The 222,208-nt window shown below is 63.4% G+C and carries 222 protein-coding genes, 4 tRNA genes, 1 pseudogene and 1 riboswitch; of the genes and pseudogenes, 97 read left to right on the top strand and 130 right to left on the bottom strand.

Features of this window, described 5'->3' with window-relative positions; translation table 11 throughout:
- Positions 1-7: 7 nt before the first annotated feature.
- From rpmJ to IPU70_RS11225, 14 genes are all read right to left on the bottom strand, one after another.
- Entirely contained in the window at positions 8-121 is a 114-nt protein-coding gene (gene rpmJ, locus IPU70_RS11290) for a 50S ribosomal protein L36 (RefSeq protein ID WP_003806928.1), read from the bottom strand.
- A gap of 34 nt (positions 122-155) precedes the next feature.
- Positions 156-374: a translation initiation factor IF-1 gene (infA, locus tag IPU70_RS11285; RefSeq protein WP_003806927.1), complete on the bottom strand. Its 219-nt coding sequence runs from the start codon at positions 372-374 to the stop codon at positions 156-158.
- Positions 375-382: 8 nt separating this feature from the next.
- Positions 383-1,708, bottom strand: a complete 1,326-nt coding sequence (gene secY, locus IPU70_RS11280; RefSeq protein ID WP_013397001.1) for a preprotein translocase subunit SecY — start codon at positions 1,706-1,708, stop codon at positions 383-385.
- Between the two features lie 14 nt (positions 1,709-1,722).
- Positions 1,723-2,163 (bottom strand): 50S ribosomal protein L15, encoded by a 441-nt coding sequence (gene rplO / locus IPU70_RS11275; protein ID WP_013397002.1) that lies wholly within the window; start codon positions 2,161-2,163, stop codon positions 1,723-1,725.
- 9 nt (positions 2,164-2,172) lie between these two features.
- Positions 2,173-2,358 (bottom strand): 50S ribosomal protein L30, encoded by a 186-nt coding sequence (rpmD, locus tag IPU70_RS11270; protein WP_006216520.1) that lies wholly within the window; start codon positions 2,356-2,358, stop codon positions 2,173-2,175.
- A gap of 3 nt (positions 2,359-2,361) precedes the next feature.
- On the bottom strand, positions 2,362-2,883 hold the full coding sequence (gene rpsE / locus IPU70_RS11265; RefSeq protein ID WP_013397003.1) for a 30S ribosomal protein S5: 522 nt from the start codon (positions 2,881-2,883) through the stop codon (positions 2,362-2,364).
- Between the two features lie 15 nt (positions 2,884-2,898).
- On the bottom strand, positions 2,899-3,264 hold the full coding sequence (gene rplR, locus IPU70_RS11260) for a 50S ribosomal protein L18 (RefSeq protein WP_013397004.1): 366 nt from the start codon (positions 3,262-3,264) through the stop codon (positions 2,899-2,901).
- A 21-nt stretch (positions 3,265-3,285) separates the two neighbouring features.
- A complete protein-coding gene (gene rplF, locus IPU70_RS11255) occupies positions 3,286-3,819 on the bottom strand; it encodes a 50S ribosomal protein L6 (protein ID WP_013397005.1) in 534 nt (177 codons plus the stop codon).
- A 12-nt stretch (positions 3,820-3,831) separates the two neighbouring features.
- The gene (rpsH, locus tag IPU70_RS11250) at positions 3,832-4,227 is read right to left on the bottom strand and encodes a 30S ribosomal protein S8 (RefSeq protein ID WP_006392029.1); all 396 of its coding nucleotides are present in this window, start codon (positions 4,225-4,227) and stop codon (positions 3,832-3,834) included.
- A 10-nt stretch (positions 4,228-4,237) separates the two neighbouring features.
- Complete coding sequence (gene rpsN / locus IPU70_RS11245) at positions 4,238-4,543, bottom strand: 30S ribosomal protein S14 (protein ID WP_006216527.1); 306 nt, start codon at positions 4,541-4,543, stop codon at positions 4,238-4,240.
- Positions 4,544-4,555: 12 nt separating this feature from the next.
- A complete protein-coding gene (gene rplE, locus IPU70_RS11240) occupies positions 4,556-5,095 on the bottom strand; it encodes a 50S ribosomal protein L5 (protein ID WP_054457265.1) in 540 nt (179 codons plus the stop codon).
- Between the two features lie 12 nt (positions 5,096-5,107).
- Entirely contained in the window at positions 5,108-5,428 is a 321-nt protein-coding gene (rplX, locus tag IPU70_RS11235) for a 50S ribosomal protein L24 (RefSeq protein WP_173144814.1), read from the bottom strand.
- An 11-nt stretch (positions 5,429-5,439) separates the two neighbouring features.
- Positions 5,440-5,808 (bottom strand): 50S ribosomal protein L14, encoded by a 369-nt coding sequence (gene rplN / locus IPU70_RS11230; protein ID WP_006216531.1) that lies wholly within the window; start codon positions 5,806-5,808, stop codon positions 5,440-5,442.
- Between the two features lie 353 nt (positions 5,809-6,161).
- A complete protein-coding gene (locus IPU70_RS11225) occupies positions 6,162-6,914 on the bottom strand; it encodes an aspartyl/asparaginyl beta-hydroxylase domain-containing protein (protein ID WP_041656915.1) in 753 nt (250 codons plus the stop codon).
- Positions 6,915-7,106: 192 nt separating this feature from the next.
- Between IPU70_RS11225 and IPU70_RS11220 the strand changes: the two genes are divergently transcribed.
- A complete protein-coding gene (locus IPU70_RS11220) occupies positions 7,107-8,534 on the top strand; it encodes an NAD-dependent succinate-semialdehyde dehydrogenase (RefSeq protein WP_013397008.1) in 1,428 nt (475 codons plus the stop codon).
- Positions 8,535-8,631: 97 nt separating this feature from the next.
- Here the strand turns inward: IPU70_RS11220 and IPU70_RS11215 are convergent, their stop codons facing one another.
- A complete protein-coding gene (locus tag IPU70_RS11215; RefSeq protein ID WP_207467320.1) occupies positions 8,632-9,591 on the bottom strand; it encodes a helix-turn-helix domain-containing protein in 960 nt (319 codons plus the stop codon).
- Positions 9,592-9,759: 168 nt separating this feature from the next.
- On the opposite strand from IPU70_RS11215, the gene IPU70_RS11210 reads away from it, so the two are divergent.
- From IPU70_RS11210 to IPU70_RS11185, 6 genes are read left to right on the top strand one after another with little or no spacing between them, the layout of a single operon-like run.
- Positions 9,760-10,656: an alpha/beta fold hydrolase gene (locus IPU70_RS11210; RefSeq protein ID WP_207467318.1), complete on the top strand. Its 897-nt coding sequence runs from the start codon at positions 9,760-9,762 to the stop codon at positions 10,654-10,656.
- Positions 10,657-10,668: 12 nt separating this feature from the next.
- Positions 10,669-11,841, top strand: coding sequence for a substrate-binding domain-containing protein (locus tag IPU70_RS11205; RefSeq protein ID WP_013397011.1), 1,173 nt, complete (start codon positions 10,669-10,671; stop codon positions 11,839-11,841).
- A gap of 15 nt (positions 11,842-11,856) precedes the next feature.
- Positions 11,857-12,627 (top strand): ABC transporter ATP-binding protein, encoded by a 771-nt coding sequence (locus IPU70_RS11200; RefSeq protein WP_207467317.1) that lies wholly within the window; start codon positions 11,857-11,859, stop codon positions 12,625-12,627.
- Complete coding sequence (locus tag IPU70_RS11195) at positions 12,624-13,373, top strand: ABC transporter ATP-binding protein (RefSeq protein ID WP_207467315.1); 750 nt, start codon at positions 12,624-12,626, stop codon at positions 13,371-13,373. Before IPU70_RS11200 ends, IPU70_RS11195 begins: the two co-directional genes overlap by 4 nt.
- Entirely contained in the window at positions 13,370-14,380 is a 1,011-nt protein-coding gene (locus IPU70_RS11190) for a branched-chain amino acid ABC transporter permease (protein ID WP_207467313.1), read from the top strand. Before IPU70_RS11195 ends, IPU70_RS11190 begins: the two co-directional genes overlap by 4 nt.
- A gap of 11 nt (positions 14,381-14,391) precedes the next feature.
- Complete coding sequence (locus IPU70_RS11185) at positions 14,392-15,459, top strand: branched-chain amino acid ABC transporter permease (RefSeq protein ID WP_207467311.1); 1,068 nt, start codon at positions 14,392-14,394, stop codon at positions 15,457-15,459.
- A gap of 12 nt (positions 15,460-15,471) precedes the next feature.
- Here the strand turns inward: IPU70_RS11185 and IPU70_RS11180 are convergent, their stop codons facing one another.
- From IPU70_RS11180 to IPU70_RS11100, 17 genes are all read right to left on the bottom strand, one after another.
- Positions 15,472-15,957 (bottom strand): hypothetical protein, encoded by a 486-nt coding sequence (locus IPU70_RS11180; protein ID WP_207467309.1) that lies wholly within the window; start codon positions 15,955-15,957, stop codon positions 15,472-15,474.
- Positions 15,958-16,071: 114 nt separating this feature from the next.
- Positions 16,072-16,353: a 30S ribosomal protein S17 gene (rpsQ, locus tag IPU70_RS11175; RefSeq protein ID WP_006216549.1), complete on the bottom strand. Its 282-nt coding sequence runs from the start codon at positions 16,351-16,353 to the stop codon at positions 16,072-16,074.
- Between the two features lie 2 nt (positions 16,354-16,355).
- Positions 16,356-16,547: a 50S ribosomal protein L29 gene (rpmC, locus tag IPU70_RS11170; protein ID WP_003806912.1), complete on the bottom strand. Its 192-nt coding sequence runs from the start codon at positions 16,545-16,547 to the stop codon at positions 16,356-16,358.
- A gap of 11 nt (positions 16,548-16,558) precedes the next feature.
- Positions 16,559-16,975, bottom strand: a complete 417-nt coding sequence (gene rplP, locus IPU70_RS11165; RefSeq protein WP_006392071.1) for a 50S ribosomal protein L16 — start codon at positions 16,973-16,975, stop codon at positions 16,559-16,561.
- A 2-nt stretch (positions 16,976-16,977) separates the two neighbouring features.
- Positions 16,978-17,772 carry a 30S ribosomal protein S3 gene (gene rpsC, locus IPU70_RS11160; RefSeq protein ID WP_006216553.1) on the bottom strand — a complete coding sequence of 265 codons (795 nt, stop codon included), beginning with the start codon at positions 17,770-17,772 and terminating at the stop codon, positions 16,978-16,980.
- A gap of 9 nt (positions 17,773-17,781) precedes the next feature.
- The gene (gene rplV / locus IPU70_RS11155) at positions 17,782-18,111 is read right to left on the bottom strand and encodes a 50S ribosomal protein L22 (RefSeq protein ID WP_013397017.1); all 330 of its coding nucleotides are present in this window, start codon (positions 18,109-18,111) and stop codon (positions 17,782-17,784) included.
- A 3-nt stretch (positions 18,112-18,114) separates the two neighbouring features.
- Positions 18,115-18,390, bottom strand: coding sequence for a 30S ribosomal protein S19 (rpsS, locus tag IPU70_RS11150; protein ID WP_006216555.1), 276 nt, complete (start codon positions 18,388-18,390; stop codon positions 18,115-18,117).
- A gap of 12 nt (positions 18,391-18,402) precedes the next feature.
- Positions 18,403-19,230 (bottom strand): 50S ribosomal protein L2, encoded by an 828-nt coding sequence (gene rplB / locus IPU70_RS11145; protein ID WP_013397018.1) that lies wholly within the window; start codon positions 19,228-19,230, stop codon positions 18,403-18,405.
- Positions 19,231-19,527, bottom strand: a complete 297-nt coding sequence (rplW, locus tag IPU70_RS11140; RefSeq protein ID WP_006216557.1) for a 50S ribosomal protein L23 — start codon at positions 19,525-19,527, stop codon at positions 19,231-19,233.
- Positions 19,524-20,144 carry a 50S ribosomal protein L4 gene (rplD, locus tag IPU70_RS11135; protein WP_013397019.1) on the bottom strand — a complete coding sequence of 207 codons (621 nt, stop codon included), beginning with the start codon at positions 20,142-20,144 and terminating at the stop codon, positions 19,524-19,526. Before rplD ends, rplW begins: the two co-directional genes overlap by 4 nt.
- 4 nt (positions 20,145-20,148) lie before the next feature.
- On the bottom strand, positions 20,149-20,838 hold the full coding sequence (gene rplC, locus IPU70_RS11130) for a 50S ribosomal protein L3 (RefSeq protein WP_008168945.1): 690 nt from the start codon (positions 20,836-20,838) through the stop codon (positions 20,149-20,151).
- Positions 20,839-21,286: 448 nt separating this feature from the next.
- Positions 21,287-21,598, bottom strand: coding sequence for a 30S ribosomal protein S10 (rpsJ, locus tag IPU70_RS11125; RefSeq protein ID WP_003806903.1), 312 nt, complete (start codon positions 21,596-21,598; stop codon positions 21,287-21,289).
- 75 nt (positions 21,599-21,673) lie between these two features.
- Complete coding sequence (tuf, locus tag IPU70_RS11120) at positions 21,674-22,864, bottom strand: elongation factor Tu (protein WP_013397021.1); 1,191 nt, start codon at positions 22,862-22,864, stop codon at positions 21,674-21,676.
- Between the two features lie 78 nt (positions 22,865-22,942).
- Positions 22,943-25,045, bottom strand: a complete 2,103-nt coding sequence (gene fusA / locus IPU70_RS11115; protein WP_013397022.1) for an elongation factor G — start codon at positions 25,043-25,045, stop codon at positions 22,943-22,945.
- A gap of 18 nt (positions 25,046-25,063) precedes the next feature.
- Positions 25,064-25,534, bottom strand: coding sequence for a 30S ribosomal protein S7 (gene rpsG / locus IPU70_RS11110; protein WP_006216561.1), 471 nt, complete (start codon positions 25,532-25,534; stop codon positions 25,064-25,066).
- 166 nt (positions 25,535-25,700) lie between these two features.
- Positions 25,701-26,078, bottom strand: coding sequence for a 30S ribosomal protein S12 (rpsL, locus tag IPU70_RS11105; protein ID WP_005017264.1), 378 nt, complete (start codon positions 26,076-26,078; stop codon positions 25,701-25,703).
- A 564-nt stretch (positions 26,079-26,642) separates the two neighbouring features.
- Entirely contained in the window at positions 26,643-27,344 is a 702-nt protein-coding gene (locus IPU70_RS11100; RefSeq protein WP_207467307.1) for a response regulator transcription factor, read from the bottom strand.
- A 270-nt stretch (positions 27,345-27,614) separates the two neighbouring features.
- Between IPU70_RS11100 and IPU70_RS11095 the strand changes: the two genes are divergently transcribed.
- Genes IPU70_RS11095 through IPU70_RS11085 form a run of 3 tightly spaced genes read left to right on the top strand, consistent with a single transcriptional unit; the run spans position 27,615 to position 31,811 of the window.
- Positions 27,615-28,331: a response regulator transcription factor gene (locus IPU70_RS11095; protein WP_207467305.1), complete on the top strand. Its 717-nt coding sequence runs from the start codon at positions 27,615-27,617 to the stop codon at positions 28,329-28,331.
- A 35-nt stretch (positions 28,332-28,366) separates the two neighbouring features.
- Entirely contained in the window at positions 28,367-29,476 is a 1,110-nt protein-coding gene (locus tag IPU70_RS11090; RefSeq protein ID WP_207467303.1) for a FecR domain-containing protein, read from the top strand.
- A gap of 10 nt (positions 29,477-29,486) precedes the next feature.
- Entirely contained in the window at positions 29,487-31,811 is a 2,325-nt protein-coding gene (locus IPU70_RS11085; protein ID WP_207467301.1) for a CHASE2 domain-containing protein, read from the top strand.
- Between the two features lie 8 nt (positions 31,812-31,819).
- Here IPU70_RS11085 and IPU70_RS11080 read toward each other — a convergent pair whose 3' ends face one another.
- Positions 31,820-33,082 (bottom strand): serine/threonine protein kinase, encoded by a 1,263-nt coding sequence (locus tag IPU70_RS11080; protein ID WP_207467299.1) that lies wholly within the window; start codon positions 33,080-33,082, stop codon positions 31,820-31,822.
- 156 nt (positions 33,083-33,238) lie between these two features.
- Here IPU70_RS11080 and IPU70_RS11075 point away from each other — a divergent pair, with 156 nt between their 5' ends.
- Positions 33,239-33,634 (top strand): TssQ family T6SS-associated lipoprotein, encoded by a 396-nt coding sequence (locus tag IPU70_RS11075; protein WP_207467297.1) that lies wholly within the window; start codon positions 33,239-33,241, stop codon positions 33,632-33,634.
- Between the two features lie 110 nt (positions 33,635-33,744).
- Here the strand turns inward: IPU70_RS11075 and rpoC are convergent, their stop codons facing one another.
- The 17 genes from rpoC to hisN form a co-directional block, all read right to left on the bottom strand.
- Positions 33,745-37,989 (bottom strand): DNA-directed RNA polymerase subunit beta', encoded by a 4,245-nt coding sequence (gene rpoC / locus IPU70_RS11070; protein WP_207467295.1) that lies wholly within the window; start codon positions 37,987-37,989, stop codon positions 33,745-33,747.
- A complete protein-coding gene (gene rpoB / locus IPU70_RS11065) occupies positions 37,989-42,101 on the bottom strand; it encodes a DNA-directed RNA polymerase subunit beta (RefSeq protein WP_013397030.1) in 4,113 nt (1,370 codons plus the stop codon). The genes rpoC and rpoB overlap by 1 nt, the downstream gene beginning before the upstream one ends.
- Positions 42,102-42,263: 162 nt before the next feature.
- Complete coding sequence (gene rplL / locus IPU70_RS11060; protein ID WP_013397031.1) at positions 42,264-42,644, bottom strand: 50S ribosomal protein L7/L12; 381 nt, start codon at positions 42,642-42,644, stop codon at positions 42,264-42,266.
- A gap of 81 nt (positions 42,645-42,725) precedes the next feature.
- On the bottom strand, positions 42,726-43,250 hold the full coding sequence (rplJ, locus tag IPU70_RS11055; RefSeq protein WP_013397032.1) for a 50S ribosomal protein L10: 525 nt from the start codon (positions 43,248-43,250) through the stop codon (positions 42,726-42,728).
- 249 nt (positions 43,251-43,499) lie between these two features.
- Positions 43,500-44,198 carry a 50S ribosomal protein L1 gene (rplA, locus tag IPU70_RS11050; protein ID WP_013397033.1) on the bottom strand — a complete coding sequence of 233 codons (699 nt, stop codon included), beginning with the start codon at positions 44,196-44,198 and terminating at the stop codon, positions 43,500-43,502.
- A gap of 2 nt (positions 44,199-44,200) precedes the next feature.
- On the bottom strand, positions 44,201-44,632 hold the full coding sequence (rplK, locus tag IPU70_RS11045; protein ID WP_006389587.1) for a 50S ribosomal protein L11: 432 nt from the start codon (positions 44,630-44,632) through the stop codon (positions 44,201-44,203).
- Between the two features lie 66 nt (positions 44,633-44,698).
- The gene (gene nusG / locus IPU70_RS11040) at positions 44,699-45,232 is read right to left on the bottom strand and encodes a transcription termination/antitermination protein NusG (RefSeq protein WP_006389586.1); all 534 of its coding nucleotides are present in this window, start codon (positions 45,230-45,232) and stop codon (positions 44,699-44,701) included.
- A gap of 9 nt (positions 45,233-45,241) precedes the next feature.
- The gene (secE, locus tag IPU70_RS11035) at positions 45,242-45,622 is read right to left on the bottom strand and encodes a preprotein translocase subunit SecE (RefSeq protein WP_013397034.1); all 381 of its coding nucleotides are present in this window, start codon (positions 45,620-45,622) and stop codon (positions 45,242-45,244) included.
- A gap of 64 nt (positions 45,623-45,686) precedes the next feature.
- Positions 45,687-45,762 (bottom strand) — tRNA-Trp (locus IPU70_RS11030).
- Positions 45,763-45,905: 143 nt separating this feature from the next.
- Positions 45,906-47,096 (bottom strand): elongation factor Tu, encoded by a 1,191-nt coding sequence (tuf, locus tag IPU70_RS11025; protein WP_013397021.1) that lies wholly within the window; start codon positions 47,094-47,096, stop codon positions 45,906-45,908.
- Positions 47,097-47,152: 56 nt separating this feature from the next.
- Positions 47,153-47,227, bottom strand: a tRNA-Thr gene (locus IPU70_RS11020).
- 12 nt (positions 47,228-47,239) lie between these two features.
- Positions 47,240-47,313: transfer RNA gene (locus IPU70_RS11015), tRNA-Gly, on the bottom strand.
- Positions 47,314-47,461: 148 nt separating this feature from the next.
- Positions 47,462-47,548, bottom strand: a tRNA-Tyr gene (locus IPU70_RS11010).
- 113 nt (positions 47,549-47,661) lie between these two features.
- Entirely contained in the window at positions 47,662-48,825 is a 1,164-nt protein-coding gene (locus tag IPU70_RS11005) for an iron-containing alcohol dehydrogenase (protein ID WP_207467293.1), read from the bottom strand.
- A gap of 24 nt (positions 48,826-48,849) precedes the next feature.
- Positions 48,850-50,238 (bottom strand): aldehyde dehydrogenase family protein, encoded by a 1,389-nt coding sequence (locus tag IPU70_RS11000; RefSeq protein WP_207467291.1) that lies wholly within the window; start codon positions 50,236-50,238, stop codon positions 48,850-48,852.
- Between the two features lie 31 nt (positions 50,239-50,269).
- Complete coding sequence (locus IPU70_RS10995; protein ID WP_207467289.1) at positions 50,270-51,655, bottom strand: glutamine synthetase family protein; 1,386 nt, start codon at positions 51,653-51,655, stop codon at positions 50,270-50,272.
- A gap of 57 nt (positions 51,656-51,712) precedes the next feature.
- Complete coding sequence (gene hisN / locus IPU70_RS10990) at positions 51,713-52,519, bottom strand: histidinol-phosphatase (protein WP_207467287.1); 807 nt, start codon at positions 52,517-52,519, stop codon at positions 51,713-51,715.
- Between the two features lie 194 nt (positions 52,520-52,713).
- On the opposite strand from hisN, the gene IPU70_RS10985 reads away from it, so the two are divergent.
- Genes IPU70_RS10985 through IPU70_RS10970 form a run of 4 tightly spaced genes read left to right on the top strand, consistent with a single transcriptional unit; the run spans position 52,714 to position 57,271 of the window.
- Positions 52,714-53,721 (top strand): ABC transporter substrate-binding protein, encoded by a 1,008-nt coding sequence (locus IPU70_RS10985; protein ID WP_013397039.1) that lies wholly within the window; start codon positions 52,714-52,716, stop codon positions 53,719-53,721.
- 49 nt (positions 53,722-53,770) lie between these two features.
- Positions 53,771-54,778 carry an ABC transporter ATP-binding protein gene (locus tag IPU70_RS10980; protein ID WP_207467285.1) on the top strand — a complete coding sequence of 336 codons (1,008 nt, stop codon included), beginning with the start codon at positions 53,771-53,773 and terminating at the stop codon, positions 54,776-54,778.
- A 31-nt stretch (positions 54,779-54,809) separates the two neighbouring features.
- Complete coding sequence (locus IPU70_RS10975) at positions 54,810-56,492, top strand: ABC transporter permease subunit (protein WP_207467283.1); 1,683 nt, start codon at positions 54,810-54,812, stop codon at positions 56,490-56,492.
- A 17-nt stretch (positions 56,493-56,509) separates the two neighbouring features.
- Entirely contained in the window at positions 56,510-57,271 is a 762-nt protein-coding gene (locus IPU70_RS10970) for a DeoR/GlpR family DNA-binding transcription regulator (protein WP_013397042.1), read from the top strand.
- Positions 57,272-57,286: 15 nt separating this feature from the next.
- Here the strand turns inward: IPU70_RS10970 and IPU70_RS10965 are convergent, their stop codons facing one another.
- The 4 genes and pseudogenes from IPU70_RS10965 to IPU70_RS10950 all read right to left on the bottom strand — a co-directional run bounded on the left by IPU70_RS10965 (position 57,287) and on the right by IPU70_RS10950 (position 61,822).
- Positions 57,287-58,288, bottom strand: a complete 1,002-nt coding sequence (locus IPU70_RS10965) for a tripartite tricarboxylate transporter substrate binding protein (protein ID WP_207467281.1) — start codon at positions 58,286-58,288, stop codon at positions 57,287-57,289.
- Between the two features lie 164 nt (positions 58,289-58,452).
- Positions 58,453-60,051: a rhodanese-like domain-containing protein gene (locus IPU70_RS10960; RefSeq protein ID WP_207467457.1), complete on the bottom strand. Its 1,599-nt coding sequence runs from the start codon at positions 60,049-60,051 to the stop codon at positions 58,453-58,455.
- A 39-nt stretch (positions 60,052-60,090) separates the two neighbouring features.
- A pseudogene (gene metC / locus IPU70_RS10955) lies at positions 60,091-61,233 on the bottom strand (cystathionine beta-lyase); the annotation flags it as partial.
- A 1-nt stretch (position 61,234) separates the two neighbouring features.
- Positions 61,235-61,822, bottom strand: a complete 588-nt coding sequence (locus tag IPU70_RS10950; RefSeq protein ID WP_207467279.1) for a cysteine dioxygenase family protein — start codon at positions 61,820-61,822, stop codon at positions 61,235-61,237.
- A 116-nt stretch (positions 61,823-61,938) separates the two neighbouring features.
- On the opposite strand from IPU70_RS10950, the gene IPU70_RS10945 reads away from it, so the two are divergent.
- Positions 61,939-62,832, top strand: coding sequence for a LysR substrate-binding domain-containing protein (locus tag IPU70_RS10945; RefSeq protein WP_207467278.1), 894 nt, complete (start codon positions 61,939-61,941; stop codon positions 62,830-62,832).
- On the opposite strand, the gene IPU70_RS10940 is transcribed toward IPU70_RS10945, so the two are convergent.
- From IPU70_RS10940 to mnmG, 6 genes are read right to left on the bottom strand one after another with little or no spacing between them, the layout of a single operon-like run.
- Complete coding sequence (locus IPU70_RS10940) at positions 62,826-63,830, bottom strand: asparaginase (protein ID WP_207467276.1); 1,005 nt, start codon at positions 63,828-63,830, stop codon at positions 62,826-62,828. The genes IPU70_RS10945 and IPU70_RS10940 overlap by 7 nt on opposite strands.
- Positions 63,823-64,746, bottom strand: coding sequence for a ParB/RepB/Spo0J family partition protein (locus tag IPU70_RS10935; RefSeq protein ID WP_207467274.1), 924 nt, complete (start codon positions 64,744-64,746; stop codon positions 63,823-63,825). The genes IPU70_RS10940 and IPU70_RS10935 overlap by 8 nt, the downstream gene beginning before the upstream one ends.
- Positions 64,747-64,789: 43 nt before the next feature.
- Positions 64,790-65,614 (bottom strand): N-acetyltransferase, encoded by an 825-nt coding sequence (locus IPU70_RS10930; RefSeq protein ID WP_207467272.1) that lies wholly within the window; start codon positions 65,612-65,614, stop codon positions 64,790-64,792.
- Between the two features lie 9 nt (positions 65,615-65,623).
- Positions 65,624-66,424 (bottom strand): ParA family protein, encoded by an 801-nt coding sequence (locus IPU70_RS10925; RefSeq protein ID WP_013397050.1) that lies wholly within the window; start codon positions 66,422-66,424, stop codon positions 65,624-65,626.
- Complete coding sequence (gene rsmG, locus IPU70_RS10920; RefSeq protein ID WP_207467270.1) at positions 66,421-67,110, bottom strand: 16S rRNA (guanine(527)-N(7))-methyltransferase RsmG; 690 nt, start codon at positions 67,108-67,110, stop codon at positions 66,421-66,423. Before rsmG ends, IPU70_RS10925 begins: the two co-directional genes overlap by 4 nt.
- Entirely contained in the window at positions 67,107-69,026 is a 1,920-nt protein-coding gene (mnmG, locus tag IPU70_RS10915) for a tRNA uridine-5-carboxymethylaminomethyl(34) synthesis enzyme MnmG (protein WP_207467455.1), read from the bottom strand. Before mnmG ends, rsmG begins: the two co-directional genes overlap by 4 nt.
- Before the next feature lie 1,618 nt (positions 69,027-70,644).
- Between mnmG and IPU70_RS10910 the strand changes: the two genes are divergently transcribed.
- Positions 70,645-70,839 (top strand): hypothetical protein, encoded by a 195-nt coding sequence (locus IPU70_RS10910; RefSeq protein WP_207467268.1) that lies wholly within the window; start codon positions 70,645-70,647, stop codon positions 70,837-70,839.
- A gap of 763 nt (positions 70,840-71,602) precedes the next feature.
- Here the strand turns inward: IPU70_RS10910 and IPU70_RS10905 are convergent.
- Together IPU70_RS10905 and IPU70_RS10900 are read right to left on the bottom strand one after the other, a co-directional pair.
- Positions 71,603-71,809: a cold-shock protein gene (locus IPU70_RS10905; RefSeq protein ID WP_006216596.1), complete on the bottom strand. Its 207-nt coding sequence runs from the start codon at positions 71,807-71,809 to the stop codon at positions 71,603-71,605.
- Between the two features lie 232 nt (positions 71,810-72,041).
- Complete coding sequence (locus IPU70_RS10900) at positions 72,042-73,112, bottom strand: AbrB family transcriptional regulator (protein WP_207467266.1); 1,071 nt, start codon at positions 73,110-73,112, stop codon at positions 72,042-72,044.
- 76 nt (positions 73,113-73,188) lie between these two features.
- Here IPU70_RS10900 and IPU70_RS10895 point away from each other — a divergent pair, with 76 nt between their 5' ends.
- Positions 73,189-74,355 carry a pyridoxal phosphate-dependent aminotransferase gene (locus tag IPU70_RS10895; RefSeq protein ID WP_207467264.1) on the top strand — a complete coding sequence of 389 codons (1,167 nt, stop codon included), beginning with the start codon at positions 73,189-73,191 and terminating at the stop codon, positions 74,353-74,355.
- 223 nt (positions 74,356-74,578) lie between these two features.
- Here IPU70_RS10895 and IPU70_RS10890 read toward each other — a convergent pair whose 3' ends face one another.
- From IPU70_RS10890 to IPU70_RS10870, 5 genes are all read right to left on the bottom strand, one after another.
- Positions 74,579-76,105, bottom strand: a complete 1,527-nt coding sequence (locus IPU70_RS10890) for a tripartite tricarboxylate transporter permease (protein WP_207467263.1) — start codon at positions 76,103-76,105, stop codon at positions 74,579-74,581.
- The gene (locus IPU70_RS10885) at positions 76,102-76,539 is read right to left on the bottom strand and encodes a tripartite tricarboxylate transporter TctB family protein (protein WP_207467260.1); all 438 of its coding nucleotides are present in this window, start codon (positions 76,537-76,539) and stop codon (positions 76,102-76,104) included. The genes IPU70_RS10890 and IPU70_RS10885 overlap by 4 nt, the downstream gene beginning before the upstream one ends.
- Before the next feature lie 112 nt (positions 76,540-76,651).
- Complete coding sequence (locus IPU70_RS10880) at positions 76,652-77,650, bottom strand: tripartite tricarboxylate transporter substrate binding protein (protein ID WP_207467257.1); 999 nt, start codon at positions 77,648-77,650, stop codon at positions 76,652-76,654.
- A gap of 120 nt (positions 77,651-77,770) precedes the next feature.
- A complete protein-coding gene (locus IPU70_RS10875) occupies positions 77,771-79,255 on the bottom strand; it encodes a sensor histidine kinase (protein ID WP_371818906.1) in 1,485 nt (494 codons plus the stop codon).
- Positions 79,245-79,922: a response regulator gene (locus tag IPU70_RS10870; protein WP_063639109.1), complete on the bottom strand. Its 678-nt coding sequence runs from the start codon at positions 79,920-79,922 to the stop codon at positions 79,245-79,247. The genes IPU70_RS10875 and IPU70_RS10870 overlap by 11 nt, the downstream gene beginning before the upstream one ends.
- 489 nt (positions 79,923-80,411) lie before the next feature.
- On the opposite strand from IPU70_RS10870, the gene IPU70_RS10865 reads away from it, so the two are divergent.
- Positions 80,412-81,779 carry a ClcB-like voltage-gated chloride channel protein gene (locus IPU70_RS10865; RefSeq protein ID WP_207467254.1) on the top strand — a complete coding sequence of 456 codons (1,368 nt, stop codon included), beginning with the start codon at positions 80,412-80,414 and terminating at the stop codon, positions 81,777-81,779.
- 56 nt (positions 81,780-81,835) lie between these two features.
- On the opposite strand, the gene IPU70_RS10860 is transcribed toward IPU70_RS10865, so the two are convergent.
- Positions 81,836-82,288 carry a GNAT family N-acetyltransferase gene (locus IPU70_RS10860; RefSeq protein ID WP_207467252.1) on the bottom strand — a complete coding sequence of 151 codons (453 nt, stop codon included), beginning with the start codon at positions 82,286-82,288 and terminating at the stop codon, positions 81,836-81,838.
- Positions 82,289-82,473: 185 nt separating this feature from the next.
- On the opposite strand from IPU70_RS10860, the gene IPU70_RS10855 reads away from it, so the two are divergent.
- On the top strand, positions 82,474-82,809 hold the full coding sequence (locus tag IPU70_RS10855) for a hypothetical protein (RefSeq protein ID WP_207467249.1): 336 nt from the start codon (positions 82,474-82,476) through the stop codon (positions 82,807-82,809).
- Positions 82,810-82,833: 24 nt separating this feature from the next.
- Here IPU70_RS10855 and IPU70_RS10850 read toward each other — a convergent pair whose 3' ends face one another.
- Complete coding sequence (locus IPU70_RS10850; RefSeq protein ID WP_207467247.1) at positions 82,834-83,391, bottom strand: hypothetical protein; 558 nt, start codon at positions 83,389-83,391, stop codon at positions 82,834-82,836.
- Positions 83,392-83,433: 42 nt separating this feature from the next.
- Between IPU70_RS10850 and IPU70_RS10845 the strand changes: the two genes are divergently transcribed.
- Complete coding sequence (locus tag IPU70_RS10845) at positions 83,434-83,790, top strand: hypothetical protein (RefSeq protein ID WP_013397064.1); 357 nt, start codon at positions 83,434-83,436, stop codon at positions 83,788-83,790.
- A gap of 891 nt (positions 83,791-84,681) precedes the next feature.
- Here the strand turns inward: IPU70_RS10845 and IPU70_RS10840 are convergent.
- From IPU70_RS10840 to IPU70_RS32970, 8 genes are all read right to left on the bottom strand, one after another.
- Positions 84,682-87,495 (bottom strand): toprim domain-containing protein, encoded by a 2,814-nt coding sequence (locus tag IPU70_RS10840; RefSeq protein WP_207467245.1) that lies wholly within the window; start codon positions 87,493-87,495, stop codon positions 84,682-84,684.
- Positions 87,492-87,968 carry an AlpA family transcriptional regulator gene (locus IPU70_RS10835; RefSeq protein WP_207467243.1) on the bottom strand — a complete coding sequence of 159 codons (477 nt, stop codon included), beginning with the start codon at positions 87,966-87,968 and terminating at the stop codon, positions 87,492-87,494. Before IPU70_RS10835 ends, IPU70_RS10840 begins: the two co-directional genes overlap by 4 nt.
- 10 nt (positions 87,969-87,978) lie before the next feature.
- The gene (locus IPU70_RS10830; RefSeq protein ID WP_207467241.1) at positions 87,979-88,449 is read right to left on the bottom strand and encodes a DUF1484 family protein; all 471 of its coding nucleotides are present in this window, start codon (positions 88,447-88,449) and stop codon (positions 87,979-87,981) included.
- Positions 88,442-89,293 carry a hypothetical protein gene (locus IPU70_RS32770; RefSeq protein WP_242702421.1) on the bottom strand — a complete coding sequence of 284 codons (852 nt, stop codon included), beginning with the start codon at positions 89,291-89,293 and terminating at the stop codon, positions 88,442-88,444. Before IPU70_RS32770 ends, IPU70_RS10830 begins: the two co-directional genes overlap by 8 nt.
- A gap of 95 nt (positions 89,294-89,388) precedes the next feature.
- Complete coding sequence (locus tag IPU70_RS10815; protein ID WP_207467235.1) at positions 89,389-89,634, bottom strand: ogr/Delta-like zinc finger family protein; 246 nt, start codon at positions 89,632-89,634, stop codon at positions 89,389-89,391.
- A gap of 2 nt (positions 89,635-89,636) precedes the next feature.
- Positions 89,637-89,873: a hypothetical protein gene (locus IPU70_RS10810; protein ID WP_207467232.1), complete on the bottom strand. Its 237-nt coding sequence runs from the start codon at positions 89,871-89,873 to the stop codon at positions 89,637-89,639.
- Positions 89,874-89,908: 35 nt separating this feature from the next.
- A complete protein-coding gene (locus IPU70_RS10805; RefSeq protein WP_207467230.1) occupies positions 89,909-90,646 on the bottom strand; it encodes a hypothetical protein in 738 nt (245 codons plus the stop codon).
- A 19-nt stretch (positions 90,647-90,665) separates the two neighbouring features.
- Positions 90,666-90,917 carry an AlpA family transcriptional regulator gene (locus IPU70_RS32970; RefSeq protein ID WP_207467228.1) on the bottom strand — a complete coding sequence of 84 codons (252 nt, stop codon included), beginning with the start codon at positions 90,915-90,917 and terminating at the stop codon, positions 90,666-90,668.
- A gap of 999 nt (positions 90,918-91,916) precedes the next feature.
- On the opposite strand from IPU70_RS32970, the gene IPU70_RS10795 reads away from it, so the two are divergent.
- Positions 91,917-92,948, top strand: a complete 1,032-nt coding sequence (locus IPU70_RS10795) for a hypothetical protein (protein ID WP_207467226.1) — start codon at positions 91,917-91,919, stop codon at positions 92,946-92,948.
- Positions 92,945-93,640, top strand: a complete 696-nt coding sequence (locus tag IPU70_RS10790) for a hypothetical protein (protein ID WP_207467224.1) — start codon at positions 92,945-92,947, stop codon at positions 93,638-93,640. The genes IPU70_RS10795 and IPU70_RS10790 overlap by 4 nt, the downstream gene beginning before the upstream one ends.
- On the opposite strand, the gene IPU70_RS10785 is transcribed toward IPU70_RS10790, so the two are convergent.
- Complete coding sequence (locus tag IPU70_RS10785; protein ID WP_207467222.1) at positions 93,604-94,857, bottom strand: site-specific integrase; 1,254 nt, start codon at positions 94,855-94,857, stop codon at positions 93,604-93,606. The two genes, IPU70_RS10790 and IPU70_RS10785, sit on opposite strands and share 37 nt — an antisense overlap.
- A 182-nt stretch (positions 94,858-95,039) precedes the next feature.
- The gene (mnmE, locus tag IPU70_RS10780; RefSeq protein ID WP_207467220.1) at positions 95,040-96,392 is read right to left on the bottom strand and encodes a tRNA uridine-5-carboxymethylaminomethyl(34) synthesis GTPase MnmE; all 1,353 of its coding nucleotides are present in this window, start codon (positions 96,390-96,392) and stop codon (positions 95,040-95,042) included.
- A gap of 115 nt (positions 96,393-96,507) precedes the next feature.
- Between mnmE and IPU70_RS10775 the strand changes: the two genes are divergently transcribed.
- From IPU70_RS10775 to IPU70_RS10710, 14 genes are all read left to right on the top strand, one after another.
- Positions 96,508-98,094 carry an ABC transporter substrate-binding protein gene (locus IPU70_RS10775; protein ID WP_207467218.1) on the top strand — a complete coding sequence of 529 codons (1,587 nt, stop codon included), beginning with the start codon at positions 96,508-96,510 and terminating at the stop codon, positions 98,092-98,094.
- Positions 98,095-98,101: 7 nt separating this feature from the next.
- Complete coding sequence (locus IPU70_RS10770) at positions 98,102-99,076, top strand: ABC transporter permease (protein ID WP_013397067.1); 975 nt, start codon at positions 98,102-98,104, stop codon at positions 99,074-99,076.
- The gene (locus IPU70_RS10765) at positions 99,073-99,993 is read left to right on the top strand and encodes an ABC transporter permease (RefSeq protein ID WP_013397068.1); all 921 of its coding nucleotides are present in this window, start codon (positions 99,073-99,075) and stop codon (positions 99,991-99,993) included. Before IPU70_RS10770 ends, IPU70_RS10765 begins: the two co-directional genes overlap by 4 nt.
- Before the next feature lie 11 nt (positions 99,994-100,004).
- Complete coding sequence (locus IPU70_RS10760) at positions 100,005-101,012, top strand: ABC transporter ATP-binding protein (RefSeq protein ID WP_207467216.1); 1,008 nt, start codon at positions 100,005-100,007, stop codon at positions 101,010-101,012.
- Entirely contained in the window at positions 101,009-102,025 is a 1,017-nt protein-coding gene (locus tag IPU70_RS10755; protein WP_207467215.1) for an ABC transporter ATP-binding protein, read from the top strand. The genes IPU70_RS10760 and IPU70_RS10755 overlap by 4 nt, the downstream gene beginning before the upstream one ends.
- A 42-nt stretch (positions 102,026-102,067) precedes the next feature.
- On the top strand, positions 102,068-103,267 hold the full coding sequence (locus IPU70_RS10750) for a M20 aminoacylase family protein (protein ID WP_013397071.1): 1,200 nt from the start codon (positions 102,068-102,070) through the stop codon (positions 103,265-103,267).
- Positions 103,268-103,625: 358 nt separating this feature from the next.
- Positions 103,626-104,021: a RidA family protein gene (locus IPU70_RS10745; RefSeq protein WP_207467213.1), complete on the top strand. Its 396-nt coding sequence runs from the start codon at positions 103,626-103,628 to the stop codon at positions 104,019-104,021.
- Positions 104,022-104,025: 4 nt separating this feature from the next.
- On the top strand, positions 104,026-104,877 hold the full coding sequence (locus IPU70_RS10740; RefSeq protein ID WP_207467211.1) for a fumarylacetoacetate hydrolase family protein: 852 nt from the start codon (positions 104,026-104,028) through the stop codon (positions 104,875-104,877).
- A gap of 45 nt (positions 104,878-104,922) precedes the next feature.
- On the top strand, positions 104,923-105,879 hold the full coding sequence (locus IPU70_RS10735; RefSeq protein ID WP_207467209.1) for a tripartite tricarboxylate transporter substrate binding protein: 957 nt from the start codon (positions 104,923-104,925) through the stop codon (positions 105,877-105,879).
- An 83-nt stretch (positions 105,880-105,962) separates the two neighbouring features.
- Positions 105,963-106,637 (top strand): GntR family transcriptional regulator, encoded by a 675-nt coding sequence (locus tag IPU70_RS10730; protein ID WP_207467207.1) that lies wholly within the window; start codon positions 105,963-105,965, stop codon positions 106,635-106,637.
- 146 nt (positions 106,638-106,783) lie between these two features.
- Positions 106,784-107,689, top strand: coding sequence for a TauD/TfdA family dioxygenase (locus tag IPU70_RS10725; protein WP_207467205.1), 906 nt, complete (start codon positions 106,784-106,786; stop codon positions 107,687-107,689).
- 50 nt (positions 107,690-107,739) lie between these two features.
- Complete coding sequence (locus IPU70_RS10720; RefSeq protein WP_207467203.1) at positions 107,740-108,783, top strand: ABC transporter substrate-binding protein; 1,044 nt, start codon at positions 107,740-107,742, stop codon at positions 108,781-108,783.
- A gap of 1 nt (position 108,784) precedes the next feature.
- The gene (locus tag IPU70_RS10715; RefSeq protein ID WP_207467201.1) at positions 108,785-109,618 is read left to right on the top strand and encodes an ABC transporter ATP-binding protein; all 834 of its coding nucleotides are present in this window, start codon (positions 108,785-108,787) and stop codon (positions 109,616-109,618) included.
- A gap of 11 nt (positions 109,619-109,629) precedes the next feature.
- A complete protein-coding gene (locus IPU70_RS10710; RefSeq protein WP_207467199.1) occupies positions 109,630-110,508 on the top strand; it encodes an ABC transporter permease in 879 nt (292 codons plus the stop codon).
- A 79-nt stretch (positions 110,509-110,587) separates the two neighbouring features.
- On the opposite strand, the gene IPU70_RS10705 is transcribed toward IPU70_RS10710, so the two are convergent.
- The 5 genes from IPU70_RS10705 to rpmH all read right to left on the bottom strand — a co-directional run bounded on the left by IPU70_RS10705 (position 110,588) and on the right by rpmH (position 114,844).
- Positions 110,588-112,036, bottom strand: a complete 1,449-nt coding sequence (locus tag IPU70_RS10705) for a catalase (RefSeq protein WP_207467197.1) — start codon at positions 112,034-112,036, stop codon at positions 110,588-110,590.
- Between the two features lie 258 nt (positions 112,037-112,294).
- Positions 112,295-113,971 carry a membrane protein insertase YidC gene (yidC, locus tag IPU70_RS10700; protein ID WP_207467195.1) on the bottom strand — a complete coding sequence of 559 codons (1,677 nt, stop codon included), beginning with the start codon at positions 113,969-113,971 and terminating at the stop codon, positions 112,295-112,297.
- 48 nt (positions 113,972-114,019) lie between these two features.
- Positions 114,020-114,292, bottom strand: coding sequence for a membrane protein insertion efficiency factor YidD (yidD, locus tag IPU70_RS10695; protein WP_207467192.1), 273 nt, complete (start codon positions 114,290-114,292; stop codon positions 114,020-114,022).
- Positions 114,289-114,660: a ribonuclease P protein component gene (locus IPU70_RS10690; RefSeq protein ID WP_013397083.1), complete on the bottom strand. Its 372-nt coding sequence runs from the start codon at positions 114,658-114,660 to the stop codon at positions 114,289-114,291. The genes yidD and IPU70_RS10690 overlap by 4 nt, the downstream gene beginning before the upstream one ends.
- Before the next feature lie 49 nt (positions 114,661-114,709).
- Complete coding sequence (gene rpmH, locus IPU70_RS10685) at positions 114,710-114,844, bottom strand: 50S ribosomal protein L34 (RefSeq protein WP_003816025.1); 135 nt, start codon at positions 114,842-114,844, stop codon at positions 114,710-114,712.
- 395 nt (positions 114,845-115,239) lie between these two features.
- Here rpmH and dnaA point away from each other — a divergent pair, with 395 nt between their 5' ends.
- The 3 genes from dnaA (at position 115,240) to gyrB (ending at position 120,358) form a co-directional block, all read left to right on the top strand.
- Positions 115,240-116,703, top strand: a complete 1,464-nt coding sequence (gene dnaA, locus IPU70_RS10680) for a chromosomal replication initiator protein DnaA (RefSeq protein WP_207467190.1) — start codon at positions 115,240-115,242, stop codon at positions 116,701-116,703.
- Between the two features lie 2 nt (positions 116,704-116,705).
- Positions 116,706-117,815, top strand: a complete 1,110-nt coding sequence (gene dnaN / locus IPU70_RS10675; RefSeq protein ID WP_165360198.1) for a DNA polymerase III subunit beta — start codon at positions 116,706-116,708, stop codon at positions 117,813-117,815.
- Between the two features lie 95 nt (positions 117,816-117,910).
- Positions 117,911-120,358 (top strand): DNA topoisomerase (ATP-hydrolyzing) subunit B, encoded by a 2,448-nt coding sequence (gene gyrB, locus IPU70_RS10670; RefSeq protein ID WP_207467188.1) that lies wholly within the window; start codon positions 117,911-117,913, stop codon positions 120,356-120,358.
- A gap of 198 nt (positions 120,359-120,556) precedes the next feature.
- Here the strand turns inward: gyrB and IPU70_RS10665 are convergent, their stop codons facing one another.
- Entirely contained in the window at positions 120,557-121,252 is a 696-nt protein-coding gene (locus tag IPU70_RS10665; RefSeq protein ID WP_013390768.1) for a GntR family transcriptional regulator, read from the bottom strand.
- 101 nt (positions 121,253-121,353) lie between these two features.
- Here IPU70_RS10665 and IPU70_RS10660 point away from each other — a divergent pair, with 101 nt between their 5' ends.
- Genes IPU70_RS10660 through IPU70_RS10625 form a run of 8 tightly spaced genes read left to right on the top strand, consistent with a single transcriptional unit; the run spans position 121,354 to position 127,921 of the window.
- Positions 121,354-122,091: an HAD family hydrolase gene (locus IPU70_RS10660; RefSeq protein ID WP_207467186.1), complete on the top strand. Its 738-nt coding sequence runs from the start codon at positions 121,354-121,356 to the stop codon at positions 122,089-122,091.
- A gap of 16 nt (positions 122,092-122,107) precedes the next feature.
- Positions 122,108-122,995: an amino acid ABC transporter substrate-binding protein gene (locus IPU70_RS10655; RefSeq protein WP_207467184.1), complete on the top strand. Its 888-nt coding sequence runs from the start codon at positions 122,108-122,110 to the stop codon at positions 122,993-122,995.
- A 22-nt stretch (positions 122,996-123,017) separates the two neighbouring features.
- Positions 123,018-123,734, top strand: a complete 717-nt coding sequence (locus IPU70_RS10650; RefSeq protein WP_207467453.1) for an amino acid ABC transporter permease — start codon at positions 123,018-123,020, stop codon at positions 123,732-123,734.
- Positions 123,731-124,393 carry an amino acid ABC transporter permease gene (locus tag IPU70_RS10645; protein WP_013390772.1) on the top strand — a complete coding sequence of 221 codons (663 nt, stop codon included), beginning with the start codon at positions 123,731-123,733 and terminating at the stop codon, positions 124,391-124,393. The genes IPU70_RS10650 and IPU70_RS10645 overlap by 4 nt, the downstream gene beginning before the upstream one ends.
- Before the next feature lie 26 nt (positions 124,394-124,419).
- Positions 124,420-125,148 (top strand): amino acid ABC transporter ATP-binding protein, encoded by a 729-nt coding sequence (locus tag IPU70_RS10640; RefSeq protein WP_207467182.1) that lies wholly within the window; start codon positions 124,420-124,422, stop codon positions 125,146-125,148.
- A 23-nt stretch (positions 125,149-125,171) separates the two neighbouring features.
- Positions 125,172-126,296 (top strand): threonine/serine dehydratase, encoded by a 1,125-nt coding sequence (locus IPU70_RS10635; protein ID WP_371818903.1) that lies wholly within the window; start codon positions 125,172-125,174, stop codon positions 126,294-126,296.
- Positions 126,293-127,519 carry a pyridoxal phosphate-dependent aminotransferase gene (locus IPU70_RS10630; protein ID WP_207467180.1) on the top strand — a complete coding sequence of 409 codons (1,227 nt, stop codon included), beginning with the start codon at positions 126,293-126,295 and terminating at the stop codon, positions 127,517-127,519. Before IPU70_RS10635 ends, IPU70_RS10630 begins: the two co-directional genes overlap by 4 nt.
- An 18-nt stretch (positions 127,520-127,537) precedes the next feature.
- Positions 127,538-127,921 carry a RidA family protein gene (locus tag IPU70_RS10625; RefSeq protein WP_207467178.1) on the top strand — a complete coding sequence of 128 codons (384 nt, stop codon included), beginning with the start codon at positions 127,538-127,540 and terminating at the stop codon, positions 127,919-127,921.
- Between the two features lie 72 nt (positions 127,922-127,993).
- Here the strand turns inward: IPU70_RS10625 and IPU70_RS10620 are convergent, their stop codons facing one another.
- Complete coding sequence (locus IPU70_RS10620) at positions 127,994-128,917, bottom strand: LysR family transcriptional regulator (protein ID WP_207467176.1); 924 nt, start codon at positions 128,915-128,917, stop codon at positions 127,994-127,996.
- Between the two features lie 319 nt (positions 128,918-129,236).
- On the opposite strand from IPU70_RS10620, the gene IPU70_RS10615 reads away from it, so the two are divergent.
- The 6 genes from IPU70_RS10615 (at position 129,237) to IPU70_RS10590 (ending at position 135,205) form a co-directional block, all read left to right on the top strand.
- A complete protein-coding gene (locus tag IPU70_RS10615) occupies positions 129,237-129,923 on the top strand; it encodes a hydrolase (protein WP_207467174.1) in 687 nt (228 codons plus the stop codon).
- Positions 129,924-130,039: 116 nt separating this feature from the next.
- Positions 130,040-131,632, top strand: coding sequence for an MFS transporter (locus IPU70_RS10610; RefSeq protein ID WP_207467172.1), 1,593 nt, complete (start codon positions 130,040-130,042; stop codon positions 131,630-131,632).
- Positions 131,633-131,713: 81 nt separating this feature from the next.
- Entirely contained in the window at positions 131,714-132,418 is a 705-nt protein-coding gene (locus tag IPU70_RS10605) for a pirin family protein (RefSeq protein WP_207467170.1), read from the top strand.
- A 41-nt stretch (positions 132,419-132,459) separates the two neighbouring features.
- Entirely contained in the window at positions 132,460-132,723 is a 264-nt protein-coding gene (locus tag IPU70_RS10600) for a XapX domain-containing protein (RefSeq protein WP_207467168.1), read from the top strand.
- 128 nt (positions 132,724-132,851) lie between these two features.
- The gene (locus IPU70_RS10595) at positions 132,852-134,738 is read left to right on the top strand and encodes an amidohydrolase (protein WP_207467449.1); all 1,887 of its coding nucleotides are present in this window, start codon (positions 132,852-132,854) and stop codon (positions 134,736-134,738) included.
- An 11-nt stretch (positions 134,739-134,749) separates the two neighbouring features.
- A complete protein-coding gene (locus IPU70_RS10590) occupies positions 134,750-135,205 on the top strand; it encodes a DoxX family protein (protein WP_207467166.1) in 456 nt (151 codons plus the stop codon).
- A gap of 83 nt (positions 135,206-135,288) precedes the next feature.
- Here the strand turns inward: IPU70_RS10590 and IPU70_RS10585 are convergent, their stop codons facing one another.
- Positions 135,289-136,503, bottom strand: coding sequence for a hypothetical protein (locus IPU70_RS10585; protein ID WP_207467164.1), 1,215 nt, complete (start codon positions 136,501-136,503; stop codon positions 135,289-135,291).
- Positions 136,504-136,852: 349 nt separating this feature from the next.
- Between IPU70_RS10585 and IPU70_RS10580 the strand changes: the two genes are divergently transcribed.
- From IPU70_RS10580 to IPU70_RS10565, 4 genes are read left to right on the top strand one after another with little or no spacing between them, the layout of a single operon-like run.
- Complete coding sequence (locus IPU70_RS10580; RefSeq protein WP_207467162.1) at positions 136,853-137,704, top strand: ABC transporter substrate-binding protein; 852 nt, start codon at positions 136,853-136,855, stop codon at positions 137,702-137,704.
- Positions 137,705-137,725: 21 nt separating this feature from the next.
- Positions 137,726-139,234, top strand: coding sequence for an amino acid ABC transporter permease/ATP-binding protein (locus IPU70_RS10575; protein ID WP_207467160.1), 1,509 nt, complete (start codon positions 137,726-137,728; stop codon positions 139,232-139,234).
- Positions 139,218-140,567, top strand: a complete 1,350-nt coding sequence (locus IPU70_RS10570) for an amidase (RefSeq protein WP_207467158.1) — start codon at positions 139,218-139,220, stop codon at positions 140,565-140,567. Before IPU70_RS10575 ends, IPU70_RS10570 begins: the two co-directional genes overlap by 17 nt.
- Before the next feature lie 29 nt (positions 140,568-140,596).
- Positions 140,597-140,998 carry an ectoine synthase gene (locus tag IPU70_RS10565; protein ID WP_207467156.1) on the top strand — a complete coding sequence of 134 codons (402 nt, stop codon included), beginning with the start codon at positions 140,597-140,599 and terminating at the stop codon, positions 140,996-140,998.
- 19 nt (positions 140,999-141,017) lie between these two features.
- Here IPU70_RS10565 and IPU70_RS10560 read toward each other — a convergent pair whose 3' ends face one another.
- The 3 genes from IPU70_RS10560 to IPU70_RS10550 form a co-directional block, all read right to left on the bottom strand.
- A complete protein-coding gene (locus IPU70_RS10560; RefSeq protein WP_207467154.1) occupies positions 141,018-141,692 on the bottom strand; it encodes a GntR family transcriptional regulator in 675 nt (224 codons plus the stop codon).
- 53 nt (positions 141,693-141,745) lie between these two features.
- On the bottom strand, positions 141,746-142,591 hold the full coding sequence (locus IPU70_RS10555; protein ID WP_207467152.1) for a DUF1989 domain-containing protein: 846 nt from the start codon (positions 142,589-142,591) through the stop codon (positions 141,746-141,748).
- A 96-nt stretch (positions 142,592-142,687) separates the two neighbouring features.
- Complete coding sequence (locus IPU70_RS10550) at positions 142,688-143,611, bottom strand: LysR family transcriptional regulator (protein ID WP_207467150.1); 924 nt, start codon at positions 143,609-143,611, stop codon at positions 142,688-142,690.
- Between the two features lie 164 nt (positions 143,612-143,775).
- On the opposite strand from IPU70_RS10550, the gene IPU70_RS10545 reads away from it, so the two are divergent.
- Positions 143,776-144,258 (top strand): VOC family protein, encoded by a 483-nt coding sequence (locus IPU70_RS10545; RefSeq protein ID WP_207467148.1) that lies wholly within the window; start codon positions 143,776-143,778, stop codon positions 144,256-144,258.
- A gap of 18 nt (positions 144,259-144,276) precedes the next feature.
- Positions 144,277-144,951 carry a flavin reductase family protein gene (locus IPU70_RS10540; RefSeq protein WP_207467145.1) on the top strand — a complete coding sequence of 225 codons (675 nt, stop codon included), beginning with the start codon at positions 144,277-144,279 and terminating at the stop codon, positions 144,949-144,951.
- A gap of 18 nt (positions 144,952-144,969) precedes the next feature.
- On the opposite strand, the gene IPU70_RS10535 is transcribed toward IPU70_RS10540, so the two are convergent.
- Positions 144,970-145,902, bottom strand: a complete 933-nt coding sequence (locus IPU70_RS10535; RefSeq protein ID WP_207467143.1) for a LysR substrate-binding domain-containing protein — start codon at positions 145,900-145,902, stop codon at positions 144,970-144,972.
- Positions 145,903-146,073: 171 nt separating this feature from the next.
- Here IPU70_RS10535 and IPU70_RS10530 point away from each other — a divergent pair, with 171 nt between their 5' ends.
- The 6 genes from IPU70_RS10530 to IPU70_RS10505 all read left to right on the top strand — a co-directional run bounded on the left by IPU70_RS10530 (position 146,074) and on the right by IPU70_RS10505 (position 151,325).
- Positions 146,074-146,985, top strand: a complete 912-nt coding sequence (locus tag IPU70_RS10530) for an amino acid ABC transporter substrate-binding protein (RefSeq protein ID WP_207467141.1) — start codon at positions 146,074-146,076, stop codon at positions 146,983-146,985.
- A gap of 93 nt (positions 146,986-147,078) precedes the next feature.
- On the top strand, positions 147,079-147,825 hold the full coding sequence (locus tag IPU70_RS10525) for an amino acid ABC transporter permease (protein WP_207467139.1): 747 nt from the start codon (positions 147,079-147,081) through the stop codon (positions 147,823-147,825).
- Between the two features lie 9 nt (positions 147,826-147,834).
- Positions 147,835-148,524: an amino acid ABC transporter permease gene (locus tag IPU70_RS10520; RefSeq protein WP_013390797.1), complete on the top strand. Its 690-nt coding sequence runs from the start codon at positions 147,835-147,837 to the stop codon at positions 148,522-148,524.
- Positions 148,525-148,581: 57 nt separating this feature from the next.
- Complete coding sequence (locus IPU70_RS10515; RefSeq protein WP_207467447.1) at positions 148,582-149,316, top strand: amino acid ABC transporter ATP-binding protein; 735 nt, start codon at positions 148,582-148,584, stop codon at positions 149,314-149,316.
- 5 nt (positions 149,317-149,321) lie between these two features.
- Positions 149,322-150,377: a low specificity L-threonine aldolase gene (locus IPU70_RS10510; RefSeq protein ID WP_207467137.1), complete on the top strand. Its 1,056-nt coding sequence runs from the start codon at positions 149,322-149,324 to the stop codon at positions 150,375-150,377.
- A gap of 42 nt (positions 150,378-150,419) precedes the next feature.
- Positions 150,420-151,325, top strand: coding sequence for an EamA family transporter (locus IPU70_RS10505; protein WP_207467135.1), 906 nt, complete (start codon positions 150,420-150,422; stop codon positions 151,323-151,325).
- Positions 151,326-151,403: 78 nt separating this feature from the next.
- Here the strand turns inward: IPU70_RS10505 and IPU70_RS10500 are convergent, their stop codons facing one another.
- Positions 151,404-151,700: an acylphosphatase gene (locus IPU70_RS10500; RefSeq protein ID WP_013390801.1), complete on the bottom strand. Its 297-nt coding sequence runs from the start codon at positions 151,698-151,700 to the stop codon at positions 151,404-151,406.
- A 159-nt stretch (positions 151,701-151,859) separates the two neighbouring features.
- Here IPU70_RS10500 and IPU70_RS10495 point away from each other — a divergent pair, with 159 nt between their 5' ends.
- The 4 genes from IPU70_RS10495 to IPU70_RS10480 all read left to right on the top strand — a co-directional run bounded on the left by IPU70_RS10495 (position 151,860) and on the right by IPU70_RS10480 (position 156,216).
- Entirely contained in the window at positions 151,860-152,756 is an 897-nt protein-coding gene (locus IPU70_RS10495; protein ID WP_207467133.1) for a phytanoyl-CoA dioxygenase family protein, read from the top strand.
- Positions 152,757-152,961: 205 nt separating this feature from the next.
- Positions 152,962-154,125, top strand: a complete 1,164-nt coding sequence (locus tag IPU70_RS10490; protein ID WP_207467131.1) for an alpha-hydroxy acid oxidase — start codon at positions 152,962-152,964, stop codon at positions 154,123-154,125.
- Between the two features lie 104 nt (positions 154,126-154,229).
- A complete protein-coding gene (locus IPU70_RS10485; RefSeq protein WP_207467129.1) occupies positions 154,230-155,303 on the top strand; it encodes an extracellular solute-binding protein in 1,074 nt (357 codons plus the stop codon).
- A 79-nt stretch (positions 155,304-155,382) separates the two neighbouring features.
- The gene (locus tag IPU70_RS10480; RefSeq protein ID WP_207467128.1) at positions 155,383-156,216 is read left to right on the top strand and encodes a GyrI-like domain-containing protein; all 834 of its coding nucleotides are present in this window, start codon (positions 155,383-155,385) and stop codon (positions 156,214-156,216) included.
- 30 nt (positions 156,217-156,246) lie between these two features.
- Here IPU70_RS10480 and IPU70_RS10475 read toward each other — a convergent pair whose 3' ends face one another.
- From IPU70_RS10475 to IPU70_RS10455, 5 genes are read right to left on the bottom strand one after another with little or no spacing between them, the layout of a single operon-like run.
- Entirely contained in the window at positions 156,247-157,527 is a 1,281-nt protein-coding gene (locus IPU70_RS10475; protein ID WP_207467125.1) for an amidohydrolase family protein, read from the bottom strand.
- A 49-nt stretch (positions 157,528-157,576) separates the two neighbouring features.
- Positions 157,577-158,527: an ABC transporter permease gene (locus IPU70_RS10470; RefSeq protein WP_013390807.1), complete on the bottom strand. Its 951-nt coding sequence runs from the start codon at positions 158,525-158,527 to the stop codon at positions 157,577-157,579.
- Between the two features lie 10 nt (positions 158,528-158,537).
- Positions 158,538-159,611 carry an ABC transporter permease gene (locus IPU70_RS10465; RefSeq protein WP_054455738.1) on the bottom strand — a complete coding sequence of 358 codons (1,074 nt, stop codon included), beginning with the start codon at positions 159,609-159,611 and terminating at the stop codon, positions 158,538-158,540.
- A gap of 49 nt (positions 159,612-159,660) precedes the next feature.
- On the bottom strand, positions 159,661-161,190 hold the full coding sequence (locus IPU70_RS10460) for an ABC transporter ATP-binding protein (RefSeq protein ID WP_207467123.1): 1,530 nt from the start codon (positions 161,188-161,190) through the stop codon (positions 159,661-159,663).
- Positions 161,187-162,218, bottom strand: coding sequence for a BMP family protein (locus IPU70_RS10455; protein WP_207467121.1), 1,032 nt, complete (start codon positions 162,216-162,218; stop codon positions 161,187-161,189). Before IPU70_RS10455 ends, IPU70_RS10460 begins: the two co-directional genes overlap by 4 nt.
- Positions 162,219-162,950: 732 nt before the next feature.
- On the opposite strand from IPU70_RS10455, the gene IPU70_RS10450 reads away from it, so the two are divergent.
- The 7 genes from IPU70_RS10450 (at position 162,951) to IPU70_RS10420 (ending at position 168,201) form a co-directional block, all read left to right on the top strand.
- The gene (locus IPU70_RS10450) at positions 162,951-163,592 is read left to right on the top strand and encodes a hypothetical protein (RefSeq protein WP_207467119.1); all 642 of its coding nucleotides are present in this window, start codon (positions 162,951-162,953) and stop codon (positions 163,590-163,592) included.
- Between the two features lie 134 nt (positions 163,593-163,726).
- On the top strand, positions 163,727-164,656 hold the full coding sequence (locus IPU70_RS10445) for a DedA family protein/thiosulfate sulfurtransferase GlpE (RefSeq protein WP_207467117.1): 930 nt from the start codon (positions 163,727-163,729) through the stop codon (positions 164,654-164,656).
- A gap of 50 nt (positions 164,657-164,706) precedes the next feature.
- A complete protein-coding gene (gene panE, locus IPU70_RS10440) occupies positions 164,707-165,636 on the top strand; it encodes a 2-dehydropantoate 2-reductase (protein WP_207467115.1) in 930 nt (309 codons plus the stop codon).
- Between the two features lie 265 nt (positions 165,637-165,901).
- Positions 165,902-166,513 (top strand): NAD(P)-dependent oxidoreductase, encoded by a 612-nt coding sequence (locus IPU70_RS10435; protein WP_013390814.1) that lies wholly within the window; start codon positions 165,902-165,904, stop codon positions 166,511-166,513.
- 134 nt (positions 166,514-166,647) lie between these two features.
- A complete protein-coding gene (locus tag IPU70_RS10430; protein ID WP_207467113.1) occupies positions 166,648-167,106 on the top strand; it encodes a nuclear transport factor 2 family protein in 459 nt (152 codons plus the stop codon).
- 10 nt (positions 167,107-167,116) lie between these two features.
- Entirely contained in the window at positions 167,117-167,686 is a 570-nt protein-coding gene (locus tag IPU70_RS10425; RefSeq protein WP_207467111.1) for a flavin reductase family protein, read from the top strand.
- 5 nt (positions 167,687-167,691) lie between these two features.
- Positions 167,692-168,201, top strand: coding sequence for a nucleoside 2-deoxyribosyltransferase (locus IPU70_RS10420; protein ID WP_207467109.1), 510 nt, complete (start codon positions 167,692-167,694; stop codon positions 168,199-168,201).
- Positions 168,202-168,266: 65 nt separating this feature from the next.
- Here IPU70_RS10420 and IPU70_RS10415 read toward each other — a convergent pair whose 3' ends face one another.
- On the bottom strand, positions 168,267-168,932 hold the full coding sequence (locus IPU70_RS10415) for a TetR/AcrR family transcriptional regulator (protein WP_207467107.1): 666 nt from the start codon (positions 168,930-168,932) through the stop codon (positions 168,267-168,269).
- Positions 168,933-169,081: 149 nt separating this feature from the next.
- Between IPU70_RS10415 and IPU70_RS10410 the strand changes: the two genes are divergently transcribed.
- The gene (locus tag IPU70_RS10410; protein WP_207467105.1) at positions 169,082-170,281 is read left to right on the top strand and encodes an arabinose transporter; all 1,200 of its coding nucleotides are present in this window, start codon (positions 169,082-169,084) and stop codon (positions 170,279-170,281) included.
- A gap of 40 nt (positions 170,282-170,321) precedes the next feature.
- Here the strand turns inward: IPU70_RS10410 and ribB are convergent, their stop codons facing one another.
- Positions 170,322-171,041 carry a 3,4-dihydroxy-2-butanone-4-phosphate synthase gene (gene ribB / locus IPU70_RS10405; RefSeq protein ID WP_088143601.1) on the bottom strand — a complete coding sequence of 240 codons (720 nt, stop codon included), beginning with the start codon at positions 171,039-171,041 and terminating at the stop codon, positions 170,322-170,324.
- A gap of 111 nt (positions 171,042-171,152) precedes the next feature.
- Positions 171,153-171,307, bottom strand: a riboswitch (FMN riboswitch).
- Between the two features lie 112 nt (positions 171,308-171,419).
- A complete protein-coding gene (locus tag IPU70_RS10400) occupies positions 171,420-171,947 on the bottom strand; it encodes an SET domain-containing protein (protein WP_088143602.1) in 528 nt (175 codons plus the stop codon).
- A 105-nt stretch (positions 171,948-172,052) separates the two neighbouring features.
- On the opposite strand from IPU70_RS10400, the gene IPU70_RS10395 reads away from it, so the two are divergent.
- Positions 172,053-172,973 (top strand): bestrophin family protein, encoded by a 921-nt coding sequence (locus IPU70_RS10395; RefSeq protein WP_207467103.1) that lies wholly within the window; start codon positions 172,053-172,055, stop codon positions 172,971-172,973.
- A 7-nt stretch (positions 172,974-172,980) separates the two neighbouring features.
- Here the strand turns inward: IPU70_RS10395 and IPU70_RS10390 are convergent, their stop codons facing one another.
- The gene (locus tag IPU70_RS10390) at positions 172,981-173,451 is read right to left on the bottom strand and encodes an Lrp/AsnC family transcriptional regulator (RefSeq protein ID WP_013390823.1); all 471 of its coding nucleotides are present in this window, start codon (positions 173,449-173,451) and stop codon (positions 172,981-172,983) included.
- 93 nt (positions 173,452-173,544) lie between these two features.
- Between IPU70_RS10390 and ilvB the strand changes: the two genes are divergently transcribed.
- Positions 173,545-175,365, top strand: coding sequence for a biosynthetic-type acetolactate synthase large subunit (gene ilvB / locus IPU70_RS10385; RefSeq protein ID WP_207467101.1), 1,821 nt, complete (start codon positions 173,545-173,547; stop codon positions 175,363-175,365).
- Positions 175,366-175,402: 37 nt separating this feature from the next.
- Here the strand turns inward: ilvB and IPU70_RS10380 are convergent, their stop codons facing one another.
- The 5 genes from IPU70_RS10380 to IPU70_RS10360 all read right to left on the bottom strand — a co-directional run bounded on the left by IPU70_RS10380 (position 175,403) and on the right by IPU70_RS10360 (position 181,693).
- Positions 175,403-176,182: an SDR family oxidoreductase gene (locus tag IPU70_RS10380; protein WP_207467099.1), complete on the bottom strand. Its 780-nt coding sequence runs from the start codon at positions 176,180-176,182 to the stop codon at positions 175,403-175,405.
- A gap of 48 nt (positions 176,183-176,230) precedes the next feature.
- The gene (locus IPU70_RS10375; protein WP_207467097.1) at positions 176,231-177,085 is read right to left on the bottom strand and encodes an ABC transporter permease; all 855 of its coding nucleotides are present in this window, start codon (positions 177,083-177,085) and stop codon (positions 176,231-176,233) included.
- A 13-nt stretch (positions 177,086-177,098) separates the two neighbouring features.
- On the bottom strand, positions 177,099-177,869 hold the full coding sequence (locus tag IPU70_RS10370; RefSeq protein WP_207467095.1) for an ABC transporter ATP-binding protein: 771 nt from the start codon (positions 177,867-177,869) through the stop codon (positions 177,099-177,101).
- On the bottom strand, positions 177,869-178,927 hold the full coding sequence (locus IPU70_RS10365) for an ABC transporter substrate-binding protein (RefSeq protein ID WP_207467092.1): 1,059 nt from the start codon (positions 178,925-178,927) through the stop codon (positions 177,869-177,871). The genes IPU70_RS10370 and IPU70_RS10365 overlap by 1 nt, the downstream gene beginning before the upstream one ends.
- Positions 178,928-179,068: 141 nt before the next feature.
- Positions 179,069-181,693 (bottom strand): DNA topoisomerase III, encoded by a 2,625-nt coding sequence (locus tag IPU70_RS10360; RefSeq protein WP_207467090.1) that lies wholly within the window; start codon positions 181,691-181,693, stop codon positions 179,069-179,071.
- A 62-nt stretch (positions 181,694-181,755) separates the two neighbouring features.
- Between IPU70_RS10360 and IPU70_RS10355 the strand changes: the two genes are divergently transcribed.
- Positions 181,756-184,386, top strand: coding sequence for a GDYXXLXY domain-containing protein (locus IPU70_RS10355; RefSeq protein WP_207467088.1), 2,631 nt, complete (start codon positions 181,756-181,758; stop codon positions 184,384-184,386).
- On the opposite strand, the gene gluQRS is transcribed toward IPU70_RS10355, so the two are convergent.
- From gluQRS to IPU70_RS10335, 4 genes are all read right to left on the bottom strand, one after another.
- Complete coding sequence (gene gluQRS / locus IPU70_RS10350; protein WP_207467086.1) at positions 184,373-185,269, bottom strand: tRNA glutamyl-Q(34) synthetase GluQRS; 897 nt, start codon at positions 185,267-185,269, stop codon at positions 184,373-184,375. The two genes, IPU70_RS10355 and gluQRS, sit on opposite strands and share 14 nt — an antisense overlap.
- Before the next feature lie 66 nt (positions 185,270-185,335).
- The gene (locus IPU70_RS10345) at positions 185,336-185,794 is read right to left on the bottom strand and encodes a DUF494 family protein (protein ID WP_042795808.1); all 459 of its coding nucleotides are present in this window, start codon (positions 185,792-185,794) and stop codon (positions 185,336-185,338) included.
- A 240-nt stretch (positions 185,795-186,034) separates the two neighbouring features.
- Complete coding sequence (locus IPU70_RS10340) at positions 186,035-188,059, bottom strand: TRAP transporter permease (RefSeq protein WP_207467084.1); 2,025 nt, start codon at positions 188,057-188,059, stop codon at positions 186,035-186,037.
- 110 nt (positions 188,060-188,169) lie between these two features.
- Positions 188,170-189,129, bottom strand: a complete 960-nt coding sequence (locus tag IPU70_RS10335; protein WP_207467082.1) for a TAXI family TRAP transporter solute-binding subunit — start codon at positions 189,127-189,129, stop codon at positions 188,170-188,172.
- 252 nt (positions 189,130-189,381) lie between these two features.
- Between IPU70_RS10335 and IPU70_RS10330 the strand changes: the two genes are divergently transcribed.
- Positions 189,382-190,521, top strand: a complete 1,140-nt coding sequence (locus IPU70_RS10330; protein ID WP_207467080.1) for a DSD1 family PLP-dependent enzyme — start codon at positions 189,382-189,384, stop codon at positions 190,519-190,521.
- Positions 190,522-190,592: 71 nt separating this feature from the next.
- Here IPU70_RS10330 and IPU70_RS10325 read toward each other — a convergent pair whose 3' ends face one another.
- The 3 genes from IPU70_RS10325 to IPU70_RS10315 all read right to left on the bottom strand — a co-directional run bounded on the left by IPU70_RS10325 (position 190,593) and on the right by IPU70_RS10315 (position 192,645).
- Positions 190,593-190,721 carry an entericidin A/B family lipoprotein gene (locus IPU70_RS10325; protein ID WP_013390837.1) on the bottom strand — a complete coding sequence of 43 codons (129 nt, stop codon included), beginning with the start codon at positions 190,719-190,721 and terminating at the stop codon, positions 190,593-190,595.
- Positions 190,722-190,777: 56 nt separating this feature from the next.
- On the bottom strand, positions 190,778-190,963 hold the full coding sequence (locus tag IPU70_RS10320; RefSeq protein ID WP_207467078.1) for a CsbD family protein: 186 nt from the start codon (positions 190,961-190,963) through the stop codon (positions 190,778-190,780).
- A gap of 140 nt (positions 190,964-191,103) precedes the next feature.
- On the bottom strand, positions 191,104-192,645 hold the full coding sequence (locus tag IPU70_RS10315) for a helix-turn-helix transcriptional regulator (RefSeq protein WP_207467076.1): 1,542 nt from the start codon (positions 192,643-192,645) through the stop codon (positions 191,104-191,106).
- A 181-nt stretch (positions 192,646-192,826) separates the two neighbouring features.
- Between IPU70_RS10315 and IPU70_RS10310 the strand changes: the two genes are divergently transcribed.
- The gene (locus tag IPU70_RS10310) at positions 192,827-193,078 is read left to right on the top strand and encodes a hypothetical protein (protein WP_207467074.1); all 252 of its coding nucleotides are present in this window, start codon (positions 192,827-192,829) and stop codon (positions 193,076-193,078) included.
- A gap of 93 nt (positions 193,079-193,171) precedes the next feature.
- Here the strand turns inward: IPU70_RS10310 and IPU70_RS10305 are convergent, their stop codons facing one another.
- Complete coding sequence (locus tag IPU70_RS10305) at positions 193,172-194,137, bottom strand: tripartite tricarboxylate transporter substrate binding protein (protein WP_207467072.1); 966 nt, start codon at positions 194,135-194,137, stop codon at positions 193,172-193,174.
- Between the two features lie 211 nt (positions 194,138-194,348).
- On the opposite strand from IPU70_RS10305, the gene IPU70_RS10300 reads away from it, so the two are divergent.
- The gene (locus IPU70_RS10300; protein ID WP_207467070.1) at positions 194,349-195,542 is read left to right on the top strand and encodes an acetylornithine transaminase; all 1,194 of its coding nucleotides are present in this window, start codon (positions 194,349-194,351) and stop codon (positions 195,540-195,542) included.
- A 160-nt stretch (positions 195,543-195,702) separates the two neighbouring features.
- Positions 195,703-196,032: a YegP family protein gene (locus tag IPU70_RS10295; RefSeq protein ID WP_088143618.1), complete on the top strand. Its 330-nt coding sequence runs from the start codon at positions 195,703-195,705 to the stop codon at positions 196,030-196,032.
- An 88-nt stretch (positions 196,033-196,120) separates the two neighbouring features.
- Here IPU70_RS10295 and IPU70_RS10290 read toward each other — a convergent pair whose 3' ends face one another.
- The 5 genes from IPU70_RS10290 to IPU70_RS10270 form a co-directional block, all read right to left on the bottom strand.
- Positions 196,121-197,488, bottom strand: coding sequence for a Fic family protein (locus IPU70_RS10290; RefSeq protein WP_207467068.1), 1,368 nt, complete (start codon positions 197,486-197,488; stop codon positions 196,121-196,123).
- 417 nt (positions 197,489-197,905) lie between these two features.
- Complete coding sequence (locus tag IPU70_RS10285) at positions 197,906-198,988, bottom strand: hypothetical protein (protein ID WP_207467066.1); 1,083 nt, start codon at positions 198,986-198,988, stop codon at positions 197,906-197,908.
- Complete coding sequence (locus tag IPU70_RS10280) at positions 198,989-200,575, bottom strand: restriction system-associated AAA family ATPase (protein WP_207467064.1); 1,587 nt, start codon at positions 200,573-200,575, stop codon at positions 198,989-198,991. It lies immediately after the preceding gene.
- On the bottom strand, positions 200,572-202,047 hold the full coding sequence (locus IPU70_RS10275) for a hypothetical protein (RefSeq protein ID WP_207467062.1): 1,476 nt from the start codon (positions 202,045-202,047) through the stop codon (positions 200,572-200,574). Before IPU70_RS10275 ends, IPU70_RS10280 begins: the two co-directional genes overlap by 4 nt.
- Complete coding sequence (locus IPU70_RS10270; RefSeq protein ID WP_207467060.1) at positions 202,044-203,483, bottom strand: class I SAM-dependent DNA methyltransferase; 1,440 nt, start codon at positions 203,481-203,483, stop codon at positions 202,044-202,046. Before IPU70_RS10270 ends, IPU70_RS10275 begins: the two co-directional genes overlap by 4 nt.
- A gap of 547 nt (positions 203,484-204,030) precedes the next feature.
- Between IPU70_RS10270 and IPU70_RS10265 the strand changes: the two genes are divergently transcribed.
- The gene (locus IPU70_RS10265; protein WP_207467058.1) at positions 204,031-204,363 is read left to right on the top strand and encodes a hypothetical protein; all 333 of its coding nucleotides are present in this window, start codon (positions 204,031-204,033) and stop codon (positions 204,361-204,363) included.
- 41 nt (positions 204,364-204,404) lie between these two features.
- On the opposite strand, the gene IPU70_RS10260 is transcribed toward IPU70_RS10265, so the two are convergent.
- Genes IPU70_RS10260 through IPU70_RS10250 form a run of 3 tightly spaced genes read right to left on the bottom strand, consistent with a single transcriptional unit; the run spans position 204,405 to position 205,835 of the window.
- On the bottom strand, positions 204,405-204,962 hold the full coding sequence (locus tag IPU70_RS10260; protein ID WP_207467056.1) for a sugar O-acetyltransferase: 558 nt from the start codon (positions 204,960-204,962) through the stop codon (positions 204,405-204,407).
- Between the two features lie 57 nt (positions 204,963-205,019).
- Positions 205,020-205,445, bottom strand: a complete 426-nt coding sequence (locus IPU70_RS10255; RefSeq protein WP_207467054.1) for a hypothetical protein — start codon at positions 205,443-205,445, stop codon at positions 205,020-205,022.
- Between the two features lie 15 nt (positions 205,446-205,460).
- The gene (locus IPU70_RS10250) at positions 205,461-205,835 is read right to left on the bottom strand and encodes a glutaredoxin (RefSeq protein ID WP_207467052.1); all 375 of its coding nucleotides are present in this window, start codon (positions 205,833-205,835) and stop codon (positions 205,461-205,463) included.
- A 399-nt stretch (positions 205,836-206,234) separates the two neighbouring features.
- Between IPU70_RS10250 and IPU70_RS10245 the strand changes: the two genes are divergently transcribed.
- Positions 206,235-206,441, top strand: a complete 207-nt coding sequence (locus IPU70_RS10245; RefSeq protein WP_207467051.1) for a hypothetical protein — start codon at positions 206,235-206,237, stop codon at positions 206,439-206,441.
- A 60-nt stretch (positions 206,442-206,501) separates the two neighbouring features.
- Here the strand turns inward: IPU70_RS10245 and IPU70_RS10240 are convergent, their stop codons facing one another.
- Positions 206,502-207,458, bottom strand: a complete 957-nt coding sequence (locus IPU70_RS10240) for a GlxA family transcriptional regulator (RefSeq protein WP_207467050.1) — start codon at positions 207,456-207,458, stop codon at positions 206,502-206,504.
- Positions 207,459-207,606: 148 nt separating this feature from the next.
- Between IPU70_RS10240 and IPU70_RS10235 the strand changes: the two genes are divergently transcribed.
- The 5 genes from IPU70_RS10235 to IPU70_RS10215 all read left to right on the top strand — a co-directional run bounded on the left by IPU70_RS10235 (position 207,607) and on the right by IPU70_RS10215 (position 210,243).
- The gene (locus IPU70_RS10235) at positions 207,607-207,924 is read left to right on the top strand and encodes a DUF3817 domain-containing protein (RefSeq protein ID WP_207467049.1); all 318 of its coding nucleotides are present in this window, start codon (positions 207,607-207,609) and stop codon (positions 207,922-207,924) included.
- Between the two features lie 3 nt (positions 207,925-207,927).
- A complete protein-coding gene (locus IPU70_RS10230; protein ID WP_088143627.1) occupies positions 207,928-208,356 on the top strand; it encodes a CopD family protein in 429 nt (142 codons plus the stop codon).
- A gap of 240 nt (positions 208,357-208,596) precedes the next feature.
- A complete protein-coding gene (locus IPU70_RS10225) occupies positions 208,597-209,259 on the top strand; it encodes a hypothetical protein (protein ID WP_207467048.1) in 663 nt (220 codons plus the stop codon).
- Positions 209,260-209,280: 21 nt separating this feature from the next.
- On the top strand, positions 209,281-209,763 hold the full coding sequence (locus IPU70_RS10220) for a hypothetical protein (protein WP_242702420.1): 483 nt from the start codon (positions 209,281-209,283) through the stop codon (positions 209,761-209,763).
- Between the two features lie 81 nt (positions 209,764-209,844).
- Entirely contained in the window at positions 209,845-210,243 is a 399-nt protein-coding gene (locus IPU70_RS10215) for a YkvA family protein (protein ID WP_207467045.1), read from the top strand.
- A gap of 30 nt (positions 210,244-210,273) precedes the next feature.
- Here IPU70_RS10215 and IPU70_RS10210 read toward each other — a convergent pair whose 3' ends face one another.
- A complete protein-coding gene (locus IPU70_RS10210) occupies positions 210,274-210,954 on the bottom strand; it encodes a hypothetical protein (RefSeq protein ID WP_242702419.1) in 681 nt (226 codons plus the stop codon).
- A gap of 229 nt (positions 210,955-211,183) precedes the next feature.
- On the opposite strand from IPU70_RS10210, the gene IPU70_RS10205 reads away from it, so the two are divergent.
- A complete protein-coding gene (locus IPU70_RS10205) occupies positions 211,184-211,657 on the top strand; it encodes a DUF2846 domain-containing protein (RefSeq protein WP_242702418.1) in 474 nt (157 codons plus the stop codon).
- Between the two features lie 32 nt (positions 211,658-211,689).
- Complete coding sequence (locus IPU70_RS33080) at positions 211,690-212,010, top strand: hypothetical protein (protein ID WP_371818900.1); 321 nt, start codon at positions 211,690-211,692, stop codon at positions 212,008-212,010.
- Positions 212,011-212,033: 23 nt separating this feature from the next.
- Here the strand turns inward: IPU70_RS33080 and IPU70_RS10195 are convergent, their stop codons facing one another.
- The 3 genes from IPU70_RS10195 to IPU70_RS10185 form a co-directional block, all read right to left on the bottom strand.
- Positions 212,034-212,474: a hypothetical protein gene (locus tag IPU70_RS10195; RefSeq protein ID WP_207467024.1), complete on the bottom strand. Its 441-nt coding sequence runs from the start codon at positions 212,472-212,474 to the stop codon at positions 212,034-212,036.
- A 104-nt stretch (positions 212,475-212,578) separates the two neighbouring features.
- Positions 212,579-213,154 carry an isochorismatase family cysteine hydrolase gene (locus tag IPU70_RS10190; protein WP_207467022.1) on the bottom strand — a complete coding sequence of 192 codons (576 nt, stop codon included), beginning with the start codon at positions 213,152-213,154 and terminating at the stop codon, positions 212,579-212,581.
- Positions 213,155-213,345: 191 nt separating this feature from the next.
- Positions 213,346-214,470 carry an agmatine deiminase family protein gene (locus IPU70_RS10185; RefSeq protein WP_207467020.1) on the bottom strand — a complete coding sequence of 375 codons (1,125 nt, stop codon included), beginning with the start codon at positions 214,468-214,470 and terminating at the stop codon, positions 213,346-213,348.
- A gap of 148 nt (positions 214,471-214,618) precedes the next feature.
- Between IPU70_RS10185 and IPU70_RS10180 the strand changes: the two genes are divergently transcribed.
- Positions 214,619-215,497, top strand: coding sequence for a LysR substrate-binding domain-containing protein (locus tag IPU70_RS10180; protein ID WP_207467017.1), 879 nt, complete (start codon positions 214,619-214,621; stop codon positions 215,495-215,497).
- Positions 215,498-215,591: 94 nt separating this feature from the next.
- Positions 215,592-216,344, top strand: a complete 753-nt coding sequence (locus IPU70_RS10175; protein WP_207467015.1) for an SDR family NAD(P)-dependent oxidoreductase — start codon at positions 215,592-215,594, stop codon at positions 216,342-216,344.
- A 74-nt stretch (positions 216,345-216,418) separates the two neighbouring features.
- Here the strand turns inward: IPU70_RS10175 and IPU70_RS10170 are convergent, their stop codons facing one another.
- Positions 216,419-217,324, bottom strand: coding sequence for a hypothetical protein (locus IPU70_RS10170; protein ID WP_207467013.1), 906 nt, complete (start codon positions 217,322-217,324; stop codon positions 216,419-216,421).
- 241 nt (positions 217,325-217,565) lie between these two features.
- Here IPU70_RS10170 and IPU70_RS10165 point away from each other — a divergent pair, with 241 nt between their 5' ends.
- Entirely contained in the window at positions 217,566-218,957 is a 1,392-nt protein-coding gene (locus IPU70_RS10165; RefSeq protein WP_207467010.1) for an MFS transporter, read from the top strand.
- Between the two features lie 29 nt (positions 218,958-218,986).
- Here IPU70_RS10165 and IPU70_RS10160 read toward each other — a convergent pair whose 3' ends face one another.
- Positions 218,987-221,413: a TonB-dependent siderophore receptor gene (locus IPU70_RS10160; RefSeq protein WP_207467008.1), complete on the bottom strand. Its 2,427-nt coding sequence runs from the start codon at positions 221,411-221,413 to the stop codon at positions 218,987-218,989.
- A gap of 100 nt (positions 221,414-221,513) precedes the next feature.
- Entirely contained in the window at positions 221,514-222,191 is a 678-nt protein-coding gene (locus IPU70_RS10155; RefSeq protein ID WP_207467006.1) for a FecR domain-containing protein, read from the bottom strand.
- Positions 222,192-222,208: the final 17 nt, after the last annotated feature.

Genomic DNA, 222,208 nt, shown 5'->3' with positions numbered 1-222,208 from the left:
ACCCGAGTTAGCCTTGACGCTGCTTATGACGCGGGTCGGTGCAGATAACGCGCACCACGCCGTGACGTTTGATAACTTTGCAGTTGCGGCAGATCCGCTTAACCGATGCCATTACTTTCATGGTTGACTCCTAATTTTCCGTAATCCGGTTCCGCTCATTTGGAGCGGAAAACTATCCTGGCTCGCGTCAGATCATAGGGCGTGAGCTCCACTGTGACCTTGTCACCCGGCAGGATCCGGATGTAATGCATACGCATCTTGCCGGAAATATGGCCCAACACCACGTGGCCGTTTTCGAGCTTGACGCGAAATGTCGCGTTCGGGAGGTTCTCAAGAACCTCGCCTTGCATCTGAATGACGTCGTCCTTGGACATTCTTTTGCTTACCGCATCGGCAAACCCGCGCCCTTGAAGTTAGCCTTCTTGAGCAACGAGTCGTACTGGTGAGACATCATGTAGGCCTGAACCTGTGCCATGAAATCCATCGTCACCACCACAATAATCAACAGGGACGTACCACCGAAGTAGAAAGGAACGTTCCAGCGCATCACCAAGAATTCCGGCAACAGGCACACCAACGTGATGTAGATGGCACCTGCGAGCGTCAGACGCATCAGGATCTTGTCGATGTAGCGCGCTGTTTGTTCGCCCGGACGGATGCCCGGAACAAACGCACCACTCTTCTTCAGGTTGTCCGCCGTTTCGCGGCTGTTGAACACCAGAGCCGTGTAGAAAAAGCAGAAGAAAATAATCGCGACCGAGTACAGCGTGATGTAGAGCGGTTGACGAGGCGACAGGGCCGCAGCCAGGTCGCTAAGCCAGCGCATGTTCTCACTGCTGGAGAACCAGCTCGTGATCGTGGCCGGGAACAGAATGATCGACGACGCGAAGATCGGCGGAATCACCCCTGCCATGTTCAGCTTCAGCGGCAAGTGCGAGCTTTGACCACCGTAGACCTTGTTGCCGACCTGACGCTTGGCGTAGTTCACCGTGATCTTGCGCTGTCCGCGTTCCACGAACACCACAAAAGCGGTAACCAGCACCACCAGAGCCACGATGAACAGTGCGGAAAGCACGGACATCGAGTTGGTGCGGACCAGGTCCAACAGTGCAGCCAGCGCCGCGGGCAGGCCCGCAACGATACCTGCGAAGATCAGGATGGAAATCCCGTTGCCCAGACCACGTTCCGTGATTTGCTCACCCAGCCACATGACGAACATGGTGCCGGTGACCAAGGTCACGACGGTCGTGAAGCGGAACAGCATGCCCGGATCGATCACCAGTCCCTGCTGGGACTCCAACGCTACCGAAATGCCCACAGCCTGCACCAGCGCCAGCACGACCGTGCCGTAGCGGGTGTATTGGGTAATCTTCCGACGGCCGGCTTCGCCCTCTTTCTTGAGCGATTCCAGCGACGGCACCACCACAGACATCAGCTGCATGATGATGGATGCCGAAATGTACGGCATGATCCCCAGGGCAAAAATCGAGAAGCGCGAGAGCGCCCCGCCCGAGAACATGTTGAACAGGCCCAGGATCCCGCCCTGGTTCTGACGGAACAAGTCCGCCAGCGCATCCGGGTTGATGCCCGGTACGGGGATGTGTGTACCCAAACGGTAAACCACCAGGGCGAGCACCAGGAACACGAGGCGGCGCTTCAAATCGCCGTACCGTGCTCCGGTTTTGCCCAATGCCTGCGCGTTAGCCACTCGTCACCTCGTGATCAAGCAAGCGAGCCGCCCGCGCCTTCGATGGCGGCGCGAGCGCCGGCCGTCGCGGTAATGCCCTTGAGCACGACCTTGCGCGAGAGTTCACCCGACTTGATGACCTTGGCGTAACGAACCGCCTGACCAATCACGCCAGCGGCCTTCAGCACTTGCACGTCGACTTCGTCGATGGGCAGGGCTTGCAGGTCCGACAGACGGACTTCGGCGTACAGGTGCTGGCCGAGCGGGGTGAAACCACGCTTGGGCAGACGACGCTGCAGCGGCATTTGACCGCCTTCGAAGCCAACCTTATGGAAACCGCCCGAGCGCGACTTCTGACCCTTGTGACCACGGCCGGCGGTCTTACCCAGACCCGAACCGATGCCACGGCCGACGCGGCGCTTGGCGTGCTTGCTGCCCTCAGCGGGCTTCAGCGAATTAAGTTGCATATCCGACATGGTGATTCCTTAGGCTTCCGAGACGGAAACGAGATAATCCACCTTACGGATCATCCCACGCACCTCGGGCGTATCGACCAACACGCGGCTGCTGTTGATGCGACCCAAGCCCAAACCGCGAACCGTATCACGGTGCGATTGCTTGGTACCGATCACCGAGCGCACGAGGGTCACTTTGATCTGCTTCTGAGCCATGATTTACCCCAGGATTTCTTCGACCGACTTGCCGCGCTTGGCAGCAACATCAGCCGGGGTCATGGAGGCGCGCAGGCCGTTCAACGTGGCGCGAACCATGTTGTAGGGATTGCTCGAGCCCAGGCTCTTGGCAACCACGTTACGCACACCCATCACATCAAAAATAGCGCGCATCGGGCCGCCGGCGATAACGCCGGTACCTTCAGCAGCGGGCGAGATCAGCACGGTAGCGGCGCCATGCTTGCCAACCACGGTGTGGTGCAGCGTGCCGTTCTTCAGAGCGACCTTGAACATGCCGCGGCGGGCTTGTTCCATAGCCTTCTGAACGGACACCGGCACTTCACGCGCCTTGCCCTTACCCATGCCGATGCGGCCATCGCCATCGCCAACCACGGTCAGCGCGGCAAAGCTCATGGTGCGACCACCCTTGACCACTTTGCTCACGCGGTTGACCGCGATCATCTTTTCGCGGAGGCCGTCATCGTTCTCTTTTTCCGCGGCGTTCTTGCCTTGTACTTTAGCCATTTGACAGATCCTCGCTTAGAACTTCAGGCCGGCTTCACGCGCGGCATCGGCCAGCGCTTTCACGCGGCCATGGTAACGAAAGCCCGAGCGATCGAAAGCGACCAGTTCGATACCGGCAGCCTTGGCCTTTTCGGCCACGCGCTTGCCAACCAGCGACGCAGCGGCTTTGTTGCCGCCCTGACCGGTTTGGCCGGCCAGTTGCGCGCGCACTTCGGCTTCGACCGTCGAGGCGCTGACCAGAACGCGATCGCCTTCCGGCGAAATGATGTTGGCGTAGATGTGCTGGTTCGAGCGGAAAATCGAGAGGCGATGAACGCGCAGCTCGTTGATCTTCCGGCGGGTCGGAACCGCACGACGCAAACGGGAAACTTTTTTGTCCATGATTCGTCCTTGCGTGCGCCGTTATTTCTTCTTGGTTTCTTTGATGACGACGCGTTCGTCCGAGTAACGCACGCCCTTGCCCTTGTAGGGTTCGGGTTCGCGGTACGCGCGGATTTCAGCGGCCATCTGACCGACGACTTGCTTGTTGGCGCCCTTGATGACGATTTCCGTCTGGGTCGGGCACTCGGCCTTGATGCCGGCCGGCAACTGGTGCAAAACGTCGTGCGAGAAACCGAGCTGCAGCTTAACGGCATCGCCTTGGATCGAGGCGCGGTAACCCACGCCAACCAGGGTCAGCTTGCGCTCGAAGCCCTTGCTCACGCCGGTGACCATATTGGCCACCAGAGCGCGCACGGTACCCGACATGGCGTTGGCGTGACGGCTTTCGTTGGCGGCGACAAACGTGAGTTTGCCGTTGTCCAACGCAACCGTGACGTCGCCGGTCAGGGCTTGGGTCAAGCTGCCCAGCGGGCCCTTGACGGTGATCTGATCCTGCTTGATGTCAGCTTCAACACCCTTGGGCAGTTCGACCGGATACTTAGCGATACGTGACATTCGAATTTCTCCTTAGGCCACGTAGCACAGCACTTCGCCGCCGACGCCGTTGGCGCGAGCCTTACGGTCGGTCATGACGCCGCGCGAGGTCGAAACGATAGCCACGCCCAGGCCGTTCATGACCTGAGGAATGCTGGTACGGCCCTTGTAGATACGCAGACCGGGGCGCGACACGCGTTCAATGCGCTCGATAACCGGACGGCCAGCGTAGTACTTCAGGGTGATCTCGAGCTCAGGCTTGGCCTGGGTGCCCTTGATTTCAAAGCTGTCGATGTAGCCTTCGTCCTTCAGCACAGCGGCAATGGCCGCCTTCAGCTTCGAGGAGGGCATGTTCACCGTAACTTTGTCCACTTGCTGCGCATTGCGAATGCGGGTCAGCATATCGGCGATGGGATCGCTCATGCTCATATTGTTTCTCCTACCAGCTGGCCTTGGTGATGCCGGGGATTTCACCCTTCATCGCCATTTCACGCAGTTTGTGGCGCGTCAGGCCGAACTTGCGGAACACACCGCGCGGACGACCGGTGACCACGCAACGGTTACGTTGACGCGTCGGGTTGGCATTGCGCGGCAGCTGTTGCAGCTTGAGCCGAGCTTGGTAACGTTCTTCGTCGGTCTTCGACTGGTCGTCGATGATCGCCTTCAACTCAGCGCGCTTGGCAGCGAACTTGTCAGCCAGCTTGGCGCGCTTGATGTCGCGATTGATGAGGGAAAGTTTAGCCACGTCATCAGCCCCTTAGTTACGGAACGGGAAGCTGAAGGCCGTCAACAGCGCCTTGGCTTCTTCGTCGGTCTTCGCGGTGGTGGTGATGCTGATGTTCAGCCCACGCAGCGCGTCGATCTTGTCGTACTCGATTTCGGGGAAAATGATCTGCTCTTTCACCCCGATGTTGTAGTTGCCACGGCCGTCGAACGCACGACCCGAGATACCGCGGAAGTCGCGCACGCGAGGCAGCGCAACCGCCACCAGGCGATCCAGGAATTCGTACATGCGTTGACCGCGCAGCGTGACCATGCAACCGATCGGGTAGTTTTCGCGGATCTTGAACCCGGCGATAGCCTTCTTGGTCTTCGTCACGACGGGCTTCTGGCCGGCGATCTTGGTCAGGTCGCCAACAGCGTGCTCGATGACTTTCTTGTCCGACACCGCTTCCGACACACCCATGTTCAGGGTGATCTTGGTGATGCGCGGCACTTCCATCGTGCTCTTGTAGCCAAACTTGGCTTGCAGGTCGGCAGCGACCTTGCTCTTGTAGAGATCTTGCAAACGAGACATGTCTATCGCCCCTTACGCCTTGGCGCCGACAACGGCACCATTGGAACGGAACACGCGAACCTTGCGGCCTTCGACTTCTTGCACGCCCACGCGATCGCCACGGCCGGTGGCCGGGTTGAACAGCGCGACGTTCGAGACGTGAATCGGCATGGTCTTTTCGACAATCCCGCCCGGGTTGTTAGCCATCGGGTTGGCTTTCACGTGCTTCTTGACGACGTTGACGCCTTCGACCAAAACGTGGTCGGCATCGACGCGCGCCAGCACGGTACCGCGACGCTTCTTGTCGCGGCCGGTCAGGACGATGACTTCGTCGCCTTTACGAATGTTGTTCATCGTAGGGCTCCTTACAGCACTTCCGGGGCCAACGACACGATCTTCATGAACTTCTCGGTACGCAGTTCACGCGTAACGGGTCCGAAGATGCGGGTGCCGATGGGCTCCAGCTTGGCGTTGAGCAATACGGCGGCATTGCCACCGAAACGAATCAGCGAACCGTCTTTACGGCGCACGCCCTTGGCGGTACGAACCACCACGGCATTGTAAATTTCGCCTTTCTTGACGCGTCCGCGCGGAGCCGCATCTTTGACGCTCACCTTGATGATGTCGCCGATACCGGCATAACGGCGCTTGGAGCCACCGAGCACCTTAATGCACATGACATGACGCGCACCAGTGTTATCGGCCACATCCAGCGTGGTCTGCATTTGGATCATGATTTTTCCTGTTCCAACTTAACTGGAAATACGGTTTTCCCAACAAGGGAACACTGCAATTCCTGCCAGTTTTGGTCCCGTCAGGTCTGCCGCCCTGCTTTTGTGTTGGCATGTCTCGAGCTTTCGCCCTACTCACGCAACTGGTTGGCAACGCAACGACCCTGGGTTGAAATCCTGCGGGTATTCCCCCAACACGTCGGGCTAACCTGCATAGGTGCGGGCCAACTCGATCGACAATCTGGGAAAGCTGATAATTCTAACGTGGTTAGTTTTTGAGCGCAAGCACTTTGTGTGGATAACGCACAAAAGCCACGCTCCCCTTGGGAAAGGGGTGGACCGAGGCTATCCGCCCCCTATTTCTGGCGGTAGTAGCCCTTCTCCCAGGCGTCATGATTGGCCTTGCCGCGACGGATCTCGTCCGTGAACGGCGCGGCCATGAGCACCAGGCGGTTCAGCCATTTTACCGGAGCGCGGCAGGGGCGCTCGAAGTCCACGAAGAGCACGGCGCGCAGGCCGGCAGTGTCGTTGTGCACCTGATGTGGATACAGGTCGTCGAACACCACCGCCCGGCCTTCACGCCAGCTGTAGCGCTCACCCCCGACCTCAATCCAGCATTGCTCGGCCGGTTCCGGCACCACCAGCCCCAGATGCAGGCGCAGGACGCCGTTGTACGGGCCCGTGTGCAGGGGAATGCGCTTGCCAGCCTCCAGGATGGAGAAGAATGCCGTGCGGATACCGGGAATCCCCTGCAGCGCCCGGGCCGTGGCGGGACACCGGGCCAGGTTGCGTTCGGAGCGCAGGCCGTAACCCATGAAGACGAAGGTCTTCCATTGGTCGTCCGAGGTTATCTGCCCCACGTCGGGCGAGATTTCGTGAAACGCGGGCAGGTGCTGGCGCTCGGAGAGCAGGCCCGCCAGTTCAGTGCGGATGGCAGGCGCCTGGGCCTCGAGCGCGGCTACCCAGGGAAACTGGCCGTTGTCGAAAATGGGACGGTCGCCGACCAACGAGGCCTGGGCGATGCGATTGCGCAACCAATCTATGAAGCGGAAAAAGACGCGCGAGTAGAAACTGGGCTTGCTGGGCGGACGCGCATCGACGGGTTGCACAATGAGTAGCCGGATAGACAGCCAAAGATGCACCATTTTGTCCATGCCGGCGCGGGCACGCAAGACTTGCGCCGGCAGATTGGCTCCAATGCGCCGCCGGCCATTGGCCCTCCCCGCGACGGACAAGCTGGTTTAGACTGGCATGGGCGACAGTGATCGCTATCCACTCCTATTTCGCAAGGGAAGACAGGCATGTATGAACAGTTGGCGCTGTATATCGACGGCGAATTCGTCGCCGGAGAGGGCAGGCGCACCCAGGACGTCATCAACCCGGCCACGCTGGAAGTTCTCGGCCAGTTGCCCCACGCCACCGAAGCGGATCTGGATCGCGCGCTAGCCGCCGCCCAGCGCGCGTTCGAGTCGTGGAAGAAATCCTCTCCCATGGACCGTTCGGCCATCCTGCGCAAGGTCGCGACGCTGTCGCGCGAGCGCGCCAAGGAAATCGGCCGCAACATGACCCTGGACCAGGGCAAGCCGCTGGCCGAGGCCGTGGGCGAAGTCACCTCTTGCGCCGAGCACGCCGACTGGCACGCCGAGGAATGCCGCCGCATCTACGGCCGCGTGGTCCCGCCGCGCAATCCCGACGTGCGCCAGTTCGTGGTGCGCGAACCCATCGGCGTCTGCGCCGCGTTCACGCCCTGGAACTTCCCGTACAACCAGGCCATCCGCAAGATCGCCGCCGCGCTCGGCGCCGGCTGCACGGTGGTGCTGAAGGGTCCTGAAGACTCGCCCAGCGCCGTCATGGCGATCGCCCGCATGTTCCACGATGCCGGCCTGCCCAAGGGCTGCCTGAATATCGTCTGGGGCGAGCCCGCCAAGATTTCGGACTACCTGATCCGTTCGCCCATCGTGCGCAAGGTGTCGTTCACCGGTTCCGTGCCGGTGGGCAAGCAGCTGGCCGCGCTGGCCGGCGCCCACATGAAGCGCGTCACCATGGAACTGGGCGGTCACTCGCCCGTGCTGGTGTTCGACGACGCCGACATCGACCGCGCCGCCACCATGCTGGCCAAGTTCAAGGTCCGCAACGCTGGCCAGGTGTGCGTGTCGCCCACCCGCTTCTACGTCCAGAACGGTGCCTACGAACAGTTCCTTGCGCGCTTCTCCGAAGTGCTGAAGAACATCAAGGTCGGCGACGGCCTGGAAGAAGGCACCGACATGGGCCCGCTGGCGCACGAGCGCCGCGTCCCCGCCATGAGCGCCTTCATCGACGACGCCAAGAAGCATGGCGGCAAGGTCGTGGTCGGCGGCGGCCCGCTGGACCGCAAGGGCTTCTTCTTCGCCCCCACGGTCGTAACCGATCTGCCCGACAACTCCATGCTGATGACCGAAGAGCCCTTCGGCCCGGTCGCGCCGGTGGTCCGCTTCACGGATACCGATGAAGTGCTGCGCCGCGCCAACAGCCTGCCCTTCGGCCTGTCGTCCTACGTATTCACGAACTCGCTGCAGACGGCAACCAAGGTCTCCAACGGCCTGGAAGCCGGCATGGTCAACATCAACCATTTCGGCAGCGCGCTGGCCGAGACGCCCTTCGGCGGCATCAAGGACAGCGGCATCGGCAGCGAAGGCGGCCTGGAAACGTTCGACGGCTACCTGGTCACGAAGTTCATCACGCACATCTGACCCCGGCAGCAACACAAAGCCCCGCAGAAACCCTGCGGGGCTTTTTCTTGTCTCGCGCCTGAATGCCAGGCGGCAGCGGCCCCGGGCAGGGCGCCGGTCAGGAACTCGCCCGCAAATCGCGCGGCGTCATGCCGAAGCGGCGCTTGAACAGCCGGCTGAAATGCGAAGGGTGCGAGAAGCCCACCTGGTAGGCCAGTTCAGCGATGCTGCGGTGGCTATGCTGCGGATTCAGCAGCAGTTCGCGGCACTTGTCGAGCCGCTGATCGAAAATGAAGGATTCCACCGACAGGCCGCCCGCACGCAGGATGCGATGCAGGTAAGCCACGGACAAGCCGCAACCCTGCGCCACCTGCTGCGGCGACAGCGCCGGATCCGCCAGATGCTGGCGGATGTAGGCCAGCACGCGCTGCCGGTGCGCCAGCGTGACGCTGCTGTCCGACTCCGACGCGTGCCCCTGGCCTGACTGCACCAGGAACAGCACGATCAGGTCGATCAGGCGCTCGCCGAGCTCCGCGGCTTCAAGGTCCGACCAGCCGTCCACGCCCTTGAACAGGTGGTCCATGTAGCTGGCCAGCAAGGCGCCGCGTGGCGAACCGTCATCGACGCGCAGCTTGTAGAAGGCGCCGATGCGGGAATCGCGTTGCAGCAATGCGCTGCGCGGAAACGACACGCTCAGGCTGCGGTAGCCCGACGCTCCCTGCGCCGTGGCCTGGTAAGGCAGGCTCTGGTTCATCAGATAGACGCAGCCCGGTTCAACCTGGAATTCCCGTCCCTGCTGCTGCACCGCCAGAGGTCCCGTCAGCGGCAGGCCGAAGGTATAGAACTCCTGGTCCAGGCGCGACACGTTGCCGGTGGTGCGCTCCAGCTTCTGGCCCTGGTAATGCAGGTCGTTGAACTGCAGGCTGCCCCGGCGCGCATAACGCACATGTCCGGCGAAACTGTCGGGCCGGCCGCGATGCACCTCGAACGGACCGAACGCGTGCGACAACGCCGCGCGCCATTCGTCGCGCCGGTCAGCGCTGGCGCTGGCCGAAATGGCGAATTCCGTATCGGACATGGCTCGGTCTCCTTGGACGCCGGCGCCGCCGCCGGGCGCTCGTGATCCTGCGTCTACATATTCTTGACTCACCCTGCTGCGGGGCGTCCGGCGCCTTGAAGGCGCGCTTGGCGCAAGTCTATATTCAGCCCGATAAGCACACAACCTGGACAACCCGGGAGGAGACTCATGGCACCAGCGCCCACAGCGGCCGGCCGCCACGCGCCGGCTTCGCGCTATCTGCGCTGCGCAGGCCGCGAGCTGCACTACACCGAATGGGGCGCCGCCGACGCGCCCCCCGTCATCATGTGGCATGGGCTGGCCCGCACCGGCCGCGACTTCGACGACCTGGCCCAGGCGCTGGCGGATGACTACCGCATCATCTGCCCGGATGCGATCGGCCGCGGCCTGTCGCAGTGGAGCCCCGACCCGGCGGCCGAGTACCAGCTGGACTTCTATGCCACGCTGGCCCGCGCCCTGGTGGACGGGCTGTCGCTGCACCGCGTGCGTTGGGTCGGGACGTCCATGGGCGGCGCCACCGGCATGCACGCCGCCGCCACCACCTTGCGCGACCGGATCTCGCATCTGGTCGTCAATGACATCGGCCCCGAACTGCCGCAAGCCGCCATCGACCGCATCGTGGCCTACGTCGGCGCGCCGCCGGCCTTCGACACGGTCACGGAACTGGAGGCTTGGCTGCGCATCGCCTACAAGCCCTACGGCTGGCAGAGCGACGAGCAATGGCGCCGGATGGCCGAAACCTCGGTGCGCCGGCTGCCGGACGGCCGCATCACCCTGCACTACGACCCGGCCATCGTCGGCCAGTTCAGCAACCATCCCGCCGACTACGACCGCTGGAGCGGCTACGACTCGCTGCGCATGCCGCTGCTACTGCTGCGCGGCGCCGATTCGGACCTGCTGCTGCCCGAGGTCGCCGATGCCATGACCCGTCGCGGGCCGCGCGCCCAGCGCATCGACTTCCCCGACTGCGGCCACGCTCCTGCCCTGAACGTCGCCCCCCAGATCAACGCCATCCGACTATTCCTCGCCACGCCGGACCATACGGCGGATCACCGCCCCCAATAACAGGAGACTCCCATGAAACGCGTCCTGCTCGCCGCGCTCGCCGGCCTCTGCATGAACTCCGCGATCGCGGCAAAAGACTTCGTCGTGGCCCACGTCTACGACAAGACCGGCCCCCTGGAAGCCTATGCCAAACAGACCCAGAACGGCCTGATGCTGGGGCTGGAGTATGCGACCCAAGGCACCATGACGGTCGCCGGCCGCAAGATCCGCGTCATTGAAAAGGACAACCAGGGCAAGCCCGACGTGGCCCGCGCCCAACTGGCCTCGGCCTATGCCGACGACAACGCCGACATCGCCGTGGGCCCGACCTCGTCCGGCGTCGCGCTGGCCATGCTGCCCATCGCCGAGGAATACGAAAAGATCCTGCTGGTCGAACCCGCCGTGGCGGATTCGATCACCGGCGACAAGTGGAACAAGTACATCTTCCGCACTGGCCGCAACTCATCGCAGGATGCCATCGCCAACGCGGTCGCCTTCGATCAGGCCGGCACCTCGATCGCCATGCTGGCGCAGGACTACGCCTTCGGCCGCGACGGCGTGAAGGCGTTCAAGGGCGCCTTGAAGAACGCCAAGATCGTGCATGAGGAATACCTGCCGGCCAACGCCACCGACTTCACCGCCGGCGCGCAGCGCCTGTTCGATGCGTTGAAGGACAAGCCGGGCCGCAAGATCATCTTCATCCTGTGGGCCGGCGCGGGCAATCCGTTCAAGATCGCCGACCTCGACCCCAAGCGCTTTGGCATCGAGATCGCCACGGGCGGCAACACGCTGGCCGCGATGACCCCATTGAAATCGCTGGCCGGCATGGAAGGCGCCACCTATTACTACTACGGCATCCCCAAGAATCCGATCAACGACTGGCTGGTGGCGGAACACCAGAAGCGCTATGGCCAGCCGCCGGACTTCTTCACCGCGGGCGGCATGGCCTCGGGCATCGCGATCGCGACCGCACTGGCCAAGACCAAGGGCGACTCCGATACCGACACGCTGATCAAGGCCATGGAAGGCATGAGCTTCGATACGCCCAAGGGCAAGATGACCTTCCGCCCCGAGGACCATCAGGCCATGCAGTCCATGTACCACTTCCGCATCAAGAACGATCCGTCGGTGCCGTGGGCCGTACAGGACCTGGTCAAGGAAATCACGCCGGACCAGATGTCGGTGCCGATCCAGAACAAACGCTGATCCCGCTGCCCATCCATGCTGGAAACCCAATCGCTCACCATCCGTTTCGGCGGACATGTGGCCGTCAACGAAGTCAGCTGCAGCTATGCGCCTGGCACCCTGACCGCCATTGTCGGCCCGAACGGCGCGGGCAAGACCACCTACTTCAATCTGATCTCCGGCCAGCTGCGCGCCAGCGCCGGGACGGTGCGCCTGAACGGGCGCGACCTGACCTCGCTGGCCGCGCCCGCGCGCATGCATGCGGGGCTGGGCCGCGCGTTTCAGCTGACCCAGCTGTTCCCGCGCCTGAGCGTGCATGAAAACGTGCGGCTGGCCCTGCAGTCGCGCCAACAAGGGATGGGCTGGCGCCAGATCCGCTTCTGGCGCACCTGGAGCGACGACCGCGGCCTGATCGAGCGCGCCGACGCGCTGCTCGAACGCACCCGCCTGTCCCCGCGCCGCGACCAGTCCGCCGCCGACTTGCCGCATGGCGACCAGCGCAAGCTGGAGATCGCCATGCTGATCGCCCTGGAACCGCAGGTATTCATGTTCGACGAGCCGACGGCAGGCATGAGCGTGGACGATGTGCCCGTAGTGCTGGAACTGATCCGCGAAATCAAGAGCGACCCGAGCAAAACGATTCTGCTGGTGGAACACAAGATGGACGTGGTGCGTGAATTGGCGGACCGCATCGTGGTGCTGCACAACGGCCAGCTGATGGCCGATGGCGACCCCGCGACGGTGATCGCCTCGCCCATCGTGCAACAGGCCTATCTGGGCGTCAGCCCGGCGGAGAAGGCGGCATGACGCAAGCGCTGCTGGAACTGAAGGACGTGCACACGCACATCGGCGCGTACCACATCCTGCACGGCGTGGATCTCACCGTGCCGCCCGCGGCGGTGACCATGCTGCTGGGCCGCAACGGAGCCGGCAAGACCACCACGCTGCGCACCATCATGGGATTGTGGCGCGCGTCGCAGGGTCAGGTGAGCTTCGACGGTGCGCCCGTCGGCGGCCCTGGCACGCGCACCACGCCGCCCGACATGGCACGCATGGGCATGGCTTACGTGCCGGAGAACATGGGCATCTTCGCCGACCTGTCGGTGAAGGAGAACATCCTGCTGGCGGCGCGCCAGGCCCGCAACGCCAGCCAGCTGGACACCGCAAGGCTGGAGTGGATCTTCGGGTTCTTTCCGGCGCTGAAGAAGTTCTGGCTGCATCCGGCCGGCAAGCTTTCCGGCGGGCAGAAGCAAATGCTGGCGGTCGCGCGCGCCATCATCGAGCCGCGCCGGCTGCTGCTGGTGGATGAGCCCAGCAAGGGCCTGGCGCCCGCCATCATCCAGAACATGATCGACGCCTTCATCGAACTGAAGCAGGCGTCCACCACCATCCTGCTGGTCGAGCAGAACTTCAACTTCGCGCGCCAGGTGGGCGATCACGTCGCCGTGATGGACAACGGCCGCGTGGTCCACGCGGGCGGCATGGCCGAGCTGGCCTCGGACGACGAACTACAGACGCGCCTGCTGGGCCTGTCGCTGGGAAGCCACCAATGAGCACGCTCGAAATCGATACCCCGCTGCCGCGCGTGCGCGCGGACCTGCGCCCGGTCCTGCTGGTGCTGGCCCTGGCCGCGCTGGCCCTGCCCCTGGTGGGCTCCTTCTCCACCTGGGTCACCCTGACCCTGGCGGGGCTCGCCATGGGCATGATCATCTTCATCGTGGCCTCCGGCATGACGCTGGTGTTCGGCCTGATGGACGTGCTGAACTTCGGGCATGGCCTGTTCATCGCCATCGGCGCCTATATGGCAGCGACGGTGCTGGGCGCCATGGCCGACTGGACGCAATCCGGCAGCCTGTGGATCAACCTGGGCGCGGTACTGCCGGCCATGATCGTCGGCATGCTGGTCGCGGGCGCCGTGGGCCTGGCCTTCGAGCGCGTGATCGTGCGCCCCGTCTATGGACAGCATCTGAAACAGATCCTGATCACCATGGGCGGCATGATCATCGGCGAAGAGATCATCAAGATGCTGTGGGGGCCGCAGACGATTTCGCTGCCGTTGCCCGAAGCGCTGCGCGGGGCCTTCCTGCTGGGCGATGCCGCCATCGAGAAATTCCGCATCGTCGCCCTGCTGACGGGGCTGCTGGTGCTGGGCGGCATGCTGTGGCTGCTCAACCGCACCAAGCTGGGCCTCTTGATCCGCGCAGGCGTCGAGGACCGCGAAATGGTGGAAAGCCTGGGCTACCGCATCCGCCATCTGTTCGTGGGCGTATTCGTGGCCGGCTCGATGCTGGCGGGACTGGGCGGCGTGCTGTGGGGCATGTACCAGCAATCCATCGTGCCGCAACTGGGCGCGCAGGTGAACGTGCTGATTTTCATCGTCATCATGATCGGCGGGCTGGGTTCCACCGTGGGCTGCCTGATCGGCGCGCTGCTGGTCGGACTGATGGCCAACTACACCGGATTCCTGCTGCCCAAGGCTGCCCTGTTCTCGAATATTGCGCTGATGGTCGCCATCTTGTTGTGGCGTCCACAGGGCGTGTATCCAGTCACGAATCGCTAGGAATCGCCGACATGTCCGTACGCCTGCTTTCCGGCGATCCCCCCCGCAGCACGCTGCTGGCCCTGGCGCTGATCGCCATCGTCGCTCTGCTCGCCGCCGCGCCCTTTCTCTTTCCCGGTCCCAAGTCGCTGGCGGTAGCCGCCAAGATCCTGGTGTTCGTGATTCTGGTGGCCAGCTACGACCTGCTGCTGGGATACACCGGCATCGTCAGCTTCGCGCACACCATGTTCTTCGGCATCGGCGCGTATGGCGTGGCGATCGCCAGCATACGCATGGAACCGGGCTGGACCGCGGTATTCGCGGGCCTGGGTGGCGGACTGGTGGTATCGCTCGCCTTCGCCCTGCTGATCGGCCTGGCCAGCCTGCGCGTGCGCGCCATCTTCTACGCCATGATCACGCTGGCGGTGGCCGCCGCGTTCCAGACGCTGGTATCGCAGTTGTCCGATCTGACGGGCGGCGAGGACGGCCTGAACTTCAAGGTGCCCCAGATGCTGCGGCCGGCCTTCCGGCCTTTTTCCGAACAGATCTTCGGCGTGACGGTGGACGGCCGCGTCATCACCTATTACCTGATCGCCGCAGTCTGCGTGGTGCTGTTCCTGCTGTTGCTGCGCATCGTGAATTCGCCATTCGGCCGCGTACTGCAGGCTATCCGCGAAAACCCGTTCCGTGCGGAAGCCATCGGCTACCGCACCGTGCTGTACCGCAGCCTGTCCAACCTGCTGGCCGCCGCCTTCGCTACCCTGGCGGGCGCCATGTACGCGCTCTGGCTGCGCTACAACGGCCCGGATACTTCGCTGTCGTTCGAGATCATGCTCAACATCCTGCTGATGCTGGTGATAGGCGGCATGGGCACCATGTATGGCGCCGTGGTGGGCGCCAGCCTGTTCGTGTTCGCGCAGAGCTATCTGCAGGACGGCCTGCACGTGATCCACGACGCGGTGTCGGGCGTGGCGCCCTTGGCGCTGTTGTTCGAACCGGATCGCTGGTTGCTGTGGCTGGGGATCCTGTTTGTGGTGTCGGTGTATTACTTCCCTACGGGCATCGCAGGGCGGCTGCGGGAGTTGGCAGCACGTCGCTGAGGCACGGTTGTCTCAGCGGCCGCGTTGGCTCAGCGCATCGGCCTCGCGCCGCAATGCGTCGATTCGGCGCTGCATGTCGTCCAGGGAACCGCGGTTCAATTGGGAGCTGGACGCAGCCGGCGCCAGGCTAGGCATGGTCATGTCGGCGCCAGGGGTCAACGGAATCATCGCCGGCGGACGCGGGTCGACTGCCGGCCTCTCGCTGAGCAACTTTTCCAGCACCCGCATCTGCTCCCTGCGCTGCGCGATGGCGCGTTCCTGATCCATCAACGCCTGCTCGTTCGCGTCCTCTGTCCCGAAGATCGCCGCGTGATCGCGCGACAGTCCGTCCAGCCGCACCCGGGCATCCGGGCCCGCATCAAGCAAGGCCTGCCCCAAGGCCGCTGGATCCTGGGCCGGCGACGGTTCCTGCCGCGTCTGCGCGACCACCGGCAGCGCAAACGTCCAGGCGCAAACCATCAACAAGCCAAGGTGGGCCGCGTTCACGAAACCGCGCATGATGTCCTGATCCCTGAATTCGAAGCAAAAAGTCCAGACGAAAAAAAACGGCAAGGGTTTTATCCCTTGCCGTCTTATATCAGAACGGCGGACCGTTCCGATGGACTGCTTTACTTAGATGATACGTGCGGCTTCAACCAGACGCACCACGCGCCACGACTTCGAGCGCGAGATGGGACGGCCTTCAGCGATTTCAACCGTATCGCCTTCGTTGTACTGGTTCGATTCATCGTGCGCCTTGTACTTCGCGGAACGCATGATGATCTTGCCGAAGATGGGGTGCTTGACGCGGCGCTCAACGAGCACGACGACAGTCTTGTCCATCTTGTTGCTGACGACCTTGCCAACCAGCGTACGCTGGCGCTTGGCCACTTGGGTGTTTTGAGTTTCGCTCATCTTTATTTCCCTGCCTTCTCGGTCAGCAAGGTACGAACGCGCGCAATGTCGCGACGCACGTTGCGCAGCTGGCTGGTGTTGGCCAGTTGCTGCGTGGCCTTCTGCATACGCAGACCGAATTGTGCCTTCAGCAGGCTTTCGAGCTCTTTGCCGAGCTCGGCGGCGTCTTTCGAACGGAGTTCGCTAGCTTTCATGTTAGTACTCCTTAAGCACCGATATGACGCGCGACGAACGTGGTCGAAATCGGCAGCTTGGCAGCGGCCAGGCGGAAAGCTTCACGCGCGAGCTCTTCGCTAACCCCTTCCATTTCGTAGAGCACCTTGCCGGGCTGAATTTCAGCGACCCAGTACTCCGGGTTGCCCTTACCGTTACCCATACGGACTTCGGCAGGCTTCTGCGAGATGGGCTTATCCGGGAAAATGCGGATCCAGATACGGCCGCCACGCTTGATGTGACGATTGATGGCACGACGAGCAGCTTCGATCTGGCGAGCGGTCAGACGGCCACGGCCGGTGGCCTTCAGACCGTATTCGCCGAACGACACGTGGGTACCACGGGTCGCCAGACCGGTGTTGCGGCCCTTCTGCTCTTTGCGATACTTTCTGCGAGAGGGTTGCAGCATGGTTATTCTCCTTCAGGCGCCGGAGCAGCGTCCGCCTTGCGGGGACCACCACGACCACGACCACCCGGACGACCGGTGCGAGCACCGTCCGGACGATCACCACGCGGAGCGCGGCGCGGACGACGTTCTTCTTCGCGCGGGGCAGCGGTTTCCGGCGGCAATTCGCCGTTGGCCAGCATGTCGCCCTTGTAGACCCAGACCTTGATGCCGATCACGCCATAGGTCGTGTGGGCTTCGGAGGTGCCGTAGTCAATGTTGGCCTTCAGGGTGTGCAGCGGCACACGGCCTTCGCGATACCACTCGGTGCGAGCAATTTCGATACCGTTCAGACGGCCCGAGCTCATGATCTTGATGCCTTGGGCACCCAGACGCATGGCGTTCTGCATCGCGCGCTTCATGGCGCGGCGGAACATGATGCGCTTCTCGAGCTGTTGCGAGATCGAGTCGGCGATCAGTTGAGCATCGGTTTCCGGCTTGCGGATTTCTTCGATGTTGACGTGCACGGGCACGCCCATCAGGCGCTGCAGATCAGCCTTCAGGCTTTCGATGTCTTCGCCGCGCTTGCCGATCACCACGCCCGGACGAGCCGAGTAGACGGTGATGCGGGCATTCTTGGCGGGACGCTCGATGATCACGCGACCGACGGAGGCGCTCTTGAGCTTCTTCTTCAGGTACTCGCGAACGCGAATGTCTTCGGCCAGCATCGTGCCGAAGGCCTTGTCGTCGGCGAACCAACGCGAGGACCAATTACGGGTGACCGCGAGACGGAACCCAGTGGGGTGAATTTTCTGACCCATCGTGACTCCTTAAGCTCCGACCTTGACCGTGATGTGGCAGGTCTGCTTCTCGATACGGTTGCCGCGGCCCTTGGCGCGAGCGGAGAAGCGCTTCATCGACTGAGCCTTGTCCACAAAAATCGTGGTGACTTTCAGTTCGTCGATGTCGGCGCCGTCGTTGTGCTCGGCGTTGGCGATGGCGGACTCGACAGCCTTCTTCAGGATGACGGCAGCCTTCTTCGGCGAGAAGGTGAGGATGTTCAGCGCTTGCGAGACGGACTTGCCGCGGATCAGGTCCGCAACCAGTCGGGTCTTTTGAGCGGAGATGTGAACCCCACGGATAATGGCAGTAGTTTCCATCGCTTACCTCTTCGCCTTCTTGTCCGCGGCGTGACCCTTGAACGTACGGGTCAGCGCGAACTCGCCCAGCTTGTGACCGACCATGTTCTCGTTGATGTAAACGGGAACGTGCTGCTTGCCGTTGTGCACAGCGATCGTCAGACCGATGAACTCGGGCAGGATCGTGGAGCGACGCGACCAGGTCTTGATCGGCTTCTTGTCTTTGCCCGCGACGGCCGTGTCCACCTTTTTGATCAGGTGAGCATCGACAAACGGGCCTTTCTTGATCGAACGTGACATAGTGTTCGCCTCTTACTTGCGCTTGCGCCGTTGGACGATCATATTGTTCGTCCGCTTGTTGCGACGGGTCTTGAAACCCTTCGCCGGGGTGCCCCACGGGCTGACCGGTTCGCGTGCTTCACCGGTACGGCCTTCGCCGCCACCGTGCGGGTGATCCACCGGGTTCATGGCAACGCCACGAACCGTCGGGCGGATACCGCGCCAACGCATTGCACCGGCCTTGCCGATTTGGCGCAGGCTGTGTTCTTCGTTACCGACTTCACCGATGGTGGCGCGGCATTCGATGTGCACACGGCGGACTTCACCGGAGCGCAGACGCACTTGAGCGTAGATGCCTTCGCGAGCCAGCAGGACGGCGGAAGCGCCGGCCGAGCGGACCATCTGAGCACCCTTGCCAGGCAGCATTTCGACGCAGTGAATCGTCGTACCCACCGGGATGTTGCGGATCGGCAGCGTGTTGCCAGCGCGGATCGGGGCTTCGACGCCCGACAGCAGCGTGGCGCCAACTTCCAGACCGCGCGGAGCGATGATGTAACGACGCTCGCCGTCGGCGTAGCACAGCAGAGCGATGTGCGCCGTACGGTTGGGGTCATATTCCAGACGCTCGACCTTTGCCGGAATGCCATCCTTGTCGCGACGGAAGTCGACGACGCGGTAGTGCTGCTTGTGGCCACCGCCACGATGACGGATCGTGATGTGACCGTTGTTGTTACGGCCAGAACCACGGGTCTTCTTTTCCAGCAGCGGCGCGTAGGGCTCACCCTTGTGCAGGTTCGGGCTGACAACCTTCACCATGCCACGGCGGCCAGCCGAAGTCGGCTTAACTTTTACGAGGGCCATTTACTTCACCTCCGCAAAGTCGATTTCCTGGCCGTCCTTGAGCGACACGTAAGCCTTGCGCTCATTGCGACGACGGCCAACGAATCGGCCAAAGCGCTTGACTTTGCCCTTACGGTTGAGGACCTGCACGGACTCGACCTGCACCTTGAAGAGCAGTTCGACGGCAGCCTTAATTTCCGGCTTGGTAGCGTCAGCCACGACACGGAAAGCGACTTGCTGATTCTTCTCAGCGACGAAGGTGGCCTTTTCGGTCACGATCGGGGCCAGAATGACTTGCATCAAGCGTTCAGCGTTCATCCCAGCATCTCCTCGAGTTGAGCGATGGCCGGCTTGGTGATCAGCACTTTCTTGTAGTGGACCAGCGACAACGGATCGGCATAACGGGGCTCGACAACAGCAACGTGCGGCAGGTTGCGGGTGGCGAGGTAAACATTTTCATCAACGCTGTCGGTGATGATCAGGACCGAGTCCAGGCCCAGGCTCTTCAGCTTTGCAGCCGCGTCCTTGGTCTTGGGCGATGCCAGATCGAACGATTCGACAACAGCGATGCGGTCTTCGCGAGCGAGCTGCGACAGGATCGAACGGATCCCGGCGCGGTACATCTTCTTGTTGACCTTCTGGCTGAAGTTCTCTTCCGGCGAGTTCGGGAAAATCCGACCACCGCCACGCCACAGCGGCGACGAAGTCATACCGGCGCGAGCGCGGCCGGTACCCTTCTGGCGCCAGGGCTTCTTGGTCGAGTGCTTGACTTCAGTGCGATCCTTCTGAGCGCGGTTACCCGAACGGGCGTTGGCTTGGAAAGCCACCACGATCTGATGAATCAGCGCTTCGTTGAAGTCACGGCCGAAGATGGTGTCGGGTGCGCTGAACGTAGCAGCGGCCTGACCTTGGTCGTTCAGGAGCTTGAGATCCATTTACTTATGCTCCCTTCTTGGCCGGGGCCTTGATGGCCGGGCGCACGACGATGTCGGCGCCAGCGTGGCCGGGGACAGCGCCCTTGACCAGCAGCAGGCCACGCTCAACGTCAACGCGAACGACGTCGAGGTTTTGAACGGTGCGGGTGACATCACCCAGGTGACCGGCCATGCGCTTACCCGGGAAAATACGGCCCGGATCTTGAGCTTGACCAATCGAGCCCGGGACGCGGTGCGAACGGGAGTTACCGTGCGACGCGCGTTGCGAACCGAAGTTGTGGCGCTTGATGGTACCGGCGAAGCCTTTACCAATGGTGGTGCCCGTGACGTCGACCTGTTGGCCGGCTTCGAACACCGATTCCACGGCGATCACGGAACCGGCCGCAAATTCAGCGGCGCGAGCGGGATCAAGGCGGAATTCTTTGAGGATGCTACCGGCTTCAGCGCCGGCTTTGGCGTAGTGGCCCGTTTGCGGCTGAGCCACGCGCGAGGCACGACGAGTGCCATAAGCCACCTGGATCGCGGCATAGCCGTCGGTTTCCAGCGACTTAACTTGGGTCACGCGGTTGTTCGACACGTCCAGCACGGTCACCGGGATGGATTCACCTTCCTCGGTAAAAATGCGGGTCATGCCGACCTTGCGACCCACCAGCCCCAGCCGGTGAGCGGCGGGCGTGGGTGTCGAATTCGACATCGTTTTCTCCATTCCCGACTGCGATTGGTCGGGGCTAATCAGGCAAAAGGTAACGGCCTTTGCCCTACGACTATGTTCAACTTGGTCTGAATTCAGGCGGAGTGCGCCTTCCTTTTTTCCATAGTTGTTCTTGCCACAAAATGGCAAGCTTGGCATATTAGCACGTTTTTTTCAGTCAGCACAAGCACTTAGCCCGTTTCGGCTGCAGTGCAAAGGGCGATTTCGCCACACTCCACGAGTGTGGGCAGCGACGGCTCTGCCTGACGGACCTGACTACGGCAGTGAGCGCCCGCTAACTGGAGTTTGAAGGCGGTTTGATCGCCCTTCCCCCGCCCCTGGATAAGCGTCGTGCGCACGGCATGCCCCAAAACAAAATGGCCGCATCCATAAGGAAGCGGCCATCTTTTTCGTGCCTGCCGGCGAAGGTAGCAGGCCCGATACGCTTTACTTACTGCAGCGCGATTTCGACGTCGACGCCGGCCGGCAGGTCGAGACGCATCAGGGCGTCAACGGTCTTGTCGGTGGGATCAACGATGTCCATCAGGCGCTGGTGCGTGCGGATTTCGAACTGGTCGCGCGACGTCTTGTTGACGTGCGGCGAACGCAGGACGTCATAGCGACGGATACGCGTGGGCAGCGGCACCGGGCCGCGGACAACGGCGCCGGTACGCTTGGCGGTGTCGACGATTTCAGCGGCCGATTGATCGATCAGCTTGTAATCGAAGGCTTTCAAGCGGATACGGATCTTTTGGTTTTTCATGGCGTTTCCTAAAGAACGAGAGGCGGGGGCGACGAGGCCACCCCCGCTGGTTGTGTGCTGCTTAAGTGATCCGGATTACTTCAGGATCTTGGCGACGACGCCGGCGCCGACGGTACGACCGCCTTCACGGATGGCGAAACGCAGGCCTTCTTCCATGGCGATCGGAGCCAACAGCTTGACCGTCATGGCCACGTTGTCGCCCGGCAGAACCATTTCCTTGTCGGCCGGCAGCTCGATCGTGCCCGTCACGTCCGTCGTGCGGAAGTAGAACTGGGGACGATAGCCCTGGAAGAACGGAGTGTGACGGCCGCCTTCTTCCTTGGACAGGATGTACACCTCGGACGTGAAGTCCGTGTGCGGGGTGATCGAGCCCGGCTTGGCCAGCACTTGGCCGCGCTGGACGTCTTCACGCTTGGTGCCGCGCAGCAGGATGCCCACGTTGTCGCCCGCTTGACCTTGGTCCAGCAGCTTGCGGAACATTTCCACGCCCGTGCAAGTCGTCTTGACCGTCGGAACGATACCGACGATTTCGATTTCTTCGCCGACCTTGACGATGCCGCGTTCGATACGGCCGGTCACCACGGTGCCGCGACCCGAGATCGAGAACACGTCTTCAACCGGCATCAGGAACGTGCCGTCCACGGCGCGCTCGGGCGTCGGGATGTACGAATCCAGTGCAGCAGCCAGAGCCATGATGGCTTGTTCGCCCAGTTCGCCCTTGTCGCCTTCCAGCGCCAGCTTGGCCGAACCCTTCACGATCGGCGTGTCGTCGCCCGGGAAGTCGTACTTCGACAGAAGCTCGCGAACTTCCATTTCCACCAGCTCGAGCAGCTCGGCGTCGTCAACCATGTCAGCCTTGTTCAGGAAGACGATGATGTACGGCACGCCAACCTGGCGCGACAGCAGGATGTGTTCGCGGGTCTGCGGCATCGGGCCGTCAGCGGCCGACACCACCAGGATCGCGCCGTCCATTTGCGCCGCGCCCGTGATCATGTTCTTCACGTAGTCAGCGTGGCCCGGGCAGTCAACGTGCGCGTAGTGACGCGCTTCCGTTTCGTACTCGACGTGAGCCGTGTTGATCGTGATGCCGCGAGCCTTTTCTTCAGGAGTCGCATCGATCTGGTCGTAGCCCTTGGCTTCGCCACCGAACTTGTTCGACAGAACGGTCGTGATAGCGGCCGTCAACGTCGTTTTGCCGTGGTCAACGTGACCAATCGTACCCACGTTCACGTGCGGCTTGGTACGTTCAAACTTGCCTTTTGCCATGATCTCTATCCTTTGACTTTCAAGGAAACTTGGATTTCTGCCAGGACCGTCCGGATGGACGGCCCCGGCAAGGGTTATTTACTTGGCCCGAGCGGCGATGACTTCGTCAGCGACGTTCTTGGGGGCCTCGGAGTAATGCTTGAATTCCATCGTGTACGTGGCACGACCTTGCGTCAGCGAACGCAGGTTCGTGGCGTAACCGAACATCTCGGCCAGCGGAACTTCGGCCTTGATGGTCTTGCCGCCGCCAACCATGTCGTCCATGCCCTGAACCATGCCGCGACGCGAGGACAGATCGCCCATCACGGTACCAGCGTAGTCTTCAGGCGTTTCGACTTCAACGGCCATCATCGGTTCCAGCAGCACGGGGCTGGCCTTGCGCAGACCTTCCTTGAATGCCATGGAGCCGGCCATCTTGAACGCGTTTTCGTTCGAGTCCACATCGTGGTACGAACCGAAGAACAGCGTGACCTTGACGTCGACGATCGGGTAGCCAGCCAGCACGCCCGAAGGCAGCGTTTCCTGGATGCCCTTGTCCACCGCGGGAATGTACTCGCGAGGAACCACGCCGCCCTTGATGGCGTCCACGAATTCGTAGCCGCCGCCAGGAGCCAAGGGCTCGACCTTCAGAACCACGTGACCGTACTGGCCGCGACCGCCCGACTGCTTGACGAACTTGCCTTCAACTTCGTCGCAGGTCTTGCGGATGGTTTCACGGTAAGCCACTTGCGGCTTGCCGACGTTCGCTTCCACGCCGAATTCGCGCTTCATGCGGTCAACCAGAATTTCCAGGTGCAGCTCGCCCATACCGGAAATGATGGTCTGGCCGGATTCTTCGTCGCTGCGCACGCGGAACGACGGATCTTCCTGCGCCAGGCGCGACAGCGCCAGGCCCATCTTTTCCTGGTCAGCCTTGGACTTGGGTTCCACGGCCTGCGAAATCACGGGCTCCGGGAAAATCATGCGTTCGAGCAGGATGTGGGAGTCGATGTCGCACAGCGTTTCGCCGGTGGTCACGTCTTTCAGACCCACCACGGCGGCGATGTCGCCTGCCAACACTTCCTTGATTTCTTCGCGGTTGTTCGCGTGCATCTGCAGAATGCGGCCGATACGTTCCTTCTTGCCCTTGATGGGGTTGTAGACCGTATCGCCCGACTTCAGGACGCCCGAGTAAACGCGCACGAAGGTCAACTGACCCACGAACGGATCGCTCATCAGCTTGAACGCCAGGGCCGAGAACTTCTCGTCGTCGTTGGCTTCACGCGTGACGGGGTTGCCATCGTCGTCCTGGCCGTCAACCGCGGGAATGTCCACGGGCGAAGGCAGGTAGTCGATGACCGCGTCCAGCATGCGCTGCACGCCCTTGTTCTTGAAGGCGGTGCCACACAGCATCGGCTGGATTTCGCCAGCGATGGTGCGTTGACGGATGGCCAGGTTGATTTCTTCTTCGTCGAGCGAACCCGTTTCCAGGTACTTGTTCATCAGCTCTTCGGACGATTCAGCAGCCGCTTCAACCAGCTTTTCGCGCCATTCGTTCGCCAGGCCTTCCAGCTCGGCCGGAACGTCTGCGTAGTCGAACTTGATGCCTTGGCTGGCTTCGTCCCAAATGATCGCCTTCATCTTGACCAGGTCGACCACGCCTTGGAACGTGTCTTCGGCGCCGATGGGAATCACGATCGGCACGGGATTGGCGCGCAGGCGGTTCTTCAGCTGGTCATAGACCTTGAAGAAGTTGGCGCCGGTGCGGTCCATCTTGTTGACGAAGGCCAGACGCGGCACGCCGTACTTGTTGGCTTGGCGCCACACGGTTTCGGACTGGGGCTGAACACCGCCCACCGCGCAGTAGACCATGCAAGCACCGTCCAGGACGCGCATGGAACGTTCCACCTCGATGGTGAAGTCCACGTGTCCCGGGGTGTCGATGATGTTGATGCGGTGTTCGGGATAGTTCTTCGCCATGCCACGCCAAAACGCCGTCGTTGCTGCCGACGTAATGGTGATGCCACGCTCTTGTTCTTGTTCCATCCAGTCCATGGTGGCTGCGCCATCATGCACTTCGCCAATCTTGTGATTGACGCCGGTGTAGAACAGGATACGTTCGGTCGTGGTGGTTTTCCCTGCATCGATGTGCGCAGAGATACCAATGTTGCGATAGCGCTCGATCGGGGTTTTGCGGGCCATGGTGGGTTAGTCCTTAAATTACCAGCGGAAATGGCTGAAGGCCTTGTTGGCCTCTGCCATCTTGTGCGTGTCTTCGCGCTTCTTCATCGCGGCGCCACGACCTTCGGAGGCGTCGATCAGTTCGCCAGCAAGACGCAGATCCATCGACTTCTCGCCACGCTTCTTGGCGGCTTCACGGAGCCAACGCATAGCCAGGGCCAGGCGGCGCACGGGGCGCACTTCAACCGGCACTTGGTAGTTGGCACCGCCAACGCGGCGGCTCTTCACTTCGACGATCGGCTTGATGTTGTTGATCGCCAGGCTGAAAACTTCGATCGGCTCCTTGCCGGTCTTGGTTTGCACTTGCTCGAGGGCACCGTAGACGATGCGCTCGGCGACGGCCTTCTTACCGTCCAGCATGACGACGTTCATGAACTTGGCGAGTTCGACGCTGCCGAACTTGGGATCGGGCAGAATCTCGCGCTTGGGTACTTCGCGACGACGGGGCATTGTTGCTTCCTTGTGTCTGTTCAGTTGAACCGTGTTTCATTACACGGCCATGGCCGTCCATGGAGACGACCCCTTACGTGCCGCGCACCTTCCCATCATCTGGATGGCGCGGTCGCACTTCCCTAGTGACGGACTGCCGCCACGCGGGGGTACTGCTGACTCGTTATTAAGCCTTCTTCGGGCGCTTGGCGCCGTACTTCGAGCGGGCTTGCTTACGATCCTTGACGCCTTGCAGGTCGAGGGAACCGCGCACGATGTGATAACGCACACCGGGCAAGTCCTTCACACGACCGCCACGCACCAGAACCACCGAGTGCTCTTGCAGGTTGTGGCCTTCACCGCCGATGTACGAAATGACTTCGTAACCGTTGGTCAGACGCACTTTGGCAACCTTGCGCAGAGCGGAGTTCGGCTTCTTGGGGGTGGTGGTGTACACGCGAGTGCACACGCCGCGGCGTTGCGGGCAGTTTTCGAGCGCGGGGCTCTTGCTTTTGATGATGCTGACTTCGCGCGGCTTGCGCACGAGTTGGCTAATGGTAGGCATGACCTTTGAAATCCCTTTTACGTACCACTGGGTAAGTACTTACGTACTCGTCTCCTCAAGCAGTGACTTTCGGAGAAGGCAGTTCGCGCAAAACCGCCTCAAACGTTCGTATACGTAAAAGAGCGGGCTTGCCAACAAACTATGACAAAACGCACAAAGCTGGATGCCGTGGGGCGACGGCGCCGGATAGACCCGTTGCCGCGAAGCCGCGTGGCTTGAAACGCAAGGCTCGTGACGCACCCCGTTCCCAGACACCGTACTTCTGAACCCTACCGCGGCCAGTTTTTGCGCGCGAAATAAAGCAGTAAGCCCTTTAGCATAACTGAGATCAAGGGCTGCTGTCAAAGAAAATTGTAAGCTGAGCGAGTGGCGTGTTGCCGGCAGAAGCGCGCCAGTTAGGCGGCAGTCGTGAAAATTAGGGCCACATATGCCGAAAATCGGGACCGGGATCAGGGTTCTGACTGCGGCAATCGGCGGGAGCAGTTGCCTGCGAACGCCGGACAGGGGCCGGGCGCTCCGGCGCCGGGGCGACCGTCAAGCGCGGCAGCCAGTATAGCCGTCCAGCTACTGGTCGGCGAACAGGTAGCCGCTGCCGTAGACCGTGCGGATCGGCAACATGACCCCGGCCAGCTCAGCCTTGCGGCGCAACCGGCTGACGATCACGTCGATGCTGCGGGAGCCGCTGGCGCGCACCCCGCCCCCCTCGACCTGCAACTCGTCGCCCAGCTCGATCCGGCCCACTGCCTTGCCCGCCACTTCCAGCAGCGAACGCACGATCAGGCGCTCATTGGCGGACAGCGAGATGGTGGCTCCCGAGGGCGCCGCCAGGGTCCAGCCCTGGTCGCGCAGTTCCCACTGGCCGTTCTGGGCCGGCTCGGCCTGGGACGGATCCAGCCCGGCGGGCAGGCGGCGCGCCAGGGACAGCAGGATGCAGGCCAGCTCGCGCGGATCCTGCGGATCCGGCAGACAGGCGTCCGCACCGCTCTGCAGGCAGCGCAGGCGGCTATCCACCGACATGCCGCGCCCCGTGACCACAATGCCCATGGACGACGAGCCGTGCAGGCGCGCCACCAGGGCGTAGCCGATTTCGCCCAGGGTCCCGACATCCAGGACCACGACGTCAAAGCCGCCGCCGTTGAGCAATCCAAATAATTCGAGAGACGTCGAGCAACCGCGTGCAGAAATACCAGCTTGCAGCAATGCGGACACGGCGACGCCGCGGGCGGCCTCGTCGGGTGACATCATAAGTATGCGCAATTGATTCATATCTGTTCCATACGACCAACAACCTCGACCGGCTCCGCCCCACGCCTTACTGCGGGGGGGAGAACGATTGAGACAGTGTGGCGCGTTGTTACGCAACAACTCCAGTCAAGATTCGTCAACTTTGCAATGTTTGACAGTTCTTGCCATAACGTAGCCAGCCGGGGCCCCTCCCGAGTTATCATTCGTTTACACCTATATATTCCTTTCCCATCTTGCAGTAGGGCGCCATAGCGCGCGCTTGCGTAGCAAACCTTCGCGAGAACACGTCTGATGAAAATCGCGTCGCTGGAAGACGACCTGGATCAAGCGCAGCGCATCCAGCAAGTTTTGACCACTGCCGGATACACCTGCAGCAGTTATCAGCAAAGCCGGGATCTCCTGGCCGCGCTGCGCACTGAGCAATTCGACCTGGTGCTGCTGGACTGGCATTTGCCCGACATCGACGGCGACGATGTGGTGCGGTGGCTGCGCGCCAATATCGGCCCGCGCGTCCCGGTCATCTTCCTGACCAATCGTTCCAGCGAGGACGATCTGGTGGAAGGTCTGCGCGCCGGCGCGGACGACTACATCGTCAAACCCCTGCGCCCCCTGGAACTGCTGGCGCGGGTGGCGGCCTTGCTGCGCCGCAGCCAGATCGCCGAACCCGCTGACGATTCCTTCGACGTGGCGCGCTATCGCATCGAACCCGCCGCCCGCACGATCACTCTGGATTCCGCCGTGGTGCCGCTCGCTCCCAAGGAATTCGAGCTCGCCCTGCTGTTTTTCCGCAATGTCGGCCGCCTCATGTCGCGCGACGTGCTGGCCGAATGCGTCTGGAACCGGGAAATCCCCGCGACCTCCCGCACCCTGGACACCCATTTGTCGAACATCCGGCAAAAGCTCCAGTTGCGTCCCGAAAACGGCGTGCGCCTTACGTCCTCTTATGCGCTGGGCTACCGGCTGGAGCTGATCAGCTCGCCGGAAGACATCGCAGCCAATCCGCAGTAAGCGCCTGCGCGCGCACCCCTGGAGAACCGATAGTCATGAGCCGCTGCCGCGCGCTTTCTTTGCTTGCCATGATCTCCTGCCTGGCGCTGATGGCGCCGGCCCGCAGCCAGCCCGCCGGCGCGCTCGGGGACGACTTCATCTACCGTGTGCGCCAAGGCGATACGTTGATCGACCTGGCAACCCGGTATACCCACAAGCAGGCCAACTGGAGCCAGCTGCAAACCCTGAACAAGGTAGTCACGCCGGAAACGCTGCCCATCGGGCTGGAATTGCGCATCCCGCTGTCCATGATTCCCGTGCGGCCAGCCGACGCCCGCGTCGTGCATGTCAGCGGCCAGGCGAATGTCGACGGCAAGGCCTTGCGGGCCGGCGACACCGTGGCTGAAGGCAGCACAGTCGGCACCGCCGCCAACGGCTTCGTCACGCTGGAACTGGCCGACGGCTCCAAGCTGACGCTGCCGGCCGGCGGCTCGGTCGAATTGACGCGCCTGCGCCAATTCGAAGGCACGGCGCTGACGGATTCCGTCGTCCGGGTGCAAAGCGGCGGCGTGGAATCGTCCGTGGCGCCCGCCGGTCAAGGCGTGGGCCGCTTCGAGATCCGCACGCCGGTCGCGGTCACCGGCGTGCGCGGTACGCGCTTCCGCGTGCAAAGCGGCGCGCAAGGCGTGCATAGCGAAGTGCTGGAAGGCAGCGTGCGCCTGCAACCCCACGCTCCCGGATCGCCCCCGGCCAAACCGGTGGCAGTGGCCAAGGGCTACGGCGCGGCGGTGGGCTCGGACGGCGCGGTCTCGGGCATGCGCGCGCTGCTGGATGCGCCGCAGCTGGGCACGCCCACGCGCGCGGGCGGCGGCGCCTGGACCGCCGACGTCTCGCCCGTGTCCGGCGCACAGAGCTATGTGGTGCGCGTCTCGCGCGATGCCGAAGGCGCGTTGCCGGTATCGTCGGCGAGCTTTCCCAGCAACGATATCCGCTTCACCGCGCCCGGTCCGGGCACCTATTACGTGTCCGTGCGCGCGGTGGACGACCTGGGTCTGAACGGGCGCGACGCGATCGCCACCTTCGAGGGCGCGAACATGCTCCTGACCTCCGACGGCTCGGGCGTGGCCAGCGGCACGGGCGGCCTCATCACGTTGACCGATTACTAGAGCCTGTCTCATGGCCGAAGCCGCCGATCCGCAGGACCGGACCTCGCGCTCAGGGCTGTGGCTGACGGTGGTTCTGGCGGTGTTTGCCGCCATCCTGGGCTCGTTCAACGGCCTGGGGCGCTTCGATCAAATCCTTTATGACCGCGCCTTGTCGTTGAGTGGGCGCGACGCCGATCCCGACATCCTGATCGTCGCGATCGACGACGACAGCATCAAGGCGCTGGGCCATTGGCCATGGCGGCGCGCCGTCCACGCGGCGCTGCTGGACCGCCTGCAGGGCGCCCGCGCCGTGGCGCTGGACCTGATCTTCGCCGAACCGGACATGGCCAATCCGAACGACGACCGCATCCTGGCCGACAGCATCCGACGCCATGGCCGCACTGTCCTGCCGGTCGTGCTGGACAGGCTCGACCGCCCTTCGGCGGTCAATGAGCCCATCCCCGGCGTGGCGCAGGCCGCTGCCGCGAAAGGCTTCATCAACGCGCGCATCGACCCGGATGGCGTGGTGCGCGCAGCGACGCTAAGCGCGCAGTTCGGAGACCGCCGTTGGAACCATCTGGCCATGGCCATGCTGGACGTCGGCGGCGAAGCGGACTCGGCGCGGAAACTGTTGCAGCGCGCCGCGCCAGACGGCAGCATCCTGATCCCCTACTCCGGCCCCACCGCGCATACGCGCACCGTGTCCTACCTGTCCGTGCTGCGCGGCGACTTGCCGCCCGAGGAACTGCGCGGCAAGTACGTGCTGGTCGGCGCCTGGGCCACCGGCCTGGGCGACGCCTACCCGACGCCGGTGTCGCACGACCTCAGCGGCATGTCGGGGGTGGAGATCATCGCGAACCTGCTGCAAGCCGCGCGCGACGATATAGCCTATCGGCTGCCGCCCGCCTGGAGCAATGCGCTGTTCGCGGCGCTGCCCGTGCTGCTGGCCTGCCTGGCCCTATGGCGGTTGTCGCCCAAGCAGGCGCTGCTGGTCAACCTGGCGCTGTTCGGCGTCATACTGCTGATGGCGTTCCTGTTGCTGGCCTATGCCTATGTGTGGTTCGCGCCGGCCGCGGCGCTGCTGGGCGTGGCGCTGTGCTATCCGCTCTGGAGCTGGCGCAGCCAGGAGGCCGCGTTGCGCTACATGGACAACGAATTGCGCCGGCTGCAGCGCGAGTACCCGCCGGTGTTGAACGAAGCCGGCGCCCAGGGCGCGGGTCCCAGCGCGTCGCTGGAAAGCCGGGTCGGCGAGCTGCGCCGGGCGCTGGCCCGCGTGCGCAACCTGCGCCGCTTTCTAGCCGACGGCCTGGACGGCATGCCGGACGCCACGCTCGTTTTCGATCAGGACGGCCGCATGCAATTCCGCAATCAGGCGGCGGTCATGTATTTTCAGCGGCTGGGAATGCGCCCTCCGCGCGTCGGGCGCCGGGCCACCCATCTGCTCGAAAAGACCATTTCCGATCCCGCCACGCGCCAGCGCGTGGCCGAGGCGCTCAGCGGCCAGGGACCGGTCGCGGCGTCATCGCCATGGAGCGCCGACCTGGAAGTACGCGACCATGCCGGACGCGACCTGATCCTGAAATGCGCGCCCATTCACACCGCCGAAGGCGACTTCGCCGGCACCGTCGCCACGCTGACGGACATCTCGCGCATCCGCCAGGCGGAGCGCCAGCGCGAGGAAACCTTGCGCTTCATCTCGCATGACATGCGCGCGCCCCAAAGCTCCATCCTCGCGCTGGTCGAAATGAAGCAGGAAAGCGGCGCGCCCGAGGGTCAAAGCGAAACCCTGGGCCGCATCGCCGCCCTGGCCAACCGCACGCTGCGCCTGGTCGACGACTTTGTGCACCTTACGCGCGCCGAATCGATGACGATCAGCGCGGTGGAACTGGATCTGGGCAGCCTGTTGCAGGACGCCGTGGACGAGTTCTGGGCCTCGGCGCAGAAGCGCGGCATCGAGCTCACCGTTGCGCTGCCACTGCCCGCCGCCTATGTCCGGGGCGATCAGACCCTGCTCATGCGCACGCTGTGCAACCTGATCGACAACGCGATCAAGTACAGCCCGGCGCACACCCGGATCGAATGCGGCATCGACGAGGAACCCGGCTTCTGGCGAGTCAACATCCGCGACCAGGGCCAGGGCATCGCGGCGCAGGATCTGGCGCGGCTGTTTGAACCGTTCTCGCGCGTGGGCGTCGAAACCCGCGGCGATATCGGCGGAGCCGGCCTGGGATTGGCTTTCGTGCGCACCGTGGCCGAACGCCACGGCGGATCGGTCGAAGTCAGCAGCGAGCTGGGCGTAGGTTCGGTCTTCACGCTGCGCCTGCCGATGGCGCCGGAAGAGATGTCCGCGGCGTAGCCGCGGCCCTATTGGAAGACGTGCGAGATCACGGCCGGCTTGCCCGCCTTGACCTCCAACGTCGTACGGTACGGCGGCAGGCCGGCATTGCGCAGCACTACCTGGTACTTGCCCGGAATCAGCCGTAGTTCCTTGACGGGAGGACTGATGCCGCGCGCCACGCCATTGATCCAGACCTCGCCCCATGGGCGGATGTCCAGCCGCACCAGCACGGGAACCGGTTTAGGCTTGGCGGCCTCTTCGGCCGCGACGGCGGGAGCCTCGGCGGGCGGCGTTGCCGCGATGACGGGCGTCTCGGCGGGTGGCGCCGGCAGGACCGGAGTTTCGCCCTGGGCTGGCGCGTTGCCCGGCGCCGACGTCTGAGGCGCGGATTCCTGCGGGGTTTGAAGCTCGGGCGGCGATGCTGGCGCCCCGGATGCGACGCCCGGCGCGGGCGGCGCCGGTGGCGGCATGGGATGCACGGCTGGCGGGTTCGGCTGAACCACTTCGGACCGGGTGATCAGCGCGTTGGGCGCGCCCATTCCAGACTCGAACCAGGCATATACGCCCGCAGCGATCAACGCCACAACGAGCAGCAGCGCCAACAGGGGATGACGCCCGCGCACGGGTGGACGCGCCGCGGTGGCTGCTGACGGTGGTGTCGCGTAGGACGCCGCAATCGGGGCAACGGGATCCGGCGCAGTTTCGACCTGCGCGGCAATGCCCAGCATGCCGGCCAGTTCAGCCAATGTCTGCGGCCGATCCGCCGGCGCCATGGCCAGGCCGGCATCGATCACGGACAGGAAATCCTGGCTGTATTTCGCCAATCCCAGGGAAGCGAGCGGCTCGTAGGTGTCCTCTGCGCGGCGCTCAGGCGCCGGCACGGGCCTGTTGCCGATGACCAGCGCGTACATCACCGCGCACAAGGCATAGATGTCGCTCCACGGGCCGCGGGGCCATTCCACCGAATCGGAATAGAGCTCGAATGGCGCAAAGCCGGGAGTCGGCGTGCGGGTGGCGCGGCGCGAACGCGCCACCACCAGTTCAGGCACCAGATGGGCCCGGGCGCTTTCGTCCATGCCCACCGTATCCAGCGAAATATCGCCGCAGATTTCACCTTGGGCATGCAGGGCCATCAAGGATGGCAACAGATCGGACAGAAGCCGCTTGATGCGGGTTTCCGGCACGCCCCCCGCCATGCTGGCGGCAATGGCGCTCAATGGACGCAGGGCAAGCGGCGCGGCGCCGGAAAAGGGGCCACGCGGCGTCAAGAGGCCGGCGGAAGAAGGCATGATCGGGACAGGCGCTGTCGCGCGACAGCTGAATTAACTATGGAATAAGGCGAATATTATCCAATACGCACCGCAAGGACATTGCGGAAAATGTCCGAGCGCATCAGGCTGTGGCACGATAGCGTACCGCTAAACCTCTCTACATCTTTGGAAGCCATGAAAATTCGCGTTCTGAGTAGTCTGCTCGGCTTATCGGCCCTGCTGGCGGGTTGCGCCGGCGTCACATCCCAGCCGCCGGAAGCGCCGCCTACCGCAGAAGCCCTGGAGCAGCTGCAGCAGGTACGCGACAAATATAGCGCCGGCCGCTACGGAGAAGTCATCCGTGGCGTCGCCACCTCCGACGCCCTGGCCACCTCCACCAAGGCCGTGCGCATCGAAGCCTATAAGCTGCAGGCGTTCAGCTACTGCGTGAGCAAGTATCCGCGGTTATGCGAAGACAGCTTCGCCCGCATCCTGGCCCTGGATCCCGCCTTCGAGCTGGCGCCGAACGAAGCCGGCCATCCCGTCTGGGGGCCCGTGTTCCGGCACGCGCAGGCCCAGGTCGCGAAGTAACCCCCCCTCTGCGCCAGACAAAAAAAGGCCGCTGATTCGCATCAGCGGCCTTTTTGATTCCGGGCATGCCGCGCCGGACTGCGCGCGGCATCCCTGCCGGGTGTCTCCGCTTATTCGGCGGAATCCTCGGTGCCCAGGTCGGATGCCGGCGCTTCCGTATCCGAGCCCACCGTGACCGGCGAGTCTTCGAACGGGTTGGCCAGCTGGCGGGCGGCTTCGCGTTCCGCGGCCTCCAGCTCTTCCTTGTCGCGGCGTGCGTGGTGGTAAGCCAGACCCGTCCCTGCCGGGATGAGGCGGCCGACAATCACGTTTTCCTTCAAACCACGCAGATCGTCGCGCTTGCCCATGATGGCGGCTTCGGTCAGGACACGCGTGGTTTCCTGGAACGATGCGGCCGAGATGAACGAGTCGGTCGACAGCGAGGCCTTCGTGATACCCAGCAGCACGTTGTCGTACGTGGCGGGGATGCGATCTTCAGCCTGCATGCGGTCATTCGCATTCAGCAGCTCGGAACGCTCGACCTGCTCGCCCGGGATGAACTCGGTATCGCCAGCGTCAACGATGTTCACACGACGCAGCATCTGACGAACAATCACTTCGATGTGCTTGTCGTTGATCTTCACGCCCTGCAGACGGTACACGTCCTGCACTTCGTCGACGATGTAGGTCGCCAGCTTCTCGATGCCTTGCAAGCGCAGGATGTCGTGAGGATCGGCCGGGCCGTCCACGATCATTTCGCCCTTGTTCACCACCTGGCCGTCGTGCACCAGAACCTGCTTTTCCTTCGGAATCAGGAACTCGTGGCTCACGCCTTCCAGGTCGGTGATGACCAGACGCTGCTTGCCCTTGGTGTCCTTGCCGAACGAAACCGTGCCGGTAACATCGGCGAGCATGCCGGCGTCCTTGGGCGAACGGGCTTCGAACAGCTCGGCCACTCGCGGCAGACCGCCGGTAATGTCGCGGGTCTTTTGCGATTCTTGCGGAATATGCGCCAGAACTTCACCCACGGCAACCTGCTGGCCGTCGCGCACGGTAATCAGCGCGCCCACCGGGAACGAGATGTTCACCGAGTGATCGGTGCCGGCGATCTTGACGTCTTCGCCTTGCTCGTTGACCAGCTTGATCTGCGGACGCATGACGATCTTGCCGCCACGGGTCTTCGGCGTGATGACGACGAGCGTCGACAGGCCGGTGACTTCGTCCACCTGCTTGGCAACGGTCACGCCTTCTTCGATGTTCTCGAAGCGGACGGCGCCGCCGTATTCCGACACGATCGGACGGGTCAGCGGATCCCACGTCGCCAGACGCGCGCCCGCCTTCACGGCTTCGCCATCGCCCACCAGCACGGTCGCGCCGTACGGGATCTTGTGGCGTTCGCGTTCGCGGCCGTTGTCGTCGAAGATCGCCAGTTCGCCGGAGCGCGAGATCGCCACACGTTCGCCCTTGGCGTTCGTGACATAGCGCATCGTGCTGGCAAAACCGACGTTACCGCTGGACTTGGTTTCCACCGCGCTGGCCAGAGCCGAACGCGACGCCGCGCCACCGATGTGGAACGTACGCATCGTGAGCTGCGTGCCCGGTTCGCCAATGGACTGGGCGGCGATGACGCCAACCGCTTCGCCCTGGTTGACCGGCGAGCCACGACCCAGATCGCGGCCGTAGCAGTGCGCGCACAGACCGTGGCGCGTTTCGCAGGTCAGCGGGGTGCGGACCTTGACTTCGTCCACGCCGATGCGGTCGATGGTGTCAACCAGGTCTTCGTCCAGCAGGGTACCGGCGACGATGGCCGTTTCCTGCGTGTCCGGGTTGATGATGTCGATGGCGGCAACACGACCCAGGATCCGGTCGCGCAGCGGCTCGATGACTTCACCGCCCTCGACCAGGGCCTTCATGTTGTAGCCCTGCGAAGTGCCGCAATCGTCCTCGGTGATCACCAAGTCTTGCGTCACGTCGACCAGACGGCGGGTCAGGTAACCCGAGTTGGCGGTCTTCAGTGCCGTATCGGCCAGACCCTTACGCGCGCCGTGAGTCGAGATGAAGTACTGGAGTACGTTCAGGCCTTCACGGAAGTTCGCGGTAATGGGCGTTTCGATAATCGAGCCGTCCGGCTTGGCCATCAGGCCGCGCATACCGGCCAGCTGGCGGATCTGGGCGGCCGAACCGCGGGCGCCCGAGTCAGCCATCATGTAGATGGAGTTGAACGATTCCTGGCGCACTTCCTCGCCGTGACGGTTGATCACGGGTTCGGTGGCCAGTTGTTCCATCATCGCCTTGCCGACCTTGTCGCCGGCCTTGCCCCAGATGTCCACCACGTTGTTGTAGCGTTCCTGGGACGTGACCAGACCCGACGAGTACTGCTTGTCGATTTCCTTCACTTCGCGGCTGGCTTCGGCCAGGATGCCTTCCTTGGCGGTCGGGATCAGCATGTCGCCCATGGCGATGGAGATACCGCCGCGCGTGGCCAGGCGGAAGCCCGACTGCATCAGCTTGTCAGCGAAGATCACGGTGTCGCGCAGGCCGCAACGGCGGAACGACTGGTTGATCAGGCGCGAGATTTCCTTCTTCTTCAGCGCCTTGTTCAGCACCGTGAAGGGCAGGCCCTTGGGCAGGATTTCGGACAGCAGCGCGCGGCCGACCGTCGTCTCGTGACGGCGGATCACCGGCTGCCATTCGCCAGCCTCGTCGCGCTCGTGTTCCTTCAGGCGCACGGTGATGCGCGACTGCAGTTCGACTTCGCCGTTGTCGTAGGCGCGCTGCACTTCAGCGACGTCGGTGAAGAAGATGCCTTCGCCGCGGCCGTTGATGCGCTCGCGCGTCGTGTAGTACAGACCCAGCACGATGTCCTGGGACGGCACGATCGACGGTTCGCCGTTGGCCGGGAACAGCACGTTGTTCGAGGCCAGCATCAGCGTGCGCGCTTCCAGCTGGGCTTCCAGCGACAGCGGCACGTGGACGGCCATCTGGTCACCGTCGAAGTCGGCGTTGAACGCCGCGCAAACCAGCGGGTGCAGCTGGATGGCCTTGCCTTCGATCAGGACCGGCTCGAACGCCTGGATGCCCAAACGGTGCAGCGTGGGCGCACGGTTCAGCATGACCGGGTGTTCGCGGATGACTTCTTCCAGGATGTCCCAGACCACCGGTTCCTGGCTTTCCACCAGCTTCTTGGCAGCCTTGATGGTCGTGGCCAGGCCCATCATCTCCAGGCGATTGAAGATGAACGGCTTGAACAGTTCCAGGGCCATCAGCTTGGGCAGGCCGCACTGGTGCAGCTTGAGCTGCGGACCCACCACGATGACCGAACGGCCCGAGTAGTCGACGCGCTTGCCCAGCAGGTTCTGACGGAAACGACCGCTCTTGCCCTTGATCATGTCGGCCAGGGACTTGAGCTGGCGCTTGTTGGCGCCCGTCATGGCCTTGCCGCGGCGACCGTTGTCCAGCAGCGAGTCGACGGCTTCCTGCAGCATCCGCTTTTCGTTGCGCAGGATGATTTCCGGAGCCTTCAGCTCCAGCAGGCGCTTCAAGCGGTTGTTGCGGTTGATGACGCGGCGGTACAGGTCGTTCAGGTCGGAGGTCGCGAAGCGGCCGCCGTCCAGCGGCACCAGCGGACGCAGGTCCGGCGGCAGCACGGGCAGCACTTCCATGACCATCCACTCGGCCTTGATGCCCGACTTCTGGAAGCCTTCCAGCACCTTCAGGCGCTTGGAGATCTTCTTGATCTTGGCTTCCGAGCTGGTGGCCTTCAGTTCGCCGCGCAGCGTTTCCACTTCGCGGTCGATATCGATGGTGCGCAGCAGTTCGCGCACGGCTTCCGCGCCCATCAGGGCACGGAAGTCGTCGCCGTACTCTTCGGTCTTGGCGAGGAAATCGTCATCCGACATGATCTGGCCGCGCTTGAGCGGCGTCATGCCAGGTTCGATCACGCACCAGGCTTCGAAGTACAGCACGCGTTCGATGTCGCGCAGGGTCATGTCGAGCACCATGCCCAGACGCGACGGCAGGCTCTTCAGGAACCAGATGTGCGCGACGGGGCTGGCCAGCTCGATGTGGCCCATGCGTTCACGGCGAACCTTGGCGACGGTGACTTCCACGCCGCACTTTTCGCAGATCACGCCACGATGCTTCAGGCGCTTGTACTTGCCGCACAAGCACTCGTAGTCTTTGATCGGGCCAAAGATCTTGGAGCAGAACAGGCCGTCGCGCTCAGGCTTGAACGTGCGGTAGTTGATGGTCTCGGGCTTGCGAACTTCGCCGTAGGACCACGAACGGATCTTCTCGGGCGAGGCGATGCCGATCTTGATGGCATCGAACTGCTCGTCTTGCGAGACTTGCTTAAAGAGGTCGAGTAGCGCTTTCATTAGTTACGCTCCAAATCCATGTCCAGGGCCAACGAGCGGATTTCCTTGACCAGCACGTTGAACGATTCCGGCATGCCGGCGTCGATGACGTGGTCGCCCTTGACGATGTTTTCGTATACCTTGGTACGGCCGGTGATGTCGTCGGACTTCACCGTCAGCATTTCCTGCAGGGTGTAGGCGGCGCCGTATGCTTCCAGCGCCCACACTTCCATTTCCCCGAAACGCTGGCCGCCGAACTGCGCCTTGCCGCCCAGAGGCTGCTGGGTAACCAGCGAGTACGGGCCGGTCGAACGCGCGTGCATCTTATCGTCGACCAAGTGGTGCAGCTTCAGGTAGTGCATGTAGCCGACCGTGACGGGACGCTCGAACTGCTCGCCCGTGCGGCCGTCGTACAGCCATGCCTGCGTACGCGACGGCGTCAGCGCCATGCGCTTGGCGACTTCGTCCGGATAGGCCAGCTCCAGCATCGTGGTGATTTCCTCTTCGGTCGCGCCGTCGAAGACGGGCGTCGCGAACGGCACGCCGTTCTTGAGGTTCTGGGCCATTTCCATGACTTCTTCGTCGGTCAGCTCGTCGATGCGGGCGCCGGTGCCGGTCGTGTTGTAGACCTTGTCCAGGTAGGCACGGATGTTCTTGACCTGTGCGGTGCGTTCATCGCGCAGCATGTCGGCGATGCGATGGCCCACGCCCTTGGCAGCCCAGCCCAAGTGCACTTCCAGCACCTGGCCGACGTTCATCCGCGAGGGCACGCCCAGCGGGTTCAGAACGATGTCGGCCGGCGTGCCGTCAGCCATGTGCGGCATGTCTTCCACCGGGGTGATGCGCGAGACCACGCCCTTGTTGCCGTGACGGCCTGCCATCTTGTCGCCAGGCTGCAGACGACGCTTCACGGCCAGGTAGACCTTGATCATCTTCAGCACGCCCGGGGGCAGCTCGTCGCCTTGCGTCAGCTTCTTGCGCTTTTCTTCGAAGGCCAGGTCGAACTGGTGGCGCTTCTGCTCCAACGATTCCTTGGCCTGCTCCAGCACGACGGCGTGCGGCTCGTCGGCCAGGCGGATGTCGAACCACTGCCAGCGGTCCAGATCAGCCAGGTATGCCTTGGTGATCGTGGCGCCCTTGGCCAGCTTGCGCGGGCCGCCGTTGACGGTCTTGTTGACCAGCATCTTTTCGATACGGTCGAACTGGTCGTTTTCAACGATGCGCAGCTGGTCGTTCAGGTCCTGGCGATAGCGGCGCAGTTCATCGTCGATGATGGACTGGGCGCGCTTGTCGCGCACGATGCCTTCGCGCGTGAACACTTGCACGTCGATCACGGTGCCCGTCATGCCCGAGGGCACGCGCAGCGAGGTGTCCTTAACGTCGGACGCCTTTTCGCCGAAGATGGCGCGCAGCAGCTTTTCTTCCGGCGTCAGCTGGGTTTCGCCCTTGGGCGTGACCTTGCCGACCAGCACGTCGTCGGCGCTGACTTCGGCGCCGATGTACGTGATGCCCGAATCGTCCAGGCGGTTCAGTTGCGTCTCAGCCAGGTTGCTGATGTCGCGCGTGATTTCTTCCGGACCCAGCTTGGTGTCGCGGGCAACGACCGTCAGTTCCTCGATGTGAACCGAGGTATAGCGGTCATCGGCCACAACCTTTTCGGAGATCAGGATCGAGTCTTCGAAGTTGTAGCCGTTCCACGGCATGAACGCGATCAGCATGTTCTGACCCAGGGCGAGTTCGCCCAGGTCGGTCGATGCGCCGTCAGCCAGCACGTCGCCCTTGGCGACCTTGTCGCCACGCTTGACGATGGGACGCTGGTTGATGTTCGTGTTCTGGTTGGAACGCGTGTACTTGATCAGGTTGTAGATATCGACACCGACTTCGCCGGCGACGTTTTCTTCATCGTTCACGCGGATCACGACGCGCTCGGCGTCGACGTGGTCGACCAGGCCGCCACGCAGAGCTTGCACGGTCGTGCCCGAGTCAACGGCCACGGTACGTTCGATACCCGTACCCACGACCGGCTTTTCCGGACGCAGGCAAGGCACGGCCTGACGTTGCATGTTGGCGCCCATCAGCGCGCGGTTCGCGTCGTCGTGCTCCAGGAACGGAATCAGCGAGGCGGCAACCGACACGATCTGCGACGGGGCAACGTCCATGTAGTGCACGTTGGCCGGAGCGGTCAGCATGGTTTCGCCGGCTTCGCGGCAAGCCACCAAGTCGTCCACGAAACGGCCTTCTTCGTCGAGCGCGGCGTTGGCCTGCGCGATGACGTAGTGGCTTTCTTCGATGGCCGACAGGTAGTCGATCTGCTCGCTGACCTTGCCGTCGATGATCTTGCGGTAAGGCGTTTCCAGGAAGCCGTACTCGTTCAGGCGAGCGTACAGCGCCATGGAGTTGATCAGGCCGATGTTCGGGCCTTCCGGCGTTTCGATCGGGCAGACGCGGCCATAGTGGGTCGGGTGCACGTCGCGGACTTCAAAGCCGGCGCGCTCGCGGGTCAGACCGCCCGGGCCCAGTGCGGAAACGCGACGCTTGTGCGTAATTTCCGACAGCGGGTTGGTCTGGTCCATGAACTGCGACAGCTGGCTCGAACCGAAGAACTCCTTGATGGCGGCCGAGATCGGCTTGGAGTTGATCAGGTCGTGCGGCATCAGGTTTTCCGTCTCGGCCTGGCCCAGACGTTCCTTGACGGCGCGTTCGACGCGCACCAGGCCGGCGCGGAACTGGTTTTCGGCCAGTTCGCCGACGCAACGCACGCGACGGTTGCCCAGGTGATCGATGTCGTCGATCTGGCCACGGCCGTTACGCAGCTCGACCAGCACCTTGATGGTCTCAAGGATGTCTTCGTTGGTCAGCGTCATCGGACCGGTGATGTCTTCACCACGGCCCAGACGGCTGTTGACCTTCATGCGGCCGACGCGCGACAGATCGTACGTTTCTTCGCTGTAGAACAGACGCTGGAACAACGCTTCCACCGCTTCTTCGGTGGGCGGTTCGCCGGGGCGCATCATGCGGTAGATGGCGACGCGAGCGGCCATCTGATCTGCGGTTTCGTCGGTGCGCAGCGTCTGCGAGATGTACGGACCGCGATCCAGGTCGTTCGTGTAGAGCGCCTGGATGTCGTAGACGTTGGAGGCGCGCAGGGCGCCCAGCACGCTTTCCGTGATCTCGTCATTCGCGTTGGCGATGACTTCACCGGTATCCGGGTCGACGATGTTCTTGGCCAGCACGCGGCCGTACAGGAAGTCTTCCGGCACGGAGATGCGCTGGATGCCACCGGCAGCCAGGTCGCGCAGATGCTTGGCGTTGATGCGCTTGTCTTTTTCGACAATGACCTTGCCGTCGCGATCCGAGATGTCGAAACGGGCCATTTCGCCCTTCCAACGCTCGGGCACGAATTCCATCATCGCGCCTTCGCTCTTCAATTCGAAGTTGTCGAAATCGAAGAAGTTGGCCAGGATGGATTCCGGCGTCATGCCGATGGCCTTGCACAGGATCGTGACGGGCATCTTGCGGCGGCGGTCGACACGGAAGAACAGGACGTCCTTCGGATCGAATTCGAAGTCCAGCCACGAACCGCGGTAAGGAATCACGCGGGCCGAGAACAAGAGCTTGCCGGAGCTGTGGGTCTTGCCGCGGTCGTGCTCGAAGAACACGCCAGGCGAGCGGTGCAGCTGCGAGACGATGACACGCTCGGTGCCGTTGATGACGAAGGAACCCGTGCCCGTCATGAGCGGAATTTCGCCCATGTAGACTTCCTGTTCCTTCACTTCCTTCACGGTGGGCTTGCTGACTTCGCGGTCAAGCAGCACCAGGCGGACCTTGGCTCGCAGGGGCGAGGCATAGGTCAGGCCACGTTGCTGACATTCCTTGACATCGAACACCGGTTCGCCGAGCACATAGCTCACGAACTCCAAGCGCGCCATACCGTTGTGACTAACGATCGGGAAAATCGACGAGAACGCCGCCTGCAAACCGTCGGCTACGCGATCGGACGGGGCGGTATCCGCCTGCAGGAAAGTTAGGTAGGATTGAAGCTGTGTCGCCAACAGGAAGGGAACGTTTTGAACGTCTTCACGCTTGGCGAAGCTTTTGCGGATGCGCTTTTTTTCGGTGTACGAGTAAGGCATGAGCACTCCGACTCGAGGTTGCATGGGCCGTCAACCACGGCCCCAGGTGATACGACTCCAGGAAACCCCTCTGAAAAGGCATGACCCCAGTAGGGGTTTCCTGGAAACGCAAAAGCCCGGGGACTGCAAACTGCGCTGTCCCCGGGCAAGTTGACGCAGGTCTTACTTGACTTCGACCTTGGCGCCAGCTTCTTCCAGCTTCTTCTTGGCGGCTTCGGCGTCAGCCTTGGCCACAGCTTCCTTGACGGGCTTCGGAGCGCCGTCGACCAGGTCCTTGGCTTCCTTCAGACCCAGACCGGTCAGCTCGCGCACGGCCTTGATGACGCTAACCTTGTTGGCGCCAGCTTCGGTCAGAACGACGGTGAACTCGGTTTGCTCTTCAGCAGCGGCGGCAGCGCCACCAGCGGCGGGAGCAGCGACAGCGACAGCGGCGGCAGCAGCCGACACGCCGAACTTCTCTTCCATTTCCTTGATCAGCTCGGACAGCTCGAGCACGGTCATGCCAGCGATGGCGTCAAGGATTTCAGCTTTGTTAAGTGCCATTTTTCAGAACTCCAAATAATTTGGTAATGCCAGGGTTTGGGTGTCGCTCGGTCGTTCAGCGAATTCCGGACAGCAGGGCGATTAGGCCGCTGCCTTCTGGTCGCGCACAGCCGCGAGGCCACGGGCGAACTTGGTCGGAACTTCGTTGAGCGTACGCACGAATTGCGCGATGGGGGCTTGCATGGTGCCCAGCAGTTTCGACAGCAACTCTTCGCGCGAGGGCATGGTGGCCAGGGCCTTCACGCCGTCTTGGTTCAGCAGGCTGTTGGGCAGAGCGCCCGCCTTGATGACCAGCTTGTCGTTGCTTTTCGCGAAACCTGCGAGGACCTTGGCCGCCGAAACCGGATCAGCGCTGATGCCATAGATCAGCGGACCGGTCAGTTGCTCAGCCAACGGCTCGAAAGCCGTGCCGGCAACAGCACGACGGGCCAGCGAGTTCTTCAGAACACGCAGATACACGCCCGATTCACGCGCAGTTTTGCGCAGTACGGTGACAGAGGCGACGTCCAGACCACGGTACTCAGCGATAACAATCGATTGGGCCTTGGCGACTTCCGCCGAGACTTCCTCGATTACCACCGCTTTCTCTTGACGATTGAGACTCACGGTTTGAACACTCCATCAAAAGACGCCTGGGGCCTGAGCCTTGCGCGTCAACCGAATGCGGCGCCTGGTCGAGTTCTTCGTGTAAAGAAATCTTCCTGGGGACGCCGTCTACGCTGGATCCGAACCTTGCAGGCTTCGGGATTAAGCGGAGCGGCTCGATACTGCTTGAACCACCCTGCTCCAGCGGTCTTTGACAGCAACATCCGGAGGAATCCGGATGCAGCCCAAAGTACGTTTACTGCTATCGGCTTAGTTGGCCGACAGCGAGGCAATTTCCACGCGCGCACCGCCGCCCATCGTGGACGAAACGGCCAGCTTGCGCAGGTAAATGCCCTTGGCAGCTGCGGGACGAGCCTTTTGCAGGGCGTCGACCAGAGCGGCCAGGTTGGTTTGCAGCTGTTCCACGCCGAACGACGCGCGGCCGATCGTTGCGTGGATGATGCCAGCCTTGTCGGTACGGTACTGAACCTGACCGGCCTTGGCGTTCTTGACAGCGGTAGCGACGTCCGGGGTCACGGTGCCGACCTTCGGGTTCGGCATCAGACCACGGGGGCCCAGGATCTGGCCCAGGGCGCCCACGACACGCATCGTGTCGGGCGAGGCGATGACCACGTCGAAGTCCATTTGACCGGCCTTGATCTGGTCAGCCAGGTCGTCCAGGCCGACGATGTCGGCGCCAGCGGCCTTGGCGGCTTCAGCCTTGTCGCCTTGGGCGAACACGGCCACGCGGACCGACTTGCCGGTGCCAGCGGGCAGAACGACCGAGCCGCGGACCAGTTGGTCCGACTTCTTCGGGTCGATGCCGAGCTGCACGGCCACGTCAATGGATTCATTGAACTTGGCGACGGCGGTTTCCTTGACCAGGGTCAGGGCTTCAGCGACCGGGTACATCTTGGTACGGTCGATCTTCTGCGCAATGGCGGCGGCGCGCTTGGACAGTTTTGCCATGATTAGATCCCCTCAACCGTGATGCCCATGCTGCGGGCGCTGCCAGCGATCGTACGCACGGCGGCGTCCAGATCAGCGGCGGTCAGATCGGGGCCCTTGGCCTTGGCGATCTCTTCAGCTTGAGCGCGGGTCAGCGTGCCGACCTTGTCGGTATGCGGCTTGGACGAACCCTTTTGCACGCCGGCGGCCTTCTTGATGAGGACCGTCGCGGGCGGGGTCTTCATGATGAAGGTGAAGCTCTTGTCCGCGAAGGCGGTGATCACCACGGGAATCGGCAGACCAGGCTCCATGCCTTGGGTCTTGGCGTTGAACGCCTTGCAGAATTCCATGATGTTCAGGCCACGCTGACCCAGGGCCGGGCCAATCGGGGGGGAGGGGTTAGCCTTACCAGCCGGTACTTGCAGCTTGATAAAGCCGACGATCTTCTTCGCCATGCTTTGCTCCTTGCGGGTTATATCGCTCCTGGGCACTGAGGCCAGGGAGCTCCCCGGGGGTTGAAATTAGGTCTTTTCGACCTGACTGAAATCGAGTTCGACGGGCGTGGCGCGACCAAAAATGGTGACGGACACACGCACCTTGCTCTTTTCGTAGTTGACTTCTTCGACGTTGCCGTTGAAGTCCGCAAACGGACCTTCCTTGACCCGAACCATCTCGCCCACTTCAAACAGGATCTTGGGGCGGGGTTTCTCGACACCCTCTTCCATTTGGGAGAGGATCTTCTCGACTTCCTTTTCGGAAATCGGGGTCGGACGGTTGCCCGAGCCACCCAAAAAGCCGGTGACGCGGTTGGTGTTCTTGACCAGGTGCCACGTTTCGTCGGTCAGGTCCATTTCAACCAGGACATAACCGGGGAAAATGCGGCGCTCGGTGATCGACTTCTGGCCACCCTTGACCTCGACGACTTCCTCGGAGGGCACAAGAATGCGGCCAAAAGACGTTTGCAGGCCCGCGCGCTCGATGCGCTCGTTCAGGGCCTTGTGTACGCTTTTTTCCATGCCGGAGTACACATGGACGACATACCAACGCTTACTCATTCGCCGTCCTTATTTCCAGCCCAACAGCAGGCCGTAGAGAATCCATTCGATGCCCTTGTCGAGCACCCACATGAAAAGGCCCATGACCGCCACAAACGCAAAAACGATACCCGTCATCTGGGTCGTTTCCTTGCGCGTGGGCCACGAGACACGCTTGACTTCGTTGTAGGACTCGCTGGCGAAGCTCAGGGTGCGGCGGCCGGGTTCGCTGAACCAGGCGATCACGGCTGCGATCACGAGGCCACCGACGAAAACGCCGACACGAGCAGGCATCGGTTGCGCGCTCAGCACGGAGAACCCGACGATGCCAGCAATAACGACAAGAACCGCCAGCCCGAGCTTGACCCGGTCGGCGGTACTGGTTACGGTTTCTACGCTGGTATTAGACATATTGCGACGCGAGCCGCCGTGAATGCGTAACTCGCGATGATCTCCCGCGGGTTTATCCTGGCGGTGGCAGGGGCAGTAGGAATCGAACCTACAACCTTCGGTTTTGGAGACCGACGCTCTGCCAATTGAGCTATGCCCCTAAAACACTACTGGCTTGCACTACACATTCACTGACTTCCCACCCGACGCTACGCGCAAGGTCGCGGAACCAGACATCATACTACTTTTACAGCAAAGATGGATAGAGGGGCTTTTCAGCCCGCTCTACCCATCCGGGTATTGCTTACTTCAGGATCTTGGCGACGACGCCGGCGCCGACGGTACGACCGCCTTCACGGATGGCGAAACGCAGGCCTTCTTCCATGGCGATCGGAGCCAACAGCTTGACCGTCATGGCCACGTTGTCGCCCGGCAGAACCATTTCCTTGTCGGCCGGCAGCTCGATCGTGCCCGTCACGTCCGTCGTGCGGAAGTAGAACTGGGGACGATAGCCCTGGAAGAACGGAGTGTGACGGCCGCCTTCTTCCTTGGACAGGATGTACACCTCGGACGTGAAGTCCGTGTGCGGGGTGATCGAGCCCGGCTTGGCCAGCACTTGGCCGCGCTGGACGTCTTCACGCTTGGTGCCGCGCAGCAGGATGCCCACGTTGTCGCCCGCTTGACCTTGGTCCAGCAGCTTGCGGAACATTTCCACGCCCGTGCAAGTCGTCTTGACCGTCGGAACGATACCGACGATTTCGATTTCTTCGCCGACCTTGACGATGCCGCGTTCGATACGGCCGGTCACCACGGTGCCGCGACCCGAGATCGAGAACACGTCTTCAACCGGCATCAGGAACGTGCCGTCCACGGCGCGCTCGGGCGTCGGGATGTACGAATCCAGTGCAGCAGCCAGAGCCATGATGGCTTGTTCGCCCAGTTCGCCCTTGTCGCCTTCCAGCGCCAGCTTGGCCGAACCCTTCACGATCGGCGTGTCGTCGCCCGGGAAGTCGTACTTCGACAGAAGCTCGCGAACTTCCATTTCCACCAGCTCGAGCAGCTCGGCGTCGTCAACCATGTCAGCCTTGTTCAGGAAGACGATGATGTACGGCACGCCAACCTGGCGCGACAGCAGGATGTGTTCGCGGGTCTGCGGCATCGGGCCGTCAGCGGCCGACACCACCAGGATCGCGCCGTCCATTTGCGCCGCGCCCGTGATCATGTTCTTCACATAGTCAGCGTGGCCCGGGCAGTCAACGTGCGCGTAGTGACGCGCTTCCGTTTCGTACTCGACGTGAGCCGTGTTGATCGTGATGCCGCGAGCCTTTTCTTCAGGAGTCGCATCGATCTGGTCGTAGCCCTTGGCTTCGCCACCGAACTTGTTCGACAGAACGGTCGTGATAGCGGCCGTCAACGTCGTTTTGCCGTGGTCAACGTGACCAATCGTACCCACGTTCACGTGCGGCTTGGTACGTTCAAACTTGCCTTTTGCCATGGCTGACTCCTGACCTGGATTGCGCTTCAGACTGAAGAAAAGAACTTCGAAATTTGTGGTGCCCATGGCGCGGATCGAACGCGCGACCTCTCCCTTACCAAGGGAGTGCTCTACCACTGAGCCACATGGGCATTTAAAAATCTTGGAGCGGGTGAAGGGAATCGAACCCTCGTCGTAAGCTTGGAAGGCTTCTGCTCTACCATTGAGCTACACCCGCGGCATACCCTTTCACCTTCTCTTTCCCAAACCTTTTTCAATCTAAAGCCCTGGAAAACGTTGCGGCCTTCTTTGCGAAGGTCGTTCGGCCTTCCGAGCCTTACATTTTAAATCCAGGCCAACCGCGCCTGGATTTGGGTATGGGTCTCTGGTGGAGGAGGTTGGATTCGAACCAACGTAGGCGCAAGGCCAACAGATTTACAGTCTGCCCCCTTTAACCACTCGGGCACTCCTCCAGCGGAGAATTCGAGATTATGAACACTTTCAAATCCGTTGTCAAACGCGACGGACGAAATATTCAAAATCCTTCTTCAACCTCCGCAGCGTTTCCGCACAGAGGGGGCGAAGCTTACAGGTTTCCGCGAATTGCTGCACGGAAAAGATCGGAATACTGCTCTGGCGTGTAGTTGACGGGGTTGCCGCCGGCCGAGGGATCCTCGGCCGCCATGCGCCCGACCCGCTCCGCCTGGGCATCGTCGATGCCGATTTCCGCCAGGGTGTGGGGAATGCCGAGCGTCTCGCGCAGGCTCAGCACCCAATCCAGCACCGCTCCCGGGCCAGGATCGGGCAGGCCCAGGTAACGCGCCAACGCTTCCAGGCGCGGCGCCACCGCGTGCTGGTTGGCTTTCAGCACATAGGGCATGAGGATTGCGTTGAGCGTGCCGTGATGCGCGTCGTACAGCGCGCCCAGCGGATGCGCCAGCGCATGCATGGCGCCCAGCCCGCGCTGGAAAGCCGTCGCGCCCATGCTGGAAGCCACCAGCATTTGCAGCCGCGCCTGCAGGTCCCCACCATCGGCCACCGCCTGCGGCAGGTATTCCTTCACCAGACGCATGCCCTCGATCGCGATGCCAGCCGCCATGGGATGGAAGAATGGCGAACAGTAGGCCTCCAGATTGTGCGACAGCGCGTCCATGCCGGTCGCCGCCGTGATCTTCGGCGGCAAGCCGACTGTCAGTTCCGGATCCAGGATCACGACGGCCGGCAGCATGCGCGCGTGGAAGATGATGCGCTTGACCTCGGCGACCTCGTCGGTGATGACGGACGCGCGCCCTACCTCAGAACCCGTGCCTGCGGTGGTCGGCACCGCCACTACTGGCGCCATGCCTGCCACATCGACCCGCAGGTAGTTGTCGCCGATGTCCTCGAAATCCCACAAGGGCCGCGTCTGGCCCGCCATCAATGCGATGGCCTTGGCGGCGTCCAGCGCGGAACCTCCGCCGAATGCAATCACGCCGTCGTGGCCGCCTTGTTTGTAGGCGCGCACGCCGTCGTCGACGTTGCGGCCCGTGGGGTTGCCCTTTATTTCGTGAAACAGGCCACATTCCAGGCCGGCATCGCTGCATGCGCGCACCACGTCTGCAACCATGGGCAAGGCGGCCAGCCCGGGATCCGTCACCAGCAATGGACGCGTCATGCCGAGCCCGCGGCACAGCTCAGGCAGTTCCTTGATGCGGCCGGGGCCGGCCTTGATGGCGGTGGGATAGTTCCAATTAACGCTGGGCACGGTCATGGTTCGCTTCCTGAAGGCGTCGTGTCAGACGCTGCGCAGATGAAAGGATTTGGCTTGCGTGAGCTGTTCGTAGCCGACCGCCGACAGCGACACTCCGCGGCCGGAGTTCTTTACGCCGGTCCACGCCAGCGCGGGATCCAGATAGTCGCAGCGGTTCATGAAAAATGTCCCGGTGCGGACCCTCCGGCCGATATGCAGGGCGGCCTCCTGGTCCTGTGTAAAGGCCGCCGCCGTCAGCCCATAAGGGCTGTCGTTCATCAGGTCGATGGCTTCCTCATCGCTGTCCACCGGCATGATGCCGACTGCGGGTCCGAAGCATTCGTCGCTCATGATGCGCATGCGGTGATCTACCTGCGTCAGCAATGCCGGCGCAACATAAGGCGAGCCTATGCTCGCTTCCATAAAATGCGAGCTATCAATCATATTTCTGGCGCCCGCTGAAACCGCTTCATCGATTATCCCCCGTATCTCGGCGGCGGCCTTCGCACGCACTACGGGACCCAACGTGGTATCGGCGTGCAGCGGATTCCCCAGAACATAGCTGCGCGTCAGTTCGGCGGCGCGCTCGACGAATTCGTCGTACCGCGCACGTGCCACGTAGATACGCTGGATGCCGCAGCAGGACTGGCCCGAATTGAAGAATGCGCCGTCCACCAGGGTTTCGACCGCGTGATCGATCTTCGCGTCTGCCCGCACATAGGCCGGATCATTGCCGCCGAGTTCCAGGCCTACGTCCATGAAACGCCCCGCCGCGCTCTCTTCCACGGCATGCCCGCCGCGCACGGAGCCGGTGAACGAGACATAGCCGATCTCCGGTGCGCGGATCAGCCGGTGCACGATGTCGTGGTTGGCATGCAGATACTGAAAAACGCCCTTGGGCGCCCCGGCCTCGCGGAACGCTCGGTCGATAAGTTCGGCGCACAAGGGCGTCTGGTCGGAATGCTTGAGGATGACGGTGTTGCCCGCCATCAGCGCGGGCACGATGCTGTTCACTGCCGTCAACAGGGGGTAGTTCCATGGCGCTATCGTCAACGCAACACCTATCGGTTCGCGGCTGATGAAACGAGTGAAGCCGGTTTGTTCCGGAACCTGGATCGGCGCCAGCGCCTCGCCAGCAATGGCGATCATGTGACGCGCGCGCGCCTCGAAGCCTGCTACCTCGCCCGGCGTGTAGCGCAACGGTCGCCCCATCTGGATGGTAATGGCGCGCGCGGCCTCTTCCTTCGCTGCGACGAAGCGGTCGACGGCCGCGGACACGATGCGCCCCCGCGCCTCCACGCCCAAGGCCTGCCACGCGGCTTGCCCCGCCTGGGCATCGGCAAGCGCCTGCGCGATCTGCGCCTCGCTGGCATAGGGACGGCGTACAGCCTCGCGCCCGTCGATGGGACTGATGGTAATAAGTTCCTGAGTCATGTCTGCCCTGCGCTAGCGGTTTGGTTTGGATTCAGATGATTTCGAAGTAGCGCGCCAGTTCCCAGTCGGTCACGTGCCGCCGGAACTGCCGTTCTTCCCATTCGCGCGTGGCCGCGTAGTGCTCGACGAAAGCGTCGCCAAATAGATGGCGCGCAGCCTCGGATTCGCGCAGCCGCTGCGCGGCTTCCCACAATGTGGTGGGCAGGCGCAGATGGGCCGGAAACTGCTGCGTGTAGGCATTGCCCTGCACCATCGGCTCGGGTTCGAGCCCCTGCTCGATGCCATGCAGCCCCGAAGCCAGGGCGGCGGACAAGGCCAGATAGGGATTGGCGTCGGCCGATCCGATGCGCACCTCGACGCGCTGCGATTTGTCGCTGCCCGGAATCAGGCGCAGCGCGGTAGTGCGGTTTTCCATGCCCCAGGTAGCGTCCAGCGGCGCCCAATATCCGGGCACCAGGCGCGAATAGCTGTTGATGGTTTGCGCGTACATGGCCATGAACTCCGGCAGATAGCGCTGCACGCCAGCCATGAAGGCGGTTTGCGTCGCGCTCATGCCGTGCGGCCTGGATTCGTCGTAGAAGGCGGAGCGGTTGGTCTTGTGGTCGCGCAGCGACAGATGGATGTGACCGCTTTGGCCCGGATGATCATGCGACCATTTCGCCATGAAGGTCGCCATCAGCCCGTTCTGCTGCGCCAGCGCCTTGGTGAAGGTCTTGAAGAGGAACGCCTTGTCGCCCGCGGCCGCAGCCAGGTCCACCGCCAGGGCCGCTTCCAGCACGCCGGGTCCGGTCTCGGTGTGCAGGCCTTCGATGGGCATGTCCATGCGTTCGCACATGTCCAGCAGCTTGCGGTAGAAGTCGCCTTCAACGGTGCTGCGCAGCACTGAATAGCCGAAATTTCCCGGCGTCCAGTTCTCCATGTTGCGGTAGTTCTTGGCGCGCACTGAGTGCGGCGTCTCGCGGAACATGAAGAATTCGTACTCGAGCGCGGCGTAGACGTCGTAACCCATGCCCGCCGCGCGATCCAGGGTGCGGTGCAGCAGCCGCCGCGGACAGATGGCGCCGGCGTCGCCCTCGAACTCCGCCAGGAACAGCAGCATGTCTTCGCCGCCCGGCCCCTGCTCCAGCGGCAGCCGGCGGCCGCTTTGCGGGATGATCCTGAGCTTGGCATCGGGATAGGCCGTGTGCCACCCGGTGTACTTGGTGTTGTCGTAGAGCTGGTCGTCCAGATCCCAGCCGAACACCACGTCGCAGAACGCCAGCCCCGAGCGCAGCGCGCCCAGGAATTTGTCGCGCCGCAAGTATTTTCCCAGCATGACGCCGTCGACGTCGGACAAGCCTACCTTGATGTGCGAGAGCTGGCTGGCTTGCACCAGCCGCTCCGCGTCTTCCACCGTTGCTACCCCTAGTGCATGCATGCTCTTTCACCTTGTGGCTGAAGCGTTGCGTTGAACTGCGGGCGGGCGACGCGGCGTTCAGGTCATGGCCGCCCCCAGCACCCGCATCGCCTGGCGATGCAGCTGCGGCGTGGCGGCCGCGACGACGCGGCCCTGCGATTCGAGGCTGAGCGGCTGCCCCGACCAATCGGTAATGACGCCGCCAGCCCCTTCGATCACGGGCATCAGCGCCAGATAGTCATACGGTTGCAGGCCGGACTCAACCACCAGGTCGACGTGCCCGCTGGCAAGGAGGCCGTAGCTATAGCAATCGCCGCCGTAGCGGCGCATGCGCGCGGCCTGCGTCAGCGCCTCGAAAGCGGCCAGTTCCGCCCCGGCAAAGATGTCGGGAGAGGTGGCGTACAAGATGGCCTGCCGTAGCTCGGTACAGGCGCTGGTGCGGCAGGCAACGCCGTTCAGCTGCGCGGCTGCACCGGCCGCGCCAATCCAGCGTTCGTCCAGCATGGGGATGTCGATCACGCCCAGCACGGACTTGCCCCGGTGCAGCAGCGCCAGCAAGGTGCCCCACAGCGGGTTGCCGGAAATGAAGGCGCGCGTGCCGTCGATGGGATCCAGCGACCACACGAACTCGGCTTCGGCGTGCAAGGCGCCGAACTCTTCGCCGAAGATGCCGTGGTCGGGGTAGTGCTGGGCAATGGCCTCGCGCAAGGCGGCCTCGACCTCCCTGTCCGCCTGCGTGACCGGGCTTTCGTCGGCCTTGGTGTCGACGTCCAGCGGGTGCCGGAACCACTTGCGCGACAAGGGGCGCACGCGGTCCGCCAGCGTCTGGGCGAACGAGGAGTACGCGGCCAGCTGCTGCGCGGATAACGGTGGTGATGTTTGCATCGATGAGCTCCAGGCGTGGCGCGGGAGGATGCGCCTACGCCAAAAAAACCCTTGAATACAGGTTTTTCCAGTCTAGACACGTTGCCACAAATTTGCAAACATACATAAAACTGCAACCTGCCGGATTTGTTGCAGAAGACTGCCCGCCTACGTAGCTCGCCACCGTTGCCGTGTATTCCAACCGGAGTCCCATCATGCAATGTATGAAGAAGCTTGGCCTTGTGGTTGCAGTAATTTCCCTAGGTTGGACGCAGGCCCATGCCGGCGCCATCACCGTCTACACCGCCCTCGAAGAAGACGAGATCGCGGCCTACCTGAAGGCCGCCAACGCCGCCATGCCGGATGTGAAGGTCAATGTGCTGAGGCTGTCCACCGGCGACCTGGGCGCCCGCCTGATCGCCGAGGCCTCCAACCCGCAGCAGGACGTGATCTGGGGCTTCGCCGTCAGCAACATGCTGGACCCTCGCCTGCAGAACCTGCTGGAGCCGTACGCAGCCAAAGGCATGGACGCCCTGCCCGCCCAGTACAAGGGCGCCGACCAGAAGTGGTTCGCGGCCACCGGCTATGTCGCCGCGTTCTGTGTCAACACGGACAGGCTCAAGTCCAAGAACCTGCCCATGCCTACTTCCTGGGAAGACTTGACCAAGCCGGTCTACAAGGGCGAAATCGTTATCCCCAGTCCGGCGGCATCGGGCACCGGCTATCTGCAGATCGTCGCGCTGCTACAGGGCATGGGGAAGGAAAAGGGCTGGGCGCTGCTCAAGGACCTGGACAAAAACGTGGCGCAGTACACGCCGTCCGGCTCGCGTCCCTGCAAGATGGCCCGCGCCGGCGAGTACGCCATCGGCGTGTCCTTCGCCTTCCCCGCCATGCAGTCCATCGAGGAAGGCTTTCCCATCAAGATGGTGATTCCGTCCAAATGGGTGGGCTACGAGCTGGAAGCGTCGGGCCTGATGAAGACGGCCAAGAATCCCGCCGACGCCAAGCGCTTCCTTGACTGGACGCTGTCGGCACAGGCGGGCGGCCTGTACAGCAAATACAAGGAACTGGTGACCATTCCTGGCGCCACGCCCAACAAGGCCGCCGAAGCCGCGGGCCTGCCCAAGGACCTGACCGCCGTCCTCTATCCGGTGGACTTCCCCAAGTCGGCCGCGGAGCGGGACGCCACCATCAAGACCTGGCAGGAAACCATCAAGCGTTGATGGGCCGGCGGCCGGTGGCAAGCCGGCCGCCGCCCGTCCTGGAGACGCCATGTATCTGGAATTGCGCGGGATACGCAAGACGTTCGATGCGTCGGTAGCGCTGCAAGACATCGACCTGTCCGTGGGCGAGCATGAATTCGTCTGCCTGCTCGGCCCCAGCGGCTGTGGCAAAACCACTTTGCTGCGCATCGTGGCTGGCCTGCTGCCCTTTGACCGAGGCACCATCACCCTGGGCGGACGCGACCTGAGCGCGCTGCCCGCGCGCAAGCGCGGCTTCGGCATCGTGTTCCAGTCGTATTCCCTGTTCCCCAACATGACCGTGGCGGAAAACGTGGGCTACGGCCTGCGCATCCGCGGTGAACCTCGCGAACGCATCGCCATGCGTGTCAAAGAGCTGCTGACACTGATCAAACTGCCCGACTATGCCGACCGCTACCCGCACCAGCTGTCGGGCGGCCAGCAGCAGCGCGTAGCGCTGGCGCGCGCGCTGGCGGTGGACCCGGCGCTGATCCTGCTGGACGAGCCGCTCTCCGCGCTGGATGCGCGCGTGCGCACCGACATGCGCGCCGAGATCCACGAGGTGCAGCGGCGCCTGAAGATCCCCACCGTGATGGTGACGCACGATCAGGAGGAAGCGCTGACGCTGGCCGACAAGATCGTCTGTATGAACGATGGACGCATCGAACAGGTGGGCTCGCCTTCCGATCTGTATCTGCGGCCGCGCACGCGCTTCGTGGCGAACTTCGTGGGGCTGAGCAATCTGCTGCCCACCGACTGGGTGCGCGAAGCCATGCCCCAGCTGCTGGCGACGCGGCCCGAGGGAGCCAGCGAACGCTACGAGGCCTGCTTGCGGCCGGAAAGCCTGCGCATCGCCGCGGATGAGCAAGGCCCGGGTCGTGTGCAGGACATGACCTTCATGGGCAATCTCACCCGCTTGCGGGTCGCCTGGCAGGGGCGCGAACTTCTGGTGGAACAGCATGGCGCCGCCGGCCTGTCGCGCGGCGCCCCCGTGCGCCTGGACATGGAGCCGGGCCAGTGCGCCTGGGTCAGCGTATGACGGACCGCAGCATGCGAACCGGAGCCGCCGCTTGAGCGCCGCCCACGCCAGCACGGCCATCGCGGCGCCCGCCGGCCGCGCGCCCTGGTCGGCGGACCGCGTATTGTTGTGGACCTGCGTCGGCATCCCCCTGGCGGGCCTGGCGCTGTTCTTCCTCTATCCGCTGGCTACCGTCGCCTGGCGCAGCCTGGTCGAAAAAGACGGCTCGGTCGGCCTGGGCAACTATGCCGAGGTCTTCGCCACTCGCGGCGTGCTCACGGCCACGCTGAATAGCCTGGTCATGAGCGCCGCCACCACGGTGGTCAGCATCACGCTGGGCTTCGCCATCGCCTATGGCCTGGACCGCAGCTGCATGCGCGGCAAGGCCGCCGTGCGGCTGACGCTGGTGCTGCCGCTGCTGGCGCCGTCGCTGGTGCAGGGCCTGGGGCTCATCTTCCTGCTGGGACGCAATGGGCTGGTGCACCGCTGGACCGGCTGGGAAATCGACATCTACGGCTTCTGGGGCCTGTTGATCTCCAACGTGTTCTACGCCCTGCCCCAGGCCGTGCTGATCCTGCAGGCGGCCTTGCGCAACATGGACGCGCGCTACTACGACGCGGCCGAAGTCATGGGCGCCTCCAGCGCGCGCCAGTTTTTCGACATCACCCTGCCCAACTGCAAATTCGGCCTGCTGAGCGCGGCATTCGTAGTGTTCGTCATCACCATTACCGATTTCGGCAACGCCGCCGTGATCGGCGGCAACTACCGGGTACTGGCCACCGAGATCTACAGCCAGGTATCCGGGCAGATGAACTTCGGCATGGGCTCCGTGGTCGGCATCCTGCTGCTGCTGCCCTCGCTGATATCGGTGCAGATCGAGCGCGTCGCCTCGCAGCGCCAGTTCGGCTCGGCCTCGCCCAGCGGCCTGCGGGTCTCACCGCAACCGTCCCGCGGACGCGATGCGGCGTTTACCGCCGGGGTGCTGCTTGCCAGCGGCACGATCATCCTGACGGTGGCCACGGTGATCTTCGCCAGCTTCATGCGGCTGTGGCCGTACCGCATGGAATGGACGCTGAAGCATTACGACATCACTGTCAGCGGCGGCTACACGCCGCTCTGGACGTCCCTGTACCTCTCACTGGCGGCGGCGGGCGGCGGCGTACTGCTGCTGTTCTTCCTGAGCTTCGGCGTATGCCGGATTCCGCGCGCATGGGCCAAGCTGGTGTACCTGGTGTCGGTACTGCCGGTAGGCGTTCCGGGCCTGGTGCTGGGCCTGTCGTACATCTTTGCCTTCAACGCCCCTGGTACGCCCCTGTATGCGCTGTATGGCAGCGCCGCACTGATCGCCTTGTGCAACTTCTACCACTACCACACGCAGGGCTTCCTGACGATGATGACCGGCATGCGCGCGGTGCCGCAGGCACTGGAGGAAGCAGTCAGCTGCCTGGGCGGCGGCACGCTGCGGGTGCTGCGCGACGCGGTGCTGCCGCTGATCGGCCCGACCGTGCTGGGCGTGTTCTTCTTTCTGTTCATGCGGTCCATGGTGACCCTGTCGGCGGTGATCTTCCTGGTCACGCCTTCCGTCAGCGTGGCGCCGGTTTCTGTCCTGCGTCTGGACGAAGCCGGCTTCGTCTCGCAGGCCGCGGCCTATTCAACCCTTATCATGCTGGTCGTGGGAGGGTCCCTGCTGGCATTGCGCGCGCTGATCGCCGCGGCCGCACGGCGCCGGACATAGATTAGGAAGCATCGGACATGTGGCAAGAAGAGCGGTATCAGAGAATCCGCGCCCTGCTGTCTTCATTGCAGCAGGTATCGACCGACCGTATCGTCGGCGAACTGGGGGTCTCGCGGGAAACGGTCAGGCGTGACCTGCTCGAACTCGAGGCCATGGGGGAATTGCGCCGGGTGCACGGCGGCGCCGTGCCGGTGCACAGCGAACCGCCCATCGCGGAACGCGTGCACACCCGCGTCAAGTACAAGCGCGCCATCGCGCGCGCGGCGGCAGGCCTGGTATCCAGCGGCCAGACCCTGTTCCTGGACGCCGGCAGCACCACCAGCGTGCTGGCCGACGAACTGGCCAAATTGTCGGGGCTGACCGTCATTACCAATTCGTTCGACGTGGCCTTGAAAGTGGGCACGGCCGGCAACGGCGCCAACCAGCTGATCATGCTGGGCGGATCCGTGGGCGGCCCGGTATGCGCCACGGCCGGCGACATCACGATCGCCGAGATCCATCGCTATCGCGCCGACCTGGCGCTGCTGTCGCCGGTGGGCGTGGACGCCGAATTCGGCGCCACCAACTACGACCTGCGCGAGGCCGAGGTGGCGCGCGCCATGGCGGCCAACGCCAAGCAGCTGGTGCTGTTGGCCGATTTCAGCAAGATCGGCCTGTGCAGCCGCGTGTCCTATTGCAGCGCGGACCGCATCGACCATCTGGTCACCAACACCAGCGCGCAGAAGTCGCCCGCCTACGCCGCCTTGAAGTCCGCGGTCGGCAAGGTCGTGGCGGTGTAGCGCCAGCCCCCCGCGTCAGTCCAGCGACACGCCGGCAGTCTTCACCATGTCGGCCCAATACACGGTGTCCTCCTGCAGCCGCGTCTTGAACGCAACAGGCTGGCTGCCCACCGCCCAGCTGCCGCCGCTGTTGATCTTGGCGATCACGGCGGGCGATTTCATTGCCTGCGCCACGGCTTGCGCCAGGTAGGCAATGCGCTCGGGCGGCGTACCAGCGGGCGCGAACAGTCCGTACCAATCGTCGGCGGTAATGCCCTCCATGCCCGCCTGCTTGAGCGTGGGCGCCCCCTTGAAAATGCCGATGCTGTTCTCGTGGCTGAGCGCCAGGATGCGCAGCTTGCCGGCGGCGACCATGGGTTCGGCCGAGGCGGGCGAAGTTATCAACATATCCACCGTGCCGCCCATCAGGTCGGTGATGGCGGGTGCCGCGCCCCGGTACGGCACGTGCACCAGTTTCACGCCGGCCTTCTGCGACAGCAGCGCCCCCATCAGATGGCTCATGGTGCCGTTGCCAGGGGTCGCGTAGGTCACCACGCCGGGCTGCTTGCGCGCGGCTTCCAGATAGTCGTTCAGGGTACGGTACGGGCTTTCGCTGCGGGCCACCAGCACCAGCGGCGCGGAAGTAATTTGCGAGATGGGCATGAAGTCCTTCACCGGATCAAAGCCCACGTTCTTGTACAAGCGCGGATTGACCGCCATCACGCTGGTCTGCGACATCACCAGGGTGTAGCCGTCGGGCTTGGCGCGCGCCACCTGCGCCGTGCCGACGTTGCCGCCCGCGCCCGAGCGGTTTTCCACCACCACGCTCTGGCCCGTGATGGCGCCCAGTTCCTGCGCGAGCAGACGCGCGACGCCGTCATTGCCCCCGCCCGGCGGAAATGGCGACACGACCGTGATGGCCTGCTTGGGATAGTCCGGCAAAGGCGCGGGCGCCTGGGCGTGGACAACAGTCCCCCACAGCAGGCCAGCCAGGGCCGCGGCGGCGGCCTTGCGTACGTGCGATGCATGGTGCTTCATCTGGAATTCCCCTTGTGATTGGCAGCCGGATACTCGGCCGTCCTTTGCATTCCGGTTCGGCGTGAACCGTCCGCACCCCGGCCATGAAGGCCGGGGCGTACTTTTCGGATTGATGCGTCTGCTGTGCCGCCGGACCGGATCAGGCCTGCGCGGCGGTTCCGGTATCAGCCGGCCGGAAAGCGGTAGCCCGCCAATTCGCGTTCATCGATCTGCTTGACCAGGTTGGTCTCCCAGGCCAGGTACTGGCGCGCGGCGGCCTTGTTGCCGTCGTGGCGGTCATGCACGAAAAACAGATAGTCGATGCAGTCGGCGTCGGCGGGCTCGGCGGGCGTCGATTCCAATGCGATTCCCTGCGCGGACCAGCCCCCCGGATCGCCTGCGTTGGCCTGGATGTCATCCACACCCTGCGCGCGCAGATCCTGTGCAGCCCACGCGGCCAAGGCGGCATCCTCAGCCAGCAGGACCACGGAACGCGCGGCGTCCAGGTTCAGATTGTTCAGGCGCGGACGGATAGCCCAGCGCGCCCCCGCGATATGGCTGGCGCGAAAGCGCATGCTCGGACGAAGATCGACAACTTGCGCACCTTGCGCGATCGCGGCGGCTAGCTGCGCGTCGGTCAGCATGGGCAATTGCGGCGCCAACGCCTTTTCCACAGAGTTATCCAGGCGCGTCTGCACGCCTTCGCGCAGCACGCTGGCGTCCCAGCCCATCTGCCTCAGCCAGCTGGCGACCACCGGCGCGCGCACGCCCTCGGCGTCGAACACCACGATGCGCGCGCCCCGCACGGCCAGGTACTGGTCCGTGGCCTGGATCAGCTGACCGCCAGGCGTATGCTGCGCGCCGGGCAAGGAACCTTGCGCGTACTCTTCGGCGCCGCGCACATCGCACAGGAAGGTGCTGCGGGTCTTGTCGCGCAACCACCCCTGTACCTCTTCGGCACTCACCATGGGCACGCCATGGCTTTCGGCCAATCGCAAGGAACGCTGCGCCAGCGCGGGCAGGTCCTGCGCCGCGACACCGTCGTCGTAGCGGCGGCGCGCACCGTGTTCCAGCTGCAGGTCTTCCAGGTACCAGCCCTGGGTGCCGTTCTCCAGCGCGTAAACCGGATTCGGCACGCCCAGGTTGATCAGCGTCTGCGCCCCGATGATGCTGCGCGTGCGGCCGGCGCAGTTCACCACGATGGTGGTCTGTGGATTGCTCGCCAGCGCGTGGGCGCGCAGCGCCAGTTCGCCGTTGGGGCAGCAGATGCCGCCGGGGATGCTCATCTTCTGATACTCGGCGTAAGGCCGGCCATCCAGCACGATGAGGTCGTCGCCGCGGCGCTGGCGCTCGGCCAGATCGCGCGCGCCGATACGGGGGGTGTGGAAAACTTCTTCGGCCAATTCGCCGAAGGTTTTGCTGGGCACGTTCACACCGGCGAACACGGCATAGCCGTCGCGCTGCCATTGCGCGATACCGCCAGCCAGGCGGTGCACGTTGCGGTATCCCAGCGCGCCCAAAGCCTGCGCGGCGCGCGCCGCCGTGTCGTCGGCGCCGCCCTCGTCGTAGATGGCAATCCGCACATCGCGCCGCGGCGCCAGGCGCACGATATCCACTTCCAGCCGACTGTAGGGCACGGGCGCGGCGTAAAAGAGATGCCCCTCGCCATACTGGCCGTGCTCGCGCACGTCCAGCAGCGCGATCTCCGCCCCGTCATGCAACCATTGCTTGAGCGTGTGCGGATCGACGTCGGCGACGAGCTGGTCTTGGGTGGGATGCATCATGGTGTTCAGAGAGGACGGAAAGAGTTGGGATAGCGCTTGCTCAAGATCGGCAATGAGGTCGTCGGGGTCTTCCAGGCCCACATGCAGACGCAGCATGACGCCACGTGGCGTGGAATCCGGCAGGGATCGCGCGGCACGCAGATTGACGGGGATCACCAGGCTTTCGAAGCCGCCCCACGATGCGCCTATGCCGAACAGCCGCAGGCTGTTGATAAGTCGCTCGACGTCGTCCATGCCGACCGCGTCGGCAAATTCCACCGTCAAGAGACCATTCGCGCCGCTGCAATCGCGCAGCCACAACGCATGGGAAGGATCGCCCGGCAAGGCCGGGCAAAGGACATGCGCCACTTCCGGGCGGCCCAACAGAAAATCGGCCACGCGCAGAGCGCTGCGGGCGTGCTGCGCCATGCGCAATGGCAGCGTGCGCATGCCGCGCAGTACCAGGTAGGCGTCATCGGCGCCGACGGTCTGCCCCAGATCCACGGTGGCGCGCTCCAGCGGATTCCAGGCGTGCGCATTGGAGATCACCGCGCCCATCATCACGTCGGCATGCCCGCCCAGGTACTTGGTGGCCGCGAGGATCGAGATGTCGGCGCCCAGCGTGAGCGGTTTGTGCACCAAGCCGGAGGCCCAGGTGTTATCCACAGCCAACCAGCAATCATGCGCGTGGGCCAGCGCGGCCAGTGCCGGCAGATCCGGCATCTCGTAGGTCAGCGAGCCCGGCGACTCCGCATAGATCATGCGGGTTTCAGGACGGATGAGCGCCTCGATGCCCGCGCCGTCCGGCCGGTAGTATGTGTACGCAATCCCCATCCGCGATAGATGTTCCGCGCAGAAGCGGCGCACGGGTTCATACACCGCATCCGTGATCAGCACGTGGTCGCCCGCGCGCAGATAGGCCAGCAGCACGGTAGCGATGGCGGCCTGCCCGGTGGGATACAGCTTGGCGCGATAGCCCTCTTCCAGTTCCACCAGGGCGTCTTCCAGCGCGTGCGTGCTATCGGTGCCGCGCGCGCCATAGGACGGCAGGCGTTCCTGGTCGCGGCGGCTGCGCGTATCGCGCCAGGCCTGCACGCTGTCGAAGACGTAGGTACTGGCACGCGTGACCGGCGTATTGACCCAGCCATGATGTGGGCGACCGGCGCGCAGCAGGCGCGTGGCGGACCGATAGGGCTTGTCCATGTCAGCGGCGGGTTTGCACGCCGATCGGCATGACTTTGCAGGTGCCGGCTTCCAGATCGAACGCCAGGCGTTCGGTCAGCATTTCCAGCGCGCGGCCGTACATGTGCAGATGGCGGATGACGCTGTCGCCCTGGATCTCCACGGCGTGGATATCGTCCGGCATCAGTGCGATGCCCGCGCCAGGACCGACCACCACGGTGCCGGTCTTTTCCAGACGGCCCACCCCGGGCACGGAACCGTCGTCGCTGCGGTCGTAGACGTAGTTGTATTCCACGCCTTCCACGGCCGCGATACAGGCCCAGGTGGTGTGGTTGTGCGGGACGATCTGCTTGCCAGGGCGCATGACGTTCAGATAGAGCGCATAGCTCTTGTCGGCGTCTTCGGCGATCAGATAGCGGGCCTGGCGCTCACCGTCTTCCGGCGCGGGATAGCGGTCGGCGGCCCACCAGTCGGTATGGCTGGCCAGATCGACCAGCTCATCGAGCACGGTCTGGAGGCTGTCGCGGTTCAGCCCCTTATTTCCTACAGTTTTTTTAATATTTCCGATGGCGCCGGCGATGCCGGCCTGATGAGGATGTGCATTGCTCACTTTCGATTTTCCCTATTTTCATGAGTTATGGAATTGACTGTATCCGCCCTCCCCCTGTGGAACAATTTAAATTGCCTTAAGATTCCATTAGCGTCGCTAATACTTTATGAACCACCATGCGCAACCTGGATCTGGACCTGCTCCGCACCCTGACTGCCATCGCCCGGCACGAGACCTTCTCGGAAGCCGCCAATCGGCTGCACAAGACGCAATCGGCCGTGACGCAGCAGATGCAGCGGCTGGAGTCACTCATCGGCCAGCCTCTGTTCGAGAAACAGGGCCGCAACAAAGTGCTGTCCTCGCACGGACGCCGCCTGGTGGAGTACGCCCGCCACATGCTGGCCATCAACGACGAGGCGCTGCGCGCCTTGCAAGACGGCCCGCTGGAAGGCGATCTGCGGCTGGGCGCACCGCTGGACGTGGCGGATTCCATCCTGCCGACGCTGCTGACGCACATCGCGCGTGCGGCGCCGCGCGTGAAGCTGGAAATCCGCACGGACCGCAGCCCCTTCCTGATGGATGCCCTGCGCGCCGGCGAGCTCGACCTGACGATATCCACGCGCTTCGACCAGGACTTCGAGGGCGTGGCGCTGCGCACCTCGCCCACGGTGTGGCTGGCCTCTGCCGACTACGTGCACGACATGCATGCGCCAGTGCCGCTGGTGCTGGCCGACGAACCCAGCATCTTCCGCCGGCTGGCGCTCACGGCCCTGGAACAGGCGCGCGTACGCTGGCACACCAACTATGTGGCCCCGACTCTGGTGGGGATAAAGGCCGCCTTGCGCGCGGGACTAGGCGTCACGGCGCGCAGCGTGGAACTACTGGGGCCGGAGATGCGCGTATTGGGCGAAAAGGAAGGGCTGCCGCCCTTGCCCGACGTGACGTACTTCCTGTGGATAAGGCCTGACCTGATCAATCCGCTGACGCGACAGGTCTACGACATGCTCAGGACCAGCCTGGGGCTGGCGCAGCAGGAGAATGCGGCCGGCCCAGCCGCCGCGCATCAATAGCGGTCGAACAGATCCTGCAGAGCCGCCGGATCGCGCGTGATCGAAAGGCCCAGCATCAGCAGGATGCGGGCCTTCTGGGGATTCAGGTCGCGTGCGGCAACGAATCCCAGGCGGGCGTCATCGAGTTCGACATCGCGCGCGACAAAGCCGCTGCCGGTGCGGCTTGAGCGCACCACTGCCACGCCGCTGGCCGCGGCGCGGCTCAGGCCTTCGATGGCCAGGTCGGTGGCATTGCCATCGCCGACGCCGGCGAGCACGATGCCGTCTGCGGCATCAGCGAGAAAATCGATCAGGTCTGCCTGCAGGTTGACGTGGGCGTAGACGACATCCACGCGGGGCCAGCCGGCCTTTTCCAGCAATGCGAGTGAAAACTCGCTTTCCACGGTATGCGTGGTGGTGTTGCGCGAATAGAAGAACGGCGCGCCGCCATGCATGACACCCGCACGGCCACGATTGGGCGAGGCGAACGCGCACAGGCCGGCGCTGGCGATCTTCTGGATCTCGCGGGCGTAGTGCACGTCTTCGTTCATGACGACGAGCGGCCCGCGGCCGCGCGCCTCGGGATGGCGCGCCAGCGCCACCGCGTTGTACAGATTGGCCGGACCCTCGGCGCCCAGCGCGGTGGCCGGACGCATCGCGCCCACCAGCACCACGGGCTTGTCGTGGCGTATGACCAGGCTCAGGAAGTACGCCGTTTCCTCAAGCGTATCCGTGCCGTGCGTGATGACGATGCCCGCCACCGAAGCGTCGCGGCACAATGCGTCCACGCGCTCGGCCAGCGCGCGCCACACGGCGTGCGTCATGTTCTGGCTGCCGACGTTGGCGACCTGCTCGGCGCGGATCTGGGCGATGCCGGCCAGTTGCGGCACGGCGGCCAGCAAGTCGTTGACGGAAAACGAACCCGCCTTGTAGCCGGCCGAAGTCGCGTCGGCCTGGGCGCCGGCGATCGTGCCGCCCGTCGCCAGTACCGCAATGACGGGCAGCGCGCGCTCAGGCATCCACTACTCCGGACAGGCCCTGGCGCTCGAGCAGGGAATTCAGGTGTTCCCAGCCATGGAAGTCGATGACGATCTGACCCTTTTCCTTGGCGCCCACTTTCAGCGCGACGCGCGTGCCCAAATGGTCGGACAGGGCTTCTTCCAGCCGCGTCAGATCGCGCGACGCGCCATTGGCCTTCTTCCTCGGTGTGGCGGAAGACTCGGCTTCCTTGGCGGTCTTGGCGACCAGCTTTTCGGCTTCGCGCACCGACAGGCGGCGCGCGATGATCTGGTTGGCCAGCTGGATCTGCGTGGCAGCGTCCACGGCGAGCAGCGCGCGCGCATGGCCCATGTCCACATCGCCCGCCAGCAGCATGGTCTGCACGGCCGCGGCCAGGTTCAAGAGGCGCAGCAGGTTGCTGGTGGCCGAACGCGAGCGGCCGATCGCTTGCGCGGCCTGTTCGTGCGTCAGGCCGAATTCGTCCAGCAGCCGGCGCACGCCCTGCGCTTCTTCCAGCGGGTTCAGGTCTTCGCGCTGGATGTTTTCGATCAGCGCCATGACGGCAGCGTTCTCGTCGGCCACTTCGCGCACCAGCACCGGCACTTCCTTCAAGCCGGCGAGCTGGGCCGCGCGGAACCGGCGTTCGCCGGCGATGATTTCATAGTGGCCGGGCGCGGCCTCGCCCAGGGCGCGCACAAGAATGGGTTGCATGATGCCTTGTGTGCGGATCGATTCGGCCAATTCGCCCAACGCGCCCTCGTCCATGCGTGTGCGCGGCTGATACTTGCCGGCGCGCATCTTCGATACGGGCAAGGTGGACGGCGGACCCTCGGGCTTGGCGGCGGTGGCCTTGCCGATGTTCTCGATGGCAGGCGCGTCCGCGCCGAGCAAGGCGTCCAGTCCGCGGCCCAATCCCTTGGGTTTCTTGGTGGCCATAGTTAAATCCTCTTTCCTTCTGTTTTTGTATCCCGAGCCAGGCTCAGGCGTCCGCCTGCTCGGCGGGCAGGCGGTACCAATACGCGTAACAGTCTTTGAAACCGTAGCGGCCATACAAAGCGCGCGCGGCTGTATTCTCCGGCTCAACCTGCAAATAGGCGGTAGTGGCGCCGCCGGCGGCGCCTGTTGCCAACAGGTGTTCAATCAGGGCCGCGGCATAGCCTTTGCGCCGCTGCCCCGGGTCGGTGACGATGTCGAACAGGCCGAGCAGATCGCCGTCGCGAACGGCCAGGCCCGCGGCAACGCACTGTCCCGCCGCGTCCGTTGCCAGCACCGGCGAGATATCCACAGCCAGTCCTTGCAGACGCGTCCGATGTTCGGCGATGTGTCCGTATTCCGAATTGCGCATCGCCCCGACCGCCGCCGCAAAGCGCCCGGCATCGACAAAATCAAAATGCAGATCGCCCCGGACATAGGCCCTGGGAGCGAGCGGCGTGCACATGACTCGGGTCTCGTCGGTAAAGGTATAACCGCGGGACTCCAGTTCGGCGTCGAGGGAAAAATCGGGACCGATGGAGGTGATGCGCAACACCATGGGCAAGCCATGGCGCGCATACAACGATGAACAATACGCCAGCCGCTCGTCCAGCGGACGTGTGGATAACCCCAGCACATTGATGCTGCGCACGCGCTTGACAGGCGAATGCGCTAAACGCACCAGCCAGCCATCATAGAGCAGTTGCGCGCCCACGGCCGTGGCATTCAACGCGGCTTCTTCCAGACGCGTGCGCAGGCTGTCGCGCGCGTCGATGCGCGGCGTACCTGAGGCTTGCGTTTCTGTCTGGGAAAAGAGCGTGACGGCGGACATGGTTGCGGCCTACTTCAGGTCCTTCCTCACGCGCTCGATCATTTCGGCGCCAAACGAGATATAGGCCTGCGCGCCGCGCGAACCGCGGTCGTACACCACGCCGGGCATGCCGTAGCTGGGCGCTTCGGCCAAGCGCACGTTACGCGGCACGACGGTCTTGAAAACCTTGTCGCCGAAGTGCGCCTCGAGCTGCGCGGACACCTGTTGCTGCAGGGTCATGCGCGGATCGAACATGACGCGCAGCAGACCGATGACGCGCAAATCATCATTGATGTTCCGGTGCACCCGCTTGATGGTATTGACCAGGTCGGACAAGCCTTCCAGCGCGAAGTACTCGCACTGCATCGGAATGATGACGCCGTGGGCGGCGGCCAGGCCATTCAAGGTCAGCAACGACAAGGTGGGCGGACAATCGATCAGCACGAAGTCGTACTGAGTGGCGACGGTGTCGATCGCGGCCTTCAACTGGCGTTCGCGCTGGTCCATCTGCACCAGGTCGATCTCGGCGCCAGACAGTTCGCGGTTGGCGGGCAGCACGTCGTAGCCGCCCGATTCGGATTTGACGCGGGCCTGTTCGATGTTCGATTCGCCGATCAGCACCTGGTACAGGTTCGACTCCAGCGAGTTCTTGTCGATGCCGCTCCCCATCGTGGCATTGCCTTGCGGGTCCAGATCCACCAGCAGCACACGTTGGTTGTGCGTGGCAAGGCCCGCCGCCAGATTGATGGCGGTCGTCGTCTTGCCCACACCGCCCTTCTGGTTGGCAATGCAGAAAATGCGGGCGGAGGTGCTGGGGGGTATGTTCTTCATAGGGTTCCTTGACTACGGCGCATCCAGATAAGGCAGCGTTCGGCCTCTAGCTCGGGCACGCGCAACGGCTGGATGTGATCGACTTGCCATTCTCCGCGCGCATGCAGCGCCTGTATTTCGTCCTCGGGGACCTTGCCCTTCATGGCGACGAGGGTACCATCGTTGCGTACATGGCGACCTGCGAGTTGCGCAAAATCGTCCAAGGATGCGAAGGCGCGCGACGTGACAATGTTGCACCCGGCAGGCGCAAGCGTTTCGACGCGGGCGTGGCTGGCCTGCAGATTGGGCAAGGCCAGCGCGCCGCTCATCTGCCGCACGAATGCTGTTTTCTTTTCGACCGCGTCCACGCAGGTCACCGACCAGTGGGGCCGCATGATCGCCAGAACGACGCCAGGCAGGCCGCCACCCGATCCGACGTCATAGACCTTGGCGGGCGTGCCGGAAGCGCCCAGCGCCTCGTTGAACGGCCCGACGGCGGCCAGGCTGTCGAACAGATGCTGGATCAACATCTGCTGCGGATCGCGGATGGCGGTGAGGTTGTAGGTGCGGTTCCAGCGCTGCATCTGCGACAGATAATTCAGCAGCTTGGCCATCGTGGCGGCATCGGCCTCCAAGCCCAACTGCTCGCATGCGCGAGACAGGCGGCCGGCCATGTCCGCGCCGGCCGTATCGGTGTGCGCGCTCATGCCGCTTGCTTGCGCGAGCCGTAATGCAGGCGCTTCAGATGGATCAGCAGCAAGGAAATTGCAGCGGGGGTCACGCCGGAGATGCGCGCGGCCTGGCCGACGGTTTCCGGCCGGTGGGTCTTGAGCTTCTGGCGCACTTCGAACGACAAGCTGGTCACCGCGTCGTAATCGACATCGGCGGGAATGGCCTGCTGTTCGTGCGCGATCTGCTTTTGGACTTCAACCTGCTGACGGTCGATATAGCCGGCGTACTTCACCTGGATCTCGACCTGCTCCGCCAGCACCTCGTCCGCCACTACGCCAGGACCGGCCAGCAGCGAGCCGTCGGCGTTGCGGGCGGCCATCAAAGCTTCATAGGAAACACTGGGCCTTTTCAACAGGTCTGCAAGTGAGTACTCACGCTCAATAGCCTTGCCCAACAAAGGCTCGGCCGCTTCCGCCGGCAACAGCCGCGGATTCACCCAGAAGGATTTCAAACGCTCGACTTCGGCAGCCACAGCGTCGCGCTTCCGATTGAAAGCGTCCCAGCGTGCATCATCGACGATGCCGAGGCGGCGGCCAATTTCTGTGAGACGCAGATCGGCATTGTCTTCGCGCAGGCTCAACCGGTATTCGGCCCGAGAGGTGAACATGCGGTACGGCTCGGTCACGCCACGCGTCACCAGATCGTCCACCAGCACCCCCAGATAGGCTTCGTCACGTCGCGGCGTCCATTGCTCGCGATCCAGCGCCAGCAGCGCGGCATTGACGCCTGCCAGCAACCCTTGGGCGGCCGCTTCTTCGTAGCCAGTGGTGCCGTTGATCTGTCCGGCAAAGTACAGGCCGGCGATCGCCTTGGTTTCCAACGTGCTCTTCAATCCACGTGGATCGAAGTAGTCGTATTCGATGGCGTAGCCAGGGCGCAGGATGTGCGCGTTCTCCAGACCAGGCAAGGAATGGATCAAGGCCAGCTGCACATCGAACGGCAGGCTCGTCGACACTCCGTTCGGATAGACCTCGTGCGTGTCCAGACCTTCGGGCTCCAGGAAGACCTGGTGCGATTCCTTGTCGGCAAAGCGATGGATCTTGTCTTCGATGGACGGGCAGTAGCGCGGGCCCACCCCTTCGATAACCCCGCTGTACATCGGCGAACGGTCCAAGCCGCCGCGGATGATGTCGTGAGTACGCGCATTGGTGTGGGTGATCCAGCAAGGCAGCTGACGCGGGTGCATGCCGACATTGCCCATGTAGGAAAACACGGGAATCGGATTCAGGTCACCCGGCTGCTCTTCCAGGATGCTGTAGTTGATCGAACGCCCATCGATCCGCGGCGGTGTGCCGGTCTTCAGGCGGCCTTGCGGCAGCTTGAGTTCCTTCAGGCGCTGTCCCAGCGAAACGGCCGGGGGATCCCCAGCGCGACCGCCCGAATAGTTCTGCAGACCCACATGAATCAGGCCATTGAGAAACGTACCCGCGGTAAGCACCACGGACTTCGCCCGAAACTGCAGGCCGATCTGCGTGACGGCGCCAACCACGCGGTCGCCCTCCACCATCAGGTCTTCGACCGCTTGCTGAAACAGCCAAAGATTTGGCTGGTTTTCCAGGCGGCCACGAATCGCCTTGCGGTACAGCACGCGATCCGCCTGGGCTCGGGTGGCCCGGACTGCCGGGCCCTTCGAACCATTCAGAATGCGGAACTGGATCCCCGCTTCATCCGTTGCCAAAGCCATGGCGCCGCCCAGGGCGTCCACTTCTTTCACAAGGTGGCCCTTGCCGATCCCACCAATGGAGGGATTGCAAGACATTTGGCCTAGGGTTTCGATGTTATGCGTCAACAGCAACGTCTGGGCGCCGGTACGTGCAGCAGCCAGCGCAGCTTCGGTGCCGGCGTGGCCGCCACCGACGACGATGACATCGAATTCGCGGGGATAGTCCATGATTGGGGGGAGGGAGATAAGAGAGCGTTCGGTGCTCATTATAGAGGCAGGGATTGCATGTTTCACGTGAAACATGCTTCGGCGCAACATGAGCGGACTCAAGACTGAATCACCCGTAGGCAAAAGGCAACGAGACAGACCCTGGGCTCATGAATATGTCGGCAATTGCCATTGCTTTGCCTATCTGGTTTCACGTGAAACATCGCAATGCTCAAGTCGCCCGCTCACTTCGCAGACAGATCGTCAACACCTTGAAGGCTTGAATGCACCCAGCGCACACCTTAACGGGGATTCGCTATGCGGAAGATGTGATTGGATTTCATGCCCGCCCCACCATAGTCCTCGAGAGGAGCATCCCAGCAACTACGCATGGATAGCACGCACAAGGGAAGCACTGAGCAATTCAGAGCAATGAAGACATGACACAAACCATCAAGGGGAAGGATGCATCGCCGTCGACGAGCTCGGTCCTCTATTGCACACGGCCCCGAATGTTCCACGTGAAACAGGAACGGGCTAGAACATCCTCAAGATTCAATCGTCGGTATTGCCGGCCCAACATGAGTCAAACTCTATCTGGCAATAGTAAATAAATGCCACTCGAACACCTCCAGGGCAATCAAGCAGAATGGGAATCCGGTCAACGCGAATCGACTGTTTCTCGTCGATGTTTCACGTGAAACATCGATGCTCGTGGGACGAATGTGCAGTGTTTCACGTGGAACATCTGTCCACAATGGATCACGCCAGCGGACGACCCCCCAATGCCTTCTCAGACACGTTCCACGTGAAACAGAAGAAATGCCGACTTCGGCATGAAGAATCTGCAATTAGTACTTCAAAAGGGATCCTTCTGCTGAAGAAGAAGCATCAATCCGCGGCTGAATCACCCTGCCCAATTGGCGGCTCATTTCGTTCAGATGAAGGTTGATTCAAGAAAAAAATCAATTTTTCAGACCCTACCCTACCCCTTGCCCAAAAAAAGACCATTTTTTTTTTCTTCCACGTGGAACCAGATTGATCGCAGATATCCAGCGCACCCTTGGTCATATTGATTATCAAGATTCCCGACTCTAGATCGATCAACCATGCCTGAGCCTACGAGCCTCCAAATCAGGCTAAAACCGCTCGAATCTCTTCGGAGTCTACGTCAAACCTGGCTGGGAACTGAAACGTACAACGCCGCAGAATCAGAAAAATAGAACATGCAGCGCTGAAGGTCTCCCCACGCCGCCGGAACATGGAATGGCCGGATCTCGGAAATCTCTCTTGCGCACGCGCCAGAACTCAAACATCACGCCACGACCGCTATCGAATTCTGCACAGCGTTATCAACAGCTAGTAAATCCGATAGCTACCGACGTCTGAGGTTTCACGTGGAACAACTCTGGGGATAAGTCATCAAGCACAGCGCGTGCCATAGCAGAACATTGGCGGAATCAGCCAAAACAGCAATGTGCCAAGAACCATCAAAAAGCACAAATGCACAACGCCGTTCCCTATGGCAGCAATCGATTATTTCTATTCTGGATGCTTGCCAAGCTTCGGCCAAGCGAGACGCATGGCGAGGCCGCATTGCCGAAAAAACCGTGGAAAACTATGTGGATAAGATTGCCCCATGCCCAAGCCGCTACGAAAAGCGGGCAAGACAACCGTCGATACTGAAATTGGCCTGGAACTCTACCGGCCAGCTCCAGTCAAAATACGGCGAAAATTGGTGCAAGCAGATTATCCACAAATTTATCCACGCGGCTCTATTTTGCGGCCCGCCACTAAGCAAAAACCGCGGACGATGCAGTGGAAGATTCTTTGACCAGACAAGTATCTTGCACCTGCGCTGAAGGGTTCACCATCATCCTTTTGGGCGAGAACCTGTCTTTCATGTAAATCCCTGTGGACAACCCGCCGCCTGAAATTTCGGCGGGCAAACTCGTCTCTCAGGTACCTGCGCCGGCCAGTGCTCAACCCGTGTCGCCGGGTGCCGTCAGGAGAAGGAGAGTGTTCTCCAGGCACTATTTTTTGAGCCTATCCCCATTTCTATCCACAGGCAGATCAGCCATCTCGGAGCGCCAAAGGGTGTAATTCTGTGCATAACCGGGATGGGGATATCTTTGTGAACAACCACCCGCTGGCGGGAGTAAAACGGGCCATAAGGGCCTGTGGAGACGATCGCAAGGCGTTGCTGTCCAGGCCTCTCAGCCGCCCGAAAACCGCGTTAAATGCCTGTATTCCCTAGGGAAAGGCCATGTTTAAACACAAACACCGCCTGCAGTCCTGAATAGGACCGACATCCTGACAGGCTGACAGCATCGTTTCCAAGAAGATGGGATAACTGTGCAAAACCCGGCGACGGATGGGCTGTTGCTTCATTGCTGAGCATGAAAATACTCATGCCCAAAAATAATTATCCACAAACTTATCCACGGCTGGAGAATATGTTAGTGAATACTAACTATTCGATTGGAGCAGACGGGATGGAGCCCTCGCCGCCAAATGAAACAACGCCCCAGACCGGAAGGTCTTGGGGCGTTGTAGCCAGGTCAGACCTGGCAGACGGGAAATTGGGATTTCCCGATTTAGAGCGGGCGAATTTCGGCCGCTTGAGGTCCTTTCGGACCATCCTTGACTTCGAATTCGACTTCCTGGCCTTCGTTCAGGCTGCGATAGCCGCGGCCCTGGATGGCGGAAAAGTGTGCGAAAACATCGGTACCACCAACGTCCGGCGTGATGAAACCGTAACCCTTGTCAGCGTTGAACCACTTAACTTTGCCCTTCTGAGCCATTTTTTCTAGCGTCCTGTAATTAACTCGAAATGCAATGAATCAAGGACGCCGTGAGAACTGAACGACCGGTAGTGGTACCTGCGTTGCTGCTGCGTTCCCGTTTGCCGCCTAGCTGCAGAACGAGTCCGCGCGCTGCTTGAATCAACTGCGTAATCAGCATACTCAGCACGCATTACAGACTCATATAGTTGTTTACCCCAATGTCGTATTTTTAATACTGGATCTCGTTCCGTTATGGCGCGCAGCCCTGCCGGCGCGCCAGAAAAGCGTAGATCGGACCCGTCACGATCACGACGAAAACCATGCGCATGACGTGGAATGCGGTGACCACCGGAACGCCCAGCTGCAGCACCTTGGCGGTGATGGCCATCTCCGCGATGCCGCCCGGCGTGGTGCCGAGAATCAGTGTCGGGATGGGCGCGGCGGACCACAGCGACAGCAAAGCGCCCAAGCCGAATGCGAGCGCCAACGCGGCCACTGTAAAGCCCGCCACCGCGGCAATGAAGCGCGGCGCAGCTCGAAAAAAATCCGGCCGATAACGGTCGCCCAGCGACCAGCCGATCAGCAACTGGCCTATCTTCGGCACATAGTCCGGCAGGGCCGACAGCTCAATGCCGTTGGTCGTCAGAATCATGGCGACCAGCATTGGGCCCAGCACCCAGGGATTGGGCAAACGCAGCTTCATGAAAGCCGTGCCACCTATGCAGGTCAACGCAACCAGCAGCGCCAGTCCCCAGCCATGGACCACCTTGGGCCCCGGCACCGTGGGATCCAGGCCCGCCACGCCCCACCATTGAAAGATGAAAGGCACGGCGACCACCACCATCAGCACGCGCACGCTGTGCGCCGTTGCCACGCGGTCTATGCGGGCTCCATGGCGTTCCGCGAGGCTCGCCATTTCGCTGGCGCCGCCTATCGCCGAAGAAAACCAGGCCGTCTTGAAATCGACGTCGGTGTAGCGGCGCAGAATTGCCGTGCCCATGAATGCCAGGCCTAGCGCGAACAACATGCCGACAATGATGGGCCCGGCATTGCTGCCGATGTGCCCTATCACCTGTGGCGTGAAGTACAGGCCCAACGAGGTCCCAATTACCCACTGTCCGGCATTGCGCGCCGGCCTGGGACACGCAGTACCCAGGCCGGCGATGCGCGTCGCCGCCGTCACCAGCAGCGCCCCCAGCATCCATGGCAGCGGAATATGCGCCCACACCGCCAACAATGCGCCAGCCAATGCGATCGCCAAACCGCCCAATACCCTCCACAACATGTTCTGAACCACGATACCGTCGCGCCTTAAGCTCATGAGAAAACCGAATTATGAGTTAGTGGGATACTTACGAAAACTCTCTCTGCTAGCAACGTTCACTCTCGCGTCCACCATGATCCGATCCAAACTCCCCGACGTTGGCACCACCATCTTTACCGTGATGAGCCGCCTGGCCATCGAGCACAAAGCCATCAACCTGGGCCAGGGCTTTCCTGATTTCGAGCCCGACCCCGCCCTGTGCGCCCTGGTGACCAAGGCCATGGCCGACGGCCACAACCAGTATCCCTACATGCCGGGCGTCGCACCCTTGCGCGAAGCCATCGCCGCCAAGACGCGCGAGCTGTACGGCCATGCCTACGATCCCGAGACCGAAATCACCGTCACCAGCGGCGCGACCGAAGCGTTGATGGCGACCGTACTGGCCGCCGTGGGCAGCGGCGACGAAGTCGTCGTCATCGAACCTTGCTATGACTCCTATCTGCCGGCGATCCGCCTGGCGGGTGGCACTGCCGTGCCCGTGCCGCTGCGCGCTCCCACCGAGGCCGATCCCTACTACCGAATCGACTGGCAGCGCGTGCGCGAAGCCATCACGTCGAAGACGCGTCTGTTGATGCTGAACTTTCCGCACAATCCGACCGGCGCGGTACTGGACGACAGCGACCTGGACGCACTGGAAGCCATCGTGCGCGATACCGGCGTGCTGCTGGTGTCTGACGAGGTCTACGAACACATCGTGTTCGATGGCAAGCCACACGCCAGCGTGGCGCGACGCCCGCTGCTGGCCGAGCATGCCTTCGTGATCTCGTCCTTCGGCAAGACCTATCACACCACGGGTTGGAAGATTGGCTATTGCTGCGCGCCGCGTCAGCTCAGCGCGGAACTGCGCAAAGTGCATCAATTCATGGTGTTCACCGTGCCCTCGCCCATGCAGTTCGCCCTGGCCGAATTCATGCGCGACCCCAAGCCTTACCTGGACCTGCCGGCCTTCTATCAGGCCAAACGCGACCGCCTGGCGCAGGGCTTGGCCAAGACCCGCTTCCGCCCCCTGCCCAGCCCCGGCACCTTTTTCCTGCTGGCCGACTACAGCCAGATATCCAAGCAGAACGAAGCCGACTTCGCGCGCGATCTGACGGTGAATCATGGCGTCACGGTGATACCGGTATCCGCGTTCTACCGCCAGCCCGACGCGCCTGAATCGAACCACCGCATCGTGCGCTTCTGCTTCGCCAAGAAAGACGCGACCCTCGATGCCGCCCTGGAACGCCTGGCGCAAGTTTGACGCCGCTTCCGAAGCGACTCACCGCCACCATTTTGATTTCACGCGGACTCGATATAAAAGAGCTTTTCATATAAAACATGAATAAAAGCTCGCATATATAAAATTCACCATCCGTGCGATTCAATCGACAAAAAAAGGGCGCCCATGAGGCGCCCTTTGCAGTTCCCGGTCAAGATTCCGCAGCGCGGCTGTTGCCCTTTACAACAGCCGCGCCGCCGCAGAATCAGACCGGACCAGCGGCAAGCTTTTTCGCAGCGCGCATGCGGCGCATGATTTGCGGCACGATCACGACCGCAGCGGCGCCCACCCACATCGAGATAGAAACAGGGCTGGCGAACAGCACGGCCACATCGCCATCGGTCATCGACAAGGCACGGCGCAGGTTCTGCTCCATCATGTTGCCCAACACCACGCCCAGCACCAGCGGAGCCATCGGCACGCCGAACTTGCGCAGGAAATAGCCCAACGCACCGATACCGGCCACCAGCAACAGATCGAACGTGCCCGCGTTGATGGCGTATACACCGATATAGCTGATGCAGAGGATGCCCGGCACCATCAACCATCCCGGCACCGATAGCACTTTGGAGAAGAAGCGCACCAGCGGCACGTTCATGATGAACAGCAGCACGTTGGCCACGAACAGCGAAGCGATCAGGCCCCAAACCAGTTCCGGCTTGGTGTCGAACAGCACCGGACCCGGCGTGATGTTGTAGAGCGTCAGCGCACCCATCATCACCGCCGTGGTGCCAGAACCAGGTACGCCCAGGGTCAACATCGGCACGAATGAACCGATGGCCGAGGCCGTGGCGGCGGCTTCCGGCGCAACCAGGCCTCGCATGTCGCCCTTGCCGAACTTGGCTTCCGGATCCTTGGCTTCGATGATGCGCTTTTCCTGCGAGTACGCCACGGCGGCTGCCACGCTGGCGCCTGCGCCGGGCAACACGCCCACGCCAAAGCCCACCAGCGCGCTGCGCACCACGCTCCACCAGGTATAAGCCATCTCTTTCAAGTTGAAGAGCTTGCGACCGCTGGGCTTGACCTCGACGCTGTGGCCGGCCATCACCTTCTCCAGCATTTCCAGCATCTCGCTGACCGCGAACAGCGCGATCACGACCACCACGAAATCGATACCGTCGGCCAAATGCACCGATTCAAAGGTATAGCGGTAAACGCCCGAGTTCGCGTCCACGCCCACCACCGAAATCGACAGTCCTATCATCGCCGCCAGCACGCCTTTGATGGGCTGTTTGCCCAACAGGCTGGTGAGGCAGCAGAACGCGAAAATCATCAGCACGAAATATTCGGCCGGCCCAAAAGCCAACGCCCACTTCGCCAGCAACGGCGCCAGCAGAATGATGCCCAGCACCGACACGATAGCGCCGAAGAAGGCGGACCACGCCGACAGCGACAGCGCCACGCTGGCCAGGCCCTGACGCGCCAACGGATAGCCGTCCAGCGTCGTCATGATGGCGCTGGCCTCTCCCGGCACGTTCAGCAGGATCGCGGTTATCCGGCCGCCATACTCGGCGCCCACATACACGGCGGCCAGCAGTATCAGCGCGGTCTCGGGCGGCAGATTCATGGCGAAAGCGATCGGTATCAGCATCGCCACGCCGTTGACCGGCCCCAGGCCGGGCAGCACGCCCACCATGGTACCGATGAACGAGCCGATCATGGCCACCAGGACGTTCGTCAGCGATAAGGCTACGCCAAAGCCTATCGCCAAATGATCGAGAATGCCGCTCATATCAGGGTCTCCAGCAGTCCGCCAGGCAGGACCACGTCCAGCACCTTGTCGAACAGCACGAAAAAGAAAAGGCTCATGACAACGCCGCCGATGGCGCACTTGATCCAGCTACCGCCGAACAAGCGGCCGACGAATACCGTCATCAAGGACGTCGCGATTACGAAGCCAAGCCATTGGAACAGGAAGGCATAAGCCACCGTGAACGCCATCATCAGCGCGATGCGGCCATTCGCGCCAGGCGGGTTGGCTTCGACCTGATGGCCGCCCTTGTAAACCAACCACAGCCCGCACAGGCCGATGATCAGCGCCAGCAGCAGCGGAAAGGCGCGCGGGCCCACAGGCTCGTACGCGAATGGGGCTTCGATTCCCCAGCCCGCCACCGTCATGAAGGCGGCAAGCGCAAGCGCCCCAATGCCCAATATTCGATCGTTCATGATCACATTTCCGTTGTAGTCGCATCGCGCGGCGCAGAGCTTCCCTGCCGCCGCGGCAAAGCCGGCGGCGGAGAAACCCTGACAAACGCGATTAGGAGAAACGCCCTTCGGCTTACTTCTTGATCAGGCCAAAGGAGTCGGCCAGCTCGCCGTAGACCTTGACCTGGTTCTTCACGTAGGCATCCAGCTCGGGACCCGTCTTGTTGAAGGGGAACAGGCCTTGCTGCTGACGCAGCTTGTCGAACTCGGGCGAGGCCGTGGTCTTGTTGAAGGCGTCGACCCAGAACTGGTAGTCACTGTCCGACACCTTCGGGCCGACATAGAAGCCGCGGATGATGGGCCAGACGATGTCGTAGCCCTGTTCCTTGGCGGTGGGCACGGTACCCAGCTTGCCCGGCAGGCGCTGATCGTTGAACACGGCCAGCACGCGGATGGGCGCGCCGCCTTCCAGCATGGTGAAGGCTTCCGCCGCATCGCCCATGTAGGCCTGGATATGGCCGCCGCGCAAAGCCGTCACGGCTTCGCCGCCGCCTTCAAACGCCACGAAACGCATCTTCTTGAAATCCACGCCCGCAGCCTTGGCGGTCAACGCGGCCTTCATCCAGTCCTGGCTGCCCACGGTGCCGCCGGCGCCCAGCACGATCTTGGTCGGATCCTGCTTGAAGGCGTCCATCAGGCTCTTCAGGTCGGTGTACGGGGAATCGTTGCGGACCACGGCAACGCCATAGTCGGTGCCAATGGCAGCCAGCCAGCGCACGTCATTGACGTTGTACTTGCCAAATTTGCCCTGGGCCAGATTCAACAGCGAACCGCCCGAGAAAGCCACGATGGTGCCCGGCTCGTTCGGGTGCTGCGCCACGATGTTGTTGTAGGCCACCGCGCCAATGCCGCCAGGCATGTAGACGATGCGCATCGCGCTCTTGAGCGCGCCGCTGTGCTTCAGGCCTTCCGTGGCCAGGCGGCAGGTCAGGTCGAAACCGCCGCCGGGCTGGGCAGGCGCGATGCATTCCGGGCGACGCGGTTCGTCGGCCGCGTGGGCGGCGCCCATGGACAAGGTAATCGCACCCAGCGCCGCGACGGCGGCCAGGCGCAGTTTCAGACTAGTCTGCATTTTTTGCGTCTCCGAGATTTATAGGTCTAGGTATGGCTGGAAGCTCTGCTCAGACGGTTCTTTCCGCGATAACGGCCCCAGTGGACGCAACCGTACAAAAACCAAGCTTTCCAAAAGCTTTCAATTCCGGCTGTTTTCCTGATGCGGCGCAGCATCTTCCCGGTTTTCGAGGGTAAACACCAATGCCGCCCTCAGGCCCGGCAGCGGGACCCGGTTTTCCAGCTGTAGACGCGCCCCCAAAGTTTCGGCGATGGTCCCCACGATGGCTAGTCCCAGACCGGCGCCGGGCTTGTTTTTGCCCGCTGCTCCCCGCCGGAAGCGGATGCAGGCGCGGGCTATGTCCTCCGCCGACATGCCCGGGCCGCTGTCTTCGACCACCAGCCTGGCCTGCCCGGCTTCCACCTGGACCTTCACCGTGACCTCCCCCGCGGACGAGGTGTAACGAATGGCGTTGTCCACCAGGTTGCTGACCGCTTCCCGAAGCAGCCACTCCGCCCCCAGCACAGTAACGGGCCGGATATCGGCTTCCAGACCGATGTCGAGCTGGCGGGCGCGGGCGGTCGGAAGCAGGCCACGGATGACCCCATCAGCCAGATCGACCAGGTCCACCGGTTCTGGGGTGAATCCGCCTTCGGCCAGGGAAGCGTCCTTAGCGCGCGCCAGGGCGAGCATTTGGTTGGTGGTGCGTGTGGCCCTGTCCAAGCCCTCTTGCATCGCCAGAAGGGCTGTACGGACCTCCTGGGGGTCTGTTTCGCGCAGGGCATAGGCCGTTTGGGTCCGTAAAACCGACAACGGCGTGCGCAACTGGTGCGATGCGTCGTCCAGGAACTGACTCTGGACCCTCGCCTGGGCCGCAAAACGGGCCATGTGGAGGTTTACGGCCGAGACCAGGGGTAGGACCTCACCTGGCATCTCCGAAGCGCTCACGGGGCTTAAATCGTCCGCAGAACGGCCTTCCACCTCCTGACGTAGCCGGGCAAGGGGACGCAGGGCCATGAAAACCCCCAGGATGATCACCAGGACGCTGATCAGGATCACGGCCAGGTCCCGCTCCACCGAGCGCACCAGCACCTGGTGCAGGAACGCCTGCCGGGTATCCAGGCCTTCGGCTACCTGCACGATAACCCGTCCCCCTTTATTCGCGTACAGGGGGGGATCCATCGGCCGGGCCAGGGCCGCAACCCGTACGGGCGTGCCCTGGTAATCGGCGTAGAAAAAACGCGGTTCGCCCGAAACCAGGGGTTCGGCAGGCATGGGCAGGCCCGGATTGCCGATTTCCGCGAGTCCGTCCTCGGTGGCGACTCGGTAAAACACGCTGCCATTGGCCGTCAGCTCGAAAAATTCCAGCATCAGGTAGGGCTGCTCCATGGCTAATCCACCGCTGGCTGTGGATATGTTGTGGTCGATGGCGCGCAGCGCTCCGGAGAGCGATCGGTCGTAGGCAATGTCAACCTGGTTGCGCAACTGGTGGTTCGACAGCCACAGGGCTCCCATCATCACGAAGACCAGCGTGGGGATCAGCCACCAGAGAAGCTGGGTCTTCAGCGTGCGATTGCGTTTTTTTGACGCGAAAAATCCCTTTTTTTCCGCACTTCTAGTTGTCAACAAGGTTCTCCAGGCAGTAGCCCATGCCTCGCATGGTCACGATTTGCACACCGGTATCCGCCAATTTTTTGCGCAAACGATGCACCACGACCTCGATGGCTTCCAGGTTGATGTCCGCATCGTCGGTCAGGATGCGGTCCAGGATCTGCTGCTTGTTGATGGGTTCGCCGCTTTTCTGGATCAGTACTCGCAAAACCGAGTGTTCACGTGGGGATAACTGCAACGGCTGTCCGCCGACCGTGAATTTTTGAGCGGAAGTCTCGAAAACCAGGTTTCCCAGAGTGAGTCGCGGGTGTTCGCGTCCGCGGCTGCGCCGGATCAGTGCGATCAATCGCGCTTCCAACTCTTCCACAACAAACGGTTTCGGCAGGAAATCGTCTGCTCCCTGGTGGAGCGTCCCGATTTTTTCGGCCAGCGAATCGCGCGCGGTCAAGACCAGTACCGGCGTACGGTCGTCCCGCGCGCGGATCTTCGCCAGCAAAGCATGGCCATCCATGCCCGGCAGTCCCAGATCCAGGATGACCGCGTCGAATTCTTCCATCGCCAGTCTTCTTTCGGCGACCAATCCGTCATCAGCCCACTCAACGACGAAACCCGCGTGTCTCGCCAGGCTTCTTGAAAGCCAGCGGGCAAGTTCGGCTTCGTCTTCTATCAGGAGGATGCGCATGGACGGAGTCCGGGGGGGGATGGCTGGGCGGAATGGGAGAGCATGTTTGGCTTTTCCTTTATTTCTCTTTATATAAAGACTAATGATTAATAAGGCCTGTGGATAACTACCTTAACCTTGAAAACCTCTTTTTTTTCATCAGCTTGCAGCCGTTTTTGCCTGTGCAAGAACTCTGTGTGGGAAAAAAGCTGAAGTTGGACAAGATTTTGGACCCTGTCCGAAACCCCCGCTTGTTCAACTTGCCTCCACAAAATGTGCACAAGGCAGCTACTTAGGAGTTATCCACAGGGCCTTTCTGCCGGGCGAGCTCCAAAAGCGGCACTTTTACCCCGAAAAACGTCCGGTTGCCACCCTGTTTTTTTGCCCTTCTGGAGGCGTTTGGAGGCCCTCCAAGGCGTTCGCGGAAAGCGGGATTCGAGGGGAGACGCGTAGCCATTCTTGACTGGGAACTGAACAAAAAGTGAGCAGGTTCCGCCGTAGAATTCCGCCATGGCGACAGAAATCAGAATCAAGAAATCGGGTTGGGCAATCTGGCTGAGAAGCCGTTTGCTGGCGGACAATTTGCCGGCCACGCTGTGCGCCGCGGCGCTGATGGGCCTGTTGGGGGCGCTGGCCACCGTGGTCTTCCGGGAAATGCTGGGGTGGGCGCAGATGCTGCTCGGCGGCGTAGATGCGCCGCATGGCATGGTGTCAGTCGCCCGGGGGCTGAGCCCATGGCAACGCTTTTTGATGCCGGCCATAGGCGGCGCCGTAGCCGGCATCATCCTGCAGATGGCGGCCAGATGGCTGCCTAAGCGCGGCGCGGCGGACTATATGGAGGCGATTTCCATCGGCCGCGGGGTCATCGGTTTCCGCCAGACGGTTGCGCGCAGTCTGTCGTCGATTTTTTCCATCGGCTCCGGCGCCTCCATCGGCCGTGAGGGGCCCATGGTGCAGTTGGCGGCGATGTTGTCATCCCTGACGGGACGTTATCTGGTGCTGCCGCCGCGGCATTTGCGTTTGTTGGTCGCCTGCGGCGCCACGGCGGGGATCACTTCCGCCTACAACGCGCCCATTGCCGGCGCCCTGTTCATTTCCGAGATCGTTTTTGGAGCGATCGCTTCGGCCACGTTGGTGCCGCTGGTCGTATCGTCGGTCGTGGCGAACATAGTGACGCGCCAGATCCTGCATTACGACGCGGTTTTTCATATGCCGCCCTTCACTTTCGTCTCCGGATGGGAAGTCATCAACTATCTGGGGTTGGGGGTGATCGCAGGCCTGGCGGCGCCGCAATTCCTGCGTTTCCTGGACACGGCGCGCGCCGCGTTCGGTCGCGTGCCCGCGCCGCTGTGGGTACGCATGGCATTGGGCGGCCTGATCGTCGGCGCCTTGTCGGTGGTGAATCCCGAGGTCTGGGGCAATGGCTACAGCGTGGTCAACAGCATGTTGCATACGCAATGGGCCTGGCAGGCGGTGGCCGCCATTCTGCTGTTGAAAACGCTGGCGACCGCGGCCAGCGTGGGTTCGGGCGCAGTGGGCGGGGTGTTTACGCCCACGCTGTTCGTGGGGGCGGCGCTGGGCGCCCTGTACGGGACCGGCCTGCAGGCCTTGTTTCCCGCGGAGGATCTGTCGGCGGTATCCAGTTATGCAGTGGTCGGCATGGGGGCTTTGCTGGCTGCCACCACCTATGCGCCATTGATGTCCATACTGATGATTTTCGAGATGACGCTCAGCTATGAAGTCATGCTGCCGCTGATGCTGGCCTGCATTACGGGTTACGTGATCGCGCATCGCATACGGCCGGAATCGGTGTACGCGAAATCTCTGGCCAGCAATCGGCGCGCACAACGCGTCGTGGCGAGGGAGCGCGAAGAGTGATCAAGTTTCAGTAATACGAGCAAATATTCGCATTTTATTTTGTAGGGAAAGGCCCTTTAAATAAGGGGCTTTTTCATGAAGACGCGTTTCAAACCTATCTCTTCGGCTCGATGGGTCTCCACATACCCGTATCGCGTGTAGATAGCGATGTTCTCGGTCATTTTCTCTTGGGTGTACAGACGAATGCAGTCATACCCCGCCTGGCGCGCCGCGTCTTCGGCGAATAGCATCAGGTCGCGGCCATAGCCTTTGCCCTGCGCTTGCGGCGCCACCGCGATGTTGTCCAGCAGCAGGCAATCGTCTTCGTGAATCAGGACCAGGACACCCTGCACCGCATCCTGCGCCCGCAATACATGGACCATGCCCTGCGCGACCCGGGCCGGATAATCATCCCGCATCGGTCCGGGTATTGCGCCAATGCGGGCGACATAGGGTCCGTAGGCTTGCGCCACGATCCGCTCGATGTCGGGCAGGTCTTCGGAGGTGGCGAGGCGTATGTCGGGGGGCATGCGAATTCCGGATAGTGCGCTGCCCGGCGCGGGCGGATTTCCCAGGAATATAGGACGTTCAGGCCGTCGCAGGATTGTTTTGCCAAATAGTTATAAAATTTATAACTAATAGTTCGCGTGTATACCCCGAAGATGATGTGCGATCACCGAAGAAAATACTTGAGTGATCTCGCAAAGGAGTGTCAATGGCACCTAATACGTCTTTCCCGGTGAATGGCGCGTCCGACAACCTGTGGGATGAGTATGCAAAGTTCCACGAGGCTTGTTCAGGCGTGCTGGATCGGGTCGAGCAGCACAGGGATAGCGGCATCGCCATGTCGGAAAGCGAATTGTCGGAGCTGAGAACCATGGCGCTCAACCTCAGCGCGTTTGGGCGGGTGTTGCATGGCAAAAGAGCGCGGGAAATGCGTCAGCTGGCCGACCGCGCCGACCGCGTGCTGGGCCACGTCGAAACGTCGCCTCGCGCCCCGATCAAGGAAGAGAGCGAGTCCGAGGACAACTCTGCCGCAGTAACGGGCTGAGCCCGAGCGCAGGACCCTGTATTGTCATGCGGGCCGCCGGCGCAGGAGTGAGCGCCCCATGGCCCCGATCATCTTGAGCGTGTACAACACGAACAAGGATCCCGTAATGTCTCCGGTCAGCATCGCGATGAAGCCGTCCGCGAGCGCGGACCTTTCTCCCTGCAGAAAGAACCAGAGATGGTGAATCGCCGTGTTCATCAGTGCGTAGACTACGGCGCAGATCAGCAGGCGCCAGGCGGTGAGATTGCCCAGGTCCGGCTGCAGTCGCAACGCCGACCTGGCCCAGCGGTAAGCCAGATAGGGAGCGGCGGCGGCCATGATGCCGCCCGCCACCGAGCGCAGGACGTCGTCGGGAAAATAATAGAAAAAGCAGGCCACCCAGGATCCCGCCAACAGGCCCAGCGCCGCTGGCAGGCCGAACAGCAGCGTGCATATCAGGCGCACGCCTGCTGGCAGATAGATCCAGTTGATGCCGCGCACAAACTCAAGGTTGGTGAAAACCCACTCATTGACTGCCAGACTGCCCAGGAACAGTGCCATCGTCACCAGAGCCCATTTGCCCTGATCTAGAATGTTCTCCATGCCTCGAATTCCGCCGCTTATCGGTCGCTGCGTCCATTATCCATGAAAGAAAAAAAGAGACCTGCCGATATCTATCTGCGCTTTCTGCGCCTGGCCGACGCGCTGCGCGGCCTGCCTTCCTTGCCGTCGCTCGATCCCATGGAAGAACGCATACTCACGCTGATAGCGCGCGCATCGCAGGAACAGCGCCGCTTGTCCGTGCGCGACGTGATGGCGGTGGACAGCATAGGCTCGCCCGCGACTTTGCATGCGCGCTTGAAATCCATGCGTGAGAAAGGCTGGGTGCTGCTTGTCGATACCGAAGATGCGCGCCGCAAGCAGGTTGAATTGAGCCAGGCCGCGCTGTCGCACTTCGACCGCTTGTCCGAATGCCTGGTGGAAGCGGCGCGCAAGCACTGAATGCCGGGCTGCGGCGCTGCAACACGCGATAGCGCGGCTTATTTCCCGATACAGAAAATAGAAAATGCCTCAAGAGCCGCATAAATAAAGGCTTCTGACGAAGATGAACTCTGACGTGTACTCATATGTGTACTCAACTACAAAAAAACAGAGGTGCGGGAGCAGGCCGCTTTCGAGTCATGCGGAGCAAGTGAACACCGCATGCTAGGTCTGGGGGAACGGGGAATTGGCAGGTCCCATGTAGGTCTGAGCGAAGCGTGGCGACAGGGTACAGGGGGAAAAGTGCTGAGGAACCGAGGGACCACGCCTTAAAAAATTCTGTTTTCTTTAAAATCAATGGGTTGAGCCTCATTGTGGTCCCTCGCTTTCCCTAAAAGCCCCTCGGTTCGTCCCTCGGTTTCCCTCGGAATTGGTTCTGAAACCGAGGGACCGAGAAATAAGAATTGTTTCTTTAGTGAGGGACTGGCTCTTTTCCTTTTTAGCTTCCTTTCTTCTTCTATTTCTTTGTTTTTAAAAGAGAAAAGAGAAAAAAGAAGGCAGAGAAGAAAAAGCAGGTCCCTCGGAAAGTATGACAAACCGAGGGACTTTGAGGGGTAACCGAGGGACTTTGGAGACAAACCGAGGGACCTAAAAAAGGAACTTCTGCTCAAACATCAGAGACTTAGCAAAAATCCAGAGTTGTAACCTCGGTTCATTTTCATTCTGCCTGTGGCCCCTGGAAGAACTTGGGCTGAAATCGCCTCGAAAATTCCTTACCCGCTCGGCGGGGCGTTGATCTCTTTCTTCATCGCGTAGGGTGTTGTTGATACGCACATAGGGTTATTGCCAAAGAAACAAGCCCGCGCGCGGCGGGCTGGTGGAAGCGATTGGAAGTTGACCAGCCGGGCGCGGTCAGCCGGGCGGCCCTAGGTCTGGCGTGGCGTACAGACCGAGTGCCTCGAGCTTGGCCAGGCTGACCGCTGTCATGCGCTGTGCGCGGTTGCCCCGGATGACCTTATCCACGTTTTCCAGGGGCTTTCCACCATAGGTGGCCACGACGCCGGACTGCATGAGCTGCTGCTTGAAGATGCGGCCCGTTTTGATGGGCAAGCTATCAAACTTGGCCCGCAGATGCGGGGCGGTCGAAAGGTGATCCATGATGTGGTTCGGCCGCACGAAGAGCGCCACGTCTTCCCCTTCGTCGGTCAGTACCTTGTCCCAGGCATAGGGGTAGGCGAAACGCTGCGCCTCGATCTCGGACAGCACAATCTCCATGATCCAGACCCATGGCAGGCGCGTGCCGTTGGTGTCGGCGATATGGGTGTTCATCTCGGCCATCAGGTCTTCGGCAAAGTCGCCCTGCGTGGCCCCAATACCGGCGAATTCGGCCAGCAACACCCACGCCATCAGCACGGCGGCGTAGTTCTCCATCATGCGCCGGGCCGTGGCATCGTGATCGTCGGCGCGGCAGCGCTGGGCGCAGCGGTCAAGGCATTTCGCGTGCAAGTCCCGGATGCGTGCTGGGGCCTGGCTGGCCAGGAACTGCAACCACTCCCACATCGGGAATTGCGGCAGGTCGTGCGGAATGATCTTGCCCTGTTTAGCCACAGAGAGAGACGTGCGGCAGATCTTCGATTGCAGGCTTTCCACGTCCACTTCTTCACCTGCCAGCAGCACCGGAGCGCACATTAGGTATGGCGTGAGCGCGGCCCCGACACGCGTGAACTCGGTGCGATAGGTAGCCTGCAACAGACCGTCGATGTCGGACAGCACCATCTTGGGCAACTTGGAGAACTCGTCCCAACCAACCGGATGCGTGGTGTAGGACACTGAGGCGCGGCGACGGTGATCGGTCTTGAGCATTTGACCCGAAAGCACCTGAAATGCGAGGGTCGATTGCATGCCTTCGAGCAACTTCGATTTGCCGGAACCTTTCTCGGCCTGCATCTGCAAGTGCGGATAGAACCCCAGCACGGTTTTCAGGTGCGCGCCCAATGCCCAGACTAGACTGATTGCGGCAGCGTTGCTGTGGAAAGTTGCCTGATAGGCTGCGATGACGCTGGCGGCATGTTGGCGGCCGCCACGCGGGAACTGCATGTTGTAGTACAGGCATTGCTTCTGCGGCTCCATGAAATAGCAGTCTCGACCTTCGAGCGCGGCCAACTTCCCCGCTCGCCACGCCAACCCAACGAAGTTCACCACGTCCCGCGCGCCCAGATCGGCGGTACGCTCCAAGATGTTGATCATCCGCGCAAACTCCGACGGCTTCCAGATGTAGCCGAACTTCCCTTTCCACCATTCCAAGTTGTAGAGCCGCTCTCGGATGATCACCTCGCGGCGCAGTGTCGGGCCGTCGCTGCCCACCTGAGCACTGACGCCGAATACGGTCTCGGGCTGTGAGTCTGGTGTGCCGTTGATGGTGGACAAGTGGCTTTGGATGCTGAGCCGGGCCAGTCCTGCGATGCGAAACGAGCACAGGTCGCCCAGGTCTTCCGAGCGTGAGGATTCGCCTTCGTCGTCTGGGTTGTCCTTGAATTTCTCCACGTAGTGCGTGAAGTCTTCCTTTACCCGATAGCGCCAGTACGCGCCGAAGTCATGGCCGGGCAGAAAGACCCGGCGTGTACCCTCCAGATTGTCGCCACCGCCCGGCATACCGGGGATGAGCCAAGGTTCCAGCATCTTCAAACGTCGGGTCAGCTCATCCGCGCCGTGCACCTTCAACACATCATTGATGTCTTCGCCTTCGTCCCAATCCTGCATGTCCACCAGCATTGCGCCGATGTCCAAGGCGGTAAGGACTTCCGACAGCCGCCAGGCGGCGGCTAGGCCGGGGCGCTGGCCGTTGCGCTCGTTTACCGGATCGCGATGATCAAGCGCAATGATGACGCGCTTGCCGCGCAGCCATGACCAATCGATGTGTTCAACGTTGCCAATGCCTCGAAGGGCAAAGGCGGTAGTGCCCACGGGGAAATGCCCGCATTCGACGGATAGCGCATTGATGGGGCTTTCGACGATATAGACGGTGTGAGCGCGGCGCAGGCGCTTGAAATCCGAGGTCCAGCCGTAGCCCTCCTTTTCTCCCTGGCATTGGGCTTTGACCCCGCCATTGAGCGCCGCATCGGCATAGCGCAGATCGACGGCGACGATGCGGGTGGAATCGGGTTCGCGGACGATAAAGGTCACGGCAGGTCCACCGTGGCGGGCCTGGCCAGCCGCGATTTTGTCGCTGGTCCAAGTGTTCCAGCCGATGACCCGCTGGGCGATGGCTTGCCGGATAATCGACTCGGAAATGCCGCGCCCCATCAGATAGTCCACGGCGGACTGCGGGTCGATCAGGCTCCGATCGGCGATGTATTCGGCCGCACTCTTGCGAATAGCCTCCTGGTGGTCGCTTCCGCCGTTTTTGGGCGTCAGTACCGGCATGGGTATGCCGTACCACTGCCCAAGCAGTTTGGCGGCCTCCAGGGGCGTGGAAACGTCCGGCATGCAGTACTGCACTAGATCAATGCAGCTGCCGCAAGCGTCACTGCCAGACCAGTCTTTCCAAGCGCGGCCGTCATTGAAGATAGAGACTGACGCGCTTTTGTCGGTGTGGTTAGGACTGTGGTAATTACCGTTCGCGCCCTGGCGCCTCATGCCCAGTCGGGTCGCCAAGTCGTGCAGGTTTACATCGGCCTTTAGTAGATCGAACCAATCGGCGAGATTGCGTGCAGTAGGCGTATTCATGCCTTTCTCCCGTTGGTGATTCGCCTGGAAGAACCTGCCGCGCTAGCACCGCATTCGTCGTCGGCGTGTGCTCGGTATGTGTTGGGGGAAGCTATCCAGTTAAGAACGTCACTGCCTCGATAACGCGTGCAGCGTGAGCCTAAATGAATAGGTTGCGGCGCTTTGCCGACTGCCACATACCTTCCCCAAGTTGCCCGGCCAATTCCGACAAGGGAAGCAATCTCCTTCCAGGAATACAGGCCGTCACGCTGCAATTTGTCGGCAGCATGCCTGTGCGGAACGTTGTTACGCGATTTCGTTGCTATGCGCTCCTGTTGGATTGAGGTTGCCTCCGCACTGCGTTTGGCTTCCTGTTCAATAGCCTCTATCAGCGTGGAGGTTAAGGTGCTCAGATGCGACAGGGCGCGCTGCGTTTCCTTCAATGTTTCGAGAACAATCACCATCGCGGGCGAACGCTTCTGCATGGGTTTCATGACATCTCCTTCACAGCAGCTTGCCGACTGCGCTGGTAGCACGATCGAATTGACGCATCAGCGGATGCAGTAGGCCGCGCACTTGCGAACCGTCGGCGGCAAACCGGTCGCTATGGCCCATCAGAGACACGAATAGCTCCAGCCCCTCACAAGCGCTGTACAACTCTTCGCAGGCGTCACCGATATAGGTCTCGATGTCGCTGGCCAACGCGTGCAGTGGTGTGAGTAATGCCGCCGCCTCATGGTTCGACGCCAGGTCTACACCGGTCGCCGCGATGAACTGCGTGAGTAATTCACGATGGCGCGACAGTGCGAGCGTGGGCCTGAAGGTGGTAGGCCGCGGTGCGGTGGCCACGCGGGCGCTTGCTACGAAAGGCGTTGCCGGAGGCGTGGCCACCACATCGGCCAGCGGGGCTTTGGGCGTGGAGTCCTTGAGCGCGGCCAATAGGACATCGAGCGGGGAAGCTTGATGATCAGCCATGGTGATTGCCTCCCGCTATGAAAGCCGCGATGCGCTGGGCGTAGGCTTGGCGAAAGACGGCTGTGACCGCCATGACGTTGTGCGGATCGGCGTGGGCCAGCAGCTGGCGCAGGCAGGTTTCACGGTACTCGGCCAGCGACCAGTCAGGCGCGGTGCGGTTCAACCATTGTGCGGCGGCATGAGTGCCAGCGACGGCGAAAACAAGGATATGAACGGGGGATGCGATCAGTCCAGAATGGACGTGCGAAAGACGGGCCATGAATGGCTCCTTATGCGGGTTGAACCCGCGCCCCATCGCCAAATGGGGTGGGCGGGCAGAAAGCAGGGTTGGCGAACCGGCGCATAAGGAAACCGGCAGGGCGTTAGCCCTCCCCGCAATCGCCCGCCCATAGAAGGCGCGCAATGGCGTGCGGACGTAAAAATACCGCCGGGCGGCGGTTGTCCGCCTTATGCAATGCTGGTCGCCAAACCAGGCCGCGTTTGTTTCCGCGACGATTGAATTCTCGCTTAAGCCTTCGGCCGAGTCAATGTGCTTTGACGCTACTTTGTTGCCTTTTCGACCTCTTTTTCCAAATCGGCACTCTTCTTTCCCTGCCTCGATCTCGGGATGCCAAATGCTTCGAACTCTGGATTGGGTTGCTTTCCCCGAGTGATGGTGCGTGCAATTTTCAATGTAGATATCCAACTGCTGCTGCAATAGATCAGCGGGCACTGAAACATAAGTTCTGATTCGATTAGCGAAACTTGTTTGATGCTTTTTGCATGGGTTTTTGTCCCACAATTTGGGCATGACATGCTGATGGAGTTCATAGGCTCTTGCCGAATGAGTTTTGACGATGTTCATATTGTGCGCTAGGTTCCAGCCGCATGAAAGTGGACGCAAAAAACCCCGCACGCGGGCGGGGATCCTGTGCAGAAAAGACAGATGGGTAAGCGGCGCTACGGGCGGGGCCGCATCGCGTACAGCGGCCTCGGCGTATATGGCAAAGCAGCTTCAATTTCCGGGTCGGGCTTGCCACTCGGCGACAACGTGCGCACCGCTTCGAGCGTCGCCATCCACGTATGCCCGCATTCGATATCCCGGCATTGATACTTCACTTCGCGCAGGGTTCGAGAGAGTTCCTTGCTAGTGCGCGCTGTTGCCATCGTGCCGCAGTGCGGACATTTCATTCCGATGACGTTCATGGTTAGCAGTCCGTTTCTACCGCTGCATTGATCCGCTCTTGCAAGGCGCGGGACATGGCCTTGCTTCGTGCGCGAGCGTCGGCAAGCTTATCGACAGCGCTCGAATACATATGGCCGCAGCGTTGATTCATGCAGCGATAGTGAAAGGTGCCGGTGGGCGAATTGGTGAACGCTTCTTCGTAGCGGTCGATGTCGTTGAGGGTGTTGCACCTAGGGCAATTTGGATGTTGGTGAGGCATGATTCTTACTCTGTCAAATAGAGGATTTCGTGCCGCTATTGAGCAGCAGAGACATTGGTGGATTTCTGTGCTGCCAGTGCGCGTTGACGGTGGCGCGCGGCTAGCGAGATGTTCCGTGGATCGAAGTCCTGCCAGCCAGGAGCAAGTGCAAAGACCGAGTAGACGTCATCGCTTTCCATGGTGCTTCGGTTTTCAAGAAAGTGATCGCGTACCCTTTTCAGAACAATATGAATCGCCCTGTCGGTCGCGCTTTCAAAACCCATTGTGACCGCTTCGGAGATCCGGGTTGCGCCATCTTTCGCAATGCAAGCGAAGATGTGCAATGACATTGCTTTGTAGAGACTAGTGCATTCGCCAACGGCAGCGCCTAGCACGTGCTCGCTTTGTAGGCTGATAGCGTGTTCGCGAGCGTCCAGCATCGAACGGGTGCAGCCCTCTGCGTGGAATTTGACCTCCTCGAAGGCGGCTTCGTGTTCGTTGGCCAACTCGCGATAGTCTTCAGCCAGGCTATAGGCCGCCCGCTCTTGTGCAACGAGGTCGCGCAGCTTCTTGGGTGATGCGTCGGCACTTCGGATCAGGTCCTGGCGATCCGCCTTGGCCTTCGTTGCTTCGGCTTCGGCGTCGTCAGCACTTCGCCGCATCTTCGCGGCTTCTGCCTTGCGCGTCAGTGCCGCGTCGCGAGCTTGGATGAAGTTGCCCTTCGCGTCTTCGAAAGCGGCGAGCGGCTCGGCGAGGTGTCCCATAGGTACGGCAGGGGTAATCGTATTCGACATTTCAGGTTCTCGCGAAAACTCAGTGATTGCGGGCTGCGATGCGGGTCTGCATCCAGTTGCTGATATCGGAAGCCAGCCACGCCACGCTTTTGGGACCTAGCTGTACTTGAGCCGGGAAAAGGCCAAGCTTGATGCGACCGTAAATCGCTGAGCGGGACAGGCCACACATTTCGCAGACCTGGTGCATACGGAGGAAGCGATCTTGCGCGACAAGTCCGGGGGAATGGTGGCGCGCTGCGGCAGGTGCCGCAGAAGGTACTGATTGCGTCATGGTGGTTCTCATTGGTTTCTGTCCAAGCAAGTAATTGCGGATATGCGTAGACGAAGCTGGACTGAAGTCATGATGCAAAGGCGCGGGCGGTGCGGCAAGGAACGCCGTTTGTCGCTGGGCCTGCGACAACGAGAGGTGGCAAAATCTTGAGTGAATAGAGGCTTACGGCAACGGACGGCTTGTGCTTGTCGAAGTCATCGATTCGATACTTGTCCGCAATGGCGGCTACAGCCGCTAAGACGTTGCGCTTGGCGCGGGACTTGCCACCCCCCTCGGCGGACCCTTACGCGTCGCATGGCGACGGCGCATCGCGCTGAGTGAGGCATTGGTGGCTATAGGTTGCGCACCAGCCGCTAGTGGCCACGAAGAGGCTTACTCCTTTCGCGCGCACTTCCCCCTCCCGCCTGCGCACTGGCTAAACGTACGAGAAGTGACGCACCGGGGGAAATGTCCCTGGCGTCCGCGAATACAGGCTTTCTGAGCCGATTTAGGGTGTGACAGGTGACGCAAAACGACGCACCAACGACGCACTTTGGAGACGCGCTGGAAATCGCAGGGAGATCTTCAGTCAGGTGATATCAAGAGCGGGAATCGACGGCATCATTCCATCTGTGCCGACGGCCAAGGGCGCGCGCGAGGCACGAAGAGTGCATTAGAGGTGCGCATCGCGGATGCACTCTGGATAGCTTGTATTTGAAAGCTATCCGGGTGTGCCAGTGGCCGACCAGGGGACACCTTGAAAAATTTCAAACATCTGTGTTAGCGCGCGATGAAAAGGGCGAAGAAGGGCTCCAGTTGTCGGGATCATGAGCAGTGATCCATTTTGTGTATGTTGGGGCGGTCGCGACCCGTCTAGGCTTGCGCTATGTATGTGTGCTTATCCGGTTTGGCGTTGCTACCGCTCGCAGAGTCTCAATTTCGACAGGAATATCTTATGCACGGATTATTCTTATCGGATACGATCCGTTACGAGACTGCAAATCATTAGGACGGAAAGGAATGAGCACAAAAACGAAGAACGCCGCTTTCGCCAACTTCATCTGCCATTTTGGTGATGAGCTAGAGCTAATGGATCGGTTGGAAGAAATCGTCCTTCCTGCATTTCTAAACAAGTACGAACGCGAATTCGGACTGACGGACTACTTCTTTCACGACGCACAATTGTTAGACTTGAAGTCAGAAGACGGAACGAAGAATCTCGCCATTTGCGGTCGGCTGATCAAGAACACGGTCATCGTTCGTGAGCAGGTTTACAAGCACGGGGTACTTCGGAAAAAACTGAGGAAGTTCGAGTCCGCACCATCTTCGTTGTTCGTGTTGTTGTTGGATGGTCATAAGCTGATCTATGTGCCGGAAGTCGTTGGTGCCCCTCCTCTAAGTGCATTTCAATCTACAACTCTGAATTTTCTGAAGCAAGCACGCGAGGATTTCGTTCGAGCGCAGCATGCCAAGCTTAAGAAGGTGGCTGAGCGCAAGAGTGAGAAGAAGCCGACCCTTAGTGCGTTGTTCCTGGAGCACCCGCTTCCAACCTTGGAAGTCGTTGCATTAGCCAGCGAGGGATCGTTGCATGCGTTTGTTCAAAAATTCAAAACACTGAAGTTCTTGAGTCTGAAGCTTCATCAGCCGAACAATGAACAAGATTTCGACGGATTTTTTGAACAAGTACGTGGCAAACGAAAGTTGCTCGGAGCCAACGACGCGGACCTAACTTACCGCAACGCAGAAGGCCTAAACAAGGCTCAAGTTGCGGCACACGCAGAAGCTTCATTGGACGGAAACACTGACATCGTTATGGACGGAGTGGATAAAGAGGGAAACAAATTGAAGGGAAATAATGAGGATTTTAAAGTTCAAGTCCCTATCACCGACATTCCCGACTCCGTACCCGAAGCCGCGATGAAATTGTTCCGTGCGTTTGAGCAATCGGTGAAGACTAAGCTGATCCATCTCGCGAAACGAGTACGTAACGATGCTGCTACGCAGAAACTCGAAACCGTGAGGAAAGCGCGGTTGGAGAAAAGATCGCAATGAAGGATGAAACACCAAACCTTTCAGCGCTGACCAAAGAGAAGTCTTTGTTCGCGCTGTACCGCCTTTCGTGGCGGTTTCCTCAACGGAAGTTCAATTGTGCAGTGGCTGCGGTGATAGCGTTGGCTGTCGCGGGCTATTGCGCGATGAGTGAGGTGTCTACGGACATACTGGTAACAACAGTGCGCAAGGCAGGTGAGGTTGGCCTGAGTCTGTCCACATCGCTGCTAGGCTTCTTGATAGCTGGTTTTACAATCTTCGCAACTATCACAAAGATTGACCTGTTTGTGAGGATGGCGAAGGAAGAGTACAAAGTTAAGACGCGAAACGGGGAGCTAAAAGGTACTGGAGAGAGTTGGCTGAAATACAGCCTATCGGCCTTCATGGTTGTGTTCGTGCACTACGTTTCGTTCTTATTCGCGTGCATTCTCATCGCGTTGTTTGGTCAAGCTTACGGCCCCTTACCATTCGCCTTTTCCCTCTTCTTGCAAATGTTCCCGCCTGATGCGATTGATTTGGCTAGGCGAGCCGTTGTTAGCCTGTGCCTAGTCGCTTTTTCTACGTGGTTGGTGTACTTGGTACTGCTACTAAAATCCTTCGTCTTTAACACCTACCAAGTGCTGGTCATTACTGTGAGATGGGAAAGCCAAGAAGATTCTCACGATGATAGCAATGGCCCGAGTGCAGGCGTCTGACGCGTCGATTCACCGCCCATTTCGCCCGGCATGTTTTCAGGTGGCAGCGAGACAATCGCCTCCAGGTACGTGGCCCATCTTTGAAGCATAGCCCTTCGTTGATCGGCATACTCTGCGCGGTTGTATATCCCCCGCACGCCGCCGACGGTGTGATTCAAGGCTTTTTCAACTACATCCGAAGACCATCCTGCCTCATGAAGCAGTGTGGACGCAGTACGCCGCAGGTCATGTATGGTGAACGCAGGGAGAGCTTGGTTCTGTAGTGCCACCTTGAGTGCGCTGTTGATTGCGTTGTCGGCAAACGGCTTGTGGATACTCCCGCGGCCCGGTAATACAAGATGGCTGTCGCCGGCCAATTTATGAAGTTCTCGAAATGCAGCAACGGCCTGCGCGGATAGAAAAACAATATGCGGCTTGCGCGTCTTGGAATTTTCTACGGGGATGTGCCATTCGGCATGTACAAAATTCACGTCCTTCCACTCCGCGCGGAAGAGTTCCGATTTGCGTACAAGCGTGAATAGCAGTAGTTGGAGCGCCAGCTTGAACTGGCGCCGTATGCTCGACTGCATAGACGCTTGAAGAAACTGTCGTATCTCTTCCGGATTCAACGTACGATCTCGGCTCTTAGCGCGATGTACGTGCCGCATAGGTAATGCTAGAACCGGGTTTGCCGCGATCAGTCCACAGGTCATTGCATAATCGAACAATCGCTTTAACACGCCGCGCAGCGCGCCGGCGGCGGCATCTCGCCCGTGATCCTTCTTCTCCCAGATAATCGCGCGTACGTCTTCAACGGTGACGTCGCTCACCGCCTTGTTGCCGATGGCGGGCAGAATAGACTTATCCACATAACGTTTCGGTAGCGTGATGTCCTTTCGGTCTCGGGCAACGATGTCCCGCATGTATCGATAGCTGAAGTCGCGCACGGTCGTGGACTCCGACAGCGCAGCCCTGTTCTTCTTCTTTTCTTCGGCTGGCGACTTGCCCAGGCTGACCTGCATCGCGGCGAAGTCCCGTTGCGTGCGCGCCAACTTGAGCGACATATCAGGATAGCGGCCAAGGTTGACCTTGTGCTGTTTCCCATTCAGCCGATATCGGTAATGCCATAGCTTCCCGCCGGTGGGGAAGACTTCAACGACCAAGCCCCGTTCGTCGGTCACGCTGTAGCGTGCGTCACGCGGCTTGAGCGCCTTGATGCCTGCTTCTGTAAGAGCCATGCCAACTTTTGAGTACACATTGGAAGAAAGGCGAGTATAGCGGCCAATGTGTACTCATATGTGTACTCAAAAAAAGCTGGATTTGTCAGGACGGTGCTGGACGTATGTGGACAATAAATCCAGTATTCATGCGGGTTGTAGGCCGATTGGATGGACGATATTGGACGTCCGTGGAACTACTATTATTTCCCGATGCAGAAGCTCGAGAAAATCTCACCCAGCAGATCGTCGCTGGTGAACTTGCCGGTGATGCTGGACAGGCTGTCATGCGCCAGCCGCAGTTCTTCCGCAAACAGATCCAGCACGCGGTCGTCCTGCTCAGCATGCGCGCCAGCAAGTTCCAGGTGCTCCGCCGCGTCCTGCAGGGCGTGCAGATGCCGTTCGCGCGCCAGCCAGGGAGATTCGCCGCCGGGATTCCAGCCGGCGATACGCAGCAACTCCGCGCGCAGTTCGTCCAGACCCGCGCCGCGCTTGGCCGAAATGCCAAGTTCCTGAGGGCCGGCAGCAAAGGGTGTGGATAACAGGTCCACCTTGTTGAAAACCTTGAGCACCGGCGTGCGCGGCGGCAGGCGCGCGGTGATCTGGGCGTCCAGCTCGTCGCCGGGCTGCGTGGCATCCTGCAAGTGCAGGATGACGTCGGCGCGCTCGATCTCCTGCCAGGTGCGCGCAATGCCTATGCTCTCCACCGTGTCCTCGGTTTCCCTGAGACCGGCCGTGTCGACGATGTGCAGCGGCACGCCGTCGATGTGGATCTCCTGCACCACCTTGTCGCGGGTCGTGCCCGCGATCGGGGTGACGATGGCGATGTCATCGCCCGCCAGCGCGTTGAGCAGGCTGGACTTGCCCACGTTGGGTTGGCCGGCCAGCACCACATGCAGGCCTTCGCGCAGGATCACGCCCTGGCGCGCCTGCGCGATGAGTTTGGTAAGGTCGGCAGTCAGGGCTTCCAGGGTCGGGCGGGCCTGGTACTTCTCCAGGAAGTCGATCTCTTCCTCGGGGAAATCCAGGGTTGCCTCGACCAGCATGCGCAAATGGATGATGCGGTCCGACAGGTCGTTCACGCGGGCGGAAAAATCGCCCGACAGCGATGCCATGGCGCCGCGCGCGGCGGCCACTGACGAGGCCTCGATCAAATCGGCTACGGCTTCTGCCTGAGCCAGGTCCATGCGGTCGTTGAGGAAGGCGCGGCGCGTGAATTCGCCGGGTTCGGCCAGCCGGATGTCGAGGTCGCGGCCTGCGGCCAGGCAGCTTTCCAGTACGCGGCGCAGTACCGCCGGGCCGCCATGCCCTTGCAGTTCGAGCACGTCTTCGCCGGTATAGGAATGCGGCGCGCGGAAGTAGATGGCGATGCCTTCGTCCAGCAATTCGCCGGCGCCGGATTTGAACGGCAGGTAGTGCGCATGGCGCGGCGTCAATTCGCGCTGGAACAGGCGGCGCACAAGTTCGGACAGGTCCGTGCCGGAGATGCGGACGACGCCGATACCGCCTCTTCCGGGGGCGGTTGCGATGGCGGCGATGGGGGCGTAGGCGGACATATTTCGGGCAAGGCGAGGCGAGAACAATAAGGGAATATAACTGTTGCGCCGTCCCTTGTTTGCTGGTTAATGTGGCCCGGAGGTTCAAAACCCGAAACAATCCAGGGAGATCACAATGGCATCTCGGTTTTCGCGTGTCTTGGCCTGCGGCTCAGCCGCGGTGATATTGGCCTTCGGCACATTCAGTTCGGCTATGGCCCGCGATCTGGTGATCGCCTTGAAGACCGAGCCGTCCTCGATGGATCCGCAGTATCACGCGCTCACGCCCAATACGCAGATCTCCCAGACCATTTTCGATACCCTGGTTGCCACCGACGCGCAGCTCAAGCCGCAGCCCGCGCTGGCCGAGTCCTGGACCGTGGACGGCAAGGTGTGGACCTTCAAGCTGCGTCCCAATGTGAAGTTCTCCGACGGCACGCCGTTCACCGCGGAAGACGTGGTCTTTACTTATGCGCGTGTGCCCAAGGTGCCCAACAGCCCTTCGCCCTTCACGCTGTATCTGGGCTCGGTCGAGAAGACCGAAGCGGTCGATGCCAGCACCGTGCGCATCACCACCAAGGACGTGGCGCCGAACCTGCTGGTGAACCTGGCGCAGTTACCCATCATGTCCAAGAAGGCGGCGTCCGGTCCGGCTGCGGAAGGCAAGACGACCACCGAACTCAATAGCGGCGACGGACTGATCGGTACCGGTCCCTACAAGTTCGTGTCGTGGAAGCGCGGCGCTGAATTCGTGCTGGCGCGCAACGACAATTATTGGGGCAAGAAGCCCGAATGGGATCGGGTGGTCTACCGCCCCATCAGCAACGCGGCGGCGCGCGTGGCCGCGCTGCTTGCCGGCGACGTCGACATGATCGAGGATCCCCCGACCGATGACCTGCCCAAGCTGAAGGGCGACAAGAAGCTGTATGTGGAAGAAACGCCGTCGGTGCGCGTCGTGTACCTGGCGCTGGATCAGTTCGCCGAACCGTCGCCCGGCGTGCAAGGCACCGACAAGAACCCCATGAAGGACAAGCGCGTGCGCGAGGCGCTGTCGCTGGCGATCAACCGCGATGCGCTGGTCGAGCGCGTGATGGGCGGCGTGGCGCTGCCCGCGGGCAATCTGCTGCCCTACCCCATGTTCGGTTCCAGCAAGGAGCATTCCAAGGCGCCCAAGGCCGACGTCGAAAAGGCCAAGGCGCTGCTGAAGGAAGCGGGCTATCCCAATGGCTTCTCCATCACGCTGGGCTCGCCGTCGGGACGCTACGTCAACGATTCGAAGGTGGCGCAGGCAATTGCGTCGATGTGGACCCGCATCGGCGTGAAGACCAGCGTGGATGCGATGGCGCCCCCAGTGTTCTTCAAGAACCGCGACAGCTATGCGTTCTCGGCCTATCTGGCGGGCTGGTCCGTGACCAGCGGTGAGATGTCCAACGCACTGACGTCGCTGCTGGTGACGCGCAATCCGGAAGCGGGCCTGGGCACCACCAACCGCAGCCGCTATTCCAACCCCAAGATGGACGCGCTGGTGAAGGAAGCCTCGTCGACCATGGACGACGCCAAGCGTGCGGATCTGTTGTCCAAGGCTAGCAACATCGCCATGGACGACTACGCCATGCTGCCGGTGCATTTTGAACTGTCGGTATGGGCAATGAAGAGCGACATCCGCTATCAGGGCCGTCCCGACCAGGTCACGCTCGCGCAGTTTGCAACGCTGAAGAAGTAAGGCGCTAGTGCTTGCAACAATCGTAAGAAGGCTGCTGCAGACCATCGTCGTCATGCTCGTCATGTCGGCGTTGGTCTTCGCTGGCATTTACATGGTGGGCGATCCGGTGTCGATGCTGGCGAGCCCCGAGGCCACCGAGGCGCAACGCGCCGCGGTGCGCGCATCGCTGGGCCTGGACCTGCCGCTCTGGCGGCAGTACCTGATCTTCATGGGCCAGGCGGTGCGCGGCGATTTCGGCAATAGCTTCCTGACGGGCGAACCGGCCATGCGGCTGATCCTGGAGCGCATGCCGGCCACCGTGGAGCTGGCCTGTGTGGCCATGCTGCTGTCGGTGCTGATCGGCGTGCCGCTGGGCATCCTGGCGGGCTTGAAGCCCAAGGCGGTCGGTTCGCGCGCCATCATGACAGGCTCGGTGCTGGGCTTTTCGCTGCCCAACTTCTGGGTCGGCCTGATGCTCATCATGGTGTTCGCGGTGATCCTGGGCTGGGTGCCGGCGGGTGGGCGCGGCCAGACCGTCAGCATCGGCTCGCTGCAGCTTAGTGTGTTGACCTTCGACGGCTGGTTGAGCCTGGCGCTGCCCGCAGCCACGATCGCAATCGCCAAGTGCGCAATGATCATCCGCGTGACGCGCGCCGCCACGCGCGAAGCCCTGCCCATGGACTACATCAAGTTCGCGCGCGCCAAGGGCCTGTCTGAAAAGCGCGTGCTGGGCGTGCATCTGCTCAAGAACATCCTGATCCCGGTGGTGACGGTAGCGGGCCTGGAGTTCGGCCAAGTGATGGCGTTTGCGGTTGTGACCGAAACGGTGTTTTCCTGGCCGGGCATGGGCAAGCTGCTGATCGATTCCATCATCAATCTGGATCGTCCGGTGGTGGTCGCATACCTGCTCTTGATCGTGTTCTTCCTGGTCATGTTGAATCTGGTGGTGGACATCATCTACACGGTGCTGGACCCCCGCGTACGCTTGGATAGCCGCCGATGAACACACCCGCCACCGCTGCCGCGCCGCCGGTCCAGGCCAAGGAGCAAACACCCTGGCGCCGCTTCCTGTCGGATTTCTTCGCCAGCAAGCTGGCCACGCTCGGCCTGATCATGCTGGTCCTGATCGTGGGCGCGGCGCTGCTTGCGCCGTGGATCGCGCCGCAGAATCCTTATGACCTGGCGACGTTGGACATCATGGATTCCAAGCTCAAGCCGGGCAGCGAAAGCGGCGACGGCAGCATGCGCTATTGGCTGGGCACCGATGGCCTGGCGCGCGACTTGTTTTCGGCGATTCTGTACGGCATGCGCACCAGCCTGCTGGTGGCCAGCGTGTCGGTGCTGGCGGCCTTTGGCATCGGCGCCACGGTGGGTTTGGTGGCGGCCTATTTCGGCGGCCGCATCGACGCCCTGCTGATGCGGATTGTGGATATCCAGTTGTCGTTCCCCGCCATCCTGGTTGCGCTGATGCTGCTGGCGATCCTGGGCAAGGGTGTGGATAAGGTGATCATCGCGCTGATCGTGGTGCAGTGGGCGTACTTCGCGCGCGCCGCGCGCGGCGCGGCACTGGTCGAGCGTGGCAAGGAATACGTGGAGGCGGCGCGCTGCATGTCGCTGTCCTGGGGGCGCGTGCTGTTCCGCCACGTGCTGCCGAACTGTATGCCGCCCTTGATCGTGATCGCCACCATCGATCTGGCGCACGCCATCGCGCTGGAAGCCACGCTGTCGTTTCTGGGCGTGGGCGTGCCGGTGACGGAGCCATCGCTGGGCATGCTGATCTACAACGGCTTCGAATACCTGCTGTCCGGCCAGTACTGGATCTCCTTCTTCCCGGGCATCGCGCTGGCGCTGGCCATCGTCGCCATCAATCTGGTGGGCGATCACTTGCGCGATGTGCTCAACCCGCGCCACGCGAACTGAGGGCGGGTGCGATGCAGACTCCTGTGGAAAAGTCCTTGTCGGCACCCACGCCCATTCTTGAGGTGCATAGCCTGAAGACGCATTTCTTCACGCGCAACGGCGTGGTGAAGGCGGTGGATGGCGTGGACCTGACGCTGGCCGAAGGCGAGATCCTGGGGCTGGTAGGCGAATCGGGATCGGGCAAGAGCATCACCGGCTTCTCGCTGATGGGGCTGCTGGATGAGCCGGGCCGCATCGTCGACGGCACCTTGCGGTTCAACGGCGAAGACCTGCGCAGCGCAACGCCCGCGCGCTGGCGTGCGATCAGGGGCCAGGAGATCGCCATGATCTTCCAGGATCCCATGATGACCCTGAATCCGGTGCTGCGCGTCGATACGCAGATGATCGAGGCGGTGCAGGCGCATGGCAAGGTATCGCGCGAGCAGGCGCGCCAGCGTGCCGTGCAGACGCTGGCCATGGTGGGCATCCCTTCGCCCGAGGAACGGCTGCGGACCTATCCGCATCAGCTGTCCGGCGGCATGCGGCAGCGCGTGGCGATCGCGATCGCGTTGTTGAATTCGCCGCGCATGATCATCGCTGACGAGCCCACCACCGCGCTCGACGTGACCATACAAGGGCAGATTCTGTTCGAAGTGCAGAAGCTGTGCCGCGAGACCGGCACGGCGCTCATCTGGATCACGCATGACCTGGCGGTGGTTGCGGGCCTGGCGGATCGCGTTGCGGTCATGTATGCGGGCCGCGTGGTGGAAACCGGCACGACGCAGGCCGTCATCAGCCATCCCATGCATCCCTACACGCATGGCCTGATCGCCTCCATTCCCACGCCCGAATCCCGCGGCAAGCCGTTGGTTCCGATTCCGGGCATGACGCCTTCGCTGCTCAACCTGCCGCAAGGCTGTGCGTTCCGCGGACGCTGTCCGCGCGCCACCGACGCCTGTCTGGTCGAACCGCAGCCGGTGGAAGTGCGCCCGGCGCAATGGGTGCGTTGCTGGCATGCCGGAGGACCAGACATCAAATGAGCGCAGCAGAACGCGAGTCCGCGGTTCCCATCCTGTCGCTGCGCGAGGTCGAGCTGCGTTTCGTGCAGCCGGTGGACCTGGCAGGCCGCATCGCCAATCTGTTGGGTGCCGGCTTGAAGACGCAGGTCGTGCATGCGGTGGCCGGTGTCGACCTGGATGTACGGCAAGGCGAAGTGATAGGCATCGTCGGCGAATCGGGCTGCGGCAAATCCACGCTGGGCCGCATCGTGTCCGGTATCCTGCCGCCGACCGCGGGCGGGGTCAGCTACAAGGGCAAGGCTGTGAAGGCCATGGCGGGCCCGGAGCGGCGCGCCTATGAGCTGGGCGTGCAGATGATCTTCCAGGATCCCTATGCCTCGTTGAATCCGCGCATGCGCGTGCGCGAGATCATCGGCGAGGCGCCCGTGGCGCACGGTCTGGTCCGCGCGCGCGACAAGGCCGAATACGTGGCCGGGCTGATGCGCCAGGTCGGGCTGGATCCGGCTTTTGCACAGCGTTATCCCCATCAATTCTCCGGCGGCCAGAGGCAACGTGTAGGAATTGCGCGGGCCCTCGCGCTCAAGCCTTCGGTCATCGTCTGCGACGAGGCGGTCGCGGCGCTGGACGTTTCGATCCAGGCCCAGGTGCTTAATCTGTTCGAACAGTTGCGCGCCGACCTGGACCTGACCTATCTTTTCATCAGCCACAACCTCAGCGTGGTCAGCCACATATCGGACCGCGTGGCCATCATGTACCTGGGCCGCGTGGTGGAGTTGGCGCCCACCGACACGGTCTTCCGGCGCGCCAACCATCCGTACACGCAGGCCTTGCTGAAGGAACTGCCGACGCTGCAGCCGGGGCGGCGCACTTACCAGCCCATCAAGGGTGAACTGCCGTCGCCGCTGGATCCGCCGGCGGGCTGCGCGTTCCACCCCCGCTGCCCGCATGCCATGCCGCGCTGCAAGACGGAGCGGCCGCTGTTGCGGGAAGTTACGCCGGGACAGTTCAGCGCCTGCCATCTGAACGATGCGTGAAGCCAAATACCTGAACCCAACTCTTACGCCTTATCCACAGCCATGAAAACCATAGACGAAATCGAACGCGCCCACGGCGACCTCACCGCATTGCGACGGGATATCCACGCCCATCCGGAACTCGCCTTCCAGGAAACGCGCACGTCCGCGCTGGTGGCGGAGCGTTTGCGCGGCTGGGGCCTGGAAGTCCACACCGGGCTGGGGAAAACCGGTGTGGTGGGCATATTGCGCGGCGGCAGCGGCAAGAAGACGATAGGCCTGCGTGCCGACATGGACGCGCTGCCCATGCCGGAGCACAACCGCTTTGCGCACAAGTCCACCATCAGCGGACGCATGCATGGCTGTGGCCATGACGGGCACACGACGATGCTGCTGGGGGCGGCGCAGTACCTGTCCACCCATCGCGATTTCGACGGCACGGTGGTGTTCATATTCCAGCCGGCCGAAGAAGGCGGCAACGCCGGCGCGCGCGCCATGATGCAGGACGGCCTGTTCGAGAAATTTCCCTGCGACGCGGTATTCGGCATCCACAACATGCCCGGCATGCCGGTCAACCAGTTCGGGTTCCGCGCAGGACCGACCATGGCCTCCAGCAACCGCTGGGACATCGTCATCAAGGGCGTGGGCGGCCATGCGGCGCAGCCGCACGCATCGGTGGACCCCATCATCGTCGCGGCCGACATGGTGCACGCCCTGCAGACGGTGATCTCGCGCGGCAAGAATCCGCTGGATCAGGCCGTGCTGTCGATCACGCAGATCCACGCGGGCGACGCCTACAACGTGATCCCCGGCGAAGCCGTGTTGCGCGGCACCGTGCGCACGTATTCGGTAGAGACCCTGGACAAGATCGAGGCGGACATGCGCCGCATCGCGACCACCCTGCCGCAGGTATATGGCGGCACGGGGGAACTGGATTTTGTGCGCGCGTATCCGCCGCTGGTCAACTGGGAAAAGGAAACCGCCTTCGCCGCTCAGGTGGCCGAAGACGCCTTCGGCGCTGAAAATGTGCAGCGCGAAATGCCCCCCTTCATGGGCGCGGAGGACTTCTCCTTCTTCCTGGAAGCGGTGCCGGGGACTTACTTGTTCCTGGGCAATGGCGACGGCGACCACCGCATGGAAACCTATCACGGCATGGGTCCGTGCCAGCTGCACAATCCGAATTACGACTTCAACGACGCCCTGCTGCCGGTGGGCGCGACTTATTGGGTGAAACTGGTACAGGCGTTTCTGCCGAAGTCCTGATCCACGCAAGTCCTTGATTTAAAAGGCGCAGACGCTCAAGAGTCTGCGCCTTTTTTCATGGCGTGGCCGAGTTGTACACAGCCTGTCCACCGGCTATTCACCGCCTATCCACTGGGATATCCCCCGGCAATCCACCGCTTTTCCCGGGCTTGCCACCAGGCTTATCCCAAGACTTATCCACAGCCTTCACCGCGCGCTACACCGGCGAAATTCTCCCGTTCCCAGGGTAAATGCGTATGTCCGCGAGTCCGGCCCGGCCTTGACTCATTTGGGCGCGCCAGCCTAGCATTGATATAACTGTGAAATATCACTGTTATTTTAACTGACAGTTCCCATCCTACCTTGAACAGGAAATCCCATGGTCCACAAAGTACGCATCACCAGCCCCCACGTCGCCGAAGCCGAACCCGGCCTATGGTCCAACTGCCTGCGCGTGCAAGATTCGGTTTATCTGTCGGGGCTGACCGCCCGCGCCAACGACGGCACGACGATCCAGGGCGCGGATGCCTATGAACAGGCCCAGGTCATCTTTGCAAAAATGAAGCATCTGCTGGAAGCCGCAGGTGGCCAGATCGACGACATGGTGACGATGACGATCTTCCTGACCAACATGGCGGACAACCAGCAGGTGTGGAAGGCGCGCCGCGAATTCTTCAGCGGTGATTTCCCCGCCTGCGCACTGGTGCAGGTATCCGCCCTGGCCAAGCCCGAGATCCTGGTGGAAATCCAGGGCCAGGCGCGTCTTGCGGACTGAGGCCATGAAAATAGTCCGCTATGCCGGCGAATCCGGCCCGGTACTGGGCCGGTTGGACGGCCAGGCCATTACGCCCTTCCAGGGCGTGGCCGACGTACAGGCGCTGCTAAGCAATGTCGTGCAGGCCGGCGGCGCGGCCGTTCCGCTGGAGTCGGTGCGTCTGCTTGCGCCCATCATCCCGCAGCGCAATGTGTTCTGCGTGGGCTGGAACTATCTCAAGCACTACGACGAAAGCAAAGGCAAGCGCGAAGGGCAGGAGGTCGAGTTGCCTGAGCGCCCTACCTTCTTCAGCAAGCTGCCCACCACGGTCGTGGGGCCGCGCGACAGCGTGCCGCTGCACGAGGCCTATACCGCCAAGCTGGACTGGGAGGTTGAGCTGGCCGTGGTGATCGGCCTGGAGGGACGCGATATCGCCGAAGCGGATGCCCTTGGCCATGTGTTCGGCTACACGGTAGCCAATGACCTCAGCGCGCGCGATCTGCAACGCGCGCACGGCGCGCAATGGTTCAAGGGCAAGAGTCTGGACGCGACTTGCCCGATGGGGCCGGTCCTGATTACCGCGGATGAAATCGGCGACCCGCAGAATCTCGCCCTGGGCTGCGACGTCAATGGCGCGCGCATGCAGCACGGGCACACCCGCAACCAGATCTTCAGCGTGGCGCGTGTGATCGCCGAGCTGTCGCAAGGACTCACTCTGCTGCCGGGCGACGTCATCCTGACCGGCACGCCCGAGGGGATAGGCGCGGCTCGCCAACCCCCCGTGTTCCTGGCTGACGGCGACGTCGTGGAATGTTGGGTGGAAGGCATAGGCTCATTGCGCAATGTCGTGCGTGCGGGCTTGCGCTACGCGGAATAAGCCGCCAAACGTGCGGTATCGATGAAAAATCAAGGGGTAGATATCATGAAGAAAACCGTACTGTTGGCCGCGCTGGCGCTGGCCGGCGTGAACGCCGCCGCCGACACTTTCCCGTCGCAGCCCATGACGCTGATCGTGCCGTACACCGCGGGCGGTTCCTCGGACGCGCTGGCGCGGGCGTTGGCCAAGGCCATTGCCAAGAACAACGACGCCAACATCATTGTTGAAAACCGTCCTGGCGGCAGCACCGTGATAGGCGCGCAGACATTGCTGGGCAAGCCCGCAGACGGCAACACCGTCCTGTTGATCGCGGCGAGCTTCGTCATCAACCCTTATCTGCTCACCCAACTGCCCTATGACAGCGTGAAGGACTTCCAGCCCGTCACGCAGCTGGCGTCCAACCCGCATGTGCTGGTGGTCGGACCCAAGGTCCCGGCCGGCGATCTGAAGGCGTTTCTGGCGTGGGCCAAGGAACAGGGCGACAAGGCGACCTTCTCTTCGTTCGGCAATGGCTCATCGGGTCACCTGGGCTTCGAGATGCTGAAAAAGCAGGCCGGCCTGGGCATGATGCACGTGCCATACAAGGGCGCGGCGCCGGCCACCATGGCGGTGCTGAGCGGCGAAGTGGATGCGACCCTGGGGGACGTGGGCGTGGTCGCGCCGCATATCCAGGCGGGCAAGCTGCGCGCCCTGGCGGTGGCTGGAAGCGCACGCACGCCAGCGCTGCCCGATGTGCCGACCTTTGCCGAGGCTGGCTTGCCGGGCTTCGAATCGCAAACCTGGATGGGGCTGCTGACGCGTAGCGGCGTGCCCGCGGAACGGGTGCAGCGCTTGAACCAGATGTACTCGGCAGCGCTGCAGGACGCCGACGTGCGCCAGATTCTGGCACAGCAGGGCATGGTGGCGGCGGCCTCCACCCCGGACACGTTTGCGGCTTTCATGAAAGCGGAATCCGCCAAATATGGGCAGGCCATCAAGGATGGCAACGTGCGCATCGACTGAGGAAACGCTGGCCCGCCCGCACCGGTCGCTATAATCGCAGCGGTCTGCGCCGGTAGCGGCGCGTGGTCAGCAACCATCACCGCATGCCCAAAACCCTTACCCCCAAGCGACTGCAGGAAGACACCACGCCGGCGGCTTCGCTCGGCGAACAGGCGTATATCGCGATCAAGCGCATGATCCTGACGCAGGAACTGCGCGCGGGGGACCAGATCAATGTTGCGCAACTGAGCGAACAGCTGTCGCTCGGCCGCAGCCCCATCCATCTGGCCATACACCGGCTGGACCGTGAGGGCCTGGTGGACATCCTGCCGCGCAAGGGCATTCTGGTCAAAGCGGAAACCATAGACAGCTTCCTCGAGCTGATCGCCGCGCGCCTGCTGGTCGAACCGCATCTGACCGGCCTGGCCGTGGACAATGTGACGCCCGCGTTGCTGGAGCGGCTGCAGGCGTTGGTAGCGGCAGGCTGGGAATGCCATGAGCGCCAGGACCGCCTGGGCAGCATGGAAATCGACCGCAGGTTCCACCAGACGCTGTACCAAGCCGCCCGCAATGACATCCTGGCGGAGTTTGCGGGCAGCCTGCTGGACCGTTCCATGCGCCTATGGTTCCGACCGCCCGCGGGCAAGGCCGAAAAGCCCAATGTGGCGGAACTGGAAGATCTGTACAACATGGTCGAGCGTGGCGACAAGAAGGCTGCTGTACGCAAGATGGAGCAGCACATCGGCTCCGTGCGCGGCAAGTTCCTCTCGCGCGAATAAGCTTATAGCCGCAACGCGAGGGCGCGCCATATGACGCGCAGGCTTGAACAAAGGCCGAATAATTCGTTTGCGTAGGGGTTGCGCGTTTTCATAATGGATCGTTCCTGAGCCGGCCTGGCCGGCGGCATTCGCGCAAGGAGCGATCCATGTCCCAGAGCAACGCGTTGCGCCTGTCCGAGGCGTATGCCGAACCCGCGACGCAAGCCTTTTCGATCCGCCCCCTGGCGGCCGTGACAGGCGCCGAAATCATCGGCATCGACCTGTCGCGCGAGCTGGCCCCGGCCGACTTCGCCCAGGTGCATCGCGCGCATCTGGACCATCACCTGCTGGTGTTCCGCGACCAGCGCATCACGCCGCAACAGCACATCGATTTCAGCCGCCGCTTCGGCCGCCTGATGATTCATGTGCTGCATCAGTTCCATCTGCCCGGACATCCCGAGATCCTGATCGTCTCCAACATCGTTGAAGACGGCAAGCCGATAGGGCTGGGCGATGCCGGCAAGTACTGGCATTCGGACATCTCGTATAAAGAGCTGCCGAGCCTGGGCTCGCTGCTGCACGCGCAGGAACTGCCTGCGCATGGGGGCGACACGCTGTTCGCCGACATGCATGTGGCGTACGACACCCTGCCCGCCGCCTTGCGCGACGCCATCGAAGGCAAGCGCGCCGTGCATTCCTATCTGGCCAAGTATGGCCAATTGCAGAAGGAAGGTGCGTGGCGTCCCAATCTCAGCGCGCAGCAGGTGGCGCAGGTGCAGGAAGTGATTCATCCGGTGGTGCGCACCCATCCCGAAACCGGACGCCGCGCGCTGTTCGTGAGCGAGGGCTTCACCATCCGTATCGAAGGCCTGCCCGAAGACGAGAGCCGCCAGATCCTGGACCAGCTGTTTGCCCACAGCATCCGGCCCGAGCACATCTACCGCCACCAATGGCAGCCGCATGACCTGGTGTTCTGGGACAACCGTTCCCTGATCCACTTGGCCGGCGGCACGCCGGACCATCTGCGCCGCAAGCTGTACCGCACCACCATCGAAGGCGACCTCCCTTTCTGATGTTCAGCCTGCCGCAATTTCGCGCAAACCACTTATCCACAGGGACCGCCATGGGTTTTTCCTCCGCTTTACGTGATCGCTTGGTCCAGGCCGCCACCACCGCGGGCCTCGCACTGGTACTTGCCGTGCTGGCGCTGGCTTCGCCCACGCCGGCCATGGCGGAAGGCCGCATCCGCATCGCGGAGCAATACGGCATCGTCTATCTGTTGTTGAACGTGGCGCGCGACCAGCAATTGATCGAAAAGCACGGCAAGGCCGATGGTGTGGATATCTCGGTCGAGTGGGCCAAGCTGTCTGGCGGGTCAGCGGTGAACGATGCGCTGCTGTCGGGAGCGGTGGATATCGCGGGGGCGGGCGTGGGACCGCTGCTGACGATCTGGGATCGCACGCGCGGCAAGCAAAACGTGAAGGGCGTGGCTTCACTGGGCAACTTTCCCTATTACCTGGTCAGCAACAACCCCAACGTGAAGACGATTGCCGACTTTACCGACAAGGATCGCATCGCGGTGCCGGCGGTGGGCGTGTCGGTGCAATCGCGTGTGTTGCAACTGGCGTCGGCCAAGCTGTGGGGCGATGCGCAGTTCAATAAGCTGGACAAGATTTCCGTCGCGCTGCCGCATCCAGACGCGGCCGCTGCCATCATCGCGGGCGGCACGGAAATCACCGGGCATTTCGGCAACCCGCCCTTTCAGGAGCAGGAACTCGCCGGGAATCCCAATGCGCGCATCGTGCTCAAATCCTATGACGTGCTGGGCGGACCCAGTTCGTCGACGGTGTTGTTCGCCACCGAGAAATTCCGCAAGGAAAACCCCAAGACCTACAAGGCGTTCCAGGCCGCACTGCAGGAAGCGGCCCAGTTTGCCGCCGCCAATCCGGAACAGGCTGCGGACACCTATCTGCGCGTCACCGGCGCCAAGCTGGACCGCGACTTCCTGATCAAGGTGATCAAGAACCCCGACGTGCAATTCAAGCTGGAACCGCAGAATACCTACGCGCTAGCCGAATTCATGCACAAGGTCGGCGCGATCAAGAACGCGCCGGCAAGCTGGCGCGACTATTTCTTTGACGATGCCATCATCGCGCAAGGCAGCTGATATGGGGCTAAGCGCCGCAGCCCCTGTGGATAACACCGAAAAGGCCACGCTTCTGCTGGCTGTGGATAAGGTGTCGATCGAATATAAGACGCGCGAACGGCGCGTGCGCGCCACGCATCAGGTCAGTTTCGACGTGCATGATGCGGAGCGCTTTATCCTGCTGGGCGCCTCCGGATGCGGAAAGTCGACGCTGCTCAAGGCGATCGCGGGCTTCATCGAGCCGACCGAAGGCCGCATCGCTGTCGATGGCAAGACCGTGCGTGGCCCCGGGCCCGACCGCATCGTGGTGTTCCAAGAATTCGACCAATTGCCGCCGTGGAAGACGCTGCGCCAGAACGTGGCGTTTCCGCTGGTGGCGTCGCGCAAGCTCGGCAGGCGCGAGGCCGATGAGCGCGCCATGCACTACCTGGACAAGGTCGGACTGTCCGCGTTCGCCGACGCCTATCCGCACACCTTGTCCGGTGGCATGAAGCAGCGCGTGGCCATTGCCCGCGCCCTGGCGATGCAGCCGCGCGTCCTGTTGATGGACGAACCCTTCGCGGCGCTGGACGCATTGACCCGGCGGCGCATGCAGGAAGAGTTGTTGGCATTGTGGGAAGACGTGCGCTTCACGCTGTTGTTCGTCACGCACTCGATCGAAGAGGCATTGGTGCTGGGCAGCCGCGTGCTGTTGCTGTCGCCGCATCCGGGGCGCGTGCGCGCCGAGCTGAACGCTCATGCCTTTGGCCTGCATAGCCAAGGCTCCGCTGCCTTCCAGTCGGCAGCGAGCCGCATCCACGACCTGCTGTTCGATGTGGCGCCGGATGAACAGCCGGCCGAACGGGCTGCGGCTTGAAGGACACACGCATGAGCACTGCCTACGCGGGCGCCGTGCCCGTACGCTCCGAAGTGGAGTACGAGCTGCCGCCCCTTCCGCCGCAAGCGGCTGAAACACCCCTGCCCTGGCATGAACGCCTGTGGCAGCACGCCAGCCTGCGCAAGCTGGCGATCCTGGCGCTGCTGGCCGGCATCTGGGAGCTGGCGGCGCGCTATACCGACAACGATCTGCTGCTGCCCAGTGCTACACAAACGGCGGTGGCCTTCGTGCAGGGTATTGCCGGCGGCGAGCTGCTGGCGCGCGCGGGACAGTCGTTGCGCGTGCTGGCGCAGGGCTATGCGGCCGGCGTGGCGCTGGCTTTCGTACTGACCACGTTGGCGGTGTCGACGCGCTTCGGGCGCGATCTGCTGTCCACCTTGACCGCCATGTTCAACCCCCTGCCCGCCATCGCGCTATTGCCGCTGGCGTTGCTGTGGTTCGGGCTGGGCGAAGGCAGCCTGGTGTTCGTGCTGATCCATTCGGTGTTGTGGGCGCTGGCGCTGAACACGTATGCGGGCTTTCTGGGGGTGTCGGAGACCCTGCGCATGGCGGGCCGCAATTACGGGCTGAGCGGCTTGCGCTATGTGTTGCAGATCCTGGTGCCCGCCGCCTTGCCGGCCATCCTGGCAGGGTTGAGGATAGGCTGGGCGTTTGCGTGGCGCACACTGATCGCGGCGGAATTGGTGTTCGGGGCTTCCAGCGGCAAGGGCGGGCTGGGTTGGTACATCTTCCAGAACCGCAACGAGTTATACACAGACCGCGTGTTCGCGGGGCTGGCGGCGGTGGTGATCATCGGCCTGCTTGTGGAAAACCTGGTGTTCGACACCGTGGAGCGCTTCACGGTCAGGCGGTGGGGCATGCAACGCTGACTGTCCACCGCGCAGCGCGGCGTTGCGACCAAAAAAAGGCGGCCCCGAGGGGCCGCCTTGCGCATGGGCGCGTCGCGCTTTACAGCTTCAATCCCAGCGCCTTGGCAACGCCGGCGGCGTAGGCGGGATCCGCCTTGCGGAAATGTTCCAGCTGGCGGCGCTGGATTTCTTCCGGCACGCCGGCCATGTGGCGGCCGATGTTGCCGAACAGCAGCTCTTGCTGCGCCGGCGTCATCAGGCGGAACAGCGCGCCCGGCTGCGAGTAGTAGTCATCGTCCACGCGATGGTTCCAGCGCGCCGCGGCCTGGCCGTCCAGCGCCAGCGGCGGTTCGCCCGCCGACGGGGTTTCTTTCCACTCGCCCGCGCTGTTGGGCTCGTAGTTCAGCGTCGCCCCGGCGTTGCCGTCGACGCGGCCCGCGCCGTCGCGGTGAAAGCTGTGGAACGGGCAACGCGGCGCGTTCACCGGGATCTGATGGTGGTTGATGCCCAGGCGGTAGCGGTGCGTATCGCCATACGAGAACAGGCGGCCCTGCAGCATTTTGTCGGCCGAAAAACCGATGCCCGGGACCACGTTGGCTGGCGTGAAGGCGGCTTGCTCCACCTCGGCGAAGTAGTTCTCGGGGTTCTTGTTCAGTTCCAGCACGCCCACTTCGATCAGCGGATAGTCGCCGTGCGGCCAGACCTTGGTCAGATCGAAGGGGTTGATGTGATACGTCGCGGCTTCGGCCTCGGGCATGATCTGCACCTTCAGCGTCCACTTCGGGAAATTACCCTGCTCGATGTTCTGGAACAGGTCGCGCTGCGAGCTTTCGCGGTCATGGGCGACCACTTGCGCGGCTTCCTCGTCGCTCAGACAGGCGATGCCCTGCTGCGACTTGAAGTGGAACTTCACGTAGAAGCGCTCGCCGTCCTTGTTGATGAAGCTGAACGTGTGCGAACCGAAGCCGTGCTGCTGGCGCAGGTTGGCGGGAATGCCGCGGTCGCTCATCAGGGTCGTGACCTGGTGCAGCGATTCGGGGTTGAGCGACCAGAAGTCCCAGGCGGCGGTGGCATTGCGCAGATTGGTCTTGGGATCGCGCTTCTGGGTGTGGATGAAGTCGGGGAATTTCAGCGGATCGCGGATGAAGAAGACCGGCGTGTTGTTGCCCACCAGGTCCCAGTTGCCTTCCTCGGTGTAGAACTTGATGGCGAAGCCGCGCACGTCGCGCTCGGCGTCCGCCGCGCCACGTTCGCCGGCCACGGTCGAGAAGCGCAGGAACAGCGGGGTCTGCTTGCCGACCTGGGAAAAGATATTGGCGCGGGTGTAGCGCGAGATGTCGTGGGTGACGGTGAAGGTGCCGTAGGCGCCGGAGCCCTTGGCGTGCACCACGCGTTCAGGGATGCGCTCGCGGTCGAAATGGGCGAGCTTTTCTATCAGCCAGAAGTCTTCCAACAGCGCCGGCCCGCGCGGGCCGGCGGTCAGCGTGTTGTTGTTGTCGGCCACGGGCGCGCCTGCGGCGGTGGTCAGATGCGTCTTCTTGTCGGTCATAGCACACTCCCTATGAAATGCTGGAATGCGGGGAGCCGCTGTGGGCCCCGCGCCGTGTCTGGGACAACCCCGGCATTGCCGGCCAGGGGCTATCTCCGACACATCATAGGGGTCTTGCCTTACTGTGTGAAGTTGATTGATCTATAAAACTTGATAAAGAATAACTATCAAGAAAGTCGCGGATTGGCGCGGAGCATCTTGCCGGGGCGAAAAAAAAACCGGTCCGCATGGGACCGGTTTCTTGAGCAAGCGCGGATATCAGCGGTTGGCTGCGGCTTCCGTCTTGCGCTGCATGGCGCGGGTGATGGACCACTGCTGCGCGATCGACAGGGTGTTGTTGACGCACCAGTAGAGCACCAAGCCGGCCGGGAAGAAGAACATCATCCCGCCGAACACCAGTGGCATGATCATCATGACCTTGGCCTGGATGGGATCCGGAGGCGTCGGGTTCAGTTTGATCTGCAGGAACATGGTGGCCATCATGATGGCGGGCAGAATGAAGTACGGGTCGCGGATCGACAGATCGTGCACCCACAGGATCCACGGCGCGCCGCGCATTTCCACGCTGGCCAGCAGCACCCAGTACAGCGAGATGAACACCGGGATCTGCACCACCATCGGCAAGCAGCCGCCCAGCGGATTGATCTTCTCGGTGCGGTACATCTCCATCATGGCCGCATTGAGCTTCTGCTTGTCGTCGCCGTACTTTTCCTTCAGGGCCTGCAGGCGCGGAGCCACCTGCTTCATGCGGGCCATGGAGCGGTAGCTGGCGGCGGCCAGGGGGTAGAACACGGCCTTGATCAGCACGGTCAGCGCCACGATCGTCCAGCCCCAGTTGCCCAGGAGGGAGTGCAGCCAGGTCATCAGCTTGAACAGCGGCTTGGCGATGATGGTCAGCCAGCCGTAGTCGACCACCAGTTCAAGACCGGGGGCCAGGGCCGCCATGGCCTTCTGGTCTTGCGGACCGACCCACAGGTGCGAGTCGACGCGCGTGGCGGCGCCAGGGGCGATCTCGCCCACGGCTTCGATGCTGCGTGCGGCGTACAGGTTCTTCTGCACTTCCAGCAGTTCGTTGGTGCGCTGCTTGCCCTGCGGGGGCACCCAGGCGGTGGCGAAATAGTGTTGGACCACGGCGATCCAGCCGTTGTCCGATTGCTTGATGTAGCTGGCCTTCTTCTTTTCGATGTCGCTGAAGGTGATCTTCTGGAACTTGTCCTGTTCCGAGTAGACCGCGAAACCGGTGAAGGTGTGATAGAAGCTGGACGTGTCGGCCGGGTCGTTGCCGTCGCGTTCGAGCTGCAGGTACAGGGCGGGCGACACGGGGGCGGCGCCGACGTTGGCCAGGTCATGGCGCACGTCGACGTCATAGCGGCCGCGGTGCAGGGTGAACGTCTTGGTGACCTTCACGCCGCCGGATTCGCCTTCGAAGGCGACCACCAGGTTGTCGCCGGTCAGCTGGCGCTCCGGGGACACGATGCGGAAAGGCGTCTGGTGCGTGGGGAAGCTCTGGCCGTTCGGGGCACCGACCACGCCGGTCTGCACCACGTAGTTCAGGCCGGCGGCGCGGTCCAGCAGCACCGTGGGCTTGTCGGGCTGGCCGGTAGCCGGGTACTTCAGCAGTTCGGCGCGCACCAGCTGGGCGCCCATGGTGTCGAACGTCAGGCGCAGCACGTCGGTCGTGATGACGACCTCTTCCGAACGCGCGGCGGCAGGCACCGCAGCGCCGGGCACGGCGGATGCCGCGGCGGTCGCCGGGACAGGCGCGCTGGGCACCGAGGGCGTAGCGTTGTTCGCGGCAGCCTGCGGCTCGCTCGTGGTGGCGGCCGGCGTGGGGCCGAACAGCGACGGCTTGCCGTTATGGATCTGCCAGTTGTTCCATAGGAGCAACAGCGAGAAGGAAAAAATCATCCAGAGGACGGTTCGTCGGATATCCATGGTGCCTACTGAGGTGAATACGGGCCAGCAAAGCCCGCCAGTTTAGCGTCAATCGTGCTCGGTGCGGTGGCTGTGGGAACAGCACGAGCGGCCATTGGTTCCCTTGGCCGGCGGAACCGGATCCAATCCGCCGGGCGACCAAGGGTGGCAGCGACCAATGCGCCGGACCGCCAGCCAGAAGCCGCGCCAGGCGCCGTGGCGCTCGATCGCTTCGATCGCATACGCCGAGCAGGTGGGAGTAAAGCGGCACTGCCGGCCGATCCAGGGACTCAGGAAAAACCTGTAGAACCGGATCGGGGCAATGAGTAAAGCCTTGATCATCGCGCGATCCGCTCAAAGTGAGCGTCCACTTCGGCTCTGGCCGCGCGTTTTAGCGCAGTGAGCGTGGCGGGCGCAACCTTGCTATGCAGGCGCACGACGTAATCTTTTGCCGGCAACCCCAGGCGCCGATGGCGGAACGCCTCGCGGATGACCCGCTTGATGGCGTTGCGCGTGCTGGCGTGGGCGGCGAACCGCTTGGCGATCACCAGGCCCAGGCGCGCACAGGCATCCTGGCCAGGAGGCAGATCATTGGGAGCGGCGCTCACAATGAAGAACGCCCCTCGGGCAAGACGCCGGCCTTTGAGGGCGGCGGCGAACTCGGAGGGGCGATGCAGCCGCGCCTCCGGCGGAAGCGTGGAGCGCGGCATGGACTGCAGGTCAGGCGTCAGGATTCCGGTAAAACCGGAAAACCAGGACTTAGACGGCCAGACGCTTGCGGCCCTTGGCGCGGCGAGCGTTCAGGATAGCGCGGCCAGCGCGGGTTTTCATGCGCACGCGAAAGCCATGGGTGCGCTTGCGGCGGGTAACGGAAGGTTGGTAGGTACGTTTCATGGACGATCCACAAAAAGAACAAAAGTCAGAAGGGACCTGCCCGGAAGGGTTCCTGGTCGCGCATTCAGGAAGCGGGTATCCAATGAGCATTTTTGCAACAGGTGCAAAAAACAACTCGTAGACGGGGCTCTGACCGGGGAAACCCCGGGCGACGTATAGAAGCTAAAACCAGGCAGTTGCGTGGGCGGCGGCGTCATTGACACCCCCTGCCAACAAAGCGCGGCTAAGCTCTCTGTGGAACCTTCTGACAGACAGAATTCGGAAAAGCCCACCATTTCAGCAAGTTTTCCCTGTCTTGTCAAACAGTTAAGCTTGGGCCGCGTGGACGCTTATGCCCTACCCTGTGGATAACCCCAGCCCAGGCAAGGTAGAATCGAGGTTTGAATAAGAGCGACATGAAAGAATTCTGGCAGACCTGCGTCAGTCGTCTTGAGCAGGAACTCCCCCCCCAACAAATCAGCGCGTGGATACGACCGCTGGTCCCGCTTGCGTACGACGAAACGCAGGCGGTGCTGCGCGTTGCCGCGCCCAACCGCTTCAAGCTGGATTGGGTGCGCAAGAACTTTTCCCACCAGATCGAAGCGTTGGCCGCGGAGTGGTTCGAGCGTCCGGTGCAGGTACTGTTTGAGTTGCCCTCCCAAGGCACTGCGCCGCGCATGCCGGTCGCGCCCGTGCGCGCTCCGCAACCCGCGCAAACGTACCCGTCCGGTGGTTCCCCCTCAGGCGGCGCGCCGCCGCCCGGACCCGCGATGGCGCCCGCCCAGCCCGCTCCTGCGCCCGCGACGACGGCGGCTGCGCAAGCGGTGAACGCGGACGCAGCCAACATCGTGTACGAGCGCTCGCGCCTGAACACCGACTTGACGTTCGAGAACTTCGTGACGGGTAAGGCGAACCAGCTGGCGCGCGCCGCCGCGCTGCAGGTGGCCGAGAACCCTGGCACGTCCTACAACCCGCTGTTCCTGTACGGCGGCGTGGGTTTGGGCAAGACCCACCTGATCCACGCCATCGGCAATGCCATGGTGGCGGCGGGCACCGGTGTGCGCGTGCGCTATGTGCATGCCGACCAGTACGTGTCCGACGTGGTGAAGGCGTACCAGCGCAAGGCGTTCGATGATTTCAAGCGCTACTACCATTCGCTCGACCTGCTGCTGATCGACGATATCCAGTTCTTCTCCGGCAAGAACCGCACGCAGGAAGAATTCTTCTACGCGTTCGAAGCGATGGTGGCGCAGCGCAAGCAGATCATCATTACCAGCGACACGTATCCGAAGGAACTGTCGGGCATCGACAGCCGCCTGATTTCGCGCTTCGACTCCGGCCTGACGGTGGCCATCGAGCCGCCGGAACTGGAAATGCGCGTGGCGATCCTGCTGCGCAAGGCGGAATCCGAAGGCGTGCCCATGCCCGAGGAAGTGGCGTTCTTCATTGCCAAGCATCTGCGCAGCAACGTGCGCGAACTGGAAGGCGCGCTGCGCAAGGTTCTGGCCTACGCCCGCTTCCACGGCCGCGACGTGCTGACGGTGGATGTCTGCAAGGAAGCCCTGAAGGACTTGCTGTCGGTGTCCAACGGCCAGATCACCGTGGAGAACATCCAGAAGACGGTGGCGGATTTCTACAAGATCAAAGTGGCCGACATGTACTCGAAACGCCGGCCCGCCAATATCGCTTTGCCGCGCCAGGTCGCGATGTACCTGGCGAAGGAGCTGACCCAGAAAAGCCTGCCGGAAATCGGCGATCTGTTCGGTGGCCGTGATCACACCACCGTGCTGCATGCCGTACGCAAGATTTCCGACGCCCGCGCCAAGCAAGCGGAGCTCAACCATACCCTGCACGTGTTGGAACAAACTCTAAAAGGATGAACATGCAACTCGTACAAACCACACGCGATGCATTGCTGAAACCGCTATCGACTGTGGCGGGCATCGTCGAAAGACGCCATACCCTGCCCATCCTGGCGAACATCCTGATGCGCAAGGAAGGCAACAAGGTTGCCTTCATTGCGACCGACCTGGAAGTACAGATCACCACCCATGCCGATTTCGGCGTGGGTCAAGACAACGAATCCACCACGGTCGCCGCGCGTAAGCTGCTGGACATCCTGAAGGCCCTGCCGGACACCGGCGACGTGCGCCTGGCGCTGGCCAGCAACAAGCTGTCGGTGCAGTCGGCCAAGAGCCGTTTCGCGTTGCAGACGCTGGCCGCCAGCGAATTCCCCACCGTGGCCCAGCCCGAGCAGTGGGACGTGTCGCTGACCATGCCGCAGCGCACGCTGCGCCACCTGTTCAACATGGTGCACTTCGCCATGGCGCAACAGGACATCCGCTACTACCTGAACGGCATGCTGCTGGTGTTCGAACCGGGCCGCGTGCGCGCCGTCGCCACCGACGGCCACCGCCTGGCGCACTGCTCGACGGAAGCCGACGGCATCAGCGAACGCCATGAAGTGATCGTGCCGCGCAAGACCGTGCTGGAAATGCAGCGCCTGCTGGAAGACTCCGACGAGCCGGTTTCCATCGACGTGGCGCCGGGCCAGATCCGCTTCCGCTTCGGCGACGTGGAACTGGTGTCCAAGCTGGTGGAAGGCAAGTTCCCCGACTTCACGCGCGTGATCCCGACGAACTACACGCGCCATTTCCTGGTCGGCCGCGAAGCGCTCCAGGGCAGCCTGCAGCGCGCCGCCATCTTGACCACCGACAAGTTCAAGGGCGTGCGCCTGCAACTGGCGCAGAACCAGATGAAGATTTCGTCTTCCAACGCCGAGCAGGAAGAGGCGCAGGAAGAAATCGACATCGACTACGGCCATGAAGCGCTGGATGTGGGCTTTAACGTCGGCTACCTGCTCGACGTGCTGGCCAACGTCAAGGTGGACAACATCCAGTGGTCGGTCATGCCCGATGCCAACGCGTCGGCGCTCATCACCTTGCCCGAAGACGACCAGTTCAAGTACGTCGTCATGCCCATGCGGATCTGATCCGCGCCACTTGTGGGTTTGTGCCGCGGCGCAGCCTCGTGCTGCGCCCGCGGTCCGGCCGCCAGGCCGTTCTTTAAAGCGTTATCGATACAGACATGTCAGATCAGCAGAACACCACTCCCGAGAACAGCGGCTACGGCGCTGACTCGATCAAGATGCTCAAGGGGCTGGAGGCCGTGCGCAAGCGCCCCGGCATGTACATCGGCGATACCTCCGACGGCACCGGCTTGCACCACATGGTGTTCGAAGTCGTCGACAACGCCATCGACGAAGCCCTGGCCGGCTATTGCGACGACATCGTCGTCACGATCCACACCGACAACTCCATCTCGGTCACCGACAACGGCCGCGGCATTCCCACCGACATCCACAAGGACGACGAATTCCACCGCAGCGCGGCGGAAATCGTCATGACCGAACTGCATGCCGGCGGCAAGTTCGACCAGAACTCCTACAAGGTGTCTGGCGGCCTGCACGGCGTGGGCGTGTCTTGCGTGAACGCGCTGTCCGAATGGCTGCGGCTGACCATCCGCCGCAACGGCGAAGTGCACCAGATGGAATTCCGCCAAGGCGAGCGCGTCGCGCCCCTGGCGGTGACCGGCACGACCGACAAGCGCGGCACCGAAGTGCGCTTCCTGGCCGACCCGATCATCTTCAACAACATCGAGTACCACTACGAGATCCTCTCCAAGCGCCTGCGCGAGCTGTCGTTCCTGAACAATGGCGTGAAGATCCGCCTGATCGACCAGCGCCAGGGCAAGGAAGAGAACTTCGCGTTCTCCGGTGGCGTGAAGGGCTTTGTCGAATACATCAACCGCAGCAAGACCGTGCTGCACCCGAACGTGTTCTCGGTCACCACCGAGTCCGCGGCGGGTGGCGTGCCGGTCGGCGTTGAAGTGGCGATGCAGTGGAACGACAGCTATAGCGAAAGCGTGCTGTGCTTCACCAACAACATCCCGCAGCGCGACGGCGGCTCGCACCTGACCGGCCTGCGCGCGGCGATGACCCGCATCATCAACAAGTACATCGCCGATAACGAACTGGCCAAGAAGGCCAAGGTCGAAACCTCCGGCGACGACATGCGCGAAGGCCTGGCCTGCGTGCTGTCGGTGAAGGTGCCCGAACCCAAGTTCAGCAGCCAGACCAAGGACAAGCTGGTCTCCAGCGAAGTGCGCCCGGCGGTGGAAGAAGCCGTGGCCCGCACGCTGGAATCCTGGCTGCTCGAGAACCCGATCGATGCCAAGGCGCTGTGCGCCAAGATCGTCGAAGCCGCCCGCGCGCGCGAAGCCGCGCGCAAGGCGCGCGAGATGACGCGCCGCAAGAGCGTGCTGGAAGGCGCCGGCCTGCCCGGCAAGCTGGCCGACTGCCAGGAAAAGGATCCGGCGCTGTGCGAGCTGTACATCGTCGAGGGTGACTCCGCAGGCGGCTCGGCCAAGCAGGGCCGCGACCGCAAGTTCCAGGCCATCCTGCCGCTGCGCGGCAAGGTGCTGAACGTGGAGAAGGCGCGCTTCGACCGCCTGATCGCCAGCGAACAGATCGCCACGCTGATCACCGCGTTGGGCACCAGCATCGGTCCCGACTTCAACGTCGACAAGCTGCGCTACCACCGCCTCATCATCATGACCGACGCGGACGTGGACGGCGCGCACATCCGCACCCTGCTGCTGACGCTGCTGTACCGCCAGATGCCCGAACTGGTGCAGCGCGGCTACGTGTATATCGCGCAGCCGCCGCTGTACAAGGTCAAGGTCGGTCGTGAAGAACGGTATCTGAAGGACGACCAGGAAGAAGCGCAGTTCATGCTGCAGCTGGCGCTGAAGGATGCCGAGATCATCTCGGGCGGCAACATCATCCGCGGCGACGAGCTGAGCGACCTGGCCCGCCAGTACGTGGCGGCCGACGGCGTCATCGCGCGCCTGTCGCGCGTGTTCGACGTGGGCGCGCTGTCGGCCATGGCCGAAGGCGTGGAGATCAATCTGGAATCTGCCGAGTCCACCGCCGACTCCGCCCGCCGCCTGGCCGATGCCATGCGCGATCCGGTCAGCGGCAACGGCGTCGAAGTGGTGCCGCAGTTCGACGAGGCCACCGAACGCCATCGCCTGTCGGTGCAACGCATGCACCACGGCAACGTGCGCGTCAGCATCATCGATGCGGACTTCGTCAACGGTTCGGACTACGCCGTGCTGTCCAAGGCCGCCAAGAGCTTCTCCGGCAAGGTCAGCGCGCGTTCGCTGGCTGCCCGCGGCGAAGGCGAAAAGCGCAAGGAACAGACCGTGTCCGACTTCCGCGAAGCCATGCAATGGTTGCGCAGCGAAGCCGACCGCAGTATCTCCAAGCAGCGCTACAAGGGTCTGGGCGAAATGAACCCGGAACAGCTGTGGGAAACCACCATGGACCCGAAGGTGCGCCGCCTGCTGCGCGTGCAGATCGAGGACGCCATCGCGGCCGACGAGGTCTTCACCACGCTGATGGGCGACGACGTCGAACCGCGCCGCAACTTCATCGAGACGCACGTGCTGTCGGCGGGGAATATCGACGCCTGATCGGCGCGCGATCCCGCGAAAATCTGGATTCTTCCTGGGAACTCCGGATTGCGTGAAAAGGGGGGCTGCATCGCAGCCCCCCTTTTTTTCTTGGCGCAAGCACGCCGGGCTTTGGGCTCCCGGCCTATCCGTGAACTGCCAGGCTGCGCCGGTGCCCTAGCCCGTCAGGGATGCGCGCCAGCCCTGGCTCCAAGTGCTTCAAAGCTTGGACGTTTGTTCAATGGGCCGCTTCGCGAGGCATTCGACGAGCAAGTCTCCCGTTGCTCGGATGTGCTGCGTCAGGAGGCTGCAGGCGTTGTTCACTTCACCCTGTTTGCACATCGCCAGAAGCTCCCAGTGCTCCTGTTGCGAGCGATCCCGGTGGGTCGTGAACTCCCACGTGTAACGCAAATAGCGTTCGAAGCCCAGACGCAATGTCTCGACCATCGTCAGCGTCCTTGGGCGGTTAGCAGCGGCATATAGCCCCCGGTGAAAGCGGGCATTCAGCAGGATGATTTGATCGACGCTGGTTTCGTTGTCCAGCTCCTTGAGCACGCGCTCGGCTGCTTCGAACTGAACCTCTGTCAGCTTGGGGATGGCCCAAGCCAAGGCTTGCGGCTCGACCACGCTGCGCAACGTCGTCATTTCTTCGGCTTCGTCGGCCGACATGGTCGCCACGCTGACGCCGCGACGAGGTTCCGAGACCAGGAAGCACTCGCGGATAAGGTCCTTGAACGCCTCTCGCACGACGGTTTGGCTGACCCGGAAACGCGAGGCCACGGCATCCTGGCGCAGGCGTTCTCCTGGTTTTAGCTGGCCGTGGATGATTTCTCCGCGCAGGGCGTCTACCACCGCGCCAGCGATCGAACGATCCGCCAGGGCCTGCGCCACCGGCGACGCTTCACTGTAGTCCATAGATTTCCTCCTCTTAGGGATTATACGGACTGATCAGGTATTGCAGATTATCGATTATCGATTATAGTTCACGGACCCCTCACTTTTCATCAAGGTTGCATATGACGCTCCGCCTTTCCGATTTCGATGCCGTGACCTTCGACGTGTATGGCACGTTGATTGACTGGGAGCCTTCGATCGCCAAGTTTCTGACGCGCTGGGCGCGCGAGAACCGCATCGAGGCCGACGCCGAAACCCTGATCATGGCTTTCGATGGCGCCCGCGCGGCGATCCAGAAGGAACGCCCGGCGCACCTCTACCCCGACGTCCTGACCAAGTGCTTCGAGCGCATCTGCACCCAGTTCAAGGTGGCCGTGGACCCGGACCTGCGCCGCCAGTTCGCGGCCGCGCCGCACACCTGGCCGGCATTCGACGACAGCCATGCTGGATTGGTGCGCCTGCAGCAGTCCGCCAAGGTAGGCGCGTTCAGCAACATCGACCAGGCTTCGCTCAATACCTCGTGCGACAACCTGGACTTCCGCTTCGATCTGGTGGTGACGGCACAACGCGTAGGCGCCTACAAGCCCGATTGGCCGCACTTCGACACGGGCATAGGCGATCTCATGCGCATGGGCATCCCGCGCGAACGGATCCTGCACGTCGGGCAAAGCTTGCGGGCCGACATCACGCCGGCAAACCGGCTGGGCGTCCGCTGCGCCTGGGTCAACCGCCCGGGCAGGCTGCTGGGCTTGTCGGGCGAAGGCGCGGCCGAGGCGAAACCCGACCTGACGGTTTCCAGCCTCGCAGAACTGGTTGCCGCCCTGACCGGCGCCGATCAACCCGTCCCAACGCCGGCGTGACAAAAGGAGTGACTCCATGACCACCACAATCCGTTTCGTGCCCCGCGTCCTGCGCGGCGTCCTAGGCGCAGTCCTGCTCGCAGGCAGCGTGGCGGCGATGGCGCAGAGTACCGATCCCATCCTGGAGCGCATCAAGGCAAAGGGAACCATCACGCTGGGTTATCGCGAATCGTCGATTCCCTTTTCCTATCTGGACGACGCCAGGAAGCCTGTGGGTTACGCCATGGACCTGTGCATGAAGGTGGTGGACGCGGTCCGGCAGCGACTGCAGATGCCGGCACTGAAGGTCGATTACATCGCGGTGAACCCGCAAAACCGGATCGCGCTGGTCGCCAACGGCACGGTCGATCTCGAATGCGGGTCGACGGTCAACTCCCTGGGCCGCCAGGCCCAGGTTGACTTCAGCGCCCCGCACTTCATCTCGACCACCCGGCTGCTGGTGCGCAAGGGCGCGGACATCAAGGAGGTTGAGGACCTCAACGGAAAGGCCGTGGCGCTGCCGATCAACACCACTCCCGAACGGCTGATCAAGGCACTGATCGAAGCGAAGAATCTGCAGGTCCGCATCGTTCCGGTGAGGGACAACTCCGAGGGCTTTCTGGCGCTCTCGACGGGCCGGGCCGACGCTTTCTCCACTGACGACATCCTGCTCTATGGATTGCGCAAGAGCGCGCCGACGCCTGTCGACTTCGAAGTGGTCGGCCGGCCCCTGTCGTTCGATCCGTACGGCCTGATGCTGCAAAAGAACAGCACCGTGTTCCTCAGCCTGGTGAACGCCACCATCGCGCGCAGTGTGCGCTCCGGGGAACTCAACGCTTCCTACGACAAGTGGTTCGCGCCCATGGGCGTTCCGCTGTCGAAGGACCTGGCAGCGGCATTCAAATTGGCCGCACTCCCGGAATGACGCGATCCGCTCGGGGCTCATGATGAACTACGCATGGAATTGGAATGTCCTTTTCGAGGAGCCTTACGCGGGCTGGCTGATCTCCGGGCTGCAAGCGACGGTGCTGATCTCGCTCGCAGCCTGGGCCATCGCCGTTGTGATCGGCCTGGCGCTGGGCGTGCTGGGATCGCTGCCCGGCCGCATACGGTGGTTGTTGACGGCCTACGTTTCGGTATTCAGGAACGTGCCGCTCCTGGTGCAGTTGTTCATCTGGTTCTTCGTGGTGCCGGAACTGCTGCCGGGCGAGGCCGGTCGATGGCTGAAGCGTGATCTGCCGATGCCGGAGATCTGGACGGCGATTGCCGCCCTGGGCTTGTTCACCGCCGCGCGCGTGGCGGTACAGGTCCGTTCCGGCATCGCCGCATTGCCGCGCGGACAACGGCTCGCGGCCTACGCCAGCGGCATGACGCTGGCGCAGGCCTATCGCTACATCCTGCTGCCCCAGGCGCTGCGGCTGGTCCTGCCGCCGATGACCTCGGAGTTTCTTACGGTCTTCAAGAACTCCGCCTTGGCGCTGACCATAGGCGTATTCGAGATGACGGCGCAGAGCCGCCAGATCGAGAGCTATACCTTCAGCGGCTTTGAAGCATTTACCGCCGCCACCCTGGTGTACCTCTCCATCGCGCTATGCGTCACCGCAGGCATGCGCAGCCTGGAAAAGAAGCTGCTGATCCCAGGCACCCAAGGAGGACGGACATGAATGGCGTATTCGATGTCTCGGTCATCGTGAAGGCGTGGCCGTTCCTGCTGGAGGGGCTGGGGCTGAGTCTGCTGCTGACCCTGGTGGCGATGGCCGGCGGCCTCGTGCTTGGCCTGCTGCTGGCGCTTGCGCGCCTCTCCAGGCATGCGCTGCTCGCGGGAGCCGCGGCCGTGTATGTGAACGGCTTCCGCGCCGTGCCCTTGATCCTCGTCATCTTCTGGTTCTATTTCCTGGTGCCGCTGATCGTCGGCAAGCCCGTGGGAGCGCTACCCTCGGCATTGATCGCCTTCACGCTGTTCGAGGCGGCCTACTACTCCGAAATCATCCGCGCGGGCCTGCAAAGCGTGCGTTCGGGGCAATGGCAAGCCGCGGCGGCGTCCGGCTTGAGCCGTGCGCAGGCGCTGCGCTTCGTGGTGCTGCCACAGGCGCTGCGCAACATGATGCCCGTGCTCATCACGCAAGCGATCGTGCTGTTCCAGGACACCTCGCTCGTCTACGTCATCTCGTTGCGAGACTTCATGACCTCCACCAGCATCGTGGCCAACCGGGACAACCGATTGATCGAGATGTACCTGTTCGCAGCGCTCGTCTACTTCGTGCTCTGCGCATCCCTATCACTGGCGGCACACCTGGCAGCCAAGCGCAGGAGCGCCGTATGACATCAGAACAGCGAGAAGAAGCGCCCATGATCGAAGTATCCGGACTGCACAAATCCTATGGCGCGACCCCCGTGCTCAATGGTTGCGACATGGCGATCCGCCGCGGCGAGGTGGCCGTGATCTGCGGACCCTCGGGCTCCGGCAAAAGCACGCTGATCAAGTGCTTCAACGGTCTGGAGTCGTTCCAACGCGGCAGCGTGCGGGTCGACGGCGTCGATGTGGGCGCCGCTGCCTCCAATCTGAGCGATCTGCGCAGCCGCGTCGGCATGGTGTTTCAGCATTTCGAGCTCTATCCGCACCTGACCGTGCTCGATAACCTCTGTCTTGCCCCCATGAAGGTGCTGGGGCGAACGCGGGAGGCTGCGCACCACAAGGCCCGGGAATTGTTGGGCCGTGTCGGGCTGCCTGGAAAGATCGACGCGTATCCGGCCCAGCTTTCCGGCGGCCAGCAGCAGCGCATCGCGATTGCGCGGGCGCTGGCAATGGACCCCATCGTCATGCTCTTCGATGAGCCCACGTCGGCGCTGGATCCAGAGATGATAGGCGAGGTGCTTTCCGTGATGCTGGAGCTTGCCCAGGACGGCATGACGATGGCCGTTGTCACGCATGAGATGGGCTTTGCCAGGCGTGCCGCGGACAACATCATCTTCATGGATGCCGGGAAAGTCGTGGAGAACACGCCGACGGACATGTTCTTCGCATCGCCCCGTTCCGCGCGCGCGCAGGACTTTCTGTCGCGGCTGGTCTCCCATTGAAGCTATCGAATCCGAAAATCCCCATGACACGAAACAGACCGAAGACCAGACCTGGCGCGTTCATCGCACACGAATCACTCGGCAAGATGCGTGTGCCCGTTTTTGAAGATGTCCGCGCAGCGCTCGAACGCATCCGGCCTCACGTGGTCTCGACGCCGCTCATGCGATCGGCAGCCCTCGATTGCATCGTGGGCGCGCCAGTCTGGATCAAGGCCGAGAACCTCCAGGTGACGGGATCCTTCAAGGCGCGCGGCGCGTTCAACGCCTTGTTGGGCTTGAGCGAGTCCGAACGGCAACGGGGCGTTGTTGCCTATTCCACCGGCAATCATGGCCAGGCCGTGGCCTGGGCGGCACGCTGTCTCGGCATTCCGGCAACGATCGTCATGCCGGCCGACGCGCCTCGCAACAAGGTCGCTCGAGCACTGGCCCACGGCGCACGCGTGGTTCATTACGACCGGCGACGCGAAAGCCGGGAAGTCATCGGCATGCGGTTGTTGCAGGAGTCAGGCGGCACGCTGATCCCTCCTGGCGATCACCCCGACGTGCTGGCGGCACAAGGAACGGTGGCGCTGGAAGCGCTGGACGCGCTTGCGCCAGTGGCCAGGGAAAATCTGGGTACGTTTGCCGCGCCTTGCGGCGGCGGCGGACTGGTGGCCGGCTGCGGACTGGTGCTGGACGCCCTTCTGCCGAACCTGCGGGTGGTGGCCGTGGAACCCTGCGGGTTTGACGACACCGTGCGCTCGCTCGCCAGCGGAACCCGGGAGGTCAACGCGCCCACGGCGACCACGCTGGCGGATGCCTTGCAAGCGGTAACGCCCGCGCAACTGCCGTTCGAAATAAATCGGCATTTTCTTGATGAAGCCTTGGCCGTGACGGACGCAGAAATTGCGTATGCCATCCGGTTTTCGCTGACGGAGTTGGGCATGGTGGTTGAGCCGGGCGGAGCCGTGGCGTTGGCGGCGGTACTGGCCGGACGGCTGCAGTCAGGCGGCAAGGACGTGCTGATCGTGTTGTCCGGCGGCAATATCGACATGCCGTTGCTGGCGCGATTGCTTCAGGAGAACGATGACACGGTCGAGATCGATCGGGATCGAGCCGCCGAACCATCACAAGTCCCCCATTTTGTTAACACGACGAGAACGCCATGAATGCGATTGAAGAAAAGTTCCTGAAGCTGGGCATTGATAACGCGCCAGGCCAGGAGGTGCGGGAAAGCCACGGCGGCGAAGGTCTGCTGCATGAAGGCGCAAGCCTTCCGGGCGTGGCCGTGGATTTCTCGCACGGCGACGTCAATGCCGATGCGTTTGAACCCACGCCGGGGGCGCTTGACGCTTTCGTCCAAGGCGTTCATCGCGGCGGTTCCCAGGCCTACACCGAATACCGTGGCCAGTCGGCCATCCGCGAGAAGCTCGCGCTCGATCTGGCGGCGTTTTCAGGCCATCCCGTTTCGGGCGCCGAAGAACTCATCATTACGCCCGGAACCCAGAGCGCACTGTTTCTCGCCGTCGCAAGCACCGTGACTGCCGGCGAAAAAGTCGCGATCGTGCAGCCCGACTACTTCGCCAATCGCAAGCTGGTCGAATTCATGGGGGCGGAGATGATCCCTGTGCAACTCGATTATCTGAACAACACGGCGCATGCCGGCCTGGATTTGGAGCAATTGGAATCGGCATTCAAGGCGGGCGCCAAGGTCTTTCTCTTCTCGAACCCGAACAACCCCACAGGGGCCGTATATTCCCGCAACGAAATCGGGCAGATCGCGGCGCTGGCCGAGAGGTTCGGCGCAACGGTCATTGTCGACCAACTCTACTCCCGTCTGCTGTATGCGGGGCAGCCGTATGTCCATCTTCGAGGCGCCCCGGAGGCGGGAGAAAACGTCGTCACCATCATGGGACCGTCAAAAACGGAATCGTTGAGCGGCTATCGCTTGGGGGTGGCATTTGGCAATGCCCGCATCATCCAGCGCATGGAGAAACTCCAGGCCATCGTCTCGTTGCGCGCGCCGGGGTACTGCCAGGCTGTGTTGCAGACCTGGTTCTCCGAACCCGCCGGATGGCTGGCCGACCGCATTGGAAGGCACCAGCAGATCCGCGACGACCTGCTGTCGCTGTTTCGCGGCATCGAGGGCGTGGCGGTCCGCACACCGCAAGCGGGCAGCTACCTGTTTCCGCAGCTGCCCAAGCTACGCATGACTTTGCAGACCTTCATCCGGACGCTGCGGTCGCGGGCTAACGTCACGGTCACGCCGGGGACTGAATTCAGCCCGCACGCCGGTGACAGCATCCGCCTCAATTTCTCGCAGAACCACGAGGCGGCGGTCGACGCCGTCAAACGCATCGCGACCGTCCTTGAAGAACAGCGTCTCGCTTAACCCAAGCCACCCGGAAAAATGATCAGAAAAGCGTATTCCAGCGACTCGACGCCGCCGCCAGCCGGCACCTACAGCGTGGCCATGCAGGCTGGCCCACTCCTGTTTCTCTCGGGCCAGACACCGCGCGATCGCGATAACGTCAGACATGGAGACAAGCCCTTTGCCGCCCAGGCGAGAATGGCGCTCGACAATCTCGAGGCTGCCGCGAATGCGGCAGGGGCTAGCCTGCGCGACGCAGTCAAGGTGGGTGTGTTCTTGAGGGACCTGGCCCATGCGCAGGAATTCGACGCGATCTACGCGACCTATGTTGGGGAACCGCCGCCTGCCAGGACCTTGATCCAGTCCGGTTTCAGCGCGTTCGACATCGAGGTCGATGCGATACTCGTTCGAAGTTTCGCCTAATCATTCAATGATGGCGCGCGCCGGTCCCGACTGGCGCCGCTGCCCCGGCGCAGGCCGGGAGCTGCGGGCCAGTTACACCTGCACATCATTGGCCCAGGGTTCGGCCGTCAAGCGCTCCGCCATATACTCGATGAAGGCCTGCACCCGGGCCGGCCGGCGGCGCCCCGGCGGCGTGACGATATGCAGGGCGATCGGGTCCACTTGCCAGTCATCCATCACGGTCTCCAGCGCGCCCGATTGCAGATCCTTCCATGCCAGGAACTCCGGTTGCAACGCCAGCCCCATGCCCGCTTGCAGCGCCGGCGTCAGGGCTTCGGCGTTGTTCACGTTCAGGTGCACGGGCAAGGACTGCGAGAAATCCCCGTGCTTTTCATGGCGGAAACGCCAGCTTGAGCCGTTGCGCGCGTACATGTATTGCAGCGCGGTGTGCTGCGCCAGGTCCTTGGGATGCTTGGGGCGGCCCGCGCGTTTGAAGTAACTGGGCGCACCCACCAACAGAATGCGCACGGAGCACAGTCGCCGTGCCAGCAGCGTCGAGTCCACCAGGTTGGAAATCCGCAGCGCCAGGTCGAAGCGTTCCGAAACCAGGTCCGCCTGCTTGTCGCTGAATTCGATCTCCAGGGCGACATCGGGATTGGCCTGCATGAACGGAGGCAACATCGGCGCCAGATGCGTGACGCCGAAAGACATGGGCGCGGACAACCTGATCTTGCCGCGCAGGCTGCTCGATTTCTCCGTCACCTCGGATTCGACCGCTTCGCCTTCCTCGAGGATGCGGGCAGCGCGTTCCAGCGCTGCGTAGCCGGATTCGGTCAGCGTCATGCTGCGGGAAGTGCGATGGAACAGAGTCGTTTTCATCCTGGCTTCCAGACGGCTGATGCTCTTGGAAACCGTGGCTTGCGACAAGGCAAATTCGGCCGCCGCCTTAGCGAACGATCCCGTCTCGGCGACCTTGGCGAAGATCGCCCAACCTTCTAGATCCGGCAGCTTGCTCATCTCGTGTTCTCGGGAAATGCCCGCGCCGATGATAGCCCCTGCCTATGGCGCGGACAAGAATGGTGGTGAACGCAGCGCAGCAAAAGCCTGTCACGCCATCGTCATCATGCAAGAAATGGAAAGGATGGAATTCCTTGCCGCGGGTTCTCAGGATCGCGGCCGCTCCCTACTATGCATATACCGACTGACGAGATGCACGGCCTGCTTCCAGCAGCGCTTCAGTCACCGACTAGCCGGCGCGAACCAGGATGGTTTGCCAGCAACACCGAATTCTTTCCCGCCGCCCCATTTGATCGTTTTCCTGAAAGAGAGACCTGCCATGTCCGCCAACAAGTACCTTGAAGTCCTGACCCCGCAGAACAGCCAGATCATCTTCATCGATCAGCAGCCGCAGATGGCGTTCGGCGTCCAATCCATCGATCGCCAGACCTTGAAGAACAACGTGGTGGGCCTGGCCAAGGCCGCGCGCACCTTCAATATCCCTACCACCATCACGACGGTCGAAACCGACAGTTTCTCGGGCAATACGTATCCCGAACTGCTGGCCGTGTTCCCGGACCATAAGATCCTGGAGCGCACCTCCATGAACTCCTGGGACGACCAGAACGTGCGCGATGCGCTGGCCGCCAATGGCCGCAAGAAAGTCATCGTCGCCGGCCTGTGGACGGAGGTCTGCAACACCACCTTCGCGCTCTGCGCCATGCTGGAAGGCGAGTACGAAATCTATATGGTGGCGGATGCTTCCGGCGGCACCTCGGTGGACGCGCACAAGTACGCCATGGACCGCATGGTGCAGGCCGGCGTGGTCCCGGTGACCTGGCAGCAGGTGCTGCTGGAATGGCAGCGCGACTGGGCCCGCAAGGAGACCTATGACGCTGTCACCGCCATCGTCAAGGAACACTCGGGCGCTTACGGCATGGGCATCGATTACGCCGTCACCCACGTCCACAAGCTGGCTGAGCGCGTCCAGCACGGCGAACGCATCGGCCCCAACCCCGCCAAGTAAACCGCAAGCCGGGCCGGCCAGACAGATTCTGGCCGGCCCGGCATTCTGTTTTTGAACTCGGCGGGCGGCGGGACTTGCGGGTCCGAAAGCTGCCTGGCGCGATCCAGGAGAGTCCCATGCCAGACCAGAAGAGCAACGCGACGCGCGGCACCTTCGCGCCCTTGCGCCAGTCCGTGTTCGCCGTCCTGTGGGCCGCGACGGTGCTGGGCAATGTAGGAAGCTTCATGCGGGATGTGGCCAGCTCCTGGCTGGTGACCGACCTGTCGGCCAGCCCGACCGCAGTGGCGCTGATCCAGACGGCCGCGACCTTGCCGATTTTCCTGCTGGCAATCCCGGCCGGCGTGCTTTCCGACATTCTGGATCGCCGCCGCTTCCTGATCTTCGTGCAGCTGCTGCTGGCCTCGGTAAGCGGCACGTTGTTGTTGCTGTCGCACTTCGGCGCGCTGACCGTCGATTACCTGATCGCGCTGACCTTCGTCGGCGGTATCGGCGCGGCATTGATGGGGCCGACCTGGCAATCCATCGTGCCCGAACTCGTGCCCCGCGAAGAGCTCAAGGGCGCTGTCGCGCTGAACTCGCTGGGCATCAACATCGCGCGCGCCATCGGTCCGGCGGCGGGCGGGTTGATCCTGGCCAGCTTCGGCGCGGCGGTCACGTACGGGCTGGACGTGCTGAGCTACGTGTTCGTCATCGCCGCATTGCTGTGGTGGAAACGTCCGGTGGCCGTCGACAGCGGGCTGTCGGAGAACTTTTTCGGCGCGTTCCGCGCGGGCCTGCGCTATACGCGGGCCAGCAAGGAGCTGCATCGTGTACTGCTGCGCGCCGCCGTCTTTTTCCTGTTCGCCAGCGCGGTCTGGGCGCTGCTGCCCCTGGTGGCGCGACAGATGCTTGGCGGTACTGCCGGCTTCTACGGCGTGCTGCTGGGTGCGGTGGGCGCTGGCGCGATCATCGGCGCCCTGGTCATGCCCAAGCTCAGCGCCCGCCTGAATACGGACGGGCTGGTGCTGTTGGCTTCCGTGGCCAGCGCGGCGGTCATGGCGGGGCTGGTGTTTGCGCCGCCCCAGTGGCTGGCCGTGCTGCTGCTGGTGGTGCTGGGCATGGGCTGGATCACCGCGCTTACCACGTTCAACGGCGTGGCCCAGGCCATCCTGCCCAACTGGGTGCGCGGCCGCGGGCTGGCGGTGTATCTGATGGTCTTCAACGGCGCGATGGCGGCGGGCAGCCTGGGCTGGGGTTTGGTGGCGCGGGAAATCGGCGTGCCCTATGCGCTGGCGGTCAGCGCCGCTGGCCTGGTGGTGGTGGCGCTGTTGTTCCATCGCGTGCGCCTGCCGATCGGCGAAGCGGATCTGCAGGCGTCGAATCACTGGCCGGAGCCGCTGCTTGCCGAGCCGGTCGCCAATGATCGCGGCCCGGTGCTGGTGCAGGTCGAGTACCGCATCCGCCAGGAGGACCGGCCCGCCTTTCTCGACGCGATGAAGCGCTTGTCGCAAGAGCGTTTGCGCGACGGGGCCTATGCCTGGGGCGTGGTCGAGCACACCGGGGATCCGCAGCGGGTGGTCGAGTGGTTCTTCGTCGAGTCTTGGGCCGAACACTTGCGCCAGCATCACCGCGTGTCCCATGCCGATGCCGATCTGCAAACCGAGGCGCTGCGCTTCCATATGGGGCCGGACAAGCCTGAGGTGCATCACTTCCTGGCCTTGAAGCACTGACGGGCAGCAGCGGGAGCCAGCTCATGAACCATACGACGCCTGCTGTCGCGCAGGCCGGCAAGCGGAACGCGGAGGCGCGCCATGGTTGAGCGCCGTCCTCTTGCGAGCCTGGGCCATGCCCGCCGCGGCTGGCTCGACGTGAAGCACCATTTTTCCTTCGCCGCCTATCAGGACCCTGAGCGCATGAACTGGGGCGCGCTGCGCGCCTGGAACGACGAAACCATCGCACCGGGCTCGGGCTTTCCGCCTTTGCTGCATGCGGATGTGGAAATCATCACCTGCGTGCGGCAAGGCGCGCTGACCCATGAAGACGATCTGGGCAACCGCGGACGCACCGGCGTCGGCGAGGTGCAGGTCATGAGCGCGGGCAGCGGCCTGACGCACGCTGAATTCAACATGGAAGGCGGACCCGCGCAGGTGTTCGAGATCTGGATCGAGCCGGATCGCCGCGGCGCGCCGCCGAGCTGGGGCAGGAAGTCCTTTACGCGCGAAGCCTGCAAGGGCCGGTTCATCACGCTGGCCAGCGGCATGGACGGCGACGAAGACGCGCTGCCCATCCGCAGCGATGCGCGGGTGCTTGCGCTGGCGCTGAAGGCGGGCGAGGACGCCACCTATCGTTTTGCGCGCGGCGCGCGGCGTGGCTACCTGGTCGCCTCCAAAGGCAGATTGAAGGTCAACGGCGTGGAGATCGGGCTGGGCGACGGCGCCGCCATCCGCGACGAAACGGAGCTGCGCCTGACGGCCCTGGACGATGCAGAAGTCCTCCTGGCCGACACGCACGCCTGAGCGGCATCCTTTTCCTATCCATCGACACAATGAGGACGCACATGAAGATCTATCTGCTTTCCCTGAGCGCCGGGCTGCTGGTCGGCGTGGTCTACAGCTTGCTGCAGGTCCGTTCGCCCGCCCCGCCCCTTGTGGCCCTGATCGGCTTGCTCGGCATATTGGTTGGCGAACAGATCGTTCCAGTGGGCCGGCAGCTGCTTAGCGGAACAGCCTTCGTTGCCGCCTGCGACAAGGAAAAGGCCGTCAGCCACGTGCTCGGCCAATTGCCCGGCCGCCATCAGGCTCAAGACAAGGAACACGGCTGAGCCGGTTCCTGCATCAAAGGAGATATTGCATGCCTACACGCCGCGATCTCATCGGTGTTGCTTCCGCCCTGGCGCTCAACGGGATGTTGGGACGCCACGCCATCGCCAGTTCGAAAGGAGAACCCAATATGTCCAACGCTACGCCGGATGTCATTTTCCACAATGGCCGCATCACCACGCTGGATCGCAGCAAACCGCAGGCCAGCGCCGTCGCGATCAAGAGCGGCCGGTTCATGGCGGTGGGCAGCGATGCCGAAGTCATGGCGCTGGCAGGCGCTGGCACGCGGGTCGTCGATCTCAAGCGCCGCGCAGCCCTGCCTGGCCTGTACGACAACCACACCCACGTGGTGCGCGGCGGCCTGAACTACAACATGGAGCTGCGTTGGGACGGCGTGCGTTCGTTGGCCGACGCCATGGCCATGCTGAAGCGCCAGGTCGCCATCACGCCCGCGCCGCAATGGGTGCGCGTGGTGGGCGGCTTTACCGAGCACCAGTTCGCCGAGAAGCGTCTGCCCACGATCGACGAGATCAACGCCATCGCGCCCGATACGCCGGTGTTCATCCTGCACCTGTATGACCGCGCATTGCTCAACGGCGCTGCGCTGCGTGCGGTGGGCTACACCAAGACCACGCCCAACCCGCCTGGCGGCGAGATCATGCGCGATGCCCAGGGCAACCCCACGGGGCTGCTGCTGGCCAAGCCCAATGCGACCATCCTGTATGCCACGCTGGCCAAGGGCCCCAAGCTGCCCTTCGACTACCAGCTCAATTCCACGCGCCATTTCATGCGAGAGCTGAACCGCTTGGGCGTGACGGGCGTGATCGACGCGGGCGGCGGCTTCCAGAATTATCCGGACGACTACGCCGTCATTCAGAAGCTGGCCGATGAAAACCAGATGACGGTGCGGCTGGCCTACAACCTCTTCACGCAAAAACCCAAGCAGGAAAAGGAAGACTTCCTCAACTGGACCTCCAGCGTGAAGTACAAGCAAGGCACGGACTACTTCCGCCACAACGGCGCGGGCGAAATGCTGGTGTTCTCGGCGGCCGACTTCGAGGACTTCCGCGTCGAGCGTCCGGACATGCCGCCGGAGATGGAAGGCGAGCTGGAAGAGGTCGTGCGCGTGCTGGTGCAGAACAAGTGGCCCTGGCGCCTGCACGCCACCTACGACGAGACCATCTCGCGCGCCCTGGACGTGTTCGAGAAAGTGCATCGCGACACGCCACTGACCGGGCTGAACTGGTTCTTCGACCACGCCGAAACCATCTCCGACAAATCGATCGACCGCATCGCCGCGCTGGGCGGGGGCATCGCCGTGCAGCACCGCATGGCTTACCAGGGCGAGTACTTCATCGAGCGCTATGGCGCAAAGGCCGCTGAAGCCACGCCGCCCGTCGCCAAGATCCTGCAGCGCGGCGTGAAGGTCTCGGCCGGCACCGACGCGACCCGGGTCGCGTCCTACAACCCCTGGGTGTCCTTGTCCTGGATGGTCACGGGCAAGACCGTGGGAGGTACCCGCCTCTACCCTGCGCGCAACTGCCTGGACCGCGAAACCGCACTGCGCATGTGGACCGAGAACGTGGCCTGGTTCTCCAACGAGGAAGGCAAGCGCGGCCGCATCGAGCCTGGCCAGCTGGCCGACTTCATCGTGCCGGACAAGGACTATTTCAGCTGCACCGAGGACGAGATCTCCTTCCTGACCTCGGACCTGACCGTGGTGGGCGGCCGCGTGGTCTACGGCGCGGGCGAATTCGGTCCGCTGGACGACAACCCGCTGCCGCCCGCCATGCCCGACTGGTCGCCTACCCGGTTGTTCGGCGGCTATGGGGCCTGGGGCGATCCGCAAGGCGCCGGTCGCAACTCGCTGGGCTACCGCAACATGGCGGCCTGCGCATGCGCCAGCTCCTGCGGCATGCATGGGCACGACCATGCCCGCGCGTGGGCATCGAATGCGCCCAGCTCGGACCTGCAGGGCTTCTTCGGCGCGCTGGGCTGCTCTTGCTGGGCCGTTTAAGGGGACCCGCCATGAGTACGCCCTTTCAATGGGAACGGCGGCTGGCCGATCTGGCCCGCCCGCTGTTCGGAGCCTCTGCCGTCCGGTTCCTGGCCTATCTGGGCCTGTGCGCCGCCTATTTGCAGGGAGGGGTGGTGAAGCTCACTGACTTTCCCGGCGCGCTGCGCGAGATGGCGCATTTTGGCCTGTCGCCCGAGCCCTTGTTCGCGGTGCTGGTGATCGCGCTGGAACTGGTGGCCTCCGTCATGATCCTGACGGGCAGGCTGCGATGGCTGGGCGCGCTGGCGTTGGCTGCCTTCACGCTGCTGGCGACCGGGATCGCGCTGCGCTTCTGGGAGATGCCGCTGGGACAGGAGCGCTTCATGGCGGCCAACTCGTTCTTCGAGCACCTGGGGTTGGCGGGCGGGTTGTTGCTGGTGGCGTGGCTGGATCTCAGGGAGACCAGACCCGGCGGGGTGGCATCCTGAAGGCAGGCAACATAGCCTGTCTTGTCGGGGCGGACCAAGGTCTGCGTAACCGGCACATCGGAGGGCATGCCGCAGCCATACGGCTACTTGCTGGCGTTGCGCGAACAATCCCGGTATTTGGCGCGGGCCGCGTCGTTCGCGATTCGGTCTCGGTCCTGGCGCGCGGCCAGCACTTCCGCCTGTAACGTCTCGCGGCACGCCAGGACTTTCGCATTGCGCTCGTCCTCGCGCGCCTTGCGTGCTTCCATTTTCTGGCGCGCCGCGGCGTTGCGGTCTTGAATCGCCTGGGCCTCGATGGGGTCCAGGGGAATCGAATTTCTTTGCGCGCGGGCGTCGCGAGCCATTTCGGGAGTGATGATTGCCTTGGCCGGCGATGACTCGATGGCGCGCGCCTGCTTGTCGTCCGGCGGGCATTGGTCGACCCCATGGTCTTTCAGCCGCGCAAGGCCGCCAGGATTCATGGCGAGCAGGATGGCTATGTCCTGTGGCGGCCGGCCTTGCCAGAAATAGAACAGCGAAGTCTCTTCCTTGCGGCCCGCGTACATGCAGCGCAGGATCTGATTTTCAGGCTTGGCGACGCGGTAGTCGAATCCTCGCATCATCGGCGTTTCGCCGAAGAACAGGCGCGCGGGTATCGCGGTGCCAGGCTCGATCAGCTTGCGGGCCGCGCCGGTCCGTTGCGCTTCCCAGTCGTCGTACTCGGCTTGATCGCGCAGGCGCCGGTAGGCTTCATACTCTTTCAGGCTGGCGCTGCTGGCCAGTGCGGCTGCGGCTTTGACGGGGTCCGGGGTTATTCCAAGTCCCGACCCGACGCCAAACCCCACGGCGGAAACCCAGCTGTTGAAGGCCTTTCTGGCGCTGGGCGGGATGCCGCCATCCAGCGGGCGGCCATTGTTTCCAAGCGTCATCAGGCTGGCGAAGCGTTGGGCCTGGTCGCCGCTGCCTGCGGCGATGCGCGGCCAAGCGATCATCAGGTCTTTCTGGAACAGCAGTTCACCAAATATGTCGCCGGCTGCGGCGCGGTCCGCGGCGGAGGCAGCGAAGTATGCGCGACGCGCTTCCTCGACTTGGGCCTCGAACCGCGCCATCTGCTGGCGCAGCGCCGCGTAGCCTTCGACAGCCCGCTGGACGTTGAGGGCTAGATAGTCGCGGGCGGAAGGCCGGCCGATCCAGATGACATCCTGTGCGAAAGCGCTGGCGGCCGCCAGCATGCCAATCAGGATCAGGAGCCAGCGAGACTGGCGCCAGGCCCTTGGATCCGGCCCGCTGCGGACGTATGCAGGTCCAGGGTGGTGCATGGCAAGCTCTCCGGATGGGGTCCGGCACAGGACGTCCGGATGGCAAATGCCGCCACTCCTTACGGTGGAGTGCAAAAAACTATAGGCAAACAGTGAGGAGGCGTCTCTCCACTCTTTGGATGGCGCAACGGCCCGCTGGTCATGCGTATGGCCAGATCCGGCCCTGACGGCTGACCGCGCGAAGCTCGCCGGCTATGGTGAAAGCGCTAGGGAAAATACCCATATCCCCCACCTCTTCGTTGCCGGAAAATCGCAAAAATTGTTCAACAATCCTGATGCGGAAAATACCTTCCGGTATAGGGCAGACCCAATCTGGCCGCGGCTCTCAGGGCGTTCCATAGGGGAAAACATGTTCACTCAGATTCTGGTGGCGTCGCGTCGCAGCGCCGCTCACGCACTGGCCGCGTTCATGTTGTGCACGGCGACTCCCATCGTGTTTGCCGCCGCCACCATCAAGGCGGACAGCCTGACAGTGGGCTCTGACCTCACCTATCCGCCCTATGCGTACATGGAAGGCGGCAAGCCAGCCGGGTTCGACGCGGATTTCTCGCGGCTGCTGGCTTCCAAGCTGTCCCTGGAGCCGGTATTCGTCGATACGCGCTTTCCCGACCTGATCCTGGGTATGCGGGCGCGCCGCTTCGATACGGTCGCGTCGGCGCTATACGTCACGCCCGAGCGCACCAAGCTAATCGATTTCATTCCGTACCTGAAGACGGGCGCCTCGCTGCTGGTGTTGGCGGCCAGCCAGTACGCACCTGCGGGGCCGGAGGCGCTGTGCGGCAAGCGCGTGGCGTCGATCAAGGGGGCGTCATGGACGCCCAAGCTGCAGAAGGTCTCGCGCGAGACTTGTCAGCCCAAGGGCCAGGGCGAGATCAAAGTGCTGGAGTTCCCGACCTCTCCCGAAGCGATGATGGCGCTGCGTTCGCAGGCGGCGGACGCGATGATCGAAGACGCGGCGGTGGTGCACGGCATGCTGGCGCAGTCCAAGGACAGCTTGAAAGTGACCTCCACCTCCCTGCTCTATCCGATCGTGATCGGGCTGGGGATCAACAAGGAATCGAAGGAACTGCAGAGCGCGCTGAACGGTGCGCTGCAGCGGGCGCGCGATAGCGGCGAGTACCAGGCGCTGCTGGCCCGCTACGGCTTGGAGGAGCCGTCCCCCGCGGAAGTCCAGGCCGCCCTGGCGGGCCCGGCGCGATAAGGCGCGAGGGAATCCGCGACCATGCATTTCGATTGGGATTACGCCGTCAGCCTGCTCTGGGACACCGACTTCTGGAAGGCGTGCTGGGTGGTGGTGAAGCTGAGCACGGCAACGTGGGTGATAGGCGTGGCAGCGGGTTTCCTGCTGGCGCTGGGGAAGCAGGCGAAGAACCCGTTCGTCAGCCGCCTGGCGGGTCTGTACATCTGGTTCTTCCGCAGCCTGCCTCTGCTGGTGCTGCTGGTGTTCATCTACAACCTGCCGCAGGTGTTCCCCGCGGCGGGCGCGCTGTTGTCGGACCCGTTCTACGCCGGCCTGACCGCCTTGGTCGTGAGCGAAACGGCCTTCATCGCCGAGATCCATCGCGGCGGCATCCTGGGCGTGCCGCGCGGTCAGATCGAGGCCGGACGGGCGCTGGGCATACGCTATGCCGGCATCCAGCGCATGATCGTGATTCCGCAGGCGTTGCGGATCGCGCTGCCCGCCCTGAGCAACGAGTTCATCACGATCGCCAAGCTGACCTCGCTGGTGTCGGTGATCTCGCTGGCCGAGATCCTGCTGGTCGGACAACGCCTGTACACGCAGAACTTCCTGGTGTTCGAGACCATGTTGGCGGTGGCGCTGTACTACGTGCTGATCGTCACGCTGTTCGACAAGCTGCTGGGCTGGCTGGAGTCGCATATGAACATCCTGCGGCGCGCGCCCAAGCCCCTGGCCCTGGACGAATCGGCGCGGCGCGAGATCCAGGAAGGACAGTCCGGACCGGCGCTGACCGCCGCCGGCGACGCGCCCGCGCTGGAAGTGCGGCAGGCCCGCAAGCGCTTCGGCGACCATGAAGTACTCAAGGGCATAGACCTGACGGTCAAGGCCGGGGAAGTCATCAGCATCATCGGTCCGTCCGGTTCGGGCAAGACCTCATTGATACGCACGTTGAACGGCCTGGAGACGCTGGACGGCGGCGAGGTGCTGTTGCATGGCAGACCCTTCCTGGGATCGCCGGGGACCGGCGCGCAGGCGGGACCTGGCGACCGCATCCTTGATATCGGCATGGTGTTCCAGAGCTTCAACCTGTTTCCGCACAAGACCGTGCTGCAAAACGTGATGCTGGCCCCGGAGTACCACGGTCGCGGCAGCGCCGGCGTACTGCGCCGCGAAGCGTTGGTCCTGCTCAACAAAGTGGGCATGCTGGATCACGCGCACAAGTATCCGCATCAACTGTCCGGCGGTCAGCAGCAACGCGTGGCGATCGCCCGCGCGCTGGCCATGCGCCCCTCCATCATGCTGTTCGACGAGCCGACCTCGGCGCTGGATCCGGAACTGGTGGCCGAAGTGCTCAAGGTAGTGGAAACGCTGGCGCGCGAAGGCATGACGATGCTGATCGTGACACATGAGATGGGGTTCGCGTTCAAGGTGTCCGATCGCGTGGTGTTCATGGAGGCCGGCCGCGTCCTGCTGGATGCGCCGCCCGCTGATGTGCTGGCCAGCGAGGACCCGCGCGTCAAGGATTTCCTGAGCCATGTCCATGTCTCCTGAGCGCCGCGACATATCCCTGCGCGCCGTGTCGACCTGCCTGGAGCGGGCGTCGGCGGACCCCGCAAGCGCGGCTCTCGCCCTGGTGGCGCGCCGCGACGAGGACGCGCTGACCGAGGCGCGGGCGCGGGACGCCTTGCGCGCAATAGCGCCGGACGATGAGCCGCTGGCCGGCATGGTACTGGGCGTGAAGGCTTGCTTCGACGTGGGCGGATGGACCACGCACGCGGGTTCGCGGGTGCTGGCCGACGCGCCCGCCGCCACGCGGGACGCTGCGTTGGTTCATACGCTGCGGCGCGCCGGCGCAGTGCTGCTAGCGCAGAACAACATGACCGAATTCGCCTATGGCGCGCTGGGCCTGAACGCCCGCTACGGCACGCCGCTATCGCCGTTGATGGCCGACGTGCCTCGTGTCGCGGGCGGCTCCAGCAGCGGCGGCGCGGTGGCGGTGGCACAGGGCATGGTGAGCCTGGCTCTGGTCTCGGATACGAGCGGATCGGCGAGGATTCCGGCCGCGTTCTGCGGCGTCGCCGGCTTCAAGCCGTCCCGCGGACGCTATGAGGACGCGGGCATGATGTACCTGTCGCCCACCTTCGATGTGCCCGGCATCATCGCCGCGGACGCCGCGCAGTGCCTGCTTGTGGATAAGGTGCTGGCGCCCTGGGATGCCGCCGCGCCGGCAACGGGCGTTCACGGCGCCACGCCGCTGGCGAGCAAGGTGTTCGTGGTACCGGACCACGTGGAGGATCTGCTGGAACCCGAGGTCAGGCGCGCCTTCGCCGCATGGCTGCAATGCCTGATGGATGCGGGCGCCGCGCTACGCCGCGAATCCATGCCCTGCCTGGCGCTGGCGGGCAAGGTGGCGCGTGACGGCGGCATCATCGCGGCCGACGCGTATGCCTTGCATGCGTCCCGCTTGGCGACGGACGCAGCCCGCTACGATCCCCGCGTGGGGCCGCGCATGCTGTTGGGAGCGCAGGTGCCGGCGCATGCCTATATCGCGGCGCAAAGCCGGCTGGCCGACTTGCGGCGGGAGTACGACTGCGCCATCGCGGGAGCGGATGCGGTGCTGACGCCGACAGTGCCCATGCTGCCGCCGGCGGTCGCGCGGTTGGACGACAACGACAGTTATCTGCGCGAGAACGGCCGGGCATTCAGCCTGACGGAATTCGCCAATCGCCTGGACCTGCCCAGCATTTCCATGCCGGGCGATCCGGCCGCGAAACAGGCGGTGGGGCTGATGGCGACCGGCTTGCGCGGCGGTGACCGGGCCTTGCTGCTGGCCGCCGCGCAGATCGAAGATGCGCTCGGATCGGCCTCGCGCCGCCAGCATTGATTTTTTCCACCCATCCGCGGATCTCATCCATGATAGTTATCCACAGCGACGACCTGACCGACACCGAACGCCACGCCCGGGGACCGGGCTGGGAGAGCAAGCGCATCATCATCAAGCGTGACGGCATCGGGTATTCGGTGCACGAAACCCGAGTTTTCGAAGGCGCCGAGCTGCACTTGCACTACAAGCACCACTACGAGGCGAACTACTGCATGGAAGGCGAAGGCGAGGTGCTGGACGTAGCCACGGGGGCGACGCACGCCATACGGCCGGGCACTCTCTACGCGCTGGACAAGAACGACCAGCATGTGCTGCGGGCCGTGAAGGGAGACCTGCGCCTGGTCTGCGTCTTCAATCCGCCTTTGAGCGGACAGGAGACGCACCAGGCGGACGGCAGCTATGCCGAACCTGAAGCGGAGGCGCGCGCATAGACGCCGCGCCCAGCAGCCCCTATTTGGCCTGCTGCTTGAGGCGGGTCAGCACGGCCATCAGCGTGCGTTCGGAATCGTCGAGATAGTCAGTGAGGGCTTGTGCGGCCAGGTCGCGCCGGCCCTCCACCAGCAGGCCGTGGATGCGACGCTCGCGTTCGATCCAGTCGGGCGTCTGGATCAGGCTTTCGTCGACCTCGGACGCGAATACCAGGCGCAACTGCGCACAGAGCGTATGAAAGAACTCGTCCAGCAGGCGGCTGCCCAGCTGCGCGACGATGTGCTGGTGCACCTGCAGGCTCAGCGTGCCGACATTGCGCCATTTCTTCCTGGACAGCGCGCGCTCGGCCGCGTCGATGGCCGCGAGCATCTTGTCCAGCAAGGCGGGCTGCAACGGCAGGCTGCCGGCGATGGCCTGCAGTTCCAGGGCACGGCGCGCCGCGTAGATCTCGCGCAGATCCTTGCGTTCCATGCGGCGCACCACGACCCCCTTGTGGCGGATGAACGTGGCGAGCCCTTCGCGGCCCAATTGATGCAGGACTTCACGGATCGTGTTGCGCGACGCGCCATAGTCAGCAGCCAGATCGACTTCGACCAGTTGCGTGCCGGGTGGCAGCTTGCCTTCCATGATGTCATCGCGCAGCTGGTGGCTGATGCGTTCGGCGATCGAGATTCCGCTGTCGCGTTCGGCGGGCATGATGGCATGGGCTCCTGGCAAGGCGCCGCGGCGTGGCCGGGCGCCTGTTGTTGTTATTTCCACTCGACCTTTTCAGGGTGCAGTCCGTGGACGCCCTTATACGGTGAAACCTCGGGCGGTGTCCAGCCTTGCAGCAGGGCGGAATCCAGGGCATAGATCTCCACGCCCAGGGGGCGGCACACGTCGATGGGATCGCGCGCATCGGGGCCCCACATCGGCACGGACAGGTCGCCGCCGGGGCAGGTGGACAAGGCGCAGAGCAGGTCCATTTCGGCGAAGAACTCCAGATAGTCGCCCGGCTTGGCTGGACATGCCTTCATGAAGTACTTGTCGTCGTCGTTCAGCCCGGTGACCTGGAACACGTTGAGAACATCGTGGACATCGAACTCCGTCAGGCCATGCGGCGCCACGGCGCGCGTCAGGTTGGAATGGCAATGGAAGTGGAAGTCCTCGCCGCTGAGCAGCTTGTTGACGTAGGGATCGCAGCGCGTGCCCAGTAGATCGTGCACCCGTCCGCCGTCGCTGTCCGTGCCGTAGCCGGCCAGCGTGTCATCGGTGATCGTGACCATGGGGCGCAGGTACGGCAGCGTGGACCAGATGCGGTCGTGGGTGCTCACATGCGCCTGCTGCAGCTGGCGGGTGCGGGAGGCCCACATGCGTTCGCGCGGATTGTGCAGGTTCCACATATTGAAGTCCGCCACTTGCGGGCCTTCCACCGTGACGATACGGAAAACGTGGCCGGCCGGAACCTTCCAGGCGAAGCCGCTGCGGATGGGAACGACGTGCGTTTCAAGCAGCTTGCGCTGCGCCGGGTCGGCGATGAGCGTCCGGTAGAAATCCCGGTCCACATTCAATACCGAACCCTTGCTCACCTGATACGCCGCGGGGTAATTCGACATGGCCTGCCTCCTGGAAACGCTCCTGGATCCAACGCCAGGATTGTTGAACAATTGTGAGGCAGTATACAGGAGAGGAAAAGGCCTGGAGCCCTATTTTTACAGGGTCGGGGAAGCTTCCGCAGGCGTGCCGCAGACCTGCTTGATCGTCTGCCTTAGCCAGCGGTGTGCGGGGTCGCTGTCCAGCCGAGGCGGCCAGGCCTGCACCACCGTGACCGGGCGCATGGGTACCGGCACCTCGAAGGCGCGCAGCTTCAGGCCCAGGCGCTCGACGCCGGGCATCAGGTTCTGGGGCATCGACGGCAGCACCAGATCGGAATCGGCCAGGGCGAAGATGGCGGCGTGGAAGGTGGGCGTGATCAGCGTGACGTGGCGCGCCAACCCGAGTTCTTCCAGGGTGTCGTCTATAGGTCCTTGCGCGCGTCCCCGACGTGAGACGCTGACGTGGTCGTAGGCGCAAAAGCGCTGCGGGGTGATGGGCGCCTTGAAGATCGGGTGTTCATTGCGCGCCAGACCGCAGAAGGCGGTGGTGAACAGGGTTTGCACCTTGATGTCGGCGCCAAACTTCTGCGAAGAACCGATATAGAGATCGGCATCGCCGCTGAGCGCGTCGGCGTCGTGATTGCCTTCGGAGACGAAACGCAGCACGGCGCGCGGCGCATAGCGGCGCAAGTGTTCGCGCAACCGGCCGCCGTAGCCGCCCACGAAAACGTCGTTGGCGCGCAAGGTGAAGACGCGGGTCAAGGTCGCCAGATTGACGTCTTCGCCGAAGGCCGTGAAGACGGCCTGCGCTTGATCGATTACGTGGCGCACCTGTTCATGCAGGGCCAGCGCGCGGGGCGTGGGCGCCAGGCCCCGGCCGGAACGCACCAGCACGGGGTCGCCGACGGCCTCCCGGATGCGTGCCAGGCTGCGGCTCATGGCGGGAGTGCTCAGGTTCAGCCGGCGCGCCGCACCGACGACGCTGCCTTCCTGGATCAGCACGTCCAGGGTCAATAGCAGATTCAGGTCTAGCGGTTTCATGCGTCCAAGCATAGCGCGGCGGGTAAACCCGGCGGGCCTTCCAGCGTTGCGTCTGGTGCACTTCTCGATTGCGCGGGACGGCATTCCCCGGCGTTCGGACCGGGACCAACATTCCAGCCTTGGCCGCGCGTGGGCGCAGGCCGATGAAAACCGAGGAGAGACAAATGGCGCTGGAAGTTCTGGAGCTGCATCATCACGCCGTGCGCATGCCGCTGGACAAGGTCGCGGCCATGGGCGCGTTTTATGGACACGTGCTGGGGCTGGACACGGACCGGGGCCGCTGGGAGATTCCGGGCATCGCCGGATACTTCCTGGACATGGGCAACGACTGCCAGATCCATCTGCTGGGCAGCGACGGGCCGTCGCCCTATTCCCAAGGCCCGGGCTGTGATCCTGTGGAAAACCACGTGGCGTTGGCCGTGCGCGATATCGCGGCGGCCGAGGGGGAATTGCAGCGCCTGGCCGTCGACTACTGGAAGCTGGACAACGTGGCAGCGCCCGAACTCATGCAGCTGTTCCTGCGCGACCCGGTAGGCAACCTGATTGAGCTGCATCAGATCGGCCGCTGCCGCTGCAAGCGCAGCGACCGCGCCTTCGCCGACGCGAAGGCCGCGCAAGGCGCCGCGCCCGAGCAGGGCCGGGGCTGAAGAGCCTGGGGATAAGCCATGTTCATCGATCTGAACGAGCTGGCAGGCCCGGCGCGCTACAAGCTGCTGACCGCGGCGATCGTGCCGCGGCCCATTGCCTGGATCGTGTCGCGCGACGCCGAAGGGACGACGAACGTGGCGCCGTTCTCGTTTTTCAACCTGATGTCGGGCGATCCGCCGCTGATCTGCGTCGGCATCGGCGTGCGCGGCGATGCGCCCAAGGACACCGCGCGCAATATCGCCGAGCGCGGCGAATTCACGGTCAGCCTGGTGTCCGCGCCGCAGGCCGGCCGGATGAATGTGACCGCGGTGGATTTTCCGGCGGGCGTGGACGAGTCCCAGGAGGCTGGCCTGGAGCTGTCGCCGTCGCGGCGCATCGAGGTGCCCTGGGTGGCGCAATCGCCGGTGGCGTTCGAGTGCCGGGTGCACGAGCTGATGCGCATCGACCGCCGCAGCCTGATCGTGGCGCAAGTGGCGGCCATGCACGTGCGCGACGACGTGGTGGCGGACCGGGAGCATCTGTATCTGGATGGCCCGGCGATGGATCTGCTGGCGCGGTTGCACAACCCGGGCTGGTATTGCCGGCCGCAGGCGGCCTTCCAGATGCCCCAGCTGACGCTGGCGCAGTGGGAGGCGTTGAAGCAGTCGGGCGAGGCCGGGCGGTATCTGGAGCGGGGCGCCGGAGAGCGCTGATGGAACCAGCGCGCGGCGTCACCGCCCCGTCCGCGCCTTCAGATCCCCCATCTCCTCTAGCATGAGCTGGTGCGCATAGCGTGAGAACACGCTGACCAGCCGCGTGCGCGTGTGGTACGGCGGATAAAGCAGCGCTACCGTCACGGGCACGGCGGGGCTGAAGGGGCGGATCTCAACATTGTGGGCGGCGTACTCCTCGCGCGCGGCCAGCGGGTTGATGAGCGCCACGCCCAGACCCGCGCCGACCAGGGCGCAGATGGACGAGCCCAGGCCAGCCTCGGCCACGGTCTGGCGTTCAACCTTGGCCGTCCTGAACACCGCGTCGATCTTTTCGCGCAGCGGCGTGCCGCTGGTGAAGGCCACGAACGGCTCGCCGGCGAAGTCCGCGGGCTTGAGCTTTTTCAGTTTGGTCAGGCGATGGCCTTTGGGCACCACCGCTACGCAGCTCATCGTCAGCACGGGTTCGACCTGGATGCCGGGGGAGTCTCCCGACAGCATGGCCAGCCCGGTGTCGCAGAACCCTGAACTGATCCAGTTGTGCACCGTGCTGGCGTTGCCGGAATGGATGGACACCATCACGTCCGGGTATTCCGTCTTGAAGGCGGCGACGATGCGCGCCAGCAGGCCGCCGGCCAGCCGCGGCATGGCGGCCACGCTCAGGCGGCTGGCGCTGAACGAGCGGATGCTGGCGGCGGCCGACTCCAGGCCGGCCAGGCCGATGAAGGTCTTTTCCACTTCCTGGAAGAAGCGCGAGCCGTCCTGCGTCGGGCTCAGGCGGCTGCCGTTGCGGTCGAACAAGGCGAACTGGGTAATAGCTTCCAATTGCGCAATTAAGCGGCTAACGTGCGGCTGCGAGGTGTGCACGCGGCGCGCGGCGGCGGTCATTGAGCCGGTCATCATGACGGCGCGGAACGCCTCGATGTGCCTCAGGCCCATCCGTGGAATGGCCATGTCAAATCCGTATAGAGGAATACTTGATTGGAACTGGATAAAACCATACCGCTAGTTGATACTTTTCGCCAGCCGCGGGGCTCATCGCGGGACGAGGCGGCTGTCAGCCTGGCTGGCGCCGTCGATCGTGAACATAAGCATGCGCCGCTCGAACGGCGCCAAGGGAATCAGATGAAAGCACTTGCTGCGATCTCCGCCGCCGTGGCCCTCTTGGGTGGCGCGACCTCCGCCCACGCCGAAGGCCCCAGCCGCCTGGACAAGATCAAGGAAACCGGCGTAATCACGCTGGGCCACCCGGAGACCTCGGTCCCCTTCGCCTATCTCGACGGCAACCAGAAGCCGATCGGCTATACGGTGGAGATCTGCCAGGAAGTCGCCCAGTACGTGAAGGCCGCCCTGAAGCTGCCCAAGCTGGAGGTGCGCTACAACCCGACGACTTCCGCCACGCGCATTCCGCTGCTGGCCAACGGCACCATCGACCTGGAATGCGGCAACACCACCAACAACCTCGACCGTCACAAGCTGGTGTCGTTCGCGCCCACGACCTTCGTGGCGCAGGTGGTGCTGGTGGCGCGCAAGGACGGCGGCGTGGACCCCAACAACCTGGAGTCCTTCCGCGGCAAATCCATCGCCGCGCAGGCCGGCGGCCAGACCTTCCGGCTGATCTCGCAGCTGAATGCCAAGGGCAACCTGGGCATCACCATGGCGCCCACCAAGGACACCGCCGAAACCATACTGATGGTGGAATCGGGCCGCGCCGCGGGTTCGGCCAACGATGACGGCATCGCCTACGGCGCGGTGGCTTCGTCGAAGAATCCCGACGCCTTCGTGATCGGCACCAAAGGCCTGGAAATGGCGCCCTACGGCATCATGGAGCCCAAGGACGATCCGGCCTTCAAGAAGGTGGTGGACGACGCGGTGCGCGATCTGATCAAGACGGGCAAGGTGGCCGCGATCTACGACAAGTACTTCAATGCGCCGATCCCGCCCAAGCAGATCAACCTGAAGTACCCGATGAGCGATGCCCTGAAGCGCGCGCTTGCCAATCCGACCGATTCCGGCGATCCCAAGGCGTACGAGTAAGCAGGCAGCGCGCGGGACGCCCGACGTCCCGCGCACTGCCGGGCAAGGACGCTGGCCGCCCGGCGCGGCCGGTGAGCTCATCAAGGGACGAGGATGAATTACAACTGGAGTTGGAGCGTCTTCCTGGAGATGTCGCCGGACGGCGTGCATACCTTCCTGGAGACGATCTTCATCGGCGTGGGCTGGACCTTGGCGTTGGCCCTTACCGCATGGGTGTTCTCGCTATTGTTCGGGGCGTGGCTGGGCGTGATGCGCACCGCCAGTTCGCGCCTGCTGAATGCGCTGGGCGCGACGTATGTGGAGGTGTTCCGCAACATCCCGCTGCTGGTGCAGATGTTCCTGTGGTATTTCGTGCTGCCCGAGCTGCTGCCGCATGCCTGGGGCCTGGCCATGAAGCAGATGCCGCAGCCCTGGGGCCAGTTCGTGCCGGCGGTGCTGTGCCTGGGGTTCTATGGATCGGCGCGCGTGGCCGAGCAGGTGCGCGCGGGCATACAGTCGCTGCCGCGCGGCCAGTTCCAGGCGGGCACCGCGCTGGGCCTGACCGAGACGCAGGTGTACCGCTACATCATCCTGCCCGAAGCCTTCCGCATCGTGCTGCCGCCCTTGACCTCGGAGTTCATGGGCACCATCAAGTATTCCTCGGTGGCGTTGACCATCGGCCTGCTGGAACTGACAGGACAGGCCCGCTCCATGCAGGAGTTCAGCTTCCATATCTTCGAAGCGTTCTCCGCCGCCACGGTGATCTATCTGATCATCAACGGCATAGTAGTGCTGGGCATGCGCCTGCTCGAACGCCATGTTGCGGTTCCCGGACTGATCGGTTCGGCGAAAAGGCCCTAGGACGACACCATGGGCAAATTCGATTTCGATGTGATCTGGGCGGCGCTGCCCTATCTGTTCAAGACGGGCATGACGTTCACGCTGACGCTGACCGCGCTGGCGGGCGTGATGGGCCTGGCGTTGGGCACGCTGCTGGCGATGATGCGGCTGTCGCGCTTCAAGATACTGTCGGTGCCGGCGGGTATCTACGTGAACGTGATGCGTTCGATTCCGCTCTTGCTGGTGATCTTCTGGTTCTACTTCCTGGTGCCCTATATTGCCGCCTGGGTGGTGGGGTCGCCCACGCCGCTGCGCGTGGGGGCGTTCAATTCGGCGGTGATCACCTTCACTTTGTTCGAGGCCGCGTACTTCTGCGAGATCATGCGCGCGGGCATACAGTCGATCGCGCGCGGCCAGGTGTCGGCCAGCATGGCGCTGGGCCTGAACCACTGGCAGGGCATGCGCTACGTGGTGCTGCCGCAGGCCTTCCGCAACATGCTGCCGGCGCTGCTGACGCGCATCATCATCCTGTTCCAGGACACCTCGCTGGTGTATGTGCTGTCCTTGACCGACTTCCTCGGCGCGGCGGCCAAGATCGGCCAGCGCGATGGCCGTCTGGTGGAGCTCTATCTGTTCGTGGCGGTGGTGTATTTCGTGATCTGCTTCACGGCGTCCCGCCTGGTCAAGCTGCTGGAAAAGCGCACGCGAGTGCTGCGCTAGCGCAGCCCTTCCAGTTATCCACAGGTTCCAACAATGCAACTCTCTTCCCAGCCCCCGATGATAGCGATCAAGCAGGTCAGCAAGTGGTACGGCGACTTCCAGGTACTGGACGATTGCTCCACCACCGTGGACCGTGGCGAGGTCGTGGTGGTGTGCGGGCCGTCGGGCTCGGGCAAGTCCACGCTGATCAAGACAGTGAATGCGCTGGAGCCCTTCCAGAAGGGCGAGATCCAGGTCAATGGCATTTCGGTGGGCGATCCGCGCACCAACCTGCCCAAGCTGCGCGCGGTGGCCGGCATGGTATTCCAGCACTTCGAACTGTTCCCGCACCTGTCGGTGACGGAGAACCTATGCCTGGGCCAGCTCAAGGTGCTCAAGCGCGGCAAGGACGAAGCCCGCCAGCGCGCGCTGGCCCTGCTGGAGCGCGTCGGCCTGTCGGCGCACAAGGACAAGCATCCCGGCGAACTGTCGGGCGGCCAGCAGCAGCGCGTGGCGATAGCGCGCGCGCTGTCGATGGACCCGGTGGTCATGCTGTTCGACGAACCGACCTCGGCGTTGGATCCGGAGATGGTCAACGAGGTCTTGGACGTGATGACCGACCTGGCCGCCGAAGGCATGACGATGATGGTGGTGACCCATGAAATGGGGTTTGCCCGCCGCGTCGCCGACCGTGTGATTTTCATGGACGGCGGCAAGATCGTGGAAGACTGCGACAAGGAGCAGTTCTTCGGCGATGTGGAGGAGCGTGCGCCGCGCACGCGCCAGTTTCTTTCCAAAATCCTGCAGCACTGATAGCCATGACCCAGACCCACCCCGCCGCCACCCGCGCACCCGTCGACCTGCGCAGCGACACGGTCACCCATCCCACCGCGGCCATGTACGAACGCATGCGCACCGCGCCCATCGGCGATGACGGCCTGGACGGCGACCCGACCGTGCGCGAGCTCGAGGCATACGTGGCCACGCAGTTGGGCAAGGAAGCCGGGCTGTTCGTGCCCAGCTGCACCATGGCCAACCTGTTGGCGGTGTTGGCGCAGACGCAGCGCAATGAACAGGTCGTGCTGGAGTCGGCCGCCCATATGTACACGTCCGAACGCGGCGCCGCCACGTTCACCGGGTCGTTCTACCTGGGCGTGCCTGGTTCTGATGGCGCCATGGACCTGAACCGCCTGGAGGAAGCCTTGCTGTCCGGCGGCCACCGGCTGAAAACGGCGCTGGTGACGATGGAGACCTCGCACAACAATGCCGCCGGCGCGGTGCTGCCGCTGGACCACATGCAGGCGGTGCACGCCCTGGCGCGCGCGGCGGGCGCGCCCGTGCACCTGGATGGCGCGCGCCTGTACAACGCCGCCGTGGCGCTGGGCGTGGCGGCGGGCGAGATCGCCCGCCATGCCGACACGGTGTCCCTGTGCTTGTCCAAGGGCTTGAGCGCGCCGGTTGGCGCGGTGCTGGTCGGCAGCCAGCCTGTCATGGCCCGCGCGCGTGTGCTGCGCCGCATGTTGGGCGGAACGCAACGCCAGTCGGGCATCATGGCCGCGGCTGGCCTGGAAGGCGTGCAGGCGATGAGCGGGCGGCTGGCCGAGGACCACGTCCGTGCGCGCCGCCTGAGCGCCGGCATCAACCGCCTGGGGCGGGCGATCTCGGCCACCGAACCGCAGACCAACATCGTGCAGGTAGAGACGGCCGGCACCGGCATGAGCAATACCGAGTGGGTCGCGGCGCTGCAGGCCGCGGGCCTGCTGGTGCGCCCCTGGGGCCGAACGCGGCTGCGCTGCGTGACCCACCGCCACATCGGCGACGCCGACATCGACGCGGCCGTGCGGGCTTTCGAAACGGTGCTGAACGCCGGCTGATCTGCTCCGTTCGGTGGGGTGGGCGCGATGCGATAATGCCGCATGACCACGACCCATCTTTCCCGAAAAGACTATCTCTGCGCACTGGCGGTCGTGGTCATCTGGGGCACCAACTTCGTCGCGATGAAAGTCGGCATGCGGGGCCTTTCCCCCATGCTGCTGGGCGCCCTGAGATTCGCGCTGGCGGCCTTCCCCCTGATTCTCTTCGTGCGCGCGCCGCGCCTGCCTTGGCGCTGGGTGGCGGCCTACGGGCTGGTGCAGGGCCTGGGCCAGTTCGGGCTGCTCTTCACTGCCTTGAAGTTCGGCATGCCGGCCGGCATGGCGTCGCTGGTGATCCAGACGCAGGCGTTCTTCACGCTGCTGCTGGCCGCGCCGCTCCTGCATGAGCGCGCGCAGCGCCATCACTGGATCGGGCTGGGCGTGGCGGCGCTGGGGCTGGCGGTCATCGCTGGCGGCCGCGGCGAAGGGCCAGGCCAGATGACCATGCTGGGCTTTGCACTGACGCTGGGCGGCGCGTTCATGTGGGCCGTGTCCAACATCATCGTGCGGCTGGCCAGCCGCAAGGCGCCCGGCTACGACCCGTTTGCCTTCATCGCCTGGAGCAGCGCCGCACCGGTGCTACCTTTCCTGCTGCTGGCCGTGCTGATCGACGGCTGGGAGCCGGTGACCGGCATGATCCTGGGCATGGGCTGGGGGGAAATCCTGTCGGTGTTGTACCTGGCGGTGCTGGCCACCTTGGTGGCTTACACGCTATGGACGCAATTGCTGACGCGCCACGCCGCCGCCAAGATCGCGCCGTTCTCGCTGCTGGTTCCCGTGGTGGGGCTGTGGGCTGCGTCCATGGCCTTTGGCGAGCGGCTGGAGCCGCTGCAATGGCTGGGCGTGGCCTGCGTCCTGGCGGGCCTGCTTTTCAACCAGCTGGGCGGGCGCTGGCTGCGCACACGCTGATTCGGGCTGCCCAGAACCCTACCCCGCGCCGCCTCGCCCGTGCGGACTAAGCCGTAACGGCGAGCAGACCCGGCGGCCTCAGAGTTGCTCGAAACGGATGTAACGCTTATCGGTGTACTCCCGGCGGGTGGTGATCTCTTCCACGCTGGCGCCCGGGGGACCGCGCCGCAGCCATTCCAGCATGTGGTCGACCTGATCGGCGGTGCCTTGCACCAGGGCTTCGACCGTGCCGTTCGGCAGGTTCTGCACCCATCCCTTGGCGCCCAGCATGTGGGCGCGCCGCACCGTGGCGTGGCGGTAGCCCACACCCTGCACGGTGCCGGTAATCGTGACGTGCACGGTCTCGATATGGGTATCGGCTTTAGGGTCTTGCATTGTTTCTCTCTTGGATGAGGCGCCGCGCTCGGCGATGTACGTAGACGGTAGTGACTACGGCGGATGGTCTATAGGCCCGGGGGGCGCCTGGCGATACGTTAGAGCTCATGTCAAAACGTGCCAACGGGAACACCGTTACCAGAGCTTGGAGAAGCCATTATGGAAGAGACCAGTTTGTTGTCGGAAGCTGAGACAGCGCGCTACAGGGAGCAAGGTTACCTGGCCCTGAACGACATGTGCCCGCAGGACGAGGTGGGTTACATCCGCAGGACGCTGCTCGACCTGTTTGCGAACAAGACCGGCTACAACGAGGGTGCGCAGTATGACTTTGTGAGCCGTGACGACCCGTCCAAACCCGCCAAGTTTCCCAGTTTGCACGATCCGCGCCATTATGCCCCGGGCCTCCTGAAGACCGAGTATCACGAGCGCACCCTGGAACTGGCGCGCCAGCTGCTGGGTCCCGAGGCCGCCCTGTACGGCGAGCACGCCCTGCTCAAGCCCGGCCCGCATGGACCGGAAACCCCGTGGCACCAGGACGAAGCGTTCCGCTCGCCGGACTTCATCTACAACGAACTCAGCATCTGGCTGGCGCTGCAGCCGGCCACCCTGGAAAACGGCTGCATGCAGTTCATCCCGGGCTCCAACCAGTGGGACGTGCTGGAGCACCGCTCGCCGGGCGGCGACAAGACCCTGCATCCGCTCGAATGCTGCGGCGATTTCGCGCGCGACCAGGCGGTGCCGGAACCGCTGGATCCGGGCGGCATCACGGTGCACGACGCCCGTACCCTGCACTTCACCGGCCCCAACACCTCGCAGTCGCCGCGCCTGGCCTACATCCTGATCTACAACACGCCGCCGGTCTACAAGCCGGGACGCCGCGAGTTCCCATGGCTGGAAGGCCGCTGGACCGACAGCCAGACCCGCAAGAAGCAGTGGCACAAGCGCGGCGGGCTGGCTGTGGACGTGATGCGCCGTTTGCCGGGCGCGCGGCTGACCAGCCCGCGCTGGGTGGCCTGGGCCACGATCCGGGCGGTGTCCAAAGTCTGGCCGCGATAACGGGGGCGCAGGGGCCGCAAGAGTCCCTGCGATAAGGGGGGCGAACGAGGCCGGCAAGCAACGCTTGCCGGCCTCGGCGCGTATACTGGGCGGCGTTGCGGGCCCTGGGGGGCCCGCGCAATCGCTGGAGCTGCCCGCAGCTGGCGGCCCGGCGTCTAAGAATAACGAGCCGCAGCTGGCGCCCCATCACTCCATAGACCACTTCATGACCGCTAACCTTTCCAAGATCACCTGCGTCGAAGATCTGCGCGCCATTGCGCAGAAACGCGTGCCGCGCATGTTCTACGACTACGCGGATTCCGGCGCCTGGACCGAAGGCACGTACCGCGCCAACGAAAGCGATTTTCAGAAGATCAAGCTGCGCCAGCGCGTGGCGGTGAACATGGAAGGCCGGTCGCTGCGCACCACCATGGTGGGCCACGATGTCGTCATGCCGTTGGCGATTGCGCCCACCGGCCTGACCGGCATGCAGCACGCCGATGGAGAAATCCTGGCGGCCAAGGCGGCGGCGGATTTCGGCGTGCCCTTCACCCTGTCCACCATGAGCATCTGCTCGCTGGAAGACGTGGCCGAAGCGACCAAGAAGCCCTTCTGGTTCCAGCTCTATGTGATGCGCGACCGCGAGTTCGTCGCCAGCCTCATTGACCGCGCCAAGGCTGCCGGCTGCTCGGCGCTGGTGCTGACGCTGGACCTGCAGATCATGGGCCAGCGCCACAAGGACATCAAGAATGGCCTGTCGACGCCGCCCAAGCCCACCCTGCGCAATCTCATCAACCTGGCGACCAAGCCGCGCTGGTGCATGGGCATGCTGGGCACCAAGCGCCGCACCTTCGGCAACATCGTCGGACACGTCAAGGGCGTGGACGACCTGTCCTTGCTTTCGTCCTGGACGGCCGATCAGTTCGATCCGCGCCTGAGCTGGGACGACGTCGAATGGATCAAGCAGCGTTGGGGCGGCAAGCTCATCATCAAGGGCATCCTGGACGTCGAGGACGCGCAGATGGCCGCCAATAGTGGCGCCGACGCACTCATCGTCAGCAACCATGGCGGACGCCAGTTGGACGGCGCCATGTCGTCCATCGCCGCGCTGCCCTCGATCGCCGATGCCGTCGGCTCCAAGATCGAAGTGTGGATGGACGGCGGCGTGCGTTCCGGCCAGGACATCCTGAAGGCCGTGGCGCTGGGCGCGCGCGGCGCCATGATCGGCCGCGCCTTCCTCTACGGCCTGGGCGCCTATGGCCAGGCCGGCGTGACGCGCGTGCTGGAGCTCCTGTACAAGGAAATGGATACGACGATGGCGCTGTGCGGCCGTCGCTCGATCGAGCCCGGTGACCGCAGCATCCTGCTGCCCGGAACCTACCCGAACTGAACGGTTCGGATCCCATGAGAAAAAGCCTGGATACGGTAGCGTGCCAGGCTTTTTTCGTTGGCGCGCCGTTCAGGACGGGCGCATGAGCGAATGCAGGAGCCACTATGACGCGTAACAAACAAAATGGGCGGCGGCGCCCGGACGCGGGCAAGCGGCTGTTGGGCGCTGCCCTGGCGGCGTTGCTGTCGGCCGGAGCCGCGGCGCACCAGACCACGCTGTACGTCGGCATGAACGGCGGCGACATGGCGCGCGTGTTTACGCAGCACGTGTTTCCGGATTTCGAGCGCACCCACAACGTCAGGATCGTAGTGGAGCCAGGCATGTCGACCGAGGTGCTGGCGCGGGCCCAGGCCGACAAGGACAAGCCGCGGCTGCATCTCATGTTCCTGGACGACGGCATCATGGCGCGCGCGATTTCCATGGGATTGTGCGCGCAGCTCAACGACGATCCGGTGCTGAAGGAGCTGTATCCCACGGCGCTGAAGAAGGACCGCATGGCCGCGGGCATCGACATCGGCATGACCGGCCTGGGCTACAACACCAAGGTGTTCGCCGAGCGGGGTTGGGCGCCGCCGACGTCGTGGATGGACCTCGCCGATCCGAAGTACCGGGGCCAGGTCGTGGTCCAGTCGGCTTCGAGCAGCACCTTTGGCTTGCACGCGTTCTTGATGATCAACCGCATCCTGGGCGGCGACGATCGGAACTACGGGCCGGGCTTCGCGCACTGGCCGACCGTGGTTGGCCCGAACGTGCGCGAATACCTGCCGGATTCGGCGCGCCTGGCCGACATGGTGCAGGCCGACGAGGCGGCGCTGTTTCCCTGGACGCCCACGGCCATCACCCGCCTGAAGAAGCGCGGCGTGCACGTGGAGTACGCGCAGCCCAGGGAGGGATCGATGATCCTGATGGTGGGCGAATGCGTCGTCGCCGGCAACAGCGAGCCAGAGCTGTCGCAGAAGCTGGCGCTGTATCTGCTGTCCGGGCGGGCGCAGACCAAGGCGCTGGAGATGGGCGGGCACTTCCCGTCCAACCGCCACGTGCTGGCCCCCGCCGACCATGCGGATGCGCTGCAGCGCTTCCAGGGCTATATGTCGAACGCCAAGATACCGGACTGGGATCAGATCAACGAGACCCGGCCCGCGTTCAACGCCCGCTGGAACCGGGATATCGGGCGCTGAGGGCCTCTGTTCCGGGTGGGCCAAAAAAGCGCAAAATCTGCAAAGGCCGGCCCGCTACATTGCTCTCCAAGGAGACCGCATGAAGCCCGCAACCCTGAACCACTATGGCCAGCGCCTGGAGCCCGTCCTGCGCTGGCTGGCAAGCCACCCTGACGCCGACCCGGACCTGTACCGGCTGGCCGAGCTGGCCTGCCTGTCGCCGTACCACTTCCATCGCGTCTACCGCGCCATGATGGGAGAGACGGTGAACGCCACCGTGCAGCGCATCCGCATGCACCGCGCGGCTGTGGCGTTGGGGAATTCCGAGGCTTCCTTGCGCGAGGTGGCGCAGCGCGCCGGCTATGAGTCGGACGCAGCGTTCAACCGGGCATTCGGCGCGACCTTCGGCATCTCGCCGGGGCGATACCGGGCTGTCCGCTCCCGTCCCTTCGACCCCCAGGAGCTAGGCATGTATCCCATCAAGATCGAAACTTTCCCCGGCGCGACCTTGGCGGTCCTGCCGCATCGCGGCAGCTATCAGGAGATCGGCCCGCTGTTTTCGCGCGCCTTCATGCTGGCCGTGAGCCGCGGTATTGCGCAGCCCGATTCCATTGGCTATGGCGTGTATTTCGACGATCCCGAGCAGGTGCCGGCCGGCCAGCTGCGTTCAATGGCCGGCATGTCGGTGGCGCCCGACGCAGATCTGGGCGCGGAGCTGGAACGCTTCGAGATCCCGCAAGGCCGCTGCGCCATCCTGACCTACACCGGGCCCTACAACGAGATGGATAAGCCCTACAACTGGATGTTCTCGGAATGGCTGCCCGGCAGCGGCGAGGTGCCGGCGGATTTTCCGATGTTCGAGCAGTATCTGAACGATCCGCGCACCACGCCGCCGGCGCAGCTGCAAACGCGCATCTGCCTGCCGTTGAAGTAAGGCGCGGCACCGCCGCCGCGCCTTGCGCGCTCAGCGGGCCGGCGTCTGGAAGCTGACCGAGGCCGGACGGCCGGGCAGGTTCAGGGTCGCGGTGGCGGGCGGCGTGGTCGCCACTACCTGACCGGCGCGCAACACCATCAGGCGGGTGGCGCGCAGGCGCAGCGCTTCGACGGCATCGCGCGCCTGCAGCAGCACCAGATCGGCGCGCTTGCCGACCGCCAGGCCGGTTTCGTCCAGGCCCAGGATCTTGGCCGGCGTGGTGGTGACGGCTTCGAAACAGGCGCGCATCGCGTCCTGGCCCGTCATCTGGGCCACGTGCAGGCCCATGTGGGCGACTTCCAGCATGTCGCCCGAACCCAGGCTGTACCAGGGGTCCATCACGCAGTCGTGGCCGAAGGCCACCGGCACCCCGGCCGCCAGCAACTCGGGCACGCGGGTCATACCGCGGCGCTTGGGATAGGTATCGTGACGGCCTTGCAGCGTGATGTTGATCAGCGGATTGGCGATGGCGGCCACGCCGGCTTCGCGTATCAGCGGGATCAGCTTGGAGACGTAGTAGTTGTCCATGGAGTGCATGGACGTCAGGTGCGAACCCGTCACGCGGCCGTGCAGGCCCAGGCGCTGCGTGTGATACGCCAGTGTCTCGATGTGCCGCGACAGCGGATCGTCGCTTTCGTCGCAGTGCATGTCCACGCGCAGGCCGCGTTCGGCCGCCAGTTCACAGAGGATGCGCACCGATTCCGCGCCATCCTGCATGGTGCGTTCAAAATGGGGAATGCCGCCGACCACGTCCACGCCCATGTCCAGCGCGCGCTTGAGGTTGTCCAAGGCGCCGGGGGCGCGCAGCACGCCGTCCTGCGGGAAGGCGACCAGTTGCAGGTCCAGGTAAGGCTTGACCTTCTCGCGCACGTGCAGCAGCGCTTCGGTCGCCAAGAGGCGCGGGTCGCACACGTCCACGTGCGAGCGGATCGCCAGCAGGCCGCGCGCCACGGCCCAATCGCAATAGGCCAGCGCGCGCTCCACCAGCGCTTCCTGGGTCAGCAGCGGTTTGAGTTCGCCCCACAGCGCGATGCCTTCCAGCAGCGTGCCGGACTGGTTCACGCGTGGCAGGCCGAAGGACAGCGTGGAGTCCATGTGGAAGTGCGCGTCGACGAAGGGCGGCGCCACCAGCTGGCCCGCCGCGTCCACGGTCTGCGCGGCTTCGGCCTTCAGCGACGGCTCCAGCGCAACGATGCGGCCGTTGGCGATGCCGATGTCGATGTTCTGGCGGCCATCGGGCAGCGTGCAGTGTCTGAGTATCAGGTCGAGCATGGTGTTCCCTGCGGAAGGTTTCTGTTGTTCATGGTACTGCGCGCAATCTTCAGCGCTCTCCTTTACGGTACGGCTTCATCAGCGCCTGCGGATACGCGGCGCGGCGCGCCATCACCACCAGGGCGAGGATGGACAGCACATAGGGCAGCATCAGATAGACCTGGTACGGCAATTCCGGCAGGCCGGGCAAGGCCGCGCCGCCCTGCTGCATGCGCAGTTGCAGCGCGTCGAAGAAGGCAAAGATCAGCGCGCCCAGCAAGGCCTTGCCCGGCCGCCACGACGCGAACACGACTAGCGCCACGCAGACCCAGCCGCGGCCGTTGACCATGTTGAAGAAGAAAGCGTTGAACGCCGCCAGCGTCAGGAAGCTGCCGGCCACGCCCATCAGCGCGGAGCCCGCGACGATGGCGCCCATGCGTAGCCGCGTCACCGACAGGCCCTGCCCTTCGGCCGCGGCCGGGTTCTCGCCCACCATGCGGATCGCCAGGCCGACCGGCGTGCGGTTCAGCACCCAGGCCAGGATGGGCACGGCGGCCAGCGCCAACAAGGTCATGGGCGTCTGTCCCGCCAGCACCGGGCCAATGAAGGGAATACCGTCCAGGAACTTCATTTCGGCAAACGGCGTGATCGTGGGCGGCGTGGTCACGCTGGGGAAAGTGACGCGGTAGGCGAAGTAGCTCAGGCTGGTGGCCAGCAGCGTGACGCCCAGGCCGGATACGTGCTGCGACAGGCCCAACGGCACGGTCAGCACTGCGTGCAGCAGGCCGAACACCGCGCCCGCAAAAGCGGCCGCCAGCACGCCCACATAGAGCGGCGCGCCCAGGTACACCACCAGCCAGCCGGTGAAGGCGCCAGCGGCCATGATGCCTTCGATGCCCAGGTTCAGCACGCCCGCGCGCTCGCACAGCAGCACGCCCAGCGTGCCCAGTATCAGCGGCGTCGCCAGGCGCAGCACTGCCACCCAGAACGCCGAAGAACTCATCAGATCCATCCATTCCATGGCGTGTTCCTCAGGCCCGGTTGCGGCGCAGGCGGTACTGCGCGAATAGCGTCGCAACCAGCATGGCGAGCAACGATGTGGCGACGATGACGTCGGCGATGTAGTTCGGCACTGCGATGGCGCGGCTCATGCTGTCCGCGCCCACCAACATGCCGGCCACGAACAGGCTGGCCAGGATCACGCCCAGCGGATGCAGGCCGGCCAGCATGGCCACCACCACGCCGGTGTAGCCATAGCCCGGCGACATGTCGAGTGTGACGTAGCCGGTGCGGCCGGCGACCTCGATCGCGCCCGCCAGCCCGGCCAGCGCGCCGGACAGCATGGCGGTGCCCAGCATGACGCGGTTCACCGGCAGGCCCAGGAAGCGCGAGGCGTGCGCGTTGGCGCCGACCGCGCGCATCTGGAAGCCGAACACGGTGTAGCGGTTCAGCAGCCACAACCCCAGCGCCAGGCCGGCGGCCCACAGCAGGCCGGTGTGGGCGCGGGTGCGTTCGATCAGCTTGCCGAGTTCCAGGTCGCCGTTCAATGCCACCGACTGCGGCCAGCCCATGGCCATGGGGTCCTTCATGGGGCCGTCCAGCATCATCGACACGAACAGCAGCACGATGAAGTTGCCCAGCAGCGTGGTCACCACTTCGTCCACGCCCAGGCGGGTCTTGAGGATGGCGGGAATCAGCAGCAGCAAGGCGCCGGCCAGGGCTGCCGCCAGCATCATGCCGGCAAAGAGCGCGGGCACCGGCAGGTCGAAGCCGGTGCCGTCATGCAGGCCGCCCACCGCCACCGCGGCCAGCGCGCCCAGGTACAACTGGCCTTCGGCGCCGATGTTGTAGAAGCGCGCGCGGAATGCCACCGCACAGGCCAGGCCGGTCAGCATCAACGGCGTGGCGCGGGTCAGCGTTTCGGACAGCGCGAAGCGCGAGCCGAACGCGCCTTCGAACAGCAAGGCATAGGTGCGGCCCACGGGGGCGCCGGCCCAGGCCACCAGCAGGGTGCAGACCGCCAGCGTGAAGGCAATGGCTGCGAAGGGCGCCAGGGCCAGCGCCAGGCGGCTGGGCTCCGGGCGGCGTTCCAGGATCAGTTTCATGCGAGTAATGCTCGGTAGGGGGTGGAGTCGCGCGGAAGGGAGCGGGTTGTCATCCCTGCGTGCCCGTCATGGCCAGGCCGACCGTGGCGGGGGTCCATTCGGACACCGGCTTCACGGCGATCAGCTTGCCGCCGCACAGCACGGCGATGCGGTCGGCCAGCGCGAAGATCTCTTCCAGGTCCTCGGACACCAGCAGCACGCCCGCGCCGCGCGTGCGCGCTGCCAGCAGCTGCTCGCGCACATAGGCGACGGCGCCAATGTCCAGGCCCCAGGTGGGCTGGTCGGCCACGATGAAGCGCGGTTGGCGCGCCAGCGTGCGGCCCAGGATCAGCTTCTGCATATTGCCGCCGGACAGGCTGCGCGTGCGCACGTCGAGCGACGCGGCGCGCACGTCGAACTGCTTGGCCAGGGCTTGCGCGTACGCTTTGCCGGCGCGCGCCCGGATCAGGCCCCAGCGCGCGAAGCGCGGGTCCTTCAGGTCTTCGACGATGGCGTTTTCCCACAACGGGCTGTCGCCGATCACGCCTTCGCCGTGGCGGTCTTCGGGAATGCGGCCGACGTGGGCCGCAGTCCAGCCGGCCGGCGTCGTGGGGGCCGCCGCATGCTCGGAGCCCAGGCGGATGGTGCCGTCCGTGGGCTGGCGCAGGCCAGTCAGCACCGATACCAGCGCCTGCTGGCCGTTGCCGGCCACGCCCGCGATCGCCACGATCTCATGCTTGTGGACCACCAGGTCCAGGCTGTCCAGGCGCGTGGCGCCGTCGCGGCCGTCGCGCACGGTCACTTGCGACAGCGTCACCACGGGCGCGGCCTGCTCGGCGGCGGCCACGGCTTCGGCGTGCGGCATGACGACCTTGCGGCCCACCATCAGCTCGGCCAATTCGGCCGGGCTGGTGCTGGCGGTCTCGCGTTCGGCCACCAGCTTGCCCTGGCGCAGCACCGCCACGCGGCCCGACACCGCCATCACTTCATCCAGCTTGTGCGAGATGAAGATCACGGCCAGGCCTTCGTCGACAAAGCCGCGCAGGGTGGCGAACAGGTCCTGCACTTCCTGCGGCGTGAGCACCGCGGTGGGCTCGTCCAGGATCAGGACGCGCGCGCCGCGGTACAGTGCCTTCAGGATCTCTACCCGCTGCTTTTCGCCGACCGACAGCGTGCCGACGCGCGCGTCCGGGTCCACGCCCAGGCCGAAGCGCTGGCCCAATTCGACCAGGCGCTGGCGCGCCTTGCCGCGGCCGGATGCCAGCTTCCACAGCGATTCCGTACCAACCATGATGTTGTCCAGCACGGTCAGGTTGTCGGCCAGCGTGAAGTGCTGATGCACCATGCCGACCCCGGCCGCCAGCGCGGCGTCGGGCCGGCCGGCGGGCAAGGGTTGGCCAAAGACTTCGATGTTGCCTGCGTCGGCCACGTAATGGCCGAACAGGATCGACACCAGGGTCGATTTGCCGGCGCCGTTCTCGCCCAGCAAGGCCAACACTTCGCCCTGGCGCAGCGTGAGCGATATGTCGTCGTTGGCCGTGAGGCTGCCAAAACGTTTGGTGATCCCCGTCAGTTGCAGGGCGAGAGGCGCTGATTTCATCGTGCCGAGGACTTGGGTTCTTTGTCGTTGACCTTGACGCTGAAGCCGCCGTCCAGGATGGCCTTCTGCTTGGCTTGCACCTTGGCCATCAGGTCGGCCGGGATCTTGCTTTCGAAGGTGCCCAGCGGCGCCAGCGACGAGCCCTTGTGCTTCATCAGCGAGTACTGGCCGTAGTCATCCGCCTTGAACGTGCCGGCGCGCACCTGCTTGAGCGCTTCGTCGATGGTCGGTTCCATGCTCCACAGCGCCGAGGCCACCACGGTCTCCGGATATTGCTGCTGCGTGTCGATCACGTTGCCGATGGCCAGCTTGCCGCGTTCGCGGGCGGCATCCGACACGCCGAAGCGCTCGGCATAGAGCACGTCGGCGCCCTTGTCGATCATGGCGAAGGCGGCTTCCTTGGCCTTCGGGGGATCGAACCAGGAACCGATGAAGGTCACGGTGAATTCGGCTTGCGGGTTCACTTCCTTGGCGCCTTCGATGAAGGCGTGCATCAGGCGGTTCACCTCAGGAATGGGGTAGCCGCCCACCAGGCCGATCTTGCCCGTCTTGCTCATGCCGCCGGCGATCATGCCGGTCAGGTAGGCGGGTTCCTGGATGTAGTTGTCGAACACCGAGAAGTTGGGCTGCTGCGGCTTGCCCGAGGAACCCATCAGGAAGGCGGTTTGCGGATAGTCCTTGGCCACCTTGCGGGCGGCGGCTTCCACCGCGAAGGCCTCGCCCACCACCAGCTTGTTGCCCTGCTCGGCGTACTGGCGCATCACGCGCTCGTAATCGGCGTTGGTGACGTTTTCCGAGAACGTGTATTCGATCTCGCCGCGATCGCGCGCCGCGACCAGCGCCTTGTGGATGCGCGACACCCATTGCTGTTCGACCGGCACCGTGTAGATGGCGGCGACCTTGGTCTTGGCGGGCGCCTGGGCCTGGGCGGCGCCTGAGAACAGCAGCGCGCCGACAGCGGCGGCGGCCAGCTTGAGCAGGCCGCGGCGGGCGATGCCGGCGACGGACGGGGTGGAAAAGGCTTTCATGCGGGTGACTCCTGCGCAGGGAAGGAAGGGGATGGGGATGGGAGGCGATGCGCGTCCCACACGGGCCCGCGCGCGCCTGGAGCGCGCGCGCTGCCGCGGCCCGGTTCCATATGGCGGCCGCCGGCAGGCGTGCCGGGACTAGCGTACGGAAACGAGGGCTTGGGATCGGTCATCGGATGGGAGCGCCAGGAGGCGCACCCCTCCGAATGGTCGGGTTCGCAGCCAGTCCTGGCGAAGCAATTTGTATGCCATGGGGCGTTCCCGCGACAAGTCGGGGAAACCTGATGGCCGGGCAGGATTATAGGCACCCTGGCGGGGATTGGTGGCACCAGGACGGTGCGCGGCGTTTCAAGGGGTGGACAGACCGCGTGTCAGGTCGAAGTTCAGTGTGTCTGAATTTCACCTGGGCACGGATCGCCGGCCCTGCGGACGCTGCATCATTGAGACTTGAATTTGGTCCGCGTATTGGTGCGCAGCAAACAGAACGGGCAGGTGCGGGCCAGTCTGAGGATAGGCGGGCGCCACGGGCCGATTTGATGAACCGGTTGCTCAAATAGGGAGGCCCCACCGGGGTGGGGCCATCGTTCGGACCTAGTTGCATCACCAGCATTCACATCTGGGAGTGGCTTTTCTAGGGCAGCGTGCCGACTGTAGCGTTTTTGAGCATGGCTTTCAACCAAGTTTTCGGCGGTGCGTGCAGGAGTGCCCTTCTTGGAAGGAGAAATAGGACCAATGGAATGGAAACTGCGTGAAACGGCGTTCTCCGCCCCTCGAATGGGGCGTTACCTGAACAGCTATGGCGGAGACGTGTTACGGGCGGCCGTTGCCTACGATCACAATGTCCTGTTGGCGCAGGCGCTGATGCCTGCCTTGCAGACGATGGAAATAGTCCTTCGAAACGCCATCCATCGAAGTTTGAGCAGGTCGATGGGAAGCGTCGACAGGTGGAATGGTTTGCCCTCCCCTGAGTTCGAGTGGTTGCAAAGGGCGGTGGGCGACGCAGGGGGCAAGATTCAACGACGCCGGGAACGCGTCACCACCGATAAGATTGTTGCCGAGTTGACTTTTGGATCTTGGACGCGGCTGTTCAATGCCCAACATGGGCGCACGTTATGGGGGCGTCTCCTCCTGGCCTTTCCCACCTGTCCCAAAGCCAAGCGTCAGCGCGGCCCGATCAGTTCGTCCCTGAACCGCATTCGCGACTTGCGAAACCGAGTCATGCACCATGAACCGTTGCTGTGGGTAGCGCCTTCGGTGAAGGATATTCACGACGATATCCAGGAGGTCCTGGACTGGATCGATCCGGGCATCAACCGCTGGCTCGTCCATCACGACTCCCTGCCAGCGAGATGGGCTGAATGCGCGGCGATTTGAATGCCGCAGCCCAGGCTCGATGAAATTCGAGGCATGGAACGGGCCGTTGCAGTTGCAGGCGTGCCGATCCGGGTTTCACGAGCCTAAAATCACCTGCATGAACCGCGCGCGTGCGCGGCAAGCTGGAAGACCCCATGCAAGATATACAACTGCTGCTGGAACAGTACGGCGGGTGGCTCGTGTTCGCCAACGTGCTGGTCGAGCAGGCCGGCCTGCCGGTGCCCGCCTATCCCATGCTGATCGCCGCCGGCGCGCTGGGCGGTGCGGGGGGCTGGCTCGTGCCCTGGATGGCGGCTACGGTCGCTTGCCTGCTGGCTGACAGCCTCTGGTACGCGGCCGGGCAGCGCTATGGTTCGCGCCTCTTGGGCGTGATCTGCAAGATGTCGCTGTCGCAGGATTCCTGCATCCGGCAGACGCAGCGCCTGTACCTGCGCATCGGCGTGCGTGCGCTGCTGGTGTGCAAGTTCCTGCCGGGCGCGGGCGCGCTGTCCACCGTCATGGCGGGCCTGACGGGCACGCCCTATCGCCGCTTCCTGGGGTATGACCTGGTGGGTTCGCTGATCTGGTCGGGGTCGGCCCTGCTGCTGGGCGGCCTGTTCCACAACGTGGTGAACGACTTCCTGGAAATCCTGGGCACCTATGGCGCCATGGGACTGGGCGTGCTGGCGTCGGTGCTGGCGCTGTACATCCTGGCGCGCTTCCTGCGGCGCCGCATCCTGCTGCGCAGCTTGCGCGTGATTCCGCGCCTGTCGGTGGACGAGTTGATGCAGTGGCGCCAAGCCGGCCGCAATGCGCTGGTTTTCGATGTGCGTCCCGAAGCGCTGCGCGAAGAGCAGCGCATCCCCGGCGCGATCGCCGTGGACCTGAAGGCGCCCTTGCCCCGGCTGGACGCCGGGGCGCTGGAATCCGACATCGTCGTGTACTGCGCCTGCCCCAACGAAGTCTCGGCCGCGCTGTTGGCGTCGAGGTTGCGCGCCGCCGGCTATCCCAAGACCTGGGCCTTGCGCGGCGGATATCAGGCTTGGCAGGAGCACGAGCACCCGCTACCCCCGCAAGGCGCATAATTCCGCCATGAGCCCGCGCAGACGGCGGGCAGCCTACAGGAGAGACAGGCATGCGGATTTTGTTCTTGGGCGCCGGCGGCACCGGCGGTTACTTCGGCGGACGGGCAGCCCAGGCGGGCGCGGACGTGACCTTCCTGGTGCGCGAACCGCGCGCCGCACGGATCCGCGAACAGGGCCTGCGCATCAAGAGCCCGCTGGGCGACGCCACGCTGCAGCCGCAACTGGTCACGCAGCAAACCCTGCAAGGCAGTTACGACGTGGTGGTGCTGAGCTGCAAGGCCTATGACCTGGCCAGCGCCATCGAGGCCATCCGCCCCGCGGTCGGACCCGATACCGCGGTGCTGCCCATCATGAACGGCGTGCTGCAGTACGACGTGCTGGACCGCGAGTTCGAGCCGCACCGGGTGCTGGGCGGGCTGTGCCAGATCAACGCCACCTTGGGTCCCGAGGGCGAAGTGATTCATCTGGGCAAGTACGCCAACATCGTCTTCGGCGAACGTGCCGGCCCTGCCCGCAGCGACCGCTGCGTCGCGCTGGAACAGGCCCTGGCCGGCGGCGAGTACGTCAGTCGCCTGAGCACCGACATCTACCAGGACATCTGGGAAAAATACGTGTTCCTGACGACGCTGGCCGCCGCTACCTGCCTGATGCGCGGCTCGGTCGGGCAGATTGCCTCTACCGACGACGGCATCGACATCATGAGCGGGCTGCTGCAAGAATCGCAAGCCGTTGCCGCCGCCTCGGGCCACGCGGTGCGGCCGGAGGCCGACGCGTCGGCGCGCAAGCTGATTACGGACCGTACCCAGCCCGTTACCGCGTCGATGTTCCGCGACCTGAGCCAAGGCCTGCCGGTCGAGGCGGATCATATCGTCGGTGACATGGTGCGGCGCGCCCGCACCCTGGGCGTGGACGCGACCTACCTGCGCACGGCTTACGCGCATCTGCAGGTCTACCAGGCGCAGCGCGCCGCCGCTGGCTGAGCGCTTCTGCCCCTGGGGCGGCCCCTGTTCAAGCGGGGCCGCCGGGAGCACACTGGCAGGGCGGGTTCCGGGAGTCCGACGGGTGGGGCCGTCGGCCCGTTCCAACCGGGTTTCCTGGTTATTGGTGCAAAAAATGCAAAAAACTCATCCGGTTTTACGGGTTTTTTGATCGAATTTGAACGAATAGTATGGCTTTGCCTGAGCCAAAGCGCGTAGCGCCGCAAGTTGCGGCGGCCCTGGCTCCCCTACCCCAAGGAGCAAGACCATGAAAGTTGCATTGATCGGAATTACCGGCCGCGTGGGTTCGCGCGTGGCTGACGAATTGCTCAAGCGTGGCCACCAGGTCACGGGCATCGCCCGCAACCTGTCCGACGTGAACCCGCAGCTCGGCCTGACCATCAAGCAGGGCGACGCCACTGATCCGGAAGCGCTGACCTCGTTGCTGACCGGCCATGACGCCGTGATCAGCGCATCGCGCTTCGTGTCGTCGGACGCCAAGCCGCTCCTGAGTGCCGTGAAGGACGCGGGCGTGCCGCGCCTGCTGGTGGTCGGGGGCGCGGGCAGCCTGCTGGTTGCGCCCGGCAAGATGCTGATCGACACCCCCGAATTCCCCGACGCCTACAAGCCTGAGGCGCGCGCCGGCGTGGTGTTCCTGGACACGCTGCGCCATGAAAAGGTGCTGAACTGGACCTTCCTGTCGCCCTCGGCGCTGTTTGAGCCGGGCGAGCGCACCGGCAAGTTCCGGCTGGGCGACGATACGCTGCTGGCCGATGACGAAGGCAAGAGCTGGATCTCGATGGAAGACTACGCCATCGCGCTGGTCGACGAGCTCGAAGCGCCCAAGCATTCGCGCCGCCGCTACACCGTGGGCTATTGATTCCGACTGTCGACGGACTGAAGGGGCCTCGACGAGAGGCCCCTTTTTCATTCCGGACACAGACCGGAACCGATGTTTTTGTTTGTAAACTGGCGCACCGCCAGCCGGCGTTCCAACCCCTGAGTTTGCCCTGTATGCGTATGAAGTTGAAATCGTTGGCCCTCTGCATGCTGGTTGCCGCATCCTGTCTGGCGGCGGTGCCCGCCGCCGCAGCCGCGCCCCAGTCCAACAAGGACCTGGTGGTGGCGTTCTTCCGCATGATGTTCCAGGACCGCGACATCGACGAGGCGGTGCGCCGGTACGTCAGCCCGGACTACATCCAGCACAACCCCTACATGCAGGATGGCGTCGGTCCCCTGGTGGATTTCTTTCCCGCCTATTTCGAGCAGCATCCGCAGTCCATCGTCGAGATCAAGCGCGTGATCGCCGAAGGCGACCTGGTGCTTATCCACAACCTGTGGCGCGATTCGCCGGAAGACCGCGGCCAGGCCGTGATGGACATCTTCCGTGTGGAAGACGGCAAGATCGTGGAACACTGGGACGTGAGCCAGGAAATCCCCGAGAACCCCGCCAACAAGAACGGCATGTTCTAGGAAGCGCCGCATGTCCCCCATCGAACCCGTAGACCTGTCCCGCGCCTACCTGCTGCTGAATCACGGCCCCACGGTGCTGGTGACCAGCGCCCACGGCGATGCGCGCAACGTCATGGCGGCCGCCTGGGCCATGCCCCTGGATTTCAGCCCGCCCAAGATGCTGGTGGTGGTGGACAAGAACACCTACACGCGCGGCCTGATCGAAGCGTCGGGCGAGTTCGCGCTATGCATCCCGTCGCGCGCGCAAGCCCGCGCCACGCTGCGGGTGGGTACCGATACCGGGCGCGACGAAGACAAATTCCAGGCCAGCGGCCTGACGACCTTTCCCGCCAGCAAGATTGGCGCGCCGCTCATCAGCGGCTGCCTGGGCTGGCTCGAATGCCGAGTCGTGCCCGAGCCGCACAACCAGCAGGCCTACGACCTCTTCATCGGCGAGGTCGTGGCCGCATGGGCCGAGCCGGAAGCGTTTTCCGGCAACCGCTGGCATTTCCCCGACGACCAGCGCCGCTCGGTGCATTACGTGGCCGGCGGCTCCTTCTTTGCCACCGGCGAAGCCTTCAACGTTTCCGATCCGGAGTAATCATCATGCGCAGCGTATATCTGGCGGGTTTCGACGTGTTCCTGCCCGATGCGGCGGCGCACGGCAAACGCTTGCAGGCGCTGTGCGCCACATACGGGTTCGACGGCCTGTTCCCGCTGGACAACGAGGCGCCGCGGGACCTGTCGGGCCAGGCGCTGGCGCAATGGATCTACCGTGAGAACATCGCGCTGATCCGGCGCGCGGACATGGTGATGGCGAACCTGAATCCGTTTCGCGGCGCCGAACCCGATTCCGGCACGGCCTTCGAAGTCGGCTACGCCATCGCTTGCGGCAAGCCGGTATGGGGCTACACCGGCCAGGCGGGTTCGCTGATCGATCAGGTGGCGGTGGGCGCCGCGGCCGATGACGGCATGTCGCGCATGGTCGATGCGGAGGGCTACACCGTGGAAGACTTTGGCCTGAACCTGAACCTGATGCTGGCGTGCAGCGCCCGCATCGTTACCGGCAGCGCCGCCGATTGTCTGGCCGAGATGGCCCGGGCTCCGGGCCGCTAGCTGTCCGGCATCGGCCGCATGCCGCCATCAGCCTGGGCCAATCGCCGCCGGCCCGAAATGCGCGGTTAGCGGCGCACGGATTTTGCGGTCTTCCGCGGCGTCGGGCGGGGGACCATCGTCGGTGCACCCAGGTATCCCATCACCGCGTCGACCACCGCCTGTTCCAGCTGCTGCGTCGAGAACCCCGCAGGCGGCTCCAGCGCCGCGGCGTGCACCAGCGACTCCATGATGCGCAACACCACATAGGTCGCCAGGTCGCGGTCCTGCTGCGCGATTTCGGCGCGATGTAGTTCCAGCAGATGGCGCATGCGCCGGTGGATATCCTGGTCCGCGCGGCTGTGCTCATGCGGCTGGTCGAACAGCGGGAACTCCCTTTCCAACACGCGATGCAGCGCTGGCTCCAGCATGTGGGCATGCAGCATCGCTTCGACGATGGCCGCGACGCGCTCGCGCAGCGTGGCCGCGGGATTGCTGTCCAGGACCCCGTCGATCACGTCCAGCATCTGGTTGTCGTGGCGGTTATGCAGCGCCGCGATCAAGGCGTTCTTGTTGGGGAAGTACTGGTATAGCGAACCGACGCTGACGCCGGCCGTTTCCGCAATCAGGTTGGTGTTGGTGCCCGCGTAGCCGTGGGTGGCCAGAACGCGAGCCGTGGCTTGCAGAATCGTCTCTACGGTGTGCTGGGATCTGAGCTGGCGCGGCGATTTCCGGGGCTGTGGGATGGCGGTCATGGGTACTGTGAAAGGCGAGTATCGAATATGAGCAATGGCTCATAAAATTTCCGGCAGGCAATCCGGTTCATCGCCCGCACCCGGCGATTATGCCATCGACGGTTTTCAAACTGGTTCCGGATTGCGCATCTCTCACTTAAGGAAATTCAATGTCGCATTCATCGACGGCCGGGGCCATGCCCGCGGCCCAGGGGCCCGTGCGCTCCGTCTTTGCGCAAGTGCTGCCGCTGGCGCTGGCGGTGTTCGTCGGGTTCTTCATGATCGGCCTGCCCATGCCGGTGCTGCCTCTGTATGTGGATGGAACGCTGGCGCTGGGGGCGCTGGTCGTTGGCGTGGTGGCGGGCCTGCAGTTCGCCGCCGCCTTGCTGTCGCGCGCCTATGCGGGTTCGCTGGCCGATCGTCGCGGCGCCAAGCGCGCCGTGGTGGGCGGCTTCGTGCTGGGCTCCATCGCGGGCTTGTTCTATCTGTTGGCCGACGACCTGTCGGCGAGGCCGCAGGCGGCGCTGGCCGCGCTCTTGGCCGGACGCGCGTTGATGGGCTGCGCCGAAAGCCTCATCGTCACTGGCGCCCTGAGCTGGGGCGTGGGCCGCGTGGGGCCGCAGAACGCGGGCCGCGTGATGGCCTGGGTCGGCGTGGCGATCTACGCCGCCTATGCGCTGGGCGCGCCCGCCGGCATGCGGCTCTACGGCGTTACGGGCTTTGCGGGCATCGCCTGGGCCACGGCGCTGATTCCGTTGGCGGCCCTGGCGTTGGTGTTGCCGTTGCGCGGGGTGCGCGCGGCAGGCGGCGTGCGCACGCCTTTCTACAAAGTGCTGGGTCTGGTGCTGCTGCCCGGCGTGGGCCTGGCGCTGGCCAGCGTCGGCTTCGGCGTGATCACCGCGTTTGTGAGCCTGTTGTTCTCGCAAAGGGGTTGGGACGGCGCGGCGTGGATGTTCACGGCGTTCGGCGTGGGCTTCATTCTGGCCCGCGTGTTCTTTGCCGGCCTGCCGGACAAGCTGGGCGGTGCGCGTGTGGCGCTCGTGTGCGTGCTGATTGAAGCCGCAGGGCAATGGCTGATCTGGACCGGAACCACACCGGCCTGGGCCTTTGCCGGCGCGCTGCTGACGGGTGCGGGCTACTCGCTGGCATTCCCTGCCTTCGGCGTCGAAGCCGTGCGCCGCGTGCCCGCGGCAAGCCGGGGCGCGGCCATGGGGGCGTATGTGGCCTTCCTGGACGTGGCCTTGGGGCTGAGCAGTCCGGCAGCCGGCTGGCTGGCCGGCGAGCAAGGCTACGGCGCGGTGTATGCGATGGGTGGCGCTTGCGCGCTGGCGGCGATGGTCGTCGCCATGGCGCTCAGGACGCGGAGGTAAAAAAATGGCGGCGCCGGACCCGGCGCCGCCTGCGCAAGGATCAGACCGTCGCGGCCATCTCCAGCACTTCATCGTCGATCGCTTCGGCCTGGCCGTCCTTCAGCTGTTGCAGATGGTCGGCCAGTTCCGCGATGGTCAGTGCCACCAACCCGTGCTGTGCGGCGTAGCGTTCCAGGGCGGCGCCGCGCATCATGGTGCCGTCGGCATTCATCAGTTCGCACAGCACGCCGGCCGGACGCAGGCCGGCCAGCACCGCCAGGTCCACCGAGCCTTCAGTGTGGCCGCGGCGGGTCAGCACGCCGCCCGGCTGGGCGCGCAGCGGGAACACGTGGCCCGGGCTGACGATGTCCTCGCTCTGCGCCGACGGCGAAATGGCGGCGCGGATGGTGGTGACGCGATCCACGGCCGACACGCCGGTGCTGACGCCTTCGCGCGCTTCGATGGAAACCGTGAAGGCGGTGGCAAAGCGGCTCTGGTTGCGCTGGACCATGGGCGGAAGCTCCAGCCGGTCCAGGGTTTCGCCGGGCAGGCACAGGCAGACGATGCCGCTGCCGTCGCGGATCAGTTGGGCCATGACAGGTACCGTCAGCTTGTCGGCGGCCACGATCAGGTCGGCCTCGTTCTCGCGATCGAAATCATCCATGAGGATGACCGGACGGCCCAGGCGCAGATGATGCAGGGCGCGCTGCAAACGCGCGGCGAAGGGCTGCGAAGCCAGGCTGGGGATGGGGGACTGCGGGGTAAGGGTAACGTTGGACATTTGAAACGCTCTCGCAAGTTAAAAGGGGCGAAAAACGTTTCAGGGCTACTCGACAGCCGAACGCAATACGGCAGTCCAGGCGCGGGTGCGCCCGGTGCTACCGTTGTGCCGGCACATCTTCTCTCATCCGGACTATGACCGTCGGCCCTGGCATCTCACCAGATCTGCTGACCCCGGTATCCGTGAAGGACGCCGGGCGCTCGCGGGCTCGCCACATTGCATGGCATACCGCCGGTGGGGAATTACACCCCGCCCTGAAGACGTACTGCATGTCGTGTTAACGACCTGGGGGATTGTACGCCTGTCCGCGGGCGGGGCCGGAATACGCCGGCTGCGCCTGGGGTCTTCGGGGTAAGGCGGGGTCCGACCCCGCCAGGATCAGGAGGCTGCTTCGACGGTCTCGGGCTGGTCAGCCGCTTCCTTCTTCTTCTTTTTGGCCGGCAGCGCCAGCATCGTGCCACGGCACGGCGGCGTGCCGCAGAGGCAGCGGTAGCCTTCCTTCAACTTCTTGGTGATGCGGCCGTCCAGCACCAGGCCATAGTCGTACGACAGCTCGGTGCCGCGCGGGATGTCCTGCAGCGCGACGATGTAGACGCGCTTGCCGTGCTTGCCTTCCTGCGCCTCGCAGTTCGGTTCGCAGGAATGGTTGATCCAGCGGGCGTCGTTGCCGTTGTCGCCGCCGTCGATCACGCGGCCGGAGCTGAGCGCGAAGAAGAAAGTGTGGAAGGGATCGTCCGGATTGGTCGGATGGCGGCGGTCGGCTTCCTTGGCGCTGATGCGTTCGCCGCCGTACTCGACGATGCGCGTGCCTGCGGGAATCTTGCGCGCGGCGAAGACGCCGTTGCCGTGCAGCTTGGAGCGGCGGACGGCATACCAGGGCTTGATCGGAGTGTCTTCGTTGGTCATTGATCAGTGGAAGTGGCGGTGAGACGAAACAGAATTATATCGGCGCGTATTTGACAGCTTGATGGGCGTATAGTGTGCGCCGCCTTGTTCCTCCTGGTTAGCACCATGATCGTCCGTCCGCGTCCTTCCGCGCTGGCTTTGTTCTTTGTCTTGCGCGGCTCCATCATTCCCCGGATCCTCAGCCGCATCCTGGTCATCACGGCGCTGTCCTGCCTGGTGGTGTGGATGTACCACCAGGAGTGGTTCTCGCCCGCCCACCTGTCGGCGGTGCCGTTTTCGCTGTTCGGCCTGGCCCTGTCCGTGTTCATGGGCTTTCGCAACAACGTCTGCTACGACCGCTGGTGGGAAGCGCGCAAGCAATGGGGCGAACTGATCGTGCAGGCGCGCAGCCTGGCGCGCGAAAGCGCGGTGCTGTTGGCAGCCAGCACCGCCAACCCGGTGCAGGAACGCATCGTGCGCCGTTGCATCGGCTTCGGCTACGCGCTGGCGGCGCGGCTGCGCCAGGAAGACATGGCTGCTGCTGCGCGCCCCTGGGTGCAGCAGGACGAGGCCGAGATTCTGGCTGGCTGCCGTAACGTGCCCGATGCGCTGCTCATGGCCATCAACCGCGACCTGGCGGCCTGCCTGCGGCGCGGCGAACTGAGCGACATCCTGTACCAGGCGCTGACCCAGCGCGTGGCCGCCTGCGCCGCCATCCAGGCGGCCTGCGAGCGCATCAAGTTCACACCCTCGCCCTTCGCCTATTCGCTGCTGCTGCATCGCACGGCCTGGCTGTTCTGCCTGTTGCTGCCTTTCGGCCTGGTGGGCACGCTGGAATACATGATGCCGGCGGCCGTCACCATCGTGGCCTATACCTTCTTCGGCCTGGACGCGGTGGGCGACGAACTGGAAGACCCGTTCGGCTCGGATGAGAACGACCTGCCGCTGTCGGCGCTGGCCCGCGTGATCGAGATCGACCTCTTGGAAGGCCTGGGCGTGCGGCCCCTGCCCGAGCCCGCCGTGCCGGTGGACTTCGTGTTGCGCTGAGGCGCGCCTATTCCGCCAACCCGGTCAACGGCAGCTTGGTTTCCTTCAACCGGCGCAGCACGAAGCAGGATTTGCTGTGCCGGATGCCCGGGATGCGGTAGAGCTGTTCACGCAGCAGCCGCTCGTAGTCGCGGGTGTCGCGCACGGCGATGCGGATGTAATAGTCGTAGTCGCCCGAGACCAGGAAGGCTTCCAGGACCTCGGGAATCTGCGCCAGCGCCCGGCCGAACTCGTACAGCGTTTCCTCGCTGTGGCTCTCCAGCGTGACGTGGACAATCACCGTGTCCATGAAGCCCAGGCTGGCTGGGTCGATGTCCACGGTATAGCCGCGGATCACCCCGGCGCTTTCCATGCGCTTGATGCGGTTCCAGCACGGCGTGGACGACAGGCCCACGGCCGCGCCGATGTCGTTCAGGCTGGCGCGCGCGTTGTCCTGCAGCACCTTCAAAATGGCGAGATCAAACTTGTCCAGGTTCATTTTCTTTGATTCCTTCAAATCAAAGATAAATTTACTCCGTCCAGCCGTTATTCGTGGAAAAGAAGATAAATATTCTTCCGATCTACGAATAAGATGGATAGCATGAACGATCGCCTGCACCCCACCGCCGCCACCGCGCTTGCCGCCACTGAACGCCCCGCTCACAACGGGGCGAAAATTCTGCTCGATACGCTGATCGCCCACGGCGTGGATACCGTCTTCGGCTATCCCGGGGGCGCGGTGCTGCCGCTGTACGACGCGCTCTACGCCGAGCCGCGCCTGCGTCACGTGCTGGTGCGCCACGAACAGGCCGCCGTGCATGCCGCCGAGGGCTATGCCCGCAGCACCGGCCGCACGGGCGTGGTCTTCGTCACGTCCGGCCCCGGCATGGCCAACACCACTTCCGGCTTGCTGGACGCCATGTGCGATTCGATCCCGGTGCTCTGTATCAGCGGCCAGGTCGCGACGGCCGCCATCGGTACCGATGCCTTCCAGGAATGCGATGCCATCGGCATCTCGCGTTCGGTGACCAAGTGGAACACCCAGGTCCGCTCGGTGGACGACGTGGGTGCCGTAGTGGCCCGCGCCTTCGAACTGACCCGCCAGGGCCGGCCCGGCCCGGTGTTGCTGGATTTCCCCAAGGACGTGCAGTTGGCCGTGCCGCGCGACGCGGACGACGATGCCGAGCCCTCGCAACAGCGGCTGGCCGCGCTGCGCGCGCGCCGCCAAGCGGGCAAGCTGGCGCCCAAGCTGCCGCAGTCGGCCGTGCGCCGCGCCGCCGCGCTGATCGCCCAGGCCAAGCGTCCCATCTTCTACGGCGGCGGCGGGCTGGTGAACGCCGGCCCCGAGGCCTGCGAGGCTTACACCGATCTGGTGCGCCACACCGGCGCGCCCTGCACCCTGACCCTGATGGGCCTGGGCGCGTTCCCCGCGTCCGACCCGCAGTTCGTCGGCATGCTGGGCATGCACGGCACGGTCGAGGCCAATCTGGCCATGCACAACGCCGACCTGGTGGTCTGCATCGGCGCCCGTTTCGACGACCGTATCACCGGCAAGCTGTCGGAGTTCTGCCCGCATGCGCGCAAGATCCATATCGACATCGACCCCGCCTCCATCAACAAGGTGGTGCGCGTGGACGTGGCGCTGGTGGGCGATTGCCTGCCGCTGGTGCGCGCCCTGCGCGCCGAACTTGGCGACGAGCCCATGGACGCGGCGCGGCTGGCGCCCTGGTACAAGCGCATCGCCGCCTGGCGCGCCCAGGACTGCCTGGGCTATACCCCGGCGGCCGACGCGATCTTGCCGCAGCACCTGATGTCGCGCCTGAACGCCGCGCTGGCGGACCGCGACGCCATCGTGTCCACCGACGTGGGCCAGCACCAGATGTGGGCCGCGCAATACCTGCGTTTTGACAAGCCCAACCGTTGGCTGACCTCCGGCGGCGCCGGCACCATGGGCTACGGCGTACCCGCCGCCATTGGTGCGCAGGTCGCCCACCCGGACAAGACCGTGGTCTGCGTCAGCGGCGACGCCTCGGTGCTGATGAACATCCAGGAACTGTCCACCGCCATGCAGCACCAGACCCCCGTCAAGGTCGTGCTGTGCAACAACGGCTATATGGGCATGGTGCGGCAATGGCAGGAGCTGATCCATGGCGGACGCTATAGCCACAGCTATAACGCCTCGCTGCCCGATTTCGTGGCGCTGGCGCGCGCCTTCGGCTGGGGTGCGGCCCGGGTCGATGACCCGGCACAGCTGGACGCCGCGCTGGCCGAGTGCCTGGCGCATGACGGCCCCTATTTCCTGGACGTGGCGGTGACGGCGCAGGAGAACTGCTTCCCGATGATGCCCGCCGGGCATGGGCATCAGAAGATGATGCTGGCGGAAGGCGTCTGGTATCAGGACGAGACGACCTGATTGCCGATGGGCTGCTGGAGCAGCCCATTAGTTCGCTTCAAAACTGGATCGACAAGCCGCCGTCCACCACCAGCACGTGCCCGTTCACGTATGACGCCGCGGGCGACGCCAGGAACACGGCGGCGCCCGCGATTTCCTCCGGCTCACCCCAGCGCCCCATGGGATTGCGTTCGGCGATCCGCGGACCGACCGCCGGGTCAGCCACCATCTCCGCATTGGTTTCGGTCGCGAAGGTGCCCGGCGCGATGGCGTTGCTGGTGATGCCGTAGCCGCCGAATTCCGCCGCCAACGCGCGCACCATGCCCGTCAGGCCCTGCTTGGCCGCGGGATAGACCGCATCGCCCGCGCGCGCCAGTTCCCCCACCACCGAGGTGATCGCGATCAGGCGGCCGCTGCCCTGGCGCACCATGCGCTCGGCGGCGAACTTGGCCAGCAGCATGCCGGCGACCATGTCGGTGTCGATCAGCTCGCGGATCTCGGCCGGGCTGGTGTCGCGCAGGGTCTTGCGGTTGCGCGCACCGACGTTGTTCACCAGGATGTCCAGGCGGCGATGGTCGCGGTCTATGTCCAGGAAAGCGCGTTCCATGGCGGCGTCGTCGCTGATGTCGAACGGCAGCGGATGCGCGTCCAGGCTGGCGGCAGACAGTTCACCCGCCGCGGCCGCGACGGCCTCGGCGTTGCGGCCGTTGATCAGCACGCGCGCGCCGCAGCCGGCCAATGCTCGGGCGATACAGAAGCCCAGCCCGCGGGCAGAACCTGTGACCAGGGCGACCTGTCCCGTCAGGTCGAAGTTGCGCAAATACGGCAGCGTATTCATGTCAGTCGTCCAAAGTGCTTCGTCTCAATCAGGGCAGCGCGGATCTACCTATTCCCGGAATTCCGGCGCCCAGTGCAGCAGCCGCCGTTCCAGCCAGGTCACACAATAAACCAGCGCGATGCCGACGATGGACAGCAGCGTCACCGCCGCGAACATGTCGGTGGCGTTCAGCGTCGCCAGCGCGGTGATCATCAGATAGCCCATGCCCGTGGTGGAACCGACGAACTCCGCCAGCACCACGCCGATCAGCGCGAAGCTGATGGCATTGGGCAAGGCCGCGAAGGTCCACGCGGCCGCGGTCGGGATGCGCACCCGCCACAGGATCTGGCGCGGCGAACCGCCCAGCGTGCGGCAGAAGTCCACCAGTTCGCGCTCCACGCTGCGCCCGCCCTTGTAGGTGTTGAAGAACACCAGGAAGAACACCACGAACCAGGACGTCACCACCTTGGAGGCCAGGCCCAGTCCGAAGAACATGGTGATGAGCGGCACGAAGGCGATGCGCGGCATCGAGTTGAAGGCCACGATGAAAGGATTGAACACATCGGCCAGGAAGCGGCTGCGGCTGAGCGTCATGCCCACCACGAAGCCGCTGCCCACACCCACCAGCAGCCCCACCATGGTCGCTTGCAGCGTCAGCCACAGGTGTGGCCAGACCGAGCGCGGGCCGGGCTGCAGCCACTCCCACAATCGCACGGCCACGCGCGAAGGCTGGCTGATGAAGAAGGGATCGAACAGCGTGTTCTGGGTGAACCAGGGGATGCGCGTGAGTATCTCCCAGGAGCCCAGGATGATGGCAAGAATCAGCACTTGCCACAGCGTGATGCGCAGCCGGCGCGCGATGCTGGCGCGGCGGTCCAGCCGCAGCTGGTCCTGCAGGGAATCGGCGGAATCAGTCGTGGTCATGACGCGTATTGGTTCAAGCGGCGACGCGGAACTGCTGTCCCAGCACGCTCCATAGGCTTTGCACGTGGGTCACGAACTGCGGCGTTTCGCGCAGCGTGAAGACATCGCGCGGATGCGGGATCTCGATGCGCTCGTCCAGCAGCACGCGGCTGGGCGGACCGGACAGCACCACCACGCGGTCGGACAGCAGGATGGCCTCGTCCAGGTCGTGCGTGACCATGACGATGGTCTGGCCCAGCTTGCGCCAGATCTCGATCAGTTCGCGGTGCAGGTGGGTCTTGGTGTGGGTGTCCAGCGCGCCGAAGGGCTCGTCCAGCAGCAGGATGCGCGGCTCGACCGCCAGGCTCATCAGCAGCGCTACGCGCCGCCGCATGCCGCCCGACAGCTGGTGCGGAAAGGCATCGGCGAACTGGCTCAGGTGGCCCATTTCCAGCAGTTCGGCCACGCGGCGCTCGATCTTGTCGGCGGACACGCCCTGGAACTTCAGGCCCAGCGCGACGTTCTTCCGCACGCTGAACCAGGGCAGCAGCGTGTCCTTCTGGAAGATGTAGCCCAGCGCCGGCGGCACCTGCCCGTCGACCACGCGGCCGTCCACGCGGATGGTGCCGGTGGTCGGGCGCAGAAAGCCCGCGATCATGTTCAGCAGCGTGCTCTTGCCGCAACCCGAAGGGCCGACGATGGAGACGAATTCGCCCTCCGGGATCGTCAGGCTGACCTCGCCCACCGCATGCGTGGTGGCCTGGCGCGTCTGGTAGGCCTTGCCCACCTTGTCCAGCGTGATCATCAGAGGCCCCGGGCGCGGCGCACGAAGCTCATGTTCACGCAACGGTCGTAGGGCACGGTCTTGATCTCGTCGTTGGAGAACTGCCGGCCGTCGCCCATGATGGCCGTCATGCGGTCATAGGCGTCCTGGGTGATGATGTTGTCCTTCAGGAACACCGTTTCCTTGTAGACGCCCAGCGTCTTCTCGATGGCGGCGCGCGGGAAGGCGTTCAGATAGTCGTCGTAGATGGCGTCGGTGACGGCCGCGGCGCTGTTGGCGCTGATGAAGTCCTGCGCGCGGACCAGGCCGGACACGAAGGCCTGCACCACTTCGGGGCGCTTCTGGATGGTGTCCTGCAAGGTCAGGGCCGCGATACCCGGCACGTCGCCGCCCATGAATTCGTTCCACGAGCTTTCAGTGGTGGCGTCGAAGATGGGCACGCCCCAGCCTTCCTGCTGGGCCTGTTCCATCATGGACATGGTGGCCATGCTGGCGGACACGGAGCCGGTCTTGAGCGCGCCCAGCATGGTCGCCAGGTCACCCAGCGGGCGGATGTCCACCTTGTCGGCGACGCCGGCCTTCTGCATCAGGTACAGCGCCATCAGCCAGGTGCTGGACTGCGGCTGGGTCGCGCCCACGCGCTTGCCGACCAGGTCCTTCAACGATTTGATCTTGCCGCTTTCGAAGTCTTCGCGGCGCACGATGACGTTGGCGTAGGTGAGCTTGCGGTCAAAGCCGAACACCAGCGTGGCGGGCTTGCCGGCCAGCGTCAGCGCGGGGGCGGCGGTGGCGGCGGTGGCGCCGAACACGATCTGGCCAGCGGCCAGCAGCTGGTTGGTGCGAGGACCGCTCTGCGAGTTCAGGTATTCGACTTCCAGTCCGCCCTCGCCGAAGTAGCCTTTCTTCAGCGCGACATAACCCGCGGCAAAGAACGGGTCGATGCTGCCCTGGCCGTAGACGACGCGGCCCAGCTTGGGTTGCGCGAACGCGACGCGGCCGTTGACCAGGCTGATGCCGGCCAGCGCGCCTGCGGCGGCCAGCACACGGCGGCGGGTGGTGAAGTCGGGGCTGTTGCTCATGTCTTCCTCGGGTTTGGTCTGGTTGCTGCTGTTTGGCGTAGACAATACCCCAGCAACTGGCGTCCAACAATGGAAAACGCCCGGTTGCCCGGGCGTTGTGCGCGATGGTCGGGTGGCGGCGCGCCAAGCGCCGCGCCCGTTTTACGCGGCGGTCTTTTTCGGCGCAGCCTTCTTCACCGCTTTCTTGACGGCCGTCTTCGTGGCCGTCTTGGTTGCGGTCTTCTTCACCGCGGCCTTCTTGGCCGGCGCCTTTTTCGCAGCGGTCTTGGTCGCGGTTTTGGCAGCCGTCTTGGCCGGCGCGCGGCCCGGTTTTTCCGGACGCGGCTCGAACTCGAAGCCGATCTTGCCGTCCGGCTGGCGGACGAGGAAGGCCTTGAACTTGCGGTTGGTGCGGCTGGAGACGAAGCCGTCGAGCAGGTCAGTGCGGCCGTTGGTCAGCAGCTTTTCCATCTGCTCGCGCGAGATTTCCTGCTGCAGGATGACCTTGCCGGAACGGAAATCGCAGCTCTTTTCAGGGCCGACGGATTTCTCGCAGACGTAGCTCATACCATGCTCGAACACGCGCGACTGGCACTTGGGGCACGAACCCACCGGCGTGTGGCCGGAGAAGTCCACGGCCTCGTTGTCGTCTTCGTCGCTCTGGCCGAAGTCGAACTCCAGCTTGAATTCATCGCTGATGCGCAGGATGGCGGCGAACGGCCGGCCCATCTTGCTGATGAAGCCTTGCAGCGGGCCGATCTCGCGCTTGGCCAGCAGTTCTTCGACTTCCGGCAGCTCGAAGGTGCGGCCGCCCGGGTGCTTGCCGATGGAGAAGTCGCAGGCGGTGCAGGCAAAGCGGCGATAGTTTTCCTTCACCACGGCGCCGCACTTGGGGCACGGCGTCTGCAGCGTGGCGTAGTCGCCCGGCACCGTGTCGCGCTCGTATTCCTTGGCGCGCTTGACGATGACCTGCGTCATCTGCGCGATCTCGCGCATGAAGGCCTCGCGGCCCAGGCCGCCCTGCTCGATCTGCTTGAGCTTGTGCTCCCATTCGCCGGTGAGTTCCGGCGAGGTCAGTTCGGTCACGTCCAGGCCGGACAGCAGCGTCATCAGCTGGCGCGCCTTGGCGGTGGGCACCAGGTCGCGGCCTTCGCGACGCAAGTAGACCTCGTTGAGCAGGCCTTCGATGATGGCGGCGCGCGTGGCCGGGGTGCCCAGGCCGCGCTCGGACATGGCTTCGCGCAGTTCCTCGTCGTCCACCAGCTTGCCGGCGCCTTCCATGGCCGACAGCAGCGTGCCTTCGTTGAAGCGCGCCGGCGGCTTGGTGGTGAGACCCACGGCCTCGACGTCCTCGGTGCGCACGGTCTCGCCGTCCGCCACGGGCACCAGATTGGCATCTTCGCCCTGGGCTTCCTTGCCGTAGACGGCCAGCCATCCCGGGCTGACCAGTACCTTGCCGTCGGTGCGGAAGCGGTGCCCCTGCACTTCGGTCATGCGAGTGGTGACGCGGTATTCCGCGGCGGGGAAGAACACCGCCAGGAAACGCTTGAGCACCAGGTCGTACAGCTTGGCCTCGGCTTCGCTCAGGTCGTGCGGGATCTGCAGCGTGGGGATGATGGCAAAGTGGTCCGACACCTTCTTGTTGTCGAAGATGCGGCGGTTCGGCTTGACCCATTGATTGCCGACCACGGTTTCCGCGTGGCGCGACAGGCCGCCCACGGCGTTGGAACCGCCCTTGGCCAGCGCGCGCATGGTTTCCTGCACCGTGGCGATGTAGTCCTCGGGCAGGTAGCGCGAATCGGTACGCGGGTAGGTCAGCGCCTTGTGGCGTTCGTACAGGGTCTGCGCCAGCGCCAGCGTGGTCTTGGCCGAAAAGCCGAAGCGGCCGTTGGCTTCGCGCTGCAGCGAGGTCAGGTCATACAGGGCCGGCGACATCTGGGTCGACGGCTTGGATTCTTCCGTGACGTTGCCGGGTTGTTCGCGGCAGGCGGCAACCACGCTTTGCGCGGCGGCTTCCGACCACAGGCGCGATTCGCGCTTTTCCGGGTCGCGGTCGTCTTTCTTGAACTGCGGGTCGATCCAGCGGCCTTCGTAGAGGCCGGCGGCCGCCACGAAGGTGGCGCGCACTTCCCAGTAGTCGCGCGGCACGAAGCGGCGGATGCGTTCTTCGCGCTCGGCCACGATGGCCAGCGTGGGCGTCTGCACCCGGCCGACCGGGGTCTTGAAGAAGCCGCCGTCCTTGCTGTTGAAGGCGGTCATGGCGCGCGTGCCGTTGATGCCCACCAGCCAGTCGGCCTCGGCGCGCGAACGGGCGGCGGCTTCCAGCGGCTTGAGCTGGGAGTCGTCGCGCAGGTTGGCGAAGGCTTCGCGGATCGCGGCCTGGGTCATCGACTGCAGCCAGAGGCGCTGGATCGGCTTCTTCACGCCCGCGTACTGAATGATGTAGCGGAAGATCAGTTCGCCCTCGCGCCCGGCGTCACAGGCGTTGATGATGGCGTCGACGTCCTTGCGCTTGGCCAGGCGGACCAGCAGCTTAAGCCGTTCGGCGGATTTCTTGTCGGTGGGGCCCAGTTCGAACTCGGGCGGAATCACGGGCAGGTGCGTGAAGCTCCACTTCCCCTTGACCGGATCGTTGGGCGCGACCAAGCTGAGCAAATGCCCGATACTCGATGCGAGGACGTAACGTTCGCTTTCAAAATAGTCACCCTCCCGCGCGAAGCCTCCCAAGGCGCGTGATATATCAAGGGCCACCGAGGGCTTCTCGGCAATAATCAGCGTTTTATTCATGTGTATCCAGTGGCGGCAGTCCCGCCGTAGTAGCGCGGATAATAAGATCGGAGATTCGCCAGATGCAAGTCGGCACTGAAAGACAAGCGGGATCCGAACTACACGCTTGGCGTCAATTTCTGGCGCGCAGCACCCTCTGGCTAGGTGTTTTGCTGCTGGGAAGCGCCGCGGTTTGTTGGGTCGCCGCCAACTGGCAGGACATGACGAAAGTGCAGCGCTTCGCCGGCGTCCAGGGGTTGCTGGCGGTTTGTGCGCTGGCCGCCGCCTGGGCCGGATTGCGCCTGCGTGCCAGTCCCGGCGTGCGCCGCACCATACCGGGCGCCTTGCTCGCCCTGGCTGGCATCCTGCTTGGCGCGCTGCTCGCTTTACTAGGCCAAACTTACCAGACTGGCGCCGACACCTGGGAATTGTTCGCCTGGTGGGCGCTTTTGCTGCTGCCCTGGGCACTGGCCGCCGGCAGCCAGGCCGTCTGGCTGCTGTGGGCGCTGGTGCTGAATGTGGCGATGGCCCTGTGGCTGGGCGAGCGGGTGTTCTCCTGGATGCTGATATTCGGCGGCCCGGGCGTGCCCGGCCTGATGATGGCCGGCTTGAACCTGCTGCTGCTGCTGGGCTGGGAGTTGGCTGCCCGCCGCTGGCGCGCCAGCACCCTGGTCGGTCCGCGGGTCCTGGCCGCCCTGGCGATCAGCGTGCTGGTGCTGACCCAGATGCTTGGCGACTTCCTGGGCCGCGGCCTGGGCCTCTATAACGGCATCGCCTGGGTCGCGGTGACTCTGGGCCTGGGCTTCTATTATCAGAAGGGCCGGCGCGACCTGATCATCCTGGCCATGCTGGCCGCCGGCGTCATCTGCGTGTCGCTGCGGGTGGCGGGCGAATGGCTGCTGCGTCTGGAGCCCGGCGTCTGGGCGGCCTTGCCGCTGGCGGCGCTGCTGATGGCCGAGGCCGTCTGGGCCGCGCGCTGGCTGCGCCGGCTGGCCGGCGATCCCCAGGCCGCGGTGGCCGCAGCCGCGGACGCCGAGCCGGCCGCGGCTTCGGCCGGCAATTCGGTGGACCCGGCCGAAACCGGCGCGCCGGTCGCGCAACTGGCGGCGGCTCCGGCTCCCCAGGTGGATCCGCCCTGGTATGTGCAGTGCCTGCTGGGCCTGAGCGCCTGGCTGGCGACGCTGCTGCTGCTGGTGTTCGCCGCCTTCTCGGGCTTCATCACGTCTGAAAGCGGCGCGCTGGTGGTCGGGCTGGTGCTGTGCGCCGCCGGCGTGGCGGTGCTGCGCAGCGATGCCGGTCCGTTCTGGCGCCAGTGCGGCACGGCCATGGCCTTTGCTGGGCAAATTTTGATCATCTTCGGGCTGTCCAGCTCGACCTCCTTCGCCAGCGCCTGCGTATTCGTGCTGCTGATGGCGGCCACGGTCTACGCGGTGGGTCCCGACGTCATCCTGCGCTTCCTGAGCGGCCTGCTGATCGCCGCAGCAGGGGCGGGCTTGATCTGGCGCGGCCTGTCGCCCGACCTGGGCGGCGAAGACCTGCTGGACGCCTGGCTGGGCTTCGACGTCATGCGCGCCACCTTCGTGTGGCTGCCCATCGCCGTGACCGGCGCCTGGGCCACCGCCGTCATTTTCAGCGTCAGCCATCGTCTGGGCGGCAAGCGCGCCCATGCGTTGCAGCCGCTGGCCTGGGCCTTCCTGCTGTCGGTGCAAGGCATGGTGTGGCTGGCGGGCGGCCTCTCCGCCCAGCAGCTGCCCGCCATGTGGCAGCTCAATCCGCATACGGCGGTGCTGGTTATCGCAGGCGCGCTATTGCCCGTGGCGGCTGCCTTTGCGGTGCTGTGGCCCCGCCGCCACGTGCTGACAGCGGGCGTCACCTGGGGCGTCCCGATAGCCCTGTTGATCCTGGCGCTGTTCTGGCTGCCCAGTCCCGGCGTGGGTTTCGCGCTGGCCTGGCTGCTGCTGGGCTTCGGCTTGAACCAGTCGCGCCTGGTCGTGTTCGGCGTGATCAGCCTGCTGGCCTACCTGGGCGTCTATTACTACCAGTTGGACGTGCCGCTGCTGCAAAAAGCCTTGTGGCTGGGCGGCGCTGCCCTGCTGCTGTTCGTGCTGCGTGCCCTGGTGTGGCTGGTGCCGCGCCTGATGCGCACGCTGCCGCCCAGCCGCCGCGTTCCCCTGCCGCCGGTCTCGGCGCCGTTGCGCTGGCGCACGCTGGCCATTCTGGGCGGACTGGCGCTGGTGCTGGTGGTTGCCAACGGCGGCATCTGGCAGCGTGAAAAGCTGCTGGCCTCGGGCAAGGTGGTCATCCTGGAACTGGCCCCGGTGGATCCGCGTTCGCTGATGCAGGGCGACTACATGGCGCTGAACTTCGCGGCCAGCCGGGAAGTCACGCGCCTGCGGCTGGGCGGCGAGCGTCCCGAGGCCGAGGAGTCCGTCATGGGCTACGAGCCGGACGGCTATGTGATGCTGCAGACCGACGCGCGCGGCGTGGGCCAGCCGCTACGCATCCAGCCCGATACGCATCCGCATACGGATGGGGAAGTGCCGTTGCGCTATCGCATCCGCGACAACAGCGTGCGCATCGTGACCAACGCCTATTTCTTCCCGGAAGGCCAGGCCGAGCGCTATCAGGTCGCCAAGTACGGCGAGCTGCGCGTGGCGGATAACGGCGAGGCCTTGCTCGTCCGGATGCTGGACCAGGACCTCAAGCCGCTGTAGCGGCGGGCAGCGGGAAGCGCCGCGCCCATTGCGCGGTGGCTTCCCGCAGGAAATAGCTGCGGTCCGTGGCGTCTATGGGGTCGAAGCCCAAGGCGCGCCAGGCGGCCATCAGCGCCGCCAGGGGCGCGCCGGTGTCGATGGGTGGGGCGCCGTTCTGCTTGGACAGTTTCAGGCCGCTGGCGGGGTCCAGGATCAGCGGCACGTGCAGGTAACGCACCGGCGGCAGACCCAGCAGCCGGCCCAACACGCGCTGGCGCGCCGTGGAACTCAGCAGGTCCGCGCCGCGCACCACGTCGGTCACGCCTTGCGCGGCGTCGTCCACCACCACCGCCAACTGGTAGGCCCATAGGCCGTCAGCCCGCCGCAGGGCGATGTCGCCCACGGCCTGCGCCACGTCCTGTTCCTGAGGCCCCAGCCAGCGGTCCACGAAATGTTCTACGCCTTCCGGCATGATCACGCGCCAGGCGCGGGCCACGCGGCCTTCTGGAAGGCCATGGCGGCAGGTGCCGGGATACGGGCGTTCGCCATCGGCGCCGGGTGCGGTCTGGCCGCGCAACGCCGAATCGGCGATTTCGCGCCGGGTGCAGCCGCAGCCGTAGATCAGGCCGCGCGCGGTAAGGGCGTCGAAGGCGGCCTGATAGGCGTCGTTGCGGCGCGATTGCCACATGATGTCGCCGTCCCAGGCCAAGCCCAGCGCATCCAGCTGGCCCATGATGACCTCGGCTGCGCCCGGCACCGTGCGCGGCGTGTCCACGTCTTCAATGCGCAGCAGCCAGCGTCCGTTCTGGGCGCGCGCGTCCAGCCAGCTGGCCAGCGCGGCCACCAGCGAGCCCGCATGCAGCGGGCCGCTGGGACTGGGGGCGAAGCGGCCGACGTAATTCACGATGGGATGCCCGCGCGGCCTTGCGCGCGGGATGGGAGTAACGGCATCAAGCGAGGCGGATGCCGGTCAATGCAGCAGGCGCGTGCCGTCCTCGTCCAGCAGCTCTTCCAGGACCAGATTGTCGATCTCGGCTTCCTGGCTCCAGAGAACCATGAGGGCGATGATCTTGATCTTGGACAGCGGCACGGGCGTTTCCGGCGAAGCCAGGCCCCGGTCGATGACGATTTCGCGCAGCGGCGCGGGCAGCACGCCAGCCGATTCCAGGAAGGCGATGAAGCCGATGGATTCGGTGCCGAGCTGCTGGTATTCGTTGTCGGTGTAGATCCGGGTGCCGGTAGCGGGGGCCTGGGCGAGATCGACGCAACGTTCGGTGGTTTCGGCCAGGCCGTAGAGCCAGCCGAGGGCGTCGTCGATGTCTTCGTGCTCGAAACCGGCGGCGGCAAGCCGCTTTGCGAGCACGTCGGCCGCAGGACAGGCTTGTGGCGTGTAGTAATTCTCGTACAGATAAACCAGGATATCGAACATATGGCGCAGTTTTGTGCCTGTGTGCACAGTCGGCCCGGAGATCGGCAGACCAGCAAACATGAATTTTACTTTACGCTGATTTATAGGGTCGGGCAACCGGCCGGAAGGTGGAATGTTGTATGGCGTCACCTTACGACAACACGCGCACATTTTCCGCCTAAATGCTGCCAATATTCATGATTCGGAGCAAAAAGGGGCGGGCCTCGCAGATCCGCCCCTTTTTGTGTGCAGGCCGTTTCGTCAGGCGGCCTTGGGGGCGCTTTCCAGCTTCAGCTGCGCCAGTTGGCGCATGAACACCGGGATGCAGATCGCCAGCCCGATCAGGCCGCTGGTCAGCCCGGGCAGGATCGTCAGCAAGGCGCCGATAGTGCACAGCCAGCGCTCCCAGCTCTTCATGCCCACCAGCATGTAACGCGAGAAAGCCGCCGACAGCAGCACCAGGCCGACCATGCAACCGAACAGGGTCACGAAGAAGTCGTACCAGGTGAAGCCCTGCACCGAAATCAGCAGCGACGGCGAGAACACGAACACGAAGGGCACGATCAGCTTGGTGATGCCCAGTCTGAAGGCCGTGTTGCCGGTCTTGAACGGATCGCTGCCCGCCATCCCGGCCGCCGCATACGCCGCCAGCGCCACCGGTGGCGTGATGTCCGCCAGGATGCCGAAATAGAACACGAAGAAGTGCGCCGCGATGGGCTGCACGCCCAATTGCACCAGCGTGGGGGCGGCCACCGCCACCATGATCAGGTAATTCGCCGTGGTGGGCACGCCGCAGCCCATCAGGATGCAGACGATGCCGGTCATGATGAGTGCCGCGATCAGCGTCAGCGTTTGCATGTTGGCCAGCGCGTCGGGGATGATCATGGCCGCACCGCCCGCCAGCGCCTGCGAGGCCGAGATCACGATGTACGAAATCTTGAAGCCCACACCGGTCAGCGTCACCACGCCGATCACGATGCCCACCGTGCCCGCCGCCGCGCCCACCGCCAGCGCGTACTTGGCGCCGGTCTCGAAGGCTTCGTACAGGTCGCGCCAGCGCAGCCGCTGGAACGGATTCAGCAAGCCCACCAGAATGCAGCCGGTGATGCCGGCGAAGGCCGCCAGGTACGGCGTGCGGCCGCTGGCCAGCACACCGATCAGCAGGACCAGCGGGATCAGCGTCGGCCAGCGCATCTTGAACGATTGCTTGAGCTTGGGCATTTCCTCTTCGGTCAGGCCGCGCAGCCCTTCGCGCTTGGCCTCGAAGTGCACCTGCATGAACATGCCGAAGAAGTACAGGAAGGCCGGGAAGATACCCGCGATCGCGATCTGCTGGTACGGAATGCCCAGGAACTCGATCATCAGGAACGCCGCCGCGCCCATGATGGGCGGCGTGATCTGCCCGCCCGTGCTGCTGGCCGCTTCCACGCCGGCGGCAAAGTGCCGCGGATAGCCGATGCGGATCATCGCCGGGATGGTCAGCGAGCCCACCGTGACCGCGTTGGCCACCGACGAACCCGACAGCATGCCGAACATGGCCGAACCGAACACCGACACCTTGGCCGGCCCGCCCGCATAACGCCCCGCCACCGTCGACGCCACGTCCAGGAACAACTGGCCCAACCCGATGCGGGTCGCCAGCACGCCGAACAGCACGAAGTGGAAGACGTAGGTCGCGACCACGCCGACCGCTACGCCATACACGCCCTGGCTGGTCAGGTACATGTGGTTGACGACCTGCGACCAGGTATTGCCGGCATGCTTGAGCAGACCCGGGAAATACGGCCCGAACATGGCATACGCCATGAACACGATGGCGATGATGGGCAGTGGCCAGCCCATGGCACGGCGCGTGGCCTCCAGCAGACCGATCAGCAGGATGGACCCCATCAGCACGTCCATGGGCAAGGGATTGCCCACGCGGAACGCCAGGTCCTCGAAAATGTAGGGGATGTACAGCACCGACAGCGCCAGCGCGATGGCGATGATCCAGTCGTACAGCGGAATGCCGCCGGGCGAAAACCAGGTGGACTTGGGCTGGCGCTGGTAGTGCGACTTGGAAAAGCCGAACACCAGGAAGATCAGGCTCAGCACGAAGGCCAGGTGCACGCCGCGGTGCGTGGCCTCGCGTAGCAGGCCGAAGCCGGCGGTGTAGTAGTGAAACAGGGATAAGGTAACGAGCAGGCCTGACACGATCCAGGTAGCCGTCTTGTCCAGCGGCCGGAAGCGGATTTCCGAATCGTACTTTTCCGCCAGCTGCTGGGTCTTCTCGTGGTCTATTTCCATCGCCGTGAGTCTCAGGTGATACAGCAAGCAGGGCCGCTCGTGGCGGCCCTGCTCAAGCACGACGTTTCAGATTGCGCCGTGGTCTATCCGTGAAAGAAGCATCGGCTCGCTTATTTCAACAGGCCGACTTCCTTGTAGAACTTCTCCGCGCCCGGGTGGAACGGAATGCCCGCGCCCTTGACGGCGTTTTCCTTGGTGATGAGCTTGCCCTTGGCGTGGCCGGCGTCCAGCGTCTTGCGCGTGGCGTCGCTGTACAGCGCCTTGGTGACGTCATACACCACCTGGTCCGGGATCTTGGCCGAGGTGACCATCTGCGCGTTGACCGAGATGGTCTTCACTTCCGGAATGTTCTGGTACGTGTTGGCGGTGATCACGTCAGGCGTGAAGAACTCCTGCTTGCCGCGCAGCGCATCGATTTCCGGACCCACCAGCGACACCAGTTCGATATTGCCGGTGGAGGCCAGTTCGGCGATCGCGCCAGCGGGGGCGCCGCCCACGAAGAAGAACGCGTCCAGGCCGCCGTCCTTGAGCTTGTCGCCGGCCTGGTTGGGCTTGAGGTACTCGGCCTTGATGTCCTTGTCGGTCAGGCCGTAGGCGCCCAGGATCAGGCGCACGTCCACCAGGGTGCCGGAACCCGGCTCGTCCATGGACACGCGCTTGCCCTTCAGGTCCGCCACGCCCTTGATGCCCGAGCCCTTGCGCGTCACCAGATGGATGCTTTCCGGATACAGCGTGGCGATCAGGCGCAGGTCCTGGGCCTTGGGCTTGCCTTCGAAGGTGCCGGTGCCGCTATAGGCCCAGAAGGCCACGTCGGACTGCGTGAAGCCGGCTTCGAACGAGCCGCCCATGACGCCGTTGATATTGGCGACCGAACCATTGGAAGCCACCGCGGTGGCGATGAGCTTGCCCGGCTGCGACACGGCATTGCCGATGATGCCGCCCACGGGGTAGTAGGTACCGGCGGTGCCGCCGGTGCCGATGCGGAAGAACTGCTGGGCCTGCGCCGAACCGGCGGCGCCGACGGCGGCGGCCGCGATGGTCAGGGCGGTGATCCAATTCTTGAGTTTCATGCGAGCTTCTCCGGATTCCTGCTGCGGATATCGATAATGTGATTTCTGCCGATGGGCGAATTCCCCCGGCAAAAACGCGCCTCCCCTCGGGGGCTTTCTTTATGATGAAATTCTGTCATGCCCACCCTCTGTAGCCAATGATTACAGGGCTATGGTTTTCCAGGGGGTCGCATCGCCCAAGGTTATGGGTGGTCCCGCTTTGGTTATGGTGTGCGGTTACATCCCTGCAGTGCTGATAACGGAGTTTCCAAGATGTCCCAGGAAGTCATACGCGGCATAGCGCTGCCCCCCGCCGCCCAGCCGGGCGATCCCCTTGCCCGCGTCGACACGCCCAGCCTGGCGCTGGACCTGACCGCTTTCGAAGCCAACCTGCGCGCCATGCAGGCCTGGGCCGACCGCCACGAAGTGGCCCTGCGGCCGCACGCCAAGGCCCACAAATGCCCGCAGATCGCGCTGCGCCAACTGGCGCTGGGCGCGCGCGGCATCTGTTGCCAGAAGGTCAGCGAAGCCCTGCCCTTCGTGGCCGCCGGCATCCACGACATCCACATCAGCAACGAAGTGGTCGGCCCGGCCAAGATGGCGCTGCTGGGCCAGCTGGCCCGCGCCGCCAAGATCAGCGTCTGCGTCGACAACGCACAAAACCTGGCGCAGCTGTCCGCCGCCATGGTGCAGGCCGGCGCCGAGATCGACGTGCTGGTGGAAGTGGACGTGGGTCAGGGCCGCTGCGGCGTGTCCGACGACGCGACCGTGCTGGCGCTGGCGCAGCAGGCGCGCTCGCTGCCGGGCTTGAACTTCGCAGGCCTGCAGGCCTATCACGGCTCGGTGCAGCATTACCGCACGCGCGAAGAACGCGCCACGGTATCCCGTCAAGCGGCGCGCATTGCTGCGTCCTATGCGCAGTTGCTGCGTGAAAGCGGCATCGCCTGCGACACCATCACCGGCGGCGGCACCGGCAGCGTGGAGTTCGACGCCGCCAGCGGCGTCTACACCGAACTGCAGGCCGGCTCTTATGCCTTCATGGACGGCGACTACGGCGCCAATGAATGGGGCGGCCCGCTCAATTTCCAGAACAGCCTGTTCCTGCTGTCCACGGTGATGAGCACGCCCACGCCCGACCGCGTGGTGCTGGACGCCGGCCTTAAATCGGCCTCCGCCGAATGCGGCCCGCCCGCCGTCTACGGCGAGTCCGGTCTGACCTGCATCGCCATCAACGACGAGCACAGCGTGGTGCGGGTCGAGTCCGGCGCCACTGCGCCCGCGCTGGGCACCGTGTTGCGTTTGGTGCCCGCGCACGTGGATCCGACTTTCAACCTGCACGACGGCCTGGTGGTGTTCAAGGAAGGCGTGGTGCAGGACATCTGGGAAATCTCCGCGCGCGGCTTCTCGCGCTGAATCAGGACGCCCGAACGCAAAATGGCCGGCGCGCCATCAAGCGCGCCAGCCGAGCACGGGTTCCCGCAGGCCTACTGGGCCTTTTGCTGGATCTTTTCCCCGCCGCGTTCGATGTCTTTGCCGGCGCCTTCCATGGTGTTGCAGCCGGCCGTGATGGCGGTTATTGCCAGCAGCAGCGCAAGCCAGATTCGATGCGTCATTTTTTTCTCCTTTCGGCGTTCATGAGCGTAGCGGGTCATGCCGAAGGGCAGCCGCGCTATTTCTTGTTCAGCAAGTCGCGTGCCTGATCCTTGGCTTCGCCTACATTGCGTTGCACCTTGCCTACGGTTTTCTCCGCCTTGCCTTCGGCTTCCGTCTGGCGATTGCCCGTCAGCTTGCCGGCCGTTTCCTTGATCGAGCCTTTGACTTCCTTGGCTGCGCCCTTGATGCGGTCGTTATCCATGTTGTCGCTCCTAATTCCAGGTTGCGTGAAACCGCGCCGGAGGACCCCTCGGGCCTGGACTCCAGCGGCGGACGAACCCACTATAGGAAGCGTATGACGTGCGCGTAAGAAGCGCGCGCATCAGATCGGCTGGTACTTTTCTACCGAATCTTGTGGACTCGCTTTTGAGCCTGCTTGTCAGGCTGCTTCTGCGCCTGCTTGCGCGCCGGCTTTTCATAGCCCACGATGCCGCGCTGCCGCGCCCAGATGATGGCGGCGCTGCGCCGGTGCACGTCTAGCTTGCTGTACAGCGCCGCCACGTGATTGCGCACCGTGTTGCGCGACAGATGCAGGTTGGCCGCAATCTCCGGGTCCGTGTTGCCCTGGCACATCAAGCCCAGGATCTCGCGCTCGCGCGGCGTCAGATCGGCCAGTTCGCTCTGCCCCTGCGGCGCGCCCTGGGGCGTGCGGATCTGCGCCAGCTTCTCGATGACGGTGCGGCTGAACCACGAGGTGTCCTGCATTACCGTCTCGATCGCCTCCATCAGTTCGACCTCGTTGCGCTTGCGTTCGGTGATGTCCTGGATCGCCGCCAGCACGCAGGGCTGGTCCTGGATGGATACCGGCGCGGCCGACACCAGGCAGTCCAGCAGCGCGCCCTCACGCGTGCGCAGCGCCATTTCCTGGCTGCGCACGCTGGCGCCCTGTTCCAGCGAGGCCATGGCGCAGTCATAGGCTTGCGGGTCCGTCCACAGCTGCGCCAGCGCGTCCTCGTCGCGCGCCAAGGTCTTGGCGTCATAACCTGTTGTGGCGACGAAGGCATCGTTGACCTCCAGCAGCTTGCCTTCCGTGCTGCTCAGTGTCATGGGTACGGGCGCCAGACGGAACGCCGTGGCGAAACGCTGTTCGCTATCGCGCAGCGCCGTCTCGGCCTTGCGGCGCGGCTCCAGATCGTTGAAGGTGAACAGCATGCAAGGCTGTTCCGCGACCTCGATGGGCTGGCCGGCCACGATCACGAGCTTGGTGCCGCCGTCGCGCACCGCAATGGTGGTTTCCGTCTGCGGAATGGTGGTTCCTTCCGCCAGCCGGTGCAGCGCATCGTCGCGTTGCGGCGTGTCGCCCAGCACGTCCAGCTGGCGCAGCGTCTTGCCCAGCACTTCCTCGCGCTTGTAGCCGGTCATCGCCAAAAATCCTTCATTGACCTTGATGTGGCGCAGGTCCGCCAGCGAGCAGATCACGGCCGGCGCGGGGTTGGCGTTGAAGGTTCTTTCGAAGCGCTCTTCCGCGTTGTAGCGCTCGGTCACGTCCAGCAGCACCAGCACCATGCCTTCCGCCACGCCCTGCGCATCGCGCAGCTCCAGATTGCGCACCTGATGCATGCGGCTGAACGCCGGATCGCGCCGGCTGGTCACTTCCACCACCACATCCTTGTAGGCATCGCCCGCCAGCGCGCGGTCCAGCGGGTACTGCGCCGCGCGTAGCGCGCGATGGTTGCGATAGTGCAGCGTAAACGCCTTGCGGTAGCCGGCGGCGGTGCCGCCCAACGCGGCCAGATCGGTCGCGCCATGCATGGCCAGCGCCGTGTCGTTGGCCCAGACGATGCGCTTGTCCTGGTCCAGCAGGATGATGCCCTCGATCAGGCCGTCGATGATTTCCAGCAGATGGCGGCGTTCCGTCGTGAACGCCGTGGCGGTCTTCTTCATCCTGACTCCTCGGTGTGCAAAACCGGGCCGCTGGCGCGCGGCCGCAAGATAGGAAGAAAGTACTAGATAAAGTCGTCCCGCGTGATCTGGGCGTGCGCGGACCAGGCTTCTATCGTGGTCCTGCACCGATACGCGTGCTGCTTCGCGTGAAACGCTTTGCGTGAATCTTCAGGAGAGTTCCATGAACACGAACCAGAAGCCCGGCGATCCCTCCAACCAACCCGGCATAGACCCGTCCCAGCGTCCCGGCCAAGAACCCGGCGGCGCGCCGGAGAAGCAGGCGCCCGGCCAAGTGCCGGGCCAACCCGGTCCCGATGACGTCGACCCGGGTCGCATGCCGCCGGAAGTGCCCGGCAATCCGGGGCAGCCCGCAGAAAAGCCCCGGCAACCCGGCGAGCCCGGACGGCCGGGCCAGCCGGGTGATCCGGCTTAAGCCGGCCCACCCATAGCTTTACCTCAGCCCATCATGCAAACCGCCCCGACGATGCGGGGCGGTTTGTTGCGGGCGTAGCGTCTTGCGTTCTTGTCAGTCGACCTGCGCGCCCGACTGCTTCACCGCTTCACCCCACTTCGTCACTTCGCCCGCGATGAAAGCCCCCGTCGCATCAGGCGTCAACGGCATCGGCTCGGCGCCGCGGTCGCGGAAGAACTTCTGCATGTCCGGCGAATTCAGCACCTGGCCGATCTGCTTGCTCAGATAGCCCGTCACCTCGGCCGGCGTATCGCGCGGCGCCAGCACCGCCGCCCAGCCGATGGCCTCGAAACCCGGATAACCCGATTCCGCCACGGTCGGCACGTCCGGCAGCTGCGGCAGGCGCTTGGCCGTCGTCACCGCCAGCGCCACCGCCTTCTTGCTCTGCACATGCGGCAGGCCGGCAGTCACCGAGTCCACCATCAACGGCACCTGATGCCCCAGGAAATCCGCCTGCGCCGGGCCGCTGCCCTTGTACGGGATGTGGCGGATGTCGATCTTCGCTGCCGCCTTGAACATCTCGGCCGACAAATGCTGCGTGCCGCCAATGCCCGCGCTGGCATAGGCCAACTCGCCCGGATTGGCGCGCGCCTGCGTCACCAGCTGCTTGAGCGAGGTAATGCCCGAAGCCGGCGTCGCCAGGAACATCAGCGGCACCGAGAACACCCCCGACACCGGCGCAAAATCCTTGGTCAGGCTGTAATTGATGGTCTTGTACAGCGTCTGGTTCACCGCCGCGGCAGAGCCCGCGATCACCAGCGTGTAGCCGTCCGGCGTCGCGCGCGCCGCCTGCTCCATCCCGATATTGCTGCCCGCGCCCGCGCGGTTCTCCACCACGATGGGCTGCTTCACGGCCGCGCCCAGCTTTTCGGCCAGCGCGCGCGCAAAGATATCGGTCGCCTGTCCGGGCGGGAACGGCACGATCAGGCGGATGGGGCGCTCGGGAAAATCGGCATGCGCGGTCGCCGTGGCCGCCGCCAGCGCCAGGCCGGCGGCAAGACTGGAAAGAATACGTTTCATGATTGGTCAGTAAAAAGCGACAAAGGGCTGCGCGCAGGGGCGCGCCTGTTGCATAAAATGTAGCTCCCGCGCTGGCGGCCCTTTTGAGGCGGCCCGGGCGGATCGGCAGGGGGTGTGTCACGATAGCATCCCCCCGTCGGTGCTAAATTCGCCTATTGGCATCGTCCAATTACTTTCTCACCCCCTGTTCTCTCATTCCGCAGGAACCGCCATGGAATTCAGCCAGTTCAAGACCAACGCCCTCATGGAGATCACCTCCCGCCCGGACCTCGTGTTCGTGCGCGGCCAGGGATCCTGGCTGGAGGATCACGCGGGCAAGCGATACCTGGACTTCGTCCAGGGCTGGGCCGTCAACACCCTGGGCCACAGCGCCCCGGAAATGCAGAAGGCCCTGCTGGACCAGTCCAAGCTGCTGATGAACCCCTCGCCGGCGTTCTACAACCTGCCCTCCATCGAACTGGCCGAGCGCCTCACCGGCGCCTCGGTCTTCGACCGAGTCTTCTTTGCGAACAGCGGCGGCGAAGCCAACGAAGGCGCCATCAAGCTCGCCCGCAAATGGGGCCAGGTGCACAAGAAAGGCGCCTACAAGATCATCACCATGAACCACGGCTTCCACGGTCGCACGCTGGCCACCATGTCCGCGTCCGGCAAGCCGGGCTGGGACAAGATGTTCGCCCCGCAGGTCGAAGGCTTCCCCAAGGCCGAAATCAACGACCTGGAATCCGTGCGCAAGCTGATCGACGACCAAACCGTCGCCATCATGCTCGAACCCGTCCAAGGCGAAGCCGGCGTCGTCCCCGCCACCAAGGAATTCATGCAAGGCCTGCGCAAGCTGGCCGACGAACACAAGCTGCTGTTCATCGTTGATGAAGTGCAGACGGGTATGGGGCGCACGGGCACCATGTTTGCGTACCAGCAATCGGATGTTGTGCCGGACATCATGACGCTGGCCAAGGGTATTGGCGGCGGCGTGCCGCTGGCTGCGCTGCTGGCTCGTCAGGAAGTCTGCGTGTTCTCGCATGGGGACCAGGGCGGCACGTACAACGGTAACCCGCTGATGGCTGCTGTTGGTGTTGCTGTGTTCGATGCGCTGGCTGCACCCGGCTTCATGGAATCTGTCAACGCCCGCGCCAAGCATCTGTCCGAAGGTCTGCTGGCCCTGTCGGCCAAGTACGGCATGAAGGGCGAACGCGGCATGGGTCTGCTGCGTGCGCTGGTGATGGATCGCGACGACGGCCCTGCAATCGTCGAAGCCGCGCGCAATCTGGCGCCCAACGGCTTGCTGCTGAATGCGCCGCGCGGAAACCTGCTGCGCTTCATGCCGGCCTTGAATGTGACGGCTGAGGAAATCGATACGATGCTGGCGCAGCTGGATGGGTTGATTGCGCAGGTGCGCAAGGCGTAATCGAAGCGATACGTTAAGCAGTGACGACGAGGGCCGCGATTAGCGGCCCTTTTCTTTGGTATGTCCTGAACGTAATGCATGGACTATCATCAACCGGCATTCATGTGTGTGCATCGCAGTATCGACCCATTGTTGAACTAGCCAGATATTGGAGGTTTCCATGAGCGGTTACTACGAGTTGAAGCGCAGCGGCGATCAGTACATGTTTAATCTGAAAGCCGGGAATCATGAAGTTATTCTGACGAGCGAGCGGTACACCACCAAAGCCAGCGCTCAGGATGGAATTGCATCCGTTCGGCAGAATTCGCCGATCGATGAGCGCTATCAGCGCAAGACGGCCACCAACGGTTCGCCTTATTTCTCGTTGAGCGCGGCGAATGGGCAGTCTATTGGACGCAGTGAAATGTATTCGAGCGCAGCAGCTCGAGATGCGGGGATTGCGTCTGTGAAGACCAATGGGCCAAGCACTGTAGTGAAAGACAATACCTGAGTGGTTGGGGCGTAAGGCCTGATTCGCATCCATCGGTGTCGGGACTAGAGAGCCGCAATGTTTGCGGCTCTTGTTCCGCTGGTTTGCTTCAGTGCGGCCGCCCGGCCTCGACCCATTGTTGGACTAGGTCCATCGACAAGCGATAGCGCGCGCAGTTGTACACATCCAGTATGCGCAATTCTTGCGCCAGTATCGGGCGGAATAATTGAACATCGTCTTCGGACAAGCCCAGCGCCGCTGTTGCGGCGTCGGCCGTTCGCTGCTCACGTAGCACCCGGCCAATCGCTTCGTTCAGTTTTTCCCGAAATCGGAATCGCACCGGATCCGGCACGCCCGCAGCGTTGAGTTGCACGGCGTACTTGCGGATCGAGCGCCGATAGGCCCAGGCAAACAGTTCTGTCGCCAGCGTTACGTCGCCGTATTCATAGACCCCCAACATGGCGTAGACGTAGTCCTGTACCTCTACGTCCAAGAAGGACAGCGGCGCGCAGTTGTAAAGCATCAGCGGAATGTTGGCCGCCAGGCGGCTGGTGCGCTTGTTGCCGTCTTCGAAAGGCTGAAGATACGCAAGGTTCACCCACAGAAAGAATCCCGCTTCGACGGGGTTCTTGATAAGCCGAGCTTTCTCCACAATTTGGTCGAACATTTCCTGCAGCAACAAGGGCGCCTGGAGCGGCACGTAAGTCGTGTCCCCGATGTTGACCACGATCTGGCGGATGCGGCCCAGGCCGTCCGTATTGGCCAATAGTTCCTCCAGCAGGATCGCGTGAAGGTTGCCGATCACGGCGGACGTCAGGCCATGTGCGGGCACCGCATCGACCAGGAACTCGATGGCCCTCTTATGGTTGAGCAGCATAACTGCATCCAGATCTTCCCCGGCCATTCCGTGCTTGAAGAGTTCCTGCGTGGCCAACAAGGAATACCGGTTGCCTTCCAGTCGAGACGATGACCAGGACAGGTCGAGCAGCAGCGGCTCCAGTACGCGACGCGCGTAAGTCCCGGCTGGCGACTGACCTGGCATGCGGCCTTCGTCGGCCAAGTCTTGAGCTAGCGAAGACGGCAGCAGGGAGCTTTGGTTCGGCACATAGCTGTCTACGAAGGTGCGTTCGTATCCCACAGGCGCTCGCGCCGCCAACGGCTGCCGAAGCCGGGCCAGCAGGGCTTGACCACGCTCAGACCAGATCATCCCGATGGCCTCGGACGCCGGCTCCGCCAGCCGCGTGGCAATGGTCGTTGGGAGCATCGATGCGGGTGTTTCGTCCGCAATCCGATAGCGAGTGGCCCGGCCCTGCCCCTCGCGCAGTATCGCGCCGACTTTGCGCAGGTTTTCCAATTGGCGCTTAACCGTGGACCAACTGACGCCGGTTCGGTAGGCCAGTTCGCTGGAACTCACCCAGGGTAGGTTCTCGCGCCGCTGGGCGCGCAGGAACTGAAGAATGTCTTCGCGGACGGTCATGGCAAGAGCTGAAGATGTTGAATCAGCTCAATTTAGCAGTAATCAGCTCAAGAAATGAGCTGATTTGGTCTGATTTTGAGCTGATTCCCAATGCGTCCGCCCGAGGAAATCGATTGCCACGATTGCGTCACTCACGCATCAACGCCAAAACGAGTACTTTGCCGCCAACAGAGATGATGGCGGCATTCCGAAGTGGTTGTTATCCGAGGTGAGGCTGGCCCGATACGCCATCACGGCGTCCCAACGGCTGTAGCCGGGGCGGAGCACGTTATATGCGGACAAGCGAGTGCTATGCGCGCATCGCTCCACCGATGCGCGACCATTCAGCGAGCCGGCGGAAAATTGTAGTCTGCACATTATTTCGATGTGACACCACTATTCGGATGTCTATCTACCAGCTTCAGCGCCTGAAAACGGTCACATAGAGCACAGGCTCACAATGATCCTAGTGAGCCGATTGCCTTCTCGCGTGTTCTGTAGGGCTGCAGCTGAAAGCATCTCAAACATGGGCTTTTTCAGGAACTCTCGATCTTTTAGCCCCTTAGACAGACGGCTCCACCTCAAAAGAGCTGCGCTAGCGCTGTTGTTGTCGATCACTGCGATAGAGCCATCCTTTACCCAGTTGGAAAAATCGTGGAGCCAGTCTTGATACTCTGCATCTAAAACGCCCTCACGGTATCGGAGTCGTATTTTAAATACTGAATCCCAGGTCTCAAAAGCAGCTATATCGGGTACAAATTCGATCTTCCAATTGGGAAATTGGCCATTGTTCACGCCACCGAAGGGTGAACTGTTTATTAGCGTAATTTGTGCAGCTTGGGTTCCATACGGGTCAACGCAGAAGCGGCGTACATTGTTTGCATCCGTCAAAATATCTTGCTTGCGCTTGTAGTCTGAATTGCATCGACTACACATAGGAACTAAGTTGGAAAGATGTGCGCCAAAGATTGGATACAAGGATATTGCCAAGTAATGATCCAAGGCATGTCTGGGCATGTCAGGATGTGGCGGATCGAAGTGGTCTAGACCGCAAAATGGACAGACTGGTGTGGGCAATGAATGCCAGATTCTGTGATACATAGCATCCCGAATAGGCGTCGGATCTGTAGCCGAATCTGGGAGCTCGCCGAGTAGAGAGAACGCGAAATCGACCAATGAATGTAAAGCCACGTCGAACTGCTCTTGGGATCCAGAGCTTGGCGGGTGGCCTATGGCCCCACTCAGAACTTGGTTATAGCCGTTGGTTGTGTGTATGAAATCTATCCACCCTTGGGCTTGAGTCATAGTCAGATGTTCGGCATTGGTCACCACCGCTGCGTAACGCATCTTGAGTCCATGGCGTCTGCGCAATGAGTCCATGTGCATATGCGGAATCATTGAAAGCCAGTCATTTGCCTGTCTATTCTCAGTCTTTGCAGAAAGGCCCTCAAGGATCAAACTAAAAATAAACAATTGAAACCAATGGGGCTGGCCAGCCATGGGAGGATAGTTGTACAGCAACTATTTTTCCTCCTCTTTCAGCTGCTCCATGTGGTCGATAAGAAAAGCTTTCTGAACAGAAGCACCGATCTGAGGAAGCGCTTTTTCAATCTTATCCACGTCCCCTTCTTGCATCAGCCTGTCTATTTCCTTGAGTGCTACCTTCGAGATGGGTGGGTCAACCTCAAAGCAATCTTTCAAAATTCTGTCGAAACTAGTCCCGAAAGTTTCGTTATCTGGATTACGGGCTTCGATATTACCTTCCAACCGTCGAAAAATTACAACGTGCTCACGGCGCATGTCAGATGGAACGAACGGAGCGTGAGAGGTTAAAATCATCTCCCGAGCAGTCTCTGCTGGGATTGGAATCGACCTCAGTCTATCGATGAACTTGACCCGCCATTGCGGATTGAAATGCGATTCAGGTTCATCCAGTAGGAACAAGGCATTGCTTTCGGTAATCATCGAAAAAACACCAAAAATTTGTGCTTGCTGGTGTTCGCCATCTGAAAGTGCTACATAGTCGACTTGTGCATCGCTACCTTTGGTCGAATGAAATCTCACCTCTTCAAATCGAAAGACTTTATGTTCGTCCTGAGGTTCTGGCAGACGTGTAGCAAAGCGCCCTCGGGTAATTTGTCGCGTTAATCTGGAACGAACTTTTTTGGGGATCGCCAAATCGTTCAACATCGCGAATTTGTGAAAAGAACGATAAAGATCGGAAGGAGATGACCAGTGCGACCGGAAAGCAGTAAGCGTCTGTTCATCCACAAAAAAATCTAGCGTATAGGTGTCGGATGCCTTATCGTGGTGCTGGCTTGTGGAGCAGGCTCGAAGCTTTTGGAGAATCTCCTCCAGCTCATTGGTCAGCTTGACGCCACGGCGCCCGTTGATTGGTGCAGTCTTACTGATGGTGGGGGGAGCAAACTGCAAGATGCAGCGCCAAGATGCAAGGCCCGATAATGAAGCATGCTCGAGCATCTTGTCGCACAGTTTTTTGGGTCCGAGCATCAAGTTTGCTATAAGAACTTCAAGGTTGGTCCCATAATCGATTAGCAACAGCCTAGTGTTTGGAATTTTCGATTTTGATCGGTTAGGATCCAGTGCGGCCGAAGTGACATCTTTAGCATATCCGGCACGACTCTTGAAGAACGGCAGGCTCAGCGTTTCGTTATCTCCCGATGTGTAGCCAACCACGATTGGAGGCAACAACTTGCCGTAAAGTATGTCGTCTGACGACACCTCGAGCCAACCTTTTCCTTCTGCCCGTTCAAGGCGCACCGCGGCCCCCCGATCCTTTTCGAGTCGGGACAGTTTGACCTTTTGCCTATTCTGCTCTTCCGTAACAATGTCATAAATAAGTTCGAAGGACAGACCCTTGTTCGGGCTCGAACGTTCTTGCTCGGGCGCGTGAGTGTGCCATGCATCCTGAAAAATCTCGGCTATAGTTTGCAAAACCTGAGATTTTCCCGTGCCATTTGGTCCTACAAAGCAAAGTGTAGAAAAACCGTTAGCGTTAGCTTCGCTTCTGTCAAGGGAAATGACCATTCCATTCAGCAGATTACCGCACGCTTCGGCTTGGTGGATCTTAAGATAAATCAACCTCATTTGACTCTCCGAAGCAAGATGCTCTTAGTTCGATCGTCGAACTGTTGCGCGAGCTTCGGTGGTACTTCATTCAATAGCTTGAAAACGACGTCGCGCAAGGTATCGTAATCGGCTCTAACTCCTGCAGTTAAAGTCTCAAAACTTGCAGCGTCAACGCCGAGGTGGTCGAACGCCCCCAAAAAGACCATTTCGATGTCGTTACTCATTGGATGATCCTCCTCCCGTAGGATTTCCTTGACCATTTCTAATTTCGGCACCGTGTCAACAGCCTGCTCTGCCTGTCTACGCAATTGACCCAGCCAATATGATCGGGCCGCCTCCTGGAAGCTCAACGCTGCTCTATTCGTGCATGCAAGCTTCTGCGTGGCCTTCGTTGTGGAAGCAATAAGCTCAGTCATAACGTTGACAGCCGCCAGTTGCTTCTCAATGGTGGGCTGCGGGACCAAGAATGCGGCCAACCGACTGGCGCTCAAGTTATTAACCCCACTTGTTGATCGCGCGGCTGCCTCAATCAGCTTGCGGAACGGAGCGCTGCGCAAGAGTTCTAGCAAATAGGCACTGAGAACTCCTGCGCGAGGACGCAGGCGAAGCAAATAACCCGCGAACCCATATCCGTCGTGTGATTCCGAAACCAGCGCAGCCTGGCCCACCAACGATAAGCTTCCGTTTGATCGAACAAGGAGCACGTCTCCCGATTTGACTTGAAATTTCTCGTCGATCGTTGATTGCGTAGCGTACTTGAGATGGGTGCCGTCAATGGCACCAGAGGACGAAATGTTCGGAATGCGTAGAACAGGCACGCCCCCAGGGTTTTGTACGCTTTTTTCCGTTGTGCCGTATTGGATGGACTGAAGAAGAGTCGAAAGCGGCACTTTATCGCTGTCTTCGTTCCACTGCCACACGACCCGGTTTCTAACCGCAGTGAGCAGGCAGGCAGAAGCGGAGGTATGCGTTTTCACTGCTTCATCGATTTGCACAATGGCTTGCGTAAGTTGCTCCTCTCGCCTTACAAGTTCAGCCTGCGCCTCAACCGTCGGCAGAGTCACTACGAAATCGGCTAGTGCCGAGAACGAGGTTCTTGGTCGATCCCCCTTGACGCTGGCATTTATAAATGAAGAGAATCCATCGCTTAGGAGCACCATTCGAAGATATCTGGGCAGGATAGCTTCTGAGCAGCGCAATACAATGATTTCGCCTGAAGCGTGCCCGTCGAAGTCCGCGACTGCTACTTTTCTGAGGTAGGGGCGCAAGCGGCCGTACAAAACGTCATCGACGTGAAAGCGATGAACAGTGCTCTTGACGTCGGACACGCGCGAGGACCCCATGATTGGTCCACCATGTTGTGCAATGTCTTCAAGGCCGACGAAATGCTCGTCTTGAGGTAGGGCGGCGGGTGAAGTCCGACTAAGAACCTGAGTCACCACGTCGCCCAGGCGCGTCGCGCTGCCCTCTCGTTCAGAATCCTTCATCATTCATCAGCCGTGAGGTTTGAGCCCTTTGCAGACTGCACGCTGCCGACTACCGCACTGATGTCTGTCAAAGCATCACGCGCCGCGCACAAGGAATCGTCCATTTGAGCGAGCAGGTCAGCCAGATCAGGGGCCGTCTCTTCCGCGTCGTCACTATCCCACCTCACGTCAAGGTCGTAGTCCCGGGCACGAATTTCGGCGACCGGTATCTTTTTGAAGCGGTCAGTCTCAGTGCGTGGTGAAGTTCCATATGGGTCCTTCCCAAATGCGTGGATGAAACCCTCAAATTCACCGTCTTGAATGGTCTTGCGCTTCGTGAAATTAGGAACACCACTGCGGAGGTCATAGATCCAAATGTGTGCGGGGGGAGTGCTGTGGTTCCGGCGTTTGTTAAAAAACATCACATGGGTCCGCACCCCCGCAGCGTAGAAGATCCCTACAGGCAAACGCAACAGGGTGTGGACGTCGAAATGTTCGATCAGGTCTCGGCGTATAGAACGACCAACACCGGGTTCAAAAAGTACATTGTCTGGAACCACTACCGCAGCCCGACCGCCAGGTGCCAGCGCCAGACTGATACACTGAAGGAAGGCAAGTTGCTTGTTAGCCGTTGGGTACGGCAGATCAGATCGTCGCTTGCGGGCGCCACCTGCACTGACCCCGAACGGTGGGTTAGCCAGCACCACATTGGCGGGTTGCAAAGCGGCCGAGTCTTCCGTTAAAGCATCGCCATGTATGAGTGTTCCTTGCATTCCGTGCAAGTAGAAGTTCATGAGGCACAACCTATAGGTGTCGCGCTCAATTTCCATTCCCTCGTAGCTGCGACCTCGGGCAGTCCGCGCTGTTGCAGCTCGATGGGCTGCAATCAAAAAGCCACCTGTCCCTGCTGCTGGATCTAGGATCACTTCACCTGCTTTGGGCTGCAATACCATAATCATTGCATTGACCAACGAACGCGGAGTGAAGTACTGCCCGGATCCCGACCGAGCCTCGGAGGCATTGCGCTCGAGAAGGTGCTCGTAGATCCCCCCAAGACCATCCTTGTCGAATTGGTGCCAATCAATTGCCTGGATCCCCGCAACGACTTTTTCAAGATTCTCGTCGTGAGAAAATACAGTGGTGGGAAATGAGAAAATGCTTCGAACATTTGCATCTTCCACATCCTCACCAAGCCTAGTCAGCATTTTCCGGTAATATCCAAGCATTCCCGGGCCACGAGCTGCTAGCAAATCGTCCCATCTACAACCAACAGGAATATCTTTCTCAACTCCAAGCTGTTTAACATTCTTCAGAAAAATCAGGTACGTTAATTCGGAAAGATATTTGTGGTAAACAATCCCGTCATCGCGCAGGACGTGGCACAAACTCCACAATCTACTAGCGAGCTCTTCAGTGGATGTCATATTGAGTCGATACAGGCAAGCTTTTGAGTCGCTCATTCTAACCTGTAGTGTGCGTTGGAAACGGGAGTTTGGGCGTGTTACGAACCCTGCAGACTGAGATAAATTGGGCTGGCAGCAAGACATGAAACATCCTACCGCCCACCAGAGTTAGCGACTACGCTGCCGCCGAACTGAAGGTCAGCATCACGGCGGTCGGATGGAGCCGTTCTGCCGAGGCGAGCGGTGGAATTTGCTGCAAGACAGGCGCTGGTGGGTGGCGTGGCGGGCAACCGCAACGGGTTGAAAGCAGACATGCGAGCAGTCAGTGGCGAAATTGTCATTCACCCTGCGGATAGCATCAAACCTCCTCTCGTATACTTCCTCCTTCTACCGCCACCAACGGTAGCCCGGAATGGAAGCCGGTAAATTCGTCGGTGCTGACCTCGTGTCCGCACGCCTTCGCACGCCCCAATGGGCGGGCCTTGGCAGGGGTGCGCTAGCCGCACGCCGGTTCCGACGATCCGGTCTTCCAACCTTGTCCTGTGCCCGCCCGCCTCATTTGGAAGTGGGGCAGCGGGATTTCCCATATCGTCGGAGGAAGTCCATGCAATCCCACCCCCTCACCCAAAACCCCTGGTCCGTAGATTCCGACCCCGAACTCGGCCCAGTCCCCCTCTCCCATCTCCACCACATCGACCGCGCCCGCCACGCCATCGAGGCCATTGCCCGTATGGTCGGCAACAGCGCATCCGAACCCGACGCAACAGGCGGGCAGCCGTTGGACGCCTGGACGGTGGCGGCGTTGATGGGTGGAGTGGAAGGCCTGTGCGATCACCTAGGCACCTTGACCGATGCCATGCTGGCGCAGGCGCGCTTTTGCGAGGTGGATGCGGATCTCGGCGACGCCACGCACGGCGCGCCGTCGTCGATCCAGTAGCCAAACTCAGCAGCCAGAGGCGCGGCGCTCGAGCGCCCGCCTTACTCAGCAATCGACCGAATCACCCTGGCCGGATTCCCACCCACCAGCGAATTCGCCGGCACATCCTTGGTGACCACCGAACCCGCAGCAACCACCGAGTTCTCGCCCACAGTCACGCCACCAATAACGGTCGCACCCGCCGCGATCCAGACATTCCTCTCGATCACTATGGGCTTCGCCGTGACGAAATCACGACGCCGTGAAGGCTCGATCGGATGTCCAGACGTAATGAGGCTGACGTTCGGCCCGATCATCACATCATCGGCAATGCTCAACCCGCCCAAGTCATAAAAGGTGCAGTTCTGATTGACGAAGACGTTGCGCCCGACGCTGATGTCGGGACCGCCGGTCGTATAGAACGGCGGGATCAACAGGAAGCTGTCATCGACCGTCTTGCCGATCAGTTCGCTGAACAAGGCGCGGACTTCGGCGGCGTCGTTGAAGGTGAGGCGGTTGAGGGCGGCGGTGATCGTCATCGCGCGTTTGATGTTGGCCGTCATGGCCGCTGATTCGGGCGTTCTTCTGGGAATGATCAGGCTGCGGTCGTCATTTGCCATCTGCGGCTTTCCTTTGGGGTACGGCGTAGTCAGCGCCGGCGAGCACAAAGCCCGCACTCAACGCGGCTTCCAATTCACCCCATCCTTGGACCGATACTCCGGCGTCCCCGTGCAACACCCACCCGCCGCAAACGCCTGCCGCCCCAAGAACGCAGTCACCACCCCCTTGCTCTCGGTCAGCCGCTGCTGGACGCAGATGGTCGGCAGCAGAGAGAAGTCGCCTTCAAGCACCAGCGTCCACTTCACGTTCTCGCCTTCGGCGGGCTCGACCTTGTATACCTTGCATTCATGCACCAGCAGATGCACGGGCTGCCCGGCCAGTACGCCTTTGAATTGCAGCTCCGGCGGTGTGTCGCGCGTGGCGACGGCTTCGGCGTTGAGTTTTGATCCGGGCGGCGCGGGTTGCAAGGACGAGGAATCGCAGCCGGCCAGCGCACCCATGGCGGCCATGGTGATGAAAGACAGGCGAGCCAGGCGGGGCATGCCCATGCACTCCCGTCAGGCCACGCTGGCGAAGCGTTGTTCGAGGTAGGCGATGATGTCGCTGGACTCGTACATCCAGCGCGTGCCCGCGGCGTCGTCGATGCGCAGGCACGGCACCTTCATCTTGCCGCCGCCTGCCTGCAATTGTGCGCGCGCTTCGGGATCGCCCTTGGCGTCGCGCAGCGCGATGGGTGCGTTCAATTTGTGGATGGCGCGCCGCGTCTTGACGCAGAACGGGCAGGCGTGGAATTGGTAGAGCGACAGCTTGGCCGCTTCGGTGTTGACCGTGGTCTGGCCTTGCGCGGAGCGCTGTTGCGGGCGAGGTCGCGTGAGGGCGTCGCCCAGCACGATGATTTGACCCAGGCCGACACGTAGGGCTTTGACTAGCATGGAGTAGGACTCGATACGGATGGACAGGCGGCCAGTCTACTCTGTGCGGCGTATTCCGGTCTTGCGGATACCCTTAGCCACGCCGACGGGCATTCACCCTGTGTCAGGTCAGGATTCGGGACTCGAAGTTGCGCGCTATTGAAACCGCAGCAGGTAGCCGCAGCCGGGATAAGCAGGCCTTGCAGGTGGCCTGACGTTGCCGATGATCTGGAGCCTGCGCATGGAGCCCGGGATTCCCGCGCAGAGCCTGATTCGGCCGCCTGCACACGCGCAGAGAGGGATCGCATGCGAATCAATGTGGCGCTCCCGGTCGAAAAAAAGTAAACCGTAACCCTGCAGCCCACCAGTCATACGCAGCCAGTACTCGCCAATCTCACGCCGCGCTCTCAGGAGACTCCTTTGCGCTACGCCCTGATCTTCGTCTGCATCGTAGTGGCCGCCGCGGGGGCGGCTTGCTCGTCCCGCCAGCTGTATGACACGGGTCAATCCTGGCAACAGAATGACTGCAATAAGATCGCCGATAATCAGGAACGACAGCGTTGCCAGAGCGACGCGTCCAAATCCTATGACACGTACCAGCGTCAGCGGCAGGACGTCCAGAAATAGAATCGCCCGGCACGTTTTTAGAGACGACAAGGCAACGGCGCGCCTGGCACCCCGACCTCGTTAAGCCACGCGCCGGAACGCCCTGCGATACCCCATCGGGCTCGTCCCCACGATCCCCGTGAAATGCTCCCGCAGCGATACCGCCGACCCAAATCCCACCTCCATCGCCACCCGCTCCACCGGCAGGTCCGTCGTCTCCAGCATCCCCCGAGCGCGGTTCACCCTGGCCTGGATCACCCACTGCAAGGGACTGACGCCTAGCAGTTCCTGAAACCGACGGTTCAAGGTGCGCACGCTTACCGCGGCCTGCGCGGCCAACGCGCCGACAGTCAGGTTTTGCGCCAGCCGGCTCTCGATCCAGTGCAGCAGTGGCGTCAGGTCCGTGTGCGAGGCCGGCGTGGGCCGGACGATGAATTGCGCCTGGCCGCCAGCGCGTTCCAGCGGCACCACGGCCAGCCGGGCGCTGTTGGCGGCCACAGCGGCGCCGTGGTCGCGCTTGATCATGTGCAGGCACAGGTCCATGCCGGCGGCGGCGCCGGCGGAGGTGAGGATCTGGCCGTTGTCGACGAACAGCACGTTGGGATTGACGTCGATGGCGGGGTAGCGGCGGGCCAGTTGATCGGCGGCTTTCCAGTGGGTGGTGGCCTTGAGGCCGTCGAGGATGCCGCTGGCGGCCAGGACGAAAGCGCCGGTGCAGATGGAGGCGATGCGGGCGCCTGCGGCGTGGGCGTGGCGGATCAGGTCCAGGATGTCGCGGGGGACATCGCGGCTCGGGTCGGCCAGGCCGGGCACGATGAGGGTGTGCGCGTGACGCGCCACGTCTAGGCGGGCGCGGATGTGCAGGTCAAAGGCGTGGGTCTGGACGCGGGGTTTGCTGGCGCAGACCTGCAGTTCGTAGGGGCGGCGGCCATCGAGGGTTTCGGCGAGCTGGAAGATCTCGCAAGGCGCGGCGAGGTCGCCCGCGACCAGGCCGTCGAAGGCGAGCACGGCGATGCGATGAGGGGCTTTCTTGGGCATGCCTGGGGTTCCGGCGGTTGCGAAGGGCCAGATCTGCCCGATCGCACGGTTGGCGGATTTCTTTCGAAGATTGGCATTTTGGCCAATGGCAGGCGATTGCGCCAGCCCGGACAATGCCGGTTCCCTTTGCGTTGCGGTGGCCTTCTCCATGAAAGATTCCGGCGGTTCGACACACTCCCTGTTCAAGTGGGCGGCGGTCCTGGAGGGGACGACGCTGCTGGCGCTGGTTGGCGTCGCGGTGCCGTTGAAGCATCTGGCCGGGGTGCCGGCGCCGGTGTCGTGGATCGGGCCGGTGCATGGCGTTGCATTCATGGTCTACATCGCGTTGGCGTGCAATGTGGCGTCGGCGCAGGACTGGCCGCGCAAGCGGCTGCTGCTGACCTTGCTGGCGACGCTGGTGCCGTTCGGCGGCTATGTGATCGCGCGCAGACTGGACCGCGCCGTGGCACCCGCCAGAAGGGCGTGAGCGATGGGGTATCTGCTGATCAAGTCGCTGCACATCGCGCTGATGCTGTTTTGGGTGGCGGGGATGGTGGTGCAGGGGTTCGTGTTGGCGGCAGCCGCGAAACTGCCTGGGCCGGCGTTGCCGCAGGAGCTGGCGCGATTGCGCTTGTTGCGCCGATGGGAGCGCACGCTGACCACGCCGGCGATGGTAGGGGCGTTGGCGACGGGCGTGTATCTGGCGGCGAGCGCGGGATGGTTTGGCAGCGGCTGGTTGTCGGTGAAGCTGGCGTTGGTGCTGGGGCTGGCCGCGGCGCATGGAATGCAGGCCGGGCGGCTGCGGCGGACGGTTGAGGCTGCGGGTGGCGGTGAAGGAACGGCGCGCGCAAACCTGTTGCCGCTGGTGGCGATTGCGCTCGTGCTCATCATTGTGCTGGTGGTGGTGAAGCCGTTCTGAGGCGCGGGCGGTTCCAGGCGTCGCAGGCGTGAGCGGTGGCTGTCAGCCACTGTAGGCACGGCCGCAACGGCGCCAGACTACGGATTTTGCCCGGGGCGTCGTAGTCCACATGTGCTGGGGCGCGCACTTCTGGATCACTCCTGATGGATTAATCCTCGCCCAGACCGCGCGGGATCGTTATTAAATGTGCGGCAAGCTCGACTATCCCGTTCAGGTGGTTGAATAAAGCGAGGTGTACCCATGCCGCACTCTCGATTCATCCAGCACGCTTTGGCCGTCATTGGGGCCTTGTTCATGGCGTTGGGCGCCACCGCGCAAGCGCAGGGCACTGGCCAGAACGCCCCGGTTCCAACGCCGCTTGCGCCGGCGAAATACTGTGAATGCCGCTTCTCATCCGGGCAATACGAGGCCTATAGCGTCAACGGGACGTGCACCGTCCAGCGGTATGCCGGCGGACGCAAGTGCGAATACGGTTTCTCGGGTATTGGGGCCAATCAGGCGGTTCTCACTTCGATACTTGGGCAGGACGCGTACCCAGCGCAGCTGCAATCCGCGGCGCAGATCTTCCCCCGCTATCTGGCGTTCGCGCAATCGGGAGACACGTCGGCCTTGAGTGAGAGCGGCTTCATTGAAAGCGCCCTGCCGGTCCTGGCGCGAGGCAGCTTGTTTCGACAGACCGTCGTCATCGCGGAGTTGCCCGTCAAACAGATCGATAACGAGATCGTCATTTTTTCCAGGAAGTACAGCAACGTCATATCGGAGGTATTCCAGGGAAAAAGGCCGCCGCTTTCGGTGAAGTGGACGGAGGGCTTCCAGTTTGAGATCGGGCGAGGCTATGTGCTGATGGATTACAAGCAAGTGTCGCAATTACTGGTGTTGTTCTTCTCCGACGAGAAACGGTGATCAACCATGGATTTGACATGCATGCGAGAACTTCCCGGACTGGATTGGGCCATGCTTTGCCTGACCGCTGTGGTGGCTCTGATCTTGTTCGTGTTTGGGCTGTATCTGTTATTTCGACCCAGGCCGTCCCCTACGACTACCACCAAGCCCGAGGTGGAAGCGTTCATCGACAAGTATGGTTTGAAAGGGCCGGTCGGCGTGTTCCTGATACTCGTCTCCATTGCGTTGGTCGGAGGGATTTATTGGCATTTGAACGACAGGTTTCCCGCCAATGCGGAGGAATTTTCAGGGGCTCCACGCACACTAGGTTCGATCGCCGAGGGGCTGCGCCGGAACTCGGGCGCCGATATTCTTTTGAAGGGCGGAGCCGAGACCGTCGTAATCTCTCAGCCGGTCAGCGGCGCATGCTGGTCAGCGTTGGTAGATCAGCTCTGCGCGGTGTATCGGGATACGTTGACGTGCAGCCGGGATGGCAATCGGATTGTGATCGATCGCAAGCCCTGACCTGACCCGTCACCGGAGCGGAAAAGCTGTGTCAGACTACGGCCATTCACGGCTATTCGGCACGAGACCCCGCTCCCTCGCATGACCCTCAGCGACCGCCTGAAAGCCTGGGCCAAGCGCATCAAGCGCGACGGCCTGACGCTATGGTTTGCCGGCAAGCACGCCCGCACGCCCTGGTACGCCAAGGCGCTGGGCCTGTTCGTGGTGGCGTACGCGCTCAGTCCCATCGATTTGATTCCCGACTTCATCCCCGTGTTGGGCTACATCGATGACGTGCTGTTATTGCCCGGCCTGATCTGGCTGGCCATCAAACTGTTGCCGCCCGATGTGCTGCAGGAATGCCGAGGCCAGGCGGACGCCTGGATGCAGGCGCAGGGAGGCGCGAAGCCGCGCAGTCTGGCGGGTGCGGTGATGATCGTGGCGCTATGGTTGGGGATAAGTGTTGCGGCGTGGTTCTGGCTTGCGCCGTACTTTCGGTAGCCTCGCTGAGCAGCGGGCTTGCGCGCAGGATTACGCCGAACTCTCTTCCACAAATCCCAAGGTCCTGAGTTCGCTGATCGCGCCCTTCTCCTCGTCCCGTCGCGCCTTGGGCGCGGCCAGCGAGGCGGTCAGCAGCATGGATGGATTGGGCGATTCGTCAAAGCCATGGAGCACGCTGGCAATGCCCGGGAATGCCCGGACGAAATCCGCTCCCAGGGCCTGGTACCCCGGATAGCGCCCCTGCTTGTCCACGATGACCTGCGTTTGCGGATCGCGCCGGATCAGGTGCAGTGGCACGCCTTCGCAGCGCAGGCCAAGCAGCTTGGCTTCGCTGATATCCAATGCCCAATCCGTCTCGGCGTAGAAGGCGGCGCGCGCGGTTGCGAACTGATCGAGTAGGCGGCCGTCCTTGCAGAACGCGGTGGGCGTCAGGTTGAGGTTGAGCTTGCCGATCTTGCCCACCAGTTTGACCCGGCGAAAGAACGAGGCCCACACCAGCAGGGTGGGGTTGGTGGACAAGTCCTCGATCAGCACGTCTTCAAACATGCAGGGCTGGATCATCGAGTTGACCGCTCGGCATTTAGAGAGGCGCACGTTCTGCACGCGCGACATGCGCTGTGGGATCTTCACCATGGACAGGGCGCAGTTGTCGAAGGTGCAGTCGTGGAAGTGCAGATCGCTGAAGTGCGAGCTGCCCTTGTCGTATGCCATTTGGAAGGTTGCGCCTTCGGTCTTATTCATGGGCGAGGGAGATGTCAGGCTGCGATGTCGCCGGGGAGTCGTAGTCTGCCATTTCTAATCCGGGAACAGCAGTATTTCCTACTGCGAGATAGCTTATTTGGTATTCATGTGACATTATTAGAATATCTTGGATACATTTACCCGTTCCCCTGCGGAGGGCAGGAAGCGGCAGATAACTAAGCTGAAGAAGATGAATCACATGAATAAAAAGATGTTGAAGCTGGCGGCCGCTGCCGCTTGCGTGATGACGATCGCGGGTTGCGCCAATGTGCCGATGGCGCCAGCTGAACAAAACAAGCAGGCCAAATCGTTCCCGGCGCCGGACGAAGGAAAGTCCGGCCTGTACGTCTACCGGGACAGCTTTGTGGGCAAGGCGCTGAAGAAGGACGTGTACGTCAACGGCAAGTGTCTGGGTGAAACCGCGGACCGCGTGTTCTTCTACACGCAGGTCGCTGGCAACGAGCAGCACAAAGTCTCCACCGAATCGGAGTTTTCGCCGAACGATCTGATGGTGATGATGGAAGCGGGCAAGAATTATTTCGTGCGCCAATTCATCAAGGTGGGCGTATTCGTGGGCGGCGCCGGCGTGGAGCAGGTGACGGACGAGGAAGGCAAGCGGGTGATCTCCAAATCCGAAGTGAACCTGGCGGCCGAAGGCCGTTGCGATAGCTGATCGCCTACGGCTTCCGCCGCTCTTCCAAGGGGATGATGATGCGTCTTGGTCTGTTGTTGGCGGCCCTGCTGTTTGCCGCAACGGCCCATTCGGCGAACTATCCCTGTTCCGGAAAGAAGGGCGGCGTGGAGCGTTGCGTCGGGGAACAGTTTCTGTGCCGCGACGGTTCGATCAGCGCATCCAAGCGCGTGTGTTCAAGTCCGGATTCCAACGCACAGCCTCTTGTTTCCAAGCCCTCGGCGTCTGGCTCGAATGGCGCGTGTAGCTGCCGCGATGGCCAATACTGCACCGGGCCACGGGGTGGAACGTACTGCTACACCGATAGCGGCAAGAAGTCCTATCTCAGGAAATAGGCGCAGCGCTGTTTGAGGCAATCTCAATAGCTGCCCGCAGGCAGCACGTCCGCCACATACGCGTTGATATCCGGCGTCTCTCGCAGCGCATGCCGCATCCACGCGCCGCGCTCGTGCGTGGTCACCTCCAGCTCCCATACGCATGCAATGAACGGCCCCTGCACGGGCTGAAACTGCTCAGGCTGATGCAGCGGCGCGGAGTACATCTGTTGGCACAGGATGCCGCCGGAAATCCACCAGTCCACCAGCAGCCAGACGGCCTCCTCGCCCACGTGCACGATGCAGAAACCCAGGCCGGTTGCGCGCGGATCGCTTGCGGCGTCTTGTACTGCGCTCATCGCGGTCTTGCGGGCGGCCATGGCTATCTCGGCAGGCAGCAACGGAACAGCTGGATCGGGATTGCGCTGTATCGCGTACGCCTTGATGGCCTGGTCGTCTTCGCGCCATTGCTCGATGAATGCCATGCGGCGTGGCGCGTAAGGTTCTGCGGGTATGGTTCGAAAAGACATGATGGACGGCGAAGATGAACCTTCAGGGGGCATGGAGGCAGGTTTTTTTTAGCAGTCCGCTACGCCAGCAAGGACAAGGCCTGGTCCAACGACAGCACGGTGGTGCGCGATTCAAACGCCGTGGCGAACAGGTGCTGGTGCACGATCGGGTCCGGGTCGTAGCAGCAGTCCTTGACCGTCAGCAAGCGATAGTCCGCGTCGCTGGCATGCGCGATGGATGACAGCATGACGCCGGTGGACGCGACGCCGACCATGATCAGCGTGTCTATGCCTTGCGCGGAAAGCCGCAATTGCAGATCCGTGCCGAAGAACACGCTGGCGCGGTGGGCGATGATGACGGGTTCGTCTTCGCGGCGACCGAGCTCGGGCGAGATGCGGTCGTGGACGAAGCGGCCCAGCCGTTTGATGCCCTGCCCGTTCTTGTTCAGGGGGCTGACTTCCGGGTAGCCGGGGCTGAAGTGGATCTTGGCGAAGTAAACGTTTACGCCCGCGCGTCGCGCGGCGTCGCACAGCTGGCGGGTGTTGTTGAGCAAGGCGGGGGCGACCGACGGGAACAGTTCCATGATGTCGGTCTGGTAGTGCATGACCAGCAAGGCGGTACGCGCCGGGGTGATAGCCGGGGTCTGTGTGTTCATGCTCCGCTCCGCAATAGGGTTGCCACGCGTGCCTTGCGGGTTCCGGCCTGCTGCCGGATGGGCCAGCCTGGTTGTGATGCGTGGCGACGTGATGGAGTGCGACAGGAAGGACGCACGACTCTACCACGGCCGCCACAGCATAACGGTGTCTGGATTGTGGCCCCGCGGGACCTCTCGCGGAATCCCGTGAACTACGCCGCCGGCAACTGATTCGTCACGCAATGAATCCCGCCGCCGCCTGATGCAATGGCGTCGATGTCCAACTGCACCACCTTGCGTCCCGGATACAAACGCGCCAGCAGATCGCGCGCCTTCGCGTCCGCTTCCGCATCGCCGAATTCCGGCGCAATGACGGCGCCGTTGATGACGAAGTAGTTGATGTAGCCCGCGGCGAAGTCAGGGTTGTCTCGCAGGAACTTGCTGCGCCGCGGATTGAGCGGTGGACTCATGGTGTGGATCTCCAGCGGTTTGCCGTCGGCATCCGTCGCGCGGCGCAGGATCTCCAGGTGCTTGCGGGTCAGCGCGTAGTCGTAGGAGTCGGGGTCCATGTCGAGATTGGCGACTACGACGCCGGGCCGCGCGAAGCGGGCGTAGAAGTCGACGTGGGCGTCGGTGATGTCCTTACCTTTGATGCCGGGCAGCCAGATGATCTTGCGCAGGCCCAGGCAGCGCTTCAGTTCTTCCTCGACTTCCGCTTTGCTCCAGCCGGGGTTGCGGTTGGCATTGATCCAGCTGCTTTCGGTCATGATGCCGGTGCCGCGGCCGTCGACTTCGATGCCACCGCCTTCGCCGACCAGTTCGCTTTGCAGGTATTCGGCGTCAACCACTTCGGTGGTTTCGGCGGCGATCTTGGCGTCGGCCGCGTGGCGCTGCTTGTTGCCCCAGCCGTTGAAGTTGAAGTCCACGCCGGTGGTTGCGTCCCGCCCGTCGAGCACGAAGTTGGCGCCGATGTCGCGCATCCAGACGTCGTCCAGGCGGGTTTCGACGAAGCTGACGTTGTCGGTGCCGCAGTGGCGTTCCGCGAGGCTGCGTTCGCGGCTGCGGCAGAACACGGTGACGGGCTGGTGCGTGGCGATGGCGCGGGCGATGCGGCCGAGCGCGGCCTGGACGTCGGCCGTGAAGTCTTCCCAGATGGCGTCCTGGGCGCCGAAGGCGATGAAGGCACGGGCCTGGGGGGCGCCCTCGTCGGGCATGTGCCACCGTGGCGCGGACGCAGCCCGCGCGCCGGATGCGAGCAGACCCAAACCCAGCGAGGCGGCGGCGTGGACGCCCATGAGCGTGGCGGTGTGTTGGATGAGTTGGCGGCGGGTGGGCACGTGGGGCTCCTGGAATTCTGGATGATCGATAAAAAATGGTTATGTCGGAGTCAAAGGTGCGCACCTCATGAATTGCAGTGTATTTCCCGCCAAATCGCCTGGACAAGCGATATATTTAGCGGAATTATGATTAGCAGGGCTTATCGATATGCTTAAGCAATGGCCTCCCCTGAACGTGCTGCGCGGCTTCGAGGCGGCCGCCCGGCTGGGCAGTTTCCACAAGGCGGCTGATGAACTGCACCTGACGCAATCGGCGATCAGCCAGCAGGTGCGCAGCCTGGAGGACTATCTGGGCCAGCCGCTGTTCTTCCGCCAGGGACGCGCGGTGTCGTTGACCGATGCGGGCTGGGATCTGTTGGGCACGACGCAGGCCATGCTGCAGCAGTTGGCGGCCGGCATCCGCAGGCTGGACCAGTACCGCAAGCCGAACCAGCTGATCGTGAACACCAGCCCGGCGTTTTCGCGGCACTGGCTGCTGCCCAGGCTGGAGGCTTTCCGTACCCTGCATCCCGAGGCGGATCTGTGGCTGTACACCAGTGATGCCGCGCCCGACATGGCCAAGCAGACCATAGACATCGCCCTGCGCGACGACCTGGGCCCGCAGGCCGATTGCGCGTTCCGCGTGCTGGTCGAGGACCGCATGTATCCCGCCTGCCACCCGCGCCTGCTGGCGGCGGACACGCGCGCCACGCTGCATGGCGAGCGCGAGATGGATTGGAGCCATTGGGAAACGCAGGGCGGCGCCGACGTGGGCCAGCGCGGCCAGGGCATGAATTGCTCCGACCCGGGACAGTTGCTGGATGCGGCGCGCGAGGGCCTGGGCATGGCGCTGGTCAGCAGCTTGCTGGCCGAGCGTTCGCGCCGCGACGGTTCGCTGGCGGCATTGACGGAGCAGACCGTGCGAGGCCCCAAATGGGCTTGGCTGGTGCATCGGGACAGCGAAGACGATCCTCTGACGCGTGCGTTCTGCGAGTGGGTGTCTGGCGAGCTCGGCGCGTCGCACCAGGACGTTGGCCCGGCAGTCTAGGCATGGCCTCGCCGTCGCGCTGCGTTCTTCAGCACGGTGTTAAGTTGTCGCCTTCCCGCCGCATGCGGCGCATTTCTGAGCAAGAGATTCCTCGATGTCCAATCTGCCATGTACGCGTCCCGTCGCGCTGGTCACGGGTTCGACCTCCGGCATAGGCGAGGCTATTGCCCGCCGCCTCTCGCGGGACGGTTATGCGGTGGTCGTGCATTCGCGGCGCTCGGCCGAAGCCGGCCATGCCTTGGCGCGCGAGCTGGGCGAGGCGGTCTACGTGCAGGCGGATCTGGCGAACGATGCCGATCGGGTCCGGTTGGTCCGGGAAGCCGTAGCGGCGTGGGGGCGGCTGGACGTGCTGGTCAACAACGCCGGAATCAGCCGCGTCATTCCCCATGCGGATCTGGCCGCCGCCACGCCGGACATCTGGCATGAACTGCATGAGGTCAACGTGGTGGCGCCGTTTCGCCTGGTGGCCGAGGCGCAGACCGCGTTGCAAGCGGCGGCGGCGCATGGCCGGCCTGCTTGCGTGATCAATGTGAGTTCGCACGCTGGCATCCGGCCCAAGGGCGCTTCCATTCCTTATGCGGCGACCAAGGCGGCGCTCAATCATGTGACGCGCTTGCTCGCGGTTTCGCTGGCTCCGCATATCCGGGTGAATGCGGTTGCGCCGGGCTTGGTCGACACGCCGATGACGGCCGATTGGACGCAGGCCCAAGCGCTGTGGCGCGACAAGGCGCCGATGCGCCGGGCGGCCAGTCCGGAGGATATCGCGCAGGCGGTCTCCATGCTTGCCGAGTCGGATTATCTGACCGGCGAGATCCTGCTTTCCGATGGCGGGCTGAATCTCACGTAGCGGCGCAGGCGCAAGCGGACCTGCATGGGGGCATCGCAGCCGCTCTGCGCGCCCTGCTGGCATCGACGCCGGCCTTACTTCTCCGCGTACTTCTTGCTGGCCGCGTCGTAGGCGTAGATAACGGCATCGCCCGCGCCCAGCTGGCGGGTCTTGTCCGGCCCGGAGATTTCCGTGCCGCTGCGCTTGACGGTCACGCGTGGCATGTCGCTGCCGCCGTGCGCGGAGAAGACCAGTTCACCCGAGCTGGCCACGCAGGGCATGACGTCGCCCTCGGCGCAGGCCGCGCTGTTGTCTTCGCCGGTGTTGATGCTGCCCACGTAGGTCCAGCCCGCGCCCTCGTCCGGGCCCGCCGGATTGAAGACCAGCAGCGCGTAGCCGCTGAAGCTGATGCCGTTGTCGAAGCCTTCGGTGGGCACGGCCAGCACCAGCTTGCCGCCGGGCGTGCGGTATTCCACCGGCTTGCGGCGGGTGTCCACGTCTTCCGGTTTTTCATAGGCGCCGAACATGCCGATGGTGTGCTCCATGCCGCGGAACTTCCAGGGGCGTTCGGCCGTGGAGCCGGTCAGGGTGAAGGTGGCTTCGGCCAGGTTGACCTGGGTGCCGGGGCCGACCTCGTCTTCGCCGGGCTTGCCATAACGTTCGCGGGTGTCCCAGACGAAGCCGGTGTAGTAACCCGTGCCGCCCAGCTCGAAGGCGTGGCCGAACCAAAAGGTGGCGATGCTGCCGTTGGCGACTTCGTAGGAGTCGGCGCCCTTGCCGTCGATCTGGTAGATGGAATACATCACCGTGGGCGCGTCGGGCGGCGCGATGGCGGTGGCGCGGGCGGTGGGCGGTAGCGCCGCGGCGCCGGCGGCTTCGGCGGCCGTCGCGGCAGGGTTGAACATGGCCGCCAGGGTCGATGCCAACAGGCCGGCCATGGCAGTGCGGCGCAAGCGGTTGCGGATGTTGGAGGGGGAGCTGGCTTTCAGAGTGGTTTTCATGTTTTGGACAGCTTCTTTTGGGCCTGTGGCCGGATGTCGTTCTTGGTCCTGATGGCGGCATGCCATGGTGTGCGGCGTCATGCTAATGGGCCGCGGTTGCGGGCGCCGGACAACAATTTGCCAATTGTGTCGGACTGCAAAAGCGCTATGCTGGGGTCCATTCTTGCAGCAGCTTGCCACGCCCGAGTCCCGCACGGCAACCTCTGCCGTGGCGCGGGACGCCGCCCAGGAGCCGTCCCGCATGCCATCCCTTGCTGAAAGCAGCATCGCTCCTTCCCTGGCGGGCGACGGCTTGCCGGTGCGGCAGCGTCTGTGGGCGATTTCCACGCTGGTCCTGGGGACTTCGATCGCCACGCTGGACACCTCCATCGCGAATACCGCCTTGCCCACCATCGCGGCGGACCTGAACGCCGCGCCGGACGCGTCGATCTGGATCATCAACGCTTATCAGATCGCCATGGTAGCCACGCTGCTGCCTTTTGCGGCGCTGGGCGACAGGGTGGGCCATCGGCGCGTCTATCTCTACGGACTGCTGGTGTTCACGCTGGCGTCGGTCGCTTGCGGGTTGGCGGACTCCCTGCCGATGCTGATTGCCGCACGCGTTTTGCAAGGCGTGGGCGCGTCGGGCATCCTGGGGGTGGGAGCGGCGCTGATCCGCCTGACCTTCCCCAACCGCCAGATCGGCCGCGCCCAGGGCCTCAATGCGCTCACGGTGGCGGTTTCCTATGTCGTCGGGCCTTCGGTTGCCTCGGCCATTCTTGCCGTCAGCACCTGGCACTGGCTGTTCCTGATCAATATTCCGCTGGGCGCCGTGGGCATGGCGATGGCGTGGCGCACGCTGCCACACAATGCGCCGCGTCGCGCGCCGGCACGTTTCGACGGCTGGGCCGCGCTGTTGCTGGGCGCAACCTTCGCGCTGGCCGTGCTGACGCTCGGCGATGCGGCGCACTTTGCAAGCTGGCCGCGCATCCTGCTGGAGGCGGGCGCGGCGGCGGTGTGTTGCGCGCTGCTGCTGCGCCGGCAACGTGCCCATCCCGCGCCCATGCTGCCGCTGGATCTGTTGCGCCTGCCGGTCTTCGCCATGTCGGTGCTGACGTCGATCCTGTCGTATGCGTCGCAGGGGCTGGCGCTGGTGGCCTTGCCTTTTCTGCTGCAGATGAATCTGGGCCGCACCGACGTGGAGACGGGCCTGCTGTTGACGCCCTGGCCGATCGTCGTGGCGTTCACCGCGCCCATCGCGGGCTACTTGTCGGAAAAGCGTTCCGTCGCGCTGCTGGGCGGCGGGGGGCTGTTGGTGCTGTGCGTGGGCATGGTCCTGGTTGCGCTGCTACCTGCGCAGGCGTCGGATGCGGACATCATGTGGCGCTTGGCGCTGTGCGGCGCGGGCTTCGGATTCTTCCAGGCGCCTAACCTCAAGGCGCTGACGACGAGCGCACCGGCGGAGCGCAGTGGCGCGGCCAGCGGCGTCATTCCGACCGCCCGGCTCATCGGGCAGGCGAGCGGCGCGGCGCTGGTGGCCGCGTGCTTCACGCTTGCCGGCGAGGACGGCGCCGGCGTCGCGCTATGGATAGGCGCGCTGATCGCGGGCCTTGCATGCGCGGTGAGCTTCCTGAGGGTGCTGGCGCGCGATTAAGACGGGGCCTTTCCCAAGGCCCCGGCCTCTCAGTACGTCGCCCGCAGATTCAGCATCACGCTGCGCGGCTCGCCGTAGTAGTTCGATCCATACGCCGCCCACACGCGCTGGTAATAGACCTTGTCGAACAGGTTGTTCACCGTCAACGTGCCTTCCAGGTGCTTGTTGAAGCGGTAGCCGGCTTGCGCGGACACGGTGGTGTACGGGCGCTGTTCGAACTTCACCGGGCCGTTCAGGCGGTACATGCTGCTGACGCTGCGCACGCCTGCGCCTAGCGACAGGCCTTCCAGCGTGCCGGTGGCGAAGGTGTACTTGGTCCACAGGTTGAAGGTGTGGCGCGGCGTGATGAAGGCGTATTGCTGCGACTTCTGATCTTCCGTGCCCTTCAGGGTCTTGGTGGTGGTGTAGGCGTAGCCGGCGGTGATGTCCCAGCCCGGCGCGGGGCTGCCGCTGATTTCCGCCTCGAAGCCCTGGCTGCGCATCTTGCCCGCGGCCATGGAGAACAGCGGATTGTCCGGATCCGTCATCGAGCGGTTCTCGTCTTCCATGCGGAAGAGCGCGGCGTGGCCGTTCAGGCGCTTGTCCAGGAATTCGCCCTTCAGGCCGATCTCGAACTGCTTGCCGGTGCGCGGGTCCAGCAACTGGCCGTTGACGTCGGTGACAGTCTGCGGCGTGAAGATGCTGGTGTAGCTGGCGTAGGCCGACAGCTGCTCGTTCAGGTTCACCACCAGGCCCAGGTAGGGCGTGAACTTGCCGTTGATCTTGTCGCTGGTGTTGGTGAACTGGTTGAAGTAGGCGTTGCGGTTCTGGGTGCGGTTTTCCCACCAGGTGAAGCGGCCGCCAGCGATGATGGTGGCCGCGTCGGTCACGCGCAGATTGGTGCGCGCATACAGACCGTACTGGTCGGTCTTGCTGTCGTTGCCGTTGGTGAACTGGTAGTCCGGCTTGGGGATGTTGTTGTTGGGGTGGTAGAGGTTGGTGTCGGCGTTGTCGCCGCCGCCGTAGCGGAAGTTTTTGTGGACGTTGCGGTAGTCGGCGCCCACGGTCAGTTCGTGCTGGCGGCCGAAGGCTTCGAAGGGCGTGGCCACGAAGGCGTCCAGGCCGTAGGTCTTCCAGTGGCTGCGGTACTTCCAGCTGACGAGGCAGGTGTCGCCGGTGATGGGGTCCACCGCGCAGTCGGACCAGCCGAACTCGCGGCTGGGCTCGTCCTGTTCGCGGTAGACGCCGCTGACCTTGATGCGCCCGCCGTTGGCCAGGCGGTGGTCCACGTCGGCGAAGTATTCGGTGATTTCTTCGGTGATGTGGTTCCAGCTGGGGTCCAGGTTGGTGGAGCGGCGCACGTCCAGCAAGCGGCCGTCGGTGTAGCCGGGCAGGCCGAAGAACGGGCGGCCCTTGTATTGCTGGTACGTGGCGCCGGCGGTCATGACGGTGTCCGGCGTCAGGTCGAAGCTCAGGGTGCCATAGAACAGCGGCTTCTCGGTGTACACGCCGTCGACGAAGGATTTGCGGTCGTCATAGGATGCGACCAGGCGGCCGCGCAGGCGGCCGTCGCTGTCCAGGGGGCCGGTGATGTCGGCCTCGGTGTAATAGCGGTCCCAGGAGCCCGTCATGACCTGGCCGCTGAAGGCGAATTCCCTCTGCGCACGCTTGCGCACCAGGTTCACGGTGCCGCCGGGATCGCCCGCGCCTTGGTACAGGCCGGAAGGTCCGCGCAGCACTTCGATGTGGTCATAGATGGCCAGCCCGAAGCCCGAGGACAGGTCGTTGCCGGTGCTGGCCGGCGTGTTCACGCCGTCGACCTGGATGGTGTCCAGTGCGTAGCCGCGTGAGTAGAAGTTGCCATGGTTGCCGCCGATGCTGCCTGCTTCCACCGTGATACCGGTGACGGTGCGCATGGCATCGTCCAGCGTGGTCAGGTTCTGGTCGTCCAGCAGTTGGCGCGTCACCACCGAGACCGATTGCGGGATCTCGCGCAGGCTCTGCGCGTTCTTGCCGATGGTGACGGCGGGGGCGGTGTAGGACCCCGTGCCTTCGGTGACGGTAAGGTCGCGGCCGGTGACCGTCACGGGCGCCAACGTGGTGGCTTCGTTGGAGGATGGGTCGGCCGGCCGCCGCACCACGAAGCCCGAGCCGCTCTGCACGGCCACCAGGCCGCTGCGCGCCAGCAGGCGGTTCAACGCGATCTGCGGGGTCATGGAGCCGGATACGGCGGGGGCGCTCAGGCCAGCCACCACATCGGGGCTGAACAGCACCTGCAGCTGCGCCTGCCGGCCCAGCGCCACCAGCGCGTCGGCCAGGTTGCCGGCAGGCAGGTCGAAGGTTTGCGCGGCCGCGCCTTGCGCGTGCGCAGCGGATGGCGCCAGCGCCTGCACCGCCAAGGCGGCAGTCATGGACAGTGCGCACAGCAGCGCGTAACGGCCGGCGCTCAGCCGACGATGAAAATGGCGTTGCGCCATGGACTTTCCCCAGTCTGGAAGTGGATCTTCAACTGGGGAAGACGCGCCAGCCGCTAAAACCCGAACCTGTCTAATTAAAAATAATTCTTAATTCTTATCTTCAGCGGCTGCCGATCACCGCAGCGCCGTCCGGTCGCCGGCTGACCGTCACCGGCAACAGGCCGGGCAGCATGTCCAGCACCGCGTCGGGCTGGCGCAAATCCAGCGTGCCGGACAGGCGCAACCCCCGGGCGCGCTCGTCGGCAAAGCGCAGCGGCGTGTCGCGGTACAGGGCCAGGTAGCCAGCCAGCTGCTGCAAGGTGGTGTCGTGCATCACCGCCACGCCGCCCTGCCAGGCGCCGATCTCGCTGGCGGGCACCTGCTGGCGGCGCAACAGGCGCGCGTCGGCGCGCGACAGCAGCACCATGTCGCCGGCCTGAAGCGTCTGCGCGGCGGGGGCGTTGGCGCCCTTCGCGTTCAGCCTGACTTCGCCGCTGCGTACGCCGACCTGCAGCACGTCGGGCAGCAGCAGCACGTTGAACTCGGTGCCGATGTCGCGCAGCTCCGCGTCGCCCGCGGCCACGATCAGCGGCCGGCGGTCGGGCGCGGCATCGATGTAGACCTCGCCGCCCTCGACGCGGATATGCCGTTCGGCCAGGGTGTAGCGCACGCTCACGCGTGTGCCCACGTTGGCGTGCAGGCGGGTGCCGTCAGAGAGGTCCAGGCTGCGGGTCTGGGTGGACGCGTTGGCCACGGTCTCGTAGCTGATGGGCACGTATTGGTACTGTCTGGTATACACATCTGACCCTGTTGACG

This window comes from Achromobacter sp. SD115, assembly GCF_017355315.1.
GTDB lineage: Bacteria > Pseudomonadota > Gammaproteobacteria > Burkholderiales > Burkholderiaceae_B > Achromobacter > Achromobacter xylosoxidans_B.
This window is presented reverse-complemented; position numbering and strand designations above follow the sequence as displayed.

Bases quoted from the DNA above. Each gene is read 5' to 3' on its own strand.
- rpmJ (WP_003806928.1), bottom strand. From the start codon at position 121: ATGAAAGTAATGGCATCGGTTAAGCGGATCTGCCGCAACTGCAAAGTT.
- infA (WP_003806927.1), bottom strand. From the start codon at position 374: ATGTCCAAGGACGACGTCATTCAGATGCAAGGCGAGGTTCTTGAGAAC.
- rplO (WP_013397002.1), bottom strand. From the start codon at position 2,163: ATGTCGGATATGCAACTTAATTCGCTGAAGCCCGCTGAGGGCAGCAAG.
- rpmD (WP_006216520.1), bottom strand. From the start codon at position 2,358: ATGGCTCAGAAGCAGATCAAAGTGACCCTCGTGCGCTCGGTGATCGGT.
- rpsE (WP_013397003.1), bottom strand. From the start codon at position 2,883: ATGGCTAAAGTACAAGGCAAGAACGCCGCGGAAAAAGAGAACGATGAC.
- rplR (WP_013397004.1), bottom strand. From the start codon at position 3,264: ATGGACAAAAAAGTTTCCCGTTTGCGTCGTGCGGTTCCGACCCGCCGG.
- rplF (WP_013397005.1), bottom strand. From the start codon at position 3,819: ATGTCACGTATCGCTAAGTATCCGGTCGAACTGCCCAAGGGTGTTGAA.
- rpsH (WP_006392029.1), bottom strand. From the start codon at position 4,227: ATGAGCATGAGCGATCCCATCGCCGATATGCTGACCCGCATTCGCAAT.
- rplE (WP_054457265.1), bottom strand. From the start codon at position 5,095: ATGTCTCGTTTGCAAGATCTCTACAAGAGCAAGGTCGCTGCCGACCTG.
- rplX (WP_173144814.1), bottom strand. From the start codon at position 5,428: ATGAACAACATTCGTAAAGGCGACGAAGTCATCGTCCTGACCGGCCGC.
- rplN (WP_006216531.1), bottom strand. From the start codon at position 5,808: ATGATCCAAATGCAGACCACGCTGGATGTGGCCGATAACACTGGTGCG.
- IPU70_RS11220 (WP_013397008.1), top strand. From the start codon at position 7,107: ATGTATGAACAGTTGGCGCTGTATATCGACGGCGAATTCGTCGCCGGA.
- IPU70_RS11215 (WP_207467320.1), bottom strand. From the start codon at position 9,591: ATGTCCGATACGGAATTCGCCATTTCGGCCAGCGCCAGCGCTGACCGG.
- IPU70_RS11210 (WP_207467318.1), top strand. From the start codon at position 9,760: ATGGCACCAGCGCCCACAGCGGCCGGCCGCCACGCGCCGGCTTCGCGC.
- IPU70_RS11205 (WP_013397011.1), top strand. From the start codon at position 10,669: ATGAAACGCGTCCTGCTCGCCGCGCTCGCCGGCCTCTGCATGAACTCC.
- IPU70_RS11200 (WP_207467317.1), top strand. From the start codon at position 11,857: ATGCTGGAAACCCAATCGCTCACCATCCGTTTCGGCGGACATGTGGCC.
- IPU70_RS11195 (WP_207467315.1), top strand. From the start codon at position 12,624: ATGACGCAAGCGCTGCTGGAACTGAAGGACGTGCACACGCACATCGGC.
- IPU70_RS11190 (WP_207467313.1), top strand. From the start codon at position 13,370: ATGAGCACGCTCGAAATCGATACCCCGCTGCCGCGCGTGCGCGCGGAC.
- IPU70_RS11185 (WP_207467311.1), top strand. From the start codon at position 14,392: ATGTCCGTACGCCTGCTTTCCGGCGATCCCCCCCGCAGCACGCTGCTG.
- IPU70_RS11180 (WP_207467309.1), bottom strand. From the start codon at position 15,957: ATGCGCGGTTTCGTGAACGCGGCCCACCTTGGCTTGTTGATGGTTTGC.
- rpsQ (WP_006216549.1), bottom strand. From the start codon at position 16,353: ATGAGCGAAACTCAAAACACCCAAGTGGCCAAGCGCCAGCGTACGCTG.
- rpmC (WP_003806912.1), bottom strand. From the start codon at position 16,547: ATGAAAGCTAGCGAACTCCGTTCGAAAGACGCCGCCGAGCTCGGCAAA.
- rplP (WP_006392071.1), bottom strand. From the start codon at position 16,975: ATGCTGCAACCCTCTCGCAGAAAGTATCGCAAAGAGCAGAAGGGCCGC.
- rpsC (WP_006216553.1), bottom strand. From the start codon at position 17,772: ATGGGTCAGAAAATTCACCCCACTGGGTTCCGTCTCGCGGTCACCCGT.
- rplV (WP_013397017.1), bottom strand. From the start codon at position 18,111: ATGGAAACTACTGCCATTATCCGTGGGGTTCACATCTCCGCTCAAAAG.
- rpsS (WP_006216555.1), bottom strand. From the start codon at position 18,390: ATGTCACGTTCGATCAAGAAAGGCCCGTTTGTCGATGCTCACCTGATC.
- rplB (WP_013397018.1), bottom strand. From the start codon at position 19,230: ATGGCCCTCGTAAAAGTTAAGCCGACTTCGGCTGGCCGCCGTGGCATG.
- rplW (WP_006216557.1), bottom strand. From the start codon at position 19,527: ATGAACGCTGAACGCTTGATGCAAGTCATTCTGGCCCCGATCGTGACC.
- rplD (WP_013397019.1), bottom strand. From the start codon at position 20,144: ATGGATCTCAAGCTCCTGAACGACCAAGGTCAGGCCGCTGCTACGTTC.
- rplC (WP_008168945.1), bottom strand. From the start codon at position 20,838: ATGTCGAATTCGACACCCACGCCCGCCGCTCACCGGCTGGGGCTGGTG.
- rpsJ (WP_003806903.1), bottom strand. From the start codon at position 21,598: ATGAAAAACCAAAAGATCCGTATCCGCTTGAAAGCCTTCGATTACAAG.
- tuf (WP_013397021.1), bottom strand. From the start codon at position 22,864: ATGGCAAAAGGCAAGTTTGAACGTACCAAGCCGCACGTGAACGTGGGT.
- fusA (WP_013397022.1), bottom strand. From the start codon at position 25,045: ATGGCCCGCAAAACCCCGATCGAGCGCTATCGCAACATTGGTATCTCT.
- rpsG (WP_006216561.1), bottom strand. From the start codon at position 25,534: ATGCCCCGTCGTCGCGAAGTACCCAAGCGCGAGATTCTGCCCGATCCC.
- rpsL (WP_005017264.1), bottom strand. From the start codon at position 26,078: ATGCCTACCATTAGCCAACTCGTGCGCAAGCCGCGCGAAGTCAGCATC.
- IPU70_RS11100 (WP_207467307.1), bottom strand. From the start codon at position 27,344: ATGAATCAATTGCGCATACTTATGATGTCACCCGACGAGGCCGCCCGC.
- IPU70_RS11095 (WP_207467305.1), top strand. From the start codon at position 27,615: ATGAAAATCGCGTCGCTGGAAGACGACCTGGATCAAGCGCAGCGCATC.
- IPU70_RS11090 (WP_207467303.1), top strand. From the start codon at position 28,367: ATGAGCCGCTGCCGCGCGCTTTCTTTGCTTGCCATGATCTCCTGCCTG.
- IPU70_RS11085 (WP_207467301.1), top strand. From the start codon at position 29,487: ATGGCCGAAGCCGCCGATCCGCAGGACCGGACCTCGCGCTCAGGGCTG.
- IPU70_RS11080 (WP_207467299.1), bottom strand. From the start codon at position 33,082: ATGCCTTCTTCCGCCGGCCTCTTGACGCCGCGTGGCCCCTTTTCCGGC.
- IPU70_RS11075 (WP_207467297.1), top strand. From the start codon at position 33,239: ATGAAAATTCGCGTTCTGAGTAGTCTGCTCGGCTTATCGGCCCTGCTG.
- rpoC (WP_207467295.1), bottom strand. From the start codon at position 37,989: ATGAAAGCGCTACTCGACCTCTTTAAGCAAGTCTCGCAAGACGAGCAG.
- rpoB (WP_013397030.1), bottom strand. From the start codon at position 42,101: ATGCCTTACTCGTACACCGAAAAAAAGCGCATCCGCAAAAGCTTCGCC.
- rplL (WP_013397031.1), bottom strand. From the start codon at position 42,644: ATGGCACTTAACAAAGCTGAAATCCTTGACGCCATCGCTGGCATGACC.
- rplA (WP_013397033.1), bottom strand. From the start codon at position 44,198: ATGGCAAAACTGTCCAAGCGCGCCGCCGCCATTGCGCAGAAGATCGAC.
- rplK (WP_006389587.1), bottom strand. From the start codon at position 44,632: ATGGCGAAGAAGATCGTCGGCTTTATCAAGCTGCAAGTACCGGCTGGT.
- nusG (WP_006389586.1), bottom strand. From the start codon at position 45,232: ATGAGTAAGCGTTGGTATGTCGTCCATGTGTACTCCGGCATGGAAAAA.
- secE (WP_013397034.1), bottom strand. From the start codon at position 45,622: ATGTCTAATACCAGCGTAGAAACCGTAACCAGTACCGCCGACCGGGTC.
- tuf (WP_013397021.1), bottom strand. From the start codon at position 47,096: ATGGCAAAAGGCAAGTTTGAACGTACCAAGCCGCACGTGAACGTGGGT.
- IPU70_RS11005 (WP_207467293.1), bottom strand. From the start codon at position 48,825: ATGACCGTGCCCAGCGTTAATTGGAACTATCCCACCGCCATCAAGGCC.
- IPU70_RS11000 (WP_207467291.1), bottom strand. From the start codon at position 50,238: ATGACTCAGGAACTTATTACCATCAGTCCCATCGACGGGCGCGAGGCT.
- IPU70_RS10995 (WP_207467289.1), bottom strand. From the start codon at position 51,655: ATGCATGCACTAGGGGTAGCAACGGTGGAAGACGCGGAGCGGCTGGTG.
- hisN (WP_207467287.1), bottom strand. From the start codon at position 52,519: ATGCAAACATCACCACCGTTATCCGCGCAGCAGCTGGCCGCGTACTCC.
- IPU70_RS10985 (WP_013397039.1), top strand. From the start codon at position 52,714: ATGCAATGTATGAAGAAGCTTGGCCTTGTGGTTGCAGTAATTTCCCTA.
- IPU70_RS10980 (WP_207467285.1), top strand. From the start codon at position 53,771: ATGTATCTGGAATTGCGCGGGATACGCAAGACGTTCGATGCGTCGGTA.
- IPU70_RS10970 (WP_013397042.1), top strand. From the start codon at position 56,510: ATGTGGCAAGAAGAGCGGTATCAGAGAATCCGCGCCCTGCTGTCTTCA.
- IPU70_RS10965 (WP_207467281.1), bottom strand. From the start codon at position 58,288: ATGAAGCACCATGCATCGCACGTACGCAAGGCCGCCGCCGCGGCCCTG.
- IPU70_RS10960 (WP_207467457.1), bottom strand. From the start codon at position 60,051: ATGATGCATCCCACCCAAGACCAGCTCGTCGCCGACGTCGATCCGCAC.
- IPU70_RS10945 (WP_207467278.1), top strand. From the start codon at position 61,939: ATGCGCAACCTGGATCTGGACCTGCTCCGCACCCTGACTGCCATCGCC.
- IPU70_RS10940 (WP_207467276.1), bottom strand. From the start codon at position 63,830: ATGCCTGAGCGCGCGCTGCCCGTCATTGCGGTACTGGCGACGGGCGGC.
- IPU70_RS10935 (WP_207467274.1), bottom strand. From the start codon at position 64,746: ATGGCCACCAAGAAACCCAAGGGATTGGGCCGCGGACTGGACGCCTTG.
- IPU70_RS10930 (WP_207467272.1), bottom strand. From the start codon at position 65,614: ATGTCCGCCGTCACGCTCTTTTCCCAGACAGAAACGCAAGCCTCAGGT.
- IPU70_RS10925 (WP_013397050.1), bottom strand. From the start codon at position 66,424: ATGAAGAACATACCCCCCAGCACCTCCGCCCGCATTTTCTGCATTGCC.
- rsmG (WP_207467270.1), bottom strand. From the start codon at position 67,110: ATGAGCGCGCACACCGATACGGCCGGCGCGGACATGGCCGGCCGCCTG.
- mnmG (WP_207467455.1), bottom strand. From the start codon at position 69,026: ATGGACTATCCCCGCGAATTCGATGTCATCGTCGTCGGTGGCGGCCAC.
- IPU70_RS10910 (WP_207467268.1), top strand. From the start codon at position 70,645: ATGCCCAAGCCGCTACGAAAAGCGGGCAAGACAACCGTCGATACTGAA.
- IPU70_RS10905 (WP_006216596.1), bottom strand. From the start codon at position 71,809: ATGGCTCAGAAGGGCAAAGTTAAGTGGTTCAACGCTGACAAGGGTTAC.
- IPU70_RS10900 (WP_207467266.1), bottom strand. From the start codon at position 73,112: ATGAGCTTAAGGCGCGACGGTATCGTGGTTCAGAACATGTTGTGGAGG.
- IPU70_RS10895 (WP_207467264.1), top strand. From the start codon at position 73,189: ATGATCCGATCCAAACTCCCCGACGTTGGCACCACCATCTTTACCGTG.
- IPU70_RS10890 (WP_207467263.1), bottom strand. From the start codon at position 76,105: ATGAGCGGCATTCTCGATCATTTGGCGATAGGCTTTGGCGTAGCCTTA.
- IPU70_RS10885 (WP_207467260.1), bottom strand. From the start codon at position 76,539: ATGAACGATCGAATATTGGGCATTGGGGCGCTTGCGCTTGCCGCCTTC.
- IPU70_RS10880 (WP_207467257.1), bottom strand. From the start codon at position 77,650: ATGCAGACTAGTCTGAAACTGCGCCTGGCCGCCGTCGCGGCGCTGGGT.
- IPU70_RS10870 (WP_063639109.1), bottom strand. From the start codon at position 79,922: ATGCGCATCCTCCTGATAGAAGACGAAGCCGAACTTGCCCGCTGGCTT.
- IPU70_RS10865 (WP_207467254.1), top strand. From the start codon at position 80,412: ATGGCGACAGAAATCAGAATCAAGAAATCGGGTTGGGCAATCTGGCTG.
- IPU70_RS10860 (WP_207467252.1), bottom strand. From the start codon at position 82,288: ATGCCCCCCGACATACGCCTCGCCACCTCCGAAGACCTGCCCGACATC.
- IPU70_RS10855 (WP_207467249.1), top strand. From the start codon at position 82,474: ATGGCACCTAATACGTCTTTCCCGGTGAATGGCGCGTCCGACAACCTG.
- IPU70_RS10850 (WP_207467247.1), bottom strand. From the start codon at position 83,391: ATGGAGAACATTCTAGATCAGGGCAAATGGGCTCTGGTGACGATGGCA.
- IPU70_RS10845 (WP_013397064.1), top strand. From the start codon at position 83,434: ATGAAAGAAAAAAAGAGACCTGCCGATATCTATCTGCGCTTTCTGCGC.
- IPU70_RS10840 (WP_207467245.1), bottom strand. From the start codon at position 87,495: ATGAATACGCCTACTGCACGCAATCTCGCCGATTGGTTCGATCTACTA.
- IPU70_RS10835 (WP_207467243.1), bottom strand. From the start codon at position 87,968: ATGAAACCCATGCAGAAGCGTTCGCCCGCGATGGTGATTGTTCTCGAA.
- IPU70_RS10830 (WP_207467241.1), bottom strand. From the start codon at position 88,449: ATGGCTGATCATCAAGCTTCCCCGCTCGATGTCCTATTGGCCGCGCTC.
- IPU70_RS32770 (WP_242702421.1), bottom strand. From the start codon at position 89,293: ATGAACATCGTCAAAACTCATTCGGCAAGAGCCTATGAACTCCATCAG.
- IPU70_RS10815 (WP_207467235.1), bottom strand. From the start codon at position 89,634: ATGAACGTCATCGGAATGAAATGTCCGCACTGCGGCACGATGGCAACA.
- IPU70_RS10810 (WP_207467232.1), bottom strand. From the start codon at position 89,873: ATGCCTCACCAACATCCAAATTGCCCTAGGTGCAACACCCTCAACGAC.
- IPU70_RS10805 (WP_207467230.1), bottom strand. From the start codon at position 90,646: ATGTCGAATACGATTACCCCTGCCGTACCTATGGGACACCTCGCCGAG.
- IPU70_RS32970 (WP_207467228.1), bottom strand. From the start codon at position 90,917: ATGACGCAATCAGTACCTTCTGCGGCACCTGCCGCAGCGCGCCACCAT.
- IPU70_RS10795 (WP_207467226.1), top strand. From the start codon at position 91,917: ATGAGCACAAAAACGAAGAACGCCGCTTTCGCCAACTTCATCTGCCAT.
- IPU70_RS10790 (WP_207467224.1), top strand. From the start codon at position 92,945: ATGAAGGATGAAACACCAAACCTTTCAGCGCTGACCAAAGAGAAGTCT.
- IPU70_RS10785 (WP_207467222.1), bottom strand. From the start codon at position 94,857: ATGGCTCTTACAGAAGCAGGCATCAAGGCGCTCAAGCCGCGTGACGCA.
- mnmE (WP_207467220.1), bottom strand. From the start codon at position 96,392: ATGTCCGCCTACGCCCCCATCGCCGCCATCGCAACCGCCCCCGGAAGA.
- IPU70_RS10775 (WP_207467218.1), top strand. From the start codon at position 96,508: ATGGCATCTCGGTTTTCGCGTGTCTTGGCCTGCGGCTCAGCCGCGGTG.
- IPU70_RS10765 (WP_013397068.1), top strand. From the start codon at position 99,073: ATGAACACACCCGCCACCGCTGCCGCGCCGCCGGTCCAGGCCAAGGAG.
- IPU70_RS10760 (WP_207467216.1), top strand. From the start codon at position 100,005: ATGCAGACTCCTGTGGAAAAGTCCTTGTCGGCACCCACGCCCATTCTT.
- IPU70_RS10755 (WP_207467215.1), top strand. From the start codon at position 101,009: ATGAGCGCAGCAGAACGCGAGTCCGCGGTTCCCATCCTGTCGCTGCGC.
- IPU70_RS10750 (WP_013397071.1), top strand. From the start codon at position 102,068: ATGAAAACCATAGACGAAATCGAACGCGCCCACGGCGACCTCACCGCA.
- IPU70_RS10745 (WP_207467213.1), top strand. From the start codon at position 103,626: ATGGTCCACAAAGTACGCATCACCAGCCCCCACGTCGCCGAAGCCGAA.
- IPU70_RS10740 (WP_207467211.1), top strand. From the start codon at position 104,026: ATGAAAATAGTCCGCTATGCCGGCGAATCCGGCCCGGTACTGGGCCGG.
- IPU70_RS10735 (WP_207467209.1), top strand. From the start codon at position 104,923: ATGAAGAAAACCGTACTGTTGGCCGCGCTGGCGCTGGCCGGCGTGAAC.
- IPU70_RS10730 (WP_207467207.1), top strand. From the start codon at position 105,963: ATGCCCAAAACCCTTACCCCCAAGCGACTGCAGGAAGACACCACGCCG.
- IPU70_RS10725 (WP_207467205.1), top strand. From the start codon at position 106,784: ATGTCCCAGAGCAACGCGTTGCGCCTGTCCGAGGCGTATGCCGAACCC.
- IPU70_RS10720 (WP_207467203.1), top strand. From the start codon at position 107,740: ATGGGTTTTTCCTCCGCTTTACGTGATCGCTTGGTCCAGGCCGCCACC.
- IPU70_RS10715 (WP_207467201.1), top strand. From the start codon at position 108,785: ATGGGGCTAAGCGCCGCAGCCCCTGTGGATAACACCGAAAAGGCCACG.
- IPU70_RS10710 (WP_207467199.1), top strand. From the start codon at position 109,630: ATGAGCACTGCCTACGCGGGCGCCGTGCCCGTACGCTCCGAAGTGGAG.
- IPU70_RS10705 (WP_207467197.1), bottom strand. From the start codon at position 112,036: ATGACCGACAAGAAGACGCATCTGACCACCGCCGCAGGCGCGCCCGTG.
- yidC (WP_207467195.1), bottom strand. From the start codon at position 113,971: ATGGATATCCGACGAACCGTCCTCTGGATGATTTTTTCCTTCTCGCTG.
- yidD (WP_207467192.1), bottom strand. From the start codon at position 114,292: ATGATCAAGGCTTTACTCATTGCCCCGATCCGGTTCTACAGGTTTTTC.
- IPU70_RS10690 (WP_013397083.1), bottom strand. From the start codon at position 114,660: ATGCCGCGCTCCACGCTTCCGCCGGAGGCGCGGCTGCATCGCCCCTCC.
- rpmH (WP_003816025.1), bottom strand. From the start codon at position 114,844: ATGAAACGTACCTACCAACCTTCCGTTACCCGCCGCAAGCGCACCCAT.
- dnaA (WP_207467190.1), top strand. From the start codon at position 115,240: ATGAAAGAATTCTGGCAGACCTGCGTCAGTCGTCTTGAGCAGGAACTC.
- dnaN (WP_165360198.1), top strand. From the start codon at position 116,706: ATGCAACTCGTACAAACCACACGCGATGCATTGCTGAAACCGCTATCG.
- gyrB (WP_207467188.1), top strand. From the start codon at position 117,911: ATGTCAGATCAGCAGAACACCACTCCCGAGAACAGCGGCTACGGCGCT.
- IPU70_RS10665 (WP_013390768.1), bottom strand. From the start codon at position 121,252: ATGGACTACAGTGAAGCGTCGCCGGTGGCGCAGGCCCTGGCGGATCGT.
- IPU70_RS10660 (WP_207467186.1), top strand. From the start codon at position 121,354: ATGACGCTCCGCCTTTCCGATTTCGATGCCGTGACCTTCGACGTGTAT.
- IPU70_RS10655 (WP_207467184.1), top strand. From the start codon at position 122,108: ATGACCACCACAATCCGTTTCGTGCCCCGCGTCCTGCGCGGCGTCCTA.
- IPU70_RS10650 (WP_207467453.1), top strand. From the start codon at position 123,018: ATGAACTACGCATGGAATTGGAATGTCCTTTTCGAGGAGCCTTACGCG.
- IPU70_RS10645 (WP_013390772.1), top strand. From the start codon at position 123,731: ATGAATGGCGTATTCGATGTCTCGGTCATCGTGAAGGCGTGGCCGTTC.
- IPU70_RS10640 (WP_207467182.1), top strand. From the start codon at position 124,420: ATGATCGAAGTATCCGGACTGCACAAATCCTATGGCGCGACCCCCGTG.
- IPU70_RS10635 (WP_371818903.1), top strand. From the start codon at position 125,172: ATGACACGAAACAGACCGAAGACCAGACCTGGCGCGTTCATCGCACAC.
- IPU70_RS10630 (WP_207467180.1), top strand. From the start codon at position 126,293: ATGAATGCGATTGAAGAAAAGTTCCTGAAGCTGGGCATTGATAACGCG.
- IPU70_RS10625 (WP_207467178.1), top strand. From the start codon at position 127,538: ATGATCAGAAAAGCGTATTCCAGCGACTCGACGCCGCCGCCAGCCGGC.
- IPU70_RS10620 (WP_207467176.1), bottom strand. From the start codon at position 128,917: ATGAGCAAGCTGCCGGATCTAGAAGGTTGGGCGATCTTCGCCAAGGTC.
- IPU70_RS10615 (WP_207467174.1), top strand. From the start codon at position 129,237: ATGTCCGCCAACAAGTACCTTGAAGTCCTGACCCCGCAGAACAGCCAG.
- IPU70_RS10610 (WP_207467172.1), top strand. From the start codon at position 130,040: ATGCCAGACCAGAAGAGCAACGCGACGCGCGGCACCTTCGCGCCCTTG.
- IPU70_RS10605 (WP_207467170.1), top strand. From the start codon at position 131,714: ATGGTTGAGCGCCGTCCTCTTGCGAGCCTGGGCCATGCCCGCCGCGGC.
- IPU70_RS10600 (WP_207467168.1), top strand. From the start codon at position 132,460: ATGAAGATCTATCTGCTTTCCCTGAGCGCCGGGCTGCTGGTCGGCGTG.
- IPU70_RS10595 (WP_207467449.1), top strand. From the start codon at position 132,852: ATGTCCAACGCTACGCCGGATGTCATTTTCCACAATGGCCGCATCACC.
- IPU70_RS10590 (WP_207467166.1), top strand. From the start codon at position 134,750: ATGAGTACGCCCTTTCAATGGGAACGGCGGCTGGCCGATCTGGCCCGC.
- IPU70_RS10585 (WP_207467164.1), bottom strand. From the start codon at position 136,503: ATGCACCACCCTGGACCTGCATACGTCCGCAGCGGGCCGGATCCAAGG.
- IPU70_RS10580 (WP_207467162.1), top strand. From the start codon at position 136,853: ATGTTCACTCAGATTCTGGTGGCGTCGCGTCGCAGCGCCGCTCACGCA.
- IPU70_RS10575 (WP_207467160.1), top strand. From the start codon at position 137,726: ATGCATTTCGATTGGGATTACGCCGTCAGCCTGCTCTGGGACACCGAC.
- IPU70_RS10570 (WP_207467158.1), top strand. From the start codon at position 139,218: ATGTCCATGTCTCCTGAGCGCCGCGACATATCCCTGCGCGCCGTGTCG.
- IPU70_RS10565 (WP_207467156.1), top strand. From the start codon at position 140,597: ATGATAGTTATCCACAGCGACGACCTGACCGACACCGAACGCCACGCC.
- IPU70_RS10560 (WP_207467154.1), bottom strand. From the start codon at position 141,692: ATGCCCGCCGAACGCGACAGCGGAATCTCGATCGCCGAACGCATCAGC.
- IPU70_RS10555 (WP_207467152.1), bottom strand. From the start codon at position 142,591: ATGTCGAATTACCCCGCGGCGTATCAGGTGAGCAAGGGTTCGGTATTG.
- IPU70_RS10550 (WP_207467150.1), bottom strand. From the start codon at position 143,611: ATGAAACCGCTAGACCTGAATCTGCTATTGACCCTGGACGTGCTGATC.
- IPU70_RS10545 (WP_207467148.1), top strand. From the start codon at position 143,776: ATGGCGCTGGAAGTTCTGGAGCTGCATCATCACGCCGTGCGCATGCCG.
- IPU70_RS10540 (WP_207467145.1), top strand. From the start codon at position 144,277: ATGTTCATCGATCTGAACGAGCTGGCAGGCCCGGCGCGCTACAAGCTG.
- IPU70_RS10535 (WP_207467143.1), bottom strand. From the start codon at position 145,902: ATGGCCATTCCACGGATGGGCCTGAGGCACATCGAGGCGTTCCGCGCC.
- IPU70_RS10530 (WP_207467141.1), top strand. From the start codon at position 146,074: ATGAAAGCACTTGCTGCGATCTCCGCCGCCGTGGCCCTCTTGGGTGGC.
- IPU70_RS10525 (WP_207467139.1), top strand. From the start codon at position 147,079: ATGAATTACAACTGGAGTTGGAGCGTCTTCCTGGAGATGTCGCCGGAC.
- IPU70_RS10520 (WP_013390797.1), top strand. From the start codon at position 147,835: ATGGGCAAATTCGATTTCGATGTGATCTGGGCGGCGCTGCCCTATCTG.
- IPU70_RS10515 (WP_207467447.1), top strand. From the start codon at position 148,582: ATGATAGCGATCAAGCAGGTCAGCAAGTGGTACGGCGACTTCCAGGTA.
- IPU70_RS10510 (WP_207467137.1), top strand. From the start codon at position 149,322: ATGACCCAGACCCACCCCGCCGCCACCCGCGCACCCGTCGACCTGCGC.
- IPU70_RS10505 (WP_207467135.1), top strand. From the start codon at position 150,420: ATGACCACGACCCATCTTTCCCGAAAAGACTATCTCTGCGCACTGGCG.
- IPU70_RS10500 (WP_013390801.1), bottom strand. From the start codon at position 151,700: ATGCAAGACCCTAAAGCCGATACCCATATCGAGACCGTGCACGTCACG.
- IPU70_RS10495 (WP_207467133.1), top strand. From the start codon at position 151,860: ATGGAAGAGACCAGTTTGTTGTCGGAAGCTGAGACAGCGCGCTACAGG.
- IPU70_RS10490 (WP_207467131.1), top strand. From the start codon at position 152,962: ATGACCGCTAACCTTTCCAAGATCACCTGCGTCGAAGATCTGCGCGCC.
- IPU70_RS10485 (WP_207467129.1), top strand. From the start codon at position 154,230: ATGACGCGTAACAAACAAAATGGGCGGCGGCGCCCGGACGCGGGCAAG.
- IPU70_RS10480 (WP_207467128.1), top strand. From the start codon at position 155,383: ATGAAGCCCGCAACCCTGAACCACTATGGCCAGCGCCTGGAGCCCGTC.
- IPU70_RS10475 (WP_207467125.1), bottom strand. From the start codon at position 157,527: ATGCTCGACCTGATACTCAGACACTGCACGCTGCCCGATGGCCGCCAG.
- IPU70_RS10470 (WP_013390807.1), bottom strand. From the start codon at position 158,527: ATGGAATGGATGGATCTGATGAGTTCTTCGGCGTTCTGGGTGGCAGTG.
- IPU70_RS10465 (WP_054455738.1), bottom strand. From the start codon at position 159,611: ATGAAACTGATCCTGGAACGCCGCCCGGAGCCCAGCCGCCTGGCGCTG.
- IPU70_RS10460 (WP_207467123.1), bottom strand. From the start codon at position 161,190: ATGAAATCAGCGCCTCTCGCCCTGCAACTGACGGGGATCACCAAACGT.
- IPU70_RS10455 (WP_207467121.1), bottom strand. From the start codon at position 162,218: ATGAAAGCCTTTTCCACCCCGTCCGTCGCCGGCATCGCCCGCCGCGGC.
- IPU70_RS10450 (WP_207467119.1), top strand. From the start codon at position 162,951: ATGGAATGGAAACTGCGTGAAACGGCGTTCTCCGCCCCTCGAATGGGG.
- IPU70_RS10445 (WP_207467117.1), top strand. From the start codon at position 163,727: ATGCAAGATATACAACTGCTGCTGGAACAGTACGGCGGGTGGCTCGTG.
- panE (WP_207467115.1), top strand. From the start codon at position 164,707: ATGCGGATTTTGTTCTTGGGCGCCGGCGGCACCGGCGGTTACTTCGGC.
- IPU70_RS10435 (WP_013390814.1), top strand. From the start codon at position 165,902: ATGAAAGTTGCATTGATCGGAATTACCGGCCGCGTGGGTTCGCGCGTG.
- IPU70_RS10430 (WP_207467113.1), top strand. From the start codon at position 166,648: ATGCGTATGAAGTTGAAATCGTTGGCCCTCTGCATGCTGGTTGCCGCA.
- IPU70_RS10425 (WP_207467111.1), top strand. From the start codon at position 167,117: ATGTCCCCCATCGAACCCGTAGACCTGTCCCGCGCCTACCTGCTGCTG.
- IPU70_RS10420 (WP_207467109.1), top strand. From the start codon at position 167,692: ATGCGCAGCGTATATCTGGCGGGTTTCGACGTGTTCCTGCCCGATGCG.
- IPU70_RS10415 (WP_207467107.1), bottom strand. From the start codon at position 168,932: ATGACCGCCATCCCACAGCCCCGGAAATCGCCGCGCCAGCTCAGATCC.
- IPU70_RS10410 (WP_207467105.1), top strand. From the start codon at position 169,082: ATGTCGCATTCATCGACGGCCGGGGCCATGCCCGCGGCCCAGGGGCCC.
- ribB (WP_088143601.1), bottom strand. From the start codon at position 171,041: ATGTCCAACGTTACCCTTACCCCGCAGTCCCCCATCCCCAGCCTGGCT.
- IPU70_RS10400 (WP_088143602.1), bottom strand. From the start codon at position 171,947: ATGACCAACGAAGACACTCCGATCAAGCCCTGGTATGCCGTCCGCCGC.
- IPU70_RS10395 (WP_207467103.1), top strand. From the start codon at position 172,053: ATGATCGTCCGTCCGCGTCCTTCCGCGCTGGCTTTGTTCTTTGTCTTG.
- IPU70_RS10390 (WP_013390823.1), bottom strand. From the start codon at position 173,451: ATGAACCTGGACAAGTTTGATCTCGCCATTTTGAAGGTGCTGCAGGAC.
- ilvB (WP_207467101.1), top strand. From the start codon at position 173,545: ATGGATAGCATGAACGATCGCCTGCACCCCACCGCCGCCACCGCGCTT.
- IPU70_RS10380 (WP_207467099.1), bottom strand. From the start codon at position 176,182: ATGAATACGCTGCCGTATTTGCGCAACTTCGACCTGACGGGACAGGTC.
- IPU70_RS10375 (WP_207467097.1), bottom strand. From the start codon at position 177,085: ATGACCACGACTGATTCCGCCGATTCCCTGCAGGACCAGCTGCGGCTG.
- IPU70_RS10370 (WP_207467095.1), bottom strand. From the start codon at position 177,869: ATGATCACGCTGGACAAGGTGGGCAAGGCCTACCAGACGCGCCAGGCC.
- IPU70_RS10365 (WP_207467092.1), bottom strand. From the start codon at position 178,927: ATGAGCAACAGCCCCGACTTCACCACCCGCCGCCGTGTGCTGGCCGCC.
- IPU70_RS10360 (WP_207467090.1), bottom strand. From the start codon at position 181,693: ATGAATAAAACGCTGATTATTGCCGAGAAGCCCTCGGTGGCCCTTGAT.
- IPU70_RS10355 (WP_207467088.1), top strand. From the start codon at position 181,756: ATGCAAGTCGGCACTGAAAGACAAGCGGGATCCGAACTACACGCTTGG.
- IPU70_RS10345 (WP_042795808.1), bottom strand. From the start codon at position 185,794: ATGTTCGATATCCTGGTTTATCTGTACGAGAATTACTACACGCCACAA.
- IPU70_RS10340 (WP_207467084.1), bottom strand. From the start codon at position 188,059: ATGGAAATAGACCACGAGAAGACCCAGCAGCTGGCGGAAAAGTACGAT.
- IPU70_RS10335 (WP_207467082.1), bottom strand. From the start codon at position 189,129: ATGAAACTCAAGAATTGGATCACCGCCCTGACCATCGCGGCCGCCGCC.
- IPU70_RS10330 (WP_207467080.1), top strand. From the start codon at position 189,382: ATGTCCCAGGAAGTCATACGCGGCATAGCGCTGCCCCCCGCCGCCCAG.
- IPU70_RS10325 (WP_013390837.1), bottom strand. From the start codon at position 190,721: ATGACGCATCGAATCTGGCTTGCGCTGCTGCTGGCAATAACCGCCATC.
- IPU70_RS10320 (WP_207467078.1), bottom strand. From the start codon at position 190,963: ATGGATAACGACCGCATCAAGGGCGCAGCCAAGGAAGTCAAAGGCTCG.
- IPU70_RS10315 (WP_207467076.1), bottom strand. From the start codon at position 192,645: ATGAAGAAGACCGCCACGGCGTTCACGACGGAACGCCGCCATCTGCTG.
- IPU70_RS10310 (WP_207467074.1), top strand. From the start codon at position 192,827: ATGAACACGAACCAGAAGCCCGGCGATCCCTCCAACCAACCCGGCATA.
- IPU70_RS10305 (WP_207467072.1), bottom strand. From the start codon at position 194,137: ATGAAACGTATTCTTTCCAGTCTTGCCGCCGGCCTGGCGCTGGCGGCG.
- IPU70_RS10300 (WP_207467070.1), top strand. From the start codon at position 194,349: ATGGAATTCAGCCAGTTCAAGACCAACGCCCTCATGGAGATCACCTCC.
- IPU70_RS10295 (WP_088143618.1), top strand. From the start codon at position 195,703: ATGAGCGGTTACTACGAGTTGAAGCGCAGCGGCGATCAGTACATGTTT.
- IPU70_RS10290 (WP_207467068.1), bottom strand. From the start codon at position 197,488: ATGACCGTCCGCGAAGACATTCTTCAGTTCCTGCGCGCCCAGCGGCGC.
- IPU70_RS10280 (WP_207467064.1), bottom strand. From the start codon at position 200,575: ATGAGGTTGATTTATCTTAAGATCCACCAAGCCGAAGCGTGCGGTAAT.
- IPU70_RS10275 (WP_207467062.1), bottom strand. From the start codon at position 202,047: ATGATGAAGGATTCTGAACGAGAGGGCAGCGCGACGCGCCTGGGCGAC.
- IPU70_RS10270 (WP_207467060.1), bottom strand. From the start codon at position 203,483: ATGAGCGACTCAAAAGCTTGCCTGTATCGACTCAATATGACATCCACT.
- IPU70_RS10265 (WP_207467058.1), top strand. From the start codon at position 204,031: ATGCAATCCCACCCCCTCACCCAAAACCCCTGGTCCGTAGATTCCGAC.
- IPU70_RS10260 (WP_207467056.1), bottom strand. From the start codon at position 204,962: ATGGCAAATGACGACCGCAGCCTGATCATTCCCAGAAGAACGCCCGAA.
- IPU70_RS10255 (WP_207467054.1), bottom strand. From the start codon at position 205,445: ATGCCCCGCCTGGCTCGCCTGTCTTTCATCACCATGGCCGCCATGGGT.
- IPU70_RS10250 (WP_207467052.1), bottom strand. From the start codon at position 205,835: ATGCTAGTCAAAGCCCTACGTGTCGGCCTGGGTCAAATCATCGTGCTG.
- IPU70_RS10240 (WP_207467050.1), bottom strand. From the start codon at position 207,458: ATGCCCAAGAAAGCCCCTCATCGCATCGCCGTGCTCGCCTTCGACGGC.
- IPU70_RS10235 (WP_207467049.1), top strand. From the start codon at position 207,607: ATGAAAGATTCCGGCGGTTCGACACACTCCCTGTTCAAGTGGGCGGCG.
- IPU70_RS10230 (WP_088143627.1), top strand. From the start codon at position 207,928: ATGGGGTATCTGCTGATCAAGTCGCTGCACATCGCGCTGATGCTGTTT.
- IPU70_RS10225 (WP_207467048.1), top strand. From the start codon at position 208,597: ATGCCGCACTCTCGATTCATCCAGCACGCTTTGGCCGTCATTGGGGCC.
- IPU70_RS10220 (WP_242702420.1), top strand. From the start codon at position 209,281: ATGCGAGAACTTCCCGGACTGGATTGGGCCATGCTTTGCCTGACCGCT.
- IPU70_RS10215 (WP_207467045.1), top strand. From the start codon at position 209,845: ATGACCCTCAGCGACCGCCTGAAAGCCTGGGCCAAGCGCATCAAGCGC.
- IPU70_RS10210 (WP_242702419.1), bottom strand. From the start codon at position 210,954: ATGGCATACGACAAGGGCAGCTCGCACTTCAGCGATCTGCACTTCCAC.
- IPU70_RS10205 (WP_242702418.1), top strand. From the start codon at position 211,184: ATGAATAAAAAGATGTTGAAGCTGGCGGCCGCTGCCGCTTGCGTGATG.
- IPU70_RS33080 (WP_371818900.1), top strand. From the start codon at position 211,690: ATGATGATGCGTCTTGGTCTGTTGTTGGCGGCCCTGCTGTTTGCCGCA.
- IPU70_RS10195 (WP_207467024.1), bottom strand. From the start codon at position 212,474: ATGGCATTCATCGAGCAATGGCGCGAAGACGACCAGGCCATCAAGGCG.
- IPU70_RS10190 (WP_207467022.1), bottom strand. From the start codon at position 213,154: ATGAACACACAGACCCCGGCTATCACCCCGGCGCGTACCGCCTTGCTG.
- IPU70_RS10180 (WP_207467017.1), top strand. From the start codon at position 214,619: ATGCTTAAGCAATGGCCTCCCCTGAACGTGCTGCGCGGCTTCGAGGCG.
- IPU70_RS10175 (WP_207467015.1), top strand. From the start codon at position 215,592: ATGTCCAATCTGCCATGTACGCGTCCCGTCGCGCTGGTCACGGGTTCG.
- IPU70_RS10170 (WP_207467013.1), bottom strand. From the start codon at position 217,324: ATGAAAACCACTCTGAAAGCCAGCTCCCCCTCCAACATCCGCAACCGC.
- IPU70_RS10165 (WP_207467010.1), top strand. From the start codon at position 217,566: ATGCCATCCCTTGCTGAAAGCAGCATCGCTCCTTCCCTGGCGGGCGAC.
- IPU70_RS10160 (WP_207467008.1), bottom strand. From the start codon at position 221,413: ATGGCGCAACGCCATTTTCATCGTCGGCTGAGCGCCGGCCGTTACGCG.